Origin of the sequence: Nonomuraea sp. NPDC049684, assembly GCF_044465345.1 — a bacterium.
GTDB lineage: Bacteria > Actinomycetota > Actinomycetes > Streptosporangiales > Streptosporangiaceae > Nonomuraea.
Genome location: NZ_JBITLO010000006.1, coordinates 1 through 227,301, shown reverse-complemented (window position 1 = coordinate 227,301; position 227,301 = coordinate 1). Strand labels below are relative to the sequence as shown.

Here is a 227,301-nt window from a genome sequence, read left to right as displayed (position 1 = left end):
CCGCCGGTGGCCGTCGCGGGCGGCGAACCCGTCCCGGACCCGCTCGGCACGGGCAGCTCCGGATCCGGCGTGCCGGACGGCGTCCTGAACGAGCTCTCCACGGACTCCGGCGGCATCGCGACGCCGCTGTCGGGCGTGGGCGAGCCGCTCCAGATCACGAACGTCGACGCCACCGCCGCCGCCGTCGCCAGCACCAGCCCACCGGTCACCGCCAGCTTGGCCGGCGGCCCGAACGAGCTGCGCACCACGCTGGTGCCCGTCGCGGCGCCGTTCTCCGCACCGCTCGTCCCGATGATCCCTCCACCCGTCCCCCCGCCCATCCCTCCGCCGGTCCCGGCCGACGGCAGCAGCGCGGCGAACGGCATCGCCAGCACGGCGAGTCCCGAGCGCCCGCGCAGTTCCCATCCCGCGCCGTACGTCCCGCGCGCCACCTCCTCCAGCTCGGCCAGGAACGCCTCGGCCGAGGCGGGCCGGTGGGCGGGGTCCTTGGCCAGGCCGTGCTCGACGAGGCCGCGCAGGCGTCCGTCCACGTGCTCCAGCGGGGGCGGCATGTGCTGGTGCTGGAAGGCCAGGGCGGCCAGGTTCGCGGCGGTGAACGGGCGGCGGCCGGTGAGGCATTCGTAGAACACCAGGGCGGCGGCGTACACGTCGCAGGCCGGGCCGGCCGGGGCGTCCTCCCACTGCTCGGGGGACATGTAGGCGGGGGTGCCGGCCAGGGCGCCGGTCTCGCCGAACCGGGCCGCGACGCCGAAGTCGACGAGCTTGCTGTCGCCGTCCGGGGTGACGATGACGTTCTCGGGCTTGAAGTCGCGGTGCGCCACCCCGCGCCGGTGCGCCTCGGCGAGGCCGAGCAGGGCCCCCTTCAGCAGGGTGAGCGCGGCCTCCACGCCGGTGCCCCCCTCGGCGGCGATCAGGCGGCGCAGCGTGACGCCGTCGACCAGCTCCATCACGATCGCGGACGTGCCCCCGGCCTCGACGTAGTCCAGCAGGCGGGCGGTGTGGGGGCTGTCGATCTCGCCGATGACCCCGGCCTCGACGCGGAAGCGGGCGGCGAACTCGCCGTCCGCGCGCAGGGCCTCGGACAGGTGCTTGATCGCGACCGGTAAGCCGTCGGGGTCGCGGACGGCGAGCACGACGCGGCCGGTTCCTCCGTGACCGAGTTCCCGGATCTCCGTGTAACCGGGAACAGCCATGTCGGGGCCTCCTGACCGGATAAAGATCCTTATGTCAGGAAGCTAGCCGAAGGTAACACGCCGTGTCGAGCCCCTTCGCGCGAGTAACCGACCCCCTATCGCAATCGGTATTTTTCCTACTTCCTATAGTAGGTCCGTGGCTCTCACCGATCATCTGCGCGAGTGGCTCGGGGCCTGGCCGCCCACGGGAAACCTCGACGTCACGGGCTCGCCGCTGCGCACGCTGCCCGCCTGGGACGGCCGCGTGCACCCGGCCGTCGGCGTCGGCACCCCGGAGGGGGCGATGTTGTCGGTGCCGCCCGAGCACGTCGCCCGGGTGCGCGCCGCGCGGACGCTCCGGGAGGTCCCCGGACTGATCGGATATGGGGATCGCGGCTGGTTCGACGCCGTCTTCCGGTGGACCACCGAGCCCGCGCCCCTGCCCGACGCCGGCGAGTGGGTCCCGGCGACGGACGACGCCGTCCCCGGATGGCTGCGCGTGTTCGGCGGCGAGGTGCTGGTGGCCGTGGACCCCGAGACCGGCGAGCACCTGGCCGGGGTGGGCATCAAGCGGCACGACCGCTTCGGCCGGGAGCTGTCGGTGGTGACCGCGCCCGAGGCCCGCGGGCGCGGCCTGGCCAGACGGCTGGTGGCGCAGGCGGCGCGGCGGGTGCTGGACGAGGGGGCGGTGCCGACGTACATGCACGCGGCCAGCAACACCGCCTCAGCCGCCGTCGCCAAGGCGGCAGGCTTCCCCGACCTCGGCTGGACCGCCTTCGGCGTCGCCGAGAACTAACCCCTGCGCCAAACCGCACGGAGTCAGGCCACAAGGCCGAACGCCCCGAAGCACCGGACACACGGTCAATCCCCGGGAAGGGCCTGGCGGCGGGGACCGCCGGAAGCAGGATCAGGCGGCCCGAAGCACCGAACACGAAACCAGACATTGAGAGGGCCGGACATGGGTCCGGCCGCAGGAAGGGTCAGGCGCCCCGAGCACCGGACACGAAACCAGCCCTTGAGAGGGCCGGACATTGTGCCTGGCCGCAGGAAGGGCCGGGCGGTCCGGCCCTCGGACGCAATGCCAGGCGGCCATCCACGTCAACGCCCACCGCCTCCCCCCGGACACATGGTCAGGCGGTCCGAAGCGTCGGACATGCGGTCAGGTCACCGGAGGGCCTGGCGTGGGTCAGGCGGCGGGGGCGGCTGGGCGTGGGGTCAGGAGGGCGCGGATGTTGCGGGCGGCGGTGCGGCCCGCGCGGTTGGCGCCGACCGTGCTGGCCGAAGGCCCGTAGCCGACGAGTTGCAGCCGCGGCTCCCGGACGACCCGCGTCCCGTCCACCTTGATGCCGCCGCCCGGCTCCCGCAGGCGCAGCGGCGCGAGGTGGTCGAGCGCCGACCGGAACCCGGTGGCCCACACGACGACGTCCGCCGCGGTCTGCCGCCCGTCCGCCCACTCCACGCCGTACGGGGTGAGGCGGCGGAACATCGGCAGCCGCTCCAGCGCCCCCTTGGCCATCGCCTCCCGCACGACGACGCTGTAACCGAGCCCGGTGACGCTGACCACGCTCTGCGGCGGCAATCCGGCCCGCACCCGCGCCTCCACCAGGGCGACGGCCTCGCGCCGGGCGTCCTCGCCGAAGTCGTCGCCCCTGAAGACGGGCGGACGCCGGGTGACCCAGACGGTGCCGGCGGCGACCCCGGCCACCTCCGACAACACGTGCATCGCCGAGGCCCCGCCCCCGACCACGACCACCCGCCGACCGGCGAACGCCGCCGGCCCGCGATAACCGGCGTAGTGAAGCTGCTCGCCCAGGAAGTCGCCGACCCCCGGGTAGTACGGCCAGTACGGCCGCGTCCAGGTGCCCGTCGCGTTGACCACGGCCTTGGCCGCCCACTCCCCCGCGTCCGCCGCCACGACCAGCCGCCCGTCCTCCCCCTCCCGGACGGCCGTCACCTTGACCGGCCGCAGGACCTCCAGCCCCACCCGCCGCTCATAGTCGCCGTAGTACGCGGGGACGGCCTCCGCCGCGGGCCGGTCACCTGCCGCCGCCACCCCGTCCGGCAGGCCGGGCAGGTCGAAGATCCCGTGCACCTTGTCCATGGTCAGCGACGGCGACCGATGCCGCCACGCGCCCCCTGGCCCGGCGGACGCGTCGAGCACGATCGTCCCGATGCCGAACCGTCGCAGGAAGTACGCACTGGACAGCCCCGCCTGCCCGGCCCCGATCACCACAACCTCGGTCGTCTCCACGCTCGACTGCAACCCCGCGCCCCCGCCCGCTCTTCCCCCCGGGCCGTTCCTGCTTGACCTCCCAGCCGGTCCTGCGACGGGCACCCGGCCGGTGCAACAGCGACGCCGAGCCGATCCCGCGGCACCACCCGCCGATCCAACAGCGACGCCGGCCCGATCCGACGACGCCCCGCTGGTCCAACAGCAACGCCGAGCCGATCTCGCGGCAGCACCCCGCCGACCCAACAGCAACGCCAGGCCGATCCGGCGATGTCCCGGCCAGCCCAACAACGACGCCCTACCGGCTCAGGCAGCGGCGCCCGTCTGGATCAGGCGGGTGGCGGATCCGTCAGCGCTGTGGCGAACAGGGCGCGGTGGCGCAGGATGTGCTCGCGGTCGGTGTCGTACAACGCGGCGTCGCCGCGGGCGATGTGCGCGGCGAAGGTACGGTCCCCTGCCGCCGCGCGGTCATGCATGTGCCGTACGAGGTGTGCCAGCCGGTCGGCCGCGGTGACGGGCAGTGCAAGACGGTCACCTTCGGCAAGGCCGTAGGCGTCTGCGAACAACCGCAGCCTGCGCGCCTGCTCCCCCACCGGATCGGCCCCGTCGTGACGGGAATCGCTCAGCGGGACGAACCGGTACGCGGCGTAGGCGACGTCCCACACGCGCGGCCCCGGATGGGCGGTGTCGAAGTCGATCAGGGCCACCGGCCGCCCGTCGCGGAACACGCAGTTGTACGGCGCGACGTCCCCGTGGCAGATGACCTCGATGGGCTCGCGCGGCGGGAAGTACCAGACGGCCCCGACGGCGGGCAGGAAACCCTCGGTGGCGTCGTGGTAGCGGCGCAGCAGCCGGGCTACCTCGCCGAGGGCCTGGTCGGAACGTGCATAGTCGGGCAACGGATCTCCGGGCACCTCGCCGGGGACGAAGTCGAGCACCTCCCGGCCCTGGACTTCGATCCCGTGCGCGGACGGCGCGCCCGTGAAGCCGCGGGCGGCCAGATGGGCGAGCAGCGCGTGCACGGCCGGCGTCCACGGGCCGGTCGGACGGCGGACGGTGGCACCGATCCGCACCACCTGATTGACGCCGCCCCCGGTCAGCGGTTCCTCGTCATGCTCGGACACGCCCGCCATCCTCGCATCCCGGCGCGCATTGGCCAGCGCCGTCGAGCCCGGAACGCGCCGGGAGGCGTCAGCGGGCTCTGAACGCGACCGCGGTCGTGGAGGCGATCGCCGTCACCAGGACCACCATGACCAGGACCGTGCCGAGCGGGTTCTTGCGCCGGGGCGACGCCTGGACCTGCCTGACCCGCCGGTGCACCGCGACCTTAGGGGTGGGCTTGGGCGTCGGCGTGACCTCCTGGACGGGCACCCGTACCGGCGGCGCCACGTGCACCGGCCGGGGCGTGGGATGGTGCACCGGCCTCGGCGTGCGCGGCGGGGTGGACGGCGGCGTGGGACGCGGGGTCGGCCGCGGCGACGAGCGAGGCGGCGGAGGCGGAGGCGGAGGCGGCGGGGACGGGCGGACGTGGCAGTCGCCCACCTCGACGCTGCCGCTCGGCCCGTACACGCACACCGAGCCGGGACCGATCGACACGCGCGGCACGGGGGCGCCGGTCCGCGGCACCCGCCCGCCGGGCCGCTCCGACACCGACCCCCGCGGTTCTTGAGCATCACGGATCTGCGCGCCCGGCACCGACACCACCGGCCCCGGGTCGTCCCAGATCTGGGCGCCCGGCACCGACACCACCGGACCGGTGCGGCCGTCGCGCCCGCGCCCGCCGTGGATCGTGATCCCCGGGCTCGGAAGCTGCGTCGGACGTACGCGCACGGTGCCGGGCGCCGGGGGTTGCAGGTCGGCCGCCGCCGGGCCGGCCGCGCTCGCGGCGAGCAGAGCGGCGGCCAGCAGCAGCGGCGCGCGCCTGACGCCCACGGTCACATTCCCCCGGCGATGCGGGAGAACTCCTGCAGCGCGCCCTGGAACGCCTGCGGCCCGACCGCCAGCGGCCCGGCGAAGGCGTGGGAGATGTCCCAGGTCAGATAGGTGCCGAAGCCGAGCATCGCGGCCATCGCGAGCAGCGGCAGGACCGCCAGGCCGCGTGGCCGCGCGCCGGCCAGGTAGGGGAAGACGACGACGAGCAGGCCGGTGAGCACGGTCAGCAACAGCAGCCCCTGGGGCGGGGTGGCGGCGGCGTCCATCGAGCGCTGGGAACGGGCGGCGGCGATCGCGGCGACGCGTTCGAGCACGGCGTCGCGGGCGTCCTTGTCGTCGTCGGTCTTGGCGTCGACGGCGCTCACCCGGCTGCGCATGGCGTCGAGCCGGGCGGCTCCGACCGGGTCCATGCGGCCCTCGGCCATCAGCGGCCACTCGTCTCTGACCACGAAGGTGACGTAGTCGCGCAGCGCGGTGCGGACCGTCTGCTGAGCGGTGCCGGGCAGGTCGGCCGCGGCCCAGTAGGCGTCGATCGCGGCCTGGCTCTCGGCCTGGGCGTTCTGGCGGGCGGCGTCGGCGGTGGTCCACGGCACGATGATCGCGATCGCGAACACCAGCAGGAACAGCGCCGACAACATCGACCCGGCGTGACCGGCCGAGACCCCGTCGGGCTCGGCGTCCTCGCTGCCCTTCTTCGTGAGCCGGAACACCAGCGCGGTGAGCGCCACCACGCCCACGGCCGCCACGATCGAGAGCGTGTACGCCAGCATGAAGATCTCCCAAATCTTCTCGAATACACAGTGTTACATGACTATCACACTATGCAACGCTGGTGTCAGCTACCGGCAAGTAAAGTCGCGGCAAGCGTGTCGGCCGCCGAGGGAGCGGCACCGGGCGGGGCGGGGGAGGTCGAGAACCTGCTCGCGCAGGGGTCCGGGGCGGCGCTGCCGCTGGACGGATCGTTGATCATGACCGGGTGTTCTGACCAAACGTCCAGCCGGTCGGTGATGATCCAGAAAAATGGTGACTATGGACGGCGTGAATCTCAACGGCCGTAAATTCGTGATGGTGAGCTCGACGGCGAGCGCGGTGGACCCCGACAGCCCGACGGAGTTCCTGTACTGGGAGGCCGACGGCGTGGTGTGGGGCAGCTACACGGGCGACACCGTGACCCACGGCCGCTTCGTCGGGACGCGCGACGGCGCCGACGTCTCCATCTCCTACGCCCACGCGCTCAAGGCGGGCGGCAAGGCGGGCGGCCAGAGCAGCAGCCGCGTCGAGCAGGGCGAGGACGGGCTGCTGCGCCTGGTGGAGGAGTTCCGGTTCGACGGCGACGACACGCTGCACGTCAGCGTGTGCGCCGAGGTCCCGACCTCCTGACCGGCCCTCCAAGCGGAAGGCCAGGAGGCGGGGGGCCGGGAGACCGAGAGCCGGGAGACTGGAAGACCGGAAGATCAGGGGCCGGTCGGCCGGGAGCGGGCGACGCATCACGCCACCAGGCCCTCGCCCCCGGCCACACGGCCGCTCTCCACGCAGGGAGCGGCGCCCGACTGTCCTTGCCGAGAGCGGTGGCTAGCCGTCCTTGCGCAATGCGGCCCGTCCCTCGGCCGCGCCGACGAAGCGCATCTTGCCGAGCGGCACGTCCCCTTGCGTCTCCTGGGGTGTGCGCCGCGCGGGACGGGAGGCGTCCCGGTCGGACGGCAGCACGTACGGCCGTCTGAGCACTTCGTCCAGGATGAACACGGTCTCGGTGGCCTTGACCGCCGGGATGTTGGCCAGGCGGTCGGTCACCATGGTGTGCACGGCGGCCACGTCGGAGACCCGCACCTGGATCATGGCGTCGTGCTGGCCGGTGGTGATCGCGCAGTACTCGACCTCGGGCATCCGGGCCAGTTCGGCCCTGAACTGCTTCCACATCTGCTGGCGCACGGTCACGAAGATCAGCGCGGTGATGCCGAGCCCGGCGCGCACGTGGTCGATCTCCGCGGTGAAGCGCTTGATCGCGCCGTCGGCGCGCAGCGCCTCGAAGCGCGTGTAGGCGTTCGCGCGGGAGATGCCGACCCGTTCGGCCAGCGCGGCGACCGAGATCCTGCCGTTCTCGCGCAGGACCTCAAGGATCTTCATGTGGACGTCGTCCAGCTCGAGACCGATGCCGATCCGTCCAGGCTGACCGCCGCCGCTGGCACCATTTCTGGAAATATCACTCATCATTACACCTCGACCATTTATATCCGTCTCGCGGACCGCACATGACCTGGACGTTCTGCCGGACAATCCTCGACATCCTTCTCCCGAACGTCCAATTTGGAGGACCCCATGGCGACCCGCTCGCAGACGGCGGCAGTGCTGCTCGCCGGTGCGCTCGCCCTCGCCGCCTGCGGAAGCGGCGGCACCTCGCAGACCCCGGCGGCCTCCGGTGGCGGTGGGAAGACGCTCGTCATCGACACGTCGTTCGACCTCAAGACGGCCGACCCCGGCCGCACCTACGAGCCGACCGGGCTCATCGTCGGCAAGGCCGTCTACGAGACGCTGCTGACCTTCGACGGTTCCGACGTGACCAAGCCGGTCCCGGCGCTGGCCGAGTCCTACGAGCTGAGCGAGGACGGCAAGACGCTGACGCTCAAGCTCAAGAAGGGCCCCACCTTCGCCGACGGCTCGCCGATCACCGCCGACGACGTGGTGTTCTCGCTCAACCGCGTGCGTGACATGAAGGGCACCCCGTCGTTCCTGCTGGACGGCGTCGAGGTGGCCAAGACCGACGACTCGACGATCACGCTGACGTCGAAGGCGCCGAACCCGGCGCTGCCCTACATCCTGCCGAACCCGGCGCTGGGCATCCTCAACAGCAAGGTCGCCAAGGAGCACGGCGCGACTGCCGACGCCCAGGACAAGGCCGAGCAGTACCTGAACGCCTCCTCGGCCGGGTCCGGCCCGTACACGATCGAGTCGTTCAACGTGAGCAGCCAGGTCACGCTCAAGGCGAACCCGAAGTACTACGGCACCAAGCCGGCCTACGACAAGGTCGTCATCCGCAACGTCGAGGCCGCCACGCAGAAGCTCAACGTGCAGCGCGGCGACAGCCAGGTGGCGCTGAACCTGTCCGGTGACCAGGTCACCAACATGCCCTCCACCCTGCAGGTGAAGAAGACCGCCTCGGCGAACGTCATCTTCCTGCTGGCCAACCAGGACTCGGGCGTCAGCAAGACCACGCCGAACGCCAAGTTCGTCGAGGCCGTGCGCAAGGGCGTGGACTACGCGGGCCTGCTGGAGCTGGCCGGCGAGGGCTCGACGCAGGCTCCCGGCATCATCCCGTCGCAGCTGCTCGGCGCGCTGCCGCCGGAGCAGGCGCCCAAGCGGGACGTCGAGGGCGCCAAGGCGGCCCTGGCGGCCAGCGGCGTGTCGAACCCGACCGTCAAGCTGGAGTTCCCGAGCGAGCTGACCGTCAACGGCCTGTCCTTCCAGCCGCTGGCCGAGCGCATCCAGGCCAACCTCAAGGAGGTCGGCATCACGGTGGACCTCCAGCCCGCGCCGGTGACGACCGCGCTGGACAACTACCGCAACGGCAAGGAGGAGATGGGCCTGTGGTACTGGGGCCCGGACTACCCGGACCCGAGCGACTACCTGGCCTTCGCGCCCGGCAAGACCGTGGGCCTGCGGGCCGGCTGGAAGGAAGGCGCGGCCAAGGAGATCGAGTCGGCCGCTGACAAGGCCGCGACCGCGATCGGCGACGAGGCGCGCAAGACGGCCTACGCCGACCTGCAGACCAAGCTCAACACCTCCGGCCCGTTCGTGCCGCTGATCCAGCCGAGCCAGAACATCGTGTCGGCCGCGTCCGTGACGGGCCTGGAGTACCACCCGGTCTGGACCGTGGACGTCGCCGACCTCGGCGCGAAGTAAGGAGACCGGCAGGTGTCCGACAACCCGGGCGCGGCGGGCTCGCCGCCGCGCCCCGGCGCCGGCTCCCCGGTCGAGACGGCCGAAACGGCCGAGACGGCCGCCGCAGGGACGCGGCGGCGGCGGGGCGTGCACCCGCTGGCCCGCTTCCTCATCCGGCGCATCCTCATCGCCGTGCTGCTGGCCTGGGGCATCACGCTCGTCACGTTCCTGCTGACGAACCTGGTGCCCGGCGACCCCGTGGCCGCCAACCTGGGCCAGCGGGCGCTGGGCGACCCGGCCATCGTGGCGCAGTGGCGGTCCGAGCACGGCCTGGACAAGCCGCTGTGGCAGCAGTACGCGATCTATCTGCAGGGCCTGGTCCAGGGCGACCTGGGCACCAGCCAGCAGAGCCACCGCCCGGTCAGCCAGGACCTGGCCGAGTTCGTCCCGGCGACGCTGGAGCTGGCGGGCGCGGCGATCCTGATCTCGCTGGTGCTGGGCGTGGCCTTCGGCGTGGTCGCCGCGCTGCGCAGGGACCGGCTGTCCGACCACGTGCTGCGGCTGGTCAGCCTGATCGGCATCTCGGTGCCGACGTTCTGGCTGGCGCTGGTGGCGTTCTACGTGTTCTTCTTCCGGTTGCAGATCACGCCGGGCAGCGGACGCGTGGACGCGGCGCTCGGCTCGGCGCCGGCGGTGACCGGGCTGCAGACGGTCGACGCGCTGCTGGCGGGCCGGTGGGACATCTTCACCTCCGCCGTCGGCCACCTGATCACGCCCGCGCTGGTGCTGGCGCTGTACACGATCGGCCTGCTGACCCGCTTCACCCGTTCGGCGGTGCTGGAGGTGCTGGGCCAGGACTACGTCCGGGCGGCCCGCGCCAAGGGGCTGCCGGGCCGGGTGATCCTGTTCAGGTACGTGCTGCGTTCGGCGCTGGTCCCGATCATCACCGTGGCCGGTCTGGCCTTCGGCAGCCTGCTGTCCGGCACCGTCCTGGTCGAGGCGATCTTCGCCTGGCCCGGCGTCGGCCAGTATGCCTACAAGAGCGCCACCAGCCTCGACCTGCCCGCCGTGATGGGCGTCGGCCTGGTCGTGGGCGTGGTCTACCTGGTCATCAACCTGATCGTGGACGTGCTGTACGGCGTCATCGATCCCCGAGTGAGGCTGCAATGAGAGGCAAGGGGCTGCTGGGCAGGCTGCCCGAGGCGTGGCGGCAGCCGCTGGCCGTCGCGGGCGCCGTGCTGGCCGTGGCCTGGCTGGTGATCGCGCTGGCCGCGCCGTGGCTGGCGCCGCACGACCCGCTGGCCCAGGACCTGCCGCGGCTGGCTCCCCCGGGGCCCGGCCACTGGTTCGGCACCGACCAGCTCGGACGCGACATCCTGAGCCGCGTCATGTACGGCGCGCGGGTGTCGATCCCGCTGACGTTGCTGCTGGTCGTGCTGTCGGTGCTGGTCGGCGGCCTGCTGGGGGCGTGCGCCGGGTACTTCGGCAAGTGGGTCGGCGAGACGATCATGCGGATCGCGGACCTGGTGTTCGCGTTCCCGACCGTGATCCTGGCCATGGTGGTGGCCGCGGCGCTGGGCGCGAGCCTGGGCAACGCCGTGCTGGCCGTGCTGGTGGTGGCCTGGCCCGCCTACGCCCGCGTCACCCGCGGGCTGGTGCTGGGCGTGCGCGAGCGGGAGTTCGTGCTGAGCGGGCGGCTGCTGGGCTTCTCGGTGTGGCGCTCGCTGCGGGTGGACGTGCTGCCGAACGTGACCGGCCCGATCCTGGTGCTGGCCACGCTCGACATCGGCACGGCGCTGCTGCTGCTGTCCGGCCTGTCGTTCCTGGGCCTGGGCGCCAAGCCGCCGTCCCCCGAGTGGGGCGCGATGGTGGCCTCCGGCGTGGAGGTCTTCGACAGCTGGTGGGTGGCGACGTTCCCCGGCCTGGCGATCCTGACCGTGGTGCTGGCGTTCAACTTCCTCGGCGACACGCTGCGGGACGCGCTCGACCCGCGGACGGCCCGCGCGATCAAGGAGCGTGCGTTGTGACGCTGGACATCACCGGCCTGAAGGTGTCGATCCACGGCAAGGAGATCCTGCGCGGCGTCGACCTGAAGCTGGCCGCCGGGCGCGTGCACGGCCTGGCCGGCGAGAGCGGGTCGGGCAAGACGATGACGGGCCTGGCCGTGCTCGGGCTGCTGCCGCACGGCGCGCGCGTCTCGGGCCGGATCGGGCTCGGCGAGCGGGACCTGCTCACGCTGCCGCCCAAGGAGCTCAACCAGGTGCGCGGCGGCGAGGTCGCCATGGTCTTCCAGGACCCGGCGACCAGCCTGCACCCGATGCTCACGATCGGCCGGCAGCTCACCGAGCACATGCGCCACCACCTGGGCCTGGGCAAGGCCGAGGCGAAGGCGCGGGCGGTCGAGCTCCTGGGCAAGGTGCGCATCCCGGGCGCCGAGGAGGCGTACGGGCGCTTCCCGCACCAGTTCTCCGGCGGCATGCGGCAGCGCATCGCCATCGCCGTCGCGCTGGCCTGCTCGCCCAAGGTGCTGATCGCCGACGAGCCGACCACCGCGCTGGACGTGACCGTGCAGGCGGGCGTGCTGCGGCTGCTGCGCGGGCTCTGCGACGAGCTGGGCCTGGCCGTGCTGCTGGTCACGCACGACCTGGGCGTCATGTCGGCGGTCGCGGACGAGGTGAGCGTGATGAAGGACGGCCTGGTCGTGGAGACCGGGCCGCGCGGGCGGGTGCTGCGCGACCCCGAGCACCCCTACACCCGCGCCCTGCTGGACTCGCTGCCTGATTCTGTGCCTGATTCTGCTCCGGACGTGGAGGGCTGATGCTGGACATCGAGGACCTGGTCGTCGAACACCGCTCCCCCGGGCGTCCGGTGGTGCGGGCGGTGGCGGGGGCCAGCCTGACCGTACGGGCGGGCGAGGTCGTGGGCCTGGTCGGCGAGTCGGGGTGCGGCAAGTCCACCCTGGCGCGGGCGGTCTGCGGGCTGAACCCGGTCACCCACGGGTCGATCGCGTTCGAGGGGCAGCAGGTCACGCCGCTCGGCCTGCGGCGCAGGAAGCTCACGGGCATCCAGATGGTCTTCCAGGACCCGTACGCGTCGCTGAACCCGCGGCGCCGGGTGGGCGACCAGATCGCCGACGGCCTGCGCACCGCGGACGACACCCGTACCGACCCGGCCGACCTGCTGGAGCGGGTGGGCCTGCCGCGCGAGTTCGCCGGACGGCACCCCCACGAGTTCTCCGGCGGCCAGCGGCAGCGCATCGCGATCGCCAGGGCGCTGGCGGCCCGGCCGCGGCTGCTCATCGGCGACGAGCCGATCTCCGCGCTGGACGCCTCCGCCCAGGCCCAGGTGGCCCGGCTGATGCGCGACCTGGCGGTGGACTCCGGCGCCGGGCTGCTGTTCATCAGCCACGACCTGTCGGTGGTGCGGCTGATCGCCGACCGGATCGCCGTCATGTACCTCGGCAAGATCGTCGAGGTGGGCGGGACGGCCGAGGTGTGGGACGACCCGAAACATCCGTACACCAGGGCGTTGCTGGGGGCCATCCCCAAGCCGGACGGCATGGGCGTGCTGCCCGCCGAGCTGGCCGGGGACGTGCCCGACCCGGCGAACCCGCCGGGCGGGTGCCGGTTCAACCCGCGTTGCCCGCTGGTGATGGAGGTGTGCCGCGAGAAGGAGCCGGACTTCGGGCCGGTCGCCTGCTGGCTGCACGAGCCGGCGTGAGCCGGCGGCACGCCGCGCGGGTGGCGGCCGTGCGGCGGGCGATGGCCCAGGAGGGCATCGACGTGCTGGTGTTGCGGCCCTCGCCCGACTTCCGGTTCCTGAGCGCCTCCCCAGAAGGCGCTCTCCCTGAGGGCGTCCTGCCTGAGGGCGGCGCGCCGGACGGCGGCGCCGGGCCGGGCGTGTTCCTCGTGGTGACGGCCGACGCGATCGTCGAGACCCGCGACCCGGCGGGCCTGGTGCCCGCCTCCGCGCGCCGGGTCGGGGTGGACCCCGAGATGCGGGCGAGCGAGCTGTTCCGGCTGGCGATCGCCGCCGAGCTGGTGCCCGCCTCCGCGGTGCTGGCGCCGCTGCGGCTGCGCAAGGACCCCGCCGAGCTGACGGCGCTCGGCCGGGCGGTCGCGGCGGCGGAGGCGGTGCTGGCGCAGGCGGCCGAGCTGGCCTGGTTCGGCGCGACCGAGCGGACCATGGCGCGCCGGCTGCGGCTGCTGGCCCTGGAGTCGGGCTGCGAGGAGGTGATCTCGCTGCGCGTGTCGGCGGGCGAGCACACCGCGCGGCCCGAGCACGTGCCCGGCGGGCGCGTGATCAACCCGGGCGACGCGCTGCTGGTGTCGGTGTGCGGCCGCTGGGACGGCTACTGCGCCGAGGCGGGCCGGGTGTTCGCCGTCGCCGAGCCGCCGGAGGACTACGAGGCGATGTACTCGGTGGTGCTGGCCGCCCACCGCGCGGCGCTGGCGGCGCTGCGGCCGTCGGTCCCGTTCGCGGAGCTGGCCAGGACGGTGCACGAGGTCATCGACGCCAGCGGCTACGGCCGCTTCGCCGCGCCGCACGTGGGCCGGGGCGTGGGCCTGGGCCACGACGAGGGGCCGCGGGCCGGCGAGGACGCGGTGTTCGCCCCCGGGATGACGGTCTGCCTGGAACCGGCCATCTACGTGCCCGACCTGTTCGGCGCGCGGGTGGCCGACGTGGTGGCCTGCACGGCCGCCGAGCCGGTGCCGCTGGGCACGCGGCCGCACACCCTGCACGTCCTCGACCGCTGAGGCGGCCTGCGCTTACGCTGGGTGACGACGATCACCGGGGGGGCGTCGTGGACCAGTTCGTGCTGCTCATGCTGGTGCTGCTGGGCGCGCTGGTCACGGTCCCGCTGGGCGAGCGGCTGGGGCTGCCCGCGCCGGTGCTGATGACGCTGCTGGGCATCCTGCTGGCAGTGCTGCCGTTCGTGCCGAACGTGGACATCCCGCCGGGCATCGTGCTGCCGCTGCTGCTGCCGCCGTTGCTGTACGCGGCGGTGCGGCGTACGTCGTGGCGGCAGTTCGCGGCGAACTGGCAGCCGATCTTCCTGCTCGCCGTGGCGCTGGTGTTCGTGACGACGGCGGCCGTGGCGGCCACGGCGCACGCGCTCGTCCCCGGCCTGCCGCTGGCGGCGGCGGTGGCGCTGGGCGCGCTGGTCGCGCCGCCCGACCCGGTGGCGGCCACGGCGGTGGCCGGGCGGCTGGGCCTGCCGCGGCGCATGGTGTCGCTGCTGGAGGGCGAGGGCCTGTTCAACGACGTGACCGCGATCGTGCTCTACCACGTGGCGGTCGCGGCGGTCGTCACGGGCGTGTTCTCCTGGCCGGGGGCGCTGGGCGAGTTCGCGCTGTCGGCGGGGGTGGCCGTGGCGGCGGGGTTCGCGCTGGGCTGGGCGGCCGGGAAGCTGATGGCGCTGCTGGGCGACGCGACGCTGCAGGTGGGCCTGTCGCTGGTGGTGCCGTTCGTCAGCTACGCGGTGGCCGACGAGCTGCGCGGCTCGGGCGTGCTGGCCGTGCTGACCACCGCCTTCTACCTCAGCGACCGCATGTGGGACGCCGACGACGTGTTCGGCCGGTTCGCCTCGTCCACGTTCTGGCAGGTGGTGGACACGCTGGTGACGGGGGTCGCGTTCGGGCTGATCGGGCTGGAGCTGCACACGGTGTTCGGCACGGTCCACGGGCGGTTCGGCGAGGTGCTGTGGTGGAGCGCCGCCGTGGTGGGCGTCGTCGTGGTCGTCCGGCTGCTGTGGCTGCTGCCGGCCGCCTGGCTGGCCAAGAAGGGGCGGCGCGAGGACACCGAGGTGCCGATGAGCTGGCGCGAGACCGTCGTCATGTGGTGGGCGGGCATGCGCGGCGTGGCGTCCGTGGCGCTGGCGCTGGCCATCCCGCTGCGCATCCATGACGGGCGGCCGTTCCCGCAGCGGCCGGTGATCGTGTTCATCGCGTTCGCGGTCATCCTGGTGACGCTGGTGGTGCAGGGGCTGACGCTGCCGTGGCTGGTGGCGCGGCTCGGCGTCAAGGCCGACACGGCGGCCGAGCGCGATCTGGAGAAGCGCCTGGCGATCCGGGCCGCCCACGCGGCCAAGCGGCGGCTGCGGGAGATCGACGAGGCCGAGGACCTGCCCGAGGAGGTGGTCGAGCTGCTGGGCCGGCGCATGATGGACCTCGGGCTGCGGATCAGCCCCGAGGCCGCCGACGACGAGCGGCGCGAGGCGTTCGAGCAGCGGGCGCGGCGGGCCCGGCTGGTGCGGCGGGTGCAGGAGGAGATGATGTCGGCCGCCCGGCAGGCCGTGCTGGACGCCCGCCGCGACCCGCGGGCCGACCCCCAGGTGGTCTCCCGCGTGCTGCGCGCCCTCGACGCCCGGAGCATGCGCTGACCAGCCCCGATCCGCCGCCCGGAGGGTTGACGGTGTGTGACCGGGGGCCGCAGAGGGTAGTCATTTCCTTATGCTGCGGATCGGCACGCTGGGCGCCGCCCCGTCGGTCGGCGTCGTGGCCTGTGGCTGGCACGACAGCGGTCCGGGCCCCTTCACCACCGGCATCAAGCTGATCTACACGCTCGGCGGCCCGCTGCCCGAGCTGCCCGGCCTGCGGATCGGGTCCGGAGCGCTCATAGGCGCCGAACAGATCGCCGCCGCGCTGCTCCAGGGTCTCGACGTGGTGATCACCGAACCCGCCTGCCCGGCCGCGCCCGTGGTGGCGGCCGGCATGTGGCACTACGGCTGGACCAGGCGCGACGTGTCGGCCCTGGCCGGGGCGACGGTGGCCGGTCTGGCGCTGGCCACGCAGCCGGGCGCGTGCGTGGCGGAGATCGGGCGCGACGGCGCCGGCTCCATCGACGGGCAGATGCCGGCCGAGTCGGTACGGGCCCGCGTGGCGGCGGCGTTCTCCGGCGGCCGGTACCGCACGCCGGAGGTGACGGTGCCGCTGGAGGCGGTGCGGCTCAGCCAGGACACGCCGTGCCGGATCCGGATCGCCCGCACCCCCGGCCTCGTCGTCTGAGGCCGTCGTGGCCATGGGCCTCGGCGACGAAGAACCGCCGGCCTTTGGTCGCCTGGCACGAACCCCAGATGTCACCCCATGTCGTACGGTCGCCAGGGAGCACCTGCGCGCCGACCGAGTTGGAGAGAGTGTGAAGATCACAGGAGTAGAGCTGCGCCGGATCGCGATGCCGTTGGTGGCGCCGTTCCGCACGTCGTTCGGCACCGAGACGGCCCGGGACGTCCTGCTGGTCAGGGTGGTGACCCCCGACGCCGAGGGGTGGGGCGAGTGCGTGGCCATGTCCGAGCCGCTCTACTCCTCCGAGTACGTCGACGGCGCCGCCGAGGTGATGCGCCGCTTCCTGCTGCCCGCCCTGCCCACCACCCTGGACGCGTACGGCGTCGGCCGCGCGCTCGAACCGATCAAGGGCCACCGCATGGCCAAGGCCGCGCTGGAGACCGCCGTGCTCGACGCGCAGCTGCGGGCCTCCGGCGAGTCGTTCGGCCATTTCCTGGGCGCGGCCCGCGACCGGGTGCCGTGCGGGGTGTCGGTGGGCATCATGGACTCGATCCCGCAGCTCCTCGACGCCGTGGCGGGCTACGTCGAGGAGGGGTACGTCCGCATCAAGCTGAAGATCGAGCCCGGCTGGGACGTCGAGCCGGTGCGCGCGGTGCGCGAGCGCTTCGGCGACGACCTGCTGCTCCAGGTCGACGCGAACGCGGCGTACTCGCTGGCCGACGCCCGCCGGCTGGCCCGGCTCGACGCGTTCGACCTGCTGCTGATCGAGCAGCCGCTGGCCAACGACGACCTCGTCCAGCACGCCAGGCTGGCCCGCCAGCTGCGCACCCCGATCTGCCTGGACGAGTCCATCGAGTCGGCCGAGCACGCGGCGGCCGCCATCGAGCTCGGCTCGTGCTCGATCATCAACATCAAGCCGGGCCGCATCGGCGGCTACCTGGAGGCGCGGCGCATCCACGACCTGTGCCGGGCCAACGGCGTGGCGGTGTGGTGCGGCGGCATGCTGGAGACCGGTCTCGGGCGGGCGGCCAACGTGGCGCTGGCGGCGCTGCCGGGCTTCACGCTGCCCGGCGACACCTCGGGGTCGCGCCGCTACTACGCGACCGACGTGACCGAGCCGTTCGAGCTGGTGGACGGCCATCTGCAGGTGCCGACGGGGCCGGGGCTCGGCGTCGAGCCGATCCCGTCGGTGCTGGAGGAGGTCACGACGGCCACGGAGTGGATCCCGCTGTAGGGCGCCCGTCCTGGAGGGCGGGGCCGGCCGGGGTCACCCGACCCCGGCCGGCGCCCTGCGGGGTCAACAGCGGGTGAAGCGCAGGCGCAGGGTGGCCGGGGCGGCGTGCAGGTCGTACCGGGGCAGCGCGCCGGGGCCGCAGGTGGCGGTGCCGATGCCCTGCTGGGCGAGGTCCAGGTGGAGGTGCACCCGGTCGCCGGGCACCAGGTCCGGGCGGTGGCGGGCGGCCTCCAGCTCGGCGGTGCTCCACCGGCGCGCGGTCAGCCCGAACGCCGGCTCGCCCGCGACCCGGAACCCGGGCGTCCCGGCCGGCCCGCCGAACTCGGCCCATCGCACGTCGGCGCGGCGGCCGTTCTCCTGCGGGTGGACGTAGGGCGTCTGGAGGTCGTCGATCGTGGCGCTCCAGCGGCCCACGCGGGCGGCCAGGCCGGTGTCGGGGTAGGCCTCCCCCGGCCCCCGGCCGTACCAGGTGACGTGGGTGAGCCGGCCGGGCAGCGCGAGATGGACGCCCAGGCGCGGGATCGGGTCGCGCCATTCGCCCTCGGGCTCGACGTCCACGGTCAGGTCCAGGGCGTCGCCGCGGGGCGCGGTCCACGTCCAGGTGACGCGCATGCCGAGGTCGGTGGCGGCGGGGGCGGCCCTGGTCTCGACGGTGAGGCCGTCGCCGGTCCGCACGCCGTCCACGCGGTGGGTGAGGCGATGCAGCCCGAGCTGCCGCCACTTCCGGCCCAGGCCGCCGTAGCGGTCGTTGTCGGTGGGGGCGCGGTAGAGGTCGAGGCGCGGGCCGTCGACGTCGAGGCCGAACAGGCGCAGCAGGCGGCCGGTGCGCGGGTCGAACTCGCCGCCGCCCAGCCTCAGCCGCCCGCCGGACGTCTCCGGCCGGACGCCCGCACCGGTGACGGCGGCGGGAAGGGCGGGGCTCGGCAGGCGGGTCTGGGACCAGGCGAGCTCGTGGCCCGCGGTGGCCCAGGGCTGGTCGCCGGCCAGGGTCGCGCGGACGGTGAGCCGGCGCTCCCCCACGTTGTCCGCCGGCGGGGGCGGGTCGGGCAGCCTCACCTCGCCGCCGGACGGCGGCACCGCCAGCGGGAACCGCGCGACGGGGAGCCCGTCGTCCTCGACGACGGCCTCGAAGGCGAGGTGGGCCAGGTCGCGGAAGTCGTGCCGGTTGACCACCCGCACGACGCCGTCGCCGAACGCGAACCGCACCGGCTCGAACACCTTCTTCAGGTCCAGCAGGCCCGGGGAGGGCGTGCGGTCGGGGAACACCAGCCCGTCGATGACGAAGTTGCCGTCGTGCACGGGCTCGCCGTGGTCGCCGCCGTAGGCGTACTCGTGGCGGGGGTCGGTCAGGCCGTGGTCGATCCACTCCCACACGAACCCGCCGGCCAGCCTGGGGAAACGTTCGAACAGCTCCTGGTACTCGGCCAGGCCGCCGGGCCCGTTGCCCATGGCGTGGGCGTACTCGCACTGCAGGAACGGCATCGCGCGCCGCCGCGCGTCCAGGGCGGGGTCGTCGAGCGGGTCCTCCTCGCCGCGGCCGATGGCCTCGACCTCGGCGTGGGTGGCGTACATGCGCGAGTAGACGTCGGTGTGGGCGCACGACCAGTCGCCCTCGTAGTGCAGCGGCCTGGACGGGTCGCGCCGGCGCGTCCAGGCGGCCATGACGGCGAGGTTGCGGCCGACGCCCGCCTCGTTGCCGAGCGACCACATGATGACGCTGGGGTGGTTCTTGTCCCGTTCGACCATGCGGCGCATGCGGTCGAGCAGGGCGTCGGCCCAGCGCGGGTCGTCGGTGGGGTTGCGCCGCCAGCCGACCTGGCCGAAGCCGTGCGTCTCCAGGTCGCATTCGTCGACGACCCACAGGCCCAGCTCGTCGCACAGGTCCAGGAAGCCGGGGTGCGGCGGGTAGTGGCTGGTCCGGACGGCGTTGACGTTGTGCCGCTTCATGAGCAGCACGTCCTCGCGCATGGTCTCGTACGGGACCGCGCGGCCGTGGTCGGGATGGAACTCGTGCCGGTTGACGCCCTTGAGCAGCAGCGGGCGGCCGTTGGCCAGGAGCACGCCGTCCTCGACGGAGACGGTGCGGAAGCCGACGCGCAGCCGTACGGTCTCGTGCGGGGTGGTCAGGACGGCCTCGTACAGGCGGGGCGTCTCGGCGGTCCACGGCTCGGCCCCGACGGTGATCTCGACGCCGGGTTCCAGGTCGCGCACGCCGAGCTCGGGGATGCTCAGCAGGCCCTCGGCGGCCTCGAAGGACAGCCGGCCGTCGTGGGCGGCGTGCACGAACACGTCGGCGGCCGACCGGGTGAGGGTGACGCTGCGGAAGATGCCGGGCAGCCACCACATGTCCTGGTCCTCCAGGTAGCTGGCGGCCGACCACTGGTGCACGCGCACGGCCAGCACGTTGCGTCCCGGACGCAGCCACGGCCCGGCGTCGAACTCGGCGGGCAGCCTGCTGCCGGTGGAGAAGCCCAGCTCGTGGCCGTTCAGCCAGACCCTGGCGAAGGAGTCGACGCCCTCGAAGCGCAGCCTGCCGCCGCGCCAGCCGTCCGGCAGGTCGAAGGCGCGCCGGTAGTCGCCGGTCGGGTTCTCGTCCGGGACGTGCGGCGGGTCCACGGGGAAGGGGTAGGAGACGTTGGTGTAGGCGGGGGCGCCGTGGCCGTGCAGGGGCCAGTGGGCCGGGACCGGCAGCTCGTCCCAGGCGGAGTCGTCGAAGCCGGGCCGGGCGAAGTCGTCGGGCACGTCGGCCACGGGTGACAGCCGGAAGCGCCACAGGCCGTCGAGGTCGAGGGAGGGGGCGTCGGAGCGGAGTGCCGCGCGGGGTTCGAGACGGCCCGAACCGGGGGCGAAGGTTTCGAGATCCATCCCTTCCGACACTAGGGGTTGATGGTGGTTCCGTCAGCGATGCCCCGTCCGGTGGTGCTTGGACTTCCCTGCCGGGGTTGTTGGAGGAACGGCACCGGCAGGGACCGGTCTCAGGCGTTCCTGGAGAACAGGATCCCGTTCGCGCCGGCCGGGCCGGGCAGCGCGGAGGCGGCCGCGAGGTAGCCGGCCAGCAGGCTCTCGGCCACCGCGCCCACGGCCGCGTCGCCGGGCAGGAACTCGGGGGTGTGCAGGCCGGCGGCGGTGTCCACGCCGACGAACATCATGAGCGACGGCGCGACCGAGGCGTAGTGGGAGAAGTCGTCGGCCCCGCACGAGCGCAGGCCGCCGTCCACGGTCCAGCCCTGGCCGCGCAGCAGCCCGCCGGCGCGCACGGCCAGCCCGGTGTCGTTGACCAGCACCGGCTCCCCCGGCAGGATCGTCACCTCGGCCACGCAGCCGCACGCCCTGGCGACGTCCTCGACCACCTGGGTGAAGCGTTCGTGCAGCTCCTGGCGCCAGTTCTCGGACATCGCGCGGAGGGTCCCCCTGGCCACGGCCTCGCCCGGCACGGCGTTGGGCGCGGTGCCGGCGTTGACCGTGCCGAAGGTGACCACGGTGGGCGTCATCGGGTCGGCGACCCGGCTGACGACCTGCTGGGCGGTGACGATGACCTGCGCCATGGCCACCACCGGGTCCCTGGTGAGGTGGGGGTAGGCGGCGTGGCCCTCCGCGCCCCTGACGACCACCCTGAACTCGTCGGAGGAGGCGTTGACCGCCCCCGGCACGGAGGCGACCGTGCCCTCGGCCAGCAGGGGCTGCACGTGCGCGCCGATCATGGCGCCGACCTGGTGGCGGTGCAGCGCGCCCGACCCCACGACGTCGGAGGCGCCGGAGGGGAAGCCCTCCTCGCGCGGTTGCAGCACGACCAGCAGGGGCGGGTCGGCGCCGAGCCGGTCGAGGGTCCTGGCCAGGGCGACCACGGCCGCCATGTGCACGTCGTGCCCGCAGGCGTGCATCGCGCCCTCGGGGGCGGCCCACTCGGCTCCGGTGCGCTCGGTCAGGGGCAGCGCGTCGAGCTCGCCGCGTACGCCGATCGCCGGGCCAGGACCGCCGACGCGCAGGACCGCGCCGGTGCCGGCGACGTGCTCGACCTGCCCGGCGGGCAGCGCGTCGAGCAGCCGGGCCAGCGTCGGGCCCTCCTGTCCCGACAGGCAGGGCGCCGCGTGCAGCTCGCGGCGCAGCGCCTGCGCCGCGGGCAGCTCCCGCAGCAGGCCCTCCCGCAGCGCCGCGTAGGCGGCGCCGTCCACGCCGCCGGTCCCGATGACGGCTCCGTCGACGGGCCTGTTGATCGTACGGCCCCCGAAGTCGTTCACCCCGTGCTCTCCTCCCGTGTTCCCAGTCCGTAGACGCGTCGCGCGTTGTCCGACCCGACCATCGCCGCCACCCGCATCGCCTGCCCGGCCGACCACTCGCCGTCCAGCACGAGCCGGCCGAGCACCCGCGCCATCGCCCGCCGCCACAACACCGCGCCGAGGTGGTGCAGCTCGGCCGGCCCCCACCCGTCGGACGAGAAGAGGATCTTGGCGAACGGCGCCAGCTCCAGGCTCTCGGCCACCAGCGCCACGCTGCGGGCCCCGGTGTAGGTCACGCCGAGCCCCACGTCGAAGTAGACGTTGGGATAGGCCTGCGCGAGGAACCCCGCGTGCCGCTGGAAGGGGTAGCAGTGCAGCAGCACCAGCGGCACCCCGGTCGGCTCGGCGCGCTCGACGAGGCCGCGCAGCAGCAGCGGATCGGCCCGGCGCAGGTCGAGGTCGGGATCGCCGAGGCCGGTGTGGAACTGGATCGGCAACCCTCGCTCGATCCCGGCCCAGATCACGTGCCGCAGCAGCACCGGCTCCGTCAGCTTACCGCCGCCGGACCCGAGCCAGCGCCCGGCCGCCTCGGCGACCTCGGCCCGGCTCGGCGGCTCGGGGTCGAGGTCGAGGCCGTGGCGGTAGGCGGCGACGCTCTTGAGCCCGCGCGCGCCGCCGGTGCGCTCCCACAGCTCCCGCGCGAAGGCGTCGGCGAAGGAGGACGCGTCGCAGCCGCCGGCCGCGACCTGCTCGGCCACCGTCTCCAGCCGCACCACCTCGTCGGCGGGCGCGCCGGTGAGCTCGGCCATGCCGGACGGGCCCACCAGCTCCTCGCCCCGGTAGCCGGTCTCGACCAGGTAGTGGGCCACGTTCGTGGCGCCGAGCAGCAGCCGGTTCACCTCGGCGGCGCCCAGCCGGGCCCTCCTGGCCAGGTACTCCTCCGGCGTGCAGTGCGGTTCGAGGCCGAGGACGGGCGCGCAGTGGCGCAGGATGGCGTACCCCGTCGGGGAGTCGAACTGCGTCATCCACTCCGGCACCGGCCGGTCGGACTCGGTGATCAGCTCCTCGAACGCGGTGCGCGACAGGTCGCGCGGCACCACGCCGTGCACGTGGTGGTCGACCAGCGGCAGCTCCTCGATGGCCCGGACGAACCCGGCCGGGGCGAGGTCGAGGTCTGCGGCGGTGGCGTACACGTCGGTCACGGAGAGATCTACTCCCCCGTGGGCGCGCGGACGAACCCCCCGGCCCCGATCGGGCGCCTCGCTAGGGGGCCGCGGCGGGCACGGCGAGCTGCTGGACCAGCCACGGCAGCGCCTGCGGCAGCTCCCGGTTCCAGGTGTTGAAGTTGTGACCGCCGCTGGGCAGGATCAGCGACGAGGCCCGCATGGGCGGCTTGACGGCGTTCAGGAAGCGCTCGGTCGGCAGGTAGTCGGCCTCGCCCTTCCTGCTGCTGGTGACGAGCACGGCCACGGGCGGCGCGGGCAGCCGGGCCAGGCGCCACATCAGGTCGTTGCGGTCGGCCAGCGCCTGGTCGCCGTGGAACAGGTCGCCGGTGGTGCCGTCCACGATCGTCTTGTAGTAGCCCGACAGGGAGACGGCGGCGGAGAACGCGTCGGGGCGGCTCATGGCCAGCTTCAGCGCGCAGTAGCCGCCGGTCGAGCCGCCGAGCACGCCCCAGGAGTTGCGGCCGGGGGCCGCCCGGTAGTGCGCGGTCACGGCCTGCCGGACGTCGGTGGCGAAGTACGTCAGCGCCTGGGGGCCGCCCGGCACGTCCACGCACTCGGTGTCGCGCGGCAGCACCACGCTCGGCCGCATCATCACCAGGACGGCCGGCTCGACCTGGTGCAGGGCGATGGCGTGGGCCAGCCGTCCGGGCAGGTCGAGCCGGGTCATGAGGTTGCGCGGGTCGCCGGGGTAGCCGGTCAGGGCGAGGATCGCGGGGAACCTGCGCCGGGGGTCCTTGAAGTAGGCCGAGGGCAGGAACACGTACGCCTCCTCGCTCAGGCGCGTGGTCGCGCCCGGCAGGACGACCTCCTCGATCCGCCCGCCCGGCACCGCCCGGCTGTCCAGCACCCGCAGCCCGGCCGCGGCCCCGGCGACGGTGATCTGGGCGGCGCCGGTGTCGGCGCCGAGCAGGTCCGCCCAGGAGGAGTAGAAGCCGAAGTAGTAGTTGACCAGCAGCGCGAGCGCCGCCACGGTGAGCGCCTGGCAGCCCGCCAGCAGGCCGGCCCGGCCCAGCAGCGGCGGCAGGCCCCGCCCGGCCAGCCGCGGCCACACCCAGACGGTGGCCGCGAGCCCGGCCGCCGCGAGCACCGCGGCGGTCACCAGCAGCGCGATCGAGGTCAGTCCCATGAACAGCAGGAATATCCCGCCCGGCGTAAGCGCGTGGTTAACGGCGAGATTAACCGGCAGGGGCTTGAATCGGTGTTTGTGAAGCGTCCTTGGATCCCCGCGCTGGCGGGTTACGCGTCGCTGGTCATCGGCCTGCTGGACATCGCCAAGGCCGTCGCGCCGCGGCTGGAGCACACGCGGATGGGCCAGTGGTCGGATCTGCTGCCCGGGACGGTGACGACCGTGGCGCGGGCGACGTCGCTGGTGGTCGGCATCATGCTGGTGATGATCGCGCACGCGCTGCGCCGGGGGAAGGTGCGGGCCTGGCGGGCGGTGGTGGTGCTGCTGCCGGTGAGCGCCGTCATGGGCGTGCTGCACCTGCGGCCGGTGACCGCCGCGATCAGCGTCGTGCTGCTGGCCGTGCTGGTGGCCGGCAGGCGGGAGTTCACGGCGCTGCCCGACCCGCGCTCGCGCTGGCGGGCGTTGTGGAACCTGCTCGTGCTCGGCGCGATCGACATGGGGCTCGGCTACCTGATCGTGAGCGTCCGGCCGGGCGCGCTGGTGGGCCGTCCGGGCGTGGCCGAGCGGCTGGAGCACGTGGCGCTGGGGCTGGCGGGCATCGAGGGGCCGGTCACGTTCACCGTGGAACGCGTCTCCGACCTGGTCTACTTCTCCCTCGTCGCGCTGGGCGCGCTGACCGCCGTGACGACGCTCTACCTGGCGCTGCGCCCGGAACGGCCGGCCGCCGAGCTGACCGCCGACGACGAACGCCGCCTGCGCGACCTGCTGGACGTCCACGGCGAGCGCGACTCGCTCGGCTACTTCGCGCTGCGCCGGGACAAGAGCGTGATCTTCTCGCCGTCGGGCAAGGCGGCCGTGGCCTACCGGGTGGTCTCCGGCGTGATGCTGGCCAGCGGCGACCCGATCGGCGACCGCGAGGCGTGGCCGGCCGCGATCGTCGCGTTCATGGCCGAGGCGCGGCGGCACGCCTGGGTGCCGGCCGTCATCGGCTGCGGCGAGACGGGCGGCGAGGTCTGGACGAAGGTCGCGGGGCTGTCCGCGCTGGAGATCGGCGACGAGGCGATCGTCGAGGTCGACGGCTTCACGCTGGAGGGCCGCGCGATGCGCAACGTGCGGCAGATGGTCAACCGCACCCGCCGCGCCGGGTACGTCTGCCGGGTGCGCCGCGCCCGGGACGTGGCCGAGGAGGAGAAGGAGCGCATCCGCCGGGCCGCCGGGCTGTGGCGCGGCACCCAGACCGAGCGCGGCTACTCGATGGCGCTGGGCCGCTTCGGCGACCCCGCCGACGCCGAGTGCCTGGTGGCCACCGCCTGCAAGGACGGCGACCTCAAGGCCGTGCTGCACTTCGTGCCGTGGGGCAGGCGGGGCGTCTCGCTGGACCTGATGCGCCGCGACCGCGACGCCGACCCGGGCCTGAACGAGCTGCTGATCGCCGAGACGTTGCAGGCCGCGCCGTCGCTGGGGATCACGCAGGTGTCGCTCAACTTCGCGATGTTCCGCTCGACGCTGGCCCGCGGCGACCGGCTCGGCGCGGGGCCCGTGCTGCGGGCCTGGCGGTCGGTGCTGGTCTTCCTGTCGCACTGGTTCCAGATCGAGTCGCTGTACCGGTTCAACGCCAAGTTCCGGCCGATCTGGGAGCCGCGCTTCGTCGTCTACCCGACCGCCCGCGACATGCCCAGGATCGGCGTCGCGGCGCTCCAGGCCGAGGCGTTCATCCCGTCGGGCCTGCCGCTGCGCGCCCGGCTGCGCCTCCCCCGGCCCTTCACGCACGACCGCGCCGCGGCCGCTCCCCAGACGCCGTGAACCGGGCCCGTGACCCGGGCGCGGTTCAGGGCGAGGCGGCGGTGCCGGTGGCGGGCCACATGGTGTTGAGGCGGCCGGCGGTGGCCTGGTAGGCGCGCTCGGCCTCCGGCGTCAGGACGACGTCGGCGCCCGGCCCGGCGGCGGCCAGCCGTTCGCGCAGGACGATGGAGTCGGCGGTGTCGGCCAGGTCGAGCAGCCCGGTGAAGCGGGCGGCCGACGACACCAGCTCGGTGGCGGGCAGGCCGGTGCACACGGCGTCGAGGGCCTGGCGGACCACGCCCTTGCCGACCGCGCCGAGGCCGAGCGCCACCGCGGCCGCCGACAGGGTGGCCACGTCGAGCGGGTCGACGTCGACCAGGCGCAGCGGCACGTGCTCGACCTGGCCGCCGGGGGCGTACAGGCGGCCGGTCAGGCGGGCGGCGGCGGCGCGCCTGCCCTGTGTGGGGCCGATCGCGCGCCAGAGCCGGCGCAGCGCGGTCAGCGCGATCCCGCCGGCGAGCGGGCCGGGCAGCGGCGAGCCCACGGACTCGGCGGCGCGCAGCACCAGCAGCAGCCTCTCCAGCTCGCCCACCGCGCGGGCCAGGTCTTCGCCCAGGTCGGGGACGAGGACCGCGCGCGGGCCGAGGCCGGTCATGTGCGGCTCCTCACGGAGCCCTCGTCGTCGAGCGGTCGTCAGGCGGCGGAGCAGTCAACCGGAGGGTCACAACCGGAGCGTACGCCGCCCCGGCCACGCCGCACACCCCACCGGTGAGCACGCGCCCCCGGCTCCCGGTCCGCGCACCCGTGCGGAGCGGGCGGGCCGGGCGTGTGGGAGGATCTGGCCTCGATGGGTCCATGGTCGTTGGTGCGGTGGCTGCGTGCGGCGAGCTTCGCCGGCACGTGTGCCGCGCTGGCCGCGCTCGCCCACCTGGCGGGCGGCGGCTGCTTCGACCCCGGGGCGCTGCTGGCGGGCTTCCTGCTGGTCCTCGCGCCGGCCCTGGCGCTGACCGGGCGTGAGCGCACCCTGCCCGCCATCGTGCCCGCGACGGGCGCCTCGCAGGTCGTCCTGCACCTGCTGCTCTCCCTGAGCTGCGACCATCCCGCGCCCGTCGCCGCCCCCGCGAGCGTGGTCCACGCGCACGACACGGGCGCCCCGGGGTTCGGGATGCTGCTCGTGCACGCGGCGAGCGTGCTGCTGACGTCGGTCTGGCTGCGCTGGGTGGAGTCGGGGCTGTGCGCCCTGGTCCGCGAGCTGGCCGGGTGGGTGCTGCGCCCGCTGCTGGTGCTGTTCCTCGTCGTGGCCGGGTGGGCCGCGCCGGCGCGCACGCCGGTGGGCGGGCGCGACGACGTCACGGCGCGCGTGCGGCTGTTCCTGCGGCACGTGCTGGTGCTGCGCGGGCCGCCCGCGGGTGGACCGGAGCCGCTGAGGCCGGTCCGTCCGACGGTCGTGGGCCTGCCCGCCTAGGCGCGCCCGCGGTCCTTCGCGCGCCCGTCCGCCGCGGTTCCTCCGACGACAATCCCGGCTCGCCGCCGTGCCCGTCCCCGCCGTGGGGCCGGTCGGCGTGCGCGCCTTACGGACTCGACTCAGAGGACATCACCCCATGAGACCTTCCCGTACCCGCCGGGCCTCGGCGGTCGCGCTCGTGCTGCTGGCCGCCGCCTGCGGCACGCCGCCCGCGGAAACCGGCGGCGAGGCGGCCACCGCCGCGCCGGCGTCCGCCGGCCGGACCGTCTACCCCCTCACCTTCGACAACTGCGGCACGCGGGTCACCTTCCGCCGCCCGCCGCAGCGCGTCCTGATCCTGAACGGCACCAGCGTCGGCGAGGTGGAGAGCTTCCTGCTGCTCGGGCTGGAGCGCAGCATCCTGGCCAACGCCCAGAGCTACGGCGTCTCCGACGACCCGACCATGACGGCCCGCATCAAGGCGCTGCCGACCGGCGGGCTGACCATGAACAAGAACTTCGACGTGCCCGCCGAGCAGGTGCTCAAGCTCAAGCCGGACCTGGTGGTCTCCACCTGGTCCGGCGGGTTCGACCCCGCCCGCGGCTTCGCCACCCGCGAGCAGCTCGCCGCGGCCGGCATCACCTCGCTGGTCAACCCGGTCAACTGCGCGATGGGCAAGCCGCAGGCCACCGAGCAGGACAAGCGCGCCTACCGCAACCAGTCGATCAACTCCTCGCTGGAGTTCCTCAGCCTGCTCGGACGGGTGTTCGACGTGCAGCGCAAGGCGTTCGACCTGATCGGGCGGCTGCGGGCGCGGGTGGAGTCGGTACGGGCCCGCGTGGCGGCGCTGCCGCCCAGGAAGGTGCTGATCGCCTATCCCGGCATGGCCATGATGAACGCCAACGGCCTGCCCGCCGTGATGACCGGCGGCATCTACGACGACGTCATCAGGGCGGCCGGCGGGGTCAACGCCTTCGCCGGCCAGACCGCCGACATGACGCGCACCCTCAACCGCGAGCAGCTCGCCACCGCCCAGGTGGACGTGCTGGTCGTCGGGCTGTTCACGCCCGAGGAGAACGGCGCGGAGGCGGCGGCGAAGCTGTTCGCCGCCTACCCCCACTGGGCCGCGGCCAGGAGCAGGACCTACACGGTCGTCTCCGACGGCGTCTATCTCGGGCCGCTGAACGCCTGGGCCGTGGAGAAGATCTCCAAGGTGGTGCATCCCGGTGGCTGACACGCTGGCGGCGCCGCCGCGCCGCACCGTCCCCGTCCCGCCGCGGCGGCCGCACGCGGTGTCCGGGCGGGCGACCGGGTTCCTGCTGGCCGGGCTCGGGGCCGCGCTGGTCGTGGCCCTGGTGATCGGGATCTCCGCCGGGTCGGTGAACCTGCCGCCGGACCAGGTGTGGGGGGTGGTGTGGGCGTACCTGACCGGGCGCGGCGAGCAGGCCGATCCGCTGCTGGCGCAGGTCGTGTGGGAGATCCGCACGCCCCGGGCGCTGCTGGCCGCGCTGGCCGGGGCCGCGCTGTCGGTGGCGGGGGTCGCGTTGCAGGCGCTGGTCCGCAACCCGCTCGCCGACCCGTACGTGCTGGGCGTGTCGTCGGCGGCGTCGCTGGGGGCCGTGCTGGTGCCCGCGCTCGGGGGCGGCGCGCTGGCCGGGCTGACCGGCGCGCTCGGCGTCACGGGGGCCGCCTTCGCCGCCGCGCTGCTGTCGGCGCTGGTGGTGTACGTCCTGTCCCAGCGTTCCGGCAGGCTGCTGGACTCGTGGCTGGTGCTGACCGGCGTGGCCGTCGGCTACCTGTGCTCGGCGGCCACCACGTTCGTGCAGCTCCAGCTCAACCCGACCGAGCTGCAGGGCATGATGTTCTGGCTGATGGGCAGCGTTGCCGGGGCGTCCTGGGCGGATCTGGGCGTGCCCGCGCTGCTCGTGGTGTGCTGCGTGGCCTGGCTGTCCTCGCAGGCGCGGGCGCTCAACGCGCTGCTGGCCGGCGAGGAGTCCGCGGTCGCGATCGGCGTGCCGGTCGCCGCGCTGCGGATCGGGCTGCTGGCGGCCGGGTCGCTGCTGACGGCGACGGTGGTCAGCGTGGTCGGCGGCATCGGGTTCATCGGCCTGATGGTCCCGCACATGGTCCGGTTCGTGGTCGGCGCCGACCACCGCCGGGTGCTGCCGGTCTCGCTGCTGGCCGGCGCGGTGTTCCTGGTGCTGGTGGACCTGGCGGCGCGGATCGCCGACCGGCCGAACGAGCTGCCGGTGGGCATCTTCACCACGGGGCTCGGCGTGCCGTTCTTCCTGTGGCTGCTGCGCAGGCGGCGGGCGGGAGGCGGCGGCGATGCGGCTTGACCTCGCGGGCGTCAGCGCGAGCATCGACGCGCGGCCCATCGTCACCGACGTCACGCTGAGCGCCGGGCCCGGCGAGTTCGTGGCGCTGGTCGGGCCGAACGGGAGCGGCAAGTCCACGCTGCTGCGCACGGTCTACCGGTCGCTGCGCCCGTCGGGCGGCGTCGTCCGGCTGGACGGCGACGACCTGTGGCGGATGCGGCCCCGGCACGCCGCGCGGCGGCGGGCGGTCCTGCCGCAGCACAACCCGGCCGGAGAGGGGTTCTGCGTGGCCGAGGTCGTCGCGGCCGGGCGGCACAGCCACAAGCGGGCGCTGGACCGGGAGAGCGCGGGCGACCGGGCGGTGGTCGCCACGGCCCTGGAGCGGGTCGGCATGGACTGGGCGGCCGACCGGCTGATGACCACGCTGTCCGGCGGCGAGCGGCAGCGCGTGCTGCTGGCCCGCGCGCTGGCCCAGGAGGCGCCGCTGCTGATCCTGGACGAGCCGGGCAACCACCTGGACGTCGGCTCCCAGCTCCTGCTGCTGGACCTGATCCGCTCGCTCGGCCTGACGCTGCTGGCCGCCCTGCACGACCTGGACCAGGCCGCCGCCTACGCCGACCGGATCGTCGTGCTGCGCGAGGGCCGGGTCGCCGGGCAGGGGCCGCCTCTGGAGGTGCTGACCCCGGCCTTCATCGAGGAGGTCTTCGGCGTCCTGGCCCATGTGGGGCCGCATCCGATCACCGGGCGGCCGCACGTCGCGGTGGCGTCCAGGGCGGGAGGTAAGCGCCTGCCCTAGGGCCGGTCAGCACTCGTCCCCCGGTGCGGAGCCGTGCCCGGCGCCGCCCGTCCGGCCGGTTATAACGGAGCGGAGTGGATCTTCGTGGTGAAGGGGCCGGGGGACCGTGTCGATCAGCAAAGCAGGACGGATGGCCGCCGGGGTCGGCCTGCTCGCGGCGGTGTGCGTGCCGGAGCGGGCGGTCGCCGTCCCGGCCCCTCCCCCGGTGGCGCCCCCGGTCGCGGCGCCGGCGCCCGCGCGGGCGCCGGTGCTGGACCTGGTGCTGGACGGCGGCCGGTTCGCGTTGCGGGACGCCTTCGCGATCCTGGCCGGCCGTCCGGTGCTCGCGCGGGTGTCGGACGCCGCGCGGGCCCGCATGGCGCAGTCGCGGGCGGGGGCGCTGGCGGCCCTGAGCGGCCAGCGGGTGTACGGCTGGAACCAGGCGCTCGGCCCGCTGAAGGACCGCCCGCTCTCGCCGGAGGAGGCCGAGCAGTTCCAGCGCAACGTGCTGCGCTCGCACGCGGCGGGCGTCGGCCCGGCCTTCCCCGACGACGTGGTCAGGCTGGCCCTGGTCCTCAAGGCCAACCAGATGGCCAGGGGGAAGATGGGCGTACGGCCCGAGGTGCCGCAGCGGCTGCTGTCCCTGGTGAACGCCGGGGTCGTGCCGGTGATGCCGCAGATCGGCTCGCTCGGCACCGGCGACCTCCAGCCTCAGGCGGCGGCCGGGCTGGCCGCGCTGGGCGAGGACGCCCCGGTGCACTTCCGGGGCGAGACCGGGCCCGCCTCGCGGATGCTGCCGCGGGCCGGACTGCCCGCGAGCTTCACCTTCGAGGCCGGGGAGGCGCTGCCGATCGTCAGCGGCAGCACGGTGCTGGCCGCCACGCTGATGCACGCCGTGCACCGGGCCACGGTGCTGGCCGACCAGGCCGAGGGGGCCTTCGCCCTGTTCATGGAGGCCACCAGGGCCGAGCGCGGCTCGCTGGACGCGCGGACGCACCGCGAGCGGCACATCCCGGAGGAGGACGCGGTCGCGGCGCGGCTGCGGGCCATGGTCGCGGGTTCCGGCTGGATGACCGAGGAAGGCCGCAGGCGGCTCGACCCGGCGAACTACGAGCCGCGGGTGCAGGACGCGGTCTCGGTGCGCGCGGCCCCGCACATCATGGCCGGGCTGCGCCAGGTGCTCGCCTCCCTCCGCCGGACGCTGGCGCGCGAGGCCAACTCCTCGGCCTCCAACCCGCTGGTCTTCCGGCGGGAGCGCGGCCCCGGCTACGAGTTCGTGATGGGCGGCAACTGGGACGGCTCGATCATGGGCCATCTCGCCGACAGCCTGAACGCCGAGATCACCGACCTCGGCGTCCTGTCGCAGGAGCTGTCCGGACGCCTGCTGTCGCCCCGCTGGAGCTACGGCCTGCCGGCGAACCTGGCCGGCGGGAGCGTCGGCCTGAACTCGGGGATGGTCCAGGCGCAGTCGGTGGCCGCGGCGGTGGTCCCCGAGATGCAGGTCAGGGCCCATCCGGCGGGCACGTTGTCGCGTCCGGTCAAGGACGGCCAGGAGGACCACAACACGATGGCCATGGCCTCGGCCCGCGACCTGCACGCCAACCTCGACCGTCTGGAGATCGTGCTGGCGGTGCAGTACCTGCTGGCGGCGCAGGGCATCGACCTGATCGCGGCGAAGATGGCCGGCCTGCCGCTCGGGACGGCGACCCGCGCCCTGCACGACGAGCTCAGGCGCTACGTCGCGCCGCTGGGCGACGACCGTTACCTGACCCCCGACCTGGAACGGACGATCGCGCTGGTGCACGCGGGCGGCCTGACGCCGTACCCCGCCCGGTGACGTCCGGGGACGGGTGAGAGGCAGTCCCAGCAGCGGGAGAGAATGCGCTGCTTCGCGCCGTACAGGACCGGGCCGGTCAAGCCGGCGGCGGGGGCTCACATGGCGGGCGGGGGCAGCAGGCGGACCGCGTCCAGGGCCAGCGCCAGGTCCACGATGTCCCGCGGGCGGGTGAGCGAGCGGCCGGTGAGCTGCTCGATCCGGCGGACCCGGTTGATGATCGTGTTGCGGTGGCAGAACAGCCGGCCGGCGGCCCTGGCGGCCGAGCCGTCGCAGGCCAGCCAGGTCTCCAGGGTGGTCAGCAGCGTGTCGCGGTCGGCCGGGTCGAGGGCGAGCAGCCGCCCGAGCGCGCCTTCGACGAGGTGGGCGGTGACGCCGGGCCGGCTGATCATCAGCACCGCCGGCACGCGCTCGTCCAGGCGGGCGATCTCGGGGCCGCCGTCGGCGCAGGTGCGCATGGCGAGGGAGGCCAGCTCGTGCGCGGTGCCCAGCTCGTCCAGGCCGGTGACGACGGGGCTGACGCCGGCCACGCCGCTGACGATGAGGCTCAGCTCCTGGCACAGGTCGTCCAGGCCGGCCCGGCCGAGCGCGACGACGGCGACCTCATGGCCGGTGCGCATGCGCCACAGCAGCCGCAGCGCGCCCAGACTCGCGGGCAGCCGGACGTCGTCGTGGTGGCGTCCGCCGGGGAAGCGCACGGTGACGACGGCGTAGCGGGCGCGTTCGGGCAGGCCGAGGGAGTCGGCGGCGGCGCGCACCACCCCCGCGTCGGCGGTGCCGTCGAGCAGGGCGTCCAGCAGCGCGTTGACGCGTTCCTTGCTGCGGCCGAGGATCTCCTGCTCGCGCCGGCCGTAGACGTCGCAGGCGACCAGCGACTGCCGGTCGATCGCGTGCCAGACGTGGCTGGCGGCGCGGACCAGGACGTCGAGGCGCTCGGGACGCTGGCGTTCCATGTGGTCCACGATCGCCGACCAGGTGACCTGGCCGGCCAGGCGGTACATGCGCAGCAGCGACTCCAGCGGCAGGCCCTGCTCGGCCCTGCGCTGGGCCATCGACCGGGTGAAGACCAGGTCGCGCCGCTCGGACGGCTCCTGCAGGATCGCGGTCAGGCCCAGGCGCACGCCTTCGAGGGTGCTCTTCCAGTGCTCGTCGTAGGGGACGCAGGCGCTGTAGACGTCGTCGCCGCCGCGCGTCCTGGCGACCAGCTCGCCGGTCAGTTCGGGCAGGCGTTCGAGCAGTGCCCTGGCTGCGGTGCGTAACGTCTGGCGGACGTCCTCGTCCACGACCGTAGGGGGACGCATTCCCCGAGGCTGCCACCGGCCGCCGTTCCAGAACAAGGCTCTGTAGCGTTTTGTGACCTCGCGTTGTGCGGCTGCACAACGGGCCCCCGGCCGCGGTGGGCAGCGAGCCCGACTTCGCCCCCGCATCTGGACGGCGGCCCCGCCCGCCGGTTTGGGTGGGCCGCCATGGGGTCCTGTGAGGAAGACGAATGGCCGAGCTGAGCGTGGACGGTCTGGTGGTGGACTACGGTCCCGTCCGGGCGCTGGACGGCGTGTCACTGAGCGTGCCGTCCGGGGCGGTGGTGGCCGTGCTGGGCGCGAACGGCGCCGGGAAGACGACCTTGCTGCGGGCGGTCTCGGGAACGCTCCGGTTCCACCGGGGCCGGATCGCCGCGGGCGGCGTCACCGTGGCCGGGGCGCGGGTGGACGGGCAGCCGGCCGCGGCTGTGGTGCGGCGCGGCGTCACGCACGTGCCCGAGGGCCGCCGGGTGTTCGCCCGCATGACGGTGGAGGAGAACCTGCGGGCCGGCGGCCTGGGCACGCCGCGTGCGGCCGCCGTGCGGGCCAGGCGGCGGGTGCGCGAGCTGTTCCCCGTCCTGGCCGAGCGCGCGCACCAGCGCGCCGGGCTGCTGTCGGGCGGCGAGCAGCAGATGCTGGCCATCGGCCGGGCGCTGATGGCCGAGCCGTCGGTGCTGCTGCTGGACGAGCCGACGCTCGGCCTGGCCCCCCGGGCGGCCGCCACGATCGCCGCCACGATCAGGGCGATCAACGCCGCCGGCACCTCGATCCTGCTCGTCGAGCAGAACGTCGCCACGGCCCTGTCGCTGGCCTCCCACGCGTACGTGCTGGAGGTCGGCGCGGTCGCGCTGGCAGGGCCCGCGGCCGAGCTGGCCGCCGGCGACGAGGTGCGCCGCCGCTACCTGGGCGTGGCCGACGGCGCCCCGGCCCCGCAGGCCAGGGCCGGACTGTCGAGGTGGTCCGCGTGACCCCGACATACCAACCGGATGGTATGCCCGCCCTGGAGGTGCGCGACGTGACCGTCCGCTTCGCCGGCCTGACGGCGCTGGACGGCGTCGGCTTCACCGTCGCGCCCGGCACCGTGCACGCGCTCATCGGCCCCAACGGCGCCGGCAAGTCCACCTGCTTCAACGTGCTGTCCGGCGTCTGCCGGGCGGCCTCGGGCAGCGTCAGGTTCGGCGCGAGCGAGCTGACCGCGCTGCGCCCGCACCGGATCGCCGCCCTCGGCGTCGCCCGCACGTTCCAGAACATCGCGCTCTCCCCGCACCAGCCGGTGCGCGACAACCTGCTGCTCGGCCGCCACCGGCTCACCCGGGCCGGGTTCGTCTCCGCCGGGCTCGGCCTGCCGCGGGCGCGCCGCGAGCAGCGCGCCCACGCCGCCAGGGTCGCCGAGATCGCGGCCTTCGCCGGGCTCGCCAAGGTGCTGGACACGCCGGTCGGGCTGCTCCCGTACGGCGTGCAGAAGCGGGTCGAGCTGGCCAGAGCCCTGGCCATGGAGCCACGCCTGCTCCTGCTGGACGAGCCGGTCGCCGGGATGAACGGCGGCGAGCGGCTGGAGATGGCCGGGCTGATCAGGTCGGTGCGGGAGAGCCTGGGCGTCTCCGTCCTGCTGGTCGAGCACGACATGGGCATGGTCATGCGGCTGGCCGACCGGGTGACCGTCCTGGACTTCGGCCGCCGCATCGCCGACGGGCCGCCCGCCGAGGTGCAGAACGACCCGGCGGTCATCGGCGCGTACCTGGGCGTGGAGGAGACGGAGTGATCACTTTTGTGGAGCTGCTCGTCAACGGGGTCTCGCTGGGGGCCGTCTACGCGCTGATCGCGCTGGGCTTCGTCGTCATCTTCAAGGCGACCGAGGTGGTGAACTTCGCGCACGCCTCGCTGCTGCTGGCCGGCGGGTACGTGGTGGCGCGGCTGCACCCCCACCTCGGCTTCTGGCCCGCGCTGCTGGCCGGGGTCGCGGCGGCGGTGGTCATCGGGGCGCTGGTGGAGTTCCTGGTCATCCGCCGCTCGAAGGCCGGTTCGCACAGCGTGCTGGCCATCGTCACCATCGGCGTGGACATCGTGCTGACCACCGAGCTCACCCGGCGGATCGGCACCGAGGTGCTGGCCATGGGCGACCCGTGGGGCTCGCGGGTGCTGCGCCTCGGAGCGGTCACGGTCGCCGAGACCCGGGTCGTCGCGCTGGTCGTGGCCGGGGTGCTGATCGCGGCGTTCCTGCTGGCGTTCAAGTACACCGGGTGGGGGGTGGCGATGCGGGCCACCGCCGAGGACCCCGAGACGGCCGCGCTCATGGGCGTGCGGCTCGGCCGGGTCTCGGTCAGCGCGTGGGCCGTGGCCGGGGCGCTGGCCGCGGTGGCCGCGCTGTTCCTGTGCGTCTTCCCCACGCCCGGCCTGGACCGCGGCTCCTCGCTGGCCGCGCTGAAGGCCTTCCCCGCCGCGATACTCGGCGGCCTGGACTCCACCACGGGCGCGCTGGCCGGGGGCCTGATCGTCGGCGTCACCGAGGCCCTGACCACCGGCTACCAGAACGACCTGGCCTTCCTCGGCCGCGGGATCGGCGACGTGGCGCCGTTCCTCGTCATGGTCGTCGTGCTGCTGCTGCGGCCCGCCGGGCTGTTCGGGACGCGGGAGCGGGCCCGTGTCTAGGACTGTCGGGTCACTGGCGGCCCTGGCCCTCTTCGTCGCCGTGCCGTTCTACCTGGAGGGGTTCTGGCTGCAGGCGGGCCTGTTCGCGATGGCGGCCGCGATCGGCGCGATCGGCGTCAACCTGCTGACCGGGGCGACCGGGCAGCTGTCCATGGGCCACGCGTTCTTCCTGGCCGTCGGCGCCTACGCCTACGTCTACCTGGCCGCCGAGCCCACCGCGTCGCTGGGCGGCCTGGGCCTGCCGGCGCCGCTGGCCGCGGTGCTGGCGGTGGCGCTGGCCGGGGTCGCGGGCGGGCTGTTCAGCCCGATCGCGGGCCGGCTCAAGGGCGCCTACCTGGGCATCGCCACGCTGGCGCTGATCTTCGGCGGGCAGCATCTGCTGTTCAACGCCGGGCCGGTCACCGGCGGGTTCAACGGGCGGGCCGTCCCGGCGATGGAGGTCCTCGGGTTCGCCTTCGCCGACGGGCCGGAGCTGGTCGTCATGGACGTGCCGTTCGGCGCGCTGGAGCGGCTGTGGTTCCTGGGCGGCCTGGCGCTGCTGGGCGCCGCGCTGTTCGCCCGCGGCGTGCTGCGCGGGCGGCCCGGCCGGGCGCTGAACACGATCCGCGACCACGAGATCGCGGCCGGGGTGATGGGCGTGCCCGTCACCCGCTACCGGGCCGGCGTCTTCGTGCTGTCGTCCATGTACGGCGGCCTGGCCGGCGTGCTGCTGGCCCTGGTCTTCCAGCGGACCGTGCCCGACTACTTCGGCATGCTGCTCTCCCTCGACTACCTCGCGATGATCGTCATCGGCGGCCTGGGCTCGGTGGGCGGCGCGGTGCTCGGCGCCGTCTTCGTCTCCCTGCTGCCGCAGCTGCTCACCCGTTACGGCGACGCCATCCCCCTGGTGTCGCCGTCCGGCTCCGGCGGCGGCCTGTCCCCCGCCGAGGCCGCCCGCATCCTGTACGGCGCCGCCGTCGTCGCCGTCGTCCTCTTCCTCCCGGGCGGTCTGCTCGGCCTGCCGCGCGTCCTGCGCCGCCGGTCACCGGGGCGCCGCCCGTCCGCTTCACCGTCACCGGATCCGTCCCCGAAGACCAGGAGCTCACATGTCCCGTAACCGCACGGCCGTCCTGGCCGCGCTGCTGGCGCTGGGGCTGGCGGCCACCGCCTGCGCCAGCGGCAAGGCCACCGGCGGCGGCCAGGCGACCGCCACCGCCGCCGGCGGCGACGGCGTCAGGACCGGCCCCGGCGTCACCGCCGGCACGATCACGCTCAGCCTGCTCACCGACCTGACCGGCCCGTACGCCTCGCTCGGCAAGAGCCTCACCCAGGCGCAGCAGCTCTACTTCGAGCAGGTCAACCAGGGCGGCGGCGTCTGCGGCAGGAAGATCGAGACGATCGTCCGCGACCACGGTTACGACGCGCAGAAGGCGATGGCCGCCTACGCCGAGGTCGCGCCGAAGACGGCCGCGATCCCGCAGTTCATCGGCTCGCCGATGGTCACCGCGCTCAAGGACCGGATCACCGCCGACAAGATCCTCACCCTGCCCATGGCCTGGGCCACCGGCCTGCTCGGCAGCGAGGCCATCCAGGTCACCGGCACCACCTACGACGTGGACATGATCAACGCCGTCGACTTCCTGGTGAAGGAGAAGGGCGTCAAGGCCGGGGACCGGATCGGCCACCTGTACTTCGAGGGCGACTACGGCGAGAGCGCGCTCGCCGGGTCCAAGTACGCCGCCGGCGAGCTGGGGCTCACGCTGGTCGAGCAGAAGATCAAGGCGACCGACCAGGACATGACCGCCCAGGTGGCGGCGTTCAAGAAGGCGGGCGTGCGGGCCGTGCTGGTCTCGGTGGGCCCGCGCCAGGCGGCCTCGCTGGTCGGCGTGGCCCTGGCCGCCGGGATGGACGTGCCGTTCGTCGGCAGCAACTCGGCCTACAGCCCGCAGCTCCTGGCCACCCCGGCCGCGCCGGCGCTGCTGAAGGACTTCTTCTACGTGACCGCGGGCGCCCCGATCAGCGCGCCGCTGCCCGCCTACGCCAAGCTCATCGCCGACTACCAGGCCAAGTACGCCGGCCAGCCCCTGGACAGCGGCGTGGCGGCGGGCTGGACCGCGGCGATCATCGTCGGCGACGCGCTGCGCAAGGCGTGCCAGGCCAAGGACCTCAGCCGGGCGGGCATCGTCGCGGCCCACCGGTCGCAGAAGTCGTGGGAGGCCGGGCTGGGCGGCACGCCGATGGACTTCAGCGTCTTCGACCGGCCCGCCTCGCGCGCCTCCTACGTGGTCAAGCCCGACAAGCAGGCGGTGGGCGGCGCCGTCGTCCTCAAGGAGGCGGCGGTGTCGGAGCTGGCCGCGAAGTACACCGTGCCGGCGGCGGGCTGACCGTGGCCGCGCTGCTGGAGGTCGGCGGGCTCACCGTGCGCTTCGGCGGGGTCACCGCCCTGTCGGGCATCGACCTGGCCGTCGGCGAGGGCGAGCTCGTCGGCCTCATCGGGCCCAACGGCGCGGGCAAGAGCACCCTGTTCGACTGCCTGACCCGGCGGTGCGAGCCGGCCGAGGGCCGGATGCTGCTCGGCGGCGAGGACCTGGCCCGCCTGCCGCCGCACCTGGTGGCCGCGCGCGGCGTGGCCCGCACCTTCCAGGGTCCGGCCCTGTTCCCCGGCCTGTCGGTACGCGAGAACGTCATGACCGGCGCCCACCGGCACGGCCGGGCCGGGTTCTGGGCCGCGGCGCTCGGGCGGGCCGCGGCCGAGGAGCGGCGGCTGCGCGCGACGGCCGACGAGCTGCTGGCCAGGTTCGGGCTGACCGGCCACGCCGACCATCCGGCCGCCGGCCTGCCGTACGGGCCGGCCAAGCTGGTCGAGGTGGCCAGGGCGCTGGCGGCCGGACCGCGGCTGCTGCTGCTCGACGAGCCGGTCAGCGGCCTGGCCCCCGGCGAGGTGCCGGCGTTCGCGCAGCTGATCAGGCAGCTGCACCGCGAGCGCGGGATCACGGTCGTCGTCGTGGAGCATCACATGGACTTCGTCCTGGACCTGTGCCGGCGGATCGTCTGCTTCGAGCTGGGACGCAAGATCGCCGACGGTCCGGCCGAGGCCGTACGGCGGGATCCGGCGGTCGTGGCCGCCTGCCTGGGCGTGGTCCGATGACCGGCCTGCGGGTACGGGGCCTGCGCGCCGGGTACGGCCCGGCCCGCGTGCTGCACGGCGTCGACCTCGACGTGGGCGACGCCGAGATCGCCGTGCTGCTCGGCCCGAACGGCGCGGGCAAGACGACCCTCCTGCGCGCGCTGTCCGGGCTGGCCGCGGCGCGCGGCAGCGCCACCCTCGACGGGGTCGCGCTGCCGGGCCGGGCCCCCGACGAGCTCGCCAGGCTCGGCGTCGCCCACGTCACGCAGGAGGGCGGCACGTTCGGCCCGCTCACCGTCGAGGAGAACCTGCGGGTCGGCGCCCTGGCCCGCCCGTGGCCGCGGCGCGGCGTCGCGCAGGACGTCGCCCGCGTGTTCAGCTACTTCCCCGTGCTCCAGGCGCACCTGAACCAGCCCGCCGCCACGCTGAGCGGCGGCGGGCAGCGCATGCTGGCCATCGGCCGGGCGCTGATGGCCAGACCCCGCCTGCTGCTCCTGGACGAGCCCACGCTCGGCCTGTCAGCGCAGGCCGAGATCCGCCTCTTCCGCACCATCCACGCCATCAACCAGCGCGAACGGACCATGATGATCATTGTCGAGCACAACGTGACGGCGGCTCTTGAGGTGGCGCACCGGGCCTATCTCGCCGAGTCGGGCCGCGTCGCCGACCTGCGGGCGCCCCGGCGGGGGTGAGGCGGTGTTCCTGGAGCAGCTCCTTGAGGGGCTCGGCGCGGGCGCCGGATACGCGGCGCTCGCGCTGGCCCTGGTGCTCACCTACCGCTTCACCGGGATCGTCAACTTCGCCCAGGGCGAGCTGGCCATGCTGGCCGCGTACGTGGCCTGGCAGCTCGTCGAGGCGGGGATGCCGTACTGGGGGGCGTTGCCGCTCACCGTGGCCCTCGCCTTCGCGGCCGGCGTGGTGACCGAGCGGGCGGTGATCCGGCGGCCGGGCTCGCAGGCGGACGGGCTCACCCTCGTGATGACCACGATCGGCCTGTACGTCCTGGTGAACGCGCTGGCCGCGCTGGTGTGGACGTCGGCTCTGCGGGCCTTCCCCAGCCCGTTCCCCGACCGGCCCGCCGGGGTGGCGGCGCTGGAGGCGGCGTGCCTGGCCGGGCTGGTGCTCGGCGCGGTCGCCCTGGTGGTCCGGCACACCGGGCTCGGCCTGGTGATGCGGGCGGTGGCCGCGGACCCGCGCTCGGCCGCGCTGTCGGGCGTGCGGGTGGGGCGGGTGCTGGCCCTGGGCTGGGGCGCCGCCTCCGCCGTCGGCGCGCTGTCCGGCGTGCTGGTGGCCCCGATGCTGTTCCTGGAGCCGTCCATGATGACCGGCGTCCTGGTGTACTCCTTCGCCGCCGCCACGCTCGGCGGCTTCGGCAGCCCGCTCGGCGCGGTGGCCGGCGGGCTGGTGGTCGGCGTCGCCGAGACGCTGGCCGGCACGTACCTCGGGTTCGTGGGGGCGGACCTGAAGATCGCGGTGCCGCTCGTGCTGATCGTGGCCGTGCTGCTGACGCGCCCGCGCGGGCTGTTCGGCGCGGCCCGCGGGGAGCGGTCGTGAACGCGGTGACGGCCGGTCACCGCAGGACGGCCGTCGGCCAGGCGGCGGGCGACCGGCGGCAGGTGTGGCCGTGGCGGCGGACCGGCCTGGCCGTGCTGACGGTCGCCGCCGCGTCGCTGCCGTTCACGGCGCCGCCCTACCTGCTGTTCCAGGCCACGATCGTGCTGATCAACGCGATCGCGCTGCTCGGGCTGGACCTGGTGGCCGGGCACGGCGGACAGGTCTCGCTGGGGCACGGCGCGTTCTTCGGCGCGGGGGCCTACACGGCGGCCGTGCTCATGGGCCGGGTGGGGCTGCCGTACCCGCTGACGCTGCCCGCCGCGGCGCTGGTGTGCTACGGGCTCGGCCGGGCGGCGGGGCTGCCCGCGTTCCGGCTGCGCGGCCCGCACCTGGCGGTGGTCACCTTCGCGGCCGCGGTGGTGCTGCCGCCGCTGGTCAAGCGCTTCCCGTCGGTGACCGGCGGGGCGATGGGGCTGCCGGTGCCCGAGCCGTGGGCGCTGGTGCTGGAGGCCGACCAGTGGCTGTACCTGCTGGTGCTGGCGGCGGCGGCAGGGGCGTACGCGATGGCCCGCAACCTGACCCGGTCGCGCGGCGGGCGGGCGCTGACCGCGATCAGGGAGCATCCGGCGGCGGCCGAGACGCTCGGCATGCGGCCGGCCGCCCACATGACGCACGCCTTCGCCTGGAGCGCCATGTACGCGGGCGCGGCCGGCGCCCTCTACGCCTGGACGACCGGTTTCGTCTCCCCCGACTCCTTCCCGGTGACCCTGTCGATCACGCTGCTGGCCGGGCTCGTCGTCGGCGGGCCGGGCACGGCGGCCGGGCCGCTGCTCGGCGCGCTGGTGGTGACGTCCGTGCCGGCGGCGACCGAGGGGCTCGGCCCCGCCGTGCCGGGGATCGTCTCCGGCCTGCTGATCCTGCTGGTCGTGCGCGCGGCGCCCACGGGGCTGGCCGGGCTGCTGCGCCGGGCCGCCTGGGGCGTGGCCAGGAGGTTCGGATGAGGCCGGCGCGGGTGCTCGTGGCGCTGGTCGTGCTGCTGCTGGCCGGCTGCCGCCCGCCGACCGGCGAGGTCACGCTCACCGGGGCCTGCGCCGGCCAGGACGGCACCGGGATCACCGCCGGGTCGGTCAAGGTCGGCGGCCTCTACCCGCTGTCGGGGCCCGCCTCGGCGTACGCGGCGGTCGCCCAGGGCGCGCGGGCCTACTTCGAGCACGTCAACGAGGGCGGCGGCGTGGCCGGGCGGCGCGTGGAGTTCGTCGTCCGCGACGACGCCTACCAGCCGGGCCGGGCCGTGGCGGAGGCCCGCCGGCTGGTGCTGAGCGACCGGGTGTTCGCGCTGTTCCAGACGGTCGGCACGCCCTCGACCGCCGCCGTGCGCGAGTACGCCGCCCGCCGGCGCGTGCCGCAGCCGTTCGTGGCCACCGGCGCCACCGAGTGGGGCACCGACACCAGCCACCCCTGGACGATCGGCTTCCAGCCCAGCTACGCCGCCGAGGCCCGCGTCTACGCCCGCTACCTGGCCGAGTCCGTGCCCCGGGCACGCGTCGCCGTGCTGTACCAGAACGACGACTTCGGCCACGACCTGCTCGACGGCTTCCGCCAGGCGATCGAGGGCACGGGGGTGCGGATCGCGGCCGTCCGGAGCTACGAGGTGACCGACCCGGGCGTGCAGGGCCAGCTCGCCAACCTGGCCGGCTCAGGGGCGGACGTGCTGCTCGACGTCAGCACGCCGAAGTTCGCCGCCCAGGCGCTGGCCGCCGACGCGGCGATGACCGGCTGGAACCCGCTGCACATCCTCAACGGCGTGGCCGCCTCGCCGGCCGTGCTCGCGGCGGTCGGCCACGACAAGGTGCAGGGCGTCGTCACGGCCGGGTTCCAGAAGGATCCGGCCGCGCCGGAGTGGGCCGCCGACCCGGCCGTGCGCGCGTACGTGGCAGCGGTGCGGCGGCACGTCCCCGAGGCCGATCCCGCCGCCCAGCAGGTCGTCTACGGCTGGACGGCGGCGCAGGCGTTCGCCCGGACGCTCGAACGCATGCGCTGCCCGTCCCGTGAGGGGCTCCGCACGGCCATGCGCAGCCTGTCCGGCGTCAAGCTGGACCTGCTCCTGCCCGGGATCACGCTGTCCACCGGGCCCGGCGACGGGTTCCCGATCGAGTCGATGCAGCTGGCCCGGTTCGAGCGGGACCGCTGGGTGCGGTTCGGGCGGGTCATCGACACCCGGGCCGCGTTCGGTCCGGTGCAGGCTCGTCGGTGAGCCCCGCCGGGCGGGGGGCGGCCAGCATGCGGCGGTAGACCGCCTCGTAGGCCGCGGCCATCGCCCCCACGCCGAAGTGCCGTTCGACGTGGGCGCGGCAGGCCCGCGGGTCGAGCCGCCCGGCCGCCTCGATCGCCGCGGGCAGCTCGGCCGGCTCCCGCAGGACGAACCCCGTCACGCCGTCCACCACGATCTCCGGCACCGCGCCGCGGCCGATGGCGACGACGGGCGTGCCGCAGGCCATGGCCTCGATCACCACCATGCCGAACGGCTCCTCCCACTGGATGGGGAAGACCATGCAGCGGGCGGCGGCCAGCAGCTCGCGCTTGCGCCCGGCGTCGGCCTCGCCCAGGTAGGTGACGCCGGGGCCGAGCCGCGGCCGTACGTGCTCGTCGAAGTAGACGTGCTCGCACGGCTCGGTGAGCTTGCCGGCCAGCACGATGCGGCGGCCCGCGGCGCGGGCGGCGTCGATGGCCAGGTGGGTGCCCTTGCTGTGGCTGAAGCGGCCCAGCCACAGCACCCAGTCCTCCTTGTGCTCCCGGAAGGGGAAGGTGGCGGTGTCGAGCGCGTTGTGCACGGTGGCGATCCAGTTGAGGTCGGGGGCGTCGGCGCGCTGGGCGTCGGAGACGGCGATCAGGTTGACGTGCTCGCCGAGCGCCCGGTACACCTCGCCCAGCTCGCCGCCGGCATCGCCGTGGCAGGTGACCACGGTCGGGGTCGCCCGGCCGAGTGCGGTGAGCGGCCCGGCCAGCGAATGGTCGTGCACGATGTCGGCGGGCAGCCCTTCCAGCGCCCGCCAGGCCTGGGCGGCGTGCAGCACCTCGGGCAGCCCCTCGCCGATCCGCTCCGAGGGCGCCTCGGGGTAGGTGACCAGGAACTTGGCCGGCAGCCCCGTGCTGCCCGCGCCGATCAGCGTCACCTCGTGGCCGCGCGCGGACAGGCCCGTGATCAGGTCGGCGAGCATCTGCTCGATCCCGCCGTAGGCCCGCGGCGGCACCTCCTCCCAGGGCGGAGCGACCATCACGATGCGCAGCGCGCCTTCCCAGTCGTCCTCAAGATCCGTCGTCATCCCAGCACCTCCCCGTGTCGGTCCGGTCGTCACAGCGCCGGCAGGCCGTGCGCCCTGCGGGCGGGGCCGGAGCGGCAGGCGCCGCTGATCGGGCAGCGCGGTTCGGTGACCAGCTCGACGCCGTCGGGCAGGCCGGACACCAGCGGCGTGCCGTCCTCGCCCCTGACGCGGATGCCGACCCTGGAGTCGCCCACCGGCATGCCCTTGATGGTCACCTCCCCGAACCCCTCGGGCAGCGCCGGGACCAGCCACAACTTCCCGTACGGCACCCACGGGTCCAGTCGCAGCAGCGTGCGCAGGAGCTGGATGGGCGCGGCGGCGGCCCACGCCTGCGGCGAGCACGACGTCGGGTACGGCACCGGCCGCCCGTACTCCTCCTTGCCGAACCCGCAGAACAGCTCCGGCAGCCGCCCCCCGAAGGCGTGCGCGGCCTCCAGCAGCCCGACGGCGATGCGCTGGGCCTCCTCGACGTGGCCGTAGCGCATCAGCCCGGCGGCGATGAGCGCGCTGTCGTGCGGCCACACCGAGCCGTTGTGGTAGCTCATCGGGTTGTAGGCCCCCATGGACGAGGCCAGCGTGCGCACCCCGAACCCGGTGAACATCTCGGGCGAGAGCAGGTGGCCGGCCACCTGCCGGGCCTTGTCCTCGTCGGCGATGCCGGCCCACAGGCAGTGGCCCATGTTGGAGCCGAGGCCGTCGATGGGCCGGCCGCGCCCGTCCAGGCCCATGGCGTAGTAGCCGGGGCCGGGCAGCCAGAACCGCTCGTTGAACGCCTCCCTGATCGCCCGCGCCCGCTGCACGTAGCGCCGCTCGGCGGCCTCGTCGCCCTGCTGGCAGGCGAAGTGGGCGCGGGCGAGGTAGGCGGCGTAGACGTAGCCCTGCACCTCGGCCAGGGCGATCGGCGGGCGGGCGATGGTGCCGTCGGCGAAGTTCACGCCGTCGAAGGAGTCCTTCCAGCCCTGGTTGACCAGGCCGCGGTCGGTCTTGCGCTGGTACCAGACGAAGCCGTCGCGGCTGGCGTACTCCTCGATCCAGGCCAGGGCGGCGTCGGCGTACGGCAGCAGCTCCTCGACCGCCTCGCGGTGGACGCCCCAGCGGCGCACCTCGCCCAGCAGCATGACGAACAGCGGGGTGGCGTCCACCGAGCCGTAGTAGGCCCGGCCGCCGTAGGGCGAGGAGCCGTCCTGGACGCCGAAGCGCAGCTCGTGCATGATCTTGCCGGGTTCCTCCTCCGACAGCGCGTCGACCTTGGTGCCCTGGAGCCGGGCCAGCCTGCGCAAGGTGCCGAGGGCGAGCGTCTGGTCCAGCGGCAGCGCCATCCAGGAGGTCAGCAGCGAGTCGCGGCCGAACAGCGTCATGAACCAGGGCGCGCCGGCGGCGATCGCGGGCGGCTCGTCGGGATGGTCGCGGTCGAACAGCCGCAGGCTGCCCAGGTCCTCGCGGGCGCGGGCCAGGGCCTCGACCAGGCCGGCGTTCGTGCTCTCCAGGACGGGCGTGCTGGCGGTCCACTCGGCCAGGCGGCGGGCCGGCTCGGCGTGGTGGGTGGGATGGGCGACCGGGAACCGGGCCGAGGACTCCTCGCCCTCGTGGACCGGCGTCACCAGCACGGTGGCGTGCCATTCGCCGCGGGCGGGCACCACGACGTCGAAGGTGAGCAGGCCCGGCGCGGTGACGACCGGCGTGCCGGGCGGTTCGACGGCGATCCTGGCGCCGCGGGCGCGGCTGGGCGAGTAGACCTCGATGCCGCGCTCGCCGGGGTTCATCTCGACGTCCTCGGCGGGCCAGCTCCGTTCGGACTTCACCTCGAACAGGTCGGCCAGGTCGGCGCCGGCCTGCACGCACACGACGCAGCCGGCGGCCTCCTCGGACATGTTGCGCAGCGTGAGGTCCTCGCGCAGCCCGCCGCCGACGTAGCGGTCGCGCACCACGAGCAGCGTGCTCTCCGCCCATCCGGGACGCGGCCGGGCCTTGCCGAGGAAGGTGGCGTGGTACGGCTCGCCCATGATGACCTGCAGCGGCTCGACGGGATGGTCGTCCACGCGCAGCATCCAGCGGGACAGCAGGCGGGTGTCGGCGTGGTAGACGCCCTGCGCGCCGCCGGGGACGATGTCGCCGCCGTGCTGGCACACGCAGAACGAGCCGCCCTCCACGAGCGTGACCGTGTCGCCCAGCGCGCCGGGTTGTCCCTCGAAGGTCCATGCGTTCACCGACGAACCCCCAGTCCTTCCCCGGTCCCGCGCCTTGCGGGGGCACGTCCCCGCACGTCAGGAGTGCTATCCGGAGGAAGGAGGGGGAATCCCATGACTGCCTAGATTCTTAACCCTTCATCCCGATATTTCGGTATCTGGGAGGGTTTCGGCCGGAGAGGGGGGTTCCCTCTCCGGCCGGGGGCCTCAGGCGGCGGCCTTGGCGGCGAGCGCCACGGTCGCCTGGCGGGTGACCCCGCTGACGGTGACCGCGACCGTCACCTGTCCCGCCCGCAGGGCGGTGATCGTGCCGGTGCCCGGGTCGAGCACCGCCACGTGCCACGGCTTGGCCGTCTGGCGGGTGCCGACGTGCAGGTTGGGCGAGCCGGACCAGGTGACCGAGACCGGGTAGGCGGCCGGGACGGCCCGGTCGTCCTGCCGGATCGCCGCCGTGACCGGCGCGGGCGCGCCGACGGCGACGGTCGCGGGCGCGGTCAGCGTCAGCTCGTCCACGTGCGGCCGCACCTGCGTGCCGATCCAGTCGGGCGCGTCGGTGAACCAGTTGCGCCGGACGTGCTCGGCCTCGGCGGGCGTCACGGGGTCCACGCCCCACAGCGACCAGCCGGTGAAGCCGCCGTCCTCGGGGGCGGTGGCCGGGTTCTTGCCGGAGTTGCCGTTGATGAAGTACGGCACGGCGTCCACGCGCGAGGCGTTGAACGTGCCCACGTGCCCGCCGATGAAGGCCGCGCCCTTGCCGGTGTCGCGCTGGAAGCCGGCCAGCCAGCCCTCGATCAGCGCGGCCTCCTTCCGGTCGCCGAGCTGGCTGCCCTTGCCCGGCGTGGGGTCACGCGGCGGCACGTGGAACAGCACGGCGACCGATCCGACGGAGGCGTCCTTCGCCGCCTTGTCGAGCTCGGAGCGGAGCATCGCGACCTGGTCGTAGCCGCCGCCGCGCAGGTTCAGGCGGGAGGTGTCCAGGGTGACGAAGCGGGTGCCCTTGTGGTCGAAGGTGCCGTACGTGTCGCCGAAGACGGCCTTGAAGTTGTCGATCTTGCCGCCCATGACCTCATGGTTGCCGGGGATGTAGTGATATTTCAGCTCTCCTCCCAGCTCCTCGTCGAGGATCTTCTTCGCCAGCGCGAAGTCCTCCGGCGACGCCTCGTCCACCAGGTCGCCGTTGATCAGCAGGAAGTCGGGCTTGGCGGCCTTGATCTCCTTGAGCGTGCGGCGGGCGTTCCTGACGATGTCGCTGTCGGGGTTCCTGGCCACGAACTGGGCGTCCGACATGACCGCGAACCGCCAGGGCGCCTTGGCCACGTCCGCCTTGACCACGGGGTCGGCGACCTTGGGCACGGCGGGCGCGGTGATCGACGGCGGCACCTTGGCCACCAGGCCGTCGATCATGATGTCGTTGGTGTACTTGGCGTCGGCTCTGGTCTCGGCCACGTAGAAGCGCCGGAGCTTGAGCGGGTAGTTGACCCCGGCGGGCACCGGGAACTCGACGTACTGCCAGCCGGTCCACGTCATGTACGGCCCGCGCAGGATCTGCGACTGGCCGAGCGCGTCGTAGAACTCCAGGCTGGGCCACTCCCCCTTGCCGGTGGAGTTGATCCACAGCCCGAACGCCTGCGGCTGCCCGTCCACCACGATCTGCTGCGGCGGGCTGGCGTACGCGGCCCGGGTGGCGGTCGAGGTGGTGAAGTCGTAGGACAGCTTGAGCCCGCCGCCGCTCTGGCCCGGCGCGGCCGACAGCGAGCCGGTGGCGCGGGCGGCGGCGAAGGTCCACTTGGCCGCGTCCTCGAAGTCGGCGACCGGCTTGGAGTCGAAGCCGACCGTCACCGGGACGGCCGTGGTGATCTTGCCGACCTTGGCGGTGATCAGCCCGGAGCCGGTGGCCTGCCGGGCCTTGACGGTGAAGTAGCCGTGCTCGGCCGGGGTGACCTCGAACAGGTTCCGGTCGTAGTCGAGCGTGAGGTCGTCCGGCTCGATGGGCGCGGAGTTGCCGTTGCGGTCGTAGCCGACGACGCCGAAGGCGGCGCTGCCGTCGGCGCCCGCGATGCCGAGCCGGTCGGCCGTGGCGCCGAGCCGCTGCAACGGCTGGAGCACGGTCAGGCCGATCGTGCCCTTGGCGCCGCCGCGCGCGGCGGTGACCGTGGTCTGGCCGGGCACCAGGGCGTGGAACCTGCCGTTCCTGATCACGCCGTGCACGGCCGGGTTGGCCCGCCAGGACGGCGTGCCGGCCGCGGGGCCGTACGTCTCGTCGTAGCCGGCCGCGGTCAGCCGCCTGGTCAGGCCGGGGAAGACGCGGTCGGGACGGCCGCCCGCGACCGGGCCGACGCCGGGCGCCTTGGCCGGGTCGCTCGCCGTCTCCAGCCAGAAGCCCTTGAGCTTGCCGCTGCCCTCGGGGGCGTACAGCGCCAGGCCGTTGGGCACGTGGCGCTCGCCGCCGTCGGAGGGGCTGTTCTCCACCTGCACCTCGGCCGAGCCGGGCTCGCGGGCCAGCAGGGTGGAGGAGCCGCCGCCGTCGAGGTTGAGCGCGTTGGCCGCGCCCAGGTCCACCATCATGGCGGCCAGCTCGTTGAGCGTGACGCCGCGGCTGTCGGCCTGGCGGCCGTCCACGGTCAGCAGGTACATCTTCCTGCCGTCGGCGGAGAAGCCCACGGCGGTGCGCGGGTGCGCGGCCGGGTCGGTGCTGTTCTGCACGACGCCGTCCTTGACCAGGACGTAGTTGCCGCCGACGGCCGCCTTGACGGCGGAGCCGTCCGACGCCTTCGGCTGGTACTTCACCTCCACGCGGTCGCCGGCCTTCAGGGCCGACAGGGCGGCGGCGCCGGCGTCCCGGCCGAGCAGGATCGTGGTGCCGGCGGGGATGGGCCCGGCGCCGGCGGCGTTGCGCACCTCGGTGACCACGCCGTCCACCAGCACGACCTCGGCGACGGTGGCGGCGCCCTCGACGGCGCGGGCCCGGCTGTAGGAGCCCCACAGCGGCGTGAACAGGCCGACGCCGCCGTTCTGCACCATCTGGTTGAACTGGGTGAGCGCGATCGGCGCGCCGCCGGAGGGCGTGGCGGTGCCCTCGAAGTACATCTTGAGCACCCGCCCGACGCCGTCGCCGGTGACGGCCACCGCGTTGTCGTGCCCGGCGGCCGGCGACTGGACCAGCGTGCCGTCCTGCACCCCGATGCCCTGGGCGGCGCCGGAGTTGTTGATGTCGAAGAAGTCGCCGTTGACCGCGGCGACCGCGCGGGAGCGCCCGGCGGGGCCGGACAGCGGCTCGGTCTTGGTCACCTCGCCGGAGAAGACGTAGTCGGCCCTGGGCCCGCCCTTGCCGCCGCCGAGGTCGGCGGTCAGCGCGTCGGCGCGCAGCCAGCCCAGCGCGTCGTAGGTGTCGAACGAGGTCAGAGAGAGGCCCGGCGCGACCGGCCGGGTCCTCTTGGCCGTCTCCAGCCGGGGCTGCCCGGCGGTGGCCTGGCTGATCAGCGTGGAGGGCGGCGGGTAGGAGGACGCCTTCAGCGCGTCCTCGGCGGGCGGGGCGGGGTCGGCCTGCGCGGGCGCGCTCAGGGCCACCGGCCCTAACACGAGCGCGGCGGCGGCCAGGAAACGGAGGGTCTGCACGACCGAACTCAATCGTTCGTGGATATAAGTTTCAAGACTTCGGAGTGAACTAAAAGAAAATTTCAGATCTTGTGGCGTCCCGGGCCACGCCCGACGATGGGACGCGTGGATCGACAGGCGCTCTACCGCGACCCGTACCCGCTCTACGCCCGCGCCCGCGCCGCCCCCGGCCTCACCTTCGTCGAGGAGCTGGACGCCTGGCTGGTGGCCCGGCACGACGACGTGCGCGAAGTGCTGTCCAGGCCGGACGACTTCTCCTCCCGGGGCGCCCTGCGGCCCGACGTGATCCCGAGCCCGCGGGCCTTCGCCGAGCTGGCCGGGGTGCCGGGCGGCGCGCCCGTGGTGCTGAGCAGCGACGGCGAGGCGCACCGGCGTTACCGCAGGCCGCTCACCCGCGGCCTGTCGCCCGCCCGGGTGGCGGCCGCGGTGCCGTTCGTCACCGCCACGGCCGCCGGCCTGGTCGCCGCGTTCGCCGAGGCGGGCGGGGGCGAGTGGATGTCCGGCTACGCCAGGCCGCTGCCCGCCGCCGTGATCGGCCACCTGCTGGGCCTGGACCCGGCCGACGTGCCCACCGCGATCAGGGGCGGCTTCCGGGCCGAGGACCTGCTGTTCACCCCGATGCCCGAGGACGAGCAGATCGCCGCCGCCCGCGACGTGGCCGGGCTGCGGCGCCTGCTGGCCGCCCACGCCGCCCGTTCAGGCGAATCCGGCGACCTGACCGGCGAGGTGGTGCGCGGCCTGGCGCCCGGCCCCGGCGAGCCGACGGCCGCCCAGCGCGACGAGATCGCCTCCAACGTCGAGAACGTCATGCTCGCCGGGCACCTCACCACGACCGCGCTGCTCGGCTCGGTCGTGCACCGCCTGCTGCGCGACCGCCGCCAGTGGGAGCTGCTGTGCGCGAGCCCGGCCGAGCTGATCCCGGCCGCGATCGAGGAGGCCGCCCGGTACGAGGCGCCCGTCCAGGGCTTCCGCCGCCGCGTCACCAGGCCGCTCACCCTGGCCGGCACGCCGTTGGAGGAGGGTTCGACGGTCTTCGTCTCCTTCGCCTCGGCCGGCCGCGACGAGGCGGTGCACGAGCGGCCCGACGTCTTCGACATCACCCGGCCGCGCGCCCGCCATCTGGCGTTCGGGCACGGCGTGCACGGCTGCCCCGGCGCGTTCCTGGCCCGCGAGCAGCTCCGGGTGACGCTGGAGCTGCTGGTGGCCGAGCTGCCCGGCCTCCGGCTGGCCCGCCCGGACGTCGTGATGGCCGCCACGCTCATCCACCGCGCGCCCGAGGAACTCCATCTGAACTGGTGAGCCGGGCCAGGGTCTCCTCGTAGGCCGGGTCGAGCCAGTAGTCGGAGTGCCAGCGCGCCTCGGGCAGCGGCTCGCCCGGCCCCGGCTGGAGCGGGTCCCAGCAGAACCGGTCGACGGTCTGCTCCCCCTCGCCCGCCGGACGCGGCCCGAACGGGTCGACCCGGCGGAAGACCGGCCCCCCGATGGGGTCGCTCAGCCGGTAGAGGTTCGTCCAGCGGACGGCGTCGCGCATCGCCGACAGGCCGGGGGTGCCGAAGTAGGCGGGGAAGAAGGCGGCGTACAGGCGGCGCAGCGGCGAGCCGTGGGTGAGCAGCCGGAGGCGGGGCCGCAGCTCGGGCCGTACCTGGAGGACGAGCGCGGCGGTGAGCACGCTGCCCTGGCTGTGCCCGGACAGCACCACCTCGTCGCCGGCGGTCCTGGTCAGGGTCTTGACCCGGGCCAGCAGCTCGGGGATCACCCGCTCGGTGTAGCAGGGCGGCGCCAGCGGGTGGATGGCCCTGGGCCAGAAGGTCGAGACGTCCCACAGGATGCCGACCGTGCGGCGCAGCCGCGTGTCGCTGTACGTCCGGCGGCCCAGCAGGACCAGGCCCACGACGATCGCCGTCATGGCCCAGCTCCCGATCGAGGCCAGCAGGCCGGCCAGCCCGCCCACCGGGGCGAACAGGTGGAACCGGTAGATCACGGTCACCGCGCCGGAACCGGCCACGCCGACGCCGGTGAGCACGGCCAGCACGAGCCCGGCGCGGTCGGTGAGCGCGGCCAGCGCCCACTTGCCGGCCACGTCCCGGTCGTAGGAGCCGTAGTAGGGGGTCAGCTTCGGGGTGAGCGCGGCGGCGGCCGACCCGCGCGACAGCCACAGCTCGGCCGCCACGGCGACGAACCCGATCACCAGCAGCGGCACGAGCGCGGCCGTCCACCAGACCGGGTCGTCGAGGTAGAGGCGGCGGTCGACCGGCCCCGGCTCGGCGACCGAGGCGGGCACGCCGAAGAACGTGGCGGTCCAGAACAGCAGGCCGAGGGCGAGCACGTTGGCGCTGCCGGCCGCCACCATCAGCGTGAACCAGGCCGCCATGCCGCACATCGCCCGCCGCTCGATCGGGTCGCCGGTCTCGGCCGGCCGGTCCATGCGCGCCAGGACGAACGTCGCCACCAGGATGAACAGCCCGAGCCCGACAGTCAGCGCGAACTGGAACGCTCCAACGCCGATGCCGGGCAGTTGCCGCCCGGGCAGCGCGGGCGACATCCCGGCCAGGGCGGCGGCGATCGTGGACACGAACGTCAGCGGCCCGGCCACCCGCAGCACCCGGCACGCGCCGGTGAGCCAGGGCGGGACCGCCTCGCCGGGGGCCAGCCGCCTGGCGATGCCGGGCAGCGCCGCCAGCACGGCGGCGGCGACCTGGACGGCGGCGTTGGCGGCCGTGAGAGCCAGCCCCCGCGGGTCGCCCACGAACGGCGCCGACACCGCCAGGCCGATCGACCCCAGCGCGAAGGCGACGTGCACGGCCCGCAACCGCCATACGGGCGCGCCGCCGTGCCACAACCGCGGCCGGGCCAGCAACGGCCCGGGACGCGAGCCGCCGTCGTGCGGGACCCCGGTCTGCTCGTCGCGCTCCCAGGTGCGCCGCGCCAGCCACCACAGCAGCACGACCACCGCGAACGGCGCCAGCGCGGCGACCGCCAGCCGCCGCGACGGCTCGGCGCCCCACAGCTCGCTCATCCAGTGGACCCAGGCTGGCGCGCTCTCGCGGGCGCAGGCCCGGCCGGCCGCGGTGCACTGCCAGCCGACGAGGTCGACGCTCGCCCGGGTGACCGCGCCCACGAGGGTGCCGGTGAGCAGCAGCGCGAACAGCCGCTGCGCGGCCTCGGCCACGTGCCGCAGGCGGGCGCCGGCCGGTGGCCTGGGGAGCATGAAGTAGGACAGGTTGGCCAGGGAGAAGGGCAGCAGGAGCAGCCAGAGGGCGATGGTCCTGCCGCCGGAGGTGAGGCCGCCCCAGGCGTAGGCCTCGCGATGGCGGACGCCGGGCACGTCGTCCTGCTCGCCGTCGGGGCGTCCGCCGGGCCACCAGCGGCGGTAGAAGCCGGTGGTGGCGTCGCCGGCGATCTGGCGGGGGTGGGGATGGTTGAGGATGCTCGCCGGCGGGGTGCCGGAGACGCCGTGCACACGTAGTTCGGTCATGCCTCCGCAGGTGGGGTCCAGGAATCCGTCCATGAGCCCAGGATCACGCAAAGTCACCGATTACGCAAAGTAATGGCATGGTCACTGAATCAGCGTCCGGGCGTGCGCCTGGCCGGGCCCGTGTTCCGCCGCCCGGCGCGGCGTCCTCGCATGGGCCGCCGCCGGGCGGGCACCATGATCTACGTGACCGCGATCGGCGACGGCGAGGCGCGGGCCCACTGGATCGACAGGGAGACGGTCGTCTGGACGGTGGATCCGTCGCTGACGCACGCGCTGGCCTTCGCCCCGGCCGGCGGCATCGCCTGCCACGACGGCCGCCTGACCGGCCATGCCGTGACCGTCCCGCTCACGCCGGGCGAGCTGGACGACGCGCGGCGGCGGGCGTGGCCGCACCTGGCCGGCGGCACCGCGCTCAAGCTGCGCCGCGAGGACGCCGGGCGGGTGAAGGAGGCGCTGCGCGGCCAGGTGGTGGCCGTGGCCCGCGACGGCTCGGGCGCGGTGGCCGCGGCGACCGGCGTGCAGATCCCGGGCGTGCTCGACGACGTCTACGCCGGGGCCGTGCGCGCCGGGCTCGGGCCGTCGGGACGGCTGCTGCCCCGGCTGGCCCTGTGGGCCCCCACCGCACGGCGGGTGGAGCTGGCGCTCGGCGGCCGCCGGCACGCGATGCGGCTGGACGAGGAGACCGGCGTGTGGTCGATCCGCGGCCTGCCCACCTGGTACGGCAAGGACTACACCTACCGCGTCACCGTCTACTCCCCCGCCGCGGGCCGCGTCGTCACCAGCGAGGTCACCGACCCCTACAGCCTGGCCACCGCGCCTGACGGGGTGCGCAGCAGGCTGGTGAGCCTGGACGACCCCGCGCTCAAGCCGCCCGGCTGGGACCGCCTGGCCAAGCCCGTCCCGGTGCCGCTGGACCGGGCGGTGATCTACGAGCTGCACGTGCGCGACTTCTCCGCCTCCGACGCCACCGTGCCCGAGGAGCTGCGCGGCACGTACGCGGCCTTCGGCCACGACGGCGACGGCATGCGCGAGCTGCGCGCGCTGGCCGCGGACGGCCTCACCCACGTGCACCTGCTGCCGGTGTTCGACCTGGCCACGATCCCCGAGCGCCGGTCGGACCGGACCGAGCCCGGCTGCGACCTCGCCGCCCTGCCGCCCGACTCCGAGCGGCAGCAGGAGATCGTGGCGCTCACCGCCGACCGCGACTCCTTCAACTGGGGCTACGACCCGCAGCACTACACCGTGCCCGAGGGCTCGTACGCGACCGACCCGGACGAGCGGATCAGGGAGTTCCGCGCGATGGTCGCCGCGCTGAACGAGGCCGGGCTGCGCGTGGTCATGGACGTGGTCTACAACCACGCCCATTCGGCGGACGTGCTGGACCCGATCGTGCCCGGCTACTACCACCGCCTGCTGGAGGACGGCTCCCTGGCCACCTCCACCTGCTGCGCCAACACCGCGCCCGAGCACGCCATGATGGGCCGGCTGGTGGTCGACTCGGTGCGCACCTGGGCCAGGCAGTACAAGGTGGACGGCTTCCGCTTCGACCTCATGGGCCACCACCCGAAAGCCAACATCCTGGCCGTACGAGCCGCGCTCGACGCGCTCACCCCCGAGCGCGACGGCGTGGACGGCCGCTCGATCATCCTGTACGGCGAGGGCTGGAGCTTCGGCGAGGTGGCCGGGGACGCCAGGTTCGACCAGGCCACGCAGGCCAACATGGCCGGCACCGGCATTGGCACGTTCGACGACCGGCTGCGGGACGCGGTGCGCGGCGGCGGCCCGTTCGACGCCGACCCGCGCGTGCAGGGGTACGGCTCCGGCCTGGCCGGCGCGCCCAACGGCGCGCCCGCCAACGGCTCGGAGGAGCAGCAGCGCGAGCGCCTGCGCCACTGCACCGAGCTGGTCATGCTGGGCCTGACCGGCGGCCTGCGCGACTACGTGCTGCCCTCGGGCCGCGCGGGCTCGCAGGTCGGCCACAACGGCGCCGCCGCCGGTTACGCCGCCCGGCCGGACGACGTCGTGTCTTACGTGGACGCGCACGACAACGAGACGCTGTTCGACGCGCTGGTCTACAAGCTGCCCGCGGGCACGCCGATGGCCGACCGGGTGCGCATGCAGGTGCTGTCGCTGGCCACGGTGCTGCTGGGGCAGGGGGCGGCGTTCGTGCACGCGGGCAGCGAGCGGCTGCGCTCGAAGTCGCTCGACCGCAACTCCTACGACTCCGGCGACTGGTTCAACCGGCTGCTGTGGGACTGCTCGGCGGGCAACGGGTTCGGCGCGGGCCTGCCGCCGCGGGCGGACAACGAGGCGGCCTGGCCCTACGCCCGGCCGCTGCTGGCCGACCCGGCCCTGCGTCCGGGCTGCGCGGAGATCGGGGCGGCGCGGGCGGCGTTCGGGGAGCTGCTGCGGATCAGGGCCTCGACCCCGGCGTTCGCGCTGGGCACGGCGGAGGAGGTGCGGCGGCGGCTGTCGTTCCCGGCCGGCGGCGAGGGCGTGATCGTGATGCGGGTGGACACCGCGGGGCTGGACCCGCGCTGGGACGCGGTGGTCGTGGTGCTCAACCCCACCCCGTCGCCCTGCACGCGGGCGCCGGGGGTGCCGCCGGGCCGCCGGGTGGCGCTGCACCCGGTGCAGGCGGCGTCGGCGGACGAGGTGGTCAGGCGGTCGTCCTACGACCCGGCGGCCGGCACGCTGACGGTTCCGGCCCGTACGGCCGCAGTTTTCGTCATAAATGCCGAAAATTCCTCATAAATTAAATTCTTTGGTGCCATAACCATGAATAGCGGTTGAGGAATGATCGCATCGCCTGAGGGAACCATTCCTGTGGAAGATGCCCGATCACTGGCTTTGACGCGCCCGACAGCGCAAACTGGCTGGACGGCGATCGCGTGGAGCATGGAGCACCCCGTGGACAATCACCTTGATCACATGCCGGTCCTGTCCCGCGGCAGGCATCGCAACCCGAAGCGCGGCGCCTGTTTCATGGAACTGGCGTCCTACCTGGCCGGCGAGCGGTGGAGCGACCACCCGGCCTGCACCCATCCGCTGCTGGCCGCACTCGCCCGCCTGGTCAACGACAACACCGGCGACGAGAGCCGCGCCCAGCTGGTCGGGCTCGTGCCGTCCATCATCGGGCTGGCCGGCGACGACCTGCGGATCGACGCGCACATCGCGCTGCGCTGCGCGACCACGGCCCTGCCCGTCGCCGCCGCCGAGCGCCAGCTCGCGCTCGCGGTGTCGGTGCTGGCGGCCGAGGAGATGCTGGCCAGGCTCGACGGCGCGCCGTCCGGCCGGTTGAGCGAGCTGAGCCGCCACGCGATGGAGCAGGTGCCGCACGCGGCCGAGCAGGCCAGGCGCTTCAGCCGGGCCGCCAAGATCACCGAGAAGGGCTTCCGCCGGTACGCGGCGCCCAACGCGGTGCAGCTCGCCGTGGTCGGCATCGTCCAGGCGTGCATCAAGGACCCCGACGCGCTGCTGCGCAGGCTGCTGGAGGACGCGATCGCCGACTGCGACGCGATCGTCAACGGCCCGAAGGCCGCCCGGTCCAGCGCCGCTCAGCCCGGTTCGGCTCAGCCCGATCCCGCTGAGCCGGCTCCCGCCAGCCCGGCGCACGCCTGACCTCGTCCGCGTCCCTCCGGCTCCTGCGCGCCGCGGGCTCCGGGGGGACGTTCGCGTTTCCGTCCCCGGGCACGTGATCGTGCGTGCACGATCGGTGACGCAGCGGGAAAATCGCAGATCAGGCTAGCCTCTCCTTCGTTGCGGATCATCCCGGAAGGGCCTAGATTCCCGGACGAACTGCCAATACGGGGAGGATTGTCATGACCATCGAGCTTGCCCGGCCCTACTCTCCCGAGAAGCACCACAGCCACCGTGACGTCACCGGCGGCTGGTTGCGTCCGGCGGTGTTCGGGGCGATGGACGGGCTGGTCTCCAACGTGGCGCTCATCGCCGGCGTCGTGGGCGCCGCGGGCGCCGGGCGCGGCGCGGTGCTCGCCGGGTTCGCCGGGCTCGTCGCCGGGGCGTGCTCGATGGCGGCGGGCGAGTACACATCGGTGCGCTCCCAGACCGAGCTGATGCGGGCCGAGATCGCCGTGGAGCGGCGCGAGCTGGCCCGCAACCCCGACGGCGAGCGGGCCGAGCTGGCCGCCCTCTACCGGTCGCGCGGCCTGGACGCCGACCTCGCCCGCCGGGTCGCCGAAGGGCTGTCGGCCGACCCGGAGCAGGCGTTGCGCGTGCACGTGCGCGAGGAGCTGGGCGTCGACCCCGACGACCTGCCCTCGCCCTACCTGGCGGCCGGCTCGTCGTTCCTCGCCTTCGCCGCGGGGGCGCTGGTGCCGCTGGCGCCGTTCCTGTTCGGGGCGTCGGGGCTGTTCCCGGCGCTGGCGCTGAGCATGGTGGCGCTGTTCGGGTTCGGCGCGGCGGTGGCCGTGATGACCGCGCGGCCGTGGTGGCTGGGCGGGCTGCGCCAGCTCGGGCTGGGCGCGGGCGCCGCCGCCGTCACCTTCGGCCTCGGGCACCTGCTCGGCGTCGCCGTCTCCTGACGCGGCCGCTCACGGCCTGGCCGTCGAGAGGCCGCTCAGGGGCGGCCGGCGACGGCCAGGTTGACGCCGAGGCCGATGAGCGCGGCGCCGGTCAGGCCGTCCACCGCCTTGCGCACGCCGGGCCGGGCGAACACCCAGCGCAGCGTGCTCACCACGTTCGCCACCGTGAGGAACCAGACCATCGTGCCGGCCAGCGCGACCGCCGACAGCAGCAGCGTGTCGCCGAACGCGGCCTCCTCGCTGAGGAAATGCGGCACCAGGGCCACGAAGAACAGCGCGGCCTTGGGGTTGAGCACGTTGGTCAGCAGCCCTTCGGTGAAGGCCGCCCACGGGCCGCGGCTCGCGGGTGCGGGCAGGCCGAGGTCGAGCGGGCCGCCCTTGCGCAGGGCCGCGCGCAGCGCCTTGACCCCCAGGTAGAGCAGGTAGGCGGCGCCGACGACCTTGACCACGGTGAAGGCCATGGCCGAGGCCGCCAGCAGCGCGGCCACGCCGGTGCCGGCGGCCACCACCCACACGGCCACGCCCAGGGCGATCCCGGCCGCCGCGGCCATGCCGTGCCCGCGGCCGGACAGCGCCGAGCGGCGGACCACGACCGCGAAGTCGGGGCCGGGCGACATGGCCCCGAGCATCACCAGGGCGCCGAATCCCACGAACTGCGTCAAGGAGGTCATCATGGCGTCCACCTTACGAGGACCCGGCCCTCGGGGATCAAGGTGGACAGCTCCCACGTCCAGCTCGGCACGGTGATCATCTCGGCCGGGTGGTCGAGCGGGACGGGCGTGTCCAGCAGGACGGAGTGCGGCGTGAGCGGCAGCCCGCCGCCGGGGACGACGACGCTCACCAGCGGGGTGCGCAGGCTGGGCCCGTCGGGCTCGTCCAGGTCGCTGGACACCCAGGCGGGCTCGCCGGCGAAGAACGTGCACACCAGCGCCCCCGCCGGCGCCGCGCCGGAGTGGCGCAGGGCGCCGGCGGGCAGCCAGGCGTGCTCCCCCGGCAGGTACGCCACCCCCGACACCCGAAGCTCGCCCTCCAGCAGCACGAACTCCTCCCCCGCCAGGTAGTGGCCGCGGCCGGGACGGCTCCACCGGGGCGGGAAGCGGACCAGCGACGTGCCGCCGCCCAGCGGGACGACCCGTACCGGCAGGTTGGAGCCGGGCAGTAGCGCCTCGTGGCCGGGCAGCCCCGCGTCGAGCAGATCGATGAGCACGTCAGATGATGTGCCCCCGTTACCTCCTGTGACGCCACTTCTTGAAGATGGTCCGGATCGTCAGCACCAGGGCGAGGCCGACGAGCTGGCCGCCGAGCACGATCCGGTTGACGTCGACGGCCGGACGCCACTGCACGTCGCCGTCCTTGACCACGAAGACCCCGGCGGGGGTGGCGCTGTAGCCGAAGCCGCCACCGCCGCCGCTGCCGAGCTCCGCCCCCTTCTCGTCCCGGCCCTGCCCCTGACCTGCCCCGCCGCCCTGGGCGACCCGGGCGACGGGGATGACCAGGACGTCGCCGTGGTGGATCGGCTCACCGAAGACGCGCCTGACGGTGACGGCGTCCTTCGACTGCTCCAGCAGCTCCTTGATGTCCATGGGCCCATCGTTCACCCGGATCGGCCGCTAGTCGAACGTGGTGGAGATCTCGTGCCAGCCGCCCGGCGGGATCTTCTCCGCCGGTTCCGGCCCCCAGGTGCCCTTCTCGTACGGCAGCGGCTGGTCGGGCAGGTCGAGCAGCCGGCCGACGATCCGCCACGACTCCTCCACCAGGTCGAACCGGGCGAACCGCCGCGGGTCGCCGCTGACGGCGTCGGTCAGGATGCGCTCGTAGGCGGCCTCCATCGGCCCGAGCACCTTGGTGAAGTCGACGCTCACCGGCACCGGGATCGTCCGCTGCCGGCCCGGCTCCTTGGCCAGGACGTCGAAGGTCACCCCGGCGTCGGGCTGCAGCCGGAACCTGATGAGGTTGGGCCCCGGCGGCACGTCGCCGCCGCGGAACATCGTCACCGGCGGCTTGCGCAGCTCGGCCACGATCTCCAGGTCGGTGGTGGGCAGCGCCTTGCCCGAACGGATGCACCAGGGCACGCCCGCCCAGCGCCAGCTGTCGATGTAGAGCCGCATGGCGACGAACGTCTCGGTGGTGGAGCCGGGCCGCACGCCGGGGGTGTCGAGGTAGCCGTCGTACTGGCCGCGCACGACGTGGGCCGGGTCGACGGCCTGGACGGCGCGCAGCACCCGCCACTTCTCGTCGAGCTGGGCGCGGGCGTCCATGGACGGCGGCGGGTCCATCGCCAGGATGGCCAGCAGTTGCAGCAGGTGGTTCTGGACCACGTCGCGGACCGTGCCGTTGGCGTCGTAGAAGCCGCCGCGGTCGGCGACGTCGAAGTCCTCGGCCATGGTGATCTGCACGCTGCGCACGAAGTTCCGGTTCCACAGCGGTTCGAGCAGCATGTTGGCGAACCGGAACACCATGAGGTCCTCGACCGGCTCCTTGCCCAGGAAGTGGTCGACCCGCCGCAGGTGGTCCTCGTCGAAGTACTTCAGCAGCTCGTCGTTGAGCCTGCGCGCGGAGTCGAGGTCGTGCCCGAACGGCTTCTCCACCACGAGCCTGGCCTCGTGGTTGAGCCCGGCGCCGGCCAGCCCCTCGGCGACGACGGAGAACAGCGCGGGCGGCACCGCCAGGTAGTGGACGAGGAACCCCTTGCCCTCGACCTCCTCCCGCAACCTGGCGAACGTCTCGGGGTCGCGGTAGTCGCCGGCCACCAGCCGCAGGTTGCCGGCCAGCTTCTCGAACGCCGCGTCCTGGACGCCGCCGCACGCCTCGCGGGCGTGCTCGCGCAGCGCGTCGAGGTCCATGTCGGTCTTGGCGACGCCGATGATCGGCAGGTCGAGCCTGCCGTCGGCGGTCAGGTGGTAGAGCGCGGGGAGCAGCATCTTGCGCGCGAGGTCCCCCGTGACGCCGAACAGGACCAGCGCGCCCGCCCGCCCCATCTCTAGGCCCGCCTTCCGCGCAGCTCGCGGTACCTGCGCACGAGTTGCTCGGTCGAGGAGTCGGGGAAGGTCTGCGGCGGCTCGTCGGAGGTGAGCGCGGGCGCCACGTCGAGCGCCATCTTCTTGCCCAGCTCGACGCCCCACTGGTCGAAGGAGTCGACGCCCCAGATCGTGCCCTCGACGAACACGATGTGCTCGTAGAGCGCGACGAGCTGGCCCAGCGTGGACGGCGTGAGCTTGGTCGCCAGGATCGTCGAGGTGGGCCGGTTGCCCGGCATCACCTTGTGCGGCACGATCTCCGGCGGCGTGCCCTCGCCCGCGATCTCCTCGGCGGTCTTGCCGAAGGCCAGCGCGCTGGTCTGGGCGAGCAGGTTGGCGGTGAGCTGGTCGTGCATGCCCTCGCGGTCCTCGAACGGCTCGGCGAAGCCGATGAAGTCGGCCGGGACGAGCCGGGTGCCCTGGTGCAGGAGCTGGTAGAAGGCGTGCTGGCCGTTGGTGCCCGGCTCGCCCCAGAAGATCTCGCCGGTCGGGACGGTCACCGGGCTGCCGTCGGCGCGCACCGACTTCCCGTTGGACTCCATGGTGAGCTGCTGGAGGTAGGCGGGGAAGCGGTGCAGCCGCTGGCTGTAGGGCAGCACGGCGCGGGTCTCGGCGCCGAAGAAGTCGGTGTACCAGATGCCGAGCAGGGCCATCAGGACCGGCATGTTGGCGTCGAAGGGCGCGGTGCGGAAGTGCTCGTCCATGCTGTGGAAGCCGGACAGCATCTCGCGGAACCGGTCCGGCCCGACGGCGATCATCAGCGACAGGCCGATGGCGCCGTCGAAGGAGTAGCGGCCGCCCACCCAGTCCCAGAAGCCGAACATGTTGTCGGTGTCGATGCCGAACTCGGCGACCTTGCCGGCGTTGGTGGAGACGGCCACGAAGTGCTTGGAGACCGCGTCCTCGCCCAGCGCGCCGGCCAGCCAGGACCGGGCGACCCTGGCGTTGGTCAGCGTCTCCAGCGTGGTGAAGGTCTTGGAGGCGACCACGAACAGGGTGGTGGCCGGGTCGAGGTCGCGCAGGTTGCCCAGGATGTCGGCGGGGTCGATGTTGGAGACGAACCTGGCCTCGACGCCGGCGTCCACGTAGTCGCGCAGCGCCTCGTAGGCCATGGCCGGGCCGAGGTCGGAGCCGCCGATGCCGATGTTGACCACGGTCCTGATCGGCTGCCCGGTGGCGCCCTTCCACTCCTTGGACCTGACGCGGTCCGCGAAGGCGCTCATCTTGTCCAGCACCGCGTGCACGTCGGCCACGACGTCCTGGCCGTCGACGACCAGCTCGGCGTTCTCCGGCATGCGCAGCGCGACGTGCAGGACGGCGCGGTCCTCGCTCACGTTGATGTGCTCGCCGCCGAACATCGCGGCGATGCGCTCGCGCAGGCCCGCCCGCTCGGCCAGGGCCACCAGCAGGTCGATCGTCTCCTGGGTGGCGCGGTGCTTGGCGTAGTCGAGGTAGAGGTCCCCGGCGCTCACCGTCATCCGCCCGGCCCTGCCCGGGTCCTCCGCGAACAGCTCACGAAGCTGCTTTCCCGCCAGCTCCTCGTGATGCTTGCCCAGAGCCGCCCACTCCTGGCTCTGGCTGATGTCGCCGTTCACCGCTTCCTCCTCATGCGTCGTCAAACCTGATCACATCGTCCCGTACTCGCGGGAGATCCGCTGAGCCGGGCTCCCGTCAGGGAACCCCGTACCCCACGGGGATGATTCCGCGCATGGCGCCGGGCACTCTTTGCTTTCAGTGGGACTCCCGGCCGGGCGCGTCGCCGGAGGAGCCCGTCAGGAAGTCGAGGTCGGCGCCCAGGTGCGCCTGCGTGACGTGGTCGACGTACAGGCGCTGCCAGCCGCGGGCCGGACGGGCGTGGCCGGTCATGACCGGCTCCCTGGCGGCCAGCTCGGCCTCGGGGACGTCGACGTCGAGCCGCCTGGCCGCCACGTCGAGCACGATCGGGTCGCCGGTGCGCACCCGCGACAGCGGGCCGCCGGCCGCCGCCTCCGGCGAGGCGTGCAGGACGACCGTGCCGTACGCGGTGCCGCTCATCCGGGCGTCGCTGACCCGCACCATGTCGCGCACCCCCCTGGCCAGCAGCTTGCGCGGCAGCGGCAGGTTGCCGACCTCCGGCATGCCCGGGTAGCCCCTGGGCCCGCAGCCGCGCAGCACCAGCACCGAGGTCTCGTCGACGTCGAGGCCGGGCGAGTCGAGCCGGGCGCGGGCGTCCTCGACGCCGTCGAAGACGATCGCCCTGCCGCGGTGGCGCAGCAGCTCAGGCGAGGCGGCCGCGGGCTTGATCACGGCGCCGTCGGGCGCCAGGTTGCCGCGCAGCACGGCGATGCCCGCGTCGGGCAGCAGCGGGTCGGAGCGCCGCCGGATCACGGTGTCGTCCCAGATCTCGGCGCCGGCCAGGTGCTCGACCAGCGGCCTGCCGGTGACGGTGATCGCCGCGGGGTCGAGCAGGTCCTCGACCTCCCGCAGCAGGGCGGCCAGGCCGCCCGCCCTGAACAGGTCGTCCATCAGGTGGCGGCCGGCGGGCTGGAGATCGGCCAGCAGCGGCACGCCGGAGCCGGCCCGGTCGAAGTCGTCGAGGCTCAGCTCGACGCCGAGCCGCCCGGCGATGGCCAGCAGGTGCACGACCGCGTTGGTCGAGCCGCCGATCGCGGCCAGCGTCACGATGGCGTTGAGGAAGGAGGCCCGGGTCATGACGTGGCTGGGACGGCGGCCCGCGCCTACCAGCTCCACGGCCAGCCGGCCGCTGACGTGCGCGCGTTCCAGCAGGCGGCTGTCGGGGGCCGGGGTGCCGGCCGTGCCGGGCAGCGTCATGCCGAGCGCCTCGGCCATGCAGGCCATGGTGGAGGCGGTGCCCATCGTGTTGCAGTGGCCGCGGCTGCGGATCATGGACGACTCGGAGGCGAGGAACGCCTCGCGGGACAGCGTGCCGGCCCGCACCTCCTCGCTGAGCCGCCACACGTCGGTGCCGCAGCCGAGCGGCACGCCGCGGAAGTGCCCGGTCAGCATGGGCCCGCCGGGCACGACGAGCGCCGGCAGGTCGACCGAGGCGGCGGCCATGAGCAGCGCCGGGATCGTCTTGTCGCAGCCGCCGAGCAGCACCACGCCGTCGATCGGGTTGGCCCGCAGCAGCTCCTCGGCGGCCATCGCGGCCAGGTTGCGCCAGAGCATGGCGGTCGGGCGCACGTTCGTCTCGCCCAGCGACAGGACGGGCAGGTCGAGCGGCACGCCCCCGGCCTCCCACACGCCGTTCATGACGCTGCGGGCGACCTCGTCGAGGTGGGAGTTGCACGGCGCGAGGTCGGAGGCGCTGTTGGCGATGGCGATGTGCGGCCGCTCGCCCTCGAACGCCTCGCGCGGCAGGCCGCGGCGCATCCAGGCCCGGTGGATGTAGGAGTTCCTGTCGTCACCGGAGTACCAGAGGGAACTGCGCAGCGCCATGTGACGGCACATTATCGGCAGCCCGGGGATTCAGCACCGCCTGCGGAGGAATGGGCAAGGGCATGGACCACATAGACGCGTACTGGCGGGCGGCCAACTACCTGTCCGTCGGGCAGATCTACCTGCTGGACAACCCGCTGCTGACCGAGCCGCTGCGTCCCGAGCACATCAAGCCGCGCCTGCTCGGCCACTGGGGCACCACCCCGGGGCTGAACTTCTGCTTCGCCCACCTCAACCGGGTGATCTCCGAGCGCGACCAGGACATGATCTACATCGCCGGTCCCGGCCACGGCGGGCCCGCCGCCGTCGCGCACGCCTGGCTGGAGGGCTCCTACACCGAGCGCTATCCGGACGTCTCGCAGGACGCCGAGGGCATGCGGCGGCTGTTCCGCCAGTTCTCCTTCCCCGGCGGCATCCCCAGCCACGTCGCGCCCGAGACCCCCGGCTCCATCCACGAGGGCGGCGAGCTGGGCTACTCCCTCGCCCACGCCTACGGCGCCGCGTTCGACAACCCCGGCCTGGTGGTGGCCTGCGTCATCGGCGACGGCGAGGCCGAGACCGGCCCGCTGGCCGCGAGCTGGCATTCCGACAAGTTCCTCGACCCCCGGCGCGACGGCGTCGTGCTCCCCATCCTGCACCTGAACGGCTACAAGATCGCCAACCCCACCGTGCTCGCCCGCATCCCCGAGCAGGACCTGTTCAAGCTCATGGAGGGCTACGGCTACCGCCCCCACCTGGTCGGCCCCTCGCACGAGGAGATGGCCGCCACCCTGGACACCGTCTTCGACGAGCTGGCCGAGTACAAGGACGGCCAGGACCGGCGGCTGCCGATGATCGTGCTGCGCACGCCGAAGGGCTGGACCGGCCCACGCGAGGTGGACGGCAAGCCGGTCGAGGGCACCTGGCGGGCCCACCAGGTGCCGCTGTCGGGCGTCCGGGACAACCCGGCGCACCTGGCGATGCTGGAGGAGTGGATGCGCTCGTACCGGCCGCAGGAGCTGTTCGGCTCCGACGGCAGGCCGGTCGAGGAGGTGCTGGCGACGGTGCCGCGGGGGCCGCTGCGGATGAGCGCCAACCCGCACGCCAACGGCGGCGAGCTGCTGCAGCCGCTGCGGCTGCCGGACTTCCGCCGGCACGCGGTCGAGGTCAAGTCCCCGGCCGCCCAGCTGACCGAGCCGACGCGGGTGCTCGGCGGGTTGCTGCGCGACGTGATCGCCGGCAACCCGCGCAACTTCCGGCTGATGGGCCCGGACGAGACCGCCTCCAACCGGCTGCAGGCCGTGTTCGAGGTCACCGACCGGGCGTGGGAGGCCGAGCTGCTGCCCACGGACGAGAACCTGGCCCCGGGCGGCCGGGTGATGGAGGTGCTGAGCGAGCACCTGTGCCAGGGCTGGCTGGAGGGCTACCTGCTGACCGGCCGGCACGGCCTGTTCAACTGCTACGAGGCGTTCATCCACATCATCGACGCCATGTTCAACCAGCACGCCAAGTGGCTGGAGTCGTCGCAGAAGATCCCGTGGCGGCGGCCGGTGGCGTCGCTGACGTACCTGCTGTCGTCGCACGTGTGGCGGCAGGACCACAACGGCTTCAGCCATCAGGACCCCGGCTTCCTGGACGTGGTCGTCAACAAGAAGGCGTCCGTGGTGCGGGTCTACCTGCCGCCGGACGCCAACACCCTGCTGTCGGTGGCCGATCACTGCCTGCGCTCGCGCGACTACGTCAACGTGATCGTGGCGGGCAAGCAGCCGGTGCTGGACCTGTTCACCATGGAGGAGGCGATCGCGCACAACACGCGCGGCCTGGGCATCCTGCCGTGGGCCTCCACCGACCAGGGCAGCGAGCCGGACGTGGTGCTGGCCTGCGCGGGCGACGTGCCGACCCAGGAGACGCTGGCCGCCGCGGCGCTGCTGCGCGAGCATCTGCCCGAGCTGAAGGTGCGCGTCGTCAACGTGGTGGACCTGATGCGGCTGCAACCGCGGTCGGAGCACCCGCACGGCCTGCCGGACGCCGAGTTCGACACGCTGTTCACCGTGGACCGGCCGATCATCTTCAACTTCCACGGCTACCCCTCGCTCATCCACCAGCTCGCCTACCGCCGCACCGGGCACGCCAACATGCACGTGCGCGGCTACAAGGAGGAGGGCACCACGACCACGCCGTTCGACATGGCCATGCTCAACGACATCGACCGCTACCACCTGGTCATCGACGTCATCGACCGGGTGCCGGGGCTCGGCTCCAAGGCCGCGCACCTGCGCCAGCGGATGAGCGACGCGCGGCTGCGGGCCCGCGCGTACACCAGGGAGCACGGCGAGGACCCGGCGGAGATCAGGTCGTGGACGTGGCCGGCCGAATTCTCGTCCTGAACACCGGCTCCTCCTCCATCAAGTACGAGCTGGTGGACGCGCGCACCCGGGAGCGGCCGGCGCGCGGGCTGGTGGAGCGCATCGGCGAGGAGCGCGGGCGGCTGACGCACCACGCGGACGGCGGGCCGCCGTACGTGCGGGAGGAGCGCTTCCCCGGGCACGCCGAGGGGCTGACGGCGATGCTGGAGGCGTTCGCGCGGGCCGGGCCCGAGCTGGCGCCGGTCGCGGTCGGTCACCGGGTCGTGCACGGCGGCACCCGCTTCACCGGCCCGGCCCTCGTCGACGACGAGGTGATCGCCGCGATCGAGGAGCTGGCGCCGCTCGCGCCGCTGCACAACCCGGTGAACCTGGCCGGGATCCGGGTGGCGCGGGCGGCGTTCCCCGGGGTGCCGCAGGTGGCGGTGTTCGACACGGCGTTCCAGCTCACGCTGCCGCCGCAGGCGTACACGTACGCGGTGCCGCGGGCCTGGCGGGAGCTGGGCGTGCGGCGCTACGGCTTCCACGGCACCTCCTGCGCCTACGTCTCCCGCCGCGCCGCCGCCCTCCTCGGCCGCGACCTGGCCGACCTCGACCTGGTCGTGCTGCACCTGGGCAACGGCGCCAGCGCGACGGCGATGTCCGGCGGGCGCAGCGTGGACACCTCCATGGGGCTGACCCCGCTGGAGGGGCTGGTGATGGGCACCCGTTCCGGCGACGTGGACCCCGCCATCGCCGGCTACCTGGCGCGGGTGCGCGGCCTGGGCGGCGAGGAGGTCGAACGCGCGCTCAGCCACGAGGGCGGCCTGCGCGCCCTGGCCGGGACGCTCGACATGCGCGAGGTGCGGGCGCGCGGCGACGAGGAGGCCCGGCTGGCCCTGGAGGTCTACACCCGGCGCATCCGCAAGTACGTCGGCGCGTACTACGCCCTGCTCGGCCGCCTGGACGCGATCGTGTTCACCGGCGGCGTCGGCGAGCACGACGCGGCCACCCGCGCGGAGTCGCTGGCCGGGCTCGACCGGCTCGGCATCACCGTGGACCCCGCGCTGAACGCGGCCGGCCCGGCCGGGGAGCGGGCGGTCTCGCCGCCGGGCGCGGAGGTGGCGGTGCTGGTCGTGCCCACGGACGAGGAGTGGGAGATCGCCCGCCAGTCGCTGGAGGTGCTCCCCCGCCGCTGAGCGCCGCTCCGGTCAGGCGTGCGGGACGGCCGGGACCCAGAAGTCCACGATGGTGCCGGCCCCCGGCCGGTCGGTCAGGCTCCACCAGCCGCCCGCGATCTCGGCCCGTTCGCGCATCTCGATCAGCCCGAAGTGCCGCAGCGGCCCCTCGGCGCCCGGCGGCAGCCCGGCGCCGTCGTCGGCGACGCGCACGTGCACGCCGCGGTCGAGCGAGACCAGCGAGAGCCTGATCGAGGTGGCGCGGGCGTGCTTGCGCACGTTGGTGATCGCCTCCTGGCAGATCCGGAAGATGGTGACGGCGGCCTCGGGCGGCGGGTCGGCGTCGAGGCGGTGGTCGATCTCGAACGACAGCCCGGTGCCGGCCGTCACCTGCCGCAGGTAGCCGGCCAGGCCCTCGACCAGGCCCTCCTCGTCGAGGGCCGGCGGGCGCAGCTCGAAGGTCAGGTCGCGCAGGCGGGCGACGGCGGCCTCGACGGCCTCGCCGATGCCGCGTTCGTCGAGGGCGCGGGACACGTTGCGGCGCTCGGTCAGGTCGCGGGTGACCTTGCCGAACCCGCGCAGCTCGCCGCGGTCGTCGTGCAGGGCGGTGATGACCACGCTGGCCCAGAACCTGGTGCCGTCCTTGCGGACGCGCCAGCCCTCCTCCTCCCACCGGCCGTCGGCGACGGCGACCTCCAGCTCCATGGCGGGTTTGCCGGCCGCGACGTCCTCGGGCGGGTAGAAGACCGAGAAGTGGCGGCCGATGATCTCCTCGGCGTGGTAGCCCTTGATGCGCTCGGCGCCGGCGTTCCAGCTCACGATCCGGCCCTGGGCGTCGAGCATGAAGATGGCGTAGTCGACGACGTTCTGGACCAGCAGGCGGAAGCGCTCCTCGCTGTCGCGCATCGCCTGCTCGGCCAGGCGGCGCTCGGTCAGGTCGCCGGTGACCTTGCCGAACCCGCGCAGCAGGCCCCGCTCGTCGCGCAAGGCGGTGATGACCACGCGCGCCCAGAACCGGGCGCCGTCCTTGCGCACCCGCCAGCCCTCGTCGGCCACCCGGCCGGCCGCCGCCGCGCGGCCCAGCAGCTGTTCCGGACGGCCGGCCGCGACCGCCTCGGGCGGGTAGAACACCGAGAAGTGGCGGCCGATGATCTCCTCGGCCCGGTAGCCCTTGATGCGCTCGGCGCCGGCGTTCCAGCTGGTCACATGGCCCGCGGGGTCGAGGAGACAGATCGAGTAGTCGACGACGCTGCGGACGAGCAGCTGGATGTCCTCTGACTGCCTGTCTTGACCGGGCATACTGCAGCTTCGCACGGCCCGGCGGAAGACCGAAACTCGATCATGCCCTGGAGCGCTCCTGGGCGGGCGCGACGACGTGGGGCGCCAGCTCGCACCACACCACCTTGCCGCCTTCCCCGCTCTCCCCGGCTTCCCCGCCTTCGTCGGCTTGGTCGCCTTCGTCGGCTTCGTCGGCGCGGGAGACGCCCCAGCCGGTGGACAGCAGCTCGATGACGTGCAGGCCCCAGCCGTTGTCGGGCCCCGGCTCGCGCGGCTCGGGCAGGCGGGCGCCGCGGTCGCGCACCTCGATCCGCACGTGGGAGGGGGTGCAGCGGATGCGTAAGGCGGGCGGGCCGTCGCCGTGCACCAGCGCGTTGGTCACCAGCTCGGAGACCACGAGCAGGACGTCCTCGCGGCGCCCGAGGTAGCCGCACTCGGCCAGCACCTCACGTGCTCTCTGACGGGCCGCGGTGATGCTGCCCATCTCTTCCGGCAGCCGGGTGTCCACCTGGTACGGCGCCGCGAAACTGCCCATCCTCCTACTGTCGGGCAGTACAGGGTTGATCACGAGACGCAGCGGAACCACTTCTTCCGGTGCGGATGAGGGACGCCCTCTGGTGCATCTGCGTCAGTCGAGCAGCCCTTCCCGTCGCGCGACGGCCACGGCCTCCAGCTTGGAGCGGGCCCCGAGCTTCTCCAGGACGTGCTGGACGTGGTTGCGCGCGGTGTTGCGGGCCACGCCGAGCCGCGCGCCGATCTCGACCGTGCTCGCTCCTTCGGCCAGCAGCCGCAGCGTCTCGCGCTCGCGCGCGGTCAGCGCCGTACCCGGGCTCCGCACCCGGCCGGTCAGCCGGTCGAGCACGCCGGGCAGCAGGCCGGGCGCAAACACCACGCCGCCGGCGGCCACCTCGCGCACCGCCGACTCCAGCTCCTCCAGCCTGGACGACTTCACCAGCAGGCCCGCCCCGCCCGCCTCCACCACCCGGGCGGCGACCGAGGCGGTGGCCTCCCCGGTGAGCACCAGCACCCGGGCCTCGGGCGCGACCGCCGCGAACCGGCCGATCGCCTCGACGCCGTCGCCGTCGGGCAGCCGCCGGTCGAGCACCACGACGTCGGGCCGGCTGTGGGCGGCCGCGGCGAGGGCGGCGGCGACCGTGCCCGCCTGCGCCACTACCTCGATGCCCGGCGCCCGGCCGAGCGCCAGGCCGATGGCCTCGGCCACCATCGCGTGGTCCTCCACGAGCAGCAGCCGGATGGGGGAAGTGGTCGGCATCGCTTCGTCTCGCCTCTCCCGCGGCAACGTCCCCGGCATCTTCCCACCCGCGTCCGGCCCGCGCCGCCGGTTCCCGCGCGGCCTGTCCCCGTGCCGCCCGCTCCCGCATCGCCTGTCCGCGCCGCCCGTTCCCGTGCCGCCTGTCCCGCGCCGCCTGTCCCCCGCCGCCTGTTCCGGCGCAGGCCGGGCGGGCGGCGTCGCGGGCGGCCGGGAGGGCGCGGGACGGCTCATGGGCGGGATTCGAGGAGGTCGGAGAGGCGGCGACCATTGGTAGTGTTGTCCGAAAATATGCGTATTTTTTGGATGGGTGGGATAGGTGGAGGTTGAGCAGACAGCGTTGCCGGGCATCGGACTCCGGCACGATTTCACCACCCGCGCCGGCCAGCGAGTAGGCATCGTCTCGCACCGCACCGGCCGTCGCGACCTGGTGATCTACGACAAGGACGACCCCGACCGCGCCTGTCAGACGGTCAAGCTGAACGACGAGGAGGCCGACGCCCTGGCCGAGCTCCTCGGCGCCCCCCGCATCGTCCAGCGGCTCAACCAGCTGCACCAGCAGGTCGAGGGCCTGGTCAGCGTCCAGCTCCCCATCCCGTCCGGCTCCCCCTACGCCGGGCGCACCATGGGCGAGGCGCGGGTCAGGACCCGTACCAGCGCCTCCATCGTCGCCGTGGTCCGCGGCGGCCAGGTGTTCGCCAGCCCCGGTCCCGACTTCGTCTTCGGCGAGGGCGACGTCGTGGTCGTGGTGGGAAGCGCGGACAGCACCGCGGAAGTCGCCGGCATCCTGGCTGACGGGTAGGGCCGCGGGTGCACGAAACCGCGGTCATCTTTCTCGAATTCGGTGCTGTTCTTCTAGGTCTGGGGGTATTGGGCGCGCTCGCGCTGCGCGTCGGCATCTCACCGATCCCGCTCTACCTGATCGCCGGTCTGGCGTTCGGCACGGGCGGCGTGCTGCCGCTGGCGACCAGCGAGGAGTTCATCTCGGTCGGCGCGGAGCTGGGCGTCGTCCTGCTGCTGCTGACGCTCGGTCTGGAGTACAACGCCGACGAACTGGTCACCAGCCTCACGAGCAACGCGCGGGCCGGCATCGTCGACCTCGTGCTGAACGCCGCCCCCGGCGCGATCTGCGCCTTGCTGCTGGGCTGGGGGCCGGTCGCGGCGGTGGCCATGGCGGGCGTCACCTACGCCACCTCCTCCGGCATCACCGCCAAGGTGCTGTCCGATCTGGGGTGGATCGGTAACAGGGAGACGCCGACGGTGTTGTCCCTGCTGGTGTTCGAGGACCTGACCATGGCGGTCTACCTGCCGGTCCTCACCACGCTGCTGGCGGGCCTGAGCCTGGTCAGCGGGGCGATCTCGGTCGGCATCGCGCTCGGCACGGTGAGCGTCGTGCTCGTCGTGGCGCTGCGCTTCGGGCGCTTCATCGAGGCGTTCGTGTCCAGCCCCAACTCCGAGGTGCTGCTGCTGAAGGTGGTCGGGCTGGCGCTGCTGGTGGCCGGGCTGGCCCAGCAGCTGCAGGTCTCGGCGGCGGTCGGCGCGTTCCTGGTCGGGATCGCGCTGTCGGGGCAGCTCGCGCACGACGCGCAGGCGCTGCTCGCGCCGCTGCGCGACCTGTTCGCGGCGGTGTTCTTCGTGTTCTTCGGGTTGCAGACCGATCCGGCCAAGATCCTGCCGGTGGCGGGGCTGGCCGCGCTGCTGGCGCTGGTGAGCATGGTGACCAAGCTGCTGACGGGCGCGTACGCGGCCAGACGGGCGGGCATCGGCAAGGCCGGTCAGGCGCGGGCGGGCATCGCCCTCATCCCGCGCGGCGAGTTCAACATCGTCATCGCCGGTCTGGCGGTCGGCGCCGGGGCCCATCCCGACCTCGGAGCCCTGGCGGCGGCGTACGTGCTGATCCTGGCGGCGTTCGGGCCGCTGGCGGCCAAGCTCGTCCAGCCGCTCATCACGGCCATCGCGAACAAGGCGTGATCCGCTAGTTTGTTCGCATGGCCGACCGTAAGCACGGGGTGCCCGCGCCCCCGATCGAGACGACGATCCACGCCGACGACTGGGACAGGACGGAGATCGCCGGTGAGACCTTCCACCGGGTCCTGTTCCAGGGCGTCGACCTGACCGAGCTGGTCGACCAGGGGGCCTCGTTCGAGGAGTGCACGTTCAGGAACGTGCGGCTCAACGTCTCCGTCCACGAGGACGCGCGCTTCCTCAACTGCCTGTTCAGCCGGTGCTCCCTGTTCGACGCCACGTTCAGGGGGTGCAAGCTGACCGGCAGCATGTTCGACGGCTGCACCTTCGGGCTGCTGAAGGTCGACGGCGGCGACTGGTCCTACACCGGGCTGCCCGGCGCCGACCTGCGCGGCAGCGCCTTCCACGGCGTCCGGCTGCGGGAGGCCGACCTGACCGGGGCCCGGCTGGCCGGGGCCGAGCTGCGCCGGGCCGACCTGTCGGGGGCCTGGCTGCACGGCGCCGACCTCACCGGCTGCGACCTGCGCGGCAGCGACCTGAGCACGCTCGACCCGCACACGGTCACGCTCAAGAAGGCGGTCATCGACCCCGTCCAGGCCACGGTCATCGCCGAGGCCCTGGGCCTGGAGGTCCGCTCCTGAGCGGAGGCCCTTGAGGTCCGCTCCTGAGCGAAGGCCCTTGAGGTCGGTTCCTGAGGCGGGGTCGGCGATGATGGCGGGGTGCCGATCGCCGATCTCAACGACGCCGAGCGGGCCGTGGCCGCCGCGCTCGCCCACGGCCGCGCCGTCGACCTGCGCACCGGCGACCCCGCCGCCGACGACCCGGCCACGGCCGCGTCCTGGGACGCCGGCCGCACGGTCCGCGGCGAGGCGCTGGCCGGGCTGCTGCTCGGCGGGTTCGACGAGCCCGCCGCCCAGCCACGGCTGATCCTGGCGGGGGCGAGGATCACGGGCGCGCTCAACCTGGCCTTCGCCGAGCTGCCCTTCCCCGTCACCTTCCAGGGCTGCGCCTTCGACGCCGCCCCCGACCTCTACCACGCCCGCACCCGCTTCCTCAGCTTCAGCGGCTCCCTGCTGCCCGGACTGACCGCCTCGAACGTCCAGGTCGAGGGCAACCTGCGGCTGGCGGGCAGCCACGTCACCGGCGAGCTGCGGCTGCCCGGCGGCCGGATCAGCGGCAACCTCGTGCTCAACTGCGCCCGCCTGAGCCACCCGGCGGGCACGGCGCTCAACGGCGAGCACCTCGACGTGGCCGGCCACCTGCGCGCCCAGGACGGCTTCGCCTGCGACGGCACGCTCGTCCTGGCCTCCGCCCGGATCGGCGGCGCGGTCGAGCTGGACGGCGCCCGACTCAACGCGCCGGGCGGCACGGCCCTGGAGGCGTCCAACGTGATCGTCCAGGTCGGGCTGTTCGCGCGGGACATGGAGGCCGACGGCGAGGTCAGCCTGCGGTTCGCCCGCGTGTCCGGCCCGCTCACGTTACGCGGCTCGCGCATCCGGCGGCCGGGCGGGCTCGCGCTGCGCGCCACCGGGCTCAACGCCGAGGCGGGGCTCTTCCTGGCCGGGCTGACGGCCGAGGGGCAGGTGCGCCTCAACCGCTCGGTCGTCGTCGGCACCCTCGGCCTGGAGGGCGCGCGGCTGAGCGCCCCGGGCGGCGTGGTGGTCGCCGCCGACGGCCTCACCGTGAACGGCTCGCTGCTGGCCTGGCGAGGGCTGCGCGCCGAGGGCGAGTTCAGCCTGCTCGACGCCACGGTCACCGGACCGGCGCACTTCGAGGGCGCGACCCTGGTCAATCCCGGCGGAGCGGCGCTGTCGGCCAACGGCCTGTCGGTGGGCAAGGTGCTCAACCTCTGCGACGGCTTCTCCGCCCGCGGCCGGATCAGGCTGACCAGCGCCCAGGTCGGCAGCCGCCTGTGCCTCGACGGCGCCACCCTGGCCGCGCCCGGCGAGGTGGCGCTGAAGTGCTGGCGGCTGGAGGCCCGCGAGCTGGCGCTGCGCACGGCCGCGCCGGTCGAGGGGGTGGTGGAGTTACGGTACGCGCGGATCGGCGTCCTGCGTGACGACCCCGCCGGGTGGCCGCGGGCGATGCGCATGGACGGGCTGTCGTACGAGGTGCTCGACCCCATGCTGCCGGCGGCCGGGCGGCTGCGCTGGCTGCGTACCGACCCCGACGGCTACCTGCCGGGCGCCTACGAGCAGCTCGCCGCGATGTACCGGCGGCTCGGCGGCGACGCCGACGCCCGCGAGACGCTGCTGGCCGGCCAGCGGCGACGCCGCGCCGCGCTCCCCTGGTACGCCCGCTTCTGGGGCCACCTCCAGGACGCCACCGTCGGCTACGGCTTCCGCCCCCTGCGCGCGGCGGCCTGGCTGGCCGCGCTGCTGGCCGCGGGCACGGTCGTGTTCGGGCTCGACGTGCCGCCGCCGCTGAAGCCGGGCGAGGCGCCGCCGTTCCACGCGCTGGTCTACACCCTCGACCTGCTGCTGCCGATCATCGACCTCGGGCAGGAGAAGGCCTACAACCCGCAAGGGGGCGCGCAGTGGCTGGCCTGGGGACTGATCATGGCCGGCTGGGTGCTGGCCACGACCATCGCCGCCGGTCTGACCCGCTCACTGCGCCGGACCTGAGCCGGGGGCCGCGGGACGCCGTCAGCACAGCGCCATGGCCGTCTGCCACAGGCTGGGCAGGGCGGCCAGCACGTGGTCGCCGCGGCGGCGCCGGTCGGCGAACGTCTCGGCGCCGAGGTCGGCCAACAGCTCCTGGAAGCCCTCCTCGTACCCGCCCGGCGCGCCGGCGGCGGCGCGTTTGTCCAGGCAGCGCGCGTACGTGGCGACCAGCCAGAACACCGCCTCCCGGTGGAGCCCGGCGGCGACGAGCTCGCGGCTGCCGTCGATGGCCACCGGACGCGCCTGCGGCGAGATGTCGGAGGCGAAGCGATAGGAGGACGCCTCCAGCCCGGCCGTCGCGTCGAAGACCGTCTCCAGGGCCGCCAGGTGCCGCTCCACCCGCTGCCGGGTCATCCGCGCGCAGCCCAGCAGTTCGAGCAGGTGCTCGTGCCAGTCGAGCCGGCCGTGCCCGGCCAGCAGCTCGCGCACGGCGGCGTACCGGCGGCGCACGGTCGGGTTGCGCAGCCCGGCGACCAGCAGGACGTGCGTGGTCACGCCCGTGCCGAACAGCCAGGACGCCACCTGCTCGGGGACGGGCGCGTTCTCGTCCATGGAGTTGATCCAGCCGCGCACCCGGTCCATCGCCTGCGTGCAGCGGGCGATGATCCAGGGCCGCTCGGCGAAGTCGCGGGCCACCAGGCGCTGGATCTCGCCGAGCCGCCCGGTCGGGTCGGCCAGCACGCCGGGCAGGTGGAAGCTGCCGGCCAGGTGGTAGTCGCTCAGCACCTCGTGGGTGGAGCCGATGCGGGCGATGCCGGAGACCTCCAGCAGGACGCCCTCGTAGCGGAACTTGCCGATCGCGGGCGGCGGGTCGGCCAGCACCATCACGTCCACGTCGGACGTGGGGCCCAGCTCCGTGCCCGGGGCCGCCCACAGCGCGGACCCGGTCAGGAACGCCCCCTCGAACCCGGGCAGGCGGGCGCCCTCGTCGAGCACCCACTGCCGCGCGAGCTGCCTGGCCCGCTCAACCAGCATCCACGTCCTCCCGGTCAGGGCCGCGCCGCGCGCCCCTGATCAGGAGGAACGCGCCCAGCACGACGAGCACCGCCAGCCCGCCCCAGATCCAGCCGGGGACGCCCGTCGCGGCGGGCCGTTCCTCGACGGGCGAGGACGCCACTGCCGGTTGAGAACTAGATCCTTTCATGACGAACGGGATTTCGCCCTCGATCGGATGTCCGTCCGAGGACACGACACGCCAGGCGATCACGTACGAACCGGGCGCGGGCTGCCGGGGCACGTCGGCGGCCACCTTGGGCCCGTCGACGCGGGGCTTGCCGACCTCGACGGCCTTGCCCGCCGCGTCGTGCAGCACCACGAAGGGGAACTGGACGTGGGCGTTGAACTCCAGCTCGATCCGCTCGATCGCGGACACCTGCGCGTTCTTGGCCGGTGAGCTGCTCTTGAGCGTGTCGTGGGCGAGCGCCGCGGTGGACGGCAGCAGCGCCAGGAGGGCCGCGCAGACGAGTACGGCCAGGCGGAAGGGCCAGGAGGGTTTCATCGCAACTCCGGATGCGGACGGCCGGACCGGCGCGGGGGCGCCGTCCGGGCACGGAAGGTCAAGGATCGGACGAGGACGCGTCCTGAGCCGGACGCGGGACTTTCAGCGGAGGCGGAGCCGCCGGGGTGGTCCTCGCCGGGTGACCGTGCGGCAGGCGGTCCTGCCCATCGGAGTGGGGACGTCGGCGTACGCCGCGGGACGCCCGCCGGGGCGGCGCGGCCCGACCGGAACCTCGACCGGCCCGAGCGGCAGCGGGCCGAGGATCGCGGGCGGCGCGGCGGACAGGCGGATCATCAGCCACAGCGCGCGCTCGCCACGGTGCAGCCACCACGCCGTCAGCGCGGCCACGGTGAGGTGGACCAGCGCCATGGCGGGCGCGGGATGGCCGTGCGCGGCGGCGGCGCCCGTGGCGGGCGCGAGGCGTTCGAAGAGCTGGTGCAGCACGAGCTGGGTGAGCGTGGTGGCGGCCAGGATCGCCGCAGGGCCGCGCTCGCGGCCGCTGATCGTGGCCGCGGCGGCGAGGGCGGCCAGCACCCCGAGCGCGCCGCCCCAGAGCGGGACGGCCCCGCCACCGGCCAGCAGGTGCCCCGTCGCGGACACGAAGCCGCAGACCGTCGCGAACACGACGGCCCGCGACAGACGCAGCCAGACTGACGCGGCGGTCACAGCCGCCATCCTTACACAACCGCCACACTTACCAGGCGGCGCGTTCGGCGTGTCCGTGCGGGGGCAGCGGATTCTGATGGACTTCGCCCGAGGCGATGGGCCGGATCTGGAACTGGTGGTCCGGCAGGAGCTGACCGACGCGGGTTTCAACGTCGAACCGTCCCTGCTGCCGGTCGACGGGGGGCTCACCGTCTGGCACGACCCGTCCCGCGGGGTGGTGATCGTCTGGGGGCCGGCCGGCACCGACACCGCGGCCCGCCTGGTGAAGTACGCGACCATCCGCACCGCGGTCCTGCTCGCGCTGCGGATGGTCCTGGCCGGCGCCGGTCACGAGATCCGGGAGGATCACGAGGGCCTGGAGCTGGTGGTCACCTCCTGAGGGGCGCGCAGCGGCGCCCCGACGTCGTGCAGGTGCCGCATGGCCTGGGCCCACGACTCGACGAGCCCGCACTCGACGTACTCGACGCCGAGCTCGCGGCAGTACTCGCGCACGATGGGCCGGGCGCGGCGCAGGTTGGCCGAGGGCATGCCGGGGAACAGGTGGTGCTCGATCTGGTAGTTGAGCCCGCCGAGCGCGACGTTCATGATCCGGCCGCCGCGCACGTTCCTGGAGGTCAGCACCTGGCGGCGGAGGAAGTCCAGGGAGTCCTCGGCGGTGAGCACCGGCATGCCCTTGTGGTTGGGCGCGAACGTGCAGCCCAGGTACACGCCGTAGCAGGCCTGGTGCACGGCGAGGAAGACGAGCGCCTTGCCCGGCGGCAGCACCGCGAACACCCCCGCCAGGTAGGCCAGGTTGTGCGCGACGAGCAGCAGCCCCTCGGTGCGTCCGCCCTTCACCCTGCGCAGCGCGCGGAAGCCGGCCACCTTCAGGTTCAGGCCCTCAAGGGTGAGCAGGGGGAAGAACAGGAACGCCTGCCACCTGCCGATGAAGCGCGGCAGCCCGCGGCTGGCCTCGGCCTGCCGCCGCGACCAGATGAGGATGTCGGGCGCGACGTCGGGGTCGTGGTCCTCGTGGTTGGGGTTGGCGTGGTGGCGGGTGTGCTTGTCCATCCACCAGCCGTAGCTGAGCCCGACGGTCAGGTTGCCCACCACCAGCCCGGCGATCCTGCTGCGCCGCCGCGACCGGAACACCTGGCCGTGCGCCAGGTCGTGGGCCAGCAGCGTGACCTGGGCGAAGGCGACGGCCAACAGCGCCGCGACGCCGAGCTGCCACCAGGAGTCGCCGACCGCGGCGAACAGCGTCCACCCTCCGGCGAACAGGGCGGCCACCAGGCCGATCCTGATCGCGTAGTAGGCGGGCCGCCGCTCCATCAGCCCCGCCTGGGCGATGCGGCGCGACAGTTGCGCGAAGTCGCTCCCCCGGGGCGCGGCGCGAGGGGTTTCCACCACGGTCAAGGTTCTCTCCGATGCTGGTGAGGCGGGCGTGATCACTCCTCAGCATCGCGGCGGCGGCCTTCCGGCGGACCCCCGCTGTCACCCGTCCTGTTGGTGGGGCAGGCCCTACCATCGGCGGCCGCCGGCCGGGCCGCGCGGGTCAGCGGTAGTAGCCCTCCAGCGGCGCGCTGGCCTCGGCGTACAGGGCCGGGCCCTCCTGCGGGACGTGCGGCCAGCCGGGGCCGGTCTTGAGGCCGGCGAGCTGCTCGTTCGACAGGGCGTAGACCACGCGGCCGAGGCCGGAGCGTTCGATGGCGCCGGCGCACATGCCGCACGGCTGGCAGCTGGTGTACATGGTGGTGGCGGCCGCGGCCTCCGGGGTCAGCTCGCGGGCGGCCCAGCGGGCGAGCTTCAGCTCCGGGTGGGCGGAGATGTCGCGGTCGCCGAGTACCGTGTTGTGCTCCTCGGCCAGCACCTCGCCGCCGGGGCCGGCCAGCAGCGAGCCGAAGGGGGCCTCGCCGTTCGCGCGGGCGCGGGCGGCCAGCTCGATGGCCCGGCGCAGCAGGGTCTCGTCATCGGGGGTCATCGTCGTCCTCCTTGGACGGGTCGGGGGATTCGAGGTCGTGGGATTCGAGGTTCCAGTGGGCGGCCACGGCCGCGAGCGCGTGCCAGGCCGTCTGGGGGTGCAGCGTCTCGGCGGGGTCGCCGGCGAACGGGTCGAGCACGACGGTGTCGGCGCCCAGCCGCCGCAGCGCGTCGAGGTCGGCCAGGATCTGGTCGAGGGTGCCCTCCCCGGCGTGGCGGCCGGGGCCGGTGACCGGCTCGGCGGTCAGCCGCAGCAGGATGCGGGGCGCGAACGCGGGCACCGGGCGGCCGAGCTCGGCGGCGACGTCCGACAGCCGCCCGGCGGCCTCGCGCAGCCAGGGCAGGGTGTTGCGCAGGGGGTGCCAGGCCTGGCCCAGCCGTACGGCGCGGCGCAGGCCGGCCTCGCCGTTGCCGCCGACCCAGAACGGGATGGGCCCGGCGCGGTAGTCGTCCGTGGCGGACCAGGCGGCGCGCATGGCCAGCAGGTGGTCGTCGGTCAGCCGTCCGCGCCGCTCGAACGGCACCCCGAGCGCGTCGAACTCCTGCCGCGCCCAGCCGATGCCCACGCCGAGCACCAGCCGGCCGCCGCTGAACCGGTCGAGGTTGGCCGCCATCCGGGCCGTCACCAGCGGATGCCGGTACGGCACGATGAGCACCGAGGTGCCGAGCCTGACCCGCGTGGTGATCCCGGCCAGCCAGGACAGCGTGGTGAACGGCTCGTAGAAGGGTCCCGGGTACTGCGCGGCGACGTCGGGCGTGATCGCGACGTGGTCGGAGATCATCAGCAGGTCGTAGCCGAGGCCCTCGACGGTCTGCGCCCATCGCCGCAGCGTGGCCGGGTCGGTGCCGGGCCCGAAGTTCGGTACGTTCACGCCGATTCTCATGACACCGAAGGCTATCCAGGCCGTCCCGCCGGGCTGAAGGCCGCGCTCACGGCGTAGGGCGGGGATCGCCGTGGATCTGCCGGTATATTCGCCGGATGGCCGAGGATCTCGACGACACCGACTGGGCGATCCTGGCGGAGCTCCAGCGGGAGGGCCGCCTGCCGCTGACCGAGCTGGGCCGCCGGGTCAACCTCAGCGCCTCGGCGACGACCGAGCGGGTCAGGCGGCTGGAGGCGCTGGGCGTCATCGCCGGCTACCGGGCGGAGGTCGATCTGGGCAAGGTCGGGTTCGGCGTGCTGGCCGTCGTGCGGCTGAAGTACCCCGGCAGCCGGCACGAGCCGCTGCGCCGCCTGCTCGGCGAGCGCCCGGAGATCCTCGAATGCCTGCGCACCACCGGGGAGGACTGCTACACGCTGAAGGTGGCGGCCGGCTCGATGCCCCACCTCGAACGCGTCATCGACGAGCTGGCCCGGTTCGGCAGCACCACGACCAGCATCGTCTACAGCCAGACCCTGCCCTACCGGGGCCCGGCCGCCCCGCCCGCACGGCTCTGAGGCGGGCGCGCCGGGGCCTCCCGGAGGGCGGCGGGGTCAGATCGGCTGCAACGCCGGAGCGGTGCGCGGCGCGGCCTCGTCGCCGTAGATGTGCAGGTCGGCACGGAAGGCCCGCAGGTACGCCCGGCGGTCGTGGAACGTGGCGGCCAGGGCGTCGCCGTAGTCGATGAGCTGCCGGTGGGCCTGCCGGCGCGGCTCGTAGCGGGCCTGGAGCAGCTTGTCCAGCAGCGGCAGGTCGCCGCCGGCCGCGGAGATGACGTCGGCCAGGATCTCGGCGTCGTACAGGGTGTAGCTCATGCCCATGCCGGTCATGGGGTGGCAGGCGAAGGCCGCCGAGCCGAGCAGCGCGGCATTGCCCCTGTGGTACGCCTCCACCCGCAGCGACGAGACCCTGATCGGCTGCCAGGCGGCCGCCTGCAGGGAGGCGAAGGCGTCGGTGCTGTCGGTGACGAAGCCCTTCAGCAGGTCGGGCAGGCCGGCGGCGCCCCGGCCGAAGACCTCGTCGTCCTGCTCGGGGGGCAGGCCGACGAACACTCTGGCCTGGTCCTTGTCGAGCGGGTAGAGGTAGGCGAGCCAGCCGCCGGAGCTGAAGTAGAGCCGGTTGAGCCGGGCCACGCTGGCGCTCAGCGGCACGGTGGCCACCCGCATCAGCAGCCGGTCGTAGGGCATGGTGACCTGGTCGATGTCGAGCGCCCGGCGGACGGCCGACCTGGTGCCGTCGGCGCCCACGACCACGTCGGCGCGCAGCCGGCTGCCGTCGGACAGCGTCAGCAGCTCGATGCGGTCGCCGTCGCGCTCGACGTGCTCGATGGCGGCGTCGAAGCAGAACTCGACGCCCTCCATCGCGCAGCAGGCGTAGATGAGCTCGACCAGCTCGCGGTAGGGGCGGATGAGGAAGCCCCCGTCGGGGAAGCGGCACTCCCTGATCGGCTCGCCGTCGTGGTAGTAGCGGATGAGGTCGCGCCGCAGGCCGTGGCGCTCGACGAGCTCGGCCAGCCCGTGGCGGGCCAGCACCCGCAGGCCGGGGGGCTTGAGGAAGTCGGCGCCCGCGCTGGGGATCGAAGGTCCCTGCTCGATGACGACGACGCGCTGCCCGCGGCGGCGCAGCAGCAGTGCGAGGAAACAGCCGCCGAGCCCGGCGCCGACGATGGCCACGTCGCACGAGGTGGTTGCCATGACGAGAGCCCTTCTTGAGGTTGAACTAGACGTGCGTGGTTCCGTAGGTCTCCGAGCTCTCTGCCGCCCGGGGCCTCGGGATGTGATCCCTGGGGGTCGTGCGGGTCTCGACAGGCAGCAGCGCGTCGGCCTCCGCCGCGACGGTGGCGAGGGTCATGCGCAGCTCCAGCAGCAGCCGGCGCGGCACCTTGATCATGTCGTCGCCCGGGTCGGTCCGCAGCCGGGTGATCTTGGTCAGTGCGATGGCCCCGATGAACACCGAGATGGCCACGCACATGGCGAGCGCGCCGGCCAGCCCGGCCAGCGGGCCGGTCAGGATGAACGGGTGGTCGATGACGAGGGACACCACGGCGATGCCGACGGCCCCGCCGACCATGCGCGCCATGGTGGCCGCGCCGACGGCGGAGGCGTACTGGCTGGGGCGGGCGGCCAGGGTGGTGGCCACGGAGGTGCCCGGCGCCAGCGCGCCGACGCCCATGCCGACCACGACGCTGGCGATCAAGCCCCACACCGTCGGCCCTGACTGGGTCAGCACGAGCACGCACGCGCCGCCGCAGAGCAGGGAGCCGGCGTAGATCAGGCCGTACGCGCCGATGTGCTTGAGCAGCTTGCCGGCCAGGTAGCTGGTGACGACGACGGCCGCGGAGGTGGGCGTCAGCCACATCGCCACCTCCAGCATGGGGTAGCCGAGGTGGAGCAGGTACAGCGGCTGCACGGTGAGCAGCCCGTAGGACAGGGCGCCGAAGAACCAGGTGGCCAGCCAGCCCCAGACGAACTTGCGCTGCCGCCACAACGCCAGGTCGATGGCGGGCAGGCGGTGGTGCCTGGCCTGGGCCAGCGCGCCGCCGAGCAGCGCCAGGGCCGCGACGGCCAGCCACACGACGTCCATGCCCCAGGCCATGGCCTTGGAGATGGCCAGCACGATCACCGCGATCCCGGCGGCCAGCAGCCAGGCGCCGAGCACGTCCGGCACGCCCTTGGCCGCGGTACGCCTGCCGGACGGAAGCGCGGCGCAGGCGATCAGCAGCGCGACGCCGATGACGACGTCGGGGACGAACAGGGCGCGCCAGTCGACGGTGGCGGCCAGCCAGCCGCCGCCGGCCTGCATGAGCAGGCAGCCGAGCCCGGAGGCCGAGCTCCACAGCGCGATCGCGCCCCGGCGCTGGGACTCGGGCAGCTCGCCGAGCAGCAGCCCGAGGCTGGCCGGGATCATCGCCGCCGCGCCCGCGCCCTGCACCGCCCGCGCGGCCAGCACGAACGACCAGGACGACGCGGCCACGGTGGCGATCCCGCCGGCCACGAAGACCACCAGCCCGAACGCCAGCACCCGGCGGCGGCCGAACAGGTCGGCCCAGCGGCCGGCCGTGGCCAGTAGCGCGGCGATGGGGATGAAGGCGGCGCTGGTCAGCCAGACCAGGTCGCCCAGCGGCATGCCGGCGCCCGCCGGGGTGTAACGCAGCACGCCGACGGCCAGGGTGGTGGCCGTGGTGTCGGCCATCACGGTCAGCATCACGCCCGCGCCGACCAGCCGCAGCATCACGGCGTGACGGCGGGTCACGCCGGTACCTCTGACGGCCACTGGTGTCTCACGCACTCGGTCCTCCTCGCAAGAAAGCCTCAGGTTCCCCGCCGGCCGGCACACTGCGGTGGGTGCGACCGGCGCGGGGCGGTTCGGGGGGTCAGGCGCCGTAGCGGCCGGGAGAGAGCAGGCCGTCCGGGTCGAGAGCGGTCTTGAGCCGGTGGAGCATGCCGAGGCTGGCGGTGCTGGTCTCGGACCAGACGTCGGCGGCGGCGTGGTCGATGTCGGAGCGGTAGATGGCGCAGCCGTTGTCGCGCAGCAGGCAGCTCGCGTCGTTGCGCAGCTGGTGGGCGCGGCGGGCGGCGTCGGCGTCGGCCCGGTCGAAGAAGATCTGGATGACGGCGTTGGCCATGTGCGGGCTGACCAGGTTCCACTCCACCATCAGGGCGATGCCGTGGGCGTCGACCGCGGTCTGGAGGGCGTCGAGGATGAGCTCGGTCTTCCTGGCGTGCAGCGGCATCAGCGGCAGCAGCACGAGGAAGCCCATGCCGCCGGCGTCGATCTGCTCGCAGGAGGTGACGCCGAGCGCGTTGCGCACGCCCTGGCAGGTCGGGATGCCCTGGGCGGTGAGGGCCCTGGTGTAGAGCGGGTCGTCGGGGCCGACCTCGGCGGCGTCGAGCACGCGCAGCGTCTCGCCGCCCTCGACCTCGATGAGCGCCTTGCGCAGCATCTCCTCGGCCAGTTCGACGGTGGCGCCGGTGCCGAGCAGCGGCCCGAGGACGGTGAACTTGCCGGTGTCCACGCCCGCCGGCAGCAGCCAGCCGTCGTCGCGGCCGGGCGCGAGGGCCAGCTCGCGCAGCCGCATGAGCCCGCCGGCGGGGTTGCCGCGGCGCAGGAACCCGGTCATCGCGCCGATCGCGGCGCCGACCTGGTCGCGCCGGATGCGCGCGTGCACGAGCCCGATCGTCTCCGGGCGCGGCACCAGCGAGACGGCCATGGCGGTGACGACGCCCACGTTGTGCTGGACGAACGCGGCCGTCAGGTCGGGCCCGGCGACCCGGCCGTGGTAGACGCCGGTGGGGTCGAGCCCGCCGGTGGTGATCACGCTGCCGTCGGCGAGCACGGCCTCGATGCCGGCCACGTCGTGGACCCGGGAGCGGAAGCAGCCGTCGCCGCGTTCGAGGGCGTTGCCGATGACGGAGGTGTCGGCGCAGGAGGCGGTGACGTTGAGCATCCACGGCGTGTCCCGCAGCGCCTCGGCGAGCTGGGCCTGGGTCACGCCGGGCTCGATGACGGCGTACCCGGCCTCCAGGTCGAGGGTGCGGATGCGGTTCATCTGGCTGAGGTCGACGACGACGTTGTCCTCGGTGACCGGCAGCGCGGAGCCCATGCCCCAGTTCCTGCCGGTGCTGACCGGGTAGAGGCGGCTCTTGCTCACCATGGCCCGGCGGACGAGGGCGCGTACCTCGTCCAGGGTGTGCGGGGTCTCGGTGCCCGCCAGCGAACGCGGTCGGTGGGCGCCCACGTCACGCGGCCGCAGATCCACTCGCGATAGTCCCTGCATGGCTCTCCTCGGGGGATGCGATATCACGTCAGGCGGTGTGCTGGAGGAGGTCGTCGATGGAGCCGATGGCCTGGGTGGACATCTCCCTGATCTCACGCAGCCGCTGCTCGGTGAACGCCTCGTAGGGCGCGGGCGGGACGGCGGCGGGGGCGGGGAAGTCGAGTGAGCCGCGCGGCGCGGCCTGTGCGGGCACGTCGTGCGGGCCGTAGGGGTGGCGGCGGGCGCGGGTGCGTCCGGTGTCGGACGGCTCGTGCCGGACGAGCGCGGGCAGATGCGGTGGGGTTCGCATGACGGGAGCTCTCCTACAGGGTTCGTACGGGTTGTGCGTGCTGCCGCCCGTGGAGCGGCACGTGGGTCGTCACGTGCTCTCCTGGTGGCCGGAGCGGGGGATGACGGCCGTGGGGGTCGCCCTCGGCACGCCGTGGTTGATGACGCTGGCGGCGATCCGGCGCTCGGTCAGCCCCATGTGCGGACGGGGCGTGCCGGCCGGACGCACGGCGGCCGTGCCGCGGATGATCGAGCTGGCGTGCACCCACCGGCGGGTCTCGGCCAGCACCTCGCGCTGCGCCCTGGGCAGGTCGCCGTGGGCGGCGTAGTGCTCGCAGACGGACCACGCGAGGGCGCGGGCCATGATCAGGTGCTCTTCGCAGGCCGCGGCCACCTTCGACTCCAGCCCGACCACCTGGGCCAGGAGCAGTTGCAGGTGGGCCAGGCCGGAGCTGCGGTCGAACCCGTCGAGCTCGGCCAGCCGGGCCGGCCAGCGCAGCCGCCGCTCGACGGCGGCGCGGGTGGCGGCGGCGACGTCGGCCGCGGTGCGGCCCCGCGGGTCCTCGCCCTCCAGTTGCACGGCCCGCTGCGCGGTGTGCTCGAAGTCCGACAGCCGCTTGAGGCCGCTCTGCAGCAGCCTGATGCGGTTGTGCAGGCAGGCGGCGCTCCAGCCGAGCACCAGCAGCCGGTCGCTGTCGGCCTCGCAGTGCCAGCCGACGAGGCTGACCTCGCGGGCCATGCGGTGGTGGAGCACCCATGACTCGCGCGGGTCGACGTGTACGGGGGCGTCGATCCACACCTGCAGGCCGCCGGGGGGCAGCTCGCCGACGCCGACCTCGACCCCTTCGGGAGCCACCCTGGCGCAGATGCGCTGGACGACCTTCTGCTGCGCCGCCGTCTCCGGCGCCACCGGCGCCGGGTCCGCCGCCCAGACCGGCGGCACGCGCTCGGGGGCGACTCGCGCCCTGGGCTCGATGCTCATCTGAGGCCACCTCCAGACCCGAAGGTCCCTCCTACGTAAATTGACACTTAATCCTGCAGCTCTGATCCTCGGGTCGCGGCCCGTTGCTGTCAACTGACACTTAACGAATACCTATCGGATCCACGGTTGGCAACCCTGGGACGCAGGTGAAACAAGGGGCCGGAGGGGGCAGAGACAAGGCATGGCCTCGCCCGTCGCGAGGCGGCCGCCCTCGGGCGGCCACGAGAGGAAGGAGTCCCCGGTGGCGATGCCCAGAGCCGCGCTGGCGGCGGTGTTCCTGGCCGCCGGGCTGCCCGCGGCCCACGGGGTCACGCACGCCGGCGAGACGTTCTGCCGTCTTCCGGAGTTCACCGGCAAGTCGGTTCCGGAGGGGCCTTACCTGATCGACACTGATGTCTCACCGCGGTGGATTTACCCGTACCCGACGCCCGCCGAGCGCGAGCCGTCCTCGGAGCAGCGGCTCGACTTCGCCGGGTTCCCGAGCGTGGCGGCGCTGGACACGGTGGGCCGCGACGGCGCCCCGGTCAGGAAGCTCCTGGTCACCTACGCCACCAATGTGGACAAGGTCGTCACCCTCTCCAGCGAGTCGGCGACCTCCCACGACGGCGGCGTCACGTTCGGCCCGAGCAACCGCACGCCGCTGCGCGAGGCGCCGATCGAGCTGCGCGACGGCCGGTTGCTGGCCCTGGAGTACTACCTGCGGCGCTCCGGGCCGGGCACCGCCAAGCTGGGCGTGCTGTCCTCCGCCTCCGCCTCCGACGAAGGCTGGGTGCGCTGGGAGGCCACGGTCTCCTCGCCGGACGCCGGCGCCTCCGGCGGGGCCGCGCACGGCCTGCCGATCCAGCTCGCCGACGGCACCATCCTGTTCACGGCCTACATCCGCCAGGGCGACACCGAGTCCTACCAGCCGGAGGTGTTCGCCAGCGACGACGGCGGCCGCACGTTCGCCAGGCGCGGCGTGATCGCCCCTCCCCAAGGGCCGTTCGTCTACAACGAGACCGCGCTCGCCCAGACGCTCGACGGCTCCCTGCTGGCGGTCATGCGCAGGGACGGCGAGCCGCCCTCCACGCTGCACCAGAGCCGCTCGTCCGACGGCGGCCGCACCTGGTCGCCGGTCCGGCCGGTGCGCATCGACGGCCAGGACTGCCTGGTGCGCGGCGTGGCGCCGCGGCTGCTGCTGATGCCGGACGGCGTGCTCGTGCTCAGCGCCGGCCGTCCGCACAACTGGCTGGCGATCGCCCCCGACGGCATCGGCGAGGAGTGGCGGCAGCAGACGGTGACGTACCGCAACAGCGACGGCGTGCGGGACGTGCACGGCTCCTCGGGCTACACCGCCGTGGCCGCGGTCGGCCCGCACCGGCTGATCCAGGTGTTCGACAACTGCAAGCTGCCCGGCGTGCGCCCCGACGGGCTGCTCAACGAGACGGCCTGCCCGGCCCACGGCAAGTTCGAGAACGGCGGCTGGTACGCGATCAAGCGCCGCCTGTTCACCGTCACCGCCCCCGGCCCCGACCTGCTCGACCTGGCCGCCCTGTACCGCCGCGGCGCGCTCAAGGTGGAGACCGACATGCGCTGGACCCGCCCCGGCCGGCCGCGCACCGGCCCGGCGGGCGCCTTCGACGGCAGCACCGACTACTGGTCCGGCGCCGTCGCCGCCGGCCCCGGCCGGTACGTCCTGCACCTCGACCGGCCGTACGCGATCAACCGGATCGGGCTCGCCCTGCGCCCGGGGCACGCGGCGGGGGCCCGCGTGTACGTCTCCGCCGACGGCCGCTCCTGGGGCGAGCCCGTCGTCACCGTCGAGGACCGGACCGACTACGCCATGCGCTACCACACGGTGGCCCGCACCGGCGCGCACGTCATGATCGTCACCGAGCCGACGGACGACTGCGACGCCGAGATCGGCGACTCCTGCAGCATGCTCAACGAGCTCGAACTCTACGGGCGGTAGCCCGGCCGGAATATCCGTGTTATCAGCCGGGCCGAAAACAGCGCGACCGCCACAGAATGTGACGCCCGACCCGGCGGGCTTTTCCTGACCGGAGTTTTTCCCGTCGGGCGGAAACGCGCGGCTCGGTTACTGTGACTTCCGTTCCGCTCTGCCCGCCTTCCGGCCTGCCGCGGTGACGAACGGCCGGACCGATGTTCCGGAGAGCCGATAAATTGCCGCCCCATTTCCCCGGCGCCGAGGCGTCGCCGTGCGCCTGATCCCCTCCCGTCCCTTCGACAGCGCCGTCGTGTGCGGCGTGACGGGCACCGTCGCGCTGCTGTGCGCCGCCGAGGCGGCCGGCCGCCTCGGGCTGGTCTCCCAGCTCGAACTGCCGCTCGCCTCGGCGGTCCTGGCCACCGCCGCCGGGCTCGCCGCCGACCCCGCCTTCCTTGCCGACGTGCTGGCCACCTGCGGCGCGTGGGCGCTCGGCCTGGCGACCGCCGTGGCGGTGGCCGTGCCCGCCGGGCTGCTGCTGGGCAGCCTGCCCCCGGTCGAGCGGGCCCTGCGTCCCGTGCTGGAGTTCCTGCGGCCCATCCCGTCGGTGGCGCTCATCCCCCTGGCCGCGTTCGTCTTCACCGGCCGCCTGGAGACGGAGGTCGCGATGATCGTCTACGCCGCGACCTGGCCCGTCCTGCTCAACACCATGTACGGGCTGCGCGAGGTCGACCCGCTGGCCAAGGAGACGCTGCGGGCCTTCGGCTTCGGCCCGCCGGCCGTCCTGTGGCGGGTCAGCCTGCCGAGCGCGGCCCCCTTCGTGGCGACCGGCGTGCGGGTGGCCGCGGCCATCGCCCTGATCCTGGCCGTCAGCACCGAGCTGCTGGCCGGCGCCGACGGCATCGGCCACTTCATCATCGTGGCCGAGAGCAGCCCGGACGGCCTGCGGCTGACCATCGCCGCCACCCTGTGGGCCGGCGCGCTCGGCCTGCTCACCAACGCCCTGCTCGCCCGCGTCTTCCGGCGGCTGCTGCGCTGGCACACGACGCTGACGGGAGCGGCACGGTGATCGGATCCGTGGCGTGGGCGATCGGATCCGTGGCGCGGCTGTGGGCCGTGCCCGTCGTCGTGGCCGTCTGGGAGGTGGCCACCAGGGCGGCGGGCAACCCCTACTTCCCGCCGCCGTCCGCGATCGCGCTGCGCCTGGGCGAGCTGTGGGTCACCCGGACGGCCCTGGACGACCTCTCCCACAGCCTGGGCCGGCTGCTGACCGGCTGGGTGCTGGCCGGCGTGGCGGGCGTGGCGGCCGGGGTCGCCATGGGCCGCTCGCCGCTGCTGTCGCGGTTCCTGGACCCGGCGGTGCAGTTCTGCCGGGCGCTGCCGCCGCCCGCGCTGCTGCCCGTGTTCCTGGCGCTGTTCTCGACCGGCACGCTCATGCAGGTCGCGGCCATCGCGTGCGGCATCGTCTGGCCGGTGCTGGTCAACGCCGCCGACGGCGCCCGCAACGTGGACCGGCTGCACCTGGACACCGCGCGGGTCTTCCGGCTGTCTGCCGGGCAGCGCCTGCTGCGGGTCGTGCTGCCCGCGGCGGCCCCGAAGATCCTCGCCGGGCTGCGGCTCAGCCTGTCGCTGGCGCTGATCCTCATGGTGATCGCCGAGTTCTTCGCCACCGACGGCGTCGGCTTCCGGCTGCGCGCCGCCCAGCGCTCCTTCGACCTGCCGGGCATGTGGGCGGCCGTCACCGTGCTCGGGGTTCTGGGTTATCTGCTCAATCAGGTTTTTCTGGCGCTGGAACGCCGGCTGGTGGCGCATTATGGCGCGACCGAATAAAGCCGCCCGGGAATGCAGCAGATTCCCGGACGGCTGTTCCTTTTCCCCGGCACGCATTGTTCACGAACTCAACTCTCCGGGAGCGTTATTCATGCGTCTGTTACTCGCGGCGGTCGCCCTCGCCCTGGCGATGACCGGGTGCGGCGGGGCGGATCCCCGGCCGTCGTCCGGCGGGCCGGAGAAGGCCGTGCTGAACCTCGGCATGCTGGCCCTTCCCGAGGTCGCGCCCGTCCAGATCGCCATCGACAAGGGGTTCTTCGCGGCGGAGGGGCTGACCGTCAAGCCCGTCGTGATCCAGGGCGGGGCCGCCGCGATGCCCGACCTGATCAGCGGCAGGCTCGACGTCCTGCACAGCAACTACGTCTCGGCGATGCTGGCCGCCGCGCGCGGCGTGGGCCGGTTGAAGGTCGTCGGCGACGCCTACGCGGCCAAGCCCGGCAACTTCGTCCTCATGACGCGCAAGGACTCGCCCGTCACGAAGCTGGCCGACCTCAAGGGCAGGAAGGTCGGCGTCAACACCCTCGGCAACGTCGCCACCCTGGCCGTGAGCGCGCTGCTCAAGCCCGCCGGCGTGGCGCCCGCCGACATCACCTTCGTCGAGCGGCCCTTCCCGCAGATGGCCGGCGCCCTGGCCAACGGCGACGTGGACGCCGCCGTGCTGCCCGAGCCGTTCTGGCAGACCGCGGCCGCCACCAGCGGGGCCCGCAGCCTGTCGGACCTGTTCACCGGGGCGACCGCCGACTTCCCGATGGCGGGCTACCTGACCACCGAGGGCTTCGCGGCCGACAATCCGCGCACGGTGGCCGCCTTCCAGCGCGGCCTGCGCAAGGCGGTGGACCTGGCCATCGCCGACCCGGCCCAGGCCAAGGCGGCGCTGCTGACGTACACGAAGATCGACAAGGCGACGGCCGACCTGATGGCGCTGGGCGGCTACTCCACCACCGTCGACAAGGCGCGGTTGCAGCGCGTGGCCGACCTCATGCTGGAGTTCAAGGGCAACGGCTACCTGGAGGCGCCGTTCGACGTCTCGGCCCTGCTCCTTCCCGGCGGCTCCTCATGACGGGCCTCGCGGGACGGCGCCCGCGGCGGGTGGTCATCGCCGGGGCGGGCATCGCCGGGCTCACCGCCGCCCTCAGCCTGCACGCCGCCGGCATCACGGACGTGACCGTGCGCGAGGCCGTCAAGGACATCAGGCCGCTCGGCGTGGGCATCAACCTGCTGCCGCACGCCGTGCGCGAGCTGATCGAGCTCGGCCTGGGCGACCGCCTGGCCCGCGTCGGCGTCGAAACCGCCGACCTGACCTTCCTCACCCGGCGCGGGCAGCGCATCTGGACCGAGCCGCGCGGCCGGGCCGCGGGCCACGCCTGGCCGCAGTACTCGATCCACCGCGGCCGGCTGCAGCTCCTGCTCCTCGACGCCGTGCGCGAGCGGCTCGGCCCGGACGCCGTGGTGACCGGCTCCCCCGTCACCGGGCTCGACCACGACGCCGACCTGCTCGTCGGCGCCGACGGCATCCGCTCCGGCGTCCGGGCCGCGCTGTTCCCCGGCGAGGGCGAGCCGCTGTGGGGCGGTCACGTGCTGTGGCGCGGCACGTCGCGCGCCCGGCCGTTCCTGACCGGCCGATCCATGATCATGGCGGGCGACGGCGCCCAGAAGATCGTCATCTACCCGATCGCGCCGCCGGACCCCGACGGCACGCAGCTCGTCAACTGGGCCATCCAGCACCGGGCCCCCGAGACCGTCCCCCGGGGCGACTGGAACCGGGAGGTGGAGATCGGCAAGTTCCTGCACCACGTGGCCGACGTGCGCTCCGACGCCCTCGACATCCCCGGCCTCATCGCCTCGGCCGACAAGGCGTACGAGTACCCGCTGGTGGACCGTGACCCGCTGCCGTACTGGTCGTCGGGGACGGCGGCGGGCGCGGTGACGCTGATGGGCGACGCCGCGCACCCGATGTACCCGACCGGGTCAAACGGCGGGACGCAGGCCGTCATCGACGCCCGCGTGCTGGCCCACGCGCTGGCCACCGGCCAGGGCCTGGAGTTCTACGAGAGCCGGCGGCGGCCGGTGACGAACCGGATCGTGCTGGCCAACCGCGAGGACGGGCCCGAGGTCGTCCTGAGGCTGGCGCACGAACGCGCCCCCGACGGGTTCGCCGACATCGAGGAGGTCATCCCCCGGGACACGCTGGAGAAGATCGCGCTGCACTACAAGCAGCTCGCGGGCTTCGAGCCGGCCACCCTGAACGCCCGTCCGAGCTGGTCGGTCCCCCCGGACACCGGGCAGGGGCCTGTTCCGCTCAACACCGGCCGGGCCGAGAGCCCGCCCTGACCGCCGGACGCGTTCTGGAGATGGGCGTGGTGAGGCGGGGGCGCGTGGGCGCCCCCGCGCGGGACCGGGCGCGGCCTCCTACCGCTTGGGCGGGAGGTCGTCGCCGCGGTTGCGGTTGCGGGTGTGCTCGCGCGCCTCGCTGTCCTCGTCGACCTCCAGGTGTTCCCTCCTGACCTGGCCCTCGACGGTCTCCTCGTGCTCGACGCGCTCCTTGTGCACGCGGATGTGCTCGACCGGCCTGGTCTCCTTGCCGATCACCGGCCGCTCCTCGTGCAGGGTGATCTGCTGCTCGTCCTCGCCGATCTCGTACGTGCCGGGCTCGCCGTCCCTGATGGGCTCGCGCTCGATCACGACCTCCTCGTGCGCGAGCGGCACCCTCTCCTGGACGTTCTCGGTCTCGACGTACTTGCGCAGCCGGACGTGCCCGCTCTCGCGGCTCTCCTTGCCGATGTGGAGCTGCTCCTCCGACGCGGTCATGTCCATGTCGCGGTCGCCCACGTCCCGGCCGCGCATCGGGCCCGGCCGGCCCATCGCGCCGGTCTGGCCGGTCTGGCCGGTCGGCGGCTGGCCGGTCATGCCCGGGCGCATGCCGGGTTCCCCGGTCGTCCGCGGCTCTCCGGTGGCTCGCTGGGCCTGCCGCTCCCCCGCGGCGGGCGAGCGCTGGGACGGGATGGTCGACGGCTGCATCCCGTAGTACCGGTAGAGCTCGGCCTCCTCCTCCAGCGACAGGCGGCCGTCCACGTCGATGTTGGGCGCGCCCTTGATCATCTCCTTGTCGAAGGGGACCCTGATCTCGTCCCCGGAACGGCGGGCGTTGGCCAGCGGCACGAAGGTCTGCTTCATGCCGAAGAACCCCGTGCGCACGGTCACCCACTCCGGCTCGCCGGTGCGGTCACTGAGGTAGACCTGGCCCACCTTGCCGATCGACTGTCCGTCCGACCCGATCACATGGCACTCGAGCAGGCTCCGGATCTCTGTTTGCATAGCCACGACGATCCCCCCGATTGTTCGTCCTGGTTCAAAAAGGACAAATACCCCAGAGAGTCGCATTTGCACACACAGGTCGGCCAGTCTTTGCCATGGATCGGCCTACGGCGGAGGCGCGCCGCGGCCCTCCCGGGAGCCCGCGTAGGCGGCCCGCCGCAGCCGGGCCGTCCATCCGGCCGGGCGCAGGCAGGGGGCGCTGTTGAGCACGGGGTCGAAGGTCAGGTCCTCGCCCGGCAGCGCGGTGTGCAGGCGCAGGCGGGCCAGGTAGCGACCGCCCGCCCACAGGTGGAACAGCAGCGGGTCGCGGGCCAGCGCGCCGGGCAGCAGCGCGGGATCGGCGGGCACGCGCTCCCCCTCGGGCCGGGCGACCAGCCGGTACAGGCCGGTGCCGTACACGTACGCCGTGAGGCTGGAGTACGGCCCCGACGTGAAGGTCCGGCGCGGCACCGGCACCGGGCCCGCGCCGGTGGACAGCAGCAGGTCCACCCCGTTCGGCAGGCGCACGGCCAGCCCCAGCACGTCGGGCAGCCGGCCCGGCAGGGACAGACCCTTGGACAGCCGGGCCCGCACCTCGTGCTCGCCCGGCTCCCCCAGCGGCGCCGCCTCGACCGTCAGCGTGCCCGCCAGGAGCAGCCCGCGCCGGTGCAGCGCGCGACCGTGCCGCAGCCCGGCCAGAGCGCGCGCCGCGGCACGGGCGAAGGAGTCGAGCGCGGCCGGCGGGCCCGCGCCGCCGGGCATCGCGGACGCCCTCGTCAGTAGTCTTCCTGCGCCTTCTTCAGCGCCTTGAGGTGCTCCTGCAACGTCGGGGACGCGGCCTTGGCCAGCGCCACCACCGCCGGCGAGGAGCCCTTGGAGATCTCCTCCTTGGTGGCCTCGATCGCCGTCTTGTGGGCCTTGACCATGCCGGCGACGAACTCCTTGTCGAAGTCCTTGCCCTTGGCGTCCTGCAGGCGCTTGGCCATGGCGGTCTGGGCGGAGGTCGGCGCGGCGGGAAGCTGGATGGCGAGCTGGCTCGCGGTCTCGGTCACCTTCTTGTCGAACTGGGTGTGGTCGTCGACGAGCATCCGGCCGATCGACTTGATCTGGTCGGAGGTGCCCTTCTTCTCGGCCAGGCGGCCCGCCTCGATCTCGGCCAGGTTCCCCTGGTGGATGGTCGCCATCCAGGTCCTGTCCTGCTCGGACGGCTGAGCGTCGGTCCGCGGCGCCAGCCCCGCGGTGTTCGTTGTGGCGCTTTCGCCGCACCCCGACAGGGCGACGACGGCCGCGGCGGCCAGCAGCATGGTCAGACGAGTACGCATGAGGTTTCCTATGACATGGTGACACTTCTCCGACACAGAGAGTAACCATGCGCCCGCGACTTCCCCCTCAGGCGCGCCGCGTCGCACCCCTCGCCGTGGTGTCGCGGGCCGCCGCCGGAGCCGTCATCATGTTGACGGACGTGACGCGGTCGCCGTGACCGCCGAGAAGCGCGAGGAGCAGGATGACGCCACCGGCCCGATCACCGGAGCAGCGCAGGCAGGACACGCTCGACCGGCTCGAACACGACGTCGACGTCTGGGTGGCCACGGCGGGCGACGGCGGCCCGTACATGACGCCGCTGTCGTTCCTGTGGGACGGGCACCGGCTCCTGCTCTCCACCGCCGACGCCACGCCCACCGCCCGCAACCTGCTCGACGGCGGCACCGTGCGGCTCGGCCTCGGCCTGACCAGGGACGTCGTCCTCATCCACGGCACCGTGACCGCCCAGCCGGCCGCCACGATCCCCGGCGACATCGGCGATGCGTTCGCGGCGAAGACGGGGTTCGACCCGCGGGTGTCGCGCGGGCCGTACACGTACTTCTGGGTCACGCCGGTGCTGGTGCAGGCGTGGCGCGAGGTGAACGAACTCGCCGGGCGCGACCTCATGCTCGACGGGAAGTGGACCGTCTAACCGAACGCCAGCACGAGCGTGGTGTGCCGCTTCACGATGACGAACTCCCGCCCCGGCCCCTGGACGGCTCGCCCCCCGGGTCCCTTGGAGGCGGCACTCTCTGGGATGGCGCTCTCTGGGGCGGGGTCCTCTGGGTCGGGGTCCTCTGGGGCGGGGTTGCGGTAGGCGGTCAGGCGTAGGCCGGGGGTGCGCGGGCGGCCGGCGGCGGCCCACGCCCTGACGTGCGCGGCCAGGTCCTCGGCCAGCGCCGCGCCGCCCGGCCCGTACCCCTCGGCCACCAGTTCGGCGCGCCCCGGACCATCCGCCGTCGGGGCGGCAACGGCGCGGTCGCGTTCCCCGGGCGTCCCGGGGGCGCGGGAGGCGAGCACGGCGACGGCGGAGCCGTCGGTGAGGCCGAAGGCGCCGCCGTAGCCGCCGTGCCGGTGGCCGCCGAGCACGCACCAGCGCGGCTCGTGCAACGCCAGCCACAACGCCACGTCGGCGCCCACATCCCCGAGCGCATCCCGCCGCCCCGCTGCCGGGCCCGCTGCCGGGGCCGCTGCCGGGGCCGCTGCCGGGGGCGGTTCCGGGAGCGGATCGGGCAGGGCCACGGGGACGTTCGCGGGGTCGGTCTCCAGGGCGGTCACGAGGTCGCCCAGCTCGCGCGCCACCGGAAGCGCCAGCCACAGGTCGGGGTCGCGGCGCAGCATCACCACCGACTCCGGCCCGGCGGACGGCCCCCGCATCCGCATGAACCCGCAGGGCGCCACCGTACGTCCGGCCCAATGGCCGCCCGAACGCTCCAGCGCCACCGACACCTGCACCCCGCGCAGGTCGAGCGGCACCACCAGCCGCCCGCCCGGCGCGAGCTGGTCGAGCCAGGCGGGAGCCAGGTCCCACACGCCGACGGCGGCGATCACCCGGTCGTACGGCGCCGCCCCGGCGAACCCCTCGCCCCCGTCCGCGCACACCACCTCGACCTGCGGGAACCCGGCGTCCGCGAGGTTGCGCCGGGCGTCCCGGACGATGCCGGCGTCGAGGTCGAGGCTCACCACCCGCCCCCCGGGCCCGGCCAGACGCGCCAGCAGCGCCGCGTTGTAGCCGGTCCCCGCGCCGATCTCCAGCACCCGGTGGCCGGGCTCGACGCCGAGCTGCCCGAGCATGGTCGCCATGACGGACGGCTGCGACGACGAGCTGACCGGCAGGCCCTGCCCGTCCCGCCGGGTGACGACCGGCACGTCGCGGTAGGCGGTGCGGGGATCGACGCCGGGCAGGAACAGGTGGCGCGGCACCGCGAGGAGCGCGTCGGCCACGTCGCCGGGGAGCTCCTGGCGCTCGCGCAGGCGCGCGACCATGGCCTGCCTGAGCCGGACGGCGTCCATGCAGGGATTGTCCACCGGCCGGGAATTCCCGGTAAAGAAAACGCCAAGAAGGGTTGGGCTCCGGGATGAGGGGAATGGCAGGCAACTTCTGTACGTCGACCGTTTGGAGGAGCCGTAGTGCTCACCCTGACAGCCAACGCAGCACAGGCGATCCGCGACCTGACCGCGTCCGCGCCGGAACCCGCCCAGGGCGGGATCCGCATCTCCTCGCAGGGCGAGGGCGCGAACTCGCTCACCCTCTCCCTGGCCACGGCCCCCGAGCCGGCCGACGAGGTGGTGGAGACCGAGGGCGCGCGGGTCTACCTCGATCCCGTGGCCGCGACCGTGCTGGACGACAAGTCCCTCGACGCCGGGGCCGACGCGCAGGGGAGCGTGTCGTTCATGGTGACCCCGCAGGCGGTGTGACGGGCAGCCGCCGTACCGGTGCTCGCGCCGGTACGGCGGCCCCGCGCCGGGTCAGCCGGCCAGGAGCTTGTGCAGGTAGCGGATCTGCTCCTCGGTCTGGTAGCCCGCCCCGCCCTCGTGCCCGTTCCAGGGCCAGACGGTGATCTCCTTCGGTCCCTGCCAGTGGTTGTAGGCGGCGAAGACCGTGGAGGGCGGGCAGACGTAGTCCATGAGCGCGACCGAGTACAGCACGGGCACCCGGCCGCGGGCGGCGAAGTTGACGCCGTCGAAGTATGACAGCGTGCGGAACACCTGGTCGGCGCCGTCCCGGCGGGAGGCCAGGAAGCGCACCAGCTCCTGGTACGGGTCCCGGTCGGTGATCTCCACCGCCCGCCGGAAGTGCGTCAGGAACGGCACGTCCACCAGCGCGGCCCGCACCGACGGGCGCAACGCCGCCGTGGCCTGCGCGATCGCGCCGCCCTGGCTGCCACCCGAGACCACGATGCGCCCGGCGTCCACCGCCGGGTGGGCCGCGGCCACGTCGACCGCCCTGGCCGCGTCGGTGAACACCCGCCGGTAGTAGTAGTCCTCGGGGTCGAGGATGCCGCGCGTCATCATGCCGGGCGCCTGGACGTTGGCGCTGCCGTGCGGGTCGCCGGTCGTGCCGGGGCTGGTGGGGCTCGCGCCGCCGTGCCCCCGGGTCTCCATCACGAACACCGCGTACCCGGCCGCGGGCCACAGCAGGTGGTCCTTCGGGAACCCGCGTCCGCCGCTGTAACCGATGTAGTGCATCACGCACGGCACCGGCTCCCGCACGCCGCGCGGCAGGATGAACCAGCCGCTGATGCGGTGGCCGCCCCACCCGGCGAACGACACATCGTAGACGTCGACGCCGCTCAGCGGCAGGTCGTAGGGCACGAACTCGGCGGCCGGGTCGAACGCCTCGGCCTCGGCCAGCGTACGGGACCAGAAGTCGTCGAAGTCGGCGGGCTCGTCGCGGTCGGGGAGGTAGGCGCGCAGTTGCTCGATCGGGAGGTCGAACAAGGGCATCGGGGGGACTCCAAGCTGTAGGCAACCCTGATATTTCACCTCATCCGTCCAGGTAAGCGCTATCCTCCGTCGCCGGAAGCTGAAAGCGCGCGTGCGGGGTAGTGGAGTTCGCGTGATCGAATACGTGATCGAGGTTCCCTCCTCCCATCTCTATCCCGGCCTGGTGCTGGAGGCCCCCGCGGACGCCGAGGACTTCCTCGTGCTGTTCGCCGACGACTCCGAGTCGCGGGCCCAGCTTCTCGGCGACGCCTCGGGCCGTCCGGTGCTGAGGGTCGGCGGATACATGACCACGAACGGCACCGTCATCGACGAGCGGGTGTGGACCGTGCGCGAGACGCTGCGCACCGGCGACCGCCTGCGCATCCGCCTGGGCCGCTCGCTCGACTCGCCCGTCAGGGGCTAGCGTCCCCTTTGTGAGGTCTTTGGCCGGGATGGTGGCGGGCGCCGCGGTGCTCGCGCTGTCGCCCGTGGCCGGGCTGGCCGCGCTGGCCGGGACGGCGATGGTGGGCGCGGGGTCCGGCGTGTTCACGGTGACCGGCCTCGCGGTGTTCGCCTCGGTGTTCCACCTCGGGCTGCTGCTGTGCGTGCCCCGGCCGGGCGCGGCCTGGGGGCGGTGGTTACGGGCCGCGCTGATCCTGGCCGTGGAAGTGGCGGTGGTCTGGCGGGTCGCGGACGCGACGCTGACCCCGCCGCCGGCGCCGGCGGCCGCCGCGTCGCCGGTGGCCGGGCAGCGCGAGTGGCGGCTGCCGACGGGGTCGCGATTGGCGTACGCACGGGTCGCGCCGAAGCGGGTCACCCGCCCGGAGCCGGTGGTCTTCCTGTCCGGCGCGTCCGGTCTGGCGGACCTGGCCGCCGATCCGGCGTTCTACCGGCGGCTGGCCGCCGACGGCCACGAGGTGTACGTCTACGACCGGGTGGGCTCCGGACGTTCGGCGCGGCTGCCGGACCCGGCCGCGTACGGGCTGGGCCGCGACGTGGCGGACCTGGAGCAGGTGCGGCAGGCGATCGGCGCCCGCCGCCTGACCCTGGTCGCGCGCGGCGAGGGCGCCCGGCTCGCGGCGGCCTACCTGTCCGCCCATCCGGACGAGGTGTCCAGGGCGGTGCTCGCCTCCCCCGCCGACCTCGACCGGGCCCGTGCCGCGACGCTGCTGGACGACGGCCCGCCCACCCCCAGGATGCTCGCGGTCCACACGCTGCTGCGGGTCGAACCGGCGGCGGCGCACGCGTTCGCCGGCGACGCCGAGCTCGACGCCCGCACCGTGGGGGCCGCCGTATGCGCGGCAGGCACCCCGCCGCGGGCGACCCCGCCCCCGGCCCGCGTGGAGGGCGGGTATGCGCGGCTGGTGGAGCGGCCGTCGCCGCCCGGGATGCGGGAGGGGCTGGCCCGGGTCACGGCGCCCGTCCTGGTGGTCAAGGGGGCGTGCGACGGGGAGAGCTGGTCGGCGGCCACCGGCGTCCGGCGGGCGATCCCGGGCGCCGGGCTCGTCTACGCCGAGGGGCGGGGGGCGTACCTGGCGACGCTGCGGGCGTTCCTGGCGGGCCGGGCGGTGCCGCCGTACGAGGGGGCGACGCCCCCGCCCGGTTACCGGGGACCGTGGTGACGCCGCCCTCGCCCCCGCCCCCGCTCAGCGGGCGGGGCGGGCGCAGGAGCCGGCCGTGGCCGCCGCCACCTTCCATCCCGCGTCCGGGAACGGCGACATGAAGTGGGTCAGCAGGTCCACCGCGTAGTCGGGGGCCTGCCCGCCGGGGTCGAGGAAGGACACCATCTGCGGGCCGTCGGAGCCGCGCAGGGTGATCGAGCCGCCCCTGCCGCCGGAGGCGAAGCCGGGTCTGGCGTCCACGGTGAGGCAGGCGAGCCCGATCCCGGCGGCGGCGATCTCCTGGCGGGCGCCGATGCGGCGCATGCGCTGGTCGTAGCGGCGCAGCGCGAGCGAGGTGGCCCGGGTGAGCCGCAGGGAGCCGGTGAAGGCGTCCGCGCCGATCCGCCTGCTCAGCCTGACCCGCAGGGAGACGTCCGGCCGCAGGTCCACGCCCTTGGCGGCCAGGCGGAGGCGGTCGTAGGCGCCCTCGAAGCCGGGCGCGAGGAACCCGGCCGCGGCCGGCGCCCTGAGCCCGAACGGGATGCGCCCCGGCCGCACCCGCAGCCAGGACACGCGCCGGACCGCCAGCGACACCTCCCGCACCGCGCTCGCGCCGAGCGCGAAGTCCCCGCCGACCTGGTAGGTGAGGAACCCCGAGGTGTACGGGACCTGCTTGGACACGGCGATCCGCTGCCGCTGGACCGGGCCCACGCGCAGCCCCGCGCCCACCGCGATCCGGCCCGTCGGTGCCGGTTTCGAGACCAGGTCGAGCGACTGGTCGGGATTGAGGCGGATCGTCGTGTCGGCGGCCAGATCCTCGACCGCGAGCGAGACGCCGCCGAGCCGCCCGGACGGGTCCGCCAGGCGGCCGTCCACGGCCAGCCGGCCGTCCAGGGTGCTCGCGCCGCCCCGGTAGGTGAGCGTGGGGACGCTCAGCCCGGCGGCCGAGGCGTCGGCGTCCAGGCCGAGCACCGCCGGGACGTCGGTCAGCCGCAGCCCGCCGCTGCCCCGGCCGGGCAGGGTGACCTCGGCGGTCAGGCGTCCGACCGGCGCGGAGTTCCGTACCCGGATCCGGGTCCTGGCCCCGTACGTGCCCCGCACGTCCACGGCGGCGGGCACCGGGTCGAGGGCGATGTGCCCGCGCAGCCCGCCCGCCTCGGCCCGCACGTCGAGCGCGCCCAGCGTGGCGGGGGGCTCGACGCGGTAGGCGACGTGCCCGGCGTCCAGGGGGCCCAGGGACATCCGGGTGATCCTCGGCGGCAGCCGGGTCAACGTGGCCCGCGCCTTGACCGGCACCGGCGCGAGCACGCTGCTGTCCAGGTGGAGGGCGAGGGTCCGGCGCCTGGGCGCGAAACCGGAGAAGGCGAACGTGCCGCCGGCCGGGTCGATCGTCACCTGGCTGGGCAGGCCGGTGACGTCGAGGTGGCCCTGCAGGCCGTAGCAGCCGCGTCGCGCCGTGCAGAACGGGCCCTGGCCGCAGCCCCCGGCCGGGCAGCCGCCGTCCACCAGCGAGAGGCCGCCCTCGACGGCGGGCGCGGGACGCATGCGGGCCAGCGCGGCGGTCCTGCCGAGCCAGGCGCGGGCGGTCACGCCGAGCCGGGACCCGGAGTAGGTGAGCCTGCCCTCGGGCGTGGCGGCGACGGTCAGGTCGCCCGGCACCGGGCCCACCCTGCCGAGGACGCCGAAGCGCACGTCCCCCAGGACGATGTCGGCGTCCACGGCGAGCCGCTGCCGGGCGGCGCGGAACCGGGCCAGGAACCCCTGGCCGGACGGGCTGAGCTCGACCCGCGACAGGCCCTTGACCAGCACGCTCGCGTCCAGGTCGCCGCCCACCCGGTCGTAGTGGGCGGCCAGGTGCGGGCCGTCGGGGGACGTGGCGCCGTCGTGGTTGGCGACGGCCAGGGCCGCCGACTCCACCGGGCCGGACAGCCCGCGGAAGCGGTAGACGCCGTCCTTCCAGGCGGCCTCGAAGCGGGCCGGGACGCCGGTCACGTCGGCGGCGGCCCTGAGCAGCCGGCCGTCCGTCCTGATCCGGGCCAGCGCCGACACCTTGGTCACGGGGGCGCTGGCGGTCCAGGCGAGCGTCCCGGCCGCGGTGTCGGCGGCCAGTTCGGCCCGCTTCGGCGCCCCTTCCACCGCCACGCGGACGTCGTCCCCGGCCGAGGCGTCGTCGAGGGTGGTGACGTACGACCTGGCCGCGTAGAGGCGGAGGCCGCGCACCCGGCCGGACGTGGCGGTCTCGACCGACGAGCGCTCGCCCAGCCTCCACGCGGTCCTGACGTCCCCACGCACCCCGCGGACCGTGCCGTCGATCGTCGGCCCATTCCGGACGTCGGCGTAGGCCGCCCGGACGCGGTCGATCGGGCCGCCGGCCCGGTAGACGGCCGTCCCGGCGGCGGGGTCGAGGGCGAGATCGGCCACGGCGGGCGTGTTGGAGATCTCCAGGCGGGCCAGCCGCCTCCCGTCGAGCCCGGCCGCCACGAAGGGCCGGTCGCTCGCCCTGGCCTCCAGGCGGGCGCGCGGCGCGCCGCCGTACGTGACGTCGAACCCCGCGACGCCGGACAGCAGCGCCGAGACCCCGGTGGCGTCGCCGTTCCTGACCAGGGTGACGTGGCCGCCGGCGGGGCTGGCGATCGCGCCGCCGCCGCGTTGCAGGACCGCGGCGAACCGGCCGATCGGCGAACTGGCCGTCTGCGTGACGCGGTGCGCGGCCGGGTCGCTCGCCAGCCGGACCCGGGCCGGCAGACCGCTCAGCTCGGCCCGCAGCACGGTCCCGGACGCGGCCCGGTCGTAGTAGAGCACCTTGGCCGAGCCCGCGCGCGCGGGTCCCGACGACTCGACGGCCAGGCTCTGCCTGCCGCCGGACGCGACGTGGGCGGCGGTGAACGAGCGGGGCACCTCGCGCAGCTCGGCGCTCGCCGCCGTGGCCAGGCGGCCGTCGCGGTAGAGGTGGCTGTGCAGCTCGGCGCGGGCGATCGGGGCTGGGGCGGTGAAGCGCATCCGTCCGCCGGACAGGCGCACGTGGGCGCGGGTGGGCATGCGGTCCAGCACGGCCTGCGTGTAGCGGCCGGGGGCGACGGCGACCGCGTCCAGCCTGGCGGGACGGGAGGCGGTGACGTCCAGCTCGACCGCCAGGGAGGTGGTGGCGGTCGGGTTGGCGGGCTTGGAGGGGGTGGCGGCCCGTTTGGCGGGCTTGGCGGGGGTGGTGGCCGGGGTGAGTGCGTCGAGGGTGGCCTCTACGGTGAGGCGTTCGGTGGCGGGGGTCTGGCGCAGGCTCACCGCCGTGCGTCCGGTCAGCCCCGCCAGGGTGACGGCGGACGGTCCCGGGTCCTTGCGCGTGACGCTCGCCCGCACCGTCCGGCCGTCCGGGTCGATGGTGAACGTCCCGCGGTCGAGCGCCGACAGCGACGCGCCGCCGCGCAGGCCGTCGAACCCGACGGTCACCTTGCCGTCGTACTCGGCCCAGACCAGCGCCCTGACCCTCTTCCCGGACAGGCTCCTGACCGCGAACCCGAGCCCGACGCCCCCGCTCCCGGGGTTCGCGGCCGGCACCAGGTCGGCCGCCAGGTCGGGGAGGCCGTCGCCGGTGACGTCCGCGGCGACGGGCACGGCCACGGGCCTGCGTGCCGAGCACGCCACCGCCCGCTCCACCCCCACCACGCACAACCGATACATCACCCCTTGCCTCGCCGGCAGAGTCCCACCGGCCGCGCGGCCTCCCTGGGGGCGGGCCGGGGGGTGGATGCCCAGGTGCAGGGCGTCCAGGGCTTCGGTGACGGACGGGGGCGGGCGCAGGAGGGGCAGAGGGGCGGCGCCGGTCGTGTCGGGCAGGAGGGCGGCGGGGTCGGGGACCTGCCGTCCGAGCCCCTGCCGTTCCTGCCGCCGAGTGGCCTGGGCGGCGACGGCGTCGGCGAGACCCGTCCCGGCGGGCGTGGTGATCTCCAGCCGTTCCGGCCCCACCGGCCCCTTTCCCATCGGCCGTACGGCGGGCGACGGCCCGGACGGAACCCGCGCCACGGCAGGCGGCGGCTCCGGTACCGCGGGCACCGCCCGCGCCATCACCTGACCGTCCGTCGACGCCTGGTCGCCCCGCGCAGCCGAGGCATGACCGGAGGCTGCGACGACGGGCGGACCTGCCAGTGCGGTGGCGGCGATGGACGTCGAAGCGAGCACGCGCAGAAGGGCGTGCGGCATGAAGCGTTCCCCCGAACCCGTCTAACTCATCCCATCAGAAACAATGGTCACGAGATGACCATATTTCCTCACTAATCGTCAAACGCGGCGCAACATGGAACTCCAGTTTCCGCCCCCGCCACCCCGCCCCCGCTTCGCTCGGCCCGCTCCGATCGCCCCCGCTTCGCTCGACCCTGCTTCGCTCGGCCCCGGGTGAGCCGCTATGCCGCCCGGCGCGCCCCCGTCCGGCTCACCGCCGTGACCACGGTGGCCGCCACGGCGAGCACCAGCAGGACGCCCACCGCCAGCCGGTAACCGTCCTGCAGCACGCCGGTCACGCCGGACAGCCGGGCCGGGTCGGCGGCGTACACCAGGTGCCGCTCGGCGGCCGGCACGGACGCGGCGACGATGGCCAGCGACATGGCGGTGCTGATCACGGTCGAGACGTTGACCAGCATGAGCCGTACACCGTTGACCACGCCGAGCCGGTCCTGCGGCGCGTCCATCATGATCGCGGTGGTGTTGGCGGTGATGAACAGCCCGCTGCCGGCGCCCACGAGCGCGAGCGCCGTCCCGAGCCAGGCGTAGGGCACGGACGGGTCCAGCGCGGCAAGCATGACCGCCATGCCCGCCGCGCTCACCGCCGAGCCGGCCACCGCCACCGTGCGCGGGTGGAACCGTCCGGTCAGCGCCCCGGCGACCAGCGAGGTCAGGGCCGAGGCGGCCGAGACGGGCAGCACGGCGAGCCCGGCCTGGGCGGGCTCGAACTGCCGGGCGGACTGCAGGAACAACGAGATCACCAGCACGATCGAGAACTGCCCGAGCGAGTTGAGCACGGCGGCCAGGTTCGCCAGCGCGAAACCGCGGTCGCCGAACAGCCGCAGGTCGAGCAGCGGCGTCCGGCTGCGCCACTCGACCAGCGCGAACACCGGGGCCGCCGCCGCGAACGCCACCCCGCCCGCCACCACCCACGGGCTCAGCCAGCCCAGCGTGCTGCCCTGCGACAGGGCCAGCAGCAGCCCGCTCAGCCAGGTGAACAGCAGGACGATCCCCGGCACGTCCAGCCGCTCGCGCGGGCCCCTCGGCACCGGGCGGAGAGTCACCGCGCCCCAGACGACGGCCGCGACCCCGACGGGCACGTTGAACCAGAAGATCCACCGCCAGCCCGCCGCGCCGGCCAGGAACCCGCCGAACGACGGCCCCACGAGCCCCGCCACGGAGATGATCGCCATGTAGACGGCCATGCCACGGCCCAGCCGGGCCGGCGGGAAGGCGCCGGCCAGGATGGCCGAGCTGTTGGCCAGGATCATGGCCGAGCCGCACGCCTGGGCGACCCGGGCCGCGAGCAGCACCTCGATCGAGGGCGCGAACCCGGCCGCCAGGCTCGCGACCGTGAACACCACGAACCCCAGCAAGTACGTCCCGCGCCTGCCGAACAGGTCGGCCACCCGCCCGAACACCACCAGCCCGACCGAGCTGACCAGCATGTAGGCGAGCAGCACCCAGCTCGCCAGGAAGGCGCCGACGTGGAAGTGCGCGACGACGGCGGGCAGGGCGACGTTGAGCGAGCTGGAGGTGAGCCCGGTCAGGAACATGCCGAGGCTGGTGACCGAGACGGCCCGCCAGGCGTACCGGAGCTGCGCGTCCCCATCCTCCGCTGCCGCCCCTGCCGCCGGCACCGCCACGACGGCCTCGGACTCAGCCACACCGGACCACCTGAACGTTCATGCGCCACTCTTTTCTAGAATCCTCCTCTAGAAAAGAGTGCACCCCACCGATTGTCAAGATCCAGGGGATATGTGCAGGCGCCAGCCCAGCAACTGGACACAGAGGACGGGCAGGGGGCGGGGGCAGACATAAGGGCGGGCGCGGAAGGCGGGCACGGGGGTCGGGCACGGGGGTCAGGCGCAAGGGGCGGGCGCAGGGGATTCAGCGGGAGTCGGCGACCCTCGCGGGGAGGGTTCAGCCCAGTGTGCGGAGGGCCTGCTCCGCGGTGTCGCCGGTGCCGACGGCCACCTCGCCGCCGTCGCCGTCCCGCGCGACGGCGATCACACCGGCCCCGGTCGGATGGCGGCTCAAGGTGACCGTGCAGCCGTCGCGCAGCAGCGCCTCCACGTCGGCCGCCCTCCGCGGCGCGGCCCACTCGCCGGTTCCCGGCCCGAGCAGGCGGGTGGCCGCGATCAGCGCGGCAACTGGCGTCCGGTGCCGGGCCAGCAGCACAGGGCTGTCGTCGTACGGCTCCGAGACCTGCCGGACGAGCTCCCCCAGCTTCGCCTTGGCCGTGGACAGCGACACAACGGGCAATCCGGTCAGCATCCCGGGAACCTTGGACAGCGGCACCAGCGCGGCCCACTCCCAGCGCTCCCGCGTGATCAGCGTGATCTGCCCCTCACCCGCCGCGCCAACCAGCGCCCCCCAGCGGGACCGTGCCTCCTCGACCCCGATGGGCACGCCCAGCCTGTCCTCCATCTCGCTGTAATTGATCATGAGGAAAACCGTAAGGCACCTTACGATTTCGCGCAAGGATCATCGCCCGCCGCCACACGGCGTCCGGCGCGCTCACCTCCCGCGACGCACCCTCCGGACGAGGTCGTCTGCGGCCTGCCGCCACTGCGGGTACTTGAAGGCGAAACCCGCCTCCAGCAGCCGCCCCGGGACGACCCGGCGGCTCTTGAGCAGCAGCTCGGTGTCGGACCGCAGCGCGTACGCGCCGAGCTCGGCCATCCACCGCGTCGCGGGCAGGCCCACCGGCACGCCCCAGGCGGACCGCAGCGCGCGCATGAACGCGGCCTGCGGCAGCGGCCCGGGGGCGGCCAGGTTGACCGGTCCGCTCAGATCGTCCCGCCCGGCCAGGAACTCGACCGCGCGGACGAGGTCGCGCTCATGGATCCAGGACACGTACTGGGCGCCGCCCGCCAGCGGCCCGCCGAGGCCGAGCCGGGTCATGCGCAGCAGCACGTCGAAGACGCCGCCGCGGTCGGGACTCATCACCATGGCGGTGCGCAGGGCGACCTTGCGCGTGTGCGGGGTCTCGGCCCGCTCCTGCTCACGCTCCCAGGCCTTGGCGATCTCGACGCTGTAGCGCCAGTAGCCCGGGACGCCGGGCTCGTCGCCGCCGATCAGACCGGTCGCCTCGTCGTTGGGCGCGTCGAAGCGGTGGGCGTAGACGGTGGCGGTGCTCATCTGCAACCAGGCCCGGGGCGGACGCGCGGCGGCGGCGATCGCCCGGCCGACGACCCGGGTGGAACGCACCCGCGAGTCCATCATGGCCCGCAGGTTGGCGGGGGTGTAACGGCAGTTCACGCTCCGCCCGGCCAGGTTGATCACGAGGTCGCTGCCGTCGATCTCGCGCGCCCACGCGCCCAGGGTCTCGCCGTCCCAGGCGACCTCGCCTTGCCGGGACGGCCTGCGGGTCAGCACCACGACCTCGTGGCCGGCGGAGGTCAACGCCCGGCGGAGGATCTCGCCGACCTGTCCGGTGCCTCCTGAAATCACCGTCTTCACCCTGCCGACCCTACTCCCGTCCTTTGAACGCGTTCAGGGCGGGGCCGAGCGCCGCCGGATCGTGCGCTCGTGGCGGCGGGACGCGCCGGGCGGGCGTTCGTCGTCGCGGCCGGTCAGGACGTGAGGGCGTCCAGCGTGCGCGTGTCCTCGTCGGTCAGGACGAGGTCAGCGGCGGCCAGGTTCTCCTCCAGATGGACGGCCGAGCCGGTGCCGGGCGTGGGCAGGACGACCGGGGAGCGGTGCAGCAGCCACGCCAGCGCCACCTGCCCGGACGTCGCGCCGTGCCGGGCGGCCACCCGCTCGATCGCCGCCCCCGCCCCGGCCTCGGACCCGGACCCGGCCCCCGCCCTCGCCCTCGCACTCGCACTCGCACTCGCGGCGAGGGAGCCGTTCCCGAGCGGGAACCACGGCAGGAACGCGATGCCCAGTTCCTCGCACCGCCCCAGCACCGGCTCCGACTCCCGGTCCAGCACGTTGAACCGGTTCTGCACCGACGCCGGCCGCAGGACGGTCAGCGCCTCGTCGAGCTGATCCAGGGTGACGGTGTCGAGCCCGATGTGCCGGATCTTGCCCTCTTCGCGCAGTTCGGCCAGCGTGCCGAGCTGGTCGGCGAGCGGCACCGCGGGGTCGATGCGGTGGAGCTGGTACAGGTCGATGGCATCGGTGCGCAGGCGGCGCAGGCTCGCCTCGCACATGGCCCGCAGGTCCTCGGGGCGTCCGGCGGGGTGCCACTCGTCCGGGCCGGTACGGATCACGCCGCCCTTGGTCGCCACCACCAGGTCGCCGGGGTACGGATGGAGGGCCTGGGCGATCAGTTCCTCGGCGATGTCCGGGCCGTAGTTGTCGGCGGTGTCGATGAGCGTGACGCCGCGGTCGACGGCCAGGCGCAGGAGCGCGACCGCCTCGCCGGACGTCAGGCGCGGGCCCCAGTAGCCGGGGCCCGTGAGCTGGGCGGTGCCGTAGCCGAGGCGTCGTACCCGCAGCTCACCGGCGATCTCGAACGTCCTGCCCACCACCGCGCCCGCCCTTTCCCCCGATGAAAGGGCCCATCGTACGACCGCCGCACGGTGGTGCGGCGCTGCCCGTCCAGCGGTGCCGACGGGTCAGGCCCCAGCCGGGCGCCGGAACCGGACAACCGGCCCCCAACTGCCGGGAGCCAGGCATCCAGCCTTCCCAGCTGCCTGATGCCGGAAGTCGGAGCCAGGCATCCGCGCCACCCAACCACCTAGAGCCGAGAGCCGGGGCCAGGCATCCGCCACCCCCAGCTACCTGAAACCGGGAGCCGGGAGCCCGGGAGCCGGGGCCAGGCGTCCGGCACTCCCAGGCGCTTGCGGGCCCGTTCTTAGAGCGTGGCCACCACCGCGTAGCGCTCGTCGGTGATCTCCTTGCCCCACAGAGCCGGGTCGGGCAGGGCGTGCACCCGGAGGTCGCCGACCAGGGGACGGAGGGCCGTGGCCAGGTTGTCGGCGGTGACGCCGCCCATCCATGGGAAGTGCTCGCCCGGCACGTAGTCGGACTGGCCGCCTGAGCTCTGCCAGCGGCCCTCGACCAGCACCAGCCGGCCGCCGGGGCGCAGCAGCGACACCCAGCGGGCCAGCGCCGCCTCCGGATCGGGGATGGTCCACAGCAGGTGGCGGGCCAGCACGACATCGAAGCGGCAGTCGCCTACGGGCGGGTCGGCCGCGTCTCCCGTCAGCACCGTGGCGCCGGTGGCGGCCAGCTTGGCCCGGGCCCGTTCGACCATGCGCGGGGCCAGGTCGACGGCGGTCAGGCGATGGCCCTGGACGGCCAGCAGCAAAGACAACGAGCCCGTGCCGCAGCCCAGGTCGAGCACGTCGAGCGGCCCGGCGGGCACCCACTCGGCCAGCCGTGCCGCCCAGGCGGCCCTGACCTCGGGGTCGCGGAGCCCGTGGTCGGCTTCGTCGTCGAAGGAGTCGGCGGCGGCGTCCCAGAAGCCTGCGATGGTCGTCATGAGTCGCATCCTGGCAAGCACCACCGACAGTTTCGCCCCCGCGGCCCTATGCCACACGCCGGACCCCCGACCCACCGCTACCCCCTGACCGCCTCCACACCCCGGGACCCCAACCTGGCGCCTACCCGTGCCCACCGGCCGTTCCGTACGCCACAACACGCTGAGCCCCGCGGCCTGGCGCGGTCCTCGAAGACCGGCCCCTTCCGTGTTCCCATGCGGGGATTCCCGGGGCGGTCGGCGCGAGGTGGGTGGTGGTGATCGGGGGAACCTGGTGTACTGGTCTGACCAGTCGCTAGTGTTTCTCAGCATGACGGGATATGACGCGCTGTTCCGCCTCGACGGGCGGCGGGCCGTGGTGATCGGGGCCGGCAGCGGGATCGGCAGGGAGTCGGCGTTCGCCCTGGCCGCGCATGGGGCGTCCGTGGTGTGCGCGGACCGGGACCTGGACGCCGCGCAGGAGACCGCCGCCGGGTGCGGGGGCACGGCCCGGCTGCTCGACGTGCTGGACGCCGACGCCGTCCGGGCGTCCGCCGCGGAGGAGCCGGCCGACGTGCTGGTGTTCACGGCGGCGACGAACGTGCGCAAGCGGCTGCTCGACTACTCCGGCGAGGAGTTCGACCGGGTGGTGGGGCTGAACCTGCGGGCCTCGTTCGACGTGGTGCGGGCGTTCGGCGCCGGGATGGTGCAGCGGGGGCGCGGGTCGATCATCGGGTTCGCGTCGATCCGGGCGTCGGTGACCGAGCCGGGGCAGGGCGTCTACTCGGCCACGAAGGCGGGGCTGGTGCAGTTGCTGCGGACGGCGGCGGCCGAGTTCGGCCCGCACGGCGTGCGCGTCAACGCGATCGCGCCCGGCGTCGTGGAGACCCCGCTGACCCGGCAGATCAAGGACAACCCCGACTGGTACGCCGCGTACGCCGCCAAGAGCGCCCTCGGCCGGTGGGCCACCGCGCCCGAGATGGCCGGCGCGGTGGTCTACCTGGCCGGCGACGCGGCGAGCTTCGTGACGGGCTCGGTGTTGTACGTGGACGGCGGCTGGACCGCCGTGGACGGCCGTTTCGATCCGCCCAATTAACTCGAATACTCCCGACCGGATGGGGCAGCAGGCACGGGTCCCATTGACCGGATGGGGCAGCAGGCACGGGTCCCATTGAAGGGAGGGACTCATGAGAACAGCACGGAGCCACTTAGCACCCGCGGGAATCGCGGCCGTGCTGGCGTTGACCGTGTCCGCCACGGCACCCGCCGCGGCCCAGGCCGACACCGCCGTCCGGCCGGTGGCCGCGCCCGGCGCCGCAGCCGCCCAGTCGATCCAGTCCGTCCAGGCGTTGCACGCCTCGGCCCAGGACCGGGCGTACCTGCGGCAGGCGCACCGCGGCAATCTCGCCGAGATCGCGGCCGGGAAGGCCGCGCTCCGCAGGTCGCACGACAAGGACGTGCGCGAGATCGCCTGGCGGCTGATCCGTGACCACCGCAAGCTCGACGCCCGGCTGCGCGAGGTCGCGCACCGGCTGCGCGTCGCACTTCCTGACGCGCCGAGCGCCGCCCAGCGCGACGACCTGGACGCGGTGCTCGCCCGCCGTTCCGGTCACCGGTTCGACCGGGCGTGGCTGCGCCTGGAGGCCGGGGCGCACGAGCAGACGCTCAGGCTGATCAGGCGCGAGCTGCGGGACGGTCACTCCGGCTGGGTGCGGGATCTGGCGCGCGACGGCGCCCCCGCGGTCCGGCACCATCTGCGCGAGATCCGCGCGGAGCTCGACCGGCACACCCACTGACGGGCGTGCGCCATCCTGCCCCGCGACCGTGACGCGAACCGTCCATCTGACCGGGACGCGAACCGTCCGGCCGGAGAAACGAACCGGCTGGTCGGATGGCCGACGTCGCGGTCGCGGGTGTGGTTCCCGGGCGGGGGCGCCCCCGCCCCCGCCCGGGTCAGGCCGCAGGGCTCAGCCGCACCTGCACCGGCTGTCCGTGCACGGTCTCGAACTCCAGGACCGTGCGCGGCCCGGTGATCCTGGCCCGGCACGGCTGCCCGGCGTCCGCCCGCCACCGCCCGTCCAGGGTCACCCTCATGCGGTGCGGGTGGCTGGGGCTGGCCAGCCAGGGTCGTGACCACGGGCTGTAGTGCCCGACGTAGCGGCCCTTCTCGTACTGGTCGTGGTCGATCCCGCCGTAGAGGCGCAGGTCCGGATCGCACACCGCGATCACCAGCATCTCCCCCTCCGTACGGACGAGCAGCATCGAAGGCGTGTCGACCTCGCGCACCAGACCTTCCAGACGGGTGCGCTCGAACACCGCGTACCCGGTGATGCCGGTGTCGCGATCCCGTACGACGTGGGCCGCCGTGTCGGCGCGCAGCACCCGGTACGGGGCCCTGGCCGCGTCCCCCATCGCGGCGGCGAAGCCGGCCATGCGCTCGGCCGTGGCGTTCACCACCATCGCGTACTCGTACGTCCCGTTCCGAGGGGCGGTGCCGTGCCTGATCCAGGCTGTGGCGAAGTCTCCGCTGGTGGGCTCTTCCGTGGCGTTGTTGCGGGAGGTCTGGGCCGAGCGGGTCAGGGCCACCTTCTGCCCGGGCGCCAGGTAGTAGCCGATGCCCTTGTCGTCGAGCAGCCAGCGCGGGCCGCCGTCGAGCGCCTGGTGGGGGAAGGCCGTGATCGTGGCGCCGTCCACCACGGTGGGCGCGTTCCTGGCCGGCAGCCGGGTCTGGAAGAGGGTGGTCTCCGTCTCGTCCGCGGTGTCGTCGTTGGTGATGCCGGTGCCCAGGGCCACGACGCGGTCGTCGAACAGGAACACCGACTTGCGGGCCCGGTGCGTGCCGTCGTACTTGGGGTGTCCGTGCAGGTCCATGGCGAACAGGGCGTTGCGTCCGTCGATGGTGCAGGCTCCGGCGAAACGGGAGTCGGTGAGGAGCATCTCCTCGATGGCCCCGGTCAGGTCGCCCTTGAGCTGGTCGAGCGGTTTGTGGATGACCGTGGTGCCGGGGCGGCGGTTCCAGTCCCAGCCGGGCTGGGCGTAGCCGCTGTCCTGGTTGGTGACGGGGTCGCCGCGGTGCAGGACCTGGATCTGGCCGTAGGTGTTGTAGCGGCCGTACCAGTTGGCGCCGACGTAGATCTCGGTGCTCCACAGGTAGCGGTTGTGCCCGCGTACGGTGATCTGCCATTCGTCGCGGCGGTGCACGGCCAGCGCCGCGTAGTTGAGCGCCCAGGCGCCGGTCGGAGCCGGTTCCGGGGCGATGCCGCGTGCGGCGAGCCGGGCCGCGAGCTCCTTCTGCCGCGGCGTCGGGTTGCCGGGCAGCAGGCGCAGGAAGGCGGCGGCGATCTCGTCGTCGATCGGGGCCAGCCACTCGAACGGGACGATCGACAGCGCCGTGGCGCCGCTGGGGTTGCGGCCGCTGATCGAGATCGGCCAGTGGTTCTTGTTGGCGTAGACCCGCTGCATGAGCAGCGCCTTGCGCAGCCAGCCGAACGCCTCGGGCGAGATCGCGAACGAGCCGCCGTGCAGGACGTAGACCAGCGGCGCGAGCCCGGCGAAGCCGTCGCGGACGTAGTCGGGGAAGAAGCCGACGTGGTGGAAGGCGGTGCCGTCCACCTTGATGCCGTCCTGGATGCCGTCGGTGGGCAGCAGGGTGGCGTTCAGCCAGTCGCGCAGCGCCCGCAGGTACGCCACCTGCTGCGCCTCGCCGTCGCGCAGCAGCACGGCCGCCAGCATGCCGCGGACCGTGGTGTTGTACAGGTCCATCATGCTGCCCCGGGCCATCCGGAAGCCGAAACCGCGGAAGATCCGGCCGAGTCCGCTCAGCCATTCCAGGTCCGCTCGTACCCGCTGCAACTCCCCCGCCTCGCGCAGGGCGTCCCGCATGAGGTAAACGGAGTCGTACAGGCCGCGGACGTCGTAGCCGAGGTGGTGGATGGTGCCCTGGCAGCTGCCCTTCGTCCAGCCCTGTTCCCGCAGGTGGGCGACCATGCGCAGGTAGAGGGCGGCCAGCGCCGGACGTTCGGCGGGGGCGGCCTGGTGGGCCTGGGCGATCGTCTTCATCAGGTCGGTGCAGGCGCGCAGCGTGACCGGGTTCACGAACGCCTTGAGCTCGGCGGCGATCCCGGCCGGGTAGATCTGCGACTGGTAGGCGTGCGTCGGGCGGCCCTCCAGGGCGGCGACCTGGGCCGTCAGCGCCGGCACGTCCGGCTTGACCGGGGCGGTCAGGTACTCCTCGTGGTAGCGGGCGTGCAGGGCGCGCAGCGAGGCCAGCTCGGCGGCGGACGGCGGCGACAGGTCGGGCTCGACGGTGGCCAGCAGCCGGTCGAAGCGGTGGAGGGCCTGCCAGTGCTGGTTGTCGTACTCGTCGCCCTCGGGGGCGATGTCGGGAAGCTGGTGGTCGCGGCAGGGGGCGTCGGGACGCAGCGGCACGTTGAGCATGAGCTGGTCCAGGTGCAGGGTCCCGGCCCGGCGCGGGGCGACGATCCGCAGGGTGTCCATGTCGGGGTGGGGCCTGCCGTGCATGTCGTAGGCGTACCGCACCCACGCCGTACGCCACCCGCTGAACCCGAGCCGGAACTCGAACCACAGGTCGGTGCGCTCACCGCGCCCGAACTCGAACCGCAGCACGTCGTCCACCGGCTCGGCGTTGTGCACCCACACGCAGAACGCGTCCACCAGCCCCTGCCACGCCTGGTCGTCGCCGAGCCGGTAGGGGTCGGGCGCCCACCGCAGCGGCGCGCGGACGGTGATCATGCCGCGGCTCGCGTGCTCCCAGCGCAGCGACCTCGTCCCGCACACGGCGACCCGGTCGCTGATCGACAACGTGGAGCCGGGGCCGGCGGCGAAGTGCGGCGGGACCGCGCTCTCCAGCAGGAACACCGGCGGGTCCATCGCCATGGCCCGCTGCTCCAGCCCCTCCGCGGCCGGTCCCGCTTCCGCCAGTGCCGCCGTCCCCGGGCCGCCACCCGCGAGGAAAGCGCTTGCCGCACCTGCCTTGAACACCGTTCTGCGCGTGATCTCCACCATGGGCGCCATCCAACGCGACCGTTGCGGCAAGGTAAAGACATCTGGTCAAACCGTTACCCTCAGCGGAGGGAGCAGAGGTTCACGTCCTGGTCGCCGCCGCCGTGGTCCGAAGGGTCCGCGCCGCCGGTGTAGCGGTCCCAGTCCGTCCTGCTCAAGGTCCGGGGGCCGTTGTCGCAGAGGATCTGCTCGGGGCCGGCGACCACCTGCCGCAGGTCGTGGAGGTCCCAGAGGGAGAAGGTGGCGCTGTCGGGGGCGGCCGGCAGGGCGCCGCGGGCGCCGTCGCTCAACGCCGCCCCCCTCACCTCCGACGGGTACCCGCGCAGCCGGTCGTCGGCGTGCACGCCCAGAGCGGCCAGGCCGAGGTCGCGAGCCTTGACCGGATCGTCCCCGCGCAGATCGGCGGCGTGCAGCGCGAGCCGGTGGGCCAGCGCGACACGCTCCTGGTCGAGCGGCCGCCCGTGCTCCCGCCACCAGCCCGCCCGTGCTCCCGCCACCAGGCCGTGCCCGAGGCCGCCAGGGCGACGGCCAGGAGGGCGGCGAGCACCGGCAGGGCCCTGCTGCCGCGCGCTCGCGGGACAACCGCCGGCTCTTGCGTTCGTGTGGCCAAGGCACGCGCCTCCTCGCCGTCCGGCGCCACCCTACAGCGGCCGTCAGGGGCGGATGATCGCCATTCTGGTCACCGTCATTTCCTCCATGGCGAACCTCGGGCCCTCGCGGCCGCTGCCCGAGTCCTTGACGCCGCCGTACGGCATGTTGTCGGCGCGGAAGCCGGGCACCTCGTTCACCACCACGCCGCCGGTGTGGATGCTTTCGATCGCGGTGAAGGCGGTGGCCAGCGAGCGGGTGAAGACGGAGGCGTGCAGGCCGTACCGGGAACGGTTGACGGCCTCGAAGGCGGCGTCGAGGTCCGGCACCCCGCGCACGCACACCACCGGGCCGAAGATCTCCTCGTCCCACGCGGCGGCGCCGTCGGGCACGCCGGACAGCACGGTCGGCACGATGGCCCGGCCCTCGCGCACCCCGCCGGCGACCACCTCGGCGCCCGAGCCACCGATCCACTCAAGGACGCGGTCGGTGGCGGCGGCGTCGATCAGCGGGGCCACGCGGGTCTCGGGCAGGCGCGGGTCGCCGACGGCGACGTCCTTGACGCGGGCGGCCAGCAGCGCCAGGAACTCCTCCCGTACGGGCTCCTCCACCAGCACCCGCTGCACCGCGATGCACGCCTGCCCGGAGGCGTAGTAGCCGCCGCGCACGACGGCGTCGGCGGCGGCCGTCAGGTCGGCGTCGGCGGCGACCACGAGGGCGGCGTTGGAGCCGAGTTCGAGCAGCACCTTGGTGGGGGCGGCGGCGCGGGCGATGGCGTGCCCGGCGGCGGCCGAGCCGGTGAAGGAGACCGCGCCGATCCGCCGGTCCTCGACCAGCGTGCGGCCCACCTCGACGTCCCCGGTGACGAGCTGGACGCCGGCGGGCGGCAGGCCGCCCTCGCGGAGCAGGTGCACCAGCCGGAGCGTGGCCAGGGGCGTCGCCGGGGCGGGCTTGACGATCACCGGGCAACCGGCCGCGACCGCCGGGGCGATCTTGTGGGCGGCCAGGAGCAGCGGGTAGTTGTAGCCGGTGATCCCGACGACGACGCCGATCGGCCGCCGCGTCCAGAACCCGATCAGCCCCTCCCCCGACGGCAGCAGGTCCAGCGGGACGGTCTCGCCGTGCAGCCGGGCCACCTCCTCGGCGGCCGTGGCGAGGGTGAGCAGCGTCCTGGCCACCTCGACCCGGCAGTCGACCAGCGGCTTGCCGGTCTCCAGGACCAGCAGCCGCTCGAACTCCGCGCGGCGGGCGGCGAGCGCGTCGTGCGCGGCCATGAGCGCGGCGCGGCGGGCGTGCGAGGGCAGCGCGGCCATGGCGGGCGCGACGGCCAGCGCCTCCTCCAGGGCGCGGGCGGCGTGCGCCGGGGTGCCCAGCGGGGCGCGGGCCACCACCGAGCCGTCGTAGGGGAAGATCACCTCGGTGGTGTCCTCGGTGGCGGCCCATCCGGCTCCGATGGGCAGGCCGTCCGGCCAGGTCATCTGTCTCTCCCTAGGACGCTCGGGAACACGTCGAGGTACGCGGGCGCGTCCTCGCGGCCGGTGGCGGCGAGCATGGCGTGGGCCACCGCCCGGCTGAACACGTCGGCCGCGGCGGCCAGGACGTCCTGGAGCCCGTCGGGGCCGGGGGCCGGGCGGGCGCAGGCGGCCAGGCCGAAGACGGTGTCGCCGTCGACCATGGTGTGGGCCGGCCGGATGGCTCTGGCCAGGCCGTCGTGGGCCACACCGGCCAGCTTGCCGCACTGGGCCTTGGTGAGGGTGAGGTCGGTGGCCACCACGCCGATGGTGGTGTTGAACGAGGTGACCTTGTCCGGCTGCCACGCTCCGGCCTCGGCGGGGTCCGGTCGGCGCAGGTGGCCGAACTCGCCGGGCAGGCCGTAGCGGACGCCGGCCAGGGTGGCGCCCGCCGGGTCGAGCACGGACCCGGCGGCGTTGACGACGGCCAGGGCGGCCACGGTGACGCCGCCGGGCAGGACGGCGCTGGCCGTCCCGACGCCGCCGGCCAGGCCGCCCGCCATCGCCCCGGCGCCGGCCCCGATGGACCCGCTGGCCGTGGGAGGCGCGGTGGCGTGCCGGGCCGCCGTCCCCGGGGCGAGGGTGGCGGCCGTACCGCCTCCCCGGCGGGGAGGGGGCGCGAGGAAGGGCGGTTCGTGCGCCGGTGCGCGGGCGGCGGCAAAGGCGGCGGCGCCGAGGGCGGCGTCGGGGGTGGCGCGGAAGTCGCCACCGCGTCCGAGGTCGTAGATGACGGCCGCCGGGACGATGGGCACCACGCCGCCCGCCACCGGGAAGCCGATGCCCGCGTCGGCCAGCCCGTCCATCACCCCGCAGGCCGCGCTCAGCCCGTACGCGCTACCGCCCGACAGCACGACGGCGTGCACGCGCTCGACAAGGTTGCGCGGATCCAGCAGCTCGGTCTCGCGGGTGCCGGGAGCGGCGCCGCGCACGTCGACGCCGGCCACCACGCCGTCCGGGGGCGCCAGCACCACGGTCGTGCCCGTGCGGTAGCCGCCGCCCACGCGGTGCGCGTGCCCGACGCGCAGCCCGGCGACGTCCACCAGCGAGTTCGTCGGCCCTGGACGCATCCCGGGGCCGGGTCCGGCGAGCATCAGAAGTCCCGGTGCAGGAAGCGCCGCGCCGCCTCGGCGAACACCCGGGTGCACCGGACGATCTCGGCGACCTCGACGTACTCGTCCGCCTGGTGGGCGATCCACTTGCCGCCGGGGCCGTACACGACCGAGGGGACGCCGCCCCAGTGGGTGAGCACGGTCCCGTCCGTCGAGCCCGGCACGCCGCCGTAGACCGGCTCCTCCCCCGTCACCGTACGGTGGGCCGCCGCCAGCGCGGCCACCACCGGGTCGGTCACCGGCACGTCCACCGGCGGCCGGTCCACCAGCACCGACACCGACGCCTCGATCCCGTCCTCGGCGGCGGCGAGGGCGGCCACCCGGTCGGCCACGACCTTGTGCTCCAGCCCGGGGATCGTGCGCACGTCCACGAAGACGGACGCGGTGGCGGGGATGACGTTGACCTGCTCCTCGCTGCCCGCCCGGAGCACGGTCGGGGTGACGTACACCTCGCCGAGGTGCTCGTGGGCCGGGTGCCGTTCCTGGAGCTCCCGCTGGAGGGAGCGCAGGGCGACCAGCAGCGCGCCGACCGCCTGGACGGGGTTGCGGCCGTGCTGCGGCATCGCGCCGTGGGCCATCTTGCCGGTCAGGTCGACGCGCAGCCGCAGCGCGCCCTTGGCCACCGCGCAGATCTCCCCGGCCTCGGGCTCGGCGACGATCGCGCCGTCCACCCCGTCGGCCAGCCCGGAGGCGACGAAGTGGTGGGCGCCGATCATCAGGCCCTCCTCGTCGGCCAGCGCGCACACCTTGATCCGGCCGGGGAACGGGCCGGCGAGCTGGAGCGCGCGGGTGGCGTAGAGGGTGGCGGCCAGGCCGGACTTCATGTCGGCGCTGCCCCGGCCCCACAGCCGCCCGTCGCGGATCTCGCCGCCGAACGGGTCGACGGTCCAGGTGGACAGGTCGCCCTCGGTCACGACGTCGGTGTGGCCCTCGAACATCAGCGTCGGCCCGTCGCCGCCGCCGCCCTCGACCACCGCGACGACGTTGGGCCGCCCGGCGGCGGCCTCGCTCACGACCGGGTCCCAGCCCCACTCGCGCATCCTGGCCTCGACCAGCTCGGCGGCGGGCCGCTCGGTGCGGCCGCGCGCGGGGTCGTTGGTGCTGGGGATGCGCACCAGGGCCTGCGTGAACTCCACGACTCCCCGCTCGTCGACCTCGATCACAACAATCCCTCCAGGGTCGGTACGGCCTGCAGCAGGTCACGCGTGTAGGGGTGGCGCGGCGCGGCCCAGACGTCGTCCACCGGGCCGGTCTCGACGATCTCGCCGCCGCTCATGACGGCCACGGTCTCGCACACGTGCCGGACCACCGACAGGTCGTGCGAGACGAACACGAGCGTGAGGCCCAGCTCGTCCACGAGGTCGGCGAGCAGGTTGAGTATCTGGCCGCGGACGGACACGTCGAGGGCGCTGACGGGCTCGTCGGCGACCAGCACCTTCGGCCGGGGCGCGAGCGCGCGGGCGACGGCGATGCGCTGCCGCTGCCCGCCGGAGAACTGGTGGGGGTAGCGGTCGGCGGCCGAGGCGGGCAGGCCGACCGCCTCCAGCAGCTCGGCCACCCGCCCGCCGACCGGCAGGCCGAGCGCGACCAGCGGCTCGGCCACCAGGTCGCGCACGCGCATGCGCGGGTCGAGCGAGCTCATCGGGTCCTGGAAGACGATCTGCAGGTTCTCCCGCAGGAAGCGCAGCCGCCGCTCCGGCAGGCCGGTGATCTCCCGCCCGTCGAAGACGACGGACCCGCCGGTGGGCCGGTCGAGGCCGCACAGCAGGCGCAGCAGCGTGGACTTGCCGGAGCCGGACTCGCCGACGATGCCGAACCGCTCGCCGCGGCGGACGGTCAGCGACACCTCCCGCAGGGCGTGGACGGGCGCGCCCGGCCTGGTGAGCGAGGTGCGCGGGCGGCGGTAGACCCGGCTGAGCCGGCGGGCCTCGATCAGCACGTCGCCCATGGGCTCGTTCTGCGGCTCATTCTGCGGGGTGCCAGCATGCGTGGGCATGGCCGTCTCCTGTCAGCGCCGGCGGGGTCTCGCACCGCGGGGTGGCGTGCGGGCAGCGGTTGCGGAACACGCAGCCCTCGGGGAAGGCGCCCGCGGGCGGCACGCTGCCCTTGATGGTCGGGAGCCTGGTGCCGCGCGGCGTGAGCCGGGAGGCGGCCAGCAGGCCCTCGGTGTAGCGGTGGCGGGGGCGGGTGAAGACCTCGCGAACGGTCCCGGTCTCGACGACGCGGCCGCCGTACATGACGATCACCCGTTCGCAGACGGAGGCCACCACCGCCAAGTCGTGGGTGATGAACAGCAGCGCGGGGGCGACCTCGGCGATCAGCTCCAGCATCTGCTTCTGCACGGTGACGTCGAGCGCGGTGGTCGGCTCGTCGCAGACGAGCAGCCCCGGCTCGTTGGCCAGAGCGATGGCGAGCATGACGCGCTGCCGCTGGCCGCCGGAGAGCTGGTGGGGGTAGGCGCGGGCGATCTGCCCCGGTTCAGGGAGCCGGACGCGGTCCAGCAGGGCGAGCGCGCGCCGCCCGGCCTCGGCCCGGGGGACGCCGTGCAGGGTCATGGCCTCGGCCACCTGCGCGCCGACGCGCATGAGCGGGTTGAGCGCGGTCATCGGCTCCTGGAAGACCATCGACAACTCGCGCCCGCGCAGGTCCTTCAGCCGCTTCTCGGGCACGCCGACCAGGTCGCGCTCCCCCAGCCTGGCCGTGCCGGACGCGGTGACGCCCTCGGGCAGCAGGCCCATGAGCGACAGCGCGGTCAGCGACTTGCCGGACCCGGACTCGCCGATCAGCCCGACCCGCTCGCCGGGCCCGATCGCGAACGACACGTCGTGCACGAGCCCCACCGCGCCGGCCCGTACGGAAAGCCCCTCAACCGTCAGCACGGACCCTCCTGAGCTTCGGATCGAGGTGGTCGCGCAGCCCGTCGCCGAGCAGGTTGAACCCGAGGACGGCGAGCGCGATCGCCAGGCCCGGCCACAGCGCGAGGCGCGGGGTGGAGAACAGCAGCTCCTGCGACTCCTGCAACATCCGCCCCCAGGACGGGGTCGGCGGCCGGGTGCCGAACCCGAGGAACGACAGCGCCGCCTCGGCCAGGATCGCGATCGCGAACGACACCGACGCCTGCACGATCAGCACCGACCCGATGTTCGGCAGCACGTGCCGCACGGCGATCGCGCCCCGGCGGCGGCCCGCGGCGCGCGCGGCCAGGACGTAGTCGGTCACCATGACCTGGAGCGTCGCGGCGCGGGCCACCCGCGCGAACGCGGGCACGGTGGCCACCCCGATCGCGATCATCGCGGTGAGCGTGCCGGCTGCGTAGACCGCGCCCAGCATGACGGCCAGCAGCAGCGCGGGGAAGGCGAACACCAGGTCGTTGACCCGCATGATCAGCTCCGAGAGCCAGCCGCGCGGCGTCATCCCGGCGGCCACGCCGAGCGGCACGCCGAGGACGGCGGCGATCCCGACGGCCACCACGCCGACGTAGAGGGTGGTGCGCGCGCCGATCATGAGCTGGCTGAGGGTGTCGCGGCCGAACTTGTCGGCGCCCAGCAGGTAGCCGCCGCCGGGGTCGCGCAGCTTGCGGGCGGCGTCGACGAGGGTCGGGTCGTGCGGCGTCCAGACGAACGAGACCAGCGCGGCCAGCGTCACCAGCCCGACCAGCGCGCCGCCGGTCAGCAGCGCGGCGTTCGCCCGGCCCCTCATCGCAGCCTCGGGTCGAGCAGGCGGTAGGCGACGTCCACCACGAAGTTGATCAGCAGGACGGCGGCCACCAGCACCATCACCACACCCTGGACGAGCAGCAGGTCGCGCCCGGCGACGCCGTTGAGCAGCAGGTCGCCGAGCCCGGGCAGGACGAACACGCGCTCGACCACGACCGCCCCGACCAGCAGGGTGGCCAGTTGCAGGCCGAGCACGGTGACCACGGGGATGGAGGCGTTGCGCAGGCCGTGCCGCCACAGGGCGCCGGTGCTGCCGCGGCCCTTGGCGCGGGCGGTGCGCAGGTAGTCCTCGCGCATGACGTCGAGGACGGCGCTGCGCACGTAACGGGTGAGCACGGCGCCCTGGACGAGCCCGAGCGACAACCATGGCAGCAGCAGCGAGCGCAGCCACTCCTGCGGGCTGTCGGCGAAGGGGACGTACCCGCCGGAGGGCAGCGCCTGTGCCTTCACCGCGAACACGAACACCAGCAGGATGCCCGCGAGGAAGGCGGGGACGGCGATGCCGAGCTGGCTGGCCGCGCTGATCGCCGCACCGAGCGGGTTGCGGTGGTGGACGGCGGCGAACGTGCCGAGCGGCACCGCGACGGCCAGCGCCAGCAGCATGCCGCCGAGCACCAGCACGGCCGTCACGCCGAGCCGCTCGCCGATCTGCGGGCCGATGGGCGAGCTGGTGACGTAGGAGACGCCGAAGTCGCCGTGGGCCAGCCCGCCGGCCCAGTCGAGGAACTGCACGGCCGGCGGGCGGTCGGTGCCGAACTGCCGGCGCAGCGCGGCGACCGCGTCGGGGGTGGCGTTGACGCCGAGCGCGATCTCGGCCGGGTCGCCGGGCAGCAGCGCCATGAACGCGAACACCGCGACGGCGGCGACGGCGGCGCTCACGATCAGCACCGCCAGCCGTTTGAGCAGGTAGAGCGTCACTGCTTGGCGAGACCGGTGAAGTCGAAGGACTCCGCGATGGCGTTCTTCGGCAGCCCGGTGACGCCCTTCTTCGCCACGATCAGGTTGGGGAACAGGAACAGCCAGTCGGCGGCGGCGTCATCGGAGAGCAGCTTGGCGGCCTTCTTCAGGTCGTCGGTCTGCTGCTGCTCGGTGCCGGCGTCGGCGGAGGCGAGGAGTTTGCCGAACTCGGGATTGTCATAGTGGAAGTAATACGATTTATCGGCAAAAATCCCCATGTCGCGGGGCTCGACGTGGTTAATGATGGAAAGGTCGTAGTCGCCCTGCTTGAACACCACGTCCAGCCAGCGGGCCGGGAACTCCAGCGGCTCGATGTCGGCCGTGATGCCCACCTGGGCCAGCTGCGACTTCACGACCTGCGCGCTGGCCACCGCGTACGGCAGGTTGGGGATGCGCATCTTGACCGTCAGCGCCTTGCCGCCCAGCAGCTCCTTGGCCTTGGCCGGGTCGTAGGGGTAGTCGCCGGTGCGGTCCTCGTACCAGGGGTCGGTGGGCGGCACCATCGAGCCGATGAGCTGGCCGCGCCCGGCCCACGCGGTGTCCAGCAGCGCCTTGTGGTCGATGGCGTACCGGACGGCCTGGCGGGCCTTAACGTCGTCGAACGGCGGCCGGCCGTTGTTCATCGACAGCACGACCTCGCCGTTGGTGGTGCCCTCGACCGTCTGGAACCGGTTCGGGTCGGCGAACTGCTGCAGCGACTCGGGGGCCTGGACGGCGGAGATGACGTCGATGCCGCCGGTCAGCAGCGCGTTGTTCATCGCCGTGGCGTCCTTGAAGTACTTCAGCGTGATCGCCGACAGCGCCGGCTTGGCGCCCCAGTAGGCGGGGTTGGCGGCGAGCTGGATCGACTCGCCGCGCTTCCACGCCCCCAGCGTGTACGGCCCGGTGCCGACGGGCTTGTTGGCCAGGTCGGCCACGCCGGTGCGGCTGAACATGGCGCCGAGCCGGGTGGCCAGGGCGTAGAGGAAGCCGTTGCTCGGCCGCTTGAGGGTGACGACGGCGGTGGCGTCGTCGGTCTTGGCCACCTTGTCGATGACGTCGAGCTGGGCCTTGATCTTGAGCTTCCAGTCGCTCCTGACCCGGTCGAGGGAGAACACCACGTCGTCGGCCGTGAACGGCGCCCCGCTGCTGAACGTGACGCCCTTGCGCAGGGTGAAGGTGTAGGTCTTCCGGTCGTCGGAGACCGACCACTTCTCGGCCAGCAGCGGCTTGATCGCGCCGTCCTGGTCGAGCTTGACCAGGCCCTCGTAGACGTTGACCAGCAACGCCTGCGGGATGGCCGCGCCCTCGGTGGCGGTGAAGTCGAGGTTGGCCGGCTCGGCGACGAACCCGACGGACAGGGACTGGGCCTTCGGGGCGCCTGCGGTGCCGGAGCCGCCGGAGCCGGAACCGCCGCCACAGGCGGCTGCGACCAGCAGGAGACCGCCCACGGCGATCCAGATTCCGATTCGCCTCATGTCTTACAGCCTCCTGGCTAGTGCACTGGTCTGACCAGTAGGCTACGCACATTGCCAGTCCGTGACGGCTCGGGTCAAGGGGGCTTCCGATGGGTGCACGGTTCGAGCCGGTGCGGGCCGTACGCGCTTACGAGCGGGTCGTGGAACAGGTCGAGGAGGCCATCGAGAGCGGGGCCCTCGGCCCGGGGGCGCGGCTGCCGAGCGAGCGCGAGCTGATGGTGCAGTTCTCGGTCGGGCGCTCCACGGTGCGGGAGGCGCTGCGCGTGCTCCAGGCGCGCGGCCTGGTGCGCTCCCGGCCGGGCGATCCCAACGGCGCGGAGGTGCTGCCGTTCTCCCCCGCCGCCTTACACAAGTCGATGACCACGCTGGCGCGGGTGGCCGAGCTGTCGCTGGCCGAGCTGGTGCAGTTCAGGATGGTGCTCGACTCCTCGGCCGCGCTGCTGGCCGCGCGGCTGCGCACCGAGGAGCAGCTCGCCGAGATGGAGGCGGCCATCGCCGGCATGCGCGCCGCCATGCGCGCCGCCACGCCCTCCGGCCACGACGCCTTCAGCGCCGCCGACGTGGCCTTCCACGACGTCATCGTGGCGGCCAGCGGCAACACGCTGATCCAGGTCTGCACCGACGTGGTGCGCTCGGTCGTGCTGGGCCTGATCGCCGGGAAGATCGCCGACGCGCCCGACCGCGAGTCGCTGATGCGGCGCAGCATCCGGCACCACGAGGAGGTGCTGGCCGCCGTGCGCGCCGGCGACGGGGCCTCGGCCGCCCGCCTGCTGCGCCGGTCCATGTACGACTACTACGCCGTCCACCTGCCCGACGCCGAGCGGCCCGCCCTGCGCGCCCTCCTGGAGTGACGCCCGCCACAGGGTGTTATGTTGCACGCGTGTCACGCGAGGACGGGGACGGGGTGGCGGAGGCGTTCCTGCGCGCGCCGCGCCGCTACACCAGCCACCAGGTGGCCCATATGGCCGGGGTCCCGGTCTACCGCGCGCGCCGGCTGTGGCGGGCGCTGGGGTTCGCCAACGTGGCCGACGACGCCGTCGAGTTCACCGACTCCGACGTCGAGGCGCTGCGCACCATGCTCGCGATGGTCAGCTCCGGCGCCTACGACGAGGAGCACATGCTGCTGATGGCCCGCTCGATCGGGCGGGCGACGGCCCGGCTCGCCGAGTCGCAGGCCGAGCTGGGCGCCGAGGCGCTCGACCAGGCGGGCGTGCCGCTGGCCGAACGGCCGCGGGCCTGGCGGCGGCGGGCCGAGCGGGTGGTGCCCGACCTGGCGCGGCTGCTGGTCTACGCCTGGCAGCGGCAGCTCGCCGCCGCCGCCGGCCGGCTGGCCGACCAGGACATGAGCGCCGTGCGCATGGCGGTGGGGTTCGCCGACCTGGTGGCCTTCACCCGGCTCAGCCGGCAGATCACGGCGACCGAGCTGGCCCGGCTGGTCGACAGGTTCGAGGGCCGCTCGGCCGACGTCGTGACGTCCTCGGGCGGGCGGGTGGTCAAGACGCTCGGCGACTCGGTGCTGTTCGTGGCCGACAAGTCGCACGTCGCGGCCGAGATCGCGCTGCGCCTGGTGGAGACCCACCGCGGCAGGGACATGCCCGAGCTGCGGGTGGGCCTGGCCGCCGGGCCGGTGATCTGGCGCATGGGCGACGTGTTCGGCACCACCGTCAACCTGGCCAGCCGGCTCACCGCGCTCTCCCTGCCGGGAACGATCCTGGCCGACCCCGAGATGGCCGAGGAGCTGGAGGGCGACCGGGCCTTCCTGCTGCGCGCGGTCGACCGGCTGTCGGTGCGCGGGCTCGGCGAGCTGGCGCCTTTCACGATCATGCGCGCGGGCGCCGGCGGACAGGACATGCTGGACGCATGATCGTACGAGCGGTGATCGAGGGCAGGCCGGTGGACGACGACGCGCGCTTCGCGCTGGAGGCCCGCTACGGGCACTTCACCGCCATGCAGGTCAGAGACCGGCGCACCCGCGGCCTGGCCCTGCACCTGGAGCGGCTGGCGGCGGCCAACCTGGAGCTGTTCGGCGCCCGGCTCGACCCGGCGGCGGTGCTCGGCTCGATCAGGGCGGTGCTCGGCGACGACCTGCGCGACGCGGGCGTGCGGGTCTACGTCGTCGAGCACGACGGCCGCCCGCGCGTCGTGGCCACGGCCGCCCCGCCCACCGAGGTCTCCACCCGCCCGCAGCGCGTCACGGCGGTCGTCTACCAGCGTTACCTGCCGCACATCAAGAAGGCGGCCGGGTTCGCCCAGGCCCACCTGCGGCGGACCGCCGCGCCCCTGGGCTTCGACGAGGCGCTGCTGACCACCGCCGGCGGCCTGATCAGCGAGGGCGCGATCACCAACGTCGGCTGCTGGTCCGGCGGGCGCCTGGTGTGGCCAGACGCGCCGATGCTGCGCGGCACCGCCATGGGCCTGCTGGAGGGCCTCGACGTGCCCCAGGAGCGCCGCCCGCTGCGGGTCGCCGACCTGCCGGGCTTCGACCTGGTGTTCCTGTGCAACTCCCACGGCGTGGTCCCGGTCGGCGAGGTCGACGGCGTGCCGCTGCGCCAGGACGGCCCGACGCTGGCCCGGCTGCTCTCCTCCTACGACGCCGTCCCCTGGGACGCGCTGGATTGATCCGGGGCCGTGCGGCGTTGCACGCAGGCGTGACCCTGTACTCGATTCTCGACCGTTCGCTCCTGCGTGAGGGCTCCGGCGCGGCCGCCGCGCTGCGGGACACCGTCGCGTTCGCCCGGCAGGCCGAGGAGCTGGGCTACCACCGGTTCTGGGTGGCCGAGCACCACAGCGTGCCCGGCGTGGCGGGGGCGGCGCCGACCGTGCTGGCCGCGGCCGTCGCGGCGGCGACCGGGCGCATCCGGGTGGGCACCGGCGGCGTGATGCTGCCCAACCATCAGCCGCTGGTGGTGGCCGAGCAGTTCGGGGTGCTGGAGTCGCTCCACCCCGGGCGGATCGACATGGGGCTCGGGCGTTCGGTGGGGTTCACCGGCGGCGTCCGGCGGGCGCTCGGCCACGGCAAGGAGGCCGCGGACGGGTTCGGCGACCAGGTCGGCGAGTTGCTGGGGTACTTCACCGGCGGGCAGCGGGCGCATCCGGGCGTGCACGCCGTCCCGGCCGAGGGGCTGCGTCCGCAGGTGTTCGTGCTGGCCATGGGGTCGGGGGCGGACCTCGCGGCGGAGCTCGGGCTGCCCATGGTGATCGGGGCCGGGCCGCGGGCGGTGGAGGCGGCGGCGCGCTACCGGGCGGGGTTCCGGCCCTCGGAGTGGGCGGCGAGGCCGTACGTGATGGCGGCGGTCAGCGTCGCGGTGGGGGCGACGCGCGAGGAGGCGGCGCTGCTCCAGCTTCCGGAGGCGTGGTCCACGGCGCGCTCGCGCACCAGCGGCGCGTTCCCGCCGCTGGCGCCGGCCGAGGAGATCGCCAGGCTGGAGATGACCGGGCGGGAGCGGGCGCTGCTGGCGGAGGCGCTGAAGGGCCAGATTCACGGCACCGCCCCGGAGGTGGCGGTCGCGCTGGGGTCGCTGGTGGAGTCGACCGGGGCCGACGAGGTGCTGGTCACGATGAACACCTACGACCTGGAGCGGCGGCTGGAGTCGTACCGGCGGCTGGCCGTTCTGAACTGATCGCCAATTCCATCGGGTTTTGTTGGCAAATGCCCCTATTGCGCGCGCCAATTCGGTTCCGGTAATTACCGGATGTCACCCCTGTTCCATCCGGGCAACACCCATACCTAGGGGGTTCAATGGCGCGCACCCGAATCATCGGAATCGCTGCCGCACTTCTCTTACTGCCCACGCTGACCGCGATACCCGCGTCGGCCGAGTCCCCGCAGGCGGCCGCCACGGCTGCGCCGCCGAGCGACGTCAAGGAGCTCACCCGCAAGGACTTCACCCTCGACGGCAAGCCCGTCAAGGTCCCCGCGAAGTACGAGGCCCGCGCCAAGGCCAAGGTCAAGGCCGCCGCCGAGACGCCGCCGGTCGGCACCGTACGGCAGTGGCTGGCCACGGACGACTACAACGGCCGCCTGTACCGCAAGGACTACACGCTGCGCGGCGTCGGCGACAAGATCGAGGTCTGGGTCGCCAACGACCTGGCCTTCCCGGCCGGCGACTGCCGGATGCAGGTGCCCGGGACGACGGAGATCACCGACGCCCAGGTCACGAACCTGGTGCAGCAGTTCGACACGAACATGTTCCCGAAGGAGACCGCGACCTTCAGCACGCCGCCGGACCGGGACGGCACGAACGCCGTGCTCGGCCCCGACGCCAACGGCAACGGCGGCGTCTACACCGGCGCCGGCGACCGCACGGTGACGCTGATCGACAACGTCCGGGACGACAACTACTACACCTTCCCGGCCGCGACCACGTACATCGCGGGCTTCTTCTCCTCCCAGTACAACGAGCTGCTCGACCGCAACGTCATGACGATCGACGCGTTCGACTGGCTGCACAGGACCGGCGCGAACCCGCCGGACGACCCGACCTCCGACGTGTGCACCTCGCGCTCGGCCCGGCCCTTCCAGTACGAGGGCGTCTTCGCCCACGAGTGGCAGCACCTGCTGCACTACTACACCGACCCGCTCGAGACCACCTGGATGAACGAGGGCCTGTCGGACTTCGCGATCTCGGTGACGGGTTACGGCAACCCCAAGGCGACGGTGTTCGAGAAGGGCTTCGACAACCACATCAACTGCTTCCAGGGCTTCGGCATCGTCCAGACGCCGTACAACCCGAACCCGCGCAACTGCGGCGGCCCGCAGAACTCGCTCAACCTGTGGGGCGACGGCGGCAACCCGGACGCGGTGCTGGCCGACTACGGCAACGCCTACTCCTTCATGCTGTTCCTGTACGACCGGTACGGCGCGGACTTCCTGTCCAAGCTGCACCGTGACGGCTCCCTGCAGGGCCTGGCCAGCGTGAAGGCGGCGCTCGGCAGCACGGACCTGTACCAGGTGCTGCACGACTACCAGACGATGGTGCTGGTGGACAAGGTCGTGGGCAGCCGCGGCGTGGTGCTGGGCGTGCCGAAGAAGCGGGTGACGACCGCGAGCCTGAACTCCACGGTCAACCTCGCCAACCCGGCCGCGTACAACACTCCGGGGGCGGCCCCGAACGGCGCCGACTACGTGCAGATCCGCAAGCCGGGCGGCCCGGCGCCGACCTCGCTGTCCTTCCAGGGCGCCAAGACGCTGCCGCCGATCCCGCTGGCCTGGACCGTCGTCTCCGACGACCCCGACCGCGCGGGCAACCCGGTGCTGTGGTCGGGCAACGCCAGCAACCTCAACGTCGCCGCGGTGACCAAGGTGACGGTCCCGGCCGCCGACCCGACGCTGCGCTTCCTCGCCAAGTACGGCGCGGAGTCCGGCTTCGACTACGGCTACGTGATCGTCTCCGCCGACGGCGGCAAGACCTACACCGCGATCCCCGGTGACAAGACGGTGGCCGGCCCGCTCGGCCCTGCCGTCAACGGCACCACCACCGGGTTCCAGCCGCACACCTACAGCCTGTCCGCCTACGCGGGCAAGGAGATCCTCGTGGGCTTCCAGTACGTCAGCGACGGCGGCGTCAACGAGGGCGGCTGGAAGATCGACGACGTCACGGTGGGCGCGACGGCGGTGAGCGACGGCGCCGGCCTGGAGCCGTTCGACTCCCCGACCGAGATCTCCCCGACGCCGGTCAGCAACTGGAACGTGCGGCTGGTCGGCCTGGACGAGCGGCACTCGGTGGTGCTGCAGGCCCAGTTCGACGGCAAGGGCTCGATCAGCCTCAACCGGCTGCAGCTCGCGCCGTTCGCGGTCTTCCCGTCGGTGGTCGCGATCGTGGCCTATGACGAGCCGACCGAGCAGGTGCAGCAGTACGCGCCGTACACGCTGAAGGTCAACGGCGTCACCCAGCCGGGGTGAGCCCGAGGAGGCGTCCGCCGGGGGTCGGCGGGCGCCTCCTTCGTCGGGTACGATCGCCGAACATCATTCGGCATGGGGGTGCCCAGCATGACCACGCGCCAGCACACGATCGGCGACCTCCTGCGGCGCTCGGCCGCCAGGTTCCCCGCCAAGACCGCCGTGATCTACGGCAACGTCCGCCAGAGCTACGCCGATCTGGACCTGGAGGTCAACCGGACGGCCAACGCGCTGGCGGCGCGGGGCGTGGCCAAGGGCGACCGGTTCGCCCTGTTCAGCCATAACAACCACGCGTTCGTGGTGGCCTACTTCGCGCTGGCCCGGCTGGGCGCGATCTCCGTGCCGATCAACTTCATGCTCGGGCCGCGCGAGGTCGCCTACATCCTGGAGCACTCCGGCGCGACGGGGATGCTGGCGGAGGAGGCGCTGCTGCCGGTCGCCGAGGCCGCGGCCGGGCCCGCCGTGCGGGTGCGCGGCGTGATCGGCGCGGCCGAGGGCTGGGAGTCCTTCTCCACCTGGCGCGGCGACGACGCCGAGCCGCAGGTGGAGATCGCCGCCGACGACCCGATCCAGCTCATGTACACCAGCGGCACCGAGTCCCGGCCCAAGGGCGCCACGCTGTCCAGCGGGAGCCTGCTGGCCCAGTACGTGAGCTGCGTCGTCGACGGCGAGATGAGCTCCGACGACGTCGAGGTGCACGCGCTGCCCCTCTACCACTGCGCCCAGCTCCACTGCTTCCTGACGCCCGGCATCTACCTGGGCGCCACCAACCTCGTCCTGCCGGGCGCCGACCCGGCCTCGATCCTGGCCACCATCGAGGGCGAGCGCGCGACCAAGCTGTTCTGCCCGCCCACGGTGTGGATCGCCCTGCTGCGCCACCCCGACTTCGACCGCCGTGACCTGTCCTCGCTGCGCAAGGGCTACTACGGCGCCTCGATCATGCCGGTCGAGGTGCTGAAGGAGATCTCGTCCCGGCTGCCTGACGTGCGCCTGTTCAACTTCTACGGCCAGACCGAGATGGCGCCGCTGGCCACCATCCTGCGCCCCGAGGAGCAGCTGACCCGGCTGGGCTCGGCCGGGCGGCCCGCGCTCAACGTCGAGACCAGGATCGTCGACGACGAGGACCGGCCGGTGGCGCCGGGGGTGGTCGGCGAGATCGTCCACCGCAGCCCGCACGCCATGCTCGGCTACTGGAACGACCCGGACAAGACCGCCGAGGCGTTCCGCGGCGGCTGGTTCCACAGCGGCGACCTCGGCGTCATGGACGCCGACGGCTACCTGTCGGTGGTCGACCGGAAGAAGGACATGATCAAGTCCGGCGGCGAGAACGTGGCCAGCCGCGAGGTGGAGGAGGTCATCTACCAGCATCCGGCGGTCGCCGAGGCGGCCGTGTTCGGCGTCCCGGACGAGCGGTGGATCGAGGCGGTGACGGCCGCCGTGGTGCTGCGCGAGGGCGCGGAGCTGACCGCCGCCGAGCTGAACGCGTTCCTGCGCGAGCGGCTGGCCTCCTTCAAGACGCCCAAGAACGTGGTGTTCGTGGACGCGCTGCCGAAGAACGCCTCCGGCAAGGTGCTCAAGCGCGAGCTGCGCGACGCCTTCTGAGGCCCGCCGCGCCGGTCACTTGCCGAGCAGGTCGGCCGCCAGTTGCCGGAGCGCCGCGCGCTGGATCGCGCCGGTCGCCGTCCTCGGCAGCTCGTCCAGCACCAGCACCTCGTGCGGGGACAGGACGGCGGCCGGGCCCTCGCGGCAGAACGCGATGAGCTCGCCCGCGTCGATCGGGCGGCCCGGCCTGGGCACCACGCAGGCGACCGGCCGGTCCGGCCCGTCGGCGGCGGCGTGGGCGACCACCGCGCACTCGGCGACCGAGGGGTGCTCCAGCAGCCGGGCCTCGGCCTCCAGGGGTGACACCTGGGCGTCGCCCGTCCTGATCAGGTCGCCGGAGCGGCCCAGGAAGCGGTAGGAGCCGTCGGCGTCGCGGGCGCAGGTGTCGCCGGTGCGCAGCCACTCGCCCTGGAACGCCTGCCGGGTGGCGGCGGTGCGGCACCAGTAGCCGGTGGCGATCGAGTCGCCGCGCACGTACAGGTGGCCGGGCTCGCCGTCGGGGACGGGCGCGCCGGAGTCGTCCAGGAGGCGCACCTCGTAGCCGGGCACGACGACGCCCGACCCGGCGGGGCGCGCCTGACCCGGACGGCCGGACAGGAAGACGTGCAGCGACTCGGCCGAGCCCAGGCCGTCGATGACGTCCACGCCGAAGCGGCCGGTGAGGCGGCGGTGGAGCTCGGCGGGCAGCGCCTCGCCGGCGGAGACGGCCAGGCGGACCGAGGCGAAGGCGTCCTTCGGGGCCTCGGCGGCCAGCAGCGCGGCGTAGAACGACGGGCCGGCGAAGAACAGCGTGGGGCGCTCGGCCAGCAGGCGTTCGACGACGCCGCCCGGGGTGGGCGCGGCGGGGTCGAGGATCGTGGTCGCGCCCGCGGCGAGCGGGAGGATCAGGGAGTTGCCGAGCCCGTAGGCGGAGCACAGCCGGGCCGCCGAGAGGCACCGGTCCCCGGGGCGCACGCCGAGCACCTGCCGCCCGTACGCCTCGTGGCCGTCGCGCAGCGCGCCGTGACGGTGCATGGCCGCCTTGGGCGCGCCGGTGGTGCCGGCGGTGTAGAGCCACAGCGCGGGCGAGTCGGGCCAGGTGTCGTACGAGCCGGTCGCGCCCCGGCCGGCCTCCAGCACGTCCGACCACAGGCAGACCGGCACGCCCGGCTCGACCGCCGCCGACGGGCCCGCCCCGGTCGCGGTGGCGATGCGCAAGACGTGGCCGGGGGCCTGGCCGGCGTCGGTGAGCACGAGCGCCACGACCTCGGGCGCCGACAGCAGCGCCTCCTGCACGGCCGGCTCGAACTCGGGCGCGGAGACCACGACCCGCGCCCTGGAGTCGCGGATCAGCGCGCCCAGCTCGGCCCCGTCGTACAGGGCCGGCACCGGGACGGCGACCGCGCCCATCCGCAGCACGGCCAGGATCGTCACCAGCGTCTCGGGCCGGTCGGGCAGGACGAGCAGCACCCGCTCCTCCGGCCGCACGCCCATCACCCGCAGCCCGCCGGCCAGCTCGGCGACGTGCGTGGCGAGCTCGGCGTACGTCATCGCGCCCAGCGGCCCGGCGACGGCGACGCGGTCGCCGTGCCCGGCCTCGACCAGGCGGTCGGTGAGATGGACGCCGGCGTTGAACGACTCGGCAGGCATGGTCGTCCCCATCCGCAGGAGGGCGTGTGCAGCTTGAATCCTCCATACAAAATCGATGAGCCGTCAACTACTTCTGCGAGGACGGGTGTCGGCAGGGCCGCAATCCCGGGCCGACATCGGCGGCGCCGGAGCGCACGTGGTCCAGGAAGGCGCGCACGGCGGGCGTGAGCCGGGCCCCGGCGGGCCAGCACGCCCCGATCGTCCGGAACACCGGGGGCGACAGCGGGATCTGCACGACGCCCTCGGCGGGCGCCAGCCGGGGCAGCACGGCCACGCCGAGCCCGGCCGCGACCAGGCCGCGGACGGTCTCCGACTCCTGCCCCTCGAAGGCGATCCTGGGCGTGAACCCGGCCGCCGCGCACAGGTCGTCGGTGATCTGGCGGACGCCGTAGCCGTGTTCGAGCGTCACCAGCTCCTCCCCGGCCAGCTCGGCGGGGCGCACCCGGGACCGTCCGGCGAAGCGGTGGCCGGGCGGCACGGACAGGACCAGCTCCTGGTCGGCGAGCGGGTGCCCGGCCAGGCCCGGGTCGCCGTCGGGCAGGGGCGCGACGAACACCAGGTCGATCTCGCCCTCGGCGAGCGCGCGCAGCATGTCCTGCCGCGAGCCCTGCGCCAGGCTGAACCGCACGCCCGGGTGGCGCTCGCGGAAGCCCCGGATGAGCGAGGGGACGAGCGTGCGGCCCAGCAGGTGCAGGAACCCGAGCACGATCCGGCCGCTGCCCGGGTCGATCTCCTCGCGCACCTCGCGGGCGGCCGACTCCATGGTGGCCAGCGCCCTGCCGGAGGCGGCCGCCAGGACGCGCCCGGCCCTGGTCAGGCGGATGCCCCGCCCGTACGGGACGACGAGGGGCGCTCCCACGAGGTCGGCCAGCGCGGCCAGGCGGCGGCTGGCGGTGGGCTGCGGCATGCCGAGCAGCTCGGCCGCCCGCGTGACGTGCCCGGTCTCCCCCACGGCGGCCAGCAGGGCGAGCGTGGGAGCCAGCCCGGCGGCCAGCCGCTCGTCCACGAGCTCGAATTCATCCACCACAGCATGAATTATCGCCTATTTCAGCATTGGACGTATTTATTAGCCTTGCTTAGCGTTTCCAGGCGTGGCGGTCATCGAAGCTCAACGAGTCGGCACGCGGCGGGCCGGTCCGGCCGTGGCGGCGGCCGGCGTCTCCTCCTTCGCCCTGCTGTACGCGCCCCAGCCCGTCCTGCCGCAGCTCGCCGCCGACTTCCGGCTCGACCCCGGCGGCGCGTCGCTGGCCGTCGGCGTGGCCACGGCGGCGCTGGCGGTGGCGGTGCTGCCGCTGGCCGCGCTGGCGGAGGTCGTCGGGCGGCGGCGGATGATCATGTGGTCGGTGCTGGCCTCGGCGCTGATCGGGCTGGCGCTGCCGCTGGCGCCGACGTTCCCGGTGCTGGTGGCGATGCGGGCGGCGCAGGGGGTGGCGGTCGCCGGGTTCGCCGGGGTCGGGGCGGCGTACCTGGCCGATCTGGTGGGGGCGACCAGGCTCGCCGGGGCGGTGGGCGTGATGATCGCCGGGAACTCGGTGGGCGGGATGCTGGGCCGGCTGGGCGCCGGGTTCGCCGCCGGGCCGTGGGGGTGGCGGGGCGCGCTGGCGGTGGTGGCCGGGGTGTCGCTGCTCTGCTCGGCGTACGCGGCCCGCACGCTGCCCGCCCCGCCGCCCGTCGTACGCGCCCCGCGCACCGGGGGCGGCGGCCGGATCGGGACGGCGCTGCTGGCGCCGTACACGGTGGGGGCGCTGGGCGTCGGCGCGTTCGTCGCGCTCTACAACGCCGCCTCCTTCCGCCTGTCCGCGCCCCCGCTGTCGCTCTCCCCCGCCGCGGCCTCCCTGGTGTTCCTCTCCTACGCCCTCGGCACCGCCTCCTCGGCCGCCGCCGGCCGCCTGGCGGACCGCCTGGGACGCCGGCCCGCCCTGGTCGCCGCCCTGGCCGTGACGGCCGCCGGCGCGGCGCTGACCGCGCTCGGCCCCCTGGCCGCGGTCGTCACCGGGTTCGCCGTGCTGACCGCCGGGTTCTTCGCCGCGCACGCCGTGGCCAACGCGTGGGTCGCCGCGCAGGCCCCGCCGGCCGCCCGCGGGCGCGCCGCCGGGATCTACACCCTGTGCTACTACCTCGGCAGCGGCGCCGGCGGCACGGCCGGCAGCGCCGTCTACGGCGCTGCCGGATGGACCTGGCTGATCGTCCTGACCTCGGGCTGGCTGCTGGTGGCGATCGCGGCCGTGCTCGTCGCGGGACGGCGACCGCGCGCTGTTGCCAGGCGGCCCCGGCAGGAGTACGCCTGACATCACAGGGGCGGGCTACTTCCAGGAGGGGAAGACGATGGCCGACCAGTTCATCGTGTTGCGCGATCTGAGCAGGACCCGCATGGCCGGGCCGTTCGAGCGGGCCGCCGCCGTGGCCGAGACGCCGAGCGAGCCGCACGTCGAGGTCACCGGGCTCGGCAAGCGCGAGGTGGCCGACCTCGCGCGCGACCCGTCGGTGGCCGCGGTCGCCCGGCCGATGCCGACCACCGTCCCGGGCGCGCCCGAGGACGCCGAGGCCCCGCCGCCGGAGGCGGAGGCGGGCGCGCAGGTCACGTGGGGGGTGCGGGCGCTGGGCGCCGACGCCTCCACCCGTACGGGGGCGGGGACGGTGGTCGCCGTCCTCGACACCGGCATCGACGCCACGCACCCGGCCTTCACCGGGATGACGCTGGTGGAGGAGGACTTCACCGGGTCTGGCCGCGGCGACAAGGTCGGCCACGGCACCCACTGCGCCGGCACCGTCTTCGGCCGCCCGGTCGACGGCATGCGCATCGGCGTCGCGCCCGGCGTCGAACGGGCGCTGATCGGCAAGGTGCTCGGCGACGACGGCAAGGGCTCGACCGCCGCGACGGTCAAGGGCCTGCTCTGGGCGCTCGGGAACGACGCCGACGTCATCACCATGTCGCTCGGCATCGACTTCCCGGCCGCCATGCGCCAGCTTGAGGAGCGCGGGCTGCCGCAGTTCCTGGCCACGTCGATCGCGCTGGAGTCGTACCGGGCCACGCTGCGGCTCTACGACTCGCTGATGCGGATGATCGCGGCCAGGGCGGCGTTCGGCGCCGGCACGATCGTCGTCGCGGCCACGGGCAACGCCAGCCACCGGGAGCTGCGGCCGGACTTCGAGGTCGGGCCGGAGCTGCCGTCGGCCGCCGAGGGCATGATGGCCGTGGGCGCGGTGCAGCGGCTGCCCACCGGGCGGCTGGCGGTCGCGCGGTTCTCCAACACCTTCCCGCAGGTGTGCGCGCCGGGCGTGGACGTGGTCTCGGCCCGTACCGGAGGCGGGCTGACCAGCAAGAGCGGCACCAGCATGGCCGCGCCGCACGTGGCCGGGGCGGCGGCGCTGTGGTGGCAGGAGCTGCGGGCGGGCGGCGACGGCGCGCGGGCCGCGGCGGTCACCGGCCGGTTGCTGCTGACCGCCGCGACGGACGTGTTCGTCCCGGACGCCGACGTCGAGGACCTGGGGGCGGGCCTGGTCCAGGCCCCCCGCTGACGGCGGCGGAGCCCGGGACGTCAGGGACCTTCGGGATCCACCGTGTCGGCGTCGACCCAGAACGGCGCGGCCAGCTCGCGCAGCCTGGCCGCGCCGACCCGGTCGAGCAGGGCCAGCGCGCCCGCGTTGTCGGCGAGCTGGGCCGTGCTGGTGACGCCGAACAGCACGCTGGCCACCGCCGGATGGGTGAGGCAGAACGCCACGCACACCTGCGCGGGCGTCGCGTCCAGCCCGGCGGCCACCTCGGCCAGCCCGGCGGCGGCCGCCGCGGCCCGCGCGCGCACGCCGCCGGGGTCGGGGAAGACCGGCCGGGCGGGCTTCTCCCTGCCCGCCAGCAGCCCGCCTTCGAGCACGTCGCTGGCCTGCAGCGAGACGCCGGCGTCGAACACCTCGGAGAACGGCACCCCTTCCGGGATCGAGCGGCGGCACGGGTTGTACTTGAGCTGGGCCAGTTGCGGCCCCGGCGAGCCGAGGTCGCGGGCGTGGCTGCGGATGGTCAGGATCGAGGTGGCCGACCAGTTGTTGACGCCCCAGCAGCCGAGCAGCCCCTCGGCCTCCAGCGCGGCCAGCTCGCGGGCCAGGCGGCGCAGGTCGAGGTCGTCGCGGTGGACGTCGCCGACCACGGCCAGGTCGGCGTGGTCGGTGCCGGCCCGCAGCAGCGCGCGTTCGAGCTGGTCGCGCAGGGGACGCCCGGGGTGGTCGTCGAGCCAGAGCTTGACCGAGAGCAGGTAGTCCTCGCGGGCCAGGCCGGCGGCCCTGACCATGGCCGAGAAGAGCACGTCGGTGAAGACCGGCCGCTGTCCTGGCAGGCCGTAGACGCCCACGTCGAACAGGTTGACGCCGATCTCCACGGCGTGCCGCAGCAGCTCGACGGCCGCGCCGAAGTCCATCCGGTCGTAGGTGTGCCAGGATCCCAGCGACAGCACCGACGCCTCGGGGCCGTGCGCGCCGATCTGGCGCTGGGGGACCTTGACCGTCATACGTTCGCCTCCGAGTCCCAGACCTGGTGGCGGCTGCGCCACCACAACAACGCCACCATCACCAGGAACGGCAGCACCCCGCGGTACTGCTGGACCGCCTCCAGCGAGGCCGTCACCCCTTCCAGGCAGCCCAGCAGCAGCCCGCCGGCCAGCGTCAGCCACAGGCTGCTGAACGCCCCCACCATGGCCACCGCCAGCGCGGTGGTGACCAGGTTGCCCAGCGTGGAGAAGTCGCCGCCGAGCCGCGGCGCGACCAGGACGATGACCAGCGTGCTGACCGCGCCGATCGCCACCCACACCGCCAGCGCGAGCCGGGGCGCGGGGATGCCGACGACCTGCGCGGTGGCCGGTCGTTCCGACAGCGCCTGGAGCCGCAGCCCCACCCGGGTGCGCCCGAGCAGCAGCCCGACGCCGACCGTGATGAGCACCGCGAACGACAGCGACACCAGCACCGCCTGCGGCACGACCACCTCGCCCACGGTGAAGGCGGGCGCGTCGAACGGCTGCGGGAAGCGCCGCGCGCCGCTGGTGTTGTTGCCGAACAGCCGCAGCCCGACCGACATCAGCGCGACGAACACCGCCACGGTGACGGCCGCCTTCGTGCGCAGGTCGTGCTCGCCGAACCAGCGCACCAGGCCGAGGCCGAGCAGCGCCGAGACCAGCCCGCCGGCCAGCGCCCCGAGCGGGAGCGCGAGCCAGACGTCCAGGCCGGCGTCGGTGAGGGTGACCATGACGAAGGCGCCCATCGCGCCCACGGCCGCCATCGCGAAGTTCACCACCGCGACCAGCCGGTAGGTCAGGACCACGCAGAGCCCGAGCAGCGCGTACACGCCGCCGCTGGTCAGGCCCGCGACCACGGAGTCGAGCATCAGCCGTTCCGCTTCGGGACGATGAAGCCCTCGGGCAGCACCGTCCACTTGCCGTTCTCGGCCTTGACGAAGCGGCTGCCCTCGATGGGGTTGTGCGTCTGGCCGGGGCCGAACACCCAGGGCGTGCCGACCATGGGATAGGTGATGGGCTGCATCGACTTGAACGCCTTGGTCACCGACTCCCGGGTGATGTCCCCCTTGATCGTCTTGAGGACCTGGACGAACACGTCGGCCGCCATCACCCCGCCCTGGCTGAACGCGGTCTTCTGGATCTTGTTGTCGTTGACGATCTTCGCCCACCGCTCGTTGCCCGGCAGCGTCTCGTCGGTGTACGGCTGCCACTCGGTGCCCGCCTGGGCCTTCATGCCGGCCGGGATGAGCGCGGCGTTGGCGTCGGTGTAGGCGTTGGCCATGAGGATGAAGTCGACGTCCTGCATGCCCTGGGTCTTGGCCTGGGCGAACCAGGGCCCGACCTGGGCGTTGTAGACGACCGCCTGGCAGCCGCCGCTCTTGAGCTTGACCAGGTACGGCGTCGGGTCGCCCTGCCCGACCGAGGTGTCCTTGACGGCCAGCGTCTTGCCGGTGATGTCGCTCCACTCCTTGATGGCCGCGTCGATGCCGCCGCCGCTGCCCGGCAGCACGGTGAAGGCCAGGCACACCTTGTCGTGCTTGAGCGTCTCGGAGGCGTAGTAGAGCATCGCGGTCAGCAGCTTGAACGGGCCGGGGTTGACCGGGGCGATGTTCGGGCTGGTGAAGCAGGCCGGGTCCACGCCCACGGCCGGGATCGAGACGATCTGCGCCTTGCTGTAGGTGGCCCGGTTGAGCCCGCAGTCCACGGCGCTGGAGGAGCCGACGAACGCGACGACCTCCTCGGAGTCGATCAGCTCGCGCGCCGCCTCCGTGGAGCGCTGCGGGTTCATCGCGTCGTCCTTGCTGATCAGCTCGATCTTGCGGCCGTTGATCCCGCCGGCCTTGTTGACCTCCTCGAAGACGGCCTTGACCGCCTGCGGCACCTCGGGGGTCTGGAACAGGCCGGTGACGCCGTTGACGGCCCCGACCTTGATGGGCCCGTCGGTGCCCGAGCCGCCGGAGCAGGCCGTCAGAGCGGTCAGCAGAGCGAGGACGGGCAGGGCCACGAGTACGCGTTTCACGATGTCTCCTCCAAGACGGTGCCGAGGTAGGCGGCCCTGACGGCCGGTGCGTCCAAGACGTCGAGCGTCGGCCCCGAGGCGATCACGTGCCCGAAGTCCAGCACCGTGACCTGGCCGCAGGCGGCTCGTACGAGATCCATGTCGTGCTCCACCAGCAGGATGGACACGCCGAAGCGGGCCGGGACCTGGGCCAGGCGGCGGCCGAGCGCCAGCGACTCGGCGGCGGACTGCCCGGCGGCCGGCTCGTCGAGCAGCGCGACCTTCGGCCGGGCGGCGATCGCGGCGGCGACGTCGAGCAGCCTTCTGGTGCCCGCGTCGAGGATCGAGACCGGCACCTCGCCGGGCGGGCAGCCGAAGAAGCGCAGCACCTCCGCCGCCTCCTGCCGGGGCAGGCGCCGCCCGGCGACGATCGCCAGGTACTCCTCCTGCGTCAGCTCCGGGGCGATGGCGGTGGTCTGGAACGTGCGGCGCAGCCCGCGCCGGGCCCGGACGCTCGGGCTGAGCCGGTCGAGCGGCTGCCCGGCGAGCACGACCGAGCCCTCGTAGCGGGCGGCGAAGCCGGTGACCGCGGAGATGAGCGTTGACTTGCCGGCGCCGTTCGGGCCGATCAGGCCGCAGACGCCGAGGGCGGGCACGGTCAGGTCCACGCCGTCCAGGGCGACGACCTGGCCGAACCGCACGCTCAGCCCGCGGATCTCCAGCACGTTCCCCTCGCCCGCCGCCGGGGGGACCGGGGCGGGTTCGTCGGCGGGCGGGGACTCCAGCAGCGGGCGGGCGGCCCGTTCGCGCCTGCGGGCGCGGGTGAAGTCGGTCTGGCTGACCCCGCTGCGCAGGGCGAAGATCGCCATGACGCCGAACAGGATGCCGCCGAGGTCCTGCGGCAGGCGCAGCTTCTCCAGGACCGTGGCCATGACCGCGCCGAAGATCCCGCCGAGGACGGCGCCCTCGGTGTTGTGCGGCCCGATGAGCACGGCGACCGCGAACAGCGCCAGCGACTGCATCATCGCGAAATTCCCGGATACGACGAGACCGAGCTGTCCCGCCATCAGCCCGCCCCCGATGCCGGCGATGAACGCGCTGATGGCGAAGGCCGTGAGCTTGCTGCGGGCCACGGAGATGCCGTGCGCCGCCGCCGCCCGCTCGGAGTGCCGCAGCTCCAGCCACGACCGCCCGATCCTGGTCCGGTTGACCAGCGCCAGGCCGATCGCGATCAGCACGAACACGGCCATGGCCAGCACGAAGTAGGCCGCGTCGGAGGAGAAGGGCTCCGGCCGCACGAGCGTCTTCAGCTCGGTCGTGCCGGGGAACTGGTTGGCGTTCAGCACGATGTCGGTGGAGACGGCGAAGCCGAGCGTGACGACGGCCAGGTTGACGCCCCGGATGCGCAGCGCGGGCAGCCCGATCGCGACGCCCACCGGCACGGCCGCCAGGCCGCCGAGCAGCAGCCACAGCAGGAAGCCGCCGGGCGCGTCGGCCAGGTTCAGCCGCAGCACCACCCACGCCCCGATCGCGGCGAACGACATCTGGCACAGCGACATGACCCCGGCCCGCCCGACGATCACGCCGTAGCTCTGCATGAGCACGCCGCTGACCACGGCCGCGACGGCCAGGTAGATCCAGTACGGCGGCAGCGCCCAGGGCAGCACCGCGCACGCCGCGACGGCCAGCCCGAGCCCGGGACCCCAGGTTCTCAGCAGCGCGTTCATCAGCTCCCGCCTTCCGTGCCGGCCGTCCGGGCGAGGCCGTCGCCGGTGACGGCGCCGAAGTAGAACTCGTGCAGCCGGTCCTGCGCCCCGCGCAGCTCCTCGCACGGGCCTTCGAAGACCACCCGGCCCTTGCGCAGCACGTACGCGCGGGCGCCGATCTCCAGCGCCAGGTTGGCGAACTGCTCGACGAGCAGCACCCCGATGCCCCGCTCGGCCAGCTCGCGCACCGAGCCCATCAGGCGGCGGACCACGACCGGCGCGAGCCCGAGCGACATCTCGTCGATGAGGACGACCTTGGGCCCGGCGATCAGCGCCCGGCCGATGACGAGCATCTGCTGCTCGCCGCCGGACAGGTTGGCGGCCGGCAGAGTGCGCCTGCGGTTCAGCTCGGGGAAGATGTCGTAGACCATGGCCGGGTCGCCGTCTCCGGAGACCAGCAGGTTCTGCTCCAGCGTGAGCGTGCGGAACACGGTGCGGGCCTGCTCGGCGTACCCGAGCCCGGCCTGGGCGCGGCGGTAGGTGGGCAGGCCGGTCAGCGGCGTGCCGGCCAGGGCGACCGTGCCGGCGGCGGCGGGGGCCAGGCCCGCGATGCCGTCGAGCAGGGTGGTCTTGCCCGCGCCGTTCGCGCCGAGCAGCACGGTGACCGTGCCGGGCGCGACGCCGAGGCTGACCTCGTGCACGACGGGCACCTCTCCCCTGGAGACGCTGAGGCCCCGTACGTCGAGGACGTCGTCCGCGGGAGCGCCCATCAGCGGCTCCGGCGGCGGTCGTCGGCCGCGGCGGCCGGCGGCGGGTGCGCCGGTCCGCGAGGGGCCCGATCGATGATGCGCCGTGCCTCGAAAGGTAGAGGCATCGTCACCTCCCGGCACGAAATCGTATCTGATTCCATGTACGTTATGCGGATGGAAATGAGAGTGTCCAGAGCGGAGCGGATATGAAATCTGCGGCTGACAACAGGTCGGCGGATCTGGTCATGACCGGCGGCGTCGTCCACACGATGAACGCGGCCGGCCATCTCGCGTCCGGCATCGCGATCAAGGACGGACGCATCGTCAGGGTCGGCACTCCGCTGCAGGTCCAGGCCATGGTGGGCCCGGGGACGCGGGTCGTGCGCCTGCGCGGCAGATCGGTGCTGCCCGGCATCAACGACAGCCACCTGCACGGCGCCTGGCTCGGCCTGCGCTGGCCCGACCTGCTGCTGGACCGCCTGACCGGCGCCGCCGACCTCGTCCCCGACTCCCGGCTGGGCAAGCAGGAGGAGCGGCGGGCGGCGATCCTGCGCGCGGGCGACCTGCTGGCCTCCCTGGGCATCACCAGCTACACCGAGCCGGGGCTCGGCCCCTGCGAGCACGACGGCGGCGGGCGCTTCGGCGTCGAGGTCCTGCGCGAGTACGCCGGGATGGCCGCGCGGGGCGAGCTGAAGGCGCGGGTGCGCGCGTTGCTGCTGTTCGCCGAGGTGGACGGGCGCAGCTCACTGCCCGACCTGGTCGCCGGGCTGCGCGACCTGACGCCGCCCGACGAGGTGCCGGGCTGGTTCAAGGTGGCCGGGGTGAAGATCTTCGCCGACGGCATCCCGCCGATGCGCACCGCCTGGAGCGACGAGCCGTACGAGGACGGCACGCACGGCGCCCCGCTGGTCGAGGGCGGCTCGGAGGACGAACGCGAGACCGCCCTGACGACCATGATCGAGACCGCCGCCGCGGCCGGGCACCAGGTCGCGGTGCACGCCACCGGCAGCCGCGCGACCCGGACGGTCACCCGCGCCCTGGCCGGGGCCCCGGGGCGGCGCCACTACCTCGTCCACGGCGACGTCCTGCATCCGGACACCCTCACGACGATGGCCGCGGCAGGCATCGGCCTGACCACCCAGCCGGGCATCGCCGCCGCCGCCTCCCCCATGCTGCGCGACGCCCTGGGCCAGGCCGCGCTCGGGCACGCCTGGCCGGTGCGGGACGCGCTGGCCGCCGGCGTACGGCTCAGCCTCAGCTCCGACGCCCCCATGCTCACCCCCGACTGGCGGCACGGCGTGGCCGCGGCCGCCACCCGGTGGGCCGTCGAGGGCGCGCGCGACCAGCGGCTCGCCCTGGACCAGGCGCTGCGCGCCTACACGAGCACCCCGGCCTGGCAGGAGGGCGCGGAGTCGTGGAAGGGCTCGCTGGAGCCGGGCAAGGTCGCCGACCTGTGCGTGCTGGACGACAGCCTGCTGGACGCCCACCCGGCCGACCTGCCCGAGGTGCCGGTCGCGATGACCATGGTGGACGGCAGGATCGTCTACGAGCGCTGACGGGGGCAGCGCCGGAGGGCTACAGCTCCACGTGGCGGTCGGGGTCGCCGCCGAGGCGGCTGCCGCCGTCGCCCAGGCCCGAGATGCGCGCCATCTCCTCGGCCGACAGCTCGAAGTCGAAGACCTCCAGGTTGTGGCGCATCCGCCCGGGGTCGGCCGACTTGGGGATCGGCACGGCGCCGAGCTGCACGTGCCAGCGGAGCACGACCTGCGCGGGGGTGCGGTCGTGCGCGGCGGCGATCTCGGTGACGGCCGGGTCGCCGAGCAGCTTGCCGCCGGCTCCGAGCGGGCTCCACGACTCGGTCGCCACGCCGTGCCCGGTGAGCCAGGCGAGCAGGCCGGGCTGCGGGAAGCCGGGGTGCAGCTCGACCTGGTTGACCGCGGGCCACACGCCGGTGGCGTCGACCACCCGCTCGATCTGCTCAGGGGTGAAGTTGGAGACGCCGATCGAGCGGGCCAGCCCCTCCTCGCGCAGCCGGACGAACGCCTTCCAGGTGTCGACGAACAGGCCGTGGCCGGGCAGCGGCCAGTGGATGAGGTAGAGGTCGACGTAGTCGAGGCCGAGGCGGGACCGGCTCTCCTCGAACCCGCGCAGCGCCAGGTCGTAGCCGTGCTGGGCGCCGCGCAGCTTCGTGGTGACGAACAGCTCCGCGCGCGGCACGCCCGACTCGGCGACCGCCGCGCCCACGCCGCGCTCGTTGCCGTAGCTGGCGGCGGTGTCGACCAGCCGGTAGCCCAGCGAGAGGGCGTGGCCGACGGCCTGGCGGGCCTGGCGGTCGTCCATCGGCCAGGTGCCGAGGCCCAGGCGCGGCATGGCGCGGCCGTCGGAGAGCGCGAAGGTCGGCGCGGTCGTCATGGCGGTCCTCCTCCGGGTGCGGGCAGGTGACGTACCTACCCGCCGCCGTGCTGGTCAACCTGGCGGCGGACCGCGCGCCACGCCGGGGCGCGGGCGGCGTACGATCCGAGACGTGATCACCGCTCCCCGCCTGCTCGCCGTCAGCGACCTGCACGTGCACCATCCCGACAACCGCGCGTTCGTCGAGGAGCTGCGCCCCGGGTCGGAGGGCGACTGGCTGCTCGTCGCGGGCGACGTCGGCGAGCTGACGACGGACATCGCCTGGGCGTTGCGGCTGCTGGCCGACCGGTTCGCCAGGGTGGTGTGGGCGCCCGGCAACCACGAGCTGTGGACGCCGGCCCGCGACCCGGTGCGGCTGCGCGGCGAGGAGCGCTACCGGTACCTGGTGGAGCTCTGCCGCGATCTCGGCGTGCTCACGCCGGAGGACCCGTACCCGGTGTGGGAGGGGGCGCACGGCCCGGTCACGGTGGCGCCGCTGTTCGTCCTGTACGACTACACCTGGCGTCCGGAGGGCGCGACGACCAAGGAGGAGGCCCTGCGCACGGCCTACGACGCGGGGATCGTCTGCACCGACGAGGTCATGCTCCACCCCGACCCCCACCCCGGCAGGGACGCCTGGTGCGCGGCCAGGGTCGAGTACACCGAGGCGCGGCTGGCCGCCCGGCCGCCGGGGCTGCCGACCGTGCTGGTCAACCACTATCCGCTGGTCCGCGAGCCGACGCGGGTGCTCACCCATCCGGAGTTCGCGCAGTGGTGCGGCACCGAGCGCACCGCCCGCTGGCACCTCGACTACGACGCCGCCGCCGTCGTGTACGGCCACCTGCACATCCCCCGCCTGACCCACCACGACGGCGTGCCGTTCATGGAGGTCTCGCTCGGCTATCCCCGCGAGTGGCGGCCGCGGCCGAACCCGCCGGCGCTGCCCCGCGTGGTCGAGGTGTGAACGCCGACCCGGGTCAGCCCTCCAGGTAGCGCAGGATCGCCAGCACCCGCCTGCTGTAGCCGGTGTCGCGCGGCAGGTCGAGCTTGTCCATGATGGCGTTGACGTGCTTCTCCACGGTGGAGGCCGAGACGTGCAGGCGCTCGGCGATGGCCGCGTTGACCAGCCCCTGGGCCAGGTGCGCCAGCACCTCGGACTCGCGCGGGCTGAGCCGGCTCAGCGGGTCGGCGTGGCTGGTGCGGGCCAGCAGCCGCCGCACCACCTCGGGGTCGAAGGCCGTGCCGCCGGCGCGGACGCGGTCGAGCGAGCCGAGGAAGTCGGCCACCTCCGAGACCCGGTCCTTCAGCAGGTAGCCGAGCCCTTCGGCGGGCCCGGCCAGCAGGGTGGCGGCGTAGTGGGGCTCGACGTACTGGGACAGGACGAGCACGCCCACCTCGGGCCACCGCGCGCGGATCTCCAGGGCCGCCCGCAGCCCCTCGTCCTTGTGGCCGGGCGGCATGCGCACGTCGATCACCGCCACGTCGGGCCGGTGACCGGCGACGGCGGCCAGCAGCGCGGGCGCGTCGCCCACGGCCGCGACGACCTCGTGCCCGGCCTCGGCGAGCAGCCGGGTCAGGCCCTCGCGCAGCAGCACGGAGTCGTCGGCCAGGATCAGCCGCACGGCGGCTCCTTGGGCAGCGTGGCGACGATCTTCGTGGGCCCGCCGGGCGGGCTGTCCACGGTGAACGCGCCGTCGAGCGCCAGGACCCGGCGGGCCAGCCCGGACAGGCCGCCGCCCGCGGGGTCGGCGCCGCCTCCGCCGTCGTCGGAGATCGCCACGCTCACCGTCCGTTCGTCCTCGCCCACCACGACCAGGATGTCACGGGCGCGGGCGTGCTTGACCGCGTTGGTGATCGCCTCCCTGGTCACGAAGTACAGGGCGGTCTCGATCTCCGTGGCGGGCCGGGCCGACAGCCCGTAGTGGACGGTGACCGGCACCGCGGCGCGTTCGGCGACCCCGGCCAGGGCGGCCTCGATCCCCAGCTCGTCCAGGGCGGTGGGGTAGATGCGCCAGGCGACGCTGCGCAGCTCGTCCAGCAGGCGGCGGGACTCGGCGTAGGCCTGGTCGACCAGCTCGGCGGTCCGGTCGTGGTCGTGGCCGTGCCGGGCCCGGCCGAGCAGCATGGCCAGGGCCACGCCGCGCTGCTGGACGCCGTCGTGCAGGTCGCGTTCGATCCGGCGGCGCTCGTCGTCCACGGCCCGGACGATGCCCGAGCGGGTCGCGGTCAGCTCGGCGATGCGGCGGCGCATGAGCTCCCGGCCGCCGGGGCCGAGGAAGCGGGCGGCCAGGCGGCGTTCGAGCACGCCGGCGGCCAGGGCGAGCAGGGCGGTCACCGCCAGCAGGGCCACGCCGCCGGTCAGCCCGAGCATGCCGCCGGTGGTGACGATCCGGACGCCCGGCAGCTCGACGGGGACGGGGTCCGAGCCGCCGGTGATCAGGTCCCAGGCCCCGCCGCCCAGCAGCAGGCCGCCGACGAACAGGGCGACGGCGCAGCCGTACCCGCCGAGCACGCCGAGGGCCGCGCGGGCGGCGAGGTAGGCGTAGCCGCCGTCGCGGGTGGGGGCGGGGTGGCCGAACCAGCGGGTCAGCCGGGCGCGTTCGAGCGCCAGGAGCCGCGTCGCGCCGCGACGGGCCAGGGGGCGCGCGGCCGGGACCAGGAGGGCGGGCCAGGCCAGGCAGAGGAAGGCCAGCTCGACCGCGCCGAGCGCCATGCCGGCCAGCACCCCGGCCAGCGCCCTGACCGCCCGGCTGCCGGTGTTCTCCCGGTTGTCCGGCATGGGCCCGAAGTTGTCCGACACGGGCCCGAAGTCTAGGCGTCGCGGCGGCGCAGCACGGCGTAGCCCGCCGCCAGCGCCGCCGCCGCCCAGCCCAGCAGCCAGGCCAGGCCCTCCCCCGCCGAGTACGGGACGGGCCCGCCGGTCAGGTTGTCCACGCTGCCCATGAACGCCAGCCCCGCGAACGTCGGCATGCGCAGCGAGGCGTCCAGCGCCGCCTGGCTCCCGGTCATCAGCAGCACCAGCGGCAGGCCGAGGAGCAGCATGAACACCACGGTCAGCGTGCCCGCCGCGCTGCGCATCGCGGCCCCGGCGCCCAGCGTCGTCACCGCCACCAGGGCGAAGTACGCGCCCGCGCCCGCCACGTCCCGCACGGCCTCCCCGAACGGCAGCGCGACGAGCCCGCCGAACGCGTCGGCCTGCAGCACCGCGTAGACGGCCGCCGTCGCCACCGCCCCCGACAGCACCCCGGCGGCGAACATCACCGGCGCCACCACCAGCGCCTTGGCGGCCAGCACGAGCCCGCGCACCGGCGTGGCCTGCAGCGTGACCCTGATGCCGCCCGAGGAGTACTCCGACGTGATCGCCAGCATGGCCAGAGCCACGAGCGCGAACTGCACGAACGACGTGGCCGACACCACGGGCTCGCTCGCCGTCACCCGCGCGCCGGGCACCCGCTCGCGCGCAGCGTCGGTGGCTGCCGCCGCGGCCAGGGCCACGGCGGTCAGCACCATGAGCGCCGCCGCGCCGGCCAGGCACCACCACGTGGACCGGACCGACCACAACTTGTCCCACTCGGCCCGTGCCGCCTGCCACAACGCCGCCGTCATGCGCCCGCCTCCGTCGTCCCGTACTCCACGCTGCTCTCCGTCAGCTCCTGGTAAGCCTGCTCCAGGGACGCCTCCCGGGTGCGCAGGCCGTGCAGCCTGATCCCGGCCTCGTGGGCCAGGTCGCCCACCCGTTCGACGGGCGCGCCGGTGACGACGACCTCGTTCTCGGCGACGCGCTCGGCGGCGATCCCGGCGGCGCGCAGGCGGGCGGCCAGCTCCCCGGCGTGCGGGGTGCGGGCCAGCACGGCCGTCAGCGAACTGCGCCCGATGACCTCGGCCAGGGGCGCGTCGGCGATCAGCCGGCCCTTGCCGATCACCACCAGGTGGTCGGCCGTGAGCTGCATCTCGCTCATCAGATGGCTGGAGACGAACACCGTGCGGCCCTCGGCGGCCAGCGAGCGCATGAGCCGGCGCACCCACCGCACGCCGTCGGGGTCGAGCCCGTTGACGGGCTCGTCGAACAGCAGCACCTCCGGGTCGCCGAGCAGCGCGGCGGCGATGCCGAGCCGCTGGCTCATGCCGAGCGAGAGCGCCCCGGCCCGGCGGTTCGCCGCGCCGGCCATGCCGACGCTCTCCAGCACCTCGGTCACCCGCCGCAGGGGGATGCCGTTGCTGCGGGCCAGCGCGGTCAGGTGCGCCCGGCCGCTGCGCCCGGGGTGCAGCGCCCGCGCGTCGAGCAGCGCGCCGACCGTCCGCAGCGGGTTCCTGATCCGGTGGTACGGCACGCCGCCGACGAGCGCCGTGCCCGCCGAGGGCCGGTCCAGCCCGAGGACGAGCCGCATCGTGGTGGACTTTCCCGCGCCGTTGGGCCCGAGGAACCCGGTCACCGCGCCGGGTCTCAGCTCCAGCGACAGGTCGTCCACCGCCGTCCGGTCGCCGTACCGTTTGGTCAAACCCCGCAGACTGATCACGAGGGTCAACGCTAGGCAGCCGGGGGGCGGGCCACCATGGGGACCGGCCGCCGACCTCGATGGCGGAAAACCGGAACAGACCAGGTCGCGGCGGCGTCCGGCCGGGGCCACCGCGCCCAAACAAGACGGTGCCGTTGCCCCGCGTTGACGTGCGGCTCACTACGGTTGCCGAGCATGACCGAAGACAAGAGCCGGAACCGGCGGCGGATCAGCATCGACGAAGTGGGCCTGGAGAAGCGCAGGTCCGCGATCCAGGCGCTCATGGAGCAGCCGCCGTCACCGGCCTCCGAGCAGGCGGGCGTCTTCGCCGAGGCGAACGCCACAGGGACGGCACAGGCCGACCTCGGCTGAGCCCGCCCGGCGCGGGCCCCGGGTTCGGCAAAGCGGCGGCGCGTCGCGCCGCCGCTCCCGGGGCGGGATGTCACGCTCGCCGGGAACGAGGAGTATCGCCATGAGCAATGCCGTACAAGGGCCGGAGGCGCATCCTTCGCTGGTCAAGCTGCTCGCGGAGGGTCGCCAGGACGCCATGACGTTCTGGGGCTACGTGGGCCCGCCGTACCAGGATGGATTCGTCACGTTGTATCCCAGCCTGGAGGATCTGAACTCGGCGCTCGACATCCCGCTGAGCGACGTCCTGCACATCGAGAACGTGCCCGAGAGCATCCTGCTCTTCGGCGCGAAGGTGTTGTGGGTACGCCGGGACGCCGAGGTCGTCCGCCGGCAGGCCGGCACGGCGGAGGCGTCGCTGACCTCGGGGGCCGCCGAGGACGCCGGGGAGATCCGGACGGGCCGGCTGCACCTGCGGGTCAAGACCGAGCGCGCCGACTGCCACAGCCCCTGCATGACCTGCCGCGACTGCAGCAGCGTGTGCATCTCGTCCTGCCGCGCGAAGTCGTCGCCGGAGTAGGGGAACCGTCATGATCACCGGCACCCCGCTCGCCGCGCTCGACCACCAGGCCCCCTACCTCCTCGAACGGCTCGTCAAGGAGCGCGTCGCCGCGACGGAGGAGGAGGCCGGGGAGCTGTTCGCCGAGGCGAAGAAGTACCTGGTGCTCACGCAGGTCGACCGGTCGCGGATCTGGATGATGCACTCGACGCGCGTCGACGACGCCTGGCATCAGTTCATCCTCTTCACCGGCCTGTACACCGAGTTCTGCCACACCTACTTCGGCCGGTACGTCCACCACAGCCCGAGCAACGACCCCGGCGTGCGGGACGAGCCCGCCCCGGAGACCCCGGAGACCCCGCCGGCCACGTTCGCCGAGTTCCGCGACCGCTACGAGGAGCTCTTCGGCGGCCCGCTCCCCGACGTCTGGTACGACCACCGCACCGTCACGCTGAGCCGCCGCGTGGTGAACGAGCGCGCCGGGCTGCTCACCACCCGCCGCGACGGGAACCAGGTCGAGCTGCTCTCCCCGTCGGGCGAGCCGCTGGTGGCCGCCAACATGATCGCCGCGCCCGCGCTGGAGTTCGCGGCCCGCACCGGCGCATTCTACGTGCGGGAGCTGCCCGGCGGCCTGACCGGGGAGGAGCGGGTCGCGCTGGCCGAGGTGCTGGTCGAGCAGCGGATCCTCAAGGTGAGCGGCTAGCGGCGGCATGACCTACGCCTCTCTGCGGGCGGGGCGGGGGCCCAACGCGCTCGTCGTGCAGGCGCTGGACGTGCTCGGCGGCGTCCGCGGGCGGGCGCTGGACATCGGCGCTGGCCCGCTCAACGACACCCGCTTCCTGCTGGAGCTGGGCTTCTCGGTCGAGGCCGTGGACACCGATCCCTGCACCCTCGCGCTGGCGGCGGCATGGCGGCACCCGCGGCTGCGGGTCGTGCCCGCCGACGTCCGTGACGTGCCGGTCGCGGCGGGGGCCTACTCGTTCATGGTCGCGATCCACGTCCTGCCCTTCCTGCCCAGGGCCGACCTCCGCCGCGTGGCGGCCGCGATGGCCGGCGGCCTGGCCGCGGGCGGCGTGCTGTGCTGCACGTTCTTCGGCCCCGAGGACGCCTGGGCGGGACGGCCGGGGCGCACGTTCCTGCGCGCCCCCGAGGCCGGCGCGCTGTTCCCCCGGCTGGAGCCGGTCGTCCTGCGCGAGGACCGCTACGACGGCATCGACGCCCATGACGAGCCCAAACACTGGCACGTCGTGCGCTGCGTCTTCCGCAGGCCCGCCGGGTCAGCCTGACGTCGCCAGGGTCAGGAAACCCTCCTGGACCAGGCGGCGTACCAGGGCGAGGCCGTCCGTCCCCGGCAGGCCGGCCGCCGTGAAGGGCTCGCCGTCGGCCATGCGCAGGACGGCCGCCTCGTGCCGGGCCGGGAGGCTGAGCCGCTTGCCGTGGAAGGCGAGGACCAGCGTGCCGGCGTCCCGCCTGCTCTCCCAGCGCAGGCCGGGGCGGCGCCGGACGGCGGTGCCGGCGTCGAGCTGGGCCAGGCCCGCGAGGTCGAGCAGATGGCCGTCCAGCCGGTCGCCCTCGGCGAGCAGCGCCATGTCCACCGCGTCGTCGGCCAGCCTGTCGGGGGTGAGGGCGGCTGCCAGGCGGGCGGCCAGCTCCCCGGCGCGCTCCCGTGCGGCGGCCCGGCCGCCGCTCGTGCGGGCGAAGCCGACGGGCAGCGGCTCCTGGAAGGCCGGGTCGGCCGAGACCGCCGCCTCGCAGCCGGCCAGCAGCACGTCGGCCCAGGTCAGGGGGTGGACCCCGATGCTCAGGTGCAGGGACGCGGCCTGCGCCGAGGCGGCCTCGTGCGGCAGGCCGCGCGGCAGGTAGAGCAGGTCGCCTTCGCACAGGTCGAACTCGTGAGGGGCGTCGTCGTGGATCCGCCAGCGTTTGGCTCCGGACACCTGCAGCACGAACACGTCGTGGGAGTCGCGGTGGACGCCGAAGCCGCGCGCCCGCGGCGGGGTGAGGTAGGCGTTGACCCGGCATTCCGCGCTGAACTCGCCCGCCAGCCGCCGGCACAGCCGCCGCAGCGGCGGCCACCGTTCGTGGACCGCGGGCATGATCAGGGTCGAGCCGTCGCGGTAGCGGGCGTAGAGGTCCTCCAGCCCGGCCGCGCCGCCGCCTGCGTGGCCGTCGCGGACCACGCGCACGGCCCCGGCGTGCAGGCCGGAGCCGGACAGCAGCTCGTCGAAGCGGGCCAGCGAGAACAGCTCGCGGTAGTGGCCGGGCGACCGCCTGCGCAGCAGGAGGTGCCGCCGGCCCTGGTGGTCGCGCAGGAACTCCTCGCGGGACACCGGGCCGAGCAGCCAGTCGGTGGCGGGCGTGACGTCCGGGCCGTCCCGCTCGTCGGTCGTCATCTCCGGTCCGTACCCGTGGCGTCCGCGCGCCACGCCCCGGGCCGCTCCGGGCCGCTCCGGGGCGGTCCAGGGGTGGTCCGGGGGCGGCCCGGGGGGCGCGGTCAGTCGGTGCCGAACTCCATCGCGGCGCGGTCGAGCAGCTCGTCGTCCTCGGCGACCTCGCCGCGCGAGGCGATGGCCTCCGCGCCGCCCTGCGGCATCGCGCCGATGAGGCCGGTCGAGGCCGCCTGGGCGGCGCCGATGAGCGCCGGGTGGGTGGTGCCGACCATGCCGAGCGTGGCGTACTGCTCCAGCTTGGCGCGCGAGTCGGCGATGTCCAGGTTGCGCATGGTGAGCTGGCCGATGCGGTCGACGGGGCCGAACGCGGAGTCCTCCGTGCGCTCCATCGACAGCTTGTCGGGGTGGTAGCTGAAGGCCGGGCCGGTGGTGTCGAGGATCGAGTAGTCCTCGCCGCGGCGCAGCCTCAGGGTGACCTCGCCGGTGACCGCCGTGCCGACCCAGCGCTGCAGCGACTCGCGCAGCATGAGCGCCTGCGGGTCGAGCCAGCGGCCCTCGTACATGAGCCGGCCGAGCCGCCGGCCCTCGTTGTGGTACGTGGCCAGGGTGTCCTCGTTGTGGATGGCGTTGACCAGGCGCTCGTAGGCGGCGTGCAGCAGCGCCATGCCGGGGGCCTCGTAGATGCCGCGGCTCTTGGCCTCGATGATGCGGTTCTCGATCTGGTCGGACATGCCCAGGCCGTGCCGGCCGCCGATCGCGTTGGCCTCCATGACCAGGTCGACCGGGGAGCCGAACTCCTTGCCGTTGATCGTGACCGGGCGGCCCTGGTCGAAGCCGATGGTGACGTCCTCGGGGAGGATCTCGACCTCGGGGTCCCAGAAGCGCACGCCCATGATCGGGTCGACGGTCTCGATGCCGGTGTCGAGGTGTTCGAGGGTCTTGGCCTCGTGGGTGGCGCCCCAGATGTTGGCGTCGGTCGAGTACGCCTTCTCGGTGCTGTCGCGGTAGGGCAGCCCGTGGGCGAGCAGCCACTCCGACATCTCCTTGCGCCCGCCGAGCTCGGAGACGAAGTCGGCGTCGAGCCAGGGCTTGTAGATGCGCAGGTGGGGGTTGGCCAGCAGGCCGTAGCGGTAGAACCGCTCGATGTCGTTGCCCTTGAACGTGGAGCCGTCGCCCCAGATCTGCACCTCGTCCTCGAGCATGGCCCGCACCAGCAGGGTCCCGGTGACGGCGCGGCCGAGCGGCGTGGTGTTGAAGTACGCCCGGCCGCCCGAGCGGATGTGGAACGCGCCGCAGGTGAGCGCGGCCAGGCCCTCCTCGACCAGCGCGGCGCGGCAGTCGACCAGGCGCGCGAGCTCGGCCCCGTAGGCCAGCGCGCGGCTGGGCACCGAGGCGATGTCGGGCTCGTCGTACTGGCCGATGTCGGCGGTGTAGGTGCACGGGACGGCGCCCTTGTCGCGCATCCACGCGACGGCCACCGAGGTGTCGAGACCGCCGGAGAAGGCGATGCCGACCCGCTCGCCGGTGGGCAGGGAGGTGAGAACCTTGGACATAGAAGAAGATTATGCATTGCAACGCATGTTCATGCAAAGCCAGCGTCTTTTCCGGGTGCGGGCCGGGATCTCCGGCGGAGGGTGGACAACCGGCCGGGGACGTGATCTGACGGAGGAAGGACCGCCGACGATCACGGACAGGAGCACCGGGACATGAGCGCCAAGCCGCGACTGCACTCAGCCGGCCCGACCCACCTGCACCGCGCCCGCGACCTGCGCACACTGATCGAGAGCGAGGCGGCCGAGGCCGAGGCGCTGGGCAGGCTGACCGAGCCCGTCGTGGCCGCCCTGCACGAGGCCGGGCTGTTCGGCATCTGGCTGCCCGCCCCGCTGGGCGGCGCGGAGCTGTCGCCGTCGGAGCTGCTGGCCCTGTTCGAGGAGCTGACCTACGCCGACGCCTCGACCGGCTGGGTGGTCATGGCCACCACGCTGGAGAACGGCACGGCGGGCGCCTACCTGGGCGACGACGCCGTCGAGGACATCTTCGGCGGCCCCCGCACGCCGCTGTTCGCGGGCCAGGGCACCCGGCCGGGCACCGCCGTGCGCGAGGACGGCGGCTTCCGGCTGACCGGCCGCTGGAGCTTCGCCTCGGCCATGCCGCACGCCCGGTACGTGCACAGCCTGGGCGTCGTGGCGGGCACCGGCGAGGAGCGCATCTTCATCACTCCGGTCGAGGACGCCGAGCTGCTCGGCAACTGGGACGTCCTGGGCCTGCGCGCCACCGGCAGCGTCGACTACGCCATCGACGGCGCCTTCGTGCCGGAGTCGCGCACGCACCCCTTCGCCCAGCGGGAGCCGCTGCGCGGCGGCGCGATCTACCGGCTGGGCCTGCTGGACCAGGCGCTGATCGCCCACTCCGGCTGGGCGCTCGGCCTCGGCCGCCGCCTGCTGGACGAGCTGGGCCGGCACGTCGCGGCCCGCGCCGGACGTCCGGGTCAGCTCGCCGTCAGCGACACCTTCCACACCGGCTTCGCCCGCGCCGAGGCGGCCCTGCGGGCGGCGCGCGCCCTGGTCCGCGAGACGTGGGAGGACGCCGAACGCACCCTGGAGGCGGGCGGCACGCTGTCCACCCGCCAGGAGACGATGGTGCGGCTCGCGCTCAACCACGCCACCTCGACGCTCGTCGAGGCGGCCGGGTTCGCCTACGCCTCGGGCGGCACGACGGCGCTGCGCGACGGCCTGCTCCAGCGCCTGTTCCGGGACGCGCACGCCGGCGCCCAGCACATCACCTCGGGCCCGCAGGCGCTGCGGGAGTGCGGCCGCGAGCTGGCCGGGCTGGCCCACGGCGAGGAATGGACCCTCTTCACCCTGGAACCCTGACCTCCAGCGCCCCGCCCTGAGCCCTGCCGCAGGGCGCCGGGCGCGGGCGGGAGGTCAGTGCCGGCGGGAGACCTGGGCGGTGTGCAGGGCGTCGGCGGTGGCGATCTTGTGGTTGCGGGCCGCCTGCTCGATCACCTCGGCCTCGGCGGCCCCCTCGATCAGGCTCAGCAGGTGGTCGTGCTCCTCCACCGACCTGCGCGCCCGCCCCGGCACGTACGTGAAGCTGGAGCGGCGCATGTGGTCGAGCCGCGCCCACTCCGACTCCAGCAGGGCGTTGAGGTGCTCGTCGGGGCAGTGGCGGTAGAGCGAGAAGTGGAACTCGCGGTTGAGCGCGGTGAAGGAGGTGGGGTCGAACTCCTCCAGCGCCTCCTTCATCCGCTCGTTGATCTCCCGCGACTCCTGGATCTTGGCCGCGTCCATGTGCGGCGCGCAGATGGCCGTGGCGTAGCCCTCCAGCCGGGCCAGCACGTTGAGGGTGTGCTCGACCTGCACCGAGTCGAAGACGGCGACCCGGGCGCCGATGTTGCGCACGACCTCGACCAGCCCGTCGGACTGCAGCCTGCGCACGGCCTCGCGCAGCGGGATCGTGCTGACGCCGGTCTCCCGGGCGAGCTGGTCCATGACCAGCCGGTAGCCGGGGCCGTACGTGCCGTCGAGGATGCGGGCCCGCAGCAGGTCGTAGCTGATCTCGGCCTTGGAGCCCTTGGGCCGCTTGGCCTGGGCCGGTTTTCTCGTGCTGCTCACCATCACCCCTGCAAAACCTTCATGATGGCGTCGCGGAAGCCCGCGCCCACTGTCATCCCCTCATCTTGCCCGACCACGAGCCCGCGCGACGCCTGGACCCCCGCCATCCAGAACCTCCGTCTGTCCTATTTCACATATGATTTCAGATCTTATCGTACGCGGGCACGGGGAAGTCCACGACCACCTGCCCGGTTCCCGTCGAGCCGAAGTACGGGCACAACTGCTCCCCCCGCCCCTTGTACGACCGCCACCCCAGCAGCCCGAACAACATCGCCGTGTCCGCCATCGCCCCCTCCCCCGCGCAGCGCACGTTGTAGTCGGGCAACATGTCCAGGAACTCGCCGATGCGCCCTTCGGCCCACATGTCCAGCACGGCCATGTCGATCTTCCGGTTGAGCGGGCTGCTGACCTCGTTGAGCAGCGACTCGGCGGTCTCGTTGGAGGGGAAGGCGTGCGAGAGCGAGCCGCTGGCCAGGAAGGCGACCCGGCGATCGCTCTGCCGGATGCCGCGCAGCAGGGCCTCGCCGATGCGCCGGTTCTCGTCGATCGAGGAGTAGACGTTGCAGCCGATCGGCAACACCCGCACGGCGGAGTCCTCGTTCATGAAGTGCATCGGGACCAGCGTCGCGTACTCCAGGCCCAGGTCGCGGTAGGTGTGCACGAGCGCCTTCTGCCCGCCGGCGGTGATCTCGGCGCGGATCAGCTCGGCCAGCTCGGGGTCGCCCGGGTAGTCGTAGTCCAGGTCGTGGATGAAGTGCGGCAGCTCGTGGCTGGCGTAGGAGTCGCGGTGGCGCTCCTTGCCGTTGAGGTGGAAGCCGATGCTGTTCATCCAGTGGGTGTCGGCGATCAGGTACGTGTCCGCCCCCAGCTCCCGCGCCCGCCTGCCGACCTCGGTGAGAGCCAGCTCGGCGGGCCGGCGGATGCCGAAGTGCCGGCCCGGCTGGATCGACAGCCAGATCGACGGCACATGCGTGATCTTGGCTGCCAGGACGAGCTCTCCCATCACACCCTCCCCAGGTGCGTCCAGACGCCCTTGACCTCGGTGTAGGCGTCGATGGCGTACGGGCCCATCTCCCTCCCCCACCCGCTGGCCTTGTAGCCGCCCCACGTGGTGGCGGCGTCGGGCACATGGATCATGTTGATGAACACGGCTCCCGCCCGGATCCGGGCGGCCAGGCGGTGGGCGGTCGACAGGTCGTCGGTCCAGATGGAGGCGGCCAGGCCGTACTCCAGTCCGTTGGCGCGGCCGGCGATCTCGTCGGGGTCGTCGTAGGCCAGCACCGGGATGACGGGCCCGAACACCTCCTCGCGGGCCACGGCCATGGCGTCGGTCACCTCGGCGAACACGGTGGGGCGGTAGAAGAAGCCGGGGCCCTCGGCGCGCCTGCCGCCGGTGACGAGTTGCGCGCCATCGTACAGCGCGCTGCGGACGTGGGCGTCCACGGCCATCAGGTGGTCCTCGCTGATCAGCGGGCCGAGGTCGGTGGCCGGGTCGAGGCCGGGTCCGACCTTGAGCGCGTCGGCCGCGGCGGCCATCTTCGAGGCGAACTCGTCGACGCGCCTGCGGTCGACGTAGAAGCGCGAGTACGCGGCGCAGACCTGGCCGCTGTTGAACAGCGCGCCCTGGACGTTGCCCGCCACCGCGGCGTCGATGTCGGCGTCGGCCGCGATGATGCTCGGGGTCTTGCCGCCGAGCTCCAGCGTCAGGCGCTTGAGGTTGTCCGCGGCGGCGTGCACGAGCGAGCGGCCGACCGACGTCGAGCCGGTGAAAGAGATCTTGTCCACGCCCGCGTGACCGGCCAGCGCCGCGCCGGTCTCCGGGCCGCCGGTCAGCAGGTTGACCACGCCGGGCGGGAAGCCGGCCAGCGCCATCAGCTCCACCAGCCGGACCGTGGTCAGCGGGGTCTGCTCGGCGGGCTTGACGATCACCGTGTTGCCGCAGGCCAGAGCGGGGGCGAGCTTCCAGGCGGCGATCATCAGCGGGAAGTTCCACGGGGTGATGAGCGCGCACACGCCGACCGGCTCGCGCCGGGTGTAGTGCAGGGTGTCGGGGTACGAGACGGGCAACACCGAGCCCTGGATTTTCGTACACCATCCCGCGAAATATCGGAAATGTTCGGCAGTGCCGGGCACGGTCACGTTCCGCGCCACCGCCAGCGGCTGGCCGTTGTCCCTGGTCTCCAGCTCGGCCAGCTCGTCGGCGTGCTCCTCCACCAGGTCGGCCACCTTCCACAGCAGCCTCGCGCGGGCGGCGGCGGGCATCTCGGCCCAGGCCGGGTCGTCCAGCGCGGCCCTGGCCGCCGCCACCGCGCGGTCCACGTCGGCGGGGCCCGCCTCGGCGCACTCGGTGATCACGGTGGCCTCGGCCGGGTCCAGCGTGGCGAACGTCGCGCCGTCCGCGGCCGGACCCCAGGCGCCGCCGATGTACAGGCCGGTCATGAGCCGATCTCCTCTCGCACCATGTCCGCGCACCGCTCGCCGATCATGATGGCGGGCGCGTTCGTGTTCCCTGACGTGACGGCGGGCATCACCGAGGCGTCGGCGACGCGCAGCCCGTCGATGCCGTGGACCCTGAGCCGCTGGTCCACGACGGTTCCCATGGCGCAGGTCCCGACCTGATGGTGGTAGGTCACCAAGGTCCTCTCTATGTGCTCGGACAGTTCACGGTCACCGGGGTAGAGCTCCGGGCCCGCCCATTCCCGCAGGGCGGCGGCGTGGGCCAGCTCCCGGCACAGCTCGACGGCCGCGCGCATGCACGCGCGGTCGGCGGCCGCCGCCAGGTAGGCGGGGTCGAGGTGCAGCGGCGCGTCGGGGTCGGCCGAGGTCAGCGCCAGGTGGCCCCTGCTCTCCGGCCGGACGATCCCGGCCATGAGCGTGAAGGCGTCCGGCGGGCCGGTCATGCCCTCGTCGTACAGGGGGATGTGGAAGAACAGCGGCTGCACGTCGGGTCCGGGCAGGCCGGGACGGCTGCGCCAGAAGAGCTGGCTGTGCATCGGCTGCAGGCCGGGCATCGCGGGCGGCACGGGCCGGCGGGCGGCCACGATCACCGGGACGAGCGCGTGGTCGTGCAGGTTGCGTCCGACGCCGGGCAGGTCCTCCACCGCCTTGATGCCGTGCCGGCGCAGCCCGGCCGCGTCGCCGAGGCCGCTCAGCAGGAGCAGGCGCGGCGACTCGACGGTCCCGGCGCTGACCACGACCTGGGCCGCGGCCCCCACCTGGTGCAGGCGGCCGTCCTGGCGGTACTCCACGCCCACGCACCGCCGCCCGCGCAGCAGCAGCCGGCGGGCGCGGGCCCCGGTGCGGATCTCCAGGACCGGCCGGTCGCAGCGCGGGCGCAGGTAGGCGTCGGCCGTGCTGTGCCTGCGGCCGTGCCGGATCGTGAGCTGGCAGAACCCGGCGCCGTCGGGACGCTCGCCGTTGCAGTCGGGGTTGAAGGGCAGGCCCTGCTCCACGGCGGCGGCCACGATCGCCGCGTTGACCTGGTGCGGCGCGTAGTCGGCGATCACCCGTACCGGGCCGCCGACGCCGTGGTGGTCGCCCGGCCCGCGGTCGAAGTCCTCCAGCCGCTTGAAGTACGGCAGCACCTCGGGGTACGACCAGCCGGGCCCCCAGGCGTCGTAGTCGGCCGGCGCGCCCCTGACGAAGATCATGCCGTTGAGCGAGGACGAGCCGCCCAGCACCTTCCCGCGCGGCCAGTGCGGACGCCGCCCGCCCAGCCGCCGCTGCGGCGCCACCCGGTAGTCGTAGTCCTCGGGGCCGCCCCACAGCCGGAACACCCCCCCGGGGTCGTGGATGTCGGGGTTCACGTCGGGGCCGCCCGCCTCCAGCAGCAGCACGCGCAGCGTCTCGTCGTCGGCCAGCCGGCGGGCCACCGCGGCGCCCGCCGAGCCCGCGCCGACCACGACGACGTCAAAGGTCTCCATCGCCCGCTCCCAGATAGGCCGACCGCAGCCGGCCGCGCAGCTCGTCCGGCGTGCCGCGCAGGACGACCCGGCCCCGGTCCAGCACGTGCACGCGGGCGGCCAGCTCCAGGGCGAGCCGGGTGTACTGCTCGATGAGCAGCACCCCGGCGCCGGCCTCGGCCAGCGCGGCCAGGGCGGGGACGAGCCTGGACACCACGGCGGGGGCCAGGCCGAAGGACAGCTCGTCCACCAGCAGGTAGCGCGGCCCTCCGGTGACGGCCTGGGCCAGGGCGAGCATCTGCTGCTGGCCGCCGGACAGCGTGCCGGCCCGCCGGTCGAGCAGCCCGGCCAGCTCGGGGAAGGCGGCCAGGGCCGGTCCGGGGTCGGGCCCGGCCACGCGCAGGTTGTCGGCCACGCTCAGCGAGCGCAGCACCCGGTGGCCCTCGGGCACGGCGGCCACGCCCAGCGCCCGGACCCGTTCGGGGCGCAGCCCGGTCAGCTCGTCGCCGTCGGCGCTGACGGCGCCCGCCTCGACCGGCAGCAGCCCGGCCACGGCGAGCACGAGCGTGCTCTTGCCCGCGCCGTTCGCGCCGAGCAGCGCGGTGATCTCGCCGGGCGGCACGTCGAGCGTCACGTCGTGCAGCACCTCGCGCCCGCCCCTGCGCACGCGCAGGTCGCGCACTTCCAGGCTCACGGCGCCTCCCCCAGGTAGGCGGCGCGCACCCGCTCGTCGGCCAGCACCGCCGCGGTCGGGCCGGCGGCGACCAGCCGGCCGAAGTCCAGCACGGCCGTGGTGGCGCAGATCTCGCCGACCAGGGCCACGTCGTGCTCGATGAGCAGCACGAGCGCCCCGAACCGCTCCGGCACGGCCGTCACCACCTCGGCCAGCGAGCGCGACTCCGCCTCCGACAGCCCGGCGGCCGGCTCGTCGAGCAGCACGATCCTGGGCGTGCCGACCAGGGCGCGGGCCAGTTCGAGCCGCCGCCGTTCGGGCAGCGTCAGCTCGGCCGCCGGGCGTCCGGGGTCGCTCAGGCCGCAGAAGGCGAGCAGGCCCTCGTCCGGGCCGCCCAGGTGGTCGGCGGCCAGGCGCAGGTTGCCGGCCGCGCTCAGCTCGGCGACCACCTGCTCCTGCTGGAACGTGCGGCGCAGCCCCCACCTGGCCCGCCGGTGCGGCGCGAGCGCCAGCAGGTCGGCGCCGCCGGCCGTGACCCGCCCGCAGACCGGCCGGACGAAGCCGGACAGCACGTCGAACAGGGTGGTCTTGCCCGCGCCGTTGGGCCCGATGAGCCCGCACAGGCCGGAGTCGAAGGTCAGGGTGACGCCGTCCAGCGGGCGCACGCCGCCGAAGCGCACCCGCAGGTCCTCGATCTCCAGCCTCATGCGGGCCGCCGCAGGTCCTCTAGCTGCCCGCCGATGCCGCGCGGCGCGGTGATCAGCGCGTGCACGGTGCCCGCGCCGAAGACGACGAGCATGAGGTTGCCGTCGAGCCCGGCGGCGTCCAGGGCGGCGGGCACGACCTGGCCGACCACGCCGGACAGCACCACGCCGGTCAGCCCGTACGCGCCGCCGACCAGGACGACGGCGAACAGCAGCACCGAGTCCGAGGCCCGGAACGAGATCGGGTCCAGCCGCCCGGTGTTGGCGGCCAGCAGCGCCCCCGCGGTCCCGGTGACGAACGCCGCCAGCGCGAACGCCCACACCTTGTACCTGGTCAGGGCCACGCCGACGGCCAGCGCGCCGGCCTCGCCGCTCCTGATCGCCGCCCACGCCCGGCCCGGCCGCCCGCGCTGGTGCAGCACGACGAGGACGAGCGCGAGCAGCGCGCACAGGACGGCGAACCGGAAGAACCCGGCGTCGGAGGCGGCCATCGAGGGCCGCGGCATGGCCTGCTGCGTCCCGCTGCCCGCCACCCGGCCGAGGAGCCCGGGCCCGCCGTCGGGGAACCCGGTCGCCGAGAACGCCACCTGGAACGCCCCGCCGGCCATGAGCGTCACCAGGGCCAGGTCCACGCCGGACAGGCGCAGCGCGGGCAGCCCGTACACGATGCCGACCAGGCAGGTGATCGCCCCGGCCGCCGCCACGACCAGCGGGAACGGCCATCCGGTGGCGAACGCCAGCCGCAGCGCCACCCAGCCGCCGACGCCGAGCAGCGCCACCTGGCCGAGCGAGACCAGCCCGAGCCGGGCGTACAGCAGGGCGATGCCCGCGGCGGGGATGACGAAGATGACCGCGGAGGTGAGCACCCGCACCCAGTAGCCGTCCACGGCCAGGGGCACCAGCACCGCCAGCGCCGCCGCCCCGGCGGCCAGCCCGAGCACCAGGCGCAGCACCGAGCGGGCGTCGCCGGGCGGCAGCGGCCGGGTCCGCGCGGTCAGCGCGGGCTCGGCAGGACGCACCTCGACCGTGCCGCCGCGCCTGGCCCGCGCACCGGTGCGCTGCAGCCACAGGATCGCCGCGACGGCCACCGCGAACGGCGCCACCGACCGGTACGGCGCGGTCTGCTCCCACGCCCCGCCCAGTGCCTCGGCCAGCCCGATCGCCAGCCCGGCCGCCAGCGTGACCGGCAGCGACCTGAAGCGGCCGACCACGCCCGCCGCCAGCGAGGCGATCACCAGGAAGGTCAGGGTGCCCGCCTCCAGCCGGGTCAGCGAGCCGAGCACCAGCCCGGTCAGCCCGGCCACCGCGCCGCCCGCGGCCCAGGTGACGGTCTCGACCCGCCGGATGGGCACGCCGAGCAGCGCGCTGATCTCGCGGTCGTCGGCCAGCGCGCGCATGGCGGTGCCGAAGCCGGTGCGGCGCAGCAGCACGGCGGTCCCGGCGGTCAGCGCCACGGCCAGCGCCAGCGCGAGCGCCTGGGTGAGGGTGACCCGCGCGCCGCCCACGTCGAACCCGGCCGTGTCGGTCGGCAGGGTGAGCGTGCGCGGGTCGTCGCTCCACGTCCAGTAGCACAGGCCGAGCAGCACGAGCGCGAGGCCGAGCGTGCACACCGCCTTGACCAGCGGGTCACGGGCGGCGACGAGCGGGCCGACCAGGCCGCCGTACAGGCCGGACAGCAGCGCCGGCAGCAGCGGCGCGGCCGCCAGCGCGAGCGCGACCGGCCAGCCGTCCTGCAGGAGCTGCCAGGACAGCAGCGCGCCGGTCGCGCCGAGCGCGCCGTAGGCCAGGTTGAGCACGCCCGTGGCGCGGTAGAGCACGACGATGCCCACGCCCGACAGCGCGTAGACGGCCCCGAGGGCGAGCCCGCTGATGACGAACGGCAGCATCAGCCGGTCAGCCCCAACTGCTTCTCCTCCCGCAGCAGCGGCGCGAGGTCGGGGTCCTGGGCCGGCGTGCAGTCCTTGATCTTCGTCCAGCCGCCGCCCTTCATCGTGACGTAGCGGGTGTCGTGGTTGGCGTTGTGGCGGGCGGCGCGGCCGAAGTACCAGGGGGCGCAGAGCAGGTCGCTGCGGAAGCCCTTGACCTGCGACAGGGCCCGGCTCACCGAGGCGCGGTCGATCGTCCCGCCGGTCCTGGTCAGGGTGTCGACGAAGATCTTGGCGGCCAGGAAGCCGCCCTGGGCGAAGGAGTCGCGGGGGGCCTTGTCGTCGGCGTACTCGTCCATGACGCGGCGCCACAGCTTGTTGTCGGGGGTTCCGGCGTCGAGCATGGTGAATTCGGAGTTGGACACGAAGCCCTCCCAGTAGCCGCCGACCTGGCCGGGGAAGGCGGTGTCGTAGCAGGGCGTCAGGCAGACGAAGGTGACCTTGTCCTTGAGGCCCTGGGCCTGGGCTGCCTTGAGGATGGCGGCGTCGTCGGGGGCGGGGTCCTGGAGGATGATCGCGTCCGGGCGGCCCCGCATGGCCTCCAGGAGCACGGCGGTGGCGTCCTTGACGCCGGGGTCGTGCAAGACGTCGCCGGCCGAGGTCAGGCCCTTGGTCCGCAGGTAGGCGCGCACGCCGTCCTGGGTCCAGTCGCCGACGCCGGGCACCCGGTTGCTGATCTGGGCGACCCTTCTGGCGCCCTTGACCTCGACGGCGTACTGGGCGGCGGCCACGGCGCTGATCCTGGGGCCGGCGTTGACCGGGGCGATGCGCGGCGACTCGAAGCACGCGCGCGGCACGCCGACCGCGAGCACGTCGAACAGCCCGTTCTGCTCCCAGATCGGGCCGGAGACGCCGCAGGCGACGAAGCTGGAGCCGCCGACCAGGGCGACCAGGTCCCGGTCGCCGGCCAGCTTGGTGGCCAGGGCCGAGGCCTTCTGCGGGTTGAGGCCGTCGTCCTCGACCAGGTACTCGACCGGACGGCCGCCGATGCCGCCGCCGGCGTTGACGCAGTCGAAGTACGCCCTGGCCGCCTTGGTGGCCGAGCTGAAGTCGATGCCGCCGCTCGCGGTGACGATCGCGCCGACGGTGATCGGGGTCCCGGTGGCGGGCCTCCCCGTGCCGCAGGCCGTCTTGGCGGCGCCGCCGTCCTGGCCCGTCCCGCAGGCGGAGACCACCAGAGCGACGGCGGCCCACCACACCAGGCGTCGTGGACATCGCATACGCACCCCTCCTCGAAGCGCCGTGCGTCCTGCCCCGATGGACAAATCATGTACGACATCAGATATTTCTGTCCATAGGTTCCCCATGTATCATCGACGATGTCCTATACGATTTGACGGGGTTGCGAGGGGCCTTCCGCTGGGCCTTCCACCTGGGCAGTCATCGTGGCGGGGCGGAGGAGGAGTGCCATGAGACGGCGATCCGGCCGCACGTCCGACAGGGGATCGATCGCACCCGTGGCCGGGGGGCCGCCGTCCCAGTGCAAGGAGATCGCCCGTTGAACCTGGAGCACTACATCGACGGGGCCCACGTGCCCAGCGTGTCCGGCCAGACGTTCACCTCGCTGGAACCCGCGACCAACCGCCCCGCGCTGACCGTCGCCTCCGGGGACGCCGAGGACGTCGACCTCGCCGTGCGCGCCGCGCTCAGGGCGTTCACCGACGGGCCGTGGCCGCGGATGCCGGGCGAGCAGCGGGCGGCGGTGCTGCGCGGCATCGCGGCGGCCATCGAGGCGCGCGACGAGCGCATCGCCGAGCTGGAGTGCGGCGACACCGGCCTGCCGATCACCCAGGCCAGGGGCCAGGCGCGGCGGGCGGCGCACAACTTCCGCTTCTTCGCCGACGTCATCAGCAGCCTGGGCGAGGACGTCTACCGCGTCGGCTCGGCCCAGCTCAACTACGTCGTGCGCAAGCCGGTCGGGGTGGCCGGGCTGATCACGCCGTGGAACACGCCGTTCATGCTGGAGACCTGGAAGCTCGCGCCCGCCCTGGCGGCCGGCTGCCCGGTGGTGCTCAAACCGGCCGAGTGGTCGCCGCTGTCGGCCAGCCTGCTGCCGGAGATCATGGAGGAGGGCGGGCTGCCGACCGGCGTGTTCAACCTCGTCCACGGCATCGGCGAGCGGGCCGGGGCGGCGCTGGTGGCCCACCCCGACGTGCCGGTGATCTCCTTCACCGGCGAGACCGCCACCGGCCAGACGATCATGCGCGACGCCGCCACCGGCCTCAAGACGTTGTCGATGGAGCTGGGCGGCAAGTCGCCGCTGCTCGTCTTCGACGACGCCGACCTGGAGCGGGCGCTCGACGCGGCCGTTTTCGGCGTCTTCTCGCTCAACGGCGAGCGCTGCACCGCCAGCTCGCGGGTGCTCGTCCAGGACACCGTCTACGAGGAGTTCGTGGCCCGGCTCGCCGAGCGCGCCGCGCGGGTGCGCGTCGGGCCGCCGCACGACCTGGCGACCGAGCTGGGCGCGCTCATCCACCCCGAGCACTACGAGCGGGTCATGTCGTACGTGCGGGCCGGCGTCGAGGAGGGCGCCCGCCTGGTGGCCGGCGGCGGCCGCCCGGACGGCCTGCCCGAGGGCAACTTCCTGGCCGCCACGGTCTTCGCCGACGTGACGCCCGCGATGCGCATCTTCCAGGAGGAGATCTTCGGCCCGGTCGTCTGCGTCACCCCCTTCGCCACCGAGAAGGAGGCCCTGGCGCTGGCCAATGCCACCCGGTACGGCCTGGCCGCCTACGTGTGGACCAGCGACCTGCGCCGCGCCCACCGCCTGGCCCAGTCCGTCGAGGCCGGCATGCTCTGGATCAACTCCCAGAACATCCGCGACCTGCGCACGCCCTTCGGCGGCGTGAAGGCCAGCGGCCTGGGCAGGGAGGGCGGCCGGTACAGCATCGACGTCTACACCGAGGCGCACATCGTGCACGTCGCCACCGAGGACCTGCCGATCCCCCGCTTCGGCCTCGGTTGAACCCATCCCGCCACGTCCTTCACTGTGCGCCCGGGCGTAACGTCCGGGCCACCTCGGCGGTCTACCGTGCCCGCATGACGACGCGCAGGTTGTTCGCGAGCGTGCTGACCGCCGTCCTGGCCGGCGGTACGGTCGCTGTCGTGCTGACCCAGACGCCATCCGCCACGGCCGAGCGCCGCGGCCAGGCCCCCGTCGTGATCGGTCACCGGGGCGCCAGCGCCCACCGGCCCGAGCACACGCTGCTGTCCTACGAGGCGGCCATCGCCATGGGCGCCGACTACATCGAGCCCGACCTCGTCTCCACCAAGGACCACGTGCTGGTCGCCCGGCACGAGAACGAGATCTCCGGCACGACCGACGTGGCCGCCCACCCCGAGTTCGCCGATCGGCGCGCCACCAGGACCGTGGACGGCCGGCCGGTCACCGGCTGGTTCACCGAGGACTTCACGCTGGCCGAGCTGAAGACGCTGCGGGCCAAGGAACGCGTGCCGGACCTGCGGCCGGACAACACCGCCTTCGACGGGCTGGCCGAGATCCCGACGTTCGAGGAGGTCGTCCGGCTCGCGCAGCGGCACGGCGTCGGGGTCTACCCCGAGACCAAGCACCCGACGTACTTCGACTCGATCGGCCTGTCGCTGGAGGAGCCGCTGCTGGAGGTGCTGAACCGGTACCGCGTGCGCAAGGCGTACATCCAGTCCTTCGAGACGGCGAACCTGCGCGAGCTGCGCGGACGGACGCGGCTGCCGCTCATCCAGCTCATCACCTACGGCGGCGCGCCCTACGACTGGGTCGCCGCCGGCAGCACCCGCACCTACGACGACATGGTGACCCCCGACGGGCTGCGCGAGGTGGCCCGGTACGCCGCCGGGATCGGCGTGGACACCCGCCGGGTGGTCCCGGTGGACGCCGCGGGCGCGACGCTGCCCCCGACCACGCTGGTCCAGGACGCCCACCGCAGGCGGCTGGAGGTGCACGTGTGGACGATCCGCAACGAGAACTCCCAGCTGCCCGCCGACTACCGCAGGGGGAACCCGGCCGCCCCGGTCTTCGGGCGGGCCACCGGCGACGTCGCCGGCTGGCTGAGCAGGCTGGTCGAGCTGGGCATCGACGGCGCGTTCTGCGACGACCCGGCGATGGGCCGCGCGGTGGTCACCGGCCGTCCCTCCTGACCGGGTCCCCTCCCGGCCGCCCCTGCTGACCGGGGCGCGCACGCGAAGCGGCAGGCCCCCTTGCCGGGGACCCGCCGCCAGTGCGCCGCTCGGGACGCGTCAGGTACGGCGCCAGCGGGACTCGCCGAAGCAGTAGCCCGCGAACAGCAGCAGCCCGAGCGCCACCACCGCGAGCAGCCACGGCCCCACCGGCGTGTCGGCGAAGCGCCGCAGGGTGGCGTCGATGCCGCCCGCCTTGTCGGGGTCGAAGGTGACCGCCGCGTAGCCGACGAAGACGCCGGCGCCGCCGGTGATCACGCCGCGGGCGATGTAGCCGGCCTGGCCGAGCCGTTCCATCACCTTGCGGGCCTTGGGCGACATGCGGCCGAGGTCGAGCTCGCGCTCGAACTTCTTGGTGACGCCCTCGTGGATCCAGTAGATGCCGAGGGCGACGATGCCGAGCCCGATCAGGCCGACGATGATCTGGCCGCCGGGCAGGTCGAGCAGCTTGCTCGTCAGGTTCTGCGACTGCTTGTCGTCGGACTTGGCCTGACCGGCCAGCAGCACGCTCAGCAGGGTCACGCAGATCAGGACGTACACGCCGGTGCGGAAGGCCGACTGCGCGCGGTCACTCGCCTTGCGGTGGCTGAACAGCGCCTCCGACGCCTGCCACAGCGCCAGCCCGGCGAAGCCGACCGTCATGATCCACAGCAGCACCTGGCCGAAGGGCAGTCCGGCGATGGTGGTGATGGCTCCCGACTTGTCGGCCTGGCGGGAGCCGTCGCCGAAGGCGATCTGCAACGCCAGCACTCCGATCAGCGCGTACAGCACGCCGCGGCAGGCCAGTCCGATGCGGGCCAGCGTGGTCATCGCCGGGCTGTCGGCTGCTCTGCGGGCCGCGTTCTTGGCCTCGCGGCCCGCGTCCATGGCGTCGCGGCCCGCGCTCTGTGCGGTGCTCACCGTTCCTCCTGGGGGTTTGCGGAAGAACTCCCCTTTGCCCGGGAAACGGCGTTCTAGGCGTCGCCGATCAGTCGAAGGCGAGGGTGGGCAGGTCAACGGCGGTGGCGCCGCCGTCGGCGACGACCACGCTGCCGGTCATGACGGCGCTGTCCGGCGAGGCCAGGAACAGGCAGATCGCGGCGATCTCGTCGGCGGTGGCCGGGCGGCGCAGCGGCACGTCCTTGGTGACCAGCTCGTACGCGGCGTCGCGGGTGATGCCGTCGCGGACGACCAGCACGTCCATCTCCTCGTCGGCCATCGGCGTGCGCACCCAGCCGGGGCACAGGCAGTTGGCCCGGACGCCCTGGGGCCCGTAGTCGCGGGCGATCGAGCGGGTGAGGCCGATGAGCGCATGTTTCGTCGTGACATATCCGGACACGGCCGGGCCGGCGGCCAGGCCCGCGATCGACGACACGACCACGATCGCCCCCTTGGACCGCACCAGCGCCGGCAGCGCCTCCCGGCAGGTCACGAAGCAGGTGTTGAGGTTGGCGTCGAGGCTGAGCCGCCAGGACGCGTCGTCGGTCTCGCCGACCGGCCCGCCCCCGTGGCCGCCCGCGCTGGCCACCACCACGTCGAGCCCGCCGAAGCGGCCCAGGCACGCCTCGACCGCCGCCCGCGCCTGGCCGGTGTCGGACATGTCCGCGCAGGTCACGGCCGCCGCGTCGCCGAGGTCCGCGGCCACCTCGGCCAGCGGCCCGGGACGGCGGCCGGCCAGCATGACCGAGGCGCCCTCGGCGGCGAACCTGCGGGCGGTCGCCGCGCCGATGCCGGTGCCCGCCCCGGTGATCAGCGCGACCTTTCCCTTGAGCCTCATCGCCTACTCCTTTGCAACTGGAAGCTATATGATTTCATAGACGAATTCGTGGAGGAAGGAGCGGCCATGACCGATCGCCCTGCCGGTTGGAAGAACATGGACGATTTCGCGCCCGGGATCGCCACGAACCGCCTTCCGGCCACGTACGCGCTCGCGGGCACCGAGATCGACCTCACCTTCGACGACGGCAGCAAGACGTCGCTGGCCTTCGCCGGTCGTTACAAGGTGCACGCCGACGGCGGCCCCGCCGAGCCGTACGAGGCCGTGGCCATGCGCGAGGACCTGTTCTACGTCGGCCGCGCGCACGCCGAGCGGCCCCGCGAGTACACGGTCACCGTCCTGCACACCAGCACGGGCCGGGCGCTGCGGGTGGTCTCGGTCATCGCGCCCGAGCCGGTCCCGGGGCAGCCGCGGGTGTCGCAGACGTTCACGCCCGGCGTGATCGAGGGCCGGGAGGTCACCGGCGAGCCGCCCGCGCCGACCCGCGAGCTGATCGGCCGGCGGGCCCTGTACCGCTACAGCCCCGAGCACCTCTACGAGCACGTCTACCTCAGCTCCGAGCGTTACGCCTGGCAGTGCCTGGCCGGCGCGCAGCGCGGCCATGGCGACGTCGACCTGTCGGCCGCCTGGAAGATCGCCGACGGCCTGTACGTGTTCGCCTTCCGCGAGTTCCGCATCCCGGTCGCGGCCACCTGGCTCTACGACTGGACGGCCCTGCGCACGGTCGGCACCTTCTTCGGCCTGTCGGGCGAGGGCGAGATCCACCATTCCCCCGGCGGCGCGCACATCGAGCCGCTGGGTCAGGTCACCTATCCGGCCGGTGAGGAACCGGTCTGAGGAGAAACACAGATGAGCGACAATCTCGACGCCGTACGCGCCTCCTACGCGGCCTCGGCGGCCGGCGACGTGAACGGCATCGTGTCCCTGCTGGGCCCGGCGGCCCGGTGGACGGAGATGGCCGGCTTCCCGTACGCGGGCACGTACGTGGGGCCGCAGCAGGTGCTGTCGGAGGTGTTCGCCAAGCTGGGCAGCGAGTGGGACGGCTACCAGGCCGAGCCGGAGGAGTTCGTGGACGGCGGCGACGTGGTCGTCGTGATCGGCCACTACAGCGGCACCTACCGCGCCACCGGCAAGTCGATGAAGGCGCGCTTCACCCACGTCTGGCACCTGGAGGACGGCGTGGCCACCCGGTTCGAGCAGTTCACCGACACGGCTCTGGTCCGGGAGGCGCTCGTCCCATGATCCCGTGGGGGGGGGGGGGGGGGGGGGGGGGGGGGGCCGGGGCCGGCGGGGGCCGCCCCCCCCCCCCCCCCCCCCCGCCCCCCCGCCCCCCCCCCCCCCCCCCCCCCACGTCCTCAGCCGGTCAGCTCCCCCACGCGGCGCATGACCTCGCGGCAGAACGCGCCCACGCCGTCCGGGTCGTCGATGAACTGCGACGGCTTGATGCAGAACGTGGTGTACCCCTCGGCCATCCGGGCCGGGATGTGCTCCAGGGCGGGGCCGAGCGGCGCGCAGGAGACGGCGTCGGGGAAGACGGCCCGCGTGCCGCCGGCCAGTTCCAGCTCGCCGATGTCACGACCGGCCGCCTTCATGCCGTCGGCCAGCGCCTTCATGTCCTCGGCGGGCGGGTAGCCGAGCGGGTTGAACCCGCTGCCCCAGCGGGTCATCCGGCGCAGCAGGTGGCCGCTCATCCGCGCGCCGCCGAACCACAGCGCGGGCCCGCTCTCCCGGTACGCCTTCGGCTCGAAGTACACCTCGTCGAACCGGTAGTGCCGGCCGTGGTAGCTGACCGGCGAGTCCCGCCAGAGCAACTCCCAGATCTCCAGGTGCTCGTCGAGGAGCTCGCCGCGCCGCTCGAAGGGCACGCCGAGCGCGGCGTACTCGTCGCGGCTCCAGCTCACGGTGGGCAGCACGACGAGCCGGCCCTGCGACAGCAGGTCGAGCGTGCCGAGCTCGCGGGCCAGCGCCAGCGGGTGGCGCAGCGGGGCGAGCACCGCGGCGGCGGCCAGGCGCAGCCGGGTGGTGACCGAGGCGACGGCCGCCAGCAGGCCCAGCGAGTACGGCCACGGCGTGAACGGGTCCTGGTTGCCGGGCAGCGCGTACTCGCGGGGGTTGGCCATGCGGCCCCGGGCGCCGGCGTCGGGGCCGAGCACGATGTGTTCGCTGATCATGACCGAGTCGAACCCGGCGTCCTCGGCCTCACGCGCCCACCGGACCAGCACCGGCAGGTCGCGGGCCGAGGTCATCGTCCAGTTCTCGGACAGCACGAGTTGCATGCGCGGTTGCTTCATCTTGCATTCATACCCGAACGATCTCCATCAAGCTAGCTCTTGAACCCAATCGTTTGGCACCTTACGATCCCTCCAAAATCCGCAGAGAGGTCGCCCATGATCCCCATGAGGGCACTCGCCGTCCCGCTCGCCGCCCTGCTTGTGGCCGCCGGGTGCGGCCTGTCCGACGACCCGCCGGCCGCCTCCTCCGGCGCCGCCGGCGTCATCAAGGTGGGCGGCGTCAGCTCGCTGAGCGGCGCGGTCACCTTCCCCGACTCCTCGGCCGCCGCCAAGGCCGTCTTCGACCGGGTCAACGAGCAGGGCGGCGTCAACGGCCACAAGATCGAGTACGTCGGCGCCGACGACAAGGGCGACCCGGCCGCCGCCGCCCAGGCCGCCCGGGACGTCGTCACCAACCAGGGCGTGGTGGCGCTGGTCGGCTCGGCCAGCCTGCTGGACTGCGCCGTGAACGCCCCCTTCTACCAGCAGTCGCGGATCGTCTCCGTCCAGGGCACCGGCGTCGACCCGACGTGCTTCGAGTCCCCGGCGATCTCCCCGGTGAACACCGGCCCGTACCTCAACATGGCGATCAACCTCTACTACGCCTCCGAGGTGCTCGAACGGGACAAGGTCTGCATGTTCCTGGCGATCCTCGGCAACACCAACGACGCCTACGGCGGGGCCGTGAAGAGCTGGACCGCGCTCACCGGCAAGAAGCTCACCCTGGACGACCGCACGGTCAAGCCGGACTCCGACCCGACGCCGTTCGTGCTGCGGGCCCGGCGGGAGGGCTGCCAGGCGGTCCTGTACAACGGCACCGAGCCGATGGCGATCTCCTGGATGAAGGTCGTCAAGCAGCAGGGCGTCAGCGGGATCGACTGGCTGATGACCACCGCCCCCTACACCGAGGCCGTCGCCAGGGCCCTGGGCGCCGACGGGGACGGCATGTACGCCAACGCCGAGTTCGAGCCGTTCACCGAGGCCGACTCGCCCGCGCTCAAGGATTGGCGCACGCTCATGACCTCGAAGAACGTGCCGCTGACCTCCTTCGGGCAGGGCGGCTACCTGGCGGCCACGTACTTCGTGGACACGCTGAAGGCGATCAAGGGGCCGATCACCCGGGAGTCGGTGACGGCGGCCTTCCAGGCGCTCAAGCCCGTCCAGACCCCGATGACCGGCACCCCGTACGCGTTCGGGCAGGCCGCCAGGCACTTCTCCAACCGGGCCGGCAAGATCGTCCAGCTCAGGGGCGGCGCGTGGCACGTGGTCACCCGCGAGTGGGTGCGCTACCCCGGGACGCTCGGCTGATGTTCCAGGGCCTGGTCTCGGGGCTGGCCGCGGGCGGCACGTTCGCCGCCCTCGGCCTCCTGCTCACCGCCATGTACCGGCTGACCGCGACGGTGAACCTGGCCGTCGCGGCGACCGGCGTGGCCGGGGTGTACGTGATGGCCACGCTCACCGGGACGGGGTGGCCGTACTGGGCGGCGGCCCTGGCCGGGGTGGCGGCGGGGGCGCTGGTGTCGGCCGGGTGCGGGTTCGTGATGACGCGGTGGTTCGCCGAGAGCGGGCCGCAGACCCGTACCGCGGTGTCGATCGCGCAGCTCGTCGGGATCATCGCGCTGGCCTACATCGCCTTCGGCGACGAGCCGCGGGTGCTGCCGAACCCGGCCGCGGGCCGCGTCGCCACGCTGGCCGGGGTGGTGGTGACGCAGGGCGCGGTCGTGCTGCTCGCCCTGGCCGTGGTGATCGGCGCGGGCACCTGGCTGCTGCTCACCCGGACGCCGCTCGGCCTGCGCCTGCGCGCCATGGCCGAGCGGCCGGTGACCACGGAGCTGCTGGGCATCGGCACCCGGGCGCTCACCGTGGCCGTGTGGGCCCTGGCCGGCGCGCTGTCGTCGCTGGTGCTGCTGGTGGTGGCGCCCGTGCGGTCGAGCGACATCCTGTCGCTGAGCATGCTCATCGTGCCCGCCTGCGCGGCGGCGCTGCTCGGCGGGCTGCGGCGGCTGGCCGGGGCGCTGGCCGGCGGCCTGGCGCTCGGGCTGCTCGAAGGGGTGCTCGCGGGGTCTGCGGTGGTGCAGCAGTACCGGGACGTGGTGCCGTTCGCGGCCATCCTGCTGATCCTCGTGTGGAGCCGGCGGCGGGAGGTGTGGGATGCGTCCCGCTGACGGGCCCGTGCCGCGGTGGGCGGTCGCGGGCGTCCTGATGGCGGCGGCGGCCTACGGGCTGGCCGCCGGGCTGCCGGCGTACTGGGTGTTCCTGGCGATGTCGGCAGTCATCTCCGGGGTGCTGCTGCAGAGCCTCGGCGTGGTGGCCGGGCAGGCCGGGATGGTGTCGCTGTGCCAGCTGGCCTTCGCCGCCATCGGCGCCTGGACCACCGCCCAGCTCAACGTCTGGGGCGTCCCCGGCGGCCTGTACGTCTGGCTGCCTCTCTCGGGCCTGGCCGCCGTGCCGTTCGGGCTGCTCATCGGCCTGCCGGCGCTGCGGCTGCGCGGCGTGCACCTGGCGATCGTCACGCTGGGCTTCGCCGCGACCGTGGACGTCGTGATGGCCGCCAACTCCTTCCCCGGCGTGAGCAGGGGCGTGGTGGTGGGCCGTCCGGCGGGGCTGGCCTCCGACCGCCAGTTCTTCCTGTTCTGCTGCGGCGTCTTCGCGCTGGTGGCGGTGGCGCTGGCGGTGCTGCGGCGGACCCGGCTCGGCGCGTCGTGGCGGGCGCTGAAGGAGTCCGAACGGGCCACGGCGGCGGCCGGGACCAGCGTGCCGGGGGCCAAGCTGAGCGCCTTCGCGGTCAGCGCCTTCATCGCGGGCCTGTCGGGGGCGCTGCTGGCCGGGCAGCTCGCCATGGTGGTCTCGCGCAACTTCGACCCGGGACAGTCGCTGGTCGCCTACGCGGTGGCCGTGATGGCGGGCGCCCACCACGCGGAGGGCGCGCTCATCGGCGGCGCGCTGGGCGTGCTGGTGAGCGAGCTGCTGCGGCGGTTCGGCGTGCCGCAGCAGTGGGCGAACGTCGTGTTCGCCGTGGGCGCGGTGCAGGCGATGACGCAGGGCTCGGGCATGAGCGACGGCCTGCGCGCCGCCCTGCGCTCCCGCCGTGCCCGCCGCTCCCGGAGGTCCGGCGACCGGCCGGGCATGCCCGCCGCGGCCGGGCCCGAGCTTCCCGCGCCCGGTCCGGACGGACGGCCCCCGGCGTTGCGGATCGAGGGCGTCAGCGTGCGGTACGGCCAGGTCGTGGCCGTGGACGGCGTCGGCCTCACCGTGCTCGCCGGCGAGGTGCACGGGCTGGTCGGCCCGAACGGCGCGGGCAAGTCGTCCCTGGTCGACGCGATCAGCGGGTTCGTGCCCGCCGGAGGCGGCCTGGTCGAGGTCGGCGGCGTGGCCGTCGCCGGGGCCGGCGGCGGCACGGCCGTCCACCGGCGCGCCAGGGCCGGGCTGCGCCGCACGTTCCAGCAGGACCGGGTGCCGGTGGGCCTGTCGGTGCGCGAGTACCTGCGCTTCGCCGCGCGCCGCTCCCTCAGCGACGCCGAGCTGGCCGAGGGCCTGGCCGGGCTGGTGACGGCGGCGCCCGGCGACCCGATCGCCGCGCTCGACGTGGGCAGCAGGCGGCTGCTGGAGGTGGCCGGGACGCTGCTGGCCCGTCCCGCGGTCGCGGTGCTGGACGAGCCCGCCGCCGGCCTCGGGCACGCCGAGAGCGAACGGCTGGGCGCCTGGCTGCGGCGGGTCCCCGCCCGGTACGGCGCCGCCGTCCTGCTCATCGAGCACGACCTGGACCTGGTCAGGGCGGCGTGCACGGGCGTGACCGTGCTGGACTTCGGCCGCGTCATCGCCCAGGGCCCGCCCGCCGAGGTGTTCGCCGAGCCCGGCGTCCTGCGGGCCTACCTGGGCCAGGAGCCCGCCGCGTGAGCGGGCGGACGGGAGGCGACCCCATGGACCTCGTGCTGCGGGACGTGACCGTGGCCAGGGGCGGCCGGCCGGTGGTCAGGGACGTGACGCTGACCGCCGCGCACGGGCAGGTCACCGTCCTGCTCGGCCCGAACGGCGCGGGCAAGACCACGCTGCTCGAAGCGGTCTCGGGCGTGCTGCCGGCCGCCGGGGGCGACATCGTCCTCGGCGGGACCACGCTGACCGGCCGGCCGCGCACCCGCCGGGCCCGGCACGGCCTGGCGCACGTGGAGCAGGGCCGGGCCGTGTTCGCCACGCTCACCACGCGCGAGAACCTGGCCCTGGCCGGCGATCCCCGGCGCGCGCTGGAGCTGTTCCCCGAGCTGGAGCGGCGGCTCGACGTGCGGGCCGGGCTGCTGTCCGGCGGCGAGCAGCAGATGCTGGTCCTGGCCAGGGCCATCGGGACCGGTCCCGCGGCGCTGCTGCTGGACGAGATGTCGCTCGGCCTGGCCCCCGGCGTCGTGCGCCGGCTGCTGCCGGTGATCCGGCGGCTGGCCGACGAGGGCTGCGCGGTGCTGCTGGTCGAGCAGTTCGCGCACGCGGCCCTGGCCCTGGCCGACAGCGCGTACGTGCTGGCCCACGGCGCGATCACCTACGGCGGCGACCCCGCGCCGCTGCGCGAGTCGGATGCCGCGCTCAGGCGCGCCTATTTGGGAGATGATTCATGACGAACGCGGATCTCTTGCTGGTCAACGGGCGGGTGCTCACCATGGACCCGGCCCGGCCGTACGCGACCGGCGTGGCGGTGCGCGACGGCGTGATCGCGCACGTCGGCGACGCCGCAGGCTGGAGCGCCGACGAGGTGGTGGACCTGCGGGGACGCGTCCTGCTGCCCGGGATCAACGACTCCCACCTGCACGCCTGCGGCTACGGCCTGACCCGCCCGCCGTTCTGCGTGGACGTGGCGGTGGGGTCGATCGCCGAGGTGCGGGAGCGGGTCGCCGCCGCGGTACGCGCCGCCGGCCCCGGCGAGTGGGTGCGCGGGATCGGCTGGAACCCCGGCCGGCTGGCCGAGGGCCGGTCGCCGTCGAGGACGGACCTGGACGACGTCGCCCCCCACCACCCCGTCCTGCTCCAGGACTTCTCCGGCCACACGACGTGGGCGAACTCCGCGGCGCTGCGGCTGGCCGGGTTGCCCGCCGACGGCGACGGCCTGCTGCACCACGGGGACCAGGGCCTGGTCCAGCGCCTGGTGCCGCCGCCGCCCGGCGGGCTGAGGCGGGTGCTGCGCGAGGTGGTGGCCGAGCTGAACCGGGCCGGGATCACCAGCTTCACCGAGCCGGGCCTCGGGCCGGGCGGCGGGGAGGCGTTCGCGGGCGGCATGGGGCCGGGGGTGCTGGGCGCGTACGCGGAGCTGGCGCGGGCCGGCGAGCTGACCGCGCGGGTGAGCGTGCTGGGCCTGCCGAGCCCGATGTCGGGCGCCTCGGTCGCCGACACCGCCGCCTACCTCGACCGTCTGCCGGACGACCTGGACGGCGTGGACGAGCGGCTGGTCCGGCTGCTGGGCGTGAAGGTGTTCGCCGACGGGATCCCGCCGTCGGAGACGGCCTGGATGCGGGAGGCGTACCCGTCGGGCGGCCACGGCTCGCTGTGCACGCACGGCGGCACGGACGCCGAGCGGGTCGCCGAGCTGGACGAGATCCTGCGCCTGGTGCACGTGGCCGGCCTGCAGGCGGGCGTGCACGTGGTGGGCAGCCGGGGCGTGGACGCCGTCGTGGACGCGCTGGCCGCGATCTCCCGCGAGCACCCGCGGGCCGACCCACGCCACTACGTGATCCACGGCCAGTTCGCCTCGAAGCAGGCGCTGGCCACGCTCGGCGAGCTGGGCTACGGGATCAACCTCCAGCCGGTGCTGCAGCGCGTGGAGTCGGGCACCACGCGCGAGCTGTTCGGCGCGCGGGCGGCCGAGCAGGAGTGGCCGGCCCGCTCGGCGATCGACGCGGGCGTGCTGACCGCGTGCAGCTCCGACGCGCCGGTGACCGCACCGGACTGGCGGGCGGGCGTGGCGGCGCTGGTCGCCCGCGACGGCGAGGGCGTCTCGCTCGCCGAGGCCCTGGCCACCTATACGATCGCCGGAGCGCGACAGGACTTCGCCGAGGGCTGGAAGGGCACGCTCACCCCGGGCAAGGTCGCCGACCTGTGCGTCAGCGCGGCGACGGCGGACGACGACGTCGTGGCCGCGCCGGTGGACCTGACGGTGTTCGGCGGCCGGGTCGTTTGGTCCCGTTCGTGAGCGGCGCTCGTGAAGATTGTTAGGGACCGAATATACTTTCCTGCCATGACGGGACACCACACGTTGCGCCAGACCGAGGAGGCCATCGGCCAGCGGCTGGGCGGCCTCAACATCGACTTCGAGGCCATGTGGGCGGTGTCGAACGTCTACCGCGCCTCCTCCGCCATCCGCAACCATCTGGAGCAGACCGTCCTGCGCGACACCGGCCTGACCTGGACGGGGTTCGTGGTGATGTGGGTGGTGTGGATCTGGGGCGAGAGCGAGACCCGCCACGTCGCCGCCGAGGCGGGCATCTCCAAGGGCACGCTCACGGGCGTGGTCAAGACCCTGGAGTCCTACCGGCACCTGCGGCGCTTCCCGCACCCCACGGACGGCCGCCGGGTCATGCTGGCGCTCACCGCGACCGGCGAGCGGCTGATGCGCGAGCTGTTCCCGGAGTTCAACCGGCAGGAGGCGTTCGTGGTCAAGGAGCTCGACAGCGATCAGCGGCGCGAGCTGGCCGGCTCGCTCAGGCGCGTCATGGAGCACCTGGAGAGCATCTGACCGGCAGCTCCTTGATGCCGTTGACGAAGTTCGAGCGGATCCGGCGCACCTGGCCGGCCAGCTCGATCGACGACAGGCGGGGCAGCAGCTCCTCGAACAGCACCCGGATCTCCAGCCTGGCCAGCGCGCCGCCGAGGCAGTAGTGCGGGCCGCCCCGGCCGAACGTCAGGTGCTCGTCGGCGTCCCGGCCCACGTCGAACCGGTACGGGTCGGGGAAGACGCGCTCGTCCCTGTTGCCCGAGGCGTACCACATGACGACCTTGTCGCCGGCGGCGACGCGGCGGCCGTGCAGGGTGACGTCGCGGGTGGCGGTGCGGCGGAAGTGGTAGACGGGCGAGGCCCAGCGCAGGAACTCGTCCACGGCCCGGGGCAGCAGCGCCGGGTCGGCGCGCAGCCGGTCGAGCTGGACGGGGTGCTCCATGAGGGCGAGCATGGCGTGCGAGAGGGCGTGCCGGGTCGTCTCGTTCCCGGCCACGACCAGCAGCAGGAAGTAGTTGTCGAAGTCGCGGTCCGACAGCGGCAGGCCGTCCACGGGCTCCTGGTTGACGAGCCTGCTCACCAGGTCCGTGCCGGGGCCGCCGCGGCGGCGGGCGGCCAGCTCGCGGCCGTACTCGAAGACCTCCAGGGAGGCCGGGCTGCGGAAGGGCAGGTCCTTGAACTCCTCGCTCTCGCGCAGCCGCTCGGGGTCGGTGTTCTCGATGATCTGGTTGCCCCAGTCGATGAGCCGCCGGGTGTCGGGCACGTCGAGCATGCGGGCCAGCACGTTGATCGGGAAGTCGGCGGCGACCTCCTTGACGAAGTCGAACTCGCCCTTGGGCAGGGCGGCGTCCAGTGTGGTGGCGGTCAGGCCGCGCAGGAACACCTCGTAGCCGGCCACCGTCCTGGCCGAGAAGTCGCGCAGCAGCAGCCGCCGCAGCGCGTGGTGGCGGGGGCCGTCGGTCTCCAGCAGGGAACGGCGGATCGCGGCCTGCCGCTCGTCCACCTCCTCCAGGTTGGTGAAGCCTTCTGAGGTGAACGTCTCGGGGTCGCGGCCGACGGCCACGATGTCGGCGTGCCTGGTGACCGCCCAGAAGCCCTTGCCGTGCCCATGCTCGTCCTGCCAGTGGACGGGCGACTGCTCGCGCAGCACGTCGAACATGCGCCACGGGGTCACTCCGTCGGTGAACCGGCCGGGGTCGGCGAGGTCGACGTCTGCCAGGCGCATGGCTCTCCTTCACCCTTGTTCGGTCACAAACATTACGGCTGGCGACTTATCCCGACAAGGCTGGTTGCGGGGTCGTACGGGAGCGAATGAGATCTGCCCGGTCGGCGCGCTGGGCGCGCCGACGCCCTGAGCCGCCGCCGGTCGCGCGGTTACAGTGACCGGGTGACCACCGACCAGCACGGCCTGGCCATGACCGGCGCGAGCGCCGCCGCCGCGCGCCACTACGACCGGGCGATCGACGAGCTGCTGCACTTCCGGGCCGAGGTCGACGCCGAGACGGCCGCCGCACTGGCCGACTCCCCCGGCTTCCCGATGGGCAACGTGCTGGCCGCCTACCTCGACCTGCTGACCACCGAGGCGGCCGGCGCCCGTGCCGCGCGGGCCCGGTTCGCCTCCTTCCGCCGCCGGACCGACGAGTCGTCGCTGCTGCCGCGCGAGCGCGCCCACGTGGCGGCCGTCCAGGCGCTGCTCGACGGCGACCTGACCGCCTGCGGCGCGCTGCTCGCCGAGATCGCCGTCGCCCACCCGCGCGACGCGCTGGCCCTGGCCGCCGGGCACCAGCTCGACTTCCTCACCGGCGACGCCCGCTCGCTGCGCGACCGGATCGGCGGCGCGCTCACCGCCTGGCACGAGGACGACCGGCACTTCGGCCACCTGCTCGGCATGTACGCCTTCGGCCTGGAGGAGGCCGGCCACTACGACCGCTCGGAGCAGGTCGGCCTGCGCGCCGTCGAGCTGAACCCGCGCGACGTGTGGGGCATCCACGCCGTCGTGCACACCTACGAGATGCAGGGCCGCTTCGGCGAGGGCGTGCGCTACCTCGACAGCCGCCTGGACGACTGGTCCACCGGCACCTTCTTCAACGTCCACACCTGGTGGCACTACGCCCTCTACGCCCTGGAGAGCGGCGACACACGGCGGGCGCTGGAGGTGCACGACGCCGCGCTCGCCGGCGGGCGCACGTCCATGGAGCTGCTGGACGCCGCCGCGCTGCTCTGGCGGTTCCTGCTGGAGGGCTCCGACCAGCACGAACGCTGGCAGGCCCTGGCCGACGCGTGGCCGCCGCTGGTGGCCGAGCCGTTCTACGCCTTCAACGACGTGCACGCGGTCATGTCGTACGTGGGGGCCGGGCGGATCGGGGAGGCGGAGAAGCTGATCGCCTCGCGGGAGGCGTACACGCTGGAGTGCCGTCCGGGGGTCACCAACGTCGCGATGACGCTGCGGGTGGGGTTGCCGGTGTGCCGGGCCCTGGTGGCGTACGGGCGGGGCGACTTCGCGGCGGTGGTCGACCTGCTGCACCCGATCAGGCACCGGGTCGGCGAGTTCGGCGGCAGCCACGCCCAGCGGGACGCCGTGCAGAAGACGCTGCTGGAGGCGGCGCTGCGGGGCGGGCGGCACGAGCTGGCGCGGGTTCTGGTGAGCGAGCGCATCGGCGTGCGGCCGTGCAGCCCGTTCAACTGGCTCAAGCAGGCGGCGGTGGCCGACGGGCTGGGCGACCGCGCGGCCGCCGCCGTCGCCCGCGCGAAGGCCGCGACGCTGATCGCCGGCGCCTGACGCCGCCGCTCGTCCCGCCCCTTCTGTCCGCTCTCCGCGGACGCGATGATCGCCGCGGACGCGCGGCCGGAAGTGTCGTGCGCGCCGAGTAGGGTTCCCTTCATGGATCGGGAACTCACCTTGATGGTCGTCCACGCCCACCCCGACGACGAGTGCCTGAGCACCGGCGGCGTCCTCGCCCGCTACACCGACGAGGGCATCCGCACCGTGCTGGTCACCTGCACCAACGGCGAGCAGGGTGACGACACCGGCGGCGTCAAACCGGGCGAGGAGGGTCACGACGCCGCCAGGGTGGCCGAGCGGCGGCTGGCCGAGCTGCGCGAGTCCGTCGCGCACCTGGGCGTCGGCCACCTGGAGCTGCTCGGCTACCGCGACTCCGGCATGGACGGCTGGGACACCAACCACCACCCCGACGCGTTCGCCAACGTGCCGGTCGAGGTGGCCGCCGCCAGGCTGGGCGAGCTGATGGAGCGCTACCGCCCGCAGGTGGTCGTCACCTACGACGAGACCGGCGGCGGCGGTTACGGCCACCCCGACCACGTGCAGGCCCACCGCATCACGGTGGCCGCCGTCGAGGCGACCGGCATCCCCGACAAGTTCTACTACACGGCGATCCCCCGGGCGGCGATCAAGCGCATGTTCGAGCTGATGCGCGACAGCGGCGTCGACCTGGGCGGCTTCGAGCCGTCCGACGACTTCGGCACCCCCGACGAGCGGGTCGACGCCGTCGTCGACGTCACCCCCTACGTCGAGCGCAAGCTCAAGGCCCTCAAGGCCCACGAGAGCCAGGGCGAGAACATCTTCCTCCTCCGCATGCCCGAGGAGGCCCAGCAGCAGGCGTTCTCCCACGAGGCCTTCGAACGCAAGCTGAACAAGGTCAACGCCCCCGACCACGAGGAAGACCTCTTCACCGGCCTCCGCCCCTGACCTCACCCCTCCCGCCGGGCGGACGCGAGGAAAGCTCGTCACCCGGCCCTCGGCTCCCCCATGTGCCGAGCCCACCTGCACGCTGCTCAGACGGGGCTTCCCGGCGGTGTCGCCGTCGGGCGCGATGGCCTCGGTCTCTCTCGCTCCGGCTGGACGGCCAGGCTGCACCTGGCCGTCCAGCCGGAGCGTGGGACGGCGCGGCGCTTCCTCTCAGATCGAGGCCGTTTCTTCGAAGTCCGTGTCGTCCGGCCGTGCTCAGGGCGTCCGCGGGCCCGGCCCGAGCGGGCCGGAACCACACGGCCGTCAAGTGCGGCGTTCACCGCCTCAAGCCGACCGGCCGTTGACGAGCGTCTGGCGTTCAGGGGTTGATGGGGTGTTCGGTGAAGTGGCCGCAGGGGCGGAAGCCCAGGCGGCGGTAGACGGGCTCGCCGTCGGCTGACGCCTGCAGGACCGCGATGCGATGGTCTCGGTCGCGGGCCGCATGGAGTGCCGCGAGGGTGATGGCGCCTCCGTAGCCTCGACGGCGGTGGGTGGCCAGGGTGGAGATGTTGTAGATGCCGGCGACGCCCGCGTGATGGAACACTTCGGCGGAACAGACCGGACGGCCGTCCACGTAGCCGACCAGATACCGGGCCGGACAGTGCGCGGCCAGTGCCTGCGGGGCCGCCTGGGCGAAGAAGCGGCGGACGGTGTCGGCGGGCGGGTCCCAGTTCGCGGCCAGAACCGTGGCGTAGTCGGCGAGCTGTTCGGGCGTGGCGACCGTTCGGATGTCCAGTCCTTCGACGACGGGCGGCGGCAGGGTGCCGTCCAGCTCTGCCCACATCGCCGTCTCGCGTTCGGACGGCGGCAGACCGGCCGCCGTCAGGCGGGCACCGAGATCCGGCGGTGTCGAGGCGGGCCCCACCCACCAGGAGAAACGGCGGCCGGTGCGAGCGGACGTCCGAGCGGTCTCGCCGATGCGGGCCGCGGCGTCGGCGACGGTGAAGCGGGCCGCGGCGACGATGTTGAAGGTGTCGTCGTCCAGGCCGCTGTCGGCGACCAGGAGGTCATCGGTCTCCGTGACGGCCGCACCGGTCATGCTCCGGTGCAGGTGACAGGCGTGTTCGGCCAGGTTCCGCTCCATCCTGTCCAGCAGGTCGGCGTCAACGAGTGAATGAGCGTTCATAGGGATCGATCCCAGCATGATTTCGGGTGCAGGTCGCATGGGTTTTTGAGCCGTCCGTCCGGCGGGGGTTCCGGCTGTCGGGCTGAGGCGTCCGGCAGCGGGACGTCACCGCGGGCCGGCGGGTTCCGGGCGGTTCTTGCGTGCGGCCTTGAGTGCCTCGGGGAAGCCGGGGCCGTGGACGACGTGGACCTGCCGGAGGTCGGTGACCTCACCGCAGGTGCCGCAGGTGGTCTGCTCGGTGACGGCCCCGCCGCAACCGGTGTGCCGGTACAGGATGGGCGGACCGTCGGGCGCCGCCCAGCGATCACCCCACTGCGTCAGCGCGATGATCACGGGCGCCAGGTCGAGCCCCTTCGGGGTCGCGGCATAGCCGCCGCGGTCGGGCTGCTCCTTGCTCGATCGCCGTTCCAGGACGCCCGCCTCGACCAGGCTGTCCAGGCGTTTGGCCAGGATGTTGGTCGCGATGCCGAGGCGCTGGAAGTCGGCGAACCGGGTCGCCCCGGCGAACAGCACGTCACGCACGATCAGCAGGCTCCATCGCTCGCCGATGACCTCCAGCGCCCTGGCGGCCGAGCACACCTGCGTGTCGTAGGTCTTGCCGAGCATGGCGACCTCACCTCCCAGAGGGGCACTTGCGTGATGCAAGACTACCCCTCTAGTGTCGCTTGCATCACGCAAGCGCGCTCTCGAACGGCGGACGGCTCCATGGCCGCGCCCACGGCGTGACCAGCGAGCCCGCTTGTCCGTCCGTCCGCCCGTCCGTCCGTCCGGGACAAAGATCATGTGGAGGTCACTGATGAGGGGATTGCTGCTCAAGGACAAGAACGCCGTGCTCTACGGAGGCGGCGGCGCCATCGGCGGCGCCATCGCGCGGGTTTTCGCCAGGGAGGGCGCGCGGGTCTTCATCGCCGGGCGGACGCAGGCGAAGCTCGACGCCGTGGCGCGTGACATCGCCGCCGCGGGCGGAACGGTCGAGACCGCACTGGTGGACGTGCTCGACCAGGAGGCGGTCGACAAGCACGCCGACGCGGTCGCGGCGACGGCCGGCGGCATCGACATCGCCGTGAACGCCGTGAGTGTCCAGCACGACCAGGGGACTACGCTGGCGGATCTGTCGCTGGAGGAGTTCATGCGGCCGATCGACGGCTTCTTGCGGACGCTGTTCATCACCAGCAAGGCTGTGGCCCGGCACATGGGGGGCGAGCGTCCCGGCGTGATCCTGACGCTGTCGGAGCCGGGCGCCAAGCTGGCCGTCGGCGGCATCCTGGGGCACGCCGTGAGCGCGGCCGGCAAGGAGGCGTTCTCCCGGGTGCTGGCCGCGGAGCTGGCGCCGGCCAACGTCCGGGTCATCGGCATCCGTCCCCACGCCGTCGTGGACGCACCGGCAGCCGGTTCCTACACCAAGGAGCTCTTCGAGCAGGCCGCGGCGGCAGCCGGACAGTCCGTCCAGGAGATGCTCGACGGCGGGGCGATGGCGCAGGGGACGCTCCTCAAGAGGCTGCCGACGCTCTCCGAGATCGCGGAGACGGCCGCGTTCCTGGCGTCGGATCGAGCGGGGGCCATGACCGGGACGATCGCCAACCTGACCAGCGGCGCGATCGTCGACTGAGTTCAGGTCCGCCAGGACGTCCGCCGGGCGGCGCGCGCAGCGAGGTCACGCCGTCACTTCTCGGCACCACCGCCGGCTGGGCGTTCCAGGCGATCACGAGCCCGCTTTCCGGTCCGAGACGGGAAGTGCCCGGCGCTCTTGGACGACGTCCTGGGCGGGGCCGGCGTCACGACGGTGCTCGCCGGTGTCTCTAGAGGCCCGCGATGTCGATCGCCCGGTCGAGGTACATCTCGGTGCCTCCGGGCCAGAAGCGCTCGTAGAGGAGATATTCCAGGGGGTCCCGCTGCTCGTCCGTCAGGAATTCGCGGGCGGCCCTGGGGTGGTTGGCCAGGGCGGCCATGACGGCCGCCATGGGGTCGCGTTCGTCCAGGGGGATGGCGCACATCGGCCGTGAGTCCGGACGGAGGTTCCGCCAGTACGGAGACGCGGGAGGCTGGCTTCGTTCGTAGTCGTAGACCTTGAAGGCGAGGTCGCGCAGAAATACGTCGGCGAAACAGCCGTATCGCAACAATTGCCCGAGCGCGAAACCGGTTTCCGGGTCGTCGAGGTTTTCGAGCAGACGGTGGACGTAAGGGGTCGAGATCCTGGCCGCGCCGGGTGCGCGCGAAGCGGTGCCGAGAAGGGTGCTCAGCGCCCTGGCCAGCCGGTCGAGGCTGGTGGACTGGATGGCATGCGCGCGACGCAGACCAGCCAGAAGGCTCTTGAGCTGGCGCGGCGGCATCACGGCGGCGAACGCCACGGCGAAGTCGGGGTCGTTTCGGCGCTTTTCGAGTTCGGCCAAATCGTGGGAATCGATGGCGCCCTTCTTCCCCTCCGCTCCGCAGAACGACTGGACGAAGGCATCGTAACCACAAGAATGATCGGACAGCGCTGCCCCACTTTTCCCGATAAAAACGAAAAGTCGGGCAGACAATCTCCTCTATACACCCCCTCTCAGGACAAATCGTTCGCCAGCGCCGCACATCACGAAGAGATAACATTAGCGAGCCCGCGGACGGACACGAAAAAACCACACGCCCGACCGGAATCCCGCCCCTCCCCCAACCACCGAGGCAGGACGCCCGCCACCAACCTCGCCCCTCATCGAACCGGACAGCGGCGCACGACCGTTCTCGCGCGAGCTTTCGAGCGAGGCAACACAGCCAGAGACCCCGCAAGCCGCCACGAATTACGCAGCGCTTGAAGGTCATGCCTGTCGAACCCGTGTTGCCGAGGAGAACACCCGGCGCACACCCTCAGCCATTCGGAACATCCCGCTCGACGGCTATGTCAGCGAGCGCCCCTTCTCGGGCGAGATGATTCACTGACGCGACACAGCCATGGATCCCACGAGCCGCGACGAGTTCCCCGGCGCACGGAGGCCATAGACAGCAGCCTCGGCCGGACAGCTTCCGGCAGGGAAGCCTTCCGCCTCTCCGTCGACGAGATCCGCCGGGTCGGTGTCCACCTGATGAAACGTCGGCTCCACGACTCGATGCCGGTCCAGGAGACCACCGACGGCGATCCGACGCTCGACGAGCCCAGGCGCAAGTGGACCCACGCCCCGGAGGGCCCCTCCCCTAGGTGGCGCCCTCCGCCACGCTGCCGGCGACCAGGCCAATGCGCACCCGGCCTCCGGCGGCCCGGCCGAGGAGATCGAACGCCTGCGAGCCGAGCCCGGCGACGGCGATATCGCGATCGGCAGCGCACCCCTCGCCACCCCAGGCGACCCACCCGAGGCTGAGAGACGAGCACCGCGCCAAGGGTCCATCCGGCGCTGATCAGCGCGGCATCCCGTTCTTTCCCCGGGACGAGCGTCAGGTGGGCTTCAAGCGCGTCAAGACCCGGCGCCTTCGATTCGCCAGTCGTCCACCTCCACCAGCACTCGTCCAGGGCGGCATCGGCGCTACCACCGGGAGACGCGACTCGCCGAGGGGTCGTCGACAGCGTGTATTCCTTGACAGGCATATACGTGAAGGGGAATATGAAGGCATGTCCGTCGACGCGTTCTCCGTGCTCTCCGAGCCGACCCGGCGTCGGATCCTCGATCGGCTCCGGGTGGCCGAGAGCAGTGTGAACGAGCTGGTCGAGGCGCTCGATGTCAGCCAGCCCACGGTGTCCAAGCAGCTGAAGGTGCTGAGGGAGGCCGGGTTCGTCACCTGCCGTACCGAGGCGCAGCGGCGGATCTACCGCATCCATGCCGGCCCCTTCCGGGCGCTGGACGACTGGCTCCAGCCGTACCGGGCCCTGTGGGACACGCATCTCGACGCGCTTGAGCGCCATCTCGACAACAACCGGGAGCAGTCATGACCCCAGACGCGTACCGCCCGAGCCCGCCGGCCCAGGTCGGCAGCGAGGTGACGGAAGGTCGCTGGACCCTCGTCTTCGTCCGTGACCTGCGGCATCCGCCGGAGAAGGTGTGGCGGGCGCTGACCGAGCCCGGACAGCTCGCGGCGTGGGCGCCGTACACCGCCGACCGCGACCTTTCCGAGGCCGGTGGCGCGACGCTCACGATGATCGACGATGAGAAGCCTCAGGACCTGGTGGCCGAGGTCGTCCGCGTCCAGCCGCCGACGCTGCTGGAGCACACGTTCGGCACCGACCTGCTGCGCTGGGAACTGGCGGCGACCGGCGGCGGCACGCGGCTGACGCTACGGCACACCGTCCTGGACCGCGACCTGCTGCCGAAGGTGGCGGCCGGGTGGCACCTGTGCCTCGACGTGGCCGACCGGCTGCTCGAAGGGCGACCGATCCCGCCGATCCGGGGTGCGGCGGCGGTCGGGTTCGGCTGGTCGGAGCTGAACGACCGGTACGCCCAGCAGCTCGACGTCCCGAACACCGGCCTGCCCGGCCACCTGAAGGACGGGAACCAGAGCTCCTGACGGGCCCCGGCACCACGCCGGGCGCGGCCCCGCAGCCGGCGGGGCACGGAACCGACGCGGGCACGGAACCGACGCGGGCGCGGAAGGCCGCCGGGCTGCGATGATGAGCTCCCATCCGGAGACGTCGATGCCACCCGGGGCGTACGGCATCGGCGGCGCGCGCCAGGAAGGCAGGCTCGATGATCGCTGTTCTGGGCGAGTGCGTCGCCGACGGCTTCACCACCGCGGCAGGCGGGGCGGGGCAGGGTGAGCTCGGGTTGCGGGTGCTGCCGGGCGGCGGGCCGGCCAACACCGCGGTGGCGCTGGCCAGGCTCGGCACGCCCGCCCGCTTCCTCGGACGCATCTCCGGCGACGTGTTCGGCGCGCTGTTCCGTGAACATCTGGCGTCCTCGGGCGTGGACCTGTCGGCGGCCGTCGAGGCCGCGGAGCCGAGCACGCTCTCGGTCGCCGCGCTCGACGGCGGCGGCCAGGCCGCCTACACCTTCTACGCGGGCGGCACCGCCGACTGGCAGTGGAGCCCGGACGAGCTGGTCCCGGCCCGGCTCGGCCCGGCCATCTGCCTGCACACCGGCTCGTTGGCGCTGGTCAGGGAGCCGGGCCGGGCGGCGGTCGAGGAGTTCGCGCGCGCGGCCGCCGCGCGGGCCACGGTCTCGGTCGATCCCAACGTGCGGCCCACTCTCGCCGCCCGCGAGGACTACCGGGTCGAGCGCTGGTGCCGGTGGGCCGACCTGCTCAAGCTCAGCGAGGACGACCTGCGCTTCCTGATGCCCGGCGTGCCGGTGGAACGCGCCTGCGACACCTGGCACGCCGCCGGGGCCCGGCTCGTCGTGGTGACCCGCGGGGCGGCGGGCGCGCTGGTGTCCCTCGACGGCGAACGGGCGGAGGTGCGGGCGCCGGAGGTCGACGTCGTGGACACGGTCGGCGCCGGCGACTCCTTCACCGCCGGGCTGCTGCACGACCTGGGCGCGCGCGGACTGCTCGGCGGCCGGCTCGACGGCCTCGACCTGGACACCGCCGTGGCCGCCGCGTCGTTCGCGGCCCGGGTGTCGGCGCTGACGTGCTCGGTGGCGGGCGCGAACCCGCCCTGGGCCGACGCGCTGGCAACCCCCTGAACCACCGCCCCGCGCGAGCCCCGCCGCCCCGGGCGGGATCCCGCCCGGGGCACCGGGCCCCGCGGCCAAGGAGCCGGGGTCAAAGAACCGGGGTCAAAGGGCCGGGGTCAAAGAGCCCGGGGGCCGAGAAGGCGGGGTCGAGGGGGTGGGGGTCCAGGAGGCGGAGGTCCAGGACGCGGGTCAGGTGAGGGGGATGGTTGTGGTGGGGACGTTGTAGCCGCGTACCCGGAGTGCCGGCTGATGGCCGCCGAGGTCGCTCGTTCGGTACGTGGCCGTGATGGTCGTGCTCTCCCCCGGCCACAGCGTGACGTAGTTGTCGGTGTAGGTCACCGGTACGACCTCGCGCCCGTCCGCGACCACCTCCGGCCGTACGAGGAAGGCCAGGCCGGACGGGTTGCGCAGGGTGATCGTGACGGTCTCGGTCCCGGCGGAGACGGCGCGGACGCTGGTGGCGGCGACGTCGGCGGCGGGCAGGGCGTTCAGGCCGGTGAGGTCGGCGTAGGTCTTCGGCGTGGTGCGGTACCAGTTGCTCTTGTTGCCGAGCGTGTCGGGCGCGGTGGAGTACCAGTAGACGTTGTCGCTGACCTTCGCGCCGGCGGCGTCCTTGAGCTGGAGCCTGATGAGGTACGTCCGCGACAGCCCGGTCAGCGCCGGGATCGTCAGCACCTGGACGCCGGCGTTGGCCGTGGCGGTGACGGGGGCCGAGGCGGTGTACTGCTGGGCCAGGTCCGGCAGGTTGTGCACGGAGACCGTGGCGGTCAGCCCGGACCGCGTGGTGAGGGTCGAGTTGACCACGTGGACGGCCCGGGTCAGGTAGTCGTAGGCGATGTGCACGGGTTCGGTGGCCTTCTTGGTGCCGAAGTAGCCGCCGCCGGGCTTGAGGTAGTAGTCGTAGAGGTTCCAGTGGACGGACGGCCAGGCGTTGTTCAGCATCCAGAAGATCGAGCCGAACGAGCGCACGTGCTGCCTGGCGCTCCACGCCTCGAAGAAGGCGCGGGCGTTCTCGTAGTTCTGCGCCTCGGACTTGCGGGACTGGTCGGCGGCGGAGGCGGGCGTGCCGTAGCGCTTGGCCAGGCCGGTGCTGTAGGGGGCGATGGTGTCGAACACGCTGCCCGGCTTGCCGGCGTGGTAGTTGTACGCCGTGCCGATGGGCCACACGTCGGCGGGCGCGAGGAAGCGTTGCAGCGTCTCCAGGGGCGGCGGCGACTCGGTGCCCTCCTCTCCCGTGCTGCCGTACGCGCCGCCGCTCTTGCTCTCGTCCCACCACAGCACCGGCGGCTCCCACACGTAGGGGCCGTCCATCTTCATGCCGGCGTCGGCGTTGGACCAGGTGGCGACGTTGTCCAGGGTGGGGTTCTGCCAGTGCAGGGCGGCGGCCACGCTCTTGTACGCGGCCAGGTGCGCGGCCGTCGGCGGCTGGTCGCTGCCGTAGGTCCACAGGAACACCGAGGCGTGGTGGCGCAGCGAGCGGAGCTGGCTGTCCAGCGAGGCGCGGGCGACCTGTTCCTGCTCGGCGGTCCAGGCGCTGTCGTCCTCCCAGGCGCTGCAGCAGACGAACCCCGGCATGACCAGGATGCCCGCCTTGTCGGCCATGTCGTACAGTTCCTCGTTGCCGAGGGTGCCCTCCAGCCTGATGGTGTTCAGGCCCATGTCCTTGACGTAGGCGATGTGGGCGGCGTTCGTCCTGGTGTCCCAGCGCTGCATCAGGTCCCACACGTACCCGCCGCCGCGCAGCAGGATCGGCCGGCCGTTGATCTTGTATCCGGCGAACGAGGTGCCGTTGACGGTGGTGCGGTAATCGGTGACCTGGCGGATGCCGAAGTCGATGGTCTTGCTGTCGGAGGCGCCCGCGGCGACCGTCAGGCGGTACAGCTCGGGGCTGCCGAACTGGTACGGCCACCACAGCACCGGATCGCTCACGTGCAGGGGCGCGAAGGCGATCTCCCTGCGCTCGCGGGCGGCCAGCGTGACGGCCTGGGAGAAGGTGAGGTCGGGCCGGCCCGCCTTGGTGATCGTGCCGCTGACCGTGGTGGTGACGGGGGCGTTCGTGGCGTTGACGGCGTCCACGTAGACGGCCAGGTCGGCGGCGGCGCCGGACAGGGTGGTCCGCACGTACGGGTCGCGCAGGGCCACCGGGCCCGTGGTGTCCAGCAGGGTCGTGTTCCAGATGCCCGCGTTCATGTCGGGGGCCTCGGGGTTCCAGTCGACCGTGCAGGTGGACAGGTCCTTGCAGTCGTGGCGCGGCGGGGTGACCTTGACGGCCAGCGCGTTGGCCGCGCCGGGCCGGATCGCGGCGGTGGCGTCGTACTCGTGGCCGACGAACGTGCCCACGGCCGCGGCGTCGAGCTGCACGCCGTTCAGCCAGATCTGGGCGCGGTAGCTGAGGCCCTTGAAACGCAGCCAGTAGACCTGGCCGGGGGCCGTGGCCGGGGCGGTGAACTCGCCGCGGAACCACCAGTCCTGGGTGGTCAGGTCGGGCACGTTCTTGAGGTTCTGGCCGAAGTAGACGTCCTGGTAGACACCGTTCGCGACCAGCCCGGCCAGGACGGTCGAGGGCAGGGTGACCGGGTGCCAGCCGGTGGTGGCGTACCCGGGCGTGGAGATCACCGCGCCGGTGTCGGCGAGGCCGGTGGCCGGGCGCAGCGCCCAGCCCGAGGCCAGCTCGGTCGAACCGGCCGCCGCGACGGCGCTGCCGGCGCTCACCACCCCCGAGGCGAGCAGCAGGGCGAGCACGGCCAGGACGCATCTGATCGATCGTGACATGCGCAGCTCCTGAGGGGGCTCCTACGAACCGGAGGGCCAGGCGATCTGGGTGGAGCGGTAGTAGGCGATCCCCATGACGCGCCAGCGCGGGCCCTGCGCGCCCAGCCGCTGCCGGAACGCGGTCCAGTCGTGCGTGGCGGAAGGGGACCAGCCCAGTTCGGCGAGCGCGGGCAGGCGGGGGAAGGCCATGTAGTCGATGTCGGCCGACGTCCTGAGCGTCTCGGTCCACAGCGGCGCCTCGACGCCGAGCACCTGCTCGGGCGGGAGCCTTCTGAGGTAGGCGCCGGGGTCCCAGCCGTAGGCGTCCTTGACCTCGATCGTGCCCGCCCACGTCTGGCCGAGCGGGGTGCGCCGGTTGTACTTCATGTCCAGGTACGCGCGGCCGGCCGGGGACATGACGACCTTCCGGCCCGCCGTCGAGACCGCCGTCTCCGTGGGGTCGCTGCCCCAGTACTGGACGACCGTGGAGGGCAGCGGAGTGGCGTTGACGACGTCGTGCCAGCCGATCACGGTCTTGCCGTGGGCGGCCACGATGCCCTGCGCCCGGTCCACGAACGCCCGGTAGTCGGCCGGCGTGGTGGAGGACGCCTCGTCCCCGCCGATGTGCAGGTACGGGCCCGGGGTGAGCGCGGCCAGCTCGCCGATCACCTGGTCCACGAAGGTGTAGGTGATCTCCTTGGACGTGCACAGCGAGCTGAACCCGACGTCCGTGCCGGTGTAGCGCGGCGGGGCGACGCCGTCGCAGGTGAGCTCGCCGTAGGAGGCGAGGGCGGCGTTGGTGTGCCCCGGCATGTCGATCTCCGGGATCACGGTGATGTTCCGGGCGGCGGCGTAGGCGACGATCTCCTGGTACTGGGCCTTGATGTAGAAGCCGCCGGGGTCGCCGCCGACCGCCGTGCCGCCGCCGTAGGAGGCCAGCCGGGGCCAGGAGTCGATCGCGATGCGCCAGCCCTGGTCGTCGGACAGGTGCAGGTGCAGGCGGTTGATCTTGTAGAGCGCGATCTGGTCGAGGTACCGCTCGACCGCGTCCACCGGGAAGAAGTGCCTGGCCACGTCGAGCATCGCGCCCCGCCAGGGGTAGCGCGGCCGGTCCACGACCCGCCCGCCCGGCACCGGCCAGGGGCCCGGCTGCACCGTGCCGGCCTCGGCGGCGTACGGCAGCAGTTGCCGGAGCGTCTGCACGCCGTTGAACAGCCCGGCGGCCTGGTTGGCCAGCACGACGATCCCGGCGGCGGTCACGTCGAGCTGGTAGGCCTCCTCCCCGCCGGCCACCGTGCCGAGCCGCAGCGCGATCCCGTCCGCCGGCGGGGCGGTGACGATCGGGATCGGGTAGCCGGTCGAGCGCCGCAACCGCCCGGCGAGCTGCTCGCCCACCTCGGGCGCTTCGGAGTACACGGCCGTCGCGGCGCTGATCTGGTACGTCACCCCCGCCGCCGGGACCGCGCTCACCGGAGCGGGCACGATCGCGCCGAAGGCGACGGCGGCCGCCGCCGCGGCACTGGGCGAGACGGTCACCGAGGCAGGGACCGACAGGGCGAGCAGGGTCGTCAGCACGACCGCAGAGGTGCGGATCTTCATGACCGCCTCCCGAGGGTTGCCCCCACCATACGGACGCGATCGCTGGTGGTAAAGAACCTTTCTAATCAAGGGTCTCAGTGGCGACGGTCCGGTAGCCGTTCCACACGAAGCGGGCCGTGGTCACCGCGTCGTCGCCGTCGCCGGTGATGAGCTGGTGGATGGCGATGCCGTCCAGCTCGCGGTATTCGCACCACTCGTGGTCGGAGGTGAGCACGAGGTCGAGCCCGAGGTTCACCAGCAGGTCGAAGACCTGGCCGCGGTTGGCCCGGTCGACGCCCACGAACACCTCGTCCAGCAGGATGAACCGGGGGCAGCCGGGGTCGGTGCGGTAGTGGGCGGCCACGGCGGCAAACAGCGGCAGGTGCAGGGCGATGGCCTTCTCGCCGCCGGACAGGGCGCCGTGCAGCTTCCTGGTCAGGTCCTGCCAGCCCTGGCCGTCGCCGCGGTCGAGGCGGACCACGAACCGGTGCCAGGACGTGTAGTCGAGCACCTTCATGAGCTGGTCCTCCCAGCCGGCCGAGGAGTTGTCGGCGCGCGCCTCCTCGACACGGTCCCGGAAGAAGGCGTACAGGGCCTCGCGGTCGGCCTCGCTCAGCCCGGCCGGGTCGCGCAGCAGCAGCTCGCGGGCCGCGCGGGTGGCCGGTGACTGGCCGGGATCGACCTGCCACACCAGGCGCACCGCGACCCCCGAGGCCGTGCGGACGCGTTCGAGCCGCTGGTTCATGCCCTCGACCAGCGCGGCGGCCTGGCGGATGCGGTCGGCCAGGTGCCGCCGCGTGTCACCGGCGAGCGTGCGGTCGAACAGGTCGCGCTCGGCCTCGGTGATGTCGCCGCGCCGCTCGTCGCGCTCGCCGCGCAGCGCCCTGCCCAGCGCCGCCGCGCCCGCCCGCACGCCGCCGGCGACGGCGGTCAGCACCTGGACGTCCTCGTCGGGGGCCAGCTCCAGCTCGGCGCGGCCGGCCAGGACCTCCCTGGCGTGGTGGAAGGCGTCCCGCAGGCGGGCCTCGGCCTCCCTGACGGTCCGCCGGTCGTGCGGCACCGCCGCGAGCCGCGCGGCCACGTCCCCGGCCGCCTCCAGCACCGCGCGCACCCCGGCGTCGGGGGCGAGCAGCGCCTGGGAGCCGGACGGCAGGCCGGCGTCGGCGGCCAGGTGGCCGGCCAGCAGACGGCGCAGGCGTTCGCAGACCGCCTCGCGGACGCGCCCGGCCTCGGCGTGCTTCTCCTCGGCCCGGCCCAGCTCGCCCCTGAGCCGGCCGAGGCGGGCGTTGAGCCGGGCCGTGTCGTCGTGGATCGTCCGGATCAGGCGGCGGCAGCCCTGGTGGGCGGTCTGGGCGTCCTGGAGCCGGTCGAGCAGGTCGAGGTCTTGGCCGCCGGCCGCGGGCTCGACGGCGGCCAGCTTCTCGGCCAGCACGACGGCCGCGTCGGCCGCCTCCTCGGCCCGTTCCATCGCGCGGACGGCCAGGTCCTGGTACTCGCGGGCGGTCTCGGCCGCCTGGCCGGCGCGTTCCCTGGCCGCGCGGGCGTCGCCGCGCCGGTCGTGCCAGACGGCGCCGGTGGTCTCGGCGGCGCGAAGGGCTGCCTCCAGCCGGTCGAGCGCGGGCCGGGCGGCGGGCAGGGCGTGCCGGGCGGCCAGCTCGGTGAGCCGGCGCAGCGACCTGCCCACCTCCTTCTCGCGCTCGTGCAGGCGCTGCTCGTGCGCCCGGAGCTGGTCCTCCAGCAGGGCGACCTTGCCGACGGCCGCGTCCAGCGCCCGCGCGGCGCCGTCGTACGGCCTCCTGTCGGGCCGCCGCCGCAGCTCGGCCGCGAGCGTGTCGCGGTCGCCGGCCAGCACCCTGAACAGGTGGTCGCACTCGGCGATCGTGCCGGCCAGGTCGGAGAGCCGGTCGTCCAGCTCGGCGACGCGGCGGCGCAGGGCGCGCTCGCGGGCGGCGTCGCCGATGTAGGAGGGCTCCGGCTTGACCCAGCGCCCGGCGGCCGGGCCGAGCCGCCAGGTGCCGTCGGCGCCGACGGCCGCCGGGTGGTCGAGGCCGAGCGCCGTGGGGGCGAAGGCGACGCCTGCGAGCACCCGCTCGGCCGAGACGGGCGCGCCCGGCTGGGCGGACAGCACGGCGGCCAGGCTCTGGCCGGGCGCGGGCCGGGCCAGGGCGGAGGCGGCGAAGGCGTCGTGCTCGCCGGGGTCCATGCCGCCGTCGGGCAGCAGCCACAGGTCGAGCAGGCCCGAGGCTTCGAGCGCCGCCTCGATGCCCGCCTGGGTGACCGGGTCGACGCCGGAGCGGAAGGCCAGCGCCCGCCACAGCGGCGTGCCGGGCCGTCCGGAGCGGGAGGCGGGGCGGGCGGGCGAGGGGGGCGGCTCCAGGGCGGTCCGGTCGGCCAGGCGTTCGCGTTCGCGGGCCAGCTCGGCGCGTTCGGCGTGCAGCCGGTCGCGCAGGCCGGTCAGGTGGTGCTCGCGGGCGGCCAGCCGGACCGCGGCCGCCGTACGGGCCGCGCCGACCAGCTCGTCGGCCTGGTCGGACCGGTCGGCCAGGCCCGCCAGCTCCTCGGGGTCGAGCCGGAGGTGCACGCAGCCGCGGGCCCACTCCTCCAGGGCGGCGGCCAGGTCGCGGGCGCGCTCGTCGCGGGTCGCGCCGGCCTGGTCGTGGGCGGCGGTCGCGGCCGCCAGGTCGTCGCGGACGCGGTCGCGGTCGTGCTCGGCGGTGGTGCGGCGGCCGATCGCCTCCTCGTGCTCGGCGGCCGCCGCCGCGACCTCGCGGATCTGGCCGGCGCGGCTGGTGACGGCGGCGCGCAGCAGCTCGCGGGCGCGGCGCACGGACTCCTCGCCGTCGTCCCCCCGCTCCCCCTCGCCGGGGGCGCCGGGCTGCGCGCCGCCGGGGTCGGGAACCGGGCGTTCGCACTCCAGGTGGACCGAGAGCAGCCCGGCGCGTTCGGCGGCCCGGCGGGCCTCGCCGCGGGCGCGGTCGGCCAGGCCGGTGGCGGCGCGGGCGACGGCCGCCGCGCGCAGCGACAGCTCCTGCCTGGCCGACGCGCCGCGGGCCGCCGTCCCGGCCTGGTCGCGCAGCCGGGCCGCCGACTCGTGCGCCTCGCGCGCCTGCGTGCGCAGCCGGTGCAGGTCGTGCCCGGACCGGTACGCCTGGCTCTCCTTCAGCCCGTCGATCTGCGCGGCCAGGGCCAGCTCCTGCGCCTCCTCCTCCGACAGCCGGACGGCCGCGGCGGCCAGCTCGTCGCCGGCCTGCTTGAGCGCCTCCCGTCCGGCCTTGACCTCGGCGGCGAGGGCGTCGACGGCCTGCCCGGCGGACAGGGCCGCGGCGGCGGCCGCGCGCAGCACCCTCTGGGCGTAGCCGCGCTGGACGTCGGCCAGCCGGTCGGCCTCCTGCACGTCGCGGTCGAGCAGGCGCAGCTCCTCGCGCCGCCGGTCGAGCCGCTCGAACCCGCCCGCGATCTCGTGGATCTCGCCCTCGCCGAGCGGCGGCAGGGCGCTGGACAGCAGGTCGGACAGCAGGCCGGGGTCGAGGCGTTCGGACAGTTTGGGGGTGCGGAGCTGGCGCAGCGCGGTGAGCAGGCAGTCGTAGCGCTGCTCGTTGAGCGCGCTGTAGAGGGTGCCGCGCACGACGGCGCGGTAGGCGTCGGCGGACTCGTGGACCGTCCCGGCCTGGCCCAGCTCGTCGGCGAGCTGGGCCCTGGTCAGCGGCTGGCCGCCGTCGCCGGTCAGCCGGACGCCGCCGGGCAGGCCGACGCGGGCGCCGGTGGTGAAGTAGGCGGCGGTGACGTTCTTGGTGTGGGCGGTGGCCTGGAGGCGGGCGCCGCAGGTGAACCAGCGGCCGTCGGCGTGCTGGAACTCCAGCCAGACGTAGCCGACGCGGGTGACGCCGCTCGCGCCCTCGCCCATGAGGTTCCAGTGCATGGTCCGCTCGGTGCCGCCGAACGTGGACAGCCTGCTGGGTTTGAGACTGGCGTCCAGCACGTACGGCAGCAGCAGTTCGAGCACCTTGGACTTGCCGCTGCCGTTGGGCCCGCGCAGCAGCAGCCGGCCCCGGTGGAACTCGAACACCTCGTCGTGGTAGCGCCACACGTTGAGGATCCCGGCGCGTACGGGGATCCAGCGCCGGTCCATGCCCGGGGCGGTGCGGGCGGGCGTGAGCTCGGTGACGGTCATGCGTCCTCCGTGTCGGCCGTGTCGGCCGTGTCGGCCGGGCCGCGATCGACCCGGTAGCGGGCTCCGGCGGGCAGGGCGGCCACCCGGTCCCCGGTACGGCGGCACAGCCCGAACATGGCGAGCACCGCCAGCGCGTCGGCGGCCAGGCGCGGCGCGCCGCCGTCCGACTGGTAGGCCCTGGCCCACTGGGGGAAGCGCCGCAGCAGCTCGGCGGCCTCCTCGTCGAGGCGTCCTGCGGGCAGCGGACCGGCGGTGACCAGCAGGTCGAGCAGGAGCAGGGCGGCGACCTTGGCGGGGGCGCCGTCGTCGGGGAACCTGGTGTCGGTGGCGGTGGCCTCGGTGTCGACGAGCAGCAGCCCCTCGGCGCGCTCCTCCAGCACGAACCCGGCCTCCTCGGCGGCCCTGCGGATCATCCGGCGGCCGGTGAGCGAGGCGGCGTAGGCGGCCTGGGCGGGGGTCAGCTCGTCGAGGTAGACGACGGGCTCGTCGAGCAGGCGGCGGATGACGGAGTGGCGGGCCCACAGGGCGCGCTGGGTCTGCGTGGGCTCGTCGCCGCCGTACCGGGCCTCGACGGTGAGCGCCGCGAGGGGAGCCGCGGAGGCGCCGGGCAGGCGGGAGGGCGGGACGGGGGCGGCCAGCAGCCTGATCACGCGGGTGGTGTCCACGCGGTAGAGCACCTTGGCGTCCTCGTCGCCGAGGTAGGCGTCGGTCGTGCCGTCGGTGGCGGTGATCGCGCCGTGCCGTTCGAGCAGCTTGAGCACGTCGACGAAGGCGGCCCGCTCGTCGGCGCCGACCGGGTCGAACGGCGGCACGCCGGTCTCGACCGCCGCCGCCCGCGCCACCCGTCCGGCCAGCATGCCGATCGTGGTGACCGGCGCGGCGAGCAGTTCGGCCGCGCACAGGCACAGCAGCGTGTAGCGGCGGCGGTCGAACGGCGGGCCGCCGGCGCGGCGGCGGGCCGGGCGGGTGGCCGTCGGCCGCGACCCGACCTTGACCAGGCGGGCGTAGCCCTCGCGGGGCTCCACGACCAGCCGCCAGCCGCAGAAGTAGTCGAACCACCGGGTCAGCGGCTCCCGCCGTTTCCTGATCACCGCGAAGGCGGCGGGCTCGTCGTCCGCCGTCAGGAAGGGCCGGGCGAGGAGGGTCCTGATCGCGCGGGCGATCTCCTCCTTCTCCGCCCTGACGAGCTGGTTGGCCAGGCTGCTCATGCCCCTTCGGCCCTCCCGTGGTCGCGGGCGCCCGGGGCGCGCACGTCGAGCAGGTAGTCGGGGCCGCGGAACCAGCCCTCGGAGGTGCGCAGCACCGCGACCGCGCCGTCGCCGGGGGCCCGCAGCACGACCTCGACCCGGCCGTCGGAGGTGACGGCCCGGCGCAGCCCGGTGGCGTCGGGACGGGCGGCCAGGGCCCGGCCCAGCAGGTCGAGCAGCCGGCCGAGGGTGTCGTGGTCGAGCGCGCCGAGCTGGGACAGCCGGACCGAGCCGGTGGCGGCCAGCGCCTGCCAGGCGGTCTCCAGCCCGGCGTGCTCCCTCTCGGCGCGGGCGCGGCGCTCGGCGCGCAGGGCGGCCACGTCGCGCACCCGCCCGGTACGGCCCATGCGCTCGGTCCTGCCCCGCGAGCGCAGCAGCGCCGAGACGGCCACCGGCCCGGCCTCCGCCCAGGGCGTGCCGGCCGGGACGAGCTCGGCGTCGGCGTGCCCGAGGTGGGCGTGCCGGGCGGGGCCGAGGCCGAAGGCGGCGTCCCAGAGGCGGTGGGCGTCGTCCTCGCCCGGCGCGGTGGCGAACCAGCGGGCCAGCGCGCGGAAGTCGGCGGCGGCGCCGGAGGCGGGGCGGCGGGCGGCGGTGACGCGGTCGAGCAGCCCGAGCAGCGTGACGATGGCCTCGCCCGCGATCTCCCGCAGCCGCCGCAGGCGGGGGCCGCCGCCGCCGTCGGCACCGCCGTCGAGGTCGGGGGCCGGGACGAGGCCGGGGTCGAACCACTGGCGCAGCTCGGCCCAGGCGGCGGCGCGGGCCGCCAGCCACGGCGTGGCCAGGTCGGCGCCGGGGATCCGGGGCAGGTCGGCGCCGGCCAGGGCCCTGGTGTGCAGGACGCCGACGCCCCGCCCGGCCACGCCGCGCAACGCCCGCGCCACCGTCTCGCCGCGCTGCTCCAGCCCGGTCACGAGCTCCTGGAGGTAGGCCACCGTGGCCGCCTCGGCCTCGTGGAACGTGCCAACGCCGGCGCCGTCGGCGCGCAGCAGCCGCCGCAGCTCGCCGTTGAGCCGCACGGTGTCGCGGCGCAGCCCGTCGAGGTGGCACTCCAGCTCCCGCAGGCAGGTGAACACCCTCCGGTCGCGGCCGGGGTCGGGGTCGGCCAGCAGCGCCTCCAGCTCCTCCAGCCGGTCGGCGAGGGCGTCGAGCACGGCGGTGTGCAGGGCGGTGTGGAGCGCGCCCCCCGAGGCCGGTGTCGCCGGGGCCAGCGTCGCCGACGCCTGCCGCAGCCCGGCGTGGGCGGCCTCGCCCTGGGCGGTCAGGGCGTAGCGCAGGTTCCTGCGCTCGTACTCCTCGGCGGTCGCGAAGCCGGCGGCGTGGTCGAAGACGACCTCGACCAGTCCCCAGCCGGCGAGCTGCCGGAGCGCGCCGGTGAGGTCGTGGTCGGCGACGGGGGCGTACCAGCCGCGGGCGCGCAGCCGGTCGCGGACCTCGCCGGCGGTCAGCGCGGGTTCCAGGCGCTCGGCGGCGGCGCCGAGGACGTCGAGGAGGGCCGTGTGCAGATCCGCCCGCTCAGTGGTGGCGAACCGGAACATCTCCGGCGGCACTCGTGGCAGTTCCGCCATCGCGCCGTTCTCCCCTCTCGCCGCGGTTTCACCGGAGCCACCGTAGTGGCAGAGACGGGCGGCGCGGGGGCCGGTTTGCGAGCAGATGCCACGGGTATGGTCGCCGCGTTCGGCTGCCGGTGGCAGGCGGCGCGGTCCGCGCCCGGTACGGCGGCATTCGGGGAGGACGGGGGCCTGTGATGGCGGAGATCGAGGCGACGCGCGGGATGCCGGCCGACAGCATGATCGTGTTCGGGGTGGCGTCCGACGTCGAGCTGATGGACCGGTGGCTGCCGCAGGGGTTGTGGGTCGGCGACGGCGGGGCGGGCACCGTCGAGGCGGGCGGCGAGCTGGTGCCCGGCGGCGGGCGGCACGAAGGGCTGTTCCGCGCCCGGGAGGACCAGCTCCGGGTGGAGTGGGGCGGCCGCGACCACCCCGACTACGCGGGCTGGCTGCAGGTGTCCGACTCGGCGGCCGGCACGAGCGAGGTGACCGTGCACCTGTCGCTGCTCGACGAGCCCGACTCCGGCGCCAGGGCCGGCGAGGTGCGCGAGCTGCTCGACCGCTCCCTCGACCGGCTGGCCGACGAGGTCACCCGCCGGGTCTCCGAAGGCGGCTGAACGGCACTCTGCCCGAGGGCGGCGCAGCCCCGGCGGGCGGGCGGGGGCGGGCCCGCCCCTCCGGGGTTCAGGCGTCCTCGCGGTCCGGGTTCTCCAGCCGGAAGAAGTTGCTCTGCTTGCCGTCCTTCTTGTGCTCCTGGTAGATGAAGTTCAGCTTCCGCTGGTCGAAGGTCTCGAACCACTCCTCCCAGGTGATCTCCGCCAGGTCGCCGCCGCCGTAGCCGGGGAAGTCGAAGCGGAGCACGCCCGCGCGGCCCTGGTGCTCGGTACCGGGCACGGTCGCGGGCTTGGCGCCGCGCTCCTGCGCCCATTGCTGGATCACGTCGTGGTCGGTGGTGACGAGGCTGCGGCCGGGCCGCTCCTCGTGCTCGCCGGTCGAGGTGACGTGCTGCTCGTATTTGTGCTCGCCCTCGACGGGACGGTTCTGCTGCGACATGGCGGCCTGTTCCCCCTGGTAGTCGTGCGGATGACCTGCTCGATACCCAGCCCGGCGCGCTTCTTGCAGATGATCTGTGCCACCACGCTTAAAGGGGCTCGCAAGGTATCCCCTTCAACTTTTGATTATGCGACGTTTAATCACGATTCTTTCCCCCGTACTCGCAGGTCTGATCGCCGCGGCCGGCCTGTCCGGCGCCGCGGGCGCGACCACGGACGGCGGGCTCAGCGCCTATTACGGTCAGCGCCTGGCCTGGTCGGGGTGCGGCAGCGGGTTCCAGTGCGCGAAGTTGACGGTGCCCCTCGACTATGCGAAGCCCGGCGGCCGGCGGATCAGGATCGCCATGGCGCGGCTGCCGGCGACCGGCCGGCGGATCGGCTCGATCGTGCTGAACTTCGGCGGTCCCGGCGGCGCCGGCACGACCATCCTGAAGGCCGACAGGACCGTCATGTCGGCCGCCGTCCGGCAGCACTTCGACGTGGTCAGCTTCGACCCGCGCGGCGTGGGCGCCTCCGCCCCCGTGCGCTGCCTGTCGCCCCTCGGCCTGGACGCCTACTTCGCCGCCGACCCGACCCCCGACAACGCGGCCGAGGTCAAGCGGGCCAAGGCATGGATGAAGATCTTCGCCCAGGGCTGCGCCACCAACTCCGGCAAGCAGCTGCTCGCGCACGTCGGCACCGGCGAGGTCGCCCGCGACCTGGACGTGATGCGGGCCGCCCTGGGCGACGCCCGGCTGACCTACTTCGGCTTCTCCTACGGCACCTACCTGGGCGCCCGCTACGCCGACCTGTTCCCCACCCGGATCCGCGCCATGGTGCTCGACGGCGCCGAGGACCCCGGCCAGACGCTCGCCGAGTTCGGCGCGGCCCAGGAGCGGGGGTTCCGGCTGGCGCGCGAGTCGTTCCTGCGCGACTGCTTCAGGGCCCGGGACTGCCCGTTCCCCCGGCACACCGTCGCCGCCGCGACCAGGCGGCTGGAGGCGCTCTACAAGCGGGCCGACCGGGCGCCGCTGCGCAACGACGGCGACAGCAGGCAGGTCAACGAGGCCATCCTGCGCGCGGGCGTCAACCAGGCCATGTACGCCAAGGACAGCTGGCCCTACCTGCGCCAGGCGCTCACCCTCGCCTTCAAGGGCGACGGCACGGCCATGCTCGCCCTGGCCGACGTCAACCACGGACGCCGTCCCGACGGCAGCTACGACAACAGCAGCGAGGCGCTGGCGGCGGTCAACTGCCTGGACCATCCCGAGCAGCGCTGCGCGTACTGGCCGGTCAAGGGGAAGCGGTTCACCAGGAAGGTGCGCGCCCACGGGTCGCCGCCGATCGTGGTGGTGGGCACGACGCGTGACCCGGCCACGCCGTACGAGCTGGCCAGGCGGCTGGCCGGGCAGCTGGAGCACGGCGTGCTGCTGACCCACGACGGCGACGGGCACACGGCGTACAAGGGCAGCTCGTCCTGCCTGGACCGGCAGATCGACCGGTACGTGATCACGGCCGGCGCGCCGCGTCCTGGAGCCTGCGCGCAGGCCTGAGGGCGCCGGCCCGGTCCCGCACCCGCTCATGGGCGGGTGTGGGACTGGTGACGTTCGGGTCAACCCTGGCCGCGCCTGCGCGGCGGCCACGACCGGGCGGGAGAGATTGGGCGGACGTAGCCGGAAATTCCCGCCCGAGGAGCCCATGGAGTCGCTGCTGGTCCTGCACGCGCTCGCGGCGGTCTGCGCTCCCTGGCTGGCCCGGCGCATGGGACGGGCCTCCTTCCCGCTGCTGGCCGTGGCGCCCGGCGCCGGCTTCGCGTACACGGTGTGGCTGGGGGTGCGGGGGCTGCCGGCGCGGGAGGACACCCGCTGGGCGCCCGCTCTGGGGCTGGAGCTGTCCTTCCGGGCCGACACGCTGGCGCTGCTGATGATGGCGCTGGTCACCGGCGTGGGCGTGCTGGTCCTGGTCTACAGCGCGCGCTACTTCCCGGCCGGCGACGACGGGCTGGGCCGCTACGGCGGCGCGATGGCCGCCTTCGCCGGGTCGATGCTGGGCCTGGTCACGGCCGACAACCTGCTGCTGCTGTACGTCTTCTGGGAGCTGACCACCGTCTTCTCCTACCTGCTGATCGGCTACCACCCGGAGAGCCGGGCGAGCCGGCGGGCCGCGATGAAGGCGCTGACGGTGACCACGCTGGGCGGGCTGGCGATGCTGGCCGGGTTCGTGGTGGTCGGGCAGGCGGCGGGCACGTACGCGGTGTCGGGGGTCCTCGCCCGGCCGCCGCAGGCGGGCCCGCTGGCCGCCGGGCTGGTGCTGGTGCTGGCCGGGGCGCTGTCGAAGTCGGCGATCTTCCCGTTCAGCACGTGGCTGCCGGCCGCGATGGCGGCGCCGACGCCGGTGTCGGCGTACCTGCACGCGGCGGCCATGGTCAAGGCCGGGGTGTACCTGGTGGCCAGGCTCGGGCCGGCGTTCGGGGACGTGCCGCTGTGGCGGGCGGTCGCGGTGCCGCTCGGCGTGCTGACGATGCTGCTGGGCGGCTGGCGGGCGCTGCGCGAGACGGACCTGAAACGGCTGCTGGCCTACGGCACGGTCAGCCAGCTCGGTTTCCTGATCACGCTGTTCGGCGCGGGCACCCGGGGCACGGCGCTGGCCGGGGTGGGCATGCTGGCCGCGCACGCGCTGTTCAAGGCCGCGCTGTTCCTGGTCGTGGGCGTCGTCGACCACGCGACCGGCACCCGTGAGCTGCGCGAGCTGAGCGGGGTCGGCCGGTCCATGCCGTGGGTGTGCGCGGCCGCGGTGCTGGCGGGGGCGTCGATGGCGGGGCTGCCGCCGTTCGCGGGGTTCGCCGGCAAGGAGGCGGCGCTGGAGGCGCTGCTGGATCGGCCGCTCGTGCTGGCGGGCGTGGTGGCGGGGTCGGCGCTGACGGCGGCGTACACGCTGCGGTTCCTGTGGGGGGCCTTCGCCGCCAAGCCGGGCGTGCCGGCCACGCCGGCGCACCGGACGGCGGCGGCCATGTTCGCGCCCGCCGCGCTGCTGGCGGCGCTCGGCCTGGCGCTGGCGCCCTTCGCCTCCTGGTACGGCGGCGCGATGTCGGGCTACACCGGCACCTTCCGCGACCCCGGCCACGCCACGCACCTGGCGATGTGGGCCGGCCCGTCCCCCGCGCTGCTGCTGTCGGGCGTGGCGCTGGCGGCCGGGACGCTGCTGTTCCTGGCCAGGGAGCCGGTGGCCAGGGCGGGCGCGGCGCTGCACGTGCTGGACTCGACGCAGATCTTCTGGGCGCTCGTCCGGCGGCTGGACCGGTTCGCCGTCCAGGCCACGGGCTTCGTCCAGCGGGGTTCGCTGCCCGACTACCTGCTGCTCACGCTGGCCGCCACGACCGGCGTGGGCGTGTTCGCCGTGGCCTACGGCGGCGTGCCGCACCTGGACGTGCCGGTCGTCGCCTGGGAGCGCGTGGAGCAGCCGGTGCTGGCGGTCCTGATCACCGCGGCGGCGGCGCTGGCGCTGTTCGCCCGCGCCTACATCCTGCTGGCCGTGGTCGTCGGCGTCATCGGGTACGGCACCGCGCTGCTGTTCCTCGCGCACGGCTCGCCCGACCTGGCGCTGACCCAGTTCCTGGCCGAGACGCTGGCCCTGGTGGTGTTCGCGCTGGTACTGCGGCGGCTGCCGGTGACCCCGGTCAGGGCCCGGCTGCCGCGCCTGTTCCGGTTCGGGCTCGGGCTGGCCGTGGGGGTGGTGGTGACCGGGGCGGGCATGCTGGCCACCAGCGCGCGCAGCACCTGGGCCGTCGGGTCGCTGATGCCGGCCGCGGCGCGCGAGGCGGGGGCTCGCAACATCGTCAGCGCGATCATCCTGGACATCCGGGCCTGGGACACGATGGGCGAGAGCACGGTCCTGGTCGTGCTGACGCTGGGCGTGACGAGCCTGGTGTTCCTGCGGCGCAGGACGTACGAGATCGAGCGGGACGACCGCGGCCGGGTGCCCGCCGAGCGCACGCACTGGCTGTCCTCGACGCTGCCGCGCGGCCAGCGGGCCGTGGCCTTCGAGGTGGCGGCCCGGCTGACCTTCCACACGGTGCTCGTGCTCTCGGTGTTCCTGCTGTTCGTCGGGCACAGCGGGGTCGGCGGCGGGTTCGCCGGCGGCATCGTGGCCGGGCTGGCGATCACCGTGCGCTACCTGGCCGGCGGCCGGTACGAGCTGGCCGCGGCGGTCCCGGTGCACGCGGGCGTGCTGATGGGCGCCGGGCTGACCCTGTCGACCGGCACGGCGCTGGCCGGGCTGCTGTTCGGACGGGCCGCGCTGGACATGCTGGCGGCCGACGTGCACCTGCCGCTGGTCGGCGGCCTGCACGTGTCCACGGGCCTGCTGTTCGACCTCGGCGTGTACGTCTCGGTCACCGGCATGGTCCAGGACGTGCTGCGCGGCCTCGGCGCCGAGCTGGACCGGCAGATCGAGGCGGAGGAGAGCGCGTGACGATCTCCCTGGCGCCGTTCCTGTGCTGCTGCGTGATGATCACGGCCGGCGTGACGCTGCTCCTGGAGCGGAGCCTGGTGCGGGTGCTGGCCGGGGTGGTGGTGCTGGGCAACGGCGTGAACCTGCTGATCGTCACCGCGGGCGGGAACGCCGGCGGGCCGCCCCTCCTCGGCAGCGCGCCGGTGGCGGACATGGCCGATCCGCTGCCGCAGGCGATGGTGCTCACCGCCATCGTGATCACCCTGGGCGTGACGGCGTTCGTGCTGGCCATGGTGCACCGGTCGTGGCAGCTCACCGGCAGCGACGAGGTCCAGGACGACACCGAGGACCGGCGCGTGCGGCTGCGGGCCAGGCGCGGCGAGCTCAGCCACGCCCTGCGCACCCGGCAGGACGCCTACCGGCGGCTGGTCGTGGAGCAGCGGGCGGAGCTGGCCCGGCTGGAGGCCGAGCAGGCCGAGCGGGAGCGGCTGCAGGAGGCCGACCTGGAACGGCGGATCGCCCGCGTGCACACCGAGCTGGAGGAGTGGATGCGCACCCGGATGGCCGAGGGGCTGTCGGAGGAGGAGCTGCAACGCGGCTTCGAGGAGGCCGGGCAGCGGGACCTGCCGGACGAGGAGGCCACGGCCGGCGACAACGCCGAGCGCATCGACGAGCTGCGCCGCGAGCACACCCGGCGGCGGGCCGAGCAGGCGGCCGGCGAGCGGGAGCTGCGCCAGCGGATCAAGGCCAGGCAGCGCGACGCCCGCAGGCAGATGCGCTCGGCCATCCGCGAGGAGCGGGCCCGCCAGGCGCTCGCCAACGACCCCGAGCTGGAGGGCGACGACTAGTGGCAGGCAGGGGCGGCGCCCGTGGGTGACCTGGTCGAGCTGCGCGAGCTGGTGTGCGTGCCGGTGCTGCTGCCGCTGCTGGCGGCCGGGATCAAGCTGGCGATCGGCGGGCGGCTGCGGCACCTGCAGTCGGCCATCAGCCTCACCACGCTGGGCATCTCGCTGGCGGTGTCGGTGCTGCTGCTCGTGCAGGCCGACACGCACGGCCCGCTGGTGACCGAGCTGGGCGGCTGGGCCTCGCCGGTCGGCATCTGCCTGGTGGCCGACCGGCTCTCGACGCTGGTGCTGGTGGTGTCGTCGGCGGTGACGCTCTGCGTGATGGTGTACTCGATCGCCAGCGCCTACGACGAGGCCGAGCACGACGCGCCGATGGCGATCTTCCATCCGGCGTTCCTGGTCATGGTGGCGGGCGTGGCGGACGCGTTCCTGTCCGGCGACCTGTTCAACCTGTTCGTCGCGTTCGAGATGCTGCTGAGCGGCTCGTACGTGCTGCTGACCTTCGGCGGGACCGAGTCCAGGATGCGGGCGGGGGCCACGTACACGCTGATGGCGCTGGCGTCGTCGATGCTGTTCCTGATCGCGCTGGCGGTGACCTACGGCGCGACGGGCACCTTGTCGATGGCGCAGCTCGCCGAGCGTTTCGGCACGCTGCCCGAGCAGGTCAAGCTGCTGGTCGAGCTGACGCTGCTGCTGGCGTTCGCGATCAAGGCGGCGATCTTCCCGGTGTCGGCATGGCTGCCGGACTCCTACCCGACCGCGCCCGCGCCGGCCACGGCCGTGTTCGCCGGGCTGCTCACGAAGGTCGGCGTGTACGCGATCATCCGGCTGGAGGCGCTGCTGTTCCCCGGCGGGCCGGTCTCGACGCTGCTGATGGCGGTGGCGCTGGCCACGATGCTGGCCGGCGTGCTGGGCGCGGTGGCGCAGACCGACATCAAGCGGATGTTGTCCTTCACGCTGGTCAGCCACATCGGCTACATGGTGTTCGGGGTGGCGCTGTCGACGGTGGCGGGCCTGGCGGGCGCGGTGTTCTACATCGTCCACCACATCACCGTGCAGACGAGCCTGTTCCTGGTGACGGGGCTGATCGAGCGGCGCACCGGCACCACGTCGGTCAACCGGCTGGGCGGGCTGATGAGGACCGCGCCGGTGCTGGGCGTGCTGTTCTTCGTGCCCGCGATGAACCTGTCGGGCATCCCGCCGATGTCGGGGTTCCTGGGCAAGCTGCTGCTGGTGCAGGCGGGCCTGGACAAGGGCGGCCCGGCGGCGCTCGTGCTGGTGGCCGGCGGGCTGCTGACGAGCCTGCTGACGCTGTACGCGATCGCCAAGACGTGGGGCAAGGCGTTCTGGCGCGCGCCGCGCGAGGAGCGGCTGGGCCAGGTGATGGAGAGCGAGGAGGCGACGGGTGAGGAGCCGGTGGTGACGACGACGGCGCTGCCGCCCGTGCTGCTGGGCGCGACGGCGGCGCTGGTGGCGATGGGGCTGTCGTTCACGGTGCTGGCCGGGCCGCTGGCGGCGCTGACGCGGCGGGTGGCCACGGAGCTGAGCGAGCGGCAGACGTACGTCACCGCGGTGCTGGGGACGCGGCGGTGAGCGGCGGCCTGCTCGCGCCGCGGCTGTTCGGCCGGCGGGTGCCGCTGCCGCTGGCGGCGTGGCTGACGCTGGTGTGGGTGACGCTGTGGGGCGAGCTGTCGGCGGGGAACGTGCTGGGCGGCCTGGCGACCGCGCTGGTGGTGACGTGGCTGCTGCCGCTGCCCGTCCTGGACCCGGGGATCAGGGTGCGGCCGCTGCCGCTGGCGCGGTTCCTGCTGTGGTTCGGGTGGGACATGCTGCTCTCGACCGTGCGGGTGGTGGCGTGGGTGGTGCGGCCCGGCGATCCGCCCACGCAGCTCGTCCCGGTGCGGCTGCGCACGTCGTCGGAGTCGATGACCGTGATGATCATGGTGGCGTTGTCCACGATGCCGGGGAGCCTGGTGGTGGAGGCGTACCTGGACAGGAGAGAACTGATGCTGCACGTGCTGGGGCTGGCCGGCGAGGGCGTCCCGGACGCGGTCCGCAGGGACCTGGCCGGGCTGGAGTCGCGCATCGTGGCCGCGTTCGGCACCCGCGCGGACCGGGAGGAGCTGCGGTGAGCGTGGTGTACCTGGTGACGATCGCGCTGCTGGGCGGCGGGGCGGCGGCCGCGTTGTGGCGGGTGGGGCGCGGGCCGTCGATGCTGGACCGCGCGGTCGCCCTCGACGTGCTGACGTCGCTGGCGATGTGCGCGGTGGGGCTGTTCGCGGTGGTCAGGGACGACTACTCCGACCTGCCGGTGCTCCAGGTGCTGTCGCTGCTGGGGTTCGTCGGGTCGGTGTCGCTGGCCCGGTTCTTCCCTGGACGGTCGGGGTGAGCCCGATGGATGTGGCGGCGGCGGTCTGCCTGGTGCTCGGGGCCGTGCTGGCGTTGTCGGCGGGCGCCGGGCTGGTGCGCTTCCGCACGACGCTCGACCGGATGCACGCCGGCACCAAGCCGCAGGTGCTCGGCGTGCTGCTGGTGCTGGCCGCGATGTGGCTGCACCGGCCCACCTGGTGGAACGCCGGGCCGCTGCTGATCGTGGGGGCCTCGCAGGTGATCACGGTGTCGGTGGCGGCGTACATGGTGGGGCGGGCGGCCCACTCGCGTCAGTCGTCGCGGGACGAGACCGAGATGCCGCCCTCGGAGGAGGACTGATCGCCCTTGCGGTCGAGGGCGGGCTGGCCGAACCAGGTCCAGGCGGCCAGCCCGGCCAGGATGCCCGCGGTGATCCAGGCCAGGGTGGAGTGGAACAGGTAGTCGATCACCAGCATGGTGGCCGTGGTCATCGACACCACCAGGGCGAGCGCTCCTAACAGGCCGTAGGTGTTGGACCGGCGTACCAGGGTCTCCTTGTGGCCCTGCCGGAACAGCACGCGGTGCTGGGCGGTCGGCGCGATGTAGCAGATCGACGCGACGGCGGCGCTGACCAGCGCGGCGAAGTAGAGCCAGCGGTCGGTCTGGTCCAGCTTGACGAAGCCGGGCGAGAAGGGGACGGTCAGCAGGAACGCGAACAGCACCTGCACGCCGGTCACCGCGACGCGGGCGCCCTGCAGCAGCTCGACGAAGTTGCGGTCGGCGCGTTCCTCGTGCGACTCGTTCTTCACTCGGCCTCCTTGTTGGATGTTCCTCTCTTCCTTGGCGGAGGCCGGTCGAAACATGGATTTCCTAGGTCAGGCGAGGATCTTGGCCGGCGTGATGGGCAGGTCGCGCACCCGCCGGCCGGTGGCGTGGTGAACGGCGTTGCCGATCGCGGCGGCGGTGCCGACGATGCCGATCTCGCCGATGCCCTTGGAGCCCATCGGGTTGAGCAGGCCGTCCTGCTCGTCGATCCAGACGGCCTCGATCGCCGGCACGTCGGCGCAGGCCGGCACGTGGTACTGGGCCAGGTCGCGGTGCAGGAAGCCGCCGAACTCGTCGTCGGTCAGCGTCTCCTCCATCAGCGCCATGCCCATGCCCATGGTCATGCCGCCGACGAACTGCGACCTGGCCAGCCTGGCGTCCAGGATGCGGCCGGCGGCGAACACGCCGAGCAGGCGCGACAGGCGGATCTCGCCCGTCACGGAGCTGACCCTGACCTCGGCGAACTGGGCGCCGAAGGCGTGCCTGGCCAGCTCCTCGTCGGCCTGGACCTCCTCGGTGGTGTCGGCCGCCCCCTCGCCGCCGTCGGCCCGCAGCGCCTCGCAGGCCCGTACGACGGCCGAGCCCCACGACGCCGTGCCCATCGAGCCGCCCGCGACGGGGGCGGTGGGCAGGTCGCTGTCGCCGAGCTCGACGTGCACCCGGCCGGGGGCGACGCCGAGGCAGTCGGCCGCGATCCTGGTGAGCACGGTCCGGGCGCCGGTGCCGATGTCGGCGGCGGCCACCCGGATGACGAAGTCGCCGTCGCGCACGGTCGCGGTGGCCTGCGACGGGCCGCGCCTGGCCGGGTAGGTGGAGGCGGCCACGCCGGTGCCGACCAGCCACTCCCCCTCGCGCCGGACGCCGGGCTGCGGGTCGCGGCGGTCCCAGCCGAAGCGGCGGGCGCCCTCGCGCAGGCAGGTCACCAGGCTGCGGGAGCTGAAGGGCAGGCCGCCGTCCGGCTCGGTCGTGGGCTCGTTGCGGATGCGCAGTTCGACGGGGTCGATCCCGGCCGCCTCGGCCAGCTCGTCCATCGCCGACTCCAGGGCGTACATGCCGGGGCACTCGCCGGGGGCGCGCATCCAGGACGGGGTGGCGACGTCGAGGCGGACGAGCCGGTGCGCGGTGCGCAGCGCGGGCGTGGCGTACATGACGCGGCCCGGGGTGGCGGCCTGCTCGGCGAACTCGACGATCCTGCTGGACTGCACGTACGCCGTGTGCTCGACCGCGGTGAGCCGGCCGTCGGCGTCGGCGCCGAGCCGCAGCCGCTGGACGGTGGGGGTGCGGTAGCCGGTCAGGTCGAACATCTGCTGCCGGGTGAAGACGACCTTGACCGGACGGCCGGCGGCCCGCGCGGCCAGGGCGGCGAGCACGGCGTTCGGCCTGGTGGTGCCCTTGGACCCGAAGCCGCCGCCGACGTGCCTGGACACCACGCGCACCTGCCCGGCGGGCAGGCCGAGGGTCTTGGCGATGCTGTCCCGGTCGCCGCTGGCGCCCTGGGTCGAGTCGTAGACCAGCAGCCGGCCGTCGTCGGCCCACACGGCCACCGCGGCGTGCGGCTCCATCGCGTTGTTGTGCAGGGGCGGCGTCGTGTACGTCACGTCCACGGCCGACGCGGCGGCGGCCAGCCCGGCCTCCACGTCGCCCTTCTCGGTGTCGGGCGGCAGGTTCGGGTTGACCTTCTCGGGCCGGTAGAGGTCCGGATGGTCGGCGCGCAGCCGCACGTCGTGGGCCTGCGCCTGGTAGGCGACGCGGACGGCGTCGGCGGCGGCGCGGGCCTGGTCGTAGGTGCCGGCGACGACGGCGGCCACGAGCTGGCCCCGGTAGACGACGTCCCGGGAGCGGAACAGCGCCAGTTCGGGGTCGGCGTCCTCGGCCAGGTCGGGCGGGTCCTCGACGGACAGCACGGCGAGCACGCCCGGCATGGCCAGCGCCGGCCCGGCCTCCACCCCGGTCACCCGGCCCCTGGCGATCGTGGACTGCACCGGGTAGCAGTAGGCGACGCCCTCGACCGGGTACTCGGCGGCGTACGTGGCCAGCCCGGTGACCTTGACACGCCCCTCGATGCGGTTCACGGCGTCAGCTCCTCCAGCGTGCGGACGATCAGGTTGCGCGCCAGCGGCAGCTTGTACGCGTTGCGCGGCAGCGGGCGGGCCTGGTCGAGCTCGGCCTCGGCGGCCCGCAGGTACGCCTCCCCCGTGGCGGGGCCGCCGATGAGCGCCCGTTCGGCGCGTTCGGCCCGCCAGGGCGCGTGGGCCACGCCGCCGAGCGCGATGCGGCAGCCGGTCACCACGCCGTCCCAGCGCACGTCGAGCACGGCGGCGACGGACACCAGCGCGAACGCGAACGAGGCCCGCTCGCGCACCTTGCGGTAGAGGGAGGCGCCCGGCGGCGGCGCGGGCAGCTCGACGGCGGTGATCAGCATGCCGGGTTCGAGCACGGTGTCGCGCTCGGGCGCGTCGCCGGGCAGGCGGTGCAGGCCGGGCATGGGGATGATCCGGTCGCCGGCCGGGCCGGTGACGTGCACCTCGGCGTCGAGCGCGGCCAGCGCCACGGCCATGTCCGAGGGGTGGGTGGCCACGCAGGCGTCGGAGGCGCCGAGCACGGCCAGGTTGCCGTGGTCGCCCTCGATCGCGGGGCAGCCGGTGCCGGGCTCGCGCTTGTTGCACGGCCTGGTGACGTCCTGGAAGTAGGGGCAGCGGGTGCGTTGCAGCAGGTTGCCGGCCACCGTGGCCATGTTCCTGACCTGGCCGGAGGCGCCGGTCAGCACGGCCCTGGCGAGCATCGGGTAGCGGGCGCGGACGAGCGGGTCGGCCGCCAGGTCGCTGTTGCGGACGGCCGCGCCGATCCGCAGCCGGTCGCGTACGGGTTCGACGGCGTCCAGCGGCAGGCGGCTGACGTCCACGAGGTGGTCGGGGGCGGCCACGCCGAGGCGCATGAGGTCGACCAGGTTGGTGCCGCCGCCCAGGTACATCGTGCCGGGGCCGTACCGGCCGACCGCGTCCGACGGGCTCTGGGCGCGGACGTAGTCGAACGGCTTCACCGGGCCACCTCGCCGATCGCGGCCACGATGCCGGGATAGGCGCCGCACCGGCACAGGTTGCCGCTCATGCGTTCCTTGATCTCCTCGGGCGTCAGGGCCGGGTCGAGGAGGAGGTCGGCGGTGACGGCGCTCGGCCCTGGCTCGCCCAGCATGCCGACCGCCGAGCAGAGCTGGCCGGGCGTGCAGTAGCCGCACTGGAAGGCGTCGTGCTCGATGAACGCGGCCTGCAGCGGATGCAGTTGCTCGCCCGAGGCCAGCCCCTCGACGGTGACGATCTCGCTGCCGTCCACGGCCACGGCCAGCGCCAGGCAGGAGTTGGCCCGGCGGCCGTCGATGAGCACCGTGCACGCGCCGCACTGGCCGTGGTCGCAGCCCTTCTTGGAGCCGGTCAGGCCGAGCCGTTCGCGCAGCAGGTCGAGCAAGGAGATCCTGGGGTCGACGGCCACGGTGTGCGGCACGCCGTTCACCTGCAGGGTGATGTCCATAGGCGCTCGCCTACCCGGCCACCGCCGGAGGCAACCACGGGCTCGGACATCTCGGGGTAAAGGTGACGGAGTCCAGGTGTCGGGCCGCGGGCGGCGGGTAGCCGGGGAGAGGATCGGGCCGCGGAGGGGTGCATGGGGCGAGCGTTCGACGAGCAGGTGGCGGAGTCCGAGGCGGTGCTCACCGTCAACGCGGGCTCGTCGAGCCTGCGCCTCGACCTCGTGCAGGGCGGCTGCGTGCTGGACAGCGCGCACGCCGAGCGGGCCGCCGACCCCGGCTCGGCGCGCGAGGAGCTGGCGGCGTTCCTGGGCGGTCACTTCGACCGCGACATCCGCGCGGTGGCGCACCGGCTGGTGCACGGCGGCGACGTCGTCCGCGCGCCCACGGTCGCCGACGACGAGACCGTCGAGGCGCTGCGCGGCGTCGTGAGCCTGGCGCCGCTGCACCTGCCGCCCGCGCTGGCGCTGCTGGAGGCGGCCCGCGAGCAGCTTCCCGCCGTGCCGCACGTGCTCTGCCCCGACACGGCCTTCCACGCCGGCCTGCCCGACGCCGCCGCCGTCTACGCCCTGCCGCGCGAGTGGCGCGACCGGTACGGCCTGCGCCGCTACGGCTTCCACGGCCTGTCCTACGCCTGGACCGCCGACCGGGTGGCCGAGCTGCTCGGCCGGCCGCTCGCCGACCTGGAGCTGGTGCTGACCCACCTGGGCGGCGGCTCGTCGGTGTGCGCGGTGTCGGGCGGGCGCAGCCTGGACACCTCGATGGGGTTCACCCCGCTGGACGGCGTCCCGATGAGCAGGCGTTCGGGCAGCGTCGATCCCGGGATGCTGATGTGGCTGCTGTCGCAGGGCCACCTGTCGGCCGGCGAGCTGGACGAGGGCCTGCAACGCCGCTCCGGGCTGCTCGGGCTGTCCGGCGGCCGCTCGGGCGACACCCGCGAGCTGGTCGAGGCCGAACGCGCCGGCGACGCCGAGGCCGCCCTGGCCCTGGAGGTGTTCTGCCACCGCGTGAGCCGGGAGATCGCCGCCGCCGCCACGTCGCTGTCCAGGATCGACGCGCTGGTGTTCACCGGCGAGATCGGCTGGGACCAGCCCGAGGTGCGCGAGGCGGTCTGCCGCCGTCTCGGGCTGCTCGGCGTCGAGCCGCCCGAGTCCGGCAACCGGCACGACGACGGCCCGGTCAGCGGGCCGGGCGCCGCCGTGCCCGTCCTGGTCGTCCAGGTGCGCGAGGAGCTCCAGCTCGCCCGCGAATGCCTGGGCGTCTTCCGGCCGGCAGAGGAGGACGGCTATGGATGACGTCACCCGCTCGGCGCTGCGGCTGTCGGGCGAACAGGACCTCGACCCGCTGCTCGACCGCGTCGGCGAGGCCGGTCTCGTGCTGATCGGCGAGGCCAGTCACGGCACCCACGACTTCTACACCTGGCGGGCCGCGCTCACCCGCCGCCTGATCGCCGAGAAGGGCTTCGGGTTCGTCGCCGTCGAGGGCGACTGGCCCGACTGCGAGCGCGTCCACCGCGCGGTCACCCGCGACGGCGAGGACCCCTTCGACGCCCTGTACGCCTACCAGCGCTGGCCCGCGTTCATGTGGGCCAACGAGGAGGTCGCCGAGTTCTGCCGCTGGCTCCGGCGCTGGAACTCGGCCCTGCCGCCGCCGGAGCGCGTCGGCTTCCACGGCCTGGACGTCTACAGCCTCTGGGAGTCCCTGCGCGCGGTCCGCCGCTACGCCGCCGACCACCTGCCCGACCAGCTCGGCACGGTGATGGAGGCCCTGTACTGCTTCGAGTCCTACGGCCACGACCCGCAGCGGTACGGCCTGGAGACCCGCCTGGTCCCCGACTCCTGCGAGACCGAGGTCGTGGAGCTGCTCAGGGCGGTCGTGGCGGCCGCGCCCGCCGACGAGGACGGCTTCGAGGCCCGGCAGAACGCCGAGGTCGTGGCCGGGGCCGAGAACTACTACCGGACCATGGTCGGCGGCGGCCCCGATTCGTGGAACGTCAGGGACGTCCACATGGCCGACACCCTCGACCGCCTGACCGCCTTCTACGGCGCCAAGGGCGTGGTGTGGGCGCACAACACGCACGTCGGCGACGCCCGCGCCACCGACATGGCCGCCGCCGGCATGACCAACCTCGGGCAGCTGGCCCGCGAGCGGCACGGCGAGGACGTCGTCCTGGTCGGCTTCGGCGGCTACCGGGGGACGGTCGTGGCCGGGGCGAGCTGGGGCACGCGGGCGCACGTCATGCCCGTCCCGCCGGCCCGGCCCGGGTCGCTGGAGGCGCTGCTGCACGACGCCCTCGGAGGCGAGCGCGCCCTGTTCGTGACGCCGCGGCGGCCCCGTCCGCGCTGGTTCGACGAGCCGCTGGACCACCGCGCGATCGGCGTCGTCTACCGGCCCGAGCGCGAGAAGTGGGGCAACTACGTGCCCACCGCGCTCGGCGACCGCTACGACGCCTTCATCTGGCTGGACGTCACCGAGGCCCTGCACCCGCTGCACGCCGAGCCGTGGGACGACGTCGAGCCGGAGACCTATCCCAGCGCCATGTGACGGACTGTCGGTGGCGGATGGTTTGATCGCTGCTGTGGAGGCCTCGGTCGAGCAGCTCGTCTACGTCAGGGACGACGAATACACCGTCGCGCGCATGAGCGCCGAGGGCGTGCCCGACTTCGTGGCCACCGGCCGGGCGCTGTCGGGCGCGCAGCCGGGCGAGACGCTCCGGCTGACCGGCGACTGGAGCCACCACGCGCGCCACGGCAGGCGGTTCGCCGTGGCCGGGTGCGAGCGGGTGGTGCCCGCCACGGTCCGGGCGATCCGCGTCTACCTCGGGTCGGGGCTGATCCGGGGCATCGGGCCGCGGCTGGCGTACGCGATCGTCGACCACTTCGGCGAGGAGACGCTCAAGGTCATCGACGCCGAGCCGGGGCGGCTGACCGAGGTCGTCAACATCGGGCCGCTGCGGCAGGCGCAGATCGTCCAGGCGTGGCAGGAGCAGAAGGCCGTCGCCGCGCTGATGGTGACGTTGCAGGGGCTGGGCGTCAGCCCGCTGCTGGCGGCCAAGATTTACCAGGTGTTCGGCGGCGAGGCCGAGGAGGTCCTGGCCACCGCCCCCTACCGGCTGATCGGCCGGGTCAGGGGCATCGCCTTCCGCGTCGCCGACCGCATCGCGCTGCAGCGGGGGGTGCCCGAGCGCAGCCCGCAGCGGATCAAGGCGGCGCTGCTCGACCGGCTGGAATCGGCGGCGGTGCGCGACGGCCACTGCTTCGTGCCGGTGCCCCATCTGGTGGCGCGGGCGGCCGAGCTGATCGAGCTCGACCCCGAGGCGGTCGCGCCGATGATCGACGCGCTGGTGGCCGAGCGGCGGGTGGTGGTCGAGGCCGACGACGAGCAGCCGGGGCGGGCGGTGGCCTACGCCAAACACGTGCACGCCCGCGAGCGGCAGCTCACCGAGCAGCTCACCCGGCTCCTGCGGGCCCGCTCCACGCTGCCGCTGCGCTCCTTCCGCGAGGACGAGACCCTCCACGACGACCAGCGCGCGGCCGTCAACATGGCGCTGACCTGCACGGTCTCGATCATCACCGGCGGGCCCGGCTGCGGCAAGAGCCACACGGTCAGGGCCGTGGCCGCCACGGTGAAGGCGTCGGGCGGCACGGTCACGCTCACGGCCCCCACCGGCAAGGCGGCCAAACGCCTGTCGGAGCTGACCGGCATGCCCGCCATGACCATCCATCGCATGCTCGCCCACCAGCCCGACCCCGATCCCTCCACGCTGTTCGAGGAGGCGCCCGCGCAGGCCGACCTGATCGTGGTCGACGAGGCGTCGATGCTCGACCTCCACCTCGCCACCCGGCTCACGGCGGCCGTCCAGCCGGGCAGCCACCTGCTGCTCATCGGCGACAGCGACCAGCTTCCCAGCATCGGCGCCGGCGACGTGCTGGCCGACCTGCTGCGGGTGGAGGCGATCCCGCGGGTGCGGCTCACCCACGTCTTCCGGCAGGCGGGCGGCAGCGGCATCGTCGAGGCCGCCCACCTCATCCGAGCCGGCCGCGTGCCGGCCACTCCGGGGCGCGGCGGGTTCTGGTTCGAGGAGCTCGACGATCCGGCGCGGGTGGCCGAGCGGGTGGCCCATCTGGCCATGGAGGCGATCCCCCGCAAGCAGGGCGTCCCGCCCGAGCAGGTGCAGGTGCTGTGCCCGATGCGCAAGGGCGAGACGGGCTCGGTCACGCTGGGCCGGCTGCTGCAGGACCGCCTCAACCCCGCGGCCGACGACAAGCCCGAGCACTGGTCGGGGGCGTCGGTGTTCCGGGTGGGCGACCGGGTCATGCCCATCCGCAACAACTACGACAAGGGCGTCTTCAACGGGGAGACCGCCACGGTCACCGCCGTGCTGCCGCAGGACCGCGTGATCGAGCTCCGCACCGACGACGGCGAGACCGTCCAGTACGGGTTCGGCGAGCTCGACGACCTCACCCACGCCTACGCCATCAGCGTGCACCGCTCGCAGGGCAGCGAGTACCCGTTCGTGGTGGCGCCGATCGTGGCCGAGGCGGGCGGGATCATGTTGCGGCGCAAGCTGCTGTACACGCTGGTGACCCGGGCCAAGGCGTGGGTCGTGCTGGTGGGGCAGCGCGAGGCGCTGGAGCTGGCCGTCCACCGGGTGGGCCGGCCCCGCAACACCGGCCTGCCCCGCCGCCTGGCCCGGAGCCTCGACGGCTGAGGCCCGGTCAGTCCTGGCGGAGGAGGGCCGTGGCGAGCAGTTCGGCCAGGTGGCGGCCCTGGCGTCCGGTGCCGGCGGCGGCGATCTGGGTGCGGCAGGAGAAGCCGTCGGCGAGCAGTTCGTCCTGCGGCCCGGCCGACCGTACGGCGGGCCAGAGCCCCTGCTCGGCGCACGCCTGCGACACCTCGTGGTGCCCCCGTTCGAACCCGAAGTTGCCGGCCTGCCCGCAGCAGCCGGTGTCGAGCACGCTGGTCCGGATGCCGAAGCGGTCCAGCACGGCCCGGTCGGCGTCGTAGCCCATGATCGCGCTCTGGTGGCAGTGCACCTGCGCGATCGCCTGCCCGCCGGTCGTCGCCGGCCGCCAGTCGGCGGCGCGCGTCTCCAGCAGCTCGGCCAGCGTCAGGAACCGCTCGGCCAGCAGCCGAGTCTCGGGCGTGTTGAGCAGTTCGGGGCCGTCGGAGCGGAACACGGCGGCGCAGCTCGGCTCCAGGCCGACCACCGGCACCCCGGCCTCGGCCCAGGGGGCGAGCGCCCCGACCGTCCGCGCCAGCACCCGCCGCGCCACCCCGAGCTGCCCCGTGCTGATCCAGGTCAGCCCGCAGCACAGCGTCACCGGCGGCACCACCACCTCGAACCCGGCCGCCTCCAGCACGTCCACGGCGGCCCGCCCGATGTGCGGGTCGAAGTGGTCGGTGAACGTGTCGGCCCACAGCACCACCCGCCCCCGCGTGCCCGGCCCGCTCCGGGGACGCCGCCTGAACCACTCGGTGAACCGGTGCCGGGCGAACCTCGGCAGCTCGCGCTCCGGCGTGACCCCCGCGACGGCCTTGACCAGCCGCGACAGTCCCGGCGCCGAGCCGACCGCGTTGACCAGGCCGGGCGCGGCCGAGGCGAGCGCGGCCCACACCGGCAGCCAGCCCATCGAGTAGTGGGCCCGCGGCCGGAGGCGTCCCCGGTAGTGGTGGGCGAGGAACTCGGCCTTGTAGGTGGCCATGTCCACGTTCACGGGGCACTCGGAGCGGCAGCCCTTGCACGACAGGCACAGGTCGAGCGCGTCGCGCACGGCGGCCGAACGCCAGCCGTCGGTGATGACGTCGCCGCGCACCATCTCCTCCAGCAGCCGGGCCCGCCCGCGCGTGGAGTGCTCCTCCTCGCGGGTCACCCGGTAGCTGGGGCACATGACGCCGCCCTCGAAGGTGTGCTTGCGGCAGGTCCCGGTGCCGACGCAGCGGGTGGCGGCGTGCCCGAAACGTCCGTGGTCGTTGGGGTACTGGAAGAACGTCTGGCGCGGCTCGTGCGGGTAGAAGCGGTGCTGGGCCAGGTTCTGGTCGAGGTGGCGGGGGTGGACGACCTTGCCCGGGTTCATCCGGTCGCGCGGGTCGAAGACGGCCTTGAAGCGGCCGAACACCTCCACGATCTCCTGGCCGAACATGATCGGCAGCAGCTCGGCCAGCGCCTGGCCGTCGCCGTGCTCGCCGGACAGCGAGCCGCCGTAGGAGGCGACCAGCTCGGCGGCCTCTTCAGCGAAGGCGCGGTAGCGGGCGATGCCGTCGTCGGTGTGCAGGTCGAGCGGCAGGCGGCCGTGCACGCAGCCCTGGCCGAAGTGGCCGTACAGGGCGGAGTCCTGGTAGTCGTGGGCGCGCAGCAGCCGCTCGTAGTCGCGCAGGTAGGCGCCCAGCCGCTCGGGCGGCACGGCCGCGTCCGACCAGCCCTCGTACGTCTGGCGGCCGGTCGGCGGGTACGCCTCCACGCCGAGCCCCGACTCCCGCCACCGCCACAGCCGGTCCTCCCTGGCCGGGTCGCCGAGGAAGGCGTGCGTGGGCGTGGGCGCCCCGGCCCGCTCCCCCACGTCGCGCATCATCGTCTCGGCCCGCTCGCGCGCCTGCTCGGGCGTGTCCCCGCCGAACTGCACCAGCAGCCAGCCGCCGCCCTCGGGCAGGTCCTGGAGCGCCGGGTCGCCGGGGTGCTCCCGCTTGGCCAGCCGGTACATGGTCTCGTCCATGGCCTCCAGCGCGATCGGCGCGTGCCGGGCCACGGCCGGGACGGCGTCGGCGGCGGTGAAGACGTCCTCGAAGCCGAGCACGGCCAGCGCCCTGGCGGGCGGCGCCGGCACCACGCGCAGCTCGGCGCGGAGCACGGTCACCAGCGTGCCCTCGCTGCCGGTCAGGGCGCGGGCCAGGTCGAAGCCGTTCTCGGGCAGGAGCTGGTCGAGGTTGTAGCCGGAGATGCGGCGTTCCAGCCTGGGGTAGCGGGTGCGGACCAGTTCCATGGTCTCGTCGCGCAGGTCGCGCACCTGGCGGTAGATCTCGGCCAGCCGGCCGCCCTGGGCCTGGATGCGGTCGTACTCGGCGTCGCTGGTCGGCCCCACCCAGGCGCGCACGCCGTCGTAGGTGAGGATCTCCAGCCGCAGCACCGACTGCGACATCTTCCCGTACGCCTGCGCCGAGGCCCCGCACGAGTTGTTGCCGATCATGCCGCCGATCGTGCAGGCCCGGTGGCTGGACGGCCGCGGCCCCACCATCAGCCCGTACGGCGCCAGCTCGTGGTCCACCTGGTCGAGCACGGCCCCCGCCTGGACGACGACCCGGCGGCCCGCCGCGTCCACGGACTCGACCGCGCCGCAGTGCTTGGACCAGTCGATCACCACCGCCGCGTTGCAGCACTGCCCGGCCAGGCTGGTGCCGCCGCCGCGGGAGAGCACCGGCACGTCGCTGGACCGGCACACGGCCACCGCCGCCACCCCGGCGTCCAGGTCGCGCGGCACGACGACGCCGATCGGGACCTGCCGGTAGTTGGAGGCGTCACGCGCGTAGGCGGCGCGGCTGCCCAGGTCGAAGCGCACCTCGCCGTCCACGGCCGCGGCGAGGCGGCGGCTCAGCGTCTCGACGTCGATCTCGCGGGACGGCGGCGTGTGCGTGACGGGCGTGTTGACCAGGCTCTTCATGCCGGGCACTTACCCGGGCCGGCTCACGGGCCGCCCAACGGCGGGCCAAGCCCGGTTCTAGACCCCGAGCAGGTCGGTGAGGTCGTCGGCGTGCTCCTCCTCCTCTTCCAGGATCGACTCCATGAGCCGGCGGGTGGTCGGGTCGCCCTCGCCGAGCCAGCGGATGATCTCCTGGTAGGTGGAGATGACGATGCGCTCGGCCCACAGGTTGGCCTCCAGCAGCGCCTTCAGGTCGGTGTCGGCGGGCACCTGGTAGTCGGTGTGCGAGCGCTGGACGAGCTTGGCCGGGTCGAAGTCCGGCTCGCCGCCGAGCTGGCTGACGCGTTCGGCGGCGCGCAGCGCGTGGTCGAGCTCCTCCTTGGCGTGCTCGGTGAACTCCGCCGCGACCTGCGCGCGGTCGATGCCCTTGGCCGAGATGGCGTGCCTGGTGTACCTGAGCCAGCACACCACCTCGGTGGCGATCACGTCGTTGAGGACCTCGATGACCTTCTCCGGGTCGCGGCCGAAGGTCTGCGTGATCGGGCCCTCGTCCATCTTCTGCCGGACCTGCTCGCGGATCCTGGTGACGTCGAGCACGAAGTCGTCCGTCTGCGTCATGGTGTGTCCTTCCCCCGGCGATTTCCCCTGGTCAACGGTAACTTCGCCGGGGCCTGCGCCGGGGTTGCGACACGGGGGGACCGCAGGCGGGGCGCCAGCGCGAGCGTGACCGCCGCCGACGCCGCGGCCAGCACGGCCATCGCCGCGCCGGGCGAGGTGTGCTCGGCCAGGGCCCCGGCCAGCGCGGCGGCCAGCCCCTGCATGGCGACCATGCCGGAGGAGTGCAGCCCGAGCGCGTGCCCGCTCAGCTCGGGGGGCGTCAGCGCCATGAGCCGCTCCTGCAGCAGCAGGGTGGCGGCGAACCCGGCCGAGGCGAGCGCGACCAGCACCGGCGACGGGTACGCCACGAACGCCAGGTACGGCAGCGCGAGCAGCAGGTACAGCGGCGTGATCAGGCGCGCCCGCCGGTGCGGCGGCACGTACCGGCCGACCAGCACGTCACCGGCGAGCATCCCGGCGGCGGCGCAGGCGAACAGCAGCCCGGCCCGGTCCGGGGCGAGCGGCACGAACAACGACTCGCAGCCCACGATCAGGCCGTTGGGCAGCCAGAGGGCGAGGTAGACGTGCCGGCGCGGCCGATCGGACCACAGGCGGGCGTTGTCGCGCCAGGTCTCGGCGGGTGAGGGCCGTCCGGAGGCGCGCGGCCGCCGCCGTCCGAGCCCCAGCCCGGCCAGGGCGGCGGCCAGGTGGAGGGCCGCGGCGACGAGCAGCGTCCCGCGCGGCGACAGGACGGTCACCAGCACGCCGCCCGCGCCGAACCCGGCGATCTGCACGATCCCGGAGGACATGTTGAGCACCGACCGGCCGAGCAGGTAACCGTCCCGGTCGAGCAGCTCGTTGAGCAGCCCGTACCGGACGCCGCCGCCGAGCGCGGACAGCGCGCCGAGTGCCAGCACGACGGCGAACATGCCCCACACGGGCAGGCCGGGCACGGCCAGGAAGGCGGCGCCGAGCGCGGCCGCCAGCGCCAGCCCGGACAGGGCGGCCCGCGGCGGCAGCCGGTCGGCCGCCGACAGCAGCGTGGCCGCGCCCACCACCTGGGCGAGCGCCGGGCCGAACATGGCCAGCCCGGACAGCAGCGGCGATCCGGTGTCGGCGTAGACGAGGGTGCCGAGGGCGAGCCCGCTCACCGTCTGCCCGGCCACCTGCCCGGACGAGACCAGGAAGAGCGGGGTGAATCCGGACCTGCCGAACAGGTCCCGGTACGTGCGCATGGGACGGCAGTCTTCGCTACCGGCGCCGGCAGGCGTTACTGTTTCGCCCACCCGCGAAACAAAGCGCGGACGAGGAGGGCGAGGGTGGGTTTCTGGCAGATCGACGCGGACACGCTCGCGGACGGCCGGTTCGTCCTGTCGCCGCTGGCCGAGACGATCGCCGCGCTGAAGACGCTGGACCGCGCCGTCGCCGCCCACCCCGGCGAGGCCGCCTGGCTGGCCGCCCACCTGCCCGCCTACCGCGCCGAGCAGGCCGCCGACCCGGTCACGGCGCTGCTCGTCCGCGCCGCGCTGGGCCGTACGTGGAACGCGACCTTCCTCACGCCCACGCCCGAGGGAGAGGGCGAGGCCGCCTTCGAGGAGGAGGTGGCGAGCGTCCGCGACACCCCGCCCGGGCAGGCGCGCGAGGACCTGGTCGAGTCGCTGGGCGGCCCGGTGCCCGCCGTGCTGCGCCGCGGCGACCTGCCCGCGCGCATGGCCGCCCGGCTGGAGTGGGTGTGGCGCGAGACCGTGCTGCCGGCCTGGCCGCGGCGCCGCCGGATCATCGAGGCCGACGTCACGGCCCGCGCCGCGCGGCTGGGCCGGGGCGGCTGGGCGGCGGCTCTGGACGGCATGCGTCCCGGCCTGCGCTGGCTGGGCGACGGACGGCTGCAGATCAACGCCTACGACCACCCGCCGCGGGACCTGGCGGGCGCGCGGCTGATGTTCGTGCCGGTCACGCCGCGCCAGGGCTGGGTGAGCTGGCACGGCTCCCGCCGCTGCGCGATCGTCTACCCGTGCTCGGGGCCGCTGGCCGACGTCGGCCCGCCGCCCGCGCCGCAGGCGCTGGGCCGGCTGCTGGGCGGGGCGCGGGCGGGCGTGCTGGTGCTGCTGGACACCCCGAAGAGCACCACGCAGCTCGTCGCGCTCACCGGCCAGGGCCTGGGCTCGGTGGGCCGCCATCTCAAGGTGCTGCTCGACGCGGGGCTGGTCGGCCGCGTGCGGGCGGGCCGTTCGGTCCTCTACGGCCGGACGTCCCTCGGCGACGACCTCGTACGGGCACAAACCAGCTGACCGCGCCCGCCCGTCGCTGCCACCATGGGAACCCCATGGACGAACGACGCATGATCCGCATCTCCAAGTACCTGGCCCGCCACCTGCGCCACGACCCGCGGCGCATCGGGCTCTCCCTCGACGCGGCCGGCTGGGTGGCCGTCGACGACCTGCTCGCCGCCGCCGCCGCGCACGACTTCCCGATCACCCCCGACGAGCTGCGCCAGGTCGTGGAGACCAACGACAAGCGGCGCTACGCGATCGAGGACGGCAGGATCCGCGCCAGCCAGGGCCACTCCGTGCCGGTGGAGCTCGGCCTGCCCGCCGTGCGGCCGCCCGCGTACCTCTACCACGGGACGGTGGCCCGCAACCTGGACGCGATCCGCCGTGAGGGCCTGCGGCCGATGGGCCGCCACCACGTGCACCTGTCTGCCGACCGGGAGACCGCCGTCCGGGTGGGCGCGCGCAGGGGCAGGCCGGTGGTGCTGACGGTCGCCGCCGGGGACATGCACGCCGCCGGTCACCTGTTCCTGCGCAGCGACAACGGCGTCTGGCTCACCGCCCACGTCCCGCCGGGCCACCTGCGTCCGCCCTCCTGACCCCGCCACGGAAGCCTGGGCCTTCCGCCGGGCGGCCAGGGGTTGGCTAGGCTGTGGGCCGGAGGATGATCACCCATGCGCGCACGCGATCTCGTCACGGAGTTCCCGGCGGTCACGCTCGACACGTCGGCGCTCGACGCCGCCCGGCTGCTGGCCGAGCGCGACCTGCCCGGCCTCATCGTGATCGGCGACGACGGCCGCCCCCACAGCATCCTCCCCGGCACGCAGGTGCTCCGGCTGGCCGTGCCGCCCTACTGCCAGGACGACCCAGCCCTGGCCCGGGTGGTGGACGAGGCCCACGCCGACCTGTTCCTGCGCCGGCTCGGCACGCGTACCGTCCGCGCGTGCCTGCCCGAGCAGCCGCGTGAGCTGCCGGTGGCGGACATGAAGGCCACCGTGCTCGAACTGGCGGCGCTCATGGCCCGCACGCGCAGCCCGCTGGTGGCGATCGTCGAGGACGGCCGGGTCGCCGGGGCCGTCACCCTCCAGTCCCTCCTGGACCACGCGCTCGCCCTCTGACCGCCTCCCCGGGGGCCGGTGACGCGCCGAGGGCGGCGGCGATCTCCACCCGGGGCCGTCGTAGGCTGGTGCCCATGGGGAAGACCGCCGCCCGACAGCCCGTCCCCGCCCGGCGGGCCGACGCCGAGCGCAACATCGCCGCCATCCTGGAAGCCGGGACGCGGCTGCTCAGCGACGATCCGGGCGCGAGCGTGGCCGAGATCGCCAAGGCGGCGGGCGTCGGCCGGGTCACCCTGTACGGGCACTTCCCCTCCCGCGAGGCCCTGGTGGACGCCGTCCTCGACCACACCGTCGGGCTGGCCGACGCCGTCCTGGAGGACGAGGCCCTCGACACGGCTCCCGCGCCGGAGGCGATGGCCGGGCTGCTGCACACGTCGTGGGAGATCCTCGACCGCCACCGGCGGCTCTTCGTGGCCGCCGACCGGGTGCTGCCCACCGAGCGCATCCGCGAGCACCACGACCGCCCGCTGCGCCGGGTGGAGCGTCTGATCGCCCGCGGCCAGGACGACGGCGACTTCCGCACCGACCTGCCGCTGGAGTGGCTGGTGACGACGTTCTTCGCGATCATCCACAGCGCGGCCCAGGAACGGGAGGCCGGCCGCCTGGCCGCCGAGGAGGTCGAGCCGGTCCTGACCCGCACGATGCTCGCCCTCCTCACCCCGCCCTCCCCCGCCTGACACCTCCCCTGCAGGGCTCCTCCCAGCCGACCGGCCGCCGCGACACCCTACCGGCGTACCGTTTTGCTGTGCTTAACTTGAACACCAGTGTACGAGTTAAGGAGACCTGGGATGAGTCACCACGTCGGAACGCGGGCTTCCGCGCCCGCGCAGAGCAAGGGCTGGGCGGTGCTGGCGTTGCTGTGCCTGGCGCAGTTCATGCTGATCATCGACATCACCGTCGTCCAGGTGGCCCTGCCCACCATCGGCGCCGACCTCGCGCTCGGCCGGGAGGCGCTGACCTGGGTGGTGACCACGTACACGCTGTGCTTCGGCGGCCTGATGGTCCTCGGCGGGCGGCTCGCCGACGCGCTCGGCCCGCGCCGCACGCTGCTGGCCGGGCTGGCGCTGTTCACCGTGGCCTCGCTCGTCTGCGGCCTGGCCGGCGACGGCGGCACGCTCATCGCCGGGCGGGCCGTCCAGGGGGTCGGCGCGGCGCTGCTGTCGCCTGCGGCCCTGGCCGTGGTCACCACCGTCTTCCAGGGCGAGCGCCGGGCCCGCGCGCTCGCCGTGTGGGCGGCCATCGGCGGCTCGGGCGCGGCGATCGGCGTGCTGCTCGGCGGCGTCCTGACCGGCGGCCCCGGCTGGATGTGGGTGTTCTTCGTGAACGTCCCCGTCGGCCTGCTGGTGCTGGCCGCCGTCCCGCGCGTCGTCCCCGCCCGCGTCAGGGACGACGCCCAGCGCGGCGGCCGGGTGGACGTCGGGGGCGCGCTGCTCGTCACGCTGGCGACCGCCCTGCTGATCTACGGGCTCGTCTCCGCCGGCGACGGCGGCTGGGGAGCCGCGGGAACCGTGCTGCCGCTGGCCGGGGCCGCCCTGTCCTATGTCGCCTTCGTGCTGGTCGAGCGGTCGGTACGGGCGCCGCTCATGCGGGTCGAGACCCTGGCCAGGCGTCCCGTCGTCTCGGGCGCGTTCGTCATGCTGGTCGCCACCGGGCTGATGCTGGGCCTGTTCTTCCTCAGCTCCCTCTACCTCCAGCACGTCCTGGGCTACAGCCCCCTGCGGACCGGGCTCACGTTCCTGCCCGTCGCCGTCGCCATCACGCTCGGCGCGCACCTCGGCGGCCGGCTCATCGGCAGGGTCGGGGGCCGGCCGGTGGCCGTGGCGTCGTTCCTGCTGACCGCCGCGGGGGCGGCGCTGATGACGCGCGTCTCCCCGGAGGCCGGCGCGTTCACCACCTTGGTGCCGGGGTTCGTAGTGGCCGCCGTGGGGATCGGGCCGGCGTTCGTGACCGCCACCACCACGACGATGGCCAACGTCCCGCCCGGCGAGAGCGGCGTCGCCTCCGGGGTGATCAACACCTTCCACGAGCTGGGCGGCTCGATCGGGGTGGCGGTGGTCTCCACGGTCGCCGCGGCCGGCCTGACGCCGGGCGCGGGGGCCGGCGGCTTCACCTCGGGGTTCGTGCTGTGCGCGGTCGTCGCGGGGGCGGCGGCGGTGATCTCGCTCGGTCTCGTCCCGCCCGGCAGGCCGGCGGGCGCGTTCGTCGGTCACGGTCACGGGCACGGTCACTGACGGGATGTCCCCGGCGACGCCGGGAGGCTATTCTGCTTGCGTGACTGCTCCGCCCCCCGCGGGACGCGGCTTCTCGACACACCCGGCCTGCGCCGGGGCCGGTCATCACCGGGCGCCGGGCGGCGCCCCTCCGCCGCCGGTCGCGTCGCGTCCGAGGCGGGGTGGGCGGCGATGCCACCGCTGACGCTCCTGCGCCGGGAGCAGCCGGGCGTGACCGTGATCGTGGTGTCCGGCGAGCTCGACGCCACCAACCGCGCCCAGTTCGAGAGCTTCCTCAAAGACCGCCCGGAGCCCGGGCACCAGGTCGTGTTCGACCTGGCCCGGGTGCCGTTCGTGGACAGCTCGGGCCTGCACGTCCTGCTGGCCTTCGCCACCGACCGGCTCAGGAGGTCGGGCGCGGTGCGCCTGGCCGCCGTGCAGCCCCTGCCCGCCCGGTTGCTGGACATCACCGGGGTGCTCGGGCACCTCCCCGTGCACGACACCGTCGAGGAGGCGGTGGCCGCCGCCAGGGCCGCCGCGGAACGTTCCGTGTGACGGGCGGCGCGCGGGGGCATTCTCGGCTAGCTTCGGGGCTAGCGCGCGTCTGGGCGCAGGCGGCTACTCTTCCGCTACCCAGGGTTGAAGTTCTTCCATGCCGGGCGAGCACGGAACGAGGAACACGACATGAGCGACCCCACGGTCGGCAACGCACGTTCGAGCGGGCGCGGCAAGCGTCCCCACGGCCCCTCCGAGGTGGGCGAGACCGAGCTGCGTCAGCTGCTCGGCGGGCTGACGGCGGTCCGGGACGGCGACTTCCGCACCCGTCTGCCCGAGGACGCCGACGGGTTGCTGGGCGAGATCGCCTCGGTGTTCAACGGGATGGTCGACCAGTTGTCGTTGTTCACCTCCGAGGTGACCCGGGTGGCGCGTGAGGTGGGCACGGACGGGCGGCTGGGCGGTCAGGCCGATGTGCCGTCGGTGTCGGGCACGTGGAAGGACCTGACCGAGTCGGTGAACGCGATGGCGGGCAACCTGACCGATCAGGTGCGCAGCATCGCGCAGGTGACGACGGCGGTGGCGCGGGGTGACCTGTCGCAGAAGATCACGGTGCACGCGCGCGGGGAGATCCTGGAGCTGAAGAACACCGTCAACACGATGGTGGATCAGTTGTCGTCGTTCGCCGACGAGGTGACGCGGGTGGCGCGTGAGGTGGGCACCGAGGGTCAGCTGGGTGGTCAGGCCGAGGTGGAGGGGGTGGC

General features: G+C 74.0%; 199 protein-coding genes (1 of these 199 only partly in view). 100 read left to right on the top strand and 99 right to left on the bottom strand.

Going from position 1 to position 227,301, the window contains the following annotated elements; all coding sequences use genetic code 11:
• On the bottom strand, nt 1-1,193 hold the 5' portion of the coding sequence (locus tag ACIBST_RS21430) for a protein kinase (RefSeq protein ID WP_397173866.1). 508 nt of this gene lie to the left of the window's left edge; 1,193 of the gene's 1,701 nt are visible here — the first part of the coding sequence; the start codon lies at nt 1,191-1,193; its stop codon lies beyond the left edge, outside the window.
• A 136-nt stretch (nt 1,194-1,329) separates the two neighbouring features.
• Here ACIBST_RS21430 and ACIBST_RS21425 point away from each other — a divergent pair, with 136 nt between their 5' ends.
• A complete protein-coding gene (locus tag ACIBST_RS21425) occupies nt 1,330-1,968 on the top strand; it encodes a GNAT family N-acetyltransferase (protein ID WP_397173864.1) in 639 nt (212 codons plus the stop codon).
• A gap of 390 nt (nt 1,969-2,358) precedes the next feature.
• Here the strand turns inward: ACIBST_RS21425 and ACIBST_RS21420 are convergent, their stop codons facing one another.
• From ACIBST_RS21420 to ACIBST_RS21405, 4 genes are all read right to left on the bottom strand, one after another.
• Entirely contained in the window at nt 2,359-3,423 is a 1,065-nt protein-coding gene (locus ACIBST_RS21420) for an NAD(P)-binding domain-containing protein (protein ID WP_397173863.1), read from the bottom strand.
• A gap of 308 nt (nt 3,424-3,731) precedes the next feature.
• Nucleotides 3,732-4,526: a phosphotransferase enzyme family protein gene (locus ACIBST_RS21415; protein WP_397173861.1), complete on the bottom strand. Its 795-nt coding sequence runs from the start codon at nt 4,524-4,526 to the stop codon at nt 3,732-3,734.
• Nucleotides 4,527-4,593: 67 nt separating this feature from the next.
• Nucleotides 4,594-5,334, bottom strand: a complete 741-nt coding sequence (locus tag ACIBST_RS21410) for a hypothetical protein (protein ID WP_397173859.1) — start codon at nt 5,332-5,334, stop codon at nt 4,594-4,596.
• 2 nt (nt 5,335-5,336) lie between these two features.
• On the bottom strand, nt 5,337-6,104 hold the full coding sequence (locus ACIBST_RS21405) for a hypothetical protein (RefSeq protein ID WP_397173858.1): 768 nt from the start codon (nt 6,102-6,104) through the stop codon (nt 5,337-5,339).
• A gap of 259 nt (nt 6,105-6,363) precedes the next feature.
• Here ACIBST_RS21405 and ACIBST_RS21400 point away from each other — a divergent pair, with 259 nt between their 5' ends.
• Nucleotides 6,364-6,714, top strand: coding sequence for a hypothetical protein (locus ACIBST_RS21400; protein WP_397173856.1), 351 nt, complete (start codon nt 6,364-6,366; stop codon nt 6,712-6,714).
• A 192-nt stretch (nt 6,715-6,906) separates the two neighbouring features.
• Here ACIBST_RS21400 and ACIBST_RS21395 read toward each other — a convergent pair whose 3' ends face one another.
• Nucleotides 6,907-7,458 carry an Lrp/AsnC family transcriptional regulator gene (locus ACIBST_RS21395; RefSeq protein ID WP_357987270.1) on the bottom strand — a complete coding sequence of 184 codons (552 nt, stop codon included), beginning with the start codon at nt 7,456-7,458 and terminating at the stop codon, nt 6,907-6,909.
• Here ACIBST_RS21395 and ACIBST_RS21390 point away from each other — a divergent pair, their 5' ends adjacent.
• The 10 genes from ACIBST_RS21390 to menC all read left to right on the top strand — a co-directional run bounded on the left by ACIBST_RS21390 (nt 7,459) and on the right by menC (nt 17,448).
• On the top strand, nt 7,459-7,587 hold the full coding sequence (locus tag ACIBST_RS21390) for a hypothetical protein (protein ID WP_352325338.1): 129 nt from the start codon (nt 7,459-7,461) through the stop codon (nt 7,585-7,587).
• Nucleotides 7,588-7,650: 63 nt separating this feature from the next.
• Nucleotides 7,651-9,231, top strand: a complete 1,581-nt coding sequence (locus ACIBST_RS21385; RefSeq protein ID WP_397173854.1) for an ABC transporter substrate-binding protein — start codon at nt 7,651-7,653, stop codon at nt 9,229-9,231.
• Nucleotides 9,232-9,243: 12 nt separating this feature from the next.
• Complete coding sequence (locus ACIBST_RS21380) at nt 9,244-10,380, top strand: ABC transporter permease (protein ID WP_397173852.1); 1,137 nt, start codon at nt 9,244-9,246, stop codon at nt 10,378-10,380.
• Nucleotides 10,377-11,237, top strand: a complete 861-nt coding sequence (locus ACIBST_RS21375) for an ABC transporter permease (RefSeq protein WP_352328927.1) — start codon at nt 10,377-10,379, stop codon at nt 11,235-11,237. The genes ACIBST_RS21380 and ACIBST_RS21375 overlap by 4 nt, the downstream gene beginning before the upstream one ends.
• Entirely contained in the window at nt 11,234-12,028 is a 795-nt protein-coding gene (locus tag ACIBST_RS21370) for an ABC transporter ATP-binding protein (protein ID WP_397173850.1), read from the top strand. Before ACIBST_RS21375 ends, ACIBST_RS21370 begins: the two co-directional genes overlap by 4 nt.
• Nucleotides 12,028-12,930, top strand: a complete 903-nt coding sequence (locus tag ACIBST_RS21365) for an ABC transporter ATP-binding protein (RefSeq protein ID WP_397173848.1) — start codon at nt 12,028-12,030, stop codon at nt 12,928-12,930. Before ACIBST_RS21370 ends, ACIBST_RS21365 begins: the two co-directional genes overlap by 1 nt.
• Complete coding sequence (locus ACIBST_RS21360; RefSeq protein ID WP_397173847.1) at nt 12,927-13,967, top strand: M24 family metallopeptidase; 1,041 nt, start codon at nt 12,927-12,929, stop codon at nt 13,965-13,967. The genes ACIBST_RS21365 and ACIBST_RS21360 overlap by 4 nt, the downstream gene beginning before the upstream one ends.
• A gap of 47 nt (nt 13,968-14,014) precedes the next feature.
• Nucleotides 14,015-15,592: a Na+/H+ antiporter gene (locus ACIBST_RS21355; RefSeq protein ID WP_397173845.1), complete on the top strand. Its 1,578-nt coding sequence runs from the start codon at nt 14,015-14,017 to the stop codon at nt 15,590-15,592.
• A gap of 70 nt (nt 15,593-15,662) precedes the next feature.
• On the top strand, nt 15,663-16,217 hold the full coding sequence (locus ACIBST_RS21350) for an acyclic terpene utilization AtuA family protein (RefSeq protein WP_397173843.1): 555 nt from the start codon (nt 15,663-15,665) through the stop codon (nt 16,215-16,217).
• 130 nt (nt 16,218-16,347) lie between these two features.
• Entirely contained in the window at nt 16,348-17,448 is a 1,101-nt protein-coding gene (menC, locus tag ACIBST_RS21345) for an o-succinylbenzoate synthase (protein ID WP_397173841.1), read from the top strand.
• 63 nt (nt 17,449-17,511) lie between these two features.
• On the opposite strand, the gene ACIBST_RS21340 is transcribed toward menC, so the two are convergent.
• From ACIBST_RS21340 to ACIBST_RS21325, 4 genes are all read right to left on the bottom strand, one after another.
• Nucleotides 17,512-20,313 carry a glycoside hydrolase family 2 TIM barrel-domain containing protein gene (locus tag ACIBST_RS21340; RefSeq protein WP_397173839.1) on the bottom strand — a complete coding sequence of 934 codons (2,802 nt, stop codon included), beginning with the start codon at nt 20,311-20,313 and terminating at the stop codon, nt 17,512-17,514.
• Nucleotides 20,314-20,423: 110 nt separating this feature from the next.
• A complete protein-coding gene (locus ACIBST_RS21335; protein ID WP_397173838.1) occupies nt 20,424-21,686 on the bottom strand; it encodes a M20 family metallopeptidase in 1,263 nt (420 codons plus the stop codon).
• Nucleotides 21,683-22,867, bottom strand: coding sequence for an amidohydrolase family protein (locus ACIBST_RS21330; RefSeq protein ID WP_397173836.1), 1,185 nt, complete (start codon nt 22,865-22,867; stop codon nt 21,683-21,685). Before ACIBST_RS21330 ends, ACIBST_RS21335 begins: the two co-directional genes overlap by 4 nt.
• Nucleotides 22,868-22,928: 61 nt before the next feature.
• Nucleotides 22,929-24,017: an alpha/beta hydrolase gene (locus ACIBST_RS21325; protein WP_397173834.1), complete on the bottom strand. Its 1,089-nt coding sequence runs from the start codon at nt 24,015-24,017 to the stop codon at nt 22,929-22,931.
• Between the two features lie 78 nt (nt 24,018-24,095).
• Here ACIBST_RS21325 and ACIBST_RS21320 point away from each other — a divergent pair, with 78 nt between their 5' ends.
• Entirely contained in the window at nt 24,096-25,820 is a 1,725-nt protein-coding gene (locus tag ACIBST_RS21320) for a phosphatidylglycerol lysyltransferase domain-containing protein (RefSeq protein WP_397173832.1), read from the top strand.
• Nucleotides 25,821-25,845: 25 nt separating this feature from the next.
• Here the strand turns inward: ACIBST_RS21320 and ACIBST_RS21315 are convergent, their stop codons facing one another.
• Nucleotides 25,846-26,454 (bottom strand): hypothetical protein, encoded by a 609-nt coding sequence (locus ACIBST_RS21315; protein WP_397173830.1) that lies wholly within the window; start codon nt 26,452-26,454, stop codon nt 25,846-25,848.
• A gap of 210 nt (nt 26,455-26,664) precedes the next feature.
• Here ACIBST_RS21315 and ACIBST_RS21310 point away from each other — a divergent pair, with 210 nt between their 5' ends.
• From ACIBST_RS21310 to hutH, 5 genes are all read left to right on the top strand, one after another.
• Nucleotides 26,665-27,264 carry a hypothetical protein gene (locus ACIBST_RS21310; protein WP_397173829.1) on the top strand — a complete coding sequence of 200 codons (600 nt, stop codon included), beginning with the start codon at nt 26,665-26,667 and terminating at the stop codon, nt 27,262-27,264.
• A gap of 136 nt (nt 27,265-27,400) precedes the next feature.
• On the top strand, nt 27,401-28,477 hold the full coding sequence (locus ACIBST_RS21305; protein ID WP_397173827.1) for an ABC transporter substrate-binding protein: 1,077 nt from the start codon (nt 27,401-27,403) through the stop codon (nt 28,475-28,477).
• The gene (locus tag ACIBST_RS21300) at nt 28,470-29,582 is read left to right on the top strand and encodes a FecCD family ABC transporter permease (protein ID WP_397173825.1); all 1,113 of its coding nucleotides are present in this window, start codon (nt 28,470-28,472) and stop codon (nt 29,580-29,582) included. Before ACIBST_RS21305 ends, ACIBST_RS21300 begins: the two co-directional genes overlap by 8 nt.
• A complete protein-coding gene (locus tag ACIBST_RS21295) occupies nt 29,572-30,357 on the top strand; it encodes an ABC transporter ATP-binding protein (RefSeq protein WP_397173823.1) in 786 nt (261 codons plus the stop codon). The genes ACIBST_RS21300 and ACIBST_RS21295 overlap by 11 nt, the downstream gene beginning before the upstream one ends.
• Before the next feature lie 106 nt (nt 30,358-30,463).
• Nucleotides 30,464-32,173, top strand: a complete 1,710-nt coding sequence (gene hutH, locus ACIBST_RS21290) for a histidine ammonia-lyase (RefSeq protein ID WP_397173821.1) — start codon at nt 30,464-30,466, stop codon at nt 32,171-32,173.
• Between the two features lie 95 nt (nt 32,174-32,268).
• On the opposite strand, the gene ACIBST_RS21285 is transcribed toward hutH, so the two are convergent.
• Nucleotides 32,269-33,471: a PucR family transcriptional regulator gene (locus ACIBST_RS21285; RefSeq protein ID WP_397173819.1), complete on the bottom strand. Its 1,203-nt coding sequence runs from the start codon at nt 33,469-33,471 to the stop codon at nt 32,269-32,271.
• A 188-nt stretch (nt 33,472-33,659) separates the two neighbouring features.
• Here ACIBST_RS21285 and ACIBST_RS21280 point away from each other — a divergent pair, with 188 nt between their 5' ends.
• From ACIBST_RS21280 to ACIBST_RS21235, 10 genes are read left to right on the top strand one after another with little or no spacing between them, the layout of a single operon-like run.
• Entirely contained in the window at nt 33,660-34,436 is a 777-nt protein-coding gene (locus tag ACIBST_RS21280) for an ABC transporter ATP-binding protein (RefSeq protein ID WP_397173817.1), read from the top strand.
• Between the two features lie 23 nt (nt 34,437-34,459).
• Entirely contained in the window at nt 34,460-35,230 is a 771-nt protein-coding gene (locus ACIBST_RS21275) for an ABC transporter ATP-binding protein (protein WP_397173816.1), read from the top strand.
• Nucleotides 35,227-36,117 carry a branched-chain amino acid ABC transporter permease gene (locus ACIBST_RS21270; protein WP_397173815.1) on the top strand — a complete coding sequence of 297 codons (891 nt, stop codon included), beginning with the start codon at nt 35,227-35,229 and terminating at the stop codon, nt 36,115-36,117. Before ACIBST_RS21275 ends, ACIBST_RS21270 begins: the two co-directional genes overlap by 4 nt.
• Nucleotides 36,110-37,213 (top strand): branched-chain amino acid ABC transporter permease, encoded by a 1,104-nt coding sequence (locus ACIBST_RS21265; RefSeq protein ID WP_397173813.1) that lies wholly within the window; start codon nt 36,110-36,112, stop codon nt 37,211-37,213. Before ACIBST_RS21270 ends, ACIBST_RS21265 begins: the two co-directional genes overlap by 8 nt.
• Entirely contained in the window at nt 37,203-38,480 is a 1,278-nt protein-coding gene (locus ACIBST_RS21260; RefSeq protein ID WP_397173811.1) for an ABC transporter substrate-binding protein, read from the top strand. The genes ACIBST_RS21265 and ACIBST_RS21260 overlap by 11 nt, the downstream gene beginning before the upstream one ends.
• A 2-nt stretch (nt 38,481-38,482) precedes the next feature.
• A complete protein-coding gene (locus tag ACIBST_RS21255) occupies nt 38,483-39,244 on the top strand; it encodes an ABC transporter ATP-binding protein (protein ID WP_397173809.1) in 762 nt (253 codons plus the stop codon).
• Complete coding sequence (locus tag ACIBST_RS21250; protein ID WP_397173808.1) at nt 39,241-39,915, top strand: ABC transporter ATP-binding protein; 675 nt, start codon at nt 39,241-39,243, stop codon at nt 39,913-39,915. Before ACIBST_RS21255 ends, ACIBST_RS21250 begins: the two co-directional genes overlap by 4 nt.
• A gap of 4 nt (nt 39,916-39,919) precedes the next feature.
• Nucleotides 39,920-40,777, top strand: a complete 858-nt coding sequence (locus ACIBST_RS21245; RefSeq protein ID WP_397173806.1) for a branched-chain amino acid ABC transporter permease — start codon at nt 39,920-39,922, stop codon at nt 40,775-40,777.
• Nucleotides 40,774-41,778, top strand: a complete 1,005-nt coding sequence (locus tag ACIBST_RS21240; RefSeq protein WP_397173804.1) for a branched-chain amino acid ABC transporter permease — start codon at nt 40,774-40,776, stop codon at nt 41,776-41,778. Before ACIBST_RS21245 ends, ACIBST_RS21240 begins: the two co-directional genes overlap by 4 nt.
• Nucleotides 41,775-43,031 carry an ABC transporter substrate-binding protein gene (locus tag ACIBST_RS21235; protein WP_397173802.1) on the top strand — a complete coding sequence of 419 codons (1,257 nt, stop codon included), beginning with the start codon at nt 41,775-41,777 and terminating at the stop codon, nt 43,029-43,031. Before ACIBST_RS21240 ends, ACIBST_RS21235 begins: the two co-directional genes overlap by 4 nt.
• Here ACIBST_RS21235 and ACIBST_RS21230 read toward each other — a convergent pair.
• The 3 genes from ACIBST_RS21230 to ACIBST_RS21220 all read right to left on the bottom strand — a co-directional run bounded on the left by ACIBST_RS21230 (nt 42,985) and on the right by ACIBST_RS21220 (nt 49,901).
• Nucleotides 42,985-44,100, bottom strand: coding sequence for a glycosyltransferase family 4 protein (locus ACIBST_RS21230; RefSeq protein ID WP_397173801.1), 1,116 nt, complete (start codon nt 44,098-44,100; stop codon nt 42,985-42,987). The two genes, ACIBST_RS21235 and ACIBST_RS21230, sit on opposite strands and share 47 nt — an antisense overlap.
• Before the next feature lie 29 nt (nt 44,101-44,129).
• On the bottom strand, nt 44,130-46,307 hold the full coding sequence (locus ACIBST_RS21225; RefSeq protein ID WP_397173799.1) for a glycogen debranching N-terminal domain-containing protein: 2,178 nt from the start codon (nt 46,305-46,307) through the stop codon (nt 44,130-44,132).
• 186 nt (nt 46,308-46,493) lie between these two features.
• Nucleotides 46,494-49,901, bottom strand: a complete 3,408-nt coding sequence (locus tag ACIBST_RS21220) for a phosphodiester glycosidase family protein (RefSeq protein ID WP_397173797.1) — start codon at nt 49,899-49,901, stop codon at nt 46,494-46,496.
• Nucleotides 49,902-50,006: 105 nt separating this feature from the next.
• Between ACIBST_RS21220 and ACIBST_RS21215 the strand changes: the two genes are divergently transcribed.
• On the top strand, nt 50,007-51,200 hold the full coding sequence (locus tag ACIBST_RS21215; RefSeq protein ID WP_397173795.1) for a cytochrome P450: 1,194 nt from the start codon (nt 50,007-50,009) through the stop codon (nt 51,198-51,200).
• On the opposite strand, the gene ACIBST_RS21210 is transcribed toward ACIBST_RS21215, so the two are convergent.
• Nucleotides 51,160-53,409 carry a hypothetical protein gene (locus tag ACIBST_RS21210; RefSeq protein ID WP_397173793.1) on the bottom strand — a complete coding sequence of 750 codons (2,250 nt, stop codon included), beginning with the start codon at nt 53,407-53,409 and terminating at the stop codon, nt 51,160-51,162. The two genes, ACIBST_RS21215 and ACIBST_RS21210, sit on opposite strands and share 41 nt — an antisense overlap.
• A gap of 69 nt (nt 53,410-53,478) precedes the next feature.
• Between ACIBST_RS21210 and pulA the strand changes: the two genes are divergently transcribed.
• From pulA to ACIBST_RS21195, 3 genes are all read left to right on the top strand, one after another.
• On the top strand, nt 53,479-56,130 hold the full coding sequence (gene pulA, locus ACIBST_RS21205) for a pullulanase-type alpha-1,6-glucosidase (protein WP_397173791.1): 2,652 nt from the start codon (nt 53,479-53,481) through the stop codon (nt 56,128-56,130).
• 156 nt (nt 56,131-56,286) lie between these two features.
• Nucleotides 56,287-56,997 carry a hypothetical protein gene (locus ACIBST_RS21200; protein ID WP_397173789.1) on the top strand — a complete coding sequence of 237 codons (711 nt, stop codon included), beginning with the start codon at nt 56,287-56,289 and terminating at the stop codon, nt 56,995-56,997.
• Between the two features lie 200 nt (nt 56,998-57,197).
• On the top strand, nt 57,198-57,920 hold the full coding sequence (locus tag ACIBST_RS21195; RefSeq protein ID WP_397173787.1) for a VIT1/CCC1 transporter family protein: 723 nt from the start codon (nt 57,198-57,200) through the stop codon (nt 57,918-57,920).
• A gap of 35 nt (nt 57,921-57,955) precedes the next feature.
• On the opposite strand, the gene ACIBST_RS21190 is transcribed toward ACIBST_RS21195, so the two are convergent.
• The 6 genes from ACIBST_RS21190 to ACIBST_RS21165 form a co-directional block, all read right to left on the bottom strand.
• Nucleotides 57,956-58,594, bottom strand: a complete 639-nt coding sequence (locus ACIBST_RS21190) for a LysE family translocator (protein ID WP_397173786.1) — start codon at nt 58,592-58,594, stop codon at nt 57,956-57,958.
• Nucleotides 58,591-59,127 carry a hypothetical protein gene (locus ACIBST_RS21185; protein WP_397173785.1) on the bottom strand — a complete coding sequence of 179 codons (537 nt, stop codon included), beginning with the start codon at nt 59,125-59,127 and terminating at the stop codon, nt 58,591-58,593. Before ACIBST_RS21185 ends, ACIBST_RS21190 begins: the two co-directional genes overlap by 4 nt.
• A 19-nt stretch (nt 59,128-59,146) precedes the next feature.
• Complete coding sequence (locus ACIBST_RS21180) at nt 59,147-59,503, bottom strand: spore germination protein GerW family protein (RefSeq protein WP_397173784.1); 357 nt, start codon at nt 59,501-59,503, stop codon at nt 59,147-59,149.
• A gap of 27 nt (nt 59,504-59,530) precedes the next feature.
• Nucleotides 59,531-60,898: a glucose-6-phosphate dehydrogenase gene (gene zwf, locus ACIBST_RS21175; protein ID WP_397173783.1), complete on the bottom strand. Its 1,368-nt coding sequence runs from the start codon at nt 60,896-60,898 to the stop codon at nt 59,531-59,533.
• Between the two features lie 2 nt (nt 60,899-60,900).
• Entirely contained in the window at nt 60,901-62,532 is a 1,632-nt protein-coding gene (gene pgi / locus ACIBST_RS21170) for a glucose-6-phosphate isomerase (RefSeq protein ID WP_397173782.1), read from the bottom strand.
• A 136-nt stretch (nt 62,533-62,668) separates the two neighbouring features.
• The gene (locus ACIBST_RS21165) at nt 62,669-64,375 is read right to left on the bottom strand and encodes an IlvD/Edd family dehydratase (protein ID WP_397173781.1); all 1,707 of its coding nucleotides are present in this window, start codon (nt 64,373-64,375) and stop codon (nt 62,669-62,671) included.
• 62 nt (nt 64,376-64,437) lie between these two features.
• Between ACIBST_RS21165 and ACIBST_RS21160 the strand changes: the two genes are divergently transcribed.
• Together ACIBST_RS21160 and ACIBST_RS21155 are read left to right on the top strand one after the other, a co-directional pair.
• Nucleotides 64,438-66,741, top strand: a complete 2,304-nt coding sequence (locus ACIBST_RS21160; protein WP_397173780.1) for a phosphoketolase — start codon at nt 64,438-64,440, stop codon at nt 66,739-66,741.
• Complete coding sequence (locus ACIBST_RS21155; protein ID WP_397173779.1) at nt 66,717-67,895, top strand: acetate/propionate family kinase; 1,179 nt, start codon at nt 66,717-66,719, stop codon at nt 67,893-67,895. Before ACIBST_RS21160 ends, ACIBST_RS21155 begins: the two co-directional genes overlap by 25 nt.
• Before the next feature lie 12 nt (nt 67,896-67,907).
• On the opposite strand, the gene ACIBST_RS21150 is transcribed toward ACIBST_RS21155, so the two are convergent.
• The 3 genes from ACIBST_RS21150 to ACIBST_RS21140 form a co-directional block, all read right to left on the bottom strand.
• Nucleotides 67,908-69,173: a PAS domain S-box protein gene (locus tag ACIBST_RS21150; protein ID WP_397173778.1), complete on the bottom strand. Its 1,266-nt coding sequence runs from the start codon at nt 69,171-69,173 to the stop codon at nt 67,908-67,910.
• 40 nt (nt 69,174-69,213) lie between these two features.
• Nucleotides 69,214-69,687 carry an ATP-binding protein gene (locus ACIBST_RS21145; RefSeq protein WP_397173777.1) on the bottom strand — a complete coding sequence of 158 codons (474 nt, stop codon included), beginning with the start codon at nt 69,685-69,687 and terminating at the stop codon, nt 69,214-69,216.
• A 93-nt stretch (nt 69,688-69,780) separates the two neighbouring features.
• Nucleotides 69,781-70,425, bottom strand: coding sequence for a response regulator (locus tag ACIBST_RS21140; RefSeq protein ID WP_397173775.1), 645 nt, complete (start codon nt 70,423-70,425; stop codon nt 69,781-69,783).
• 316 nt (nt 70,426-70,741) lie between these two features.
• Between ACIBST_RS21140 and ACIBST_RS21135 the strand changes: the two genes are divergently transcribed.
• From ACIBST_RS21135 to ACIBST_RS21120, 4 genes are all read left to right on the top strand, one after another.
• A complete protein-coding gene (locus tag ACIBST_RS21135) occupies nt 70,742-71,224 on the top strand; it encodes a cation:proton antiporter regulatory subunit (RefSeq protein ID WP_358010494.1) in 483 nt (160 codons plus the stop codon).
• 8 nt (nt 71,225-71,232) lie between these two features.
• Nucleotides 71,233-72,393, top strand: coding sequence for a cation:proton antiporter (locus ACIBST_RS21130; RefSeq protein ID WP_358286270.1), 1,161 nt, complete (start codon nt 71,233-71,235; stop codon nt 72,391-72,393).
• Nucleotides 72,394-72,410: 17 nt separating this feature from the next.
• A complete protein-coding gene (locus ACIBST_RS21125; RefSeq protein ID WP_397173773.1) occupies nt 72,411-73,028 on the top strand; it encodes a pentapeptide repeat-containing protein in 618 nt (205 codons plus the stop codon).
• A gap of 78 nt (nt 73,029-73,106) precedes the next feature.
• The gene (locus ACIBST_RS21120; RefSeq protein ID WP_397173772.1) at nt 73,107-75,011 is read left to right on the top strand and encodes a hypothetical protein; all 1,905 of its coding nucleotides are present in this window, start codon (nt 73,107-73,109) and stop codon (nt 75,009-75,011) included.
• Between the two features lie 21 nt (nt 75,012-75,032).
• On the opposite strand, the gene ACIBST_RS21115 is transcribed toward ACIBST_RS21120, so the two are convergent.
• From ACIBST_RS21115 to ACIBST_RS21105, 3 genes are all read right to left on the bottom strand, one after another.
• A complete protein-coding gene (locus ACIBST_RS21115) occupies nt 75,033-76,025 on the bottom strand; it encodes a hypothetical protein (protein ID WP_397173770.1) in 993 nt (330 codons plus the stop codon).
• Nucleotides 76,015-76,548 (bottom strand): copper resistance protein CopC, encoded by a 534-nt coding sequence (locus ACIBST_RS21110; RefSeq protein ID WP_397173768.1) that lies wholly within the window; start codon nt 76,546-76,548, stop codon nt 76,015-76,017. Before ACIBST_RS21110 ends, ACIBST_RS21115 begins: the two co-directional genes overlap by 11 nt.
• Before the next feature lie 102 nt (nt 76,549-76,650).
• On the bottom strand, nt 76,651-77,214 hold the full coding sequence (locus tag ACIBST_RS21105; protein WP_397173766.1) for an MFS transporter: 564 nt from the start codon (nt 77,212-77,214) through the stop codon (nt 76,651-76,653).
• 76 nt (nt 77,215-77,290) lie between these two features.
• Here ACIBST_RS21105 and ACIBST_RS21100 point away from each other — a divergent pair, with 76 nt between their 5' ends.
• The gene (locus tag ACIBST_RS21100; RefSeq protein ID WP_397173764.1) at nt 77,291-77,593 is read left to right on the top strand and encodes a hypothetical protein; all 303 of its coding nucleotides are present in this window, start codon (nt 77,291-77,293) and stop codon (nt 77,591-77,593) included.
• On the opposite strand, the gene ACIBST_RS21095 is transcribed toward ACIBST_RS21100, so the two are convergent.
• The 3 genes from ACIBST_RS21095 to ACIBST_RS21085 all read right to left on the bottom strand — a co-directional run bounded on the left by ACIBST_RS21095 (nt 77,560) and on the right by ACIBST_RS21085 (nt 80,057).
• A complete protein-coding gene (locus tag ACIBST_RS21095; protein WP_397174254.1) occupies nt 77,560-78,525 on the bottom strand; it encodes a fatty acid desaturase family protein in 966 nt (321 codons plus the stop codon). The genes ACIBST_RS21100 and ACIBST_RS21095 overlap by 34 nt on opposite strands.
• 223 nt (nt 78,526-78,748) lie before the next feature.
• Nucleotides 78,749-79,174, bottom strand: a complete 426-nt coding sequence (locus ACIBST_RS21090) for a nucleoside deaminase (RefSeq protein WP_357976749.1) — start codon at nt 79,172-79,174, stop codon at nt 78,749-78,751.
• Nucleotides 79,161-80,057 carry an LLM class flavin-dependent oxidoreductase gene (locus ACIBST_RS21085; protein WP_397173763.1) on the bottom strand — a complete coding sequence of 299 codons (897 nt, stop codon included), beginning with the start codon at nt 80,055-80,057 and terminating at the stop codon, nt 79,161-79,163. Before ACIBST_RS21085 ends, ACIBST_RS21090 begins: the two co-directional genes overlap by 14 nt.
• Nucleotides 80,058-80,152: 95 nt before the next feature.
• On the opposite strand from ACIBST_RS21085, the gene ACIBST_RS21080 reads away from it, so the two are divergent.
• Nucleotides 80,153-80,611: an Lrp/AsnC family transcriptional regulator gene (locus ACIBST_RS21080; RefSeq protein ID WP_358286255.1), complete on the top strand. Its 459-nt coding sequence runs from the start codon at nt 80,153-80,155 to the stop codon at nt 80,609-80,611.
• Nucleotides 80,612-80,647: 36 nt separating this feature from the next.
• Here ACIBST_RS21080 and ACIBST_RS21075 read toward each other — a convergent pair whose 3' ends face one another.
• From ACIBST_RS21075 to ACIBST_RS21055, 5 genes are all read right to left on the bottom strand, one after another.
• Entirely contained in the window at nt 80,648-81,787 is a 1,140-nt protein-coding gene (locus tag ACIBST_RS21075) for an FAD-dependent oxidoreductase (RefSeq protein WP_397173761.1), read from the bottom strand.
• 25 nt (nt 81,788-81,812) lie between these two features.
• Nucleotides 81,813-83,381, bottom strand: a complete 1,569-nt coding sequence (locus ACIBST_RS21070; protein ID WP_397173759.1) for an MFS transporter — start codon at nt 83,379-83,381, stop codon at nt 81,813-81,815.
• A gap of 85 nt (nt 83,382-83,466) precedes the next feature.
• Complete coding sequence (locus tag ACIBST_RS21065) at nt 83,467-84,852, bottom strand: FAD-binding oxidoreductase (RefSeq protein WP_397173757.1); 1,386 nt, start codon at nt 84,850-84,852, stop codon at nt 83,467-83,469.
• A 46-nt stretch (nt 84,853-84,898) separates the two neighbouring features.
• Nucleotides 84,899-85,159 (bottom strand): hypothetical protein, encoded by a 261-nt coding sequence (locus ACIBST_RS21060; RefSeq protein WP_397173755.1) that lies wholly within the window; start codon nt 85,157-85,159, stop codon nt 84,899-84,901.
• Between the two features lie 69 nt (nt 85,160-85,228).
• Nucleotides 85,229-86,119: a hypothetical protein gene (locus ACIBST_RS21055; RefSeq protein ID WP_397173754.1), complete on the bottom strand. Its 891-nt coding sequence runs from the start codon at nt 86,117-86,119 to the stop codon at nt 85,229-85,231.
• Between the two features lie 247 nt (nt 86,120-86,366).
• On the opposite strand from ACIBST_RS21055, the gene ACIBST_RS21050 reads away from it, so the two are divergent.
• The 5 genes from ACIBST_RS21050 (at nt 86,367) to ACIBST_RS21030 (ending at nt 92,204) form a co-directional block, all read left to right on the top strand.
• Complete coding sequence (locus ACIBST_RS21050; RefSeq protein ID WP_397174252.1) at nt 86,367-88,070, top strand: exo-alpha-sialidase; 1,704 nt, start codon at nt 86,367-86,369, stop codon at nt 88,068-88,070.
• A 247-nt stretch (nt 88,071-88,317) separates the two neighbouring features.
• On the top strand, nt 88,318-89,112 hold the full coding sequence (locus ACIBST_RS21045) for an ABC transporter permease (RefSeq protein WP_397173752.1): 795 nt from the start codon (nt 88,318-88,320) through the stop codon (nt 89,110-89,112).
• Nucleotides 89,109-89,873 carry an ABC transporter permease gene (locus tag ACIBST_RS21040; RefSeq protein ID WP_397173751.1) on the top strand — a complete coding sequence of 255 codons (765 nt, stop codon included), beginning with the start codon at nt 89,109-89,111 and terminating at the stop codon, nt 89,871-89,873. The genes ACIBST_RS21045 and ACIBST_RS21040 overlap by 4 nt, the downstream gene beginning before the upstream one ends.
• A 91-nt stretch (nt 89,874-89,964) precedes the next feature.
• The gene (locus ACIBST_RS21035; protein ID WP_397173749.1) at nt 89,965-90,933 is read left to right on the top strand and encodes an ABC transporter substrate-binding protein; all 969 of its coding nucleotides are present in this window, start codon (nt 89,965-89,967) and stop codon (nt 90,931-90,933) included.
• Nucleotides 90,930-92,204, top strand: coding sequence for a flavin-dependent oxidoreductase (locus ACIBST_RS21030; protein ID WP_397173748.1), 1,275 nt, complete (start codon nt 90,930-90,932; stop codon nt 92,202-92,204). The genes ACIBST_RS21035 and ACIBST_RS21030 overlap by 4 nt, the downstream gene beginning before the upstream one ends.
• 78 nt (nt 92,205-92,282) lie before the next feature.
• Here ACIBST_RS21030 and ACIBST_RS21025 read toward each other — a convergent pair whose 3' ends face one another.
• From ACIBST_RS21025 to ACIBST_RS21015, 3 genes are all read right to left on the bottom strand, one after another.
• Nucleotides 92,283-93,188, bottom strand: a complete 906-nt coding sequence (locus tag ACIBST_RS21025; protein WP_397173746.1) for a DUF2382 domain-containing protein — start codon at nt 93,186-93,188, stop codon at nt 92,283-92,285.
• A gap of 105 nt (nt 93,189-93,293) precedes the next feature.
• Complete coding sequence (locus tag ACIBST_RS21020; RefSeq protein WP_397173744.1) at nt 93,294-93,929, bottom strand: hypothetical protein; 636 nt, start codon at nt 93,927-93,929, stop codon at nt 93,294-93,296.
• 14 nt (nt 93,930-93,943) lie between these two features.
• The gene (locus tag ACIBST_RS21015; protein WP_397173743.1) at nt 93,944-94,489 is read right to left on the bottom strand and encodes a DUF4142 domain-containing protein; all 546 of its coding nucleotides are present in this window, start codon (nt 94,487-94,489) and stop codon (nt 93,944-93,946) included.
• Nucleotides 94,490-94,671: 182 nt separating this feature from the next.
• On the opposite strand from ACIBST_RS21015, the gene ACIBST_RS21010 reads away from it, so the two are divergent.
• Complete coding sequence (locus ACIBST_RS21010) at nt 94,672-95,121, top strand: pyridoxamine 5'-phosphate oxidase family protein (protein ID WP_397173741.1); 450 nt, start codon at nt 94,672-94,674, stop codon at nt 95,119-95,121.
• Here the strand turns inward: ACIBST_RS21010 and ACIBST_RS21005 are convergent.
• Nucleotides 95,118-96,482, bottom strand: a complete 1,365-nt coding sequence (locus tag ACIBST_RS21005; protein ID WP_397173739.1) for a methyltransferase domain-containing protein — start codon at nt 96,480-96,482, stop codon at nt 95,118-95,120. The genes ACIBST_RS21010 and ACIBST_RS21005 overlap by 4 nt on opposite strands.
• Nucleotides 96,483-96,599: 117 nt before the next feature.
• Between ACIBST_RS21005 and ACIBST_RS21000 the strand changes: the two genes are divergently transcribed.
• Entirely contained in the window at nt 96,600-96,887 is a 288-nt protein-coding gene (locus ACIBST_RS21000; RefSeq protein ID WP_352327979.1) for an iron-sulfur cluster biosynthesis family protein, read from the top strand.
• Between the two features lie 51 nt (nt 96,888-96,938).
• On the opposite strand, the gene ACIBST_RS20995 is transcribed toward ACIBST_RS21000, so the two are convergent.
• Nucleotides 96,939-97,916, bottom strand: coding sequence for an acetylxylan esterase (locus ACIBST_RS20995; protein ID WP_397173737.1), 978 nt, complete (start codon nt 97,914-97,916; stop codon nt 96,939-96,941).
• Between the two features lie 112 nt (nt 97,917-98,028).
• On the opposite strand from ACIBST_RS20995, the gene ACIBST_RS20990 reads away from it, so the two are divergent.
• Nucleotides 98,029-98,319, top strand: a complete 291-nt coding sequence (locus tag ACIBST_RS20990) for a hypothetical protein (protein ID WP_397173735.1) — start codon at nt 98,029-98,031, stop codon at nt 98,317-98,319.
• 10 nt (nt 98,320-98,329) lie between these two features.
• The gene (locus ACIBST_RS20985; RefSeq protein ID WP_397173734.1) at nt 98,330-99,517 is read left to right on the top strand and encodes an alpha/beta fold hydrolase; all 1,188 of its coding nucleotides are present in this window, start codon (nt 98,330-98,332) and stop codon (nt 99,515-99,517) included.
• Between the two features lie 24 nt (nt 99,518-99,541).
• On the opposite strand, the gene ACIBST_RS20980 is transcribed toward ACIBST_RS20985, so the two are convergent.
• The 6 genes from ACIBST_RS20980 to ACIBST_RS20955 all read right to left on the bottom strand — a co-directional run bounded on the left by ACIBST_RS20980 (nt 99,542) and on the right by ACIBST_RS20955 (nt 109,145).
• A complete protein-coding gene (locus tag ACIBST_RS20980) occupies nt 99,542-103,471 on the bottom strand; it encodes a hypothetical protein (RefSeq protein WP_397173732.1) in 3,930 nt (1,309 codons plus the stop codon).
• A 419-nt stretch (nt 103,472-103,890) separates the two neighbouring features.
• Nucleotides 103,891-105,375: a DHA2 family efflux MFS transporter permease subunit gene (locus ACIBST_RS20975; protein WP_397173730.1), complete on the bottom strand. Its 1,485-nt coding sequence runs from the start codon at nt 105,373-105,375 to the stop codon at nt 103,891-103,893.
• Nucleotides 105,376-105,631: 256 nt separating this feature from the next.
• Nucleotides 105,632-106,156 carry a type II toxin-antitoxin system prevent-host-death family antitoxin gene (locus tag ACIBST_RS20970; protein ID WP_397173728.1) on the bottom strand — a complete coding sequence of 175 codons (525 nt, stop codon included), beginning with the start codon at nt 106,154-106,156 and terminating at the stop codon, nt 105,632-105,634.
• A gap of 72 nt (nt 106,157-106,228) precedes the next feature.
• Nucleotides 106,229-107,173, bottom strand: a complete 945-nt coding sequence (locus ACIBST_RS20965) for a TIGR01777 family oxidoreductase (RefSeq protein ID WP_397173726.1) — start codon at nt 107,171-107,173, stop codon at nt 106,229-106,231.
• A gap of 113 nt (nt 107,174-107,286) precedes the next feature.
• Nucleotides 107,287-108,189 (bottom strand): aldo/keto reductase, encoded by a 903-nt coding sequence (locus ACIBST_RS20960; RefSeq protein ID WP_397173724.1) that lies wholly within the window; start codon nt 108,187-108,189, stop codon nt 107,287-107,289.
• A gap of 326 nt (nt 108,190-108,515) precedes the next feature.
• A complete protein-coding gene (locus ACIBST_RS20955) occupies nt 108,516-109,145 on the bottom strand; it encodes a class I SAM-dependent methyltransferase (protein ID WP_397173723.1) in 630 nt (209 codons plus the stop codon).
• Between the two features lie 307 nt (nt 109,146-109,452).
• Here ACIBST_RS20955 and ACIBST_RS20950 point away from each other — a divergent pair, with 307 nt between their 5' ends.
• On the top strand, nt 109,453-110,217 hold the full coding sequence (locus ACIBST_RS20950) for an SDR family NAD(P)-dependent oxidoreductase (protein WP_397173721.1): 765 nt from the start codon (nt 109,453-109,455) through the stop codon (nt 110,215-110,217).
• 136 nt (nt 110,218-110,353) lie between these two features.
• Complete coding sequence (locus tag ACIBST_RS20945; protein ID WP_397173719.1) at nt 110,354-110,917, top strand: DUF4142 domain-containing protein; 564 nt, start codon at nt 110,354-110,356, stop codon at nt 110,915-110,917.
• A gap of 157 nt (nt 110,918-111,074) precedes the next feature.
• Here the strand turns inward: ACIBST_RS20945 and ACIBST_RS20940 are convergent, their stop codons facing one another.
• From ACIBST_RS20940 to ACIBST_RS20895, 10 genes are all read right to left on the bottom strand, one after another.
• A complete protein-coding gene (locus ACIBST_RS20940) occupies nt 111,075-114,146 on the bottom strand; it encodes a chondroitinase family polysaccharide lyase (RefSeq protein WP_397173718.1) in 3,072 nt (1,023 codons plus the stop codon).
• 59 nt (nt 114,147-114,205) lie between these two features.
• Nucleotides 114,206-114,640, bottom strand: a complete 435-nt coding sequence (locus ACIBST_RS20935) for a hypothetical protein (RefSeq protein WP_397173716.1) — start codon at nt 114,638-114,640, stop codon at nt 114,206-114,208.
• 156 nt (nt 114,641-114,796) lie between these two features.
• The gene (locus ACIBST_RS20930) at nt 114,797-116,209 is read right to left on the bottom strand and encodes an aldehyde dehydrogenase family protein (protein WP_397173715.1); all 1,413 of its coding nucleotides are present in this window, start codon (nt 116,207-116,209) and stop codon (nt 114,797-114,799) included.
• Nucleotides 116,206-117,333: a P1 family peptidase gene (locus ACIBST_RS20925; RefSeq protein WP_397173714.1), complete on the bottom strand. Its 1,128-nt coding sequence runs from the start codon at nt 117,331-117,333 to the stop codon at nt 116,206-116,208. The genes ACIBST_RS20930 and ACIBST_RS20925 overlap by 4 nt, the downstream gene beginning before the upstream one ends.
• On the bottom strand, nt 117,333-118,514 hold the full coding sequence (locus ACIBST_RS20920; protein ID WP_397173712.1) for a M20 family metallopeptidase: 1,182 nt from the start codon (nt 118,512-118,514) through the stop codon (nt 117,333-117,335). Before ACIBST_RS20920 ends, ACIBST_RS20925 begins: the two co-directional genes overlap by 1 nt.
• The gene (locus tag ACIBST_RS20915; protein ID WP_397173710.1) at nt 118,511-119,347 is read right to left on the bottom strand and encodes an ATP-binding cassette domain-containing protein; all 837 of its coding nucleotides are present in this window, start codon (nt 119,345-119,347) and stop codon (nt 118,511-118,513) included. Before ACIBST_RS20915 ends, ACIBST_RS20920 begins: the two co-directional genes overlap by 4 nt.
• Entirely contained in the window at nt 119,316-120,230 is a 915-nt protein-coding gene (locus tag ACIBST_RS20910) for an ABC transporter ATP-binding protein (RefSeq protein WP_397173709.1), read from the bottom strand. The genes ACIBST_RS20915 and ACIBST_RS20910 overlap by 32 nt, the downstream gene beginning before the upstream one ends.
• On the bottom strand, nt 120,217-121,050 hold the full coding sequence (locus ACIBST_RS20905; RefSeq protein ID WP_397173707.1) for an ABC transporter permease: 834 nt from the start codon (nt 121,048-121,050) through the stop codon (nt 120,217-120,219). The genes ACIBST_RS20910 and ACIBST_RS20905 overlap by 14 nt, the downstream gene beginning before the upstream one ends.
• Complete coding sequence (locus ACIBST_RS20900) at nt 121,047-121,985, bottom strand: ABC transporter permease (RefSeq protein ID WP_397173706.1); 939 nt, start codon at nt 121,983-121,985, stop codon at nt 121,047-121,049. Before ACIBST_RS20900 ends, ACIBST_RS20905 begins: the two co-directional genes overlap by 4 nt.
• Nucleotides 121,982-123,481 carry an ABC transporter substrate-binding protein gene (locus ACIBST_RS20895; RefSeq protein WP_397173704.1) on the bottom strand — a complete coding sequence of 500 codons (1,500 nt, stop codon included), beginning with the start codon at nt 123,479-123,481 and terminating at the stop codon, nt 121,982-121,984. Before ACIBST_RS20895 ends, ACIBST_RS20900 begins: the two co-directional genes overlap by 4 nt.
• 89 nt (nt 123,482-123,570) lie before the next feature.
• Between ACIBST_RS20895 and ACIBST_RS20890 the strand changes: the two genes are divergently transcribed.
• From ACIBST_RS20890 to ACIBST_RS20865, 6 genes are all read left to right on the top strand, one after another.
• Nucleotides 123,571-124,332, top strand: a complete 762-nt coding sequence (locus ACIBST_RS20890; RefSeq protein WP_397173703.1) for a FadR/GntR family transcriptional regulator — start codon at nt 123,571-123,573, stop codon at nt 124,330-124,332.
• 29 nt (nt 124,333-124,361) lie between these two features.
• On the top strand, nt 124,362-125,345 hold the full coding sequence (locus tag ACIBST_RS20885; protein ID WP_397173702.1) for an adenylate/guanylate cyclase domain-containing protein: 984 nt from the start codon (nt 124,362-124,364) through the stop codon (nt 125,343-125,345).
• The gene (locus ACIBST_RS20880) at nt 125,342-126,100 is read left to right on the top strand and encodes an aminotransferase class IV (RefSeq protein WP_397173700.1); all 759 of its coding nucleotides are present in this window, start codon (nt 125,342-125,344) and stop codon (nt 126,098-126,100) included. Before ACIBST_RS20885 ends, ACIBST_RS20880 begins: the two co-directional genes overlap by 4 nt.
• Before the next feature lie 29 nt (nt 126,101-126,129).
• Nucleotides 126,130-127,101 carry an LLM class flavin-dependent oxidoreductase gene (locus ACIBST_RS20875; protein WP_397173698.1) on the top strand — a complete coding sequence of 324 codons (972 nt, stop codon included), beginning with the start codon at nt 126,130-126,132 and terminating at the stop codon, nt 127,099-127,101.
• A gap of 119 nt (nt 127,102-127,220) precedes the next feature.
• Complete coding sequence (locus ACIBST_RS20870) at nt 127,221-129,383, top strand: choice-of-anchor J domain-containing protein (RefSeq protein WP_397173696.1); 2,163 nt, start codon at nt 127,221-127,223, stop codon at nt 129,381-129,383.
• 87 nt (nt 129,384-129,470) lie between these two features.
• The gene (locus ACIBST_RS20865) at nt 129,471-130,982 is read left to right on the top strand and encodes an acyl-CoA synthetase (protein ID WP_397173694.1); all 1,512 of its coding nucleotides are present in this window, start codon (nt 129,471-129,473) and stop codon (nt 130,980-130,982) included.
• Nucleotides 130,983-130,997: 15 nt separating this feature from the next.
• Here ACIBST_RS20865 and ACIBST_RS20860 read toward each other — a convergent pair whose 3' ends face one another.
• Together ACIBST_RS20860 and ACIBST_RS20855 are read right to left on the bottom strand one after the other, a co-directional pair.
• Entirely contained in the window at nt 130,998-132,611 is a 1,614-nt protein-coding gene (locus ACIBST_RS20860; protein ID WP_397173692.1) for a benzoate-CoA ligase family protein, read from the bottom strand.
• 67 nt (nt 132,612-132,678) lie between these two features.
• On the bottom strand, nt 132,679-133,638 hold the full coding sequence (locus ACIBST_RS20855) for a LysR family transcriptional regulator (protein WP_397173691.1): 960 nt from the start codon (nt 133,636-133,638) through the stop codon (nt 132,679-132,681).
• Nucleotides 133,639-133,702: 64 nt separating this feature from the next.
• On the opposite strand from ACIBST_RS20855, the gene ACIBST_RS20850 reads away from it, so the two are divergent.
• The gene (locus tag ACIBST_RS20850; RefSeq protein ID WP_397173690.1) at nt 133,703-134,899 is read left to right on the top strand and encodes an MFS transporter; all 1,197 of its coding nucleotides are present in this window, start codon (nt 133,703-133,705) and stop codon (nt 134,897-134,899) included.
• A gap of 37 nt (nt 134,900-134,936) precedes the next feature.
• Entirely contained in the window at nt 134,937-136,130 is a 1,194-nt protein-coding gene (locus ACIBST_RS20845; RefSeq protein WP_397173689.1) for a S8 family peptidase, read from the top strand.
• A 20-nt stretch (nt 136,131-136,150) separates the two neighbouring features.
• Here the strand turns inward: ACIBST_RS20845 and ACIBST_RS20840 are convergent, their stop codons facing one another.
• Genes ACIBST_RS20840 through ACIBST_RS20820 form a run of 5 tightly spaced genes read right to left on the bottom strand, consistent with a single transcriptional unit; the run spans nt 136,151 to nt 141,585 of the window.
• On the bottom strand, nt 136,151-137,110 hold the full coding sequence (locus ACIBST_RS20840; RefSeq protein ID WP_397173687.1) for an aldo/keto reductase: 960 nt from the start codon (nt 137,108-137,110) through the stop codon (nt 136,151-136,153).
• Complete coding sequence (locus ACIBST_RS20835; protein ID WP_352327509.1) at nt 137,107-137,979, bottom strand: branched-chain amino acid ABC transporter permease; 873 nt, start codon at nt 137,977-137,979, stop codon at nt 137,107-137,109. The genes ACIBST_RS20840 and ACIBST_RS20835 overlap by 4 nt, the downstream gene beginning before the upstream one ends.
• Nucleotides 137,979-139,130 (bottom strand): ABC transporter substrate-binding protein, encoded by a 1,152-nt coding sequence (locus tag ACIBST_RS20830; protein ID WP_397173685.1) that lies wholly within the window; start codon nt 139,128-139,130, stop codon nt 137,979-137,981. Before ACIBST_RS20830 ends, ACIBST_RS20835 begins: the two co-directional genes overlap by 1 nt.
• Nucleotides 139,127-140,836: an ATP-binding cassette domain-containing protein gene (locus ACIBST_RS20825; RefSeq protein WP_397173684.1), complete on the bottom strand. Its 1,710-nt coding sequence runs from the start codon at nt 140,834-140,836 to the stop codon at nt 139,127-139,129. Before ACIBST_RS20825 ends, ACIBST_RS20830 begins: the two co-directional genes overlap by 4 nt.
• Nucleotides 140,836-141,585, bottom strand: a complete 750-nt coding sequence (locus tag ACIBST_RS20820) for an ABC transporter ATP-binding protein (RefSeq protein WP_397173682.1) — start codon at nt 141,583-141,585, stop codon at nt 140,836-140,838. Before ACIBST_RS20820 ends, ACIBST_RS20825 begins: the two co-directional genes overlap by 1 nt.
• A gap of 185 nt (nt 141,586-141,770) precedes the next feature.
• On the opposite strand from ACIBST_RS20820, the gene ACIBST_RS20815 reads away from it, so the two are divergent.
• Nucleotides 141,771-143,120, top strand: coding sequence for an amidohydrolase (locus ACIBST_RS20815; RefSeq protein ID WP_397173681.1), 1,350 nt, complete (start codon nt 141,771-141,773; stop codon nt 143,118-143,120).
• Between the two features lie 19 nt (nt 143,121-143,139).
• Here ACIBST_RS20815 and ACIBST_RS20810 read toward each other — a convergent pair whose 3' ends face one another.
• Nucleotides 143,140-143,976, bottom strand: coding sequence for an aldo/keto reductase (locus tag ACIBST_RS20810; RefSeq protein ID WP_397173679.1), 837 nt, complete (start codon nt 143,974-143,976; stop codon nt 143,140-143,142).
• A 115-nt stretch (nt 143,977-144,091) separates the two neighbouring features.
• Here ACIBST_RS20810 and ACIBST_RS20805 point away from each other — a divergent pair, with 115 nt between their 5' ends.
• On the top strand, nt 144,092-144,919 hold the full coding sequence (locus ACIBST_RS20805) for a metallophosphoesterase family protein (protein ID WP_397174250.1): 828 nt from the start codon (nt 144,092-144,094) through the stop codon (nt 144,917-144,919).
• 13 nt (nt 144,920-144,932) lie between these two features.
• Here ACIBST_RS20805 and ACIBST_RS20800 read toward each other — a convergent pair whose 3' ends face one another.
• Genes ACIBST_RS20800 through ACIBST_RS20785 form a run of 4 tightly spaced genes read right to left on the bottom strand, consistent with a single transcriptional unit; the run spans nt 144,933 to nt 148,472 of the window.
• Nucleotides 144,933-145,577 carry a LuxR C-terminal-related transcriptional regulator gene (locus tag ACIBST_RS20800; protein WP_397173678.1) on the bottom strand — a complete coding sequence of 215 codons (645 nt, stop codon included), beginning with the start codon at nt 145,575-145,577 and terminating at the stop codon, nt 144,933-144,935.
• A complete protein-coding gene (locus ACIBST_RS20795) occupies nt 145,568-146,755 on the bottom strand; it encodes a sensor histidine kinase (protein ID WP_397173677.1) in 1,188 nt (395 codons plus the stop codon). The genes ACIBST_RS20800 and ACIBST_RS20795 overlap by 10 nt, the downstream gene beginning before the upstream one ends.
• Before the next feature lie 11 nt (nt 146,756-146,766).
• On the bottom strand, nt 146,767-147,561 hold the full coding sequence (locus ACIBST_RS20790; RefSeq protein WP_397173675.1) for an ABC transporter permease: 795 nt from the start codon (nt 147,559-147,561) through the stop codon (nt 146,767-146,769).
• Nucleotides 147,558-148,472 (bottom strand): ATP-binding cassette domain-containing protein, encoded by a 915-nt coding sequence (locus ACIBST_RS20785; protein WP_397173673.1) that lies wholly within the window; start codon nt 148,470-148,472, stop codon nt 147,558-147,560. Before ACIBST_RS20785 ends, ACIBST_RS20790 begins: the two co-directional genes overlap by 4 nt.
• Before the next feature lie 174 nt (nt 148,473-148,646).
• Here ACIBST_RS20785 and ACIBST_RS20780 point away from each other — a divergent pair, with 174 nt between their 5' ends.
• The 4 genes from ACIBST_RS20780 to ACIBST_RS20765 all read left to right on the top strand — a co-directional run bounded on the left by ACIBST_RS20780 (nt 148,647) and on the right by ACIBST_RS20765 (nt 150,644).
• Complete coding sequence (locus ACIBST_RS20780) at nt 148,647-148,823, top strand: hypothetical protein (protein ID WP_397173672.1); 177 nt, start codon at nt 148,647-148,649, stop codon at nt 148,821-148,823.
• 100 nt (nt 148,824-148,923) lie between these two features.
• Nucleotides 148,924-149,379, top strand: coding sequence for a hypothetical protein (locus ACIBST_RS20775; protein ID WP_397173670.1), 456 nt, complete (start codon nt 148,924-148,926; stop codon nt 149,377-149,379).
• 10 nt (nt 149,380-149,389) lie between these two features.
• On the top strand, nt 149,390-150,061 hold the full coding sequence (locus tag ACIBST_RS20770) for a glycine-rich domain-containing protein (RefSeq protein WP_397173668.1): 672 nt from the start codon (nt 149,390-149,392) through the stop codon (nt 150,059-150,061).
• 7 nt (nt 150,062-150,068) lie between these two features.
• The gene (locus ACIBST_RS20765) at nt 150,069-150,644 is read left to right on the top strand and encodes a class I SAM-dependent methyltransferase (RefSeq protein WP_397173667.1); all 576 of its coding nucleotides are present in this window, start codon (nt 150,069-150,071) and stop codon (nt 150,642-150,644) included.
• Here the strand turns inward: ACIBST_RS20765 and ACIBST_RS20760 are convergent.
• Together ACIBST_RS20760 and argG are read right to left on the bottom strand one after the other, a co-directional pair.
• Nucleotides 150,636-151,751: a cupin domain-containing protein gene (locus ACIBST_RS20760; protein WP_397173666.1), complete on the bottom strand. Its 1,116-nt coding sequence runs from the start codon at nt 151,749-151,751 to the stop codon at nt 150,636-150,638. The two genes, ACIBST_RS20765 and ACIBST_RS20760, sit on opposite strands and share 9 nt — an antisense overlap.
• A 101-nt stretch (nt 151,752-151,852) precedes the next feature.
• Nucleotides 151,853-153,301 carry an argininosuccinate synthase gene (gene argG, locus ACIBST_RS20755; protein ID WP_397173664.1) on the bottom strand — a complete coding sequence of 483 codons (1,449 nt, stop codon included), beginning with the start codon at nt 153,299-153,301 and terminating at the stop codon, nt 151,853-151,855.
• A 153-nt stretch (nt 153,302-153,454) separates the two neighbouring features.
• On the opposite strand from argG, the gene ACIBST_RS20750 reads away from it, so the two are divergent.
• Nucleotides 153,455-154,621 (top strand): acyl-CoA dehydrogenase family protein, encoded by a 1,167-nt coding sequence (locus ACIBST_RS20750; protein ID WP_397173663.1) that lies wholly within the window; start codon nt 153,455-153,457, stop codon nt 154,619-154,621.
• A 54-nt stretch (nt 154,622-154,675) separates the two neighbouring features.
• On the opposite strand, the gene ACIBST_RS20745 is transcribed toward ACIBST_RS20750, so the two are convergent.
• From ACIBST_RS20745 to ACIBST_RS20710, 8 genes are all read right to left on the bottom strand, one after another.
• Entirely contained in the window at nt 154,676-155,368 is a 693-nt protein-coding gene (locus ACIBST_RS20745) for a GntR family transcriptional regulator (RefSeq protein ID WP_397173661.1), read from the bottom strand.
• Nucleotides 155,369-155,507: 139 nt separating this feature from the next.
• On the bottom strand, nt 155,508-156,368 hold the full coding sequence (hpaD, locus tag ACIBST_RS20740; RefSeq protein WP_397173659.1) for a 3,4-dihydroxyphenylacetate 2,3-dioxygenase: 861 nt from the start codon (nt 156,366-156,368) through the stop codon (nt 155,508-155,510).
• Entirely contained in the window at nt 156,368-157,804 is a 1,437-nt protein-coding gene (locus ACIBST_RS20735) for an aldehyde dehydrogenase family protein (RefSeq protein ID WP_397173658.1), read from the bottom strand. Before ACIBST_RS20735 ends, hpaD begins: the two co-directional genes overlap by 1 nt.
• Nucleotides 157,801-159,288, bottom strand: coding sequence for a GMC family oxidoreductase (locus tag ACIBST_RS20730; RefSeq protein ID WP_397173656.1), 1,488 nt, complete (start codon nt 159,286-159,288; stop codon nt 157,801-157,803). Before ACIBST_RS20730 ends, ACIBST_RS20735 begins: the two co-directional genes overlap by 4 nt.
• Nucleotides 159,275-159,961, bottom strand: a complete 687-nt coding sequence (locus tag ACIBST_RS20725) for an ABC transporter ATP-binding protein (protein WP_397173655.1) — start codon at nt 159,959-159,961, stop codon at nt 159,275-159,277. Before ACIBST_RS20725 ends, ACIBST_RS20730 begins: the two co-directional genes overlap by 14 nt.
• Nucleotides 159,958-160,647 (bottom strand): ABC transporter ATP-binding protein, encoded by a 690-nt coding sequence (locus tag ACIBST_RS20720; RefSeq protein WP_397173653.1) that lies wholly within the window; start codon nt 160,645-160,647, stop codon nt 159,958-159,960. The genes ACIBST_RS20725 and ACIBST_RS20720 overlap by 4 nt, the downstream gene beginning before the upstream one ends.
• On the bottom strand, nt 160,644-162,530 hold the full coding sequence (locus ACIBST_RS20715) for a hypothetical protein (RefSeq protein WP_397173651.1): 1,887 nt from the start codon (nt 162,528-162,530) through the stop codon (nt 160,644-160,646). The genes ACIBST_RS20720 and ACIBST_RS20715 overlap by 4 nt, the downstream gene beginning before the upstream one ends.
• Nucleotides 162,530-163,789: an ABC transporter substrate-binding protein gene (locus ACIBST_RS20710; RefSeq protein WP_397173650.1), complete on the bottom strand. Its 1,260-nt coding sequence runs from the start codon at nt 163,787-163,789 to the stop codon at nt 162,530-162,532. Before ACIBST_RS20710 ends, ACIBST_RS20715 begins: the two co-directional genes overlap by 1 nt.
• Nucleotides 163,790-164,067: 278 nt before the next feature.
• On the opposite strand from ACIBST_RS20710, the gene hpaE reads away from it, so the two are divergent.
• Both hpaE and ACIBST_RS20700 read left to right on the top strand, forming a co-directional pair.
• A complete protein-coding gene (gene hpaE, locus ACIBST_RS20705; protein ID WP_397173648.1) occupies nt 164,068-165,534 on the top strand; it encodes a 5-carboxymethyl-2-hydroxymuconate semialdehyde dehydrogenase in 1,467 nt (488 codons plus the stop codon).
• 74 nt (nt 165,535-165,608) lie between these two features.
• The gene (locus ACIBST_RS20700; RefSeq protein WP_397173647.1) at nt 165,609-166,703 is read left to right on the top strand and encodes a glycerophosphodiester phosphodiesterase; all 1,095 of its coding nucleotides are present in this window, start codon (nt 165,609-165,611) and stop codon (nt 166,701-166,703) included.
• Between the two features lie 99 nt (nt 166,704-166,802).
• Here the strand turns inward: ACIBST_RS20700 and ACIBST_RS20695 are convergent, their stop codons facing one another.
• Together ACIBST_RS20695 and ACIBST_RS20690 are read right to left on the bottom strand one after the other, a co-directional pair.
• Nucleotides 166,803-167,642, bottom strand: coding sequence for a DUF1206 domain-containing protein (locus ACIBST_RS20695; RefSeq protein WP_397173645.1), 840 nt, complete (start codon nt 167,640-167,642; stop codon nt 166,803-166,805).
• Between the two features lie 67 nt (nt 167,643-167,709).
• A complete protein-coding gene (locus ACIBST_RS20690) occupies nt 167,710-168,498 on the bottom strand; it encodes an SDR family NAD(P)-dependent oxidoreductase (RefSeq protein WP_397173643.1) in 789 nt (262 codons plus the stop codon).
• 66 nt (nt 168,499-168,564) lie between these two features.
• Between ACIBST_RS20690 and ACIBST_RS20685 the strand changes: the two genes are divergently transcribed.
• Both ACIBST_RS20685 and ACIBST_RS20680 read left to right on the top strand, forming a co-directional pair.
• Nucleotides 168,565-169,335, top strand: coding sequence for a MoaF C-terminal domain-containing protein (locus ACIBST_RS20685; RefSeq protein WP_397173642.1), 771 nt, complete (start codon nt 168,565-168,567; stop codon nt 169,333-169,335).
• A gap of 12 nt (nt 169,336-169,347) precedes the next feature.
• Nucleotides 169,348-169,740 carry a nuclear transport factor 2 family protein gene (locus ACIBST_RS20680; RefSeq protein WP_397173640.1) on the top strand — a complete coding sequence of 131 codons (393 nt, stop codon included), beginning with the start codon at nt 169,348-169,350 and terminating at the stop codon, nt 169,738-169,740.
• 113 nt (nt 169,741-169,853) lie between these two features.
• Here the strand turns inward: ACIBST_RS20680 and ACIBST_RS20675 are convergent, their stop codons facing one another.
• Entirely contained in the window at nt 169,854-170,789 is a 936-nt protein-coding gene (locus tag ACIBST_RS20675; protein WP_397173638.1) for a TIGR03619 family F420-dependent LLM class oxidoreductase, read from the bottom strand.
• Nucleotides 170,790-170,885: 96 nt separating this feature from the next.
• On the opposite strand from ACIBST_RS20675, the gene ACIBST_RS20670 reads away from it, so the two are divergent.
• The 6 genes from ACIBST_RS20670 to ACIBST_RS20645 are packed head-to-tail and all read left to right on the top strand — an operon-like array spanning nt 170,886 to nt 177,480.
• A complete protein-coding gene (locus tag ACIBST_RS20670; RefSeq protein WP_397173636.1) occupies nt 170,886-172,076 on the top strand; it encodes an ABC transporter substrate-binding protein in 1,191 nt (396 codons plus the stop codon).
• The gene (locus ACIBST_RS20665; protein ID WP_397173634.1) at nt 172,076-172,933 is read left to right on the top strand and encodes a branched-chain amino acid ABC transporter permease; all 858 of its coding nucleotides are present in this window, start codon (nt 172,076-172,078) and stop codon (nt 172,931-172,933) included. Before ACIBST_RS20670 ends, ACIBST_RS20665 begins: the two co-directional genes overlap by 1 nt.
• Complete coding sequence (locus tag ACIBST_RS20660) at nt 172,920-174,665, top strand: ATP-binding cassette domain-containing protein (RefSeq protein WP_397173632.1); 1,746 nt, start codon at nt 172,920-172,922, stop codon at nt 174,663-174,665. The genes ACIBST_RS20665 and ACIBST_RS20660 overlap by 14 nt, the downstream gene beginning before the upstream one ends.
• On the top strand, nt 174,662-175,372 hold the full coding sequence (locus ACIBST_RS20655; RefSeq protein WP_397173630.1) for an ABC transporter ATP-binding protein: 711 nt from the start codon (nt 174,662-174,664) through the stop codon (nt 175,370-175,372). Before ACIBST_RS20660 ends, ACIBST_RS20655 begins: the two co-directional genes overlap by 4 nt.
• Complete coding sequence (locus ACIBST_RS20650; protein ID WP_397173628.1) at nt 175,369-176,937, top strand: amidohydrolase; 1,569 nt, start codon at nt 175,369-175,371, stop codon at nt 176,935-176,937. Before ACIBST_RS20655 ends, ACIBST_RS20650 begins: the two co-directional genes overlap by 4 nt.
• A 45-nt stretch (nt 176,938-176,982) precedes the next feature.
• On the top strand, nt 176,983-177,480 hold the full coding sequence (locus tag ACIBST_RS20645) for a MarR family winged helix-turn-helix transcriptional regulator (RefSeq protein WP_397173626.1): 498 nt from the start codon (nt 176,983-176,985) through the stop codon (nt 177,478-177,480).
• Here the strand turns inward: ACIBST_RS20645 and ACIBST_RS20640 are convergent.
• On the bottom strand, nt 177,455-178,684 hold the full coding sequence (locus ACIBST_RS20640) for a cytochrome P450 (protein ID WP_397173624.1): 1,230 nt from the start codon (nt 178,682-178,684) through the stop codon (nt 177,455-177,457). The two genes, ACIBST_RS20645 and ACIBST_RS20640, sit on opposite strands and share 26 nt — an antisense overlap.
• 162 nt (nt 178,685-178,846) lie before the next feature.
• Here ACIBST_RS20640 and ACIBST_RS20635 point away from each other — a divergent pair, with 162 nt between their 5' ends.
• Nucleotides 178,847-180,238: a tetratricopeptide repeat protein gene (locus tag ACIBST_RS20635; RefSeq protein WP_397173623.1), complete on the top strand. Its 1,392-nt coding sequence runs from the start codon at nt 178,847-178,849 to the stop codon at nt 180,236-180,238.
• Between the two features lie 102 nt (nt 180,239-180,340).
• Nucleotides 180,341-181,165, top strand: a complete 825-nt coding sequence (locus tag ACIBST_RS20630; RefSeq protein WP_397173621.1) for a PIG-L family deacetylase — start codon at nt 180,341-180,343, stop codon at nt 181,163-181,165.
• Nucleotides 181,166-181,523: 358 nt separating this feature from the next.
• Here ACIBST_RS20630 and ACIBST_RS20625 read toward each other — a convergent pair whose 3' ends face one another.
• A complete protein-coding gene (locus tag ACIBST_RS20625) occupies nt 181,524-182,330 on the bottom strand; it encodes a GNAT family N-acetyltransferase (protein WP_397173620.1) in 807 nt (268 codons plus the stop codon).
• Between the two features lie 105 nt (nt 182,331-182,435).
• Complete coding sequence (locus tag ACIBST_RS20620) at nt 182,436-182,936, bottom strand: winged helix-turn-helix transcriptional regulator (protein ID WP_397173618.1); 501 nt, start codon at nt 182,934-182,936, stop codon at nt 182,436-182,438.
• Nucleotides 182,937-183,126: 190 nt separating this feature from the next.
• On the opposite strand from ACIBST_RS20620, the gene ACIBST_RS20615 reads away from it, so the two are divergent.
• Nucleotides 183,127-183,939 (top strand): SDR family NAD(P)-dependent oxidoreductase, encoded by an 813-nt coding sequence (locus ACIBST_RS20615; RefSeq protein ID WP_397173616.1) that lies wholly within the window; start codon nt 183,127-183,129, stop codon nt 183,937-183,939.
• A gap of 190 nt (nt 183,940-184,129) precedes the next feature.
• On the opposite strand, the gene ACIBST_RS20610 is transcribed toward ACIBST_RS20615, so the two are convergent.
• Nucleotides 184,130-184,720: a hypothetical protein gene (locus ACIBST_RS20610; protein ID WP_397173614.1), complete on the bottom strand. Its 591-nt coding sequence runs from the start codon at nt 184,718-184,720 to the stop codon at nt 184,130-184,132.
• A 1,190-nt stretch (nt 184,721-185,910) separates the two neighbouring features.
• On the opposite strand from ACIBST_RS20610, the gene ACIBST_RS20605 reads away from it, so the two are divergent.
• The 3 genes from ACIBST_RS20605 to ACIBST_RS20595 all read left to right on the top strand — a co-directional run bounded on the left by ACIBST_RS20605 (nt 185,911) and on the right by ACIBST_RS20595 (nt 187,912).
• Nucleotides 185,911-186,228 (top strand): ArsR/SmtB family transcription factor, encoded by a 318-nt coding sequence (locus ACIBST_RS20605; RefSeq protein ID WP_397173612.1) that lies wholly within the window; start codon nt 185,911-185,913, stop codon nt 186,226-186,228.
• Nucleotides 186,225-186,800, top strand: coding sequence for an SRPBCC family protein (locus ACIBST_RS20600; protein ID WP_397173610.1), 576 nt, complete (start codon nt 186,225-186,227; stop codon nt 186,798-186,800). Before ACIBST_RS20605 ends, ACIBST_RS20600 begins: the two co-directional genes overlap by 4 nt.
• Before the next feature lie 179 nt (nt 186,801-186,979).
• The gene (locus ACIBST_RS20595) at nt 186,980-187,912 is read left to right on the top strand and encodes a carbohydrate kinase (protein ID WP_397173609.1); all 933 of its coding nucleotides are present in this window, start codon (nt 186,980-186,982) and stop codon (nt 187,910-187,912) included.
• A 180-nt stretch (nt 187,913-188,092) separates the two neighbouring features.
• Here the strand turns inward: ACIBST_RS20595 and ACIBST_RS20590 are convergent, their stop codons facing one another.
• The 5 genes from ACIBST_RS20590 to ACIBST_RS20570 form a co-directional block, all read right to left on the bottom strand.
• On the bottom strand, nt 188,093-190,675 hold the full coding sequence (locus tag ACIBST_RS20590) for a glycosyl hydrolase 2 galactose-binding domain-containing protein (RefSeq protein ID WP_397173608.1): 2,583 nt from the start codon (nt 190,673-190,675) through the stop codon (nt 188,093-188,095).
• Nucleotides 190,676-190,696: 21 nt separating this feature from the next.
• Complete coding sequence (locus ACIBST_RS20585; RefSeq protein ID WP_397173607.1) at nt 190,697-192,253, bottom strand: beta-N-acetylhexosaminidase; 1,557 nt, start codon at nt 192,251-192,253, stop codon at nt 190,697-190,699.
• Between the two features lie 61 nt (nt 192,254-192,314).
• A complete protein-coding gene (locus ACIBST_RS20580) occupies nt 192,315-196,403 on the bottom strand; it encodes a TIGR02680 family protein (RefSeq protein WP_397173605.1) in 4,089 nt (1,362 codons plus the stop codon).
• Entirely contained in the window at nt 196,400-197,611 is a 1,212-nt protein-coding gene (locus tag ACIBST_RS20575) for a TIGR02678 family protein (RefSeq protein WP_397173604.1), read from the bottom strand. Before ACIBST_RS20575 ends, ACIBST_RS20580 begins: the two co-directional genes overlap by 4 nt.
• Nucleotides 197,608-199,215: a TIGR02677 family protein gene (locus tag ACIBST_RS20570; protein WP_397173603.1), complete on the bottom strand. Its 1,608-nt coding sequence runs from the start codon at nt 199,213-199,215 to the stop codon at nt 197,608-197,610. Before ACIBST_RS20570 ends, ACIBST_RS20575 begins: the two co-directional genes overlap by 4 nt.
• A 179-nt stretch (nt 199,216-199,394) precedes the next feature.
• On the opposite strand from ACIBST_RS20570, the gene ACIBST_RS20565 reads away from it, so the two are divergent.
• A complete protein-coding gene (locus tag ACIBST_RS20565; protein ID WP_397173602.1) occupies nt 199,395-199,814 on the top strand; it encodes an SRPBCC family protein in 420 nt (139 codons plus the stop codon).
• 67 nt (nt 199,815-199,881) lie between these two features.
• Here the strand turns inward: ACIBST_RS20565 and ACIBST_RS20560 are convergent, their stop codons facing one another.
• A complete protein-coding gene (locus ACIBST_RS20560) occupies nt 199,882-200,250 on the bottom strand; it encodes a hypothetical protein (RefSeq protein WP_397173600.1) in 369 nt (122 codons plus the stop codon).
• Between the two features lie 127 nt (nt 200,251-200,377).
• On the opposite strand from ACIBST_RS20560, the gene ACIBST_RS20555 reads away from it, so the two are divergent.
• From ACIBST_RS20555 to ACIBST_RS20525, 7 genes are all read left to right on the top strand, one after another.
• Nucleotides 200,378-201,781 carry an alpha/beta hydrolase gene (locus ACIBST_RS20555; RefSeq protein WP_397173599.1) on the top strand — a complete coding sequence of 468 codons (1,404 nt, stop codon included), beginning with the start codon at nt 200,378-200,380 and terminating at the stop codon, nt 201,779-201,781.
• A gap of 145 nt (nt 201,782-201,926) precedes the next feature.
• Nucleotides 201,927-204,698 (top strand): Na+/H+ antiporter subunit A, encoded by a 2,772-nt coding sequence (locus ACIBST_RS20550; protein WP_397173598.1) that lies wholly within the window; start codon nt 201,927-201,929, stop codon nt 204,696-204,698.
• Nucleotides 204,695-205,525 (top strand): Na(+)/H(+) antiporter subunit C, encoded by an 831-nt coding sequence (locus tag ACIBST_RS20545; RefSeq protein WP_397173596.1) that lies wholly within the window; start codon nt 204,695-204,697, stop codon nt 205,523-205,525. Before ACIBST_RS20550 ends, ACIBST_RS20545 begins: the two co-directional genes overlap by 4 nt.
• A gap of 21 nt (nt 205,526-205,546) precedes the next feature.
• A complete protein-coding gene (locus tag ACIBST_RS20540; protein WP_397173594.1) occupies nt 205,547-207,115 on the top strand; it encodes a Na+/H+ antiporter subunit D in 1,569 nt (522 codons plus the stop codon).
• Nucleotides 207,112-207,654, top strand: a complete 543-nt coding sequence (locus ACIBST_RS20535; RefSeq protein ID WP_397173593.1) for a Na+/H+ antiporter subunit E — start codon at nt 207,112-207,114, stop codon at nt 207,652-207,654. The genes ACIBST_RS20540 and ACIBST_RS20535 overlap by 4 nt, the downstream gene beginning before the upstream one ends.
• Nucleotides 207,651-207,911 carry a monovalent cation/H+ antiporter complex subunit F gene (locus tag ACIBST_RS20530; RefSeq protein WP_397173591.1) on the top strand — a complete coding sequence of 87 codons (261 nt, stop codon included), beginning with the start codon at nt 207,651-207,653 and terminating at the stop codon, nt 207,909-207,911. The genes ACIBST_RS20535 and ACIBST_RS20530 overlap by 4 nt, the downstream gene beginning before the upstream one ends.
• A 5-nt stretch (nt 207,912-207,916) precedes the next feature.
• A complete protein-coding gene (locus ACIBST_RS20525) occupies nt 207,917-208,231 on the top strand; it encodes a monovalent cation/H(+) antiporter subunit G (protein ID WP_358287542.1) in 315 nt (104 codons plus the stop codon).
• Here ACIBST_RS20525 and ACIBST_RS20520 read toward each other — a convergent pair.
• From ACIBST_RS20520 to ACIBST_RS20505, 4 genes are all read right to left on the bottom strand, one after another.
• A complete protein-coding gene (locus ACIBST_RS20520) occupies nt 208,183-208,680 on the bottom strand; it encodes a DUF6328 family protein (protein WP_397173589.1) in 498 nt (165 codons plus the stop codon). The genes ACIBST_RS20525 and ACIBST_RS20520 overlap by 49 nt on opposite strands.
• A gap of 66 nt (nt 208,681-208,746) precedes the next feature.
• The gene (locus tag ACIBST_RS20515; protein ID WP_397173587.1) at nt 208,747-210,768 is read right to left on the bottom strand and encodes a xanthine dehydrogenase family protein molybdopterin-binding subunit; all 2,022 of its coding nucleotides are present in this window, start codon (nt 210,766-210,768) and stop codon (nt 208,747-208,749) included.
• Complete coding sequence (locus ACIBST_RS20510; RefSeq protein WP_397173586.1) at nt 210,765-211,736, bottom strand: FAD binding domain-containing protein; 972 nt, start codon at nt 211,734-211,736, stop codon at nt 210,765-210,767. Before ACIBST_RS20510 ends, ACIBST_RS20515 begins: the two co-directional genes overlap by 4 nt.
• A complete protein-coding gene (locus ACIBST_RS20505) occupies nt 211,733-212,221 on the bottom strand; it encodes a (2Fe-2S)-binding protein (protein WP_397173584.1) in 489 nt (162 codons plus the stop codon). The genes ACIBST_RS20510 and ACIBST_RS20505 overlap by 4 nt, the downstream gene beginning before the upstream one ends.
• 132 nt (nt 212,222-212,353) lie before the next feature.
• Here ACIBST_RS20505 and ACIBST_RS20500 point away from each other — a divergent pair, with 132 nt between their 5' ends.
• From ACIBST_RS20500 to ACIBST_RS20490, 3 genes are read left to right on the top strand one after another with little or no spacing between them, the layout of a single operon-like run.
• A complete protein-coding gene (locus ACIBST_RS20500; RefSeq protein WP_397173582.1) occupies nt 212,354-213,511 on the top strand; it encodes an acetate/propionate family kinase in 1,158 nt (385 codons plus the stop codon).
• Nucleotides 213,504-214,760 carry an erythromycin esterase family protein gene (locus tag ACIBST_RS20495; RefSeq protein WP_397173581.1) on the top strand — a complete coding sequence of 419 codons (1,257 nt, stop codon included), beginning with the start codon at nt 213,504-213,506 and terminating at the stop codon, nt 214,758-214,760. The genes ACIBST_RS20500 and ACIBST_RS20495 overlap by 8 nt, the downstream gene beginning before the upstream one ends.
• 34 nt (nt 214,761-214,794) lie before the next feature.
• Nucleotides 214,795-216,927, top strand: coding sequence for an ATP-dependent RecD-like DNA helicase (locus ACIBST_RS20490; RefSeq protein WP_397173579.1), 2,133 nt, complete (start codon nt 214,795-214,797; stop codon nt 216,925-216,927).
• Nucleotides 216,928-216,934: 7 nt separating this feature from the next.
• Here ACIBST_RS20490 and ACIBST_RS20485 read toward each other — a convergent pair whose 3' ends face one another.
• Genes ACIBST_RS20485 through ACIBST_RS20475 form a run of 3 tightly spaced genes read right to left on the bottom strand, consistent with a single transcriptional unit; the run spans nt 216,935 to nt 221,682 of the window.
• The gene (locus ACIBST_RS20485; RefSeq protein WP_397173577.1) at nt 216,935-219,871 is read right to left on the bottom strand and encodes an FAD-binding and (Fe-S)-binding domain-containing protein; all 2,937 of its coding nucleotides are present in this window, start codon (nt 219,869-219,871) and stop codon (nt 216,935-216,937) included.
• Nucleotides 219,872-219,928: 57 nt separating this feature from the next.
• Nucleotides 219,929-220,468 (bottom strand): DUF892 family protein, encoded by a 540-nt coding sequence (locus ACIBST_RS20480; RefSeq protein ID WP_364344784.1) that lies wholly within the window; start codon nt 220,466-220,468, stop codon nt 219,929-219,931.
• Nucleotides 220,465-221,682 (bottom strand): MFS transporter, encoded by a 1,218-nt coding sequence (locus ACIBST_RS20475; RefSeq protein ID WP_397173576.1) that lies wholly within the window; start codon nt 221,680-221,682, stop codon nt 220,465-220,467. Before ACIBST_RS20475 ends, ACIBST_RS20480 begins: the two co-directional genes overlap by 4 nt.
• Nucleotides 221,683-221,766: 84 nt before the next feature.
• Between ACIBST_RS20475 and ACIBST_RS20470 the strand changes: the two genes are divergently transcribed.
• The 7 genes from ACIBST_RS20470 to ACIBST_RS20440 form a co-directional block, all read left to right on the top strand.
• On the top strand, nt 221,767-222,735 hold the full coding sequence (locus ACIBST_RS20470) for an ArsR/SmtB family transcription factor (RefSeq protein WP_397173575.1): 969 nt from the start codon (nt 221,767-221,769) through the stop codon (nt 222,733-222,735).
• Nucleotides 222,736-222,770: 35 nt separating this feature from the next.
• The gene (locus ACIBST_RS20465; RefSeq protein ID WP_397173573.1) at nt 222,771-223,313 is read left to right on the top strand and encodes an RNA 2'-phosphotransferase; all 543 of its coding nucleotides are present in this window, start codon (nt 222,771-222,773) and stop codon (nt 223,311-223,313) included.
• A 75-nt stretch (nt 223,314-223,388) separates the two neighbouring features.
• Entirely contained in the window at nt 223,389-223,832 is a 444-nt protein-coding gene (locus tag ACIBST_RS20460) for a CBS domain-containing protein (protein ID WP_397173571.1), read from the top strand.
• A gap of 74 nt (nt 223,833-223,906) precedes the next feature.
• Nucleotides 223,907-224,509: a TetR/AcrR family transcriptional regulator gene (locus ACIBST_RS20455; protein ID WP_397173570.1), complete on the top strand. Its 603-nt coding sequence runs from the start codon at nt 223,907-223,909 to the stop codon at nt 224,507-224,509.
• A gap of 111 nt (nt 224,510-224,620) precedes the next feature.
• Nucleotides 224,621-226,063, top strand: coding sequence for an MFS transporter (locus ACIBST_RS20450; RefSeq protein WP_397173568.1), 1,443 nt, complete (start codon nt 224,621-224,623; stop codon nt 226,061-226,063).
• Nucleotides 226,064-226,234: 171 nt separating this feature from the next.
• Complete coding sequence (locus ACIBST_RS20445) at nt 226,235-226,597, top strand: STAS domain-containing protein (RefSeq protein WP_397173566.1); 363 nt, start codon at nt 226,235-226,237, stop codon at nt 226,595-226,597.
• 129 nt (nt 226,598-226,726) lie between these two features.
• The coding region (locus ACIBST_RS20440) for a HAMP domain-containing protein (protein ID WP_397173564.1) at nt 226,727-227,301 on the top strand (575 nt) is incomplete at its 3' end.

What these genes read in the sequence shown, in the direction of transcription:
- ACIBST_RS21405 (WP_397173858.1), bottom strand. Translation starts at nt 6,104, where the DNA reads ATGCTGGCGTACACGCTCTCGATCGTGGCGGCCGTGGGCGTGGTGGCG.
- ACIBST_RS21400 (WP_397173856.1), top strand. Translation starts at nt 6,364, where the DNA reads ATGGACGGCGTGAATCTCAACGGCCGTAAATTCGTGATGGTGAGCTCG.
- ACIBST_RS21395 (WP_357987270.1), bottom strand. Translation starts at nt 7,458, where the DNA reads ATGAAGATCCTTGAGGTCCTGCGCGAGAACGGCAGGATCTCGGTCGCC.
- ACIBST_RS21385 (WP_397173854.1), top strand. Translation starts at nt 7,651, where the DNA reads ATGGCGACCCGCTCGCAGACGGCGGCAGTGCTGCTCGCCGGTGCGCTC.
- ACIBST_RS21375 (WP_352328927.1), top strand. Translation starts at nt 10,377, where the DNA reads ATGAGAGGCAAGGGGCTGCTGGGCAGGCTGCCCGAGGCGTGGCGGCAG.
- ACIBST_RS21365 (WP_397173848.1), top strand. Translation starts at nt 12,028, where the DNA reads ATGCTGGACATCGAGGACCTGGTCGTCGAACACCGCTCCCCCGGGCGT.
- ACIBST_RS21350 (WP_397173843.1), top strand. Translation starts at nt 15,663, where the DNA reads ATGCTGCGGATCGGCACGCTGGGCGCCGCCCCGTCGGTCGGCGTCGTG.
- ACIBST_RS21340 (WP_397173839.1), bottom strand. Translation starts at nt 20,313, where the DNA reads ATGGATCTCGAAACCTTCGCCCCCGGTTCGGGCCGTCTCGAACCCCGC.
- ACIBST_RS21325 (WP_397173834.1), bottom strand. Translation starts at nt 24,017, where the DNA reads ATGGGACTGACCTCGATCGCGCTGCTGGTGACCGCCGCGGTGCTCGCG.
- ACIBST_RS21315 (WP_397173830.1), bottom strand. Translation starts at nt 26,454, where the DNA reads ATGACCGGCCTCGGCCCGCGCGCGGTCCTCGTCCCCGACCTGGGCGAA.
- ACIBST_RS21305 (WP_397173827.1), top strand. Translation starts at nt 27,401, where the DNA reads ATGAGACCTTCCCGTACCCGCCGGGCCTCGGCGGTCGCGCTCGTGCTG.
- ACIBST_RS21295 (WP_397173823.1), top strand. Translation starts at nt 29,572, where the DNA reads ATGCGGCTTGACCTCGCGGGCGTCAGCGCGAGCATCGACGCGCGGCCC.
- ACIBST_RS21285 (WP_397173819.1), bottom strand. Translation starts at nt 33,471, where the DNA reads ATGCGTCCCCCTACGGTCGTGGACGAGGACGTCCGCCAGACGTTACGC.
- ACIBST_RS21280 (WP_397173817.1), top strand. Translation starts at nt 33,660, where the DNA reads ATGGCCGAGCTGAGCGTGGACGGTCTGGTGGTGGACTACGGTCCCGTC.
- ACIBST_RS21275 (WP_397173816.1), top strand. Translation starts at nt 34,460, where the DNA reads ATGCCCGCCCTGGAGGTGCGCGACGTGACCGTCCGCTTCGCCGGCCTG.
- ACIBST_RS21260 (WP_397173811.1), top strand. Translation starts at nt 37,203, where the DNA reads ATGTCCCGTAACCGCACGGCCGTCCTGGCCGCGCTGCTGGCGCTGGGG.
- ACIBST_RS21250 (WP_397173808.1), top strand. Translation starts at nt 39,241, where the DNA reads ATGACCGGCCTGCGGGTACGGGGCCTGCGCGCCGGGTACGGCCCGGCC.
- ACIBST_RS21235 (WP_397173802.1), top strand. Translation starts at nt 41,775, where the DNA reads ATGAGGCCGGCGCGGGTGCTCGTGGCGCTGGTCGTGCTGCTGCTGGCC.
- ACIBST_RS21230 (WP_397173801.1), bottom strand. Translation starts at nt 44,100, where the DNA reads ATGACGACGGATCTTGAGGACGACTGGGAAGGCGCGCTGCGCATCGTG.
- ACIBST_RS21210 (WP_397173793.1), bottom strand. Translation starts at nt 53,409, where the DNA reads ATGGACGGATTCCTGGACCCCACCTGCGGAGGCATGACCGAACTACGT.
- ACIBST_RS21195 (WP_397173787.1), top strand. Translation starts at nt 57,198, where the DNA reads ATGACCATCGAGCTTGCCCGGCCCTACTCTCCCGAGAAGCACCACAGC.
- ACIBST_RS21190 (WP_397173786.1), bottom strand. Translation starts at nt 58,594, where the DNA reads ATGATGACCTCCTTGACGCAGTTCGTGGGATTCGGCGCCCTGGTGATG.
- ACIBST_RS21180 (WP_397173784.1), bottom strand. Translation starts at nt 59,503, where the DNA reads ATGGACATCAAGGAGCTGCTGGAGCAGTCGAAGGACGCCGTCACCGTC.
- zwf (WP_397173783.1), bottom strand. Translation starts at nt 60,898, where the DNA reads ATGGGGCGGGCGGGCGCGCTGGTCCTGTTCGGCGTCACGGGGGACCTC.
- ACIBST_RS21165 (WP_397173781.1), bottom strand. Translation starts at nt 64,375, where the DNA reads ATGGCGCTGCGCAGTTCCCTCTGGTACTCCGGTGACGACAGGAACTCC.
- ACIBST_RS21160 (WP_397173780.1), top strand. Translation starts at nt 64,438, where the DNA reads ATGGACCACATAGACGCGTACTGGCGGGCGGCCAACTACCTGTCCGTC.
- ACIBST_RS21150 (WP_397173778.1), bottom strand. Translation starts at nt 69,173, where the DNA reads ATGCCCGGTCAAGACAGGCAGTCAGAGGACATCCAGCTGCTCGTCCGC.
- ACIBST_RS21145 (WP_397173777.1), bottom strand. Translation starts at nt 69,687, where the DNA reads ATGGGCAGTTTCGCGGCGCCGTACCAGGTGGACACCCGGCTGCCGGAA.
- ACIBST_RS21140 (WP_397173775.1), bottom strand. Translation starts at nt 70,425, where the DNA reads ATGCCGACCACTTCCCCCATCCGGCTGCTGCTCGTGGAGGACCACGCG.
- ACIBST_RS21125 (WP_397173773.1), top strand. Translation starts at nt 72,411, where the DNA reads ATGGCCGACCGTAAGCACGGGGTGCCCGCGCCCCCGATCGAGACGACG.
- ACIBST_RS21115 (WP_397173770.1), bottom strand. Translation starts at nt 76,025, where the DNA reads ATGCTGGTTGAGCGGGCCAGGCAGCTCGCGCGGCAGTGGGTGCTCGAC.
- ACIBST_RS21110 (WP_397173768.1), bottom strand. Translation starts at nt 76,548, where the DNA reads ATGAAACCCTCCTGGCCCTTCCGCCTGGCCGTACTCGTCTGCGCGGCC.
- ACIBST_RS21100 (WP_397173764.1), top strand. Translation starts at nt 77,291, where the DNA reads ATGGACTTCGCCCGAGGCGATGGGCCGGATCTGGAACTGGTGGTCCGG.
- ACIBST_RS21095 (WP_397174254.1), bottom strand. Translation starts at nt 78,525, where the DNA reads ATGGAGCGGCGGCCCGCCTACTACGCGATCAGGATCGGCCTGGTGGCC.
- ACIBST_RS21090 (WP_357976749.1), bottom strand. Translation starts at nt 79,174, where the DNA reads ATGACCCCCGATGACGAGACCCTGCTGCGCCGGGCCATCGAGCTGGCC.
- ACIBST_RS21085 (WP_397173763.1), bottom strand. Translation starts at nt 80,057, where the DNA reads ATGAGAATCGGCGTGAACGTACCGAACTTCGGGCCCGGCACCGACCCG.
- ACIBST_RS21080 (WP_358286255.1), top strand. Translation starts at nt 80,153, where the DNA reads ATGGCCGAGGATCTCGACGACACCGACTGGGCGATCCTGGCGGAGCTC.
- ACIBST_RS21075 (WP_397173761.1), bottom strand. Translation starts at nt 81,787, where the DNA reads ATGGCAACCACCTCGTGCGACGTGGCCATCGTCGGCGCCGGGCTCGGC.
- ACIBST_RS21060 (WP_397173755.1), bottom strand. Translation starts at nt 85,159, where the DNA reads ATGCGAACCCCACCGCATCTGCCCGCGCTCGTCCGGCACGAGCCGTCC.
- ACIBST_RS21055 (WP_397173754.1), bottom strand. Translation starts at nt 86,119, where the DNA reads ATGAGCATCGAGCCCAGGGCGCGAGTCGCCCCCGAGCGCGTGCCGCCG.
- ACIBST_RS21050 (WP_397174252.1), top strand. Translation starts at nt 86,367, where the DNA reads ATGCCCAGAGCCGCGCTGGCGGCGGTGTTCCTGGCCGCCGGGCTGCCC.
- ACIBST_RS21035 (WP_397173749.1), top strand. Translation starts at nt 89,965, where the DNA reads ATGCGTCTGTTACTCGCGGCGGTCGCCCTCGCCCTGGCGATGACCGGG.
- ACIBST_RS21030 (WP_397173748.1), top strand. Translation starts at nt 90,930, where the DNA reads ATGACGGGCCTCGCGGGACGGCGCCCGCGGCGGGTGGTCATCGCCGGG.
- ACIBST_RS21025 (WP_397173746.1), bottom strand. Translation starts at nt 93,188, where the DNA reads ATGCAAACAGAGATCCGGAGCCTGCTCGAGTGCCATGTGATCGGGTCG.
- ACIBST_RS21020 (WP_397173744.1), bottom strand. Translation starts at nt 93,929, where the DNA reads ATGCCCGGCGGCGCGGGCCCGCCGGCCGCGCTCGACTCCTTCGCCCGT.
- ACIBST_RS21015 (WP_397173743.1), bottom strand. Translation starts at nt 94,489, where the DNA reads ATGCGTACTCGTCTGACCATGCTGCTGGCCGCCGCGGCCGTCGTCGCC.
- ACIBST_RS21010 (WP_397173741.1), top strand. Translation starts at nt 94,672, where the DNA reads ATGACGCCACCGGCCCGATCACCGGAGCAGCGCAGGCAGGACACGCTC.
- ACIBST_RS21005 (WP_397173739.1), bottom strand. Translation starts at nt 96,482, where the DNA reads ATGGACGCCGTCCGGCTCAGGCAGGCCATGGTCGCGCGCCTGCGCGAG.
- ACIBST_RS20995 (WP_397173737.1), bottom strand. Translation starts at nt 97,916, where the DNA reads ATGCCCTTGTTCGACCTCCCGATCGAGCAACTGCGCGCCTACCTCCCC.
- ACIBST_RS20980 (WP_397173732.1), bottom strand. Translation starts at nt 103,471, where the DNA reads ATGGGAAAGGGGCCGGTGGGGCCGGAACGGCTGGAGATCACCACGCCC.
- ACIBST_RS20970 (WP_397173728.1), bottom strand. Translation starts at nt 106,156, where the DNA reads ATGATCAATTACAGCGAGATGGAGGACAGGCTGGGCGTGCCCATCGGG.
- ACIBST_RS20955 (WP_397173723.1), bottom strand. Translation starts at nt 109,145, where the DNA reads ATGACGACCATCGCAGGCTTCTGGGACGCCGCCGCCGACTCCTTCGAC.
- ACIBST_RS20950 (WP_397173721.1), top strand. Translation starts at nt 109,453, where the DNA reads ATGACGGGATATGACGCGCTGTTCCGCCTCGACGGGCGGCGGGCCGTG.
- ACIBST_RS20940 (WP_397173718.1), bottom strand. Translation starts at nt 114,146, where the DNA reads ATGGTGGAGATCACGCGCAGAACGGTGTTCAAGGCAGGTGCGGCAAGC.
- ACIBST_RS20930 (WP_397173715.1), bottom strand. Translation starts at nt 116,209, where the DNA reads ATGACCTGGCCGGACGGCCTGCCCATCGGAGCCGGATGGGCCGCCACC.
- ACIBST_RS20925 (WP_397173714.1), bottom strand. Translation starts at nt 117,333, where the DNA reads ATGCTCGCCGGACCCGGCCCCGGGATGCGTCCAGGGCCGACGAACTCG.
- ACIBST_RS20915 (WP_397173710.1), bottom strand. Translation starts at nt 119,347, where the DNA reads ATGCCCACGCATGCTGGCACCCCGCAGAATGAGCCGCAGAACGAGCCC.
- ACIBST_RS20905 (WP_397173707.1), bottom strand. Translation starts at nt 121,050, where the DNA reads ATGAGGGGCCGGGCGAACGCCGCGCTGCTGACCGGCGGCGCGCTGGTC.
- ACIBST_RS20895 (WP_397173704.1), bottom strand. Translation starts at nt 123,481, where the DNA reads ATGAGGCGAATCGGAATCTGGATCGCCGTGGGCGGTCTCCTGCTGGTC.
- ACIBST_RS20890 (WP_397173703.1), top strand. Translation starts at nt 123,571, where the DNA reads ATGGGTGCACGGTTCGAGCCGGTGCGGGCCGTACGCGCTTACGAGCGG.
- ACIBST_RS20880 (WP_397173700.1), top strand. Translation starts at nt 125,342, where the DNA reads ATGATCGTACGAGCGGTGATCGAGGGCAGGCCGGTGGACGACGACGCG.
- ACIBST_RS20870 (WP_397173696.1), top strand. Translation starts at nt 127,221, where the DNA reads ATGGCGCGCACCCGAATCATCGGAATCGCTGCCGCACTTCTCTTACTG.
- ACIBST_RS20865 (WP_397173694.1), top strand. Translation starts at nt 129,471, where the DNA reads ATGACCACGCGCCAGCACACGATCGGCGACCTCCTGCGGCGCTCGGCC.
- ACIBST_RS20860 (WP_397173692.1), bottom strand. Translation starts at nt 132,611, where the DNA reads ATGCCTGCCGAGTCGTTCAACGCCGGCGTCCATCTCACCGACCGCCTG.
- ACIBST_RS20845 (WP_397173689.1), top strand. Translation starts at nt 134,937, where the DNA reads ATGGCCGACCAGTTCATCGTGTTGCGCGATCTGAGCAGGACCCGCATG.
- ACIBST_RS20840 (WP_397173687.1), bottom strand. Translation starts at nt 137,110, where the DNA reads ATGACGGTCAAGGTCCCCCAGCGCCAGATCGGCGCGCACGGCCCCGAG.
- ACIBST_RS20835 (WP_352327509.1), bottom strand. Translation starts at nt 137,979, where the DNA reads ATGCTCGACTCCGTGGTCGCGGGCCTGACCAGCGGCGGCGTGTACGCG.
- ACIBST_RS20825 (WP_397173684.1), bottom strand. Translation starts at nt 140,836, where the DNA reads ATGAACGCGCTGCTGAGAACCTGGGGTCCCGGGCTCGGGCTGGCCGTC.
- ACIBST_RS20820 (WP_397173682.1), bottom strand. Translation starts at nt 141,585, where the DNA reads ATGGGCGCTCCCGCGGACGACGTCCTCGACGTACGGGGCCTCAGCGTC.
- ACIBST_RS20815 (WP_397173681.1), top strand. Translation starts at nt 141,771, where the DNA reads ATGAAATCTGCGGCTGACAACAGGTCGGCGGATCTGGTCATGACCGGC.
- ACIBST_RS20810 (WP_397173679.1), bottom strand. Translation starts at nt 143,976, where the DNA reads ATGACGACCGCGCCGACCTTCGCGCTCTCCGACGGCCGCGCCATGCCG.
- ACIBST_RS20790 (WP_397173675.1), bottom strand. Translation starts at nt 147,561, where the DNA reads ATGACGGCGGCGTTGTGGCAGGCGGCACGGGCCGAGTGGGACAAGTTG.
- ACIBST_RS20780 (WP_397173672.1), top strand. Translation starts at nt 148,647, where the DNA reads ATGACCGAAGACAAGAGCCGGAACCGGCGGCGGATCAGCATCGACGAA.
- ACIBST_RS20775 (WP_397173670.1), top strand. Translation starts at nt 148,924, where the DNA reads ATGAGCAATGCCGTACAAGGGCCGGAGGCGCATCCTTCGCTGGTCAAG.
- ACIBST_RS20770 (WP_397173668.1), top strand. Translation starts at nt 149,390, where the DNA reads ATGATCACCGGCACCCCGCTCGCCGCGCTCGACCACCAGGCCCCCTAC.
- ACIBST_RS20765 (WP_397173667.1), top strand. Translation starts at nt 150,069, where the DNA reads ATGACCTACGCCTCTCTGCGGGCGGGGCGGGGGCCCAACGCGCTCGTC.
- ACIBST_RS20760 (WP_397173666.1), bottom strand. Translation starts at nt 151,751, where the DNA reads ATGACGACCGACGAGCGGGACGGCCCGGACGTCACGCCCGCCACCGAC.
- argG (WP_397173664.1), bottom strand. Translation starts at nt 153,301, where the DNA reads ATGTCCAAGGTTCTCACCTCCCTGCCCACCGGCGAGCGGGTCGGCATC.
- ACIBST_RS20750 (WP_397173663.1), top strand. Translation starts at nt 153,455, where the DNA reads ATGAGCGCCAAGCCGCGACTGCACTCAGCCGGCCCGACCCACCTGCAC.
- ACIBST_RS20745 (WP_397173661.1), bottom strand. Translation starts at nt 155,368, where the DNA reads ATGGTGAGCAGCACGAGAAAACCGGCCCAGGCCAAGCGGCCCAAGGGC.
- hpaD (WP_397173659.1), bottom strand. Translation starts at nt 156,368, where the DNA reads ATGGGAGAGCTCGTCCTGGCAGCCAAGATCACGCATGTGCCGTCGATC.
- ACIBST_RS20735 (WP_397173658.1), bottom strand. Translation starts at nt 157,804, where the DNA reads ATGACCGGCCTGTACATCGGCGGCGCCTGGGGTCCGGCCGCGGACGGC.
- ACIBST_RS20730 (WP_397173656.1), bottom strand. Translation starts at nt 159,288, where the DNA reads ATGGAGACCTTTGACGTCGTCGTGGTCGGCGCGGGCTCGGCGGGCGCC.
- ACIBST_RS20720 (WP_397173653.1), bottom strand. Translation starts at nt 160,647, where the DNA reads ATGAGGCTGGAGATCGAGGACCTGCGGGTGCGCTTCGGCGGCGTGCGC.
- ACIBST_RS20715 (WP_397173651.1), bottom strand. Translation starts at nt 162,530, where the DNA reads ATGCTGCCGTTCGTCATCAGCGGGCTCGCCCTCGGGGCCGTCTACGCG.
- ACIBST_RS20710 (WP_397173650.1), bottom strand. Translation starts at nt 163,789, where the DNA reads ATGCGATGTCCACGACGCCTGGTGTGGTGGGCCGCCGTCGCTCTGGTG.
- ACIBST_RS20700 (WP_397173647.1), top strand. Translation starts at nt 165,609, where the DNA reads ATGACGACGCGCAGGTTGTTCGCGAGCGTGCTGACCGCCGTCCTGGCC.
- ACIBST_RS20690 (WP_397173643.1), bottom strand. Translation starts at nt 168,498, where the DNA reads ATGAGGCTCAAGGGAAAGGTCGCGCTGATCACCGGGGCGGGCACCGGC.
- ACIBST_RS20685 (WP_397173642.1), top strand. Translation starts at nt 168,565, where the DNA reads ATGACCGATCGCCCTGCCGGTTGGAAGAACATGGACGATTTCGCGCCC.
- ACIBST_RS20680 (WP_397173640.1), top strand. Translation starts at nt 169,348, where the DNA reads ATGAGCGACAATCTCGACGCCGTACGCGCCTCCTACGCGGCCTCGGCG.
- ACIBST_RS20675 (WP_397173638.1), bottom strand. Translation starts at nt 170,789, where the DNA reads ATGAAGCAACCGCGCATGCAACTCGTGCTGTCCGAGAACTGGACGATG.
- ACIBST_RS20670 (WP_397173636.1), top strand. Translation starts at nt 170,886, where the DNA reads ATGATCCCCATGAGGGCACTCGCCGTCCCGCTCGCCGCCCTGCTTGTG.
- ACIBST_RS20665 (WP_397173634.1), top strand. Translation starts at nt 172,076, where the DNA reads ATGTTCCAGGGCCTGGTCTCGGGGCTGGCCGCGGGCGGCACGTTCGCC.
- ACIBST_RS20660 (WP_397173632.1), top strand. Translation starts at nt 172,920, where the DNA reads ATGCGTCCCGCTGACGGGCCCGTGCCGCGGTGGGCGGTCGCGGGCGTC.
- ACIBST_RS20650 (WP_397173628.1), top strand. Translation starts at nt 175,369, where the DNA reads ATGACGAACGCGGATCTCTTGCTGGTCAACGGGCGGGTGCTCACCATG.
- ACIBST_RS20645 (WP_397173626.1), top strand. Translation starts at nt 176,983, where the DNA reads ATGACGGGACACCACACGTTGCGCCAGACCGAGGAGGCCATCGGCCAG.
- ACIBST_RS20640 (WP_397173624.1), bottom strand. Translation starts at nt 178,684, where the DNA reads ATGCGCCTGGCAGACGTCGACCTCGCCGACCCCGGCCGGTTCACCGAC.
- ACIBST_RS20630 (WP_397173621.1), top strand. Translation starts at nt 180,341, where the DNA reads ATGGATCGGGAACTCACCTTGATGGTCGTCCACGCCCACCCCGACGAC.
- ACIBST_RS20625 (WP_397173620.1), bottom strand. Translation starts at nt 182,330, where the DNA reads ATGAACGCTCATTCACTCGTTGACGCCGACCTGCTGGACAGGATGGAG.
- ACIBST_RS20620 (WP_397173618.1), bottom strand. Translation starts at nt 182,936, where the DNA reads ATGCTCGGCAAGACCTACGACACGCAGGTGTGCTCGGCCGCCAGGGCG.
- ACIBST_RS20615 (WP_397173616.1), top strand. Translation starts at nt 183,127, where the DNA reads ATGAGGGGATTGCTGCTCAAGGACAAGAACGCCGTGCTCTACGGAGGC.
- ACIBST_RS20605 (WP_397173612.1), top strand. Translation starts at nt 185,911, where the DNA reads ATGTCCGTCGACGCGTTCTCCGTGCTCTCCGAGCCGACCCGGCGTCGG.
- ACIBST_RS20600 (WP_397173610.1), top strand. Translation starts at nt 186,225, where the DNA reads ATGACCCCAGACGCGTACCGCCCGAGCCCGCCGGCCCAGGTCGGCAGC.
- ACIBST_RS20595 (WP_397173609.1), top strand. Translation starts at nt 186,980, where the DNA reads ATGATCGCTGTTCTGGGCGAGTGCGTCGCCGACGGCTTCACCACCGCG.
- ACIBST_RS20590 (WP_397173608.1), bottom strand. Translation starts at nt 190,675, where the DNA reads ATGTCACGATCGATCAGATGCGTCCTGGCCGTGCTCGCCCTGCTGCTC.
- ACIBST_RS20585 (WP_397173607.1), bottom strand. Translation starts at nt 192,253, where the DNA reads ATGAAGATCCGCACCTCTGCGGTCGTGCTGACGACCCTGCTCGCCCTG.
- ACIBST_RS20580 (WP_397173605.1), bottom strand. Translation starts at nt 196,403, where the DNA reads ATGACCGTCACCGAGCTCACGCCCGCCCGCACCGCCCCGGGCATGGAC.
- ACIBST_RS20575 (WP_397173604.1), bottom strand. Translation starts at nt 197,611, where the DNA reads ATGAGCAGCCTGGCCAACCAGCTCGTCAGGGCGGAGAAGGAGGAGATC.
- ACIBST_RS20570 (WP_397173603.1), bottom strand. Translation starts at nt 199,215, where the DNA reads ATGGCGGAACTGCCACGAGTGCCGCCGGAGATGTTCCGGTTCGCCACC.
- ACIBST_RS20565 (WP_397173602.1), top strand. Translation starts at nt 199,395, where the DNA reads ATGGCGGAGATCGAGGCGACGCGCGGGATGCCGGCCGACAGCATGATC.
- ACIBST_RS20560 (WP_397173600.1), bottom strand. Translation starts at nt 200,250, where the DNA reads ATGTCGCAGCAGAACCGTCCCGTCGAGGGCGAGCACAAATACGAGCAG.
- ACIBST_RS20555 (WP_397173599.1), top strand. Translation starts at nt 200,378, where the DNA reads ATGCGACGTTTAATCACGATTCTTTCCCCCGTACTCGCAGGTCTGATC.
- ACIBST_RS20550 (WP_397173598.1), top strand. Translation starts at nt 201,927, where the DNA reads ATGGAGTCGCTGCTGGTCCTGCACGCGCTCGCGGCGGTCTGCGCTCCC.
- ACIBST_RS20525 (WP_358287542.1), top strand. Translation starts at nt 207,917, where the DNA reads ATGGATGTGGCGGCGGCGGTCTGCCTGGTGCTCGGGGCCGTGCTGGCG.
- ACIBST_RS20505 (WP_397173584.1), bottom strand. Translation starts at nt 212,221, where the DNA reads ATGGACATCACCCTGCAGGTGAACGGCGTGCCGCACACCGTGGCCGTC.
- ACIBST_RS20500 (WP_397173582.1), top strand. Translation starts at nt 212,354, where the DNA reads ATGGGGCGAGCGTTCGACGAGCAGGTGGCGGAGTCCGAGGCGGTGCTC.
- ACIBST_RS20495 (WP_397173581.1), top strand. Translation starts at nt 213,504, where the DNA reads ATGGATGACGTCACCCGCTCGGCGCTGCGGCTGTCGGGCGAACAGGAC.
- ACIBST_RS20485 (WP_397173577.1), bottom strand. Translation starts at nt 219,871, where the DNA reads ATGAAGAGCCTGGTCAACACGCCCGTCACGCACACGCCGCCGTCCCGC.
- ACIBST_RS20480 (WP_364344784.1), bottom strand. Translation starts at nt 220,468, where the DNA reads ATGACGCAGACGGACGACTTCGTGCTCGACGTCACCAGGATCCGCGAG.
- ACIBST_RS20475 (WP_397173576.1), bottom strand. Translation starts at nt 221,682, where the DNA reads ATGCGCACGTACCGGGACCTGTTCGGCAGGTCCGGATTCACCCCGCTC.
- ACIBST_RS20465 (WP_397173573.1), top strand. Translation starts at nt 222,771, where the DNA reads ATGGACGAACGACGCATGATCCGCATCTCCAAGTACCTGGCCCGCCAC.
- ACIBST_RS20460 (WP_397173571.1), top strand. Translation starts at nt 223,389, where the DNA reads ATGCGCGCACGCGATCTCGTCACGGAGTTCCCGGCGGTCACGCTCGAC.
- ACIBST_RS20455 (WP_397173570.1), top strand. Translation starts at nt 223,907, where the DNA reads ATGGGGAAGACCGCCGCCCGACAGCCCGTCCCCGCCCGGCGGGCCGAC.
- ACIBST_RS20450 (WP_397173568.1), top strand. Translation starts at nt 224,621, where the DNA reads ATGAGTCACCACGTCGGAACGCGGGCTTCCGCGCCCGCGCAGAGCAAG.
- ACIBST_RS20445 (WP_397173566.1), top strand. Translation starts at nt 226,235, where the DNA reads ATGCCACCGCTGACGCTCCTGCGCCGGGAGCAGCCGGGCGTGACCGTG.